Below are 230,686 nucleotides of genomic sequence, written 5' to 3'. Positions count from 1 at the left end.
TGATTCGGCGTGAGGTTGGGCAGCGTATTCGGTTGTTTAAAGTACCGGAAATTGAGTTTGCTCAGGACAAATCCGTCCAATATGGTGCGCGGATTGATCAGTTGATTAATGAAGTACGCCGTAAGAATCTCGAATAGTAGTGTTAAAGAATCCCCGTCTCAAGTGATGGGGGTTCTTTTTTTTGACGAATTTAATCCGAAAATTTACCGCATTCTTTTTAAGAGGCTACTTTTTGCTAGCTTCCTTTCTTCTCAACACCTTTAGCTTTCCCATTTAGAACGGTATAATGATAACCATTGAGAAAGGAAGGATTACGATCGCGTTTCTAGGTGACTTATACGGGCCATTTTTTTCCGCGCACAATTGGCAGTCAGCATTTTCGATTGGCGGGCTGATGACGATTTTCAGTTTAATTCTTCTGGAATGTATGTTGTCGGTTGATAATGCGGTGGTTCTAGCCGCGCAGACCGAGCAGCTTAAAGTAGAATCGGAACGTAAGAAAGCCTTAATGTACGGAATGGGTGGCGCGTACTTGTTTCGGTTCATCGCCATTGGACTCGGAACTTACTTACTGCAGTTTTGGCCGATTAAAGCAGTCGGAGCTTTGTATCTTGTTTGGATGAGCGGCAGTTATTTTTATGCAGTGCGTCACCCTAAAAGCAATACGGCCACTCACAAGCACAAAACGCATGGTTTATGGGGAACCATTTTGCAAATTGAAAGTCTGGACATTGTGTTTTCAGTTGATTCGATTTTAGCTGCTTTAGCTGTATCGCCTAACCCGGTGATTGTCTTGATCGGAGGTTGCTTGGGTATTCTGGCGATGCGGATCGTTGCACAGGTGATTACCACTTTCATTGACCGAGTTCCGGAGCTGGAAACGGCGGCTTATGTGTTGGTTGGGTTAATTGCCATCAAACTTGGATTGAGCCTTCCCATGATCCATGTTGAAACTCCTGACTGGCTGTTTTCGGTTCTGGTAGTGGTGATCTTTATCTGGGCGGGGTGGCGGCATGCCGTTCACGCCAGGCATCATCACAGTATGTACACCAAACCGAAGTCGTGAAACTGATGGATTGCGGCTAAGCGATCGTCACGCACGGTTGTCTCTTAATTTTAAAATTTGAAAGGAGCCGGGTTCATGAACGGCATTCTTCCGTTATATAAACCAGTCGGCATGACCAGCGCGGATGCTGTCTATCATGCGCGCAAGATTCTGCACATCAAAAAAATCGGGCATTCAGGCACGCTTGATCCAAGTGTTGATGGGGTGTTGCCACTGGCGATTGGTGCGGCAACCAAAGCAGTCCCACAATTGATGGCCAGTGGAAAGGTCTATACCGGCGAAATTACACTCGGCTTTGCGACAACAACCGAAGATCTTGACGGCGATGTGGTAACGCGCACACCTTTAGCTAACCCGATTACGCAAGCAGAACTTGACCAAGCATTGAGGCAATGGACAGGCGAAATTACCCAGATACCGCCAATGTTTTCGGCAGTCAAAGTTAATGGCAAACGGTTGTACGAGTATGCCCGGAGAGGGGAAACCGTTGAGCGTCCAAAACGACAAGTGACAGTTAAGCAATTCAAACGAACCAGTGAGCCAATATTCGATCCAAAGCAGGGAACGCAGCGATTTAAATTTGAGGCTGCGGTTTCAAAAGGGACTTACATTCGCACTTTAGCCGTTGATGTTGGCCGCACGCTGGGAGTCGCTGCCGTGATGAGTCAGTTGACGCGGATTAAAAGTGGCGGCTTCACCCTCGCGCAGGCAGTGAGTCTTGCGGATCTGGAACAACACGCAAAAATCGGGACACTGTCTGCTGTTATTCAACCGATTGACATCGCATTTGCGGCGTTACCGCAAGTAGATTTGACGCCGGAGCAATACGAAGATGTGACGCATGGTCGGTTTTTAACGCTTAAATTGCAAGCCCCACGGATTCGGTTGCATTATGCCGGGGTTTTAAAGGCGATTTATCGCTTGGATCACGATCAGTATCGACCTGATATGATGTTTTTAACGAATGAAAAGAATGAGTGATAATTGAATGAAAGTCATTGATATTCAACCGCCACTGCAGGCATCAGCGGCACCACCGCAGCCCATTGTCCTAACACTGGGCTTCTTTGACGGGGTCCATCGTGGCCATCAAGCGGTGATTCAAGCGGGTAAACGAGTTGCCCTTGCAAAAAAACTGCCACTTGCTGTGATGACATTTGATATGCATCCGGCGATCGTGTACCGTGGCGTTGCCAAAACGGCGATTCGGTATTTATCGACCCGGGAAGAAAAAATTGCCTTAATGCAGCAATTTGGCGTGGATCTATTGTATTTTGTCCACTTTACACCAGCATTTGCTGCTTTATCGCCGCAAGCATTTGTTGATGATTATTTGGTCGGGCTAAAAGCGGCTGCGGTTGTGGCCGGTTTTGACTATACGTATGGCAAACGCGCTGTGGCCAATATGGCATTATTGCCGGAATATGCGCGCGGTCGCTTTGAAGTCGTCAGTGTCCCTAAGCTGGCTGAGGACGGCAAGAAGATCAGTTCGACCCGTATTCGCGATGCATTAGACCGTGGCGATATTGACACCGCCAACGAATTATTAGGTTATGTCTATCTGACAACAGGCAAGGTAGTTCATGGTGAGGCGCGTGGCCGCTTGCTTGGTTTCCCGACGATTAATTTAACCACATTGGGCCAACAGCGGCTTCCAGGTATTGGCATCTATGCTGTGACCGTCAAAGTTGATGATACTTGGTACTTAGGAATGGCTTCAATTGGCCGCAATGTCACATTTGGAGATGATCGGGCGGTAACGCTTGAAATTAACCTGCTTGATTTTAACCAGATGATCTATGGTAAAACGGTTCAAGTCCGTTGGTACCACTACTTACGCGGTGAGGTCAAGTTTGCCGGTGCCGATGCTTTGATTGCGCAGTTAAAGACAGATGAACAAACCGTTCGCCAATATTTTCGGGTGAGGAAGGATTAACATGGCAGGCGCATATATCCACATACCGTTTTGCGAGCATATTTGTTACTATTGCGATTTTAATAAGGTGTTTATTGAAGGTCAGCCGGTCGATGATTATGTCGCCATGTTGCTCAAAGAAATGCGCATGGTGATGGCAGAGCATCCAGAAGAAAAAATTGAAACGGTTTATGTTGGCGGTGGCACCCCAACAACGCTGACACCGCAACAGCTTGCCGTTTTGTGCCAAGGTATTCGCGATATTCTTCATTTTGATCACGGTGAATTTACCTTTGAAGCCAATCCCAATGACTTACTGACCACCGACAAGTTACAGGTCTTACACGACTTTGGGGTTAACCGGTTGTCGATTGGCGTGCAATCGTTTAATGATGACGTCTTGAAGCGCATTGGTCGGATTCACCGAGCAAAAGATGTTTATACAGCGATCGGCAATGCTAGAAAAGTCGGGTTTGACAACTTATCGATTGATTTGATTTTTCGCCTGCCTGATCAAAGCCGCGATGACTTTTTGAACAGCCTTCAAAAAGCTTTGGCATTGGACTTGCCACATTACTCGACCTATTCATTGATCCTGGAGCGCAAGACGATTTTTTATAATCTCATGCGTCAAGGAAAGCTGCGGTTGCCGACGCAAGACGTTGAAGCTGATATGTACCAAGATGCCATCGACTTAATGGAAGCTCACGGACGGCATCAATATGAGATTAGTAATTTTGCCAAAACAGGGTATCAATGTCGGCACAATCTACTTTATTGGCAAAATGATAAATATTTTGGCTTCGGGGCAGGCGCATTTGGCTATCTCGGTCGTGACCGGTATCATAATTATGGGCCGATCAAACAGTATCTGGCACCGTTGCATGCCGACCATTTACCGGTTCTGGCCCATCATTTAGTACCGGTTTCTGAGCAAATTGAGGAAGAAATGTTTCTTGGCTTACGCACCATGGCAGGCGTCAATGAAGATCGTTTTTATCGCCGCTATCATATGACGGTCGATGCGGTTTACGGCGAGACGGTTCCGGAGCTGGAAAGCCAAGGGTTAATCGAGCGCCAAAATGGCTATATCCGACTGACGAATCGCGGCAAATTTTTGGGAAATGAGGTTTTCCAACAATTCCTACTTGATGAGCCACTGGTCTAATGATGAATCATGCTTCGGATATGACAAAAGATCTAACCGCAGTTGGCTGTTGATGGAACATTTTAGCAATCCTACCTTGACTTTGCTAACGGCGCTTGGTATATTATTTAGTGTATTAGCACTCATGTGAAACGAGTGCTAAAGGTGAGGTGAGAAAATGTTGACGAAACGGCAATTGCTCGTCTTAAAAGAAATCATCCGCCTGTTTACTGAAAGTGGGCAGCCGGTCGGTTCCAAGACGTTAATGCAGGAACTGCCGGTTCATGTCAGTTCCGCCACGATCCGCAATGATATGGCATCGCTGGAAGACGCCGGTTTGATCACCAAGACCCATAGCAGTTCCGGTCGAGTACCCTCGACTCAAGGCTATCGCTACTATCTTGATCATCTGGTCGAGCCAGTGCGTGTTTCCCACCGTGAACTAGCCACGATCAAGCAAGCATTCGGTCAACGCTACAATAAGATGGATGAAATTGTGGCGCAAAGTGCGCAGATTTTATCCAATCTGACCAGTTACACGGCGATCAGCTTAGGGCCAGAAGTGAATAACATTAAATTGACCGGATTTCGACTTGTACCGTTGGGCAATCACCAAGTTATGGCGATTTTAGTGACGAACAACGGCAATGTTGAAAATCAGGTTTTCACCGTTCCTGAAAGCATCTCATCTGACGAGCTGGAAAAGGCGATTCGCATTGTCAATGATCAGCTGGTCGGTTTGCCGCTTATTCAAGTTGCTCAGCGGCTAAAGACTGATGTTCCGTCGATGCTGATGCAGTATCTGACCAGTCCTGAAGGCTTCCTGGATATCTTCGGTAATGTCTTAAAGTCCGCCGCTTCAGAGCGTTTCTATGTGGGTGGGCGCTTAAATTTAATGGACTATCTCGGCGACTCGGATATTCACGAGTTGAAAAAGATTATGTCCTTGATTGATGCTGATCACGGTGATCTTACCGAACTGCTTGGCGGACCGGTTCGCCAAACACCGGTCACGGTTCGTCTAGGTCCGGAGTTAAAGCCAATTGATCTGGCCAATCTCAGCTTGATTACCGCCAGTTATGATGTCGGTGACCACGGCACGGGAATGATTGCCTTATTAGGGCCAACCCAGATGCCGTATTCCAAGATGATCGGACTGTTGGATGTTTTCCGAGAGGAGCTGGCTAAACGGTTGACGGACTATTACGCCAACTTTGATCAATGATAGATGATAACAAGCATCTGTTAACGTTAACCAATTGCGCGAATAGATGTGGTTAAAAGGGAGGATACCATGGCAGAACAAAAAGCAAAGCAAACTGCTGCAGATACCGCCAAAGACGCCAAGCACGCTGCTGACACGCCTGAGACTTCGCTAAAAGAAGAAATTCTGCAGGAAAGCATTGCTGATCTTAATGAGCAATTGAAAACCAGCAAGCATGATGGTGAACAACTGAAGCAAGAGCGTGATGCATTCGAAGACAAGTATTTGCGCGCGGCTGCAGAGATTCAAAACATGAATGCGCGGTTTGAAAAAGAGCAGCAAAAAATGTTGAAGTACGACGGCCAGAAGTTAGCCAAGGCGATTTTGCCGGTAGTTGACAATTTAGAGCGTGCGCTTGCAACCGAAGCCAAAGATGACAGTGCGGCCTCACTCAAAAAAGGTGTGCAGATGGTTTACGATCATCTGGAACGCGCCTTGAAGGAAAATGGCATCACTGCGATTGATGGTGCTGGCGACAAGTTCGATCCGAATACCCAACAGGCAGTACAAACCGTGGCGGCGGATGACCAACATCCCGCTGACACGGTCGCGCAGGTACTACAAAAAGGGTATTATCTCAAGGATCGGGTTCTGCGCCCTGCTATGGTCGTTGTCGCTAAATAATTAATCTGAAATAAAGAAGGTATAAAAATATGAGTAAAGTTATTGGTATTGACTTAGGAACCACCAACTCTGCAGTTGCGGTTTTGGAAGGCAATCAGCCAAAAATCATCACCAACCCGGAAGGCAATCGCACCACGCCATCTGTTGTCGCATTTAAAGATGGTGAAATCCAAGTCGGTGAAGTGGCAAAACGCCAGGCAATCACTAACCCGGATACCATCGTGTCAATTAAGCGTCACATGGGCGAAGCTAACTATAAGGTTAAGGTTGGCGATAAAGAATACACCCCGCAAGAAATTTCAGCGATGATTCTACAGTACATCAAGAAATTTTCTGAAGACTATCTGGGCGAACCGGTTAAAGATGCGGTTATCACAGTTCCGGCTTACTTTAACGACAGTCAGCGTCAGGCAACCAAGGATGCCGGTAAGATCGCTGGTTTGAATGTTCAACGGATTATCAACGAACCAACCGCGTCAGCCTTGGCTTATGGTCTGGATAAAGGTGACAAAGACGAAAAGATTTTGGTTTACGACCTTGGCGGCGGGACATTTGATGTTTCCATCCTGCAGTTAGGTGATGGGGTCTTCGAAGTGCTGTCAACCAATGGCGATACTCATTTAGGCGGGGATGATTTTGATAACAAGATCATCGACTGGCTTGTTTCCGAATTCAAAAAGGATAACAACATTGACCTGTCTAAAGACAAAATGGCAATGCAACGCCTGAAGGATGCAGCCGAAAAAGCCAAGAAGGATCTTTCCGGTGTGACCCAGACGCAAATCAGCTTGCCATTTATTTCTGCCGGCCCCAACGGCCCATTGCACTTGGAACGCACTTTAACCCGTGCACAATTTGACGAAATGACCGCCGACTTGGTTGCTAAGACCAAGGTGCCAGTTGAAAATGCGCTGAAAGATGCTAAATTGACGAATGCAGATATTGACAAAGTAATCTTAAATGGTGGTTCAACACGGATCCCTGCTGTTCAACAAGCAGTTAAGGAATGGACTGGCAAAGATCCGGACCACAGCATCAACCCAGACGAAGCGGTTGCGCTAGGTGCTGCCGTTCAGGGTGGTGTCATTTCCGGTGACGTGAAGGATGTTGTTTTGCTGGATGTTACGCCGCTATCATTAGGGATTGAAACCATGGGCGGTGTCTTCACCAAGCTGATCGACCGCAACACCACCATTCCAACCTCTAAGAGTCAGGTATTCTCAACTGCTGCGGACAATCAACCAGCTGTCGATATTCACGTACTTCAAGGTGAACGTCCAATGGCGGCAGATGACAAGACGCTTGGTCGCTTTGAACTAACCGACATTCCGCCAGCACCACGTGGCGTTCCGCAAATCGAAGTCAAGTTTGACATTGATAAGAACGGGATCGTTCAGGTATCGGCAAAGGACCTTGGCACTGGCAAGTCACAAAACATCACGATCAAGAGTTCCAGCGGCTTGTCTGACGAAGAAATCGAGCGCATGAAGAAGGAAGCTGAAGAAAATGCTGAAGCCGACGAGAAGCGCAAAGAAGAAGTCGATTTGAAGAACGATGTCGACCAATTACTCTTCCAGACAGATAAGACCCTGAAGGATGTTGACGGCAAGGTTCCGGAAGAGGATGTCAAGAAAGTCAAGGATGCGCAAGAAGCACTGAAGAAGGCGCAACAGGAAAACAATCTTGATGACATGAAGCAAAAGCGGGACGACTTGAACAAGCTGGTTCAGGATATGACCGTTAAGTTGTATGAAAATGCCCAAAAGAATCAACAAGCCCAGGGTGGCGCAACGAGTGGCGCAGCCCAAGGTACGGCTGATGACAAGAAGTCGGATGATGACACCATTAATGGTGACTACAAGGATGTTTCCGACGACGATAAGAAATAAGGCATCAGTTCATTAGCAAAAAGCCGAAGCCGCGGCGCGGTTTTGGCTTTTTGTTTGAATTATGCTATGCTAAGTTGGCATTTTCAGTCACGATCTGAATCGAGGAGGAACTATGGCGGATCAGAAAGATTATTATGAGACGCTCGGTGTGAGCAGGGATGCCGATGATGATACAATTCGTAAAGCGTTTCGCAAGCTTTCAAAAAAATATCATCCCGATCTTAATCACGCACCCGGTGCCGAGCAAAAGTTTAAGGAAGTCAATGAAGCCTATCAGGTCCTGTCTGATCCCCAAAAGCGTGCCGCATATGACCAATATGGGTCTGCTGATGGTCCGCAGGGATTCGGCAATGGTGGTCAAGCCGGCGGGTTTAGTGACTTCGGTGGCGGTCAAGGCGGTTTCGGCGGCTTTGACGACATTTTCAGTCAATTCTTTGGCGGCGCTGGCGGTGGTGCACAGGCGAATCCTTCTGCACCGCGGCAAGGAGCCGATTTACAGTATCGGATGGATTTGACTTTTGAAGAAGCGATTTTTGGAAAAGATACCAAGATTTCCTATGATCGTGAAGCTGTTTGTCATACTTGTCATGGTAGTGGTGCCAAACCGGGAACCAGTCCGGTAACCTGCCACAAGTGTCATGGTAGCGGTTATATTCAGGTACAACGCAATACGGCATTTGGCGCAATGATGACCCGCCAAGTTTGTGATGTCTGCGGTGGAACCGGTAAAGAAATTAAAGAAAAGTGCCCAACCTGCCATGGTACTGGTCACGAACAGGAACGGCATACGATTGATGTCAAAGTTCCGGCCGGCGTTGAAGACGGTCAGCAAATGCGCTTGCAACAAGCTGGCGAAGCAGGCACCAATGGCGGACCATACGGGGACTTGTACATCGTTTTCCGGGTCGCGCCAAGCAAGAAGTATCAACGTGATGGCGCCGAGATCTACCTGACGATTCCGTTAAGTTTTGCTCAGGCAGCTTTGGGTGATGAAATCAAAGTTGACACGGTTCACGGACCGGTTGAGTTAAAAATTCCAGCCGGCACGCAAAGTCAAACCAAATTCCGACTCCGCGGCAAGGGTGCTCCACGTCTGCGCGGTAACGGTACCGGTGATGAAATTGTGACCGTTGAGATTCAAACGCCAAAGCACTTAAACGAAAAGCAAAAAGCTGCTTTGATGCAATTTGCAGCAGCTAGCGGTGAAGATGTCACGCCACACAACGGGACGCTGTTTGACCGTGTTAAAGAAGCGTTTAAGGGCGGCAAGTAGGTTAGACGCTTAGTCACTACCAATTGCACAAAACTTGATCCAAATATCGAAAAATCGGTCTTAGAAGTTAAGGCCGATTTTTTTAATGTGGTGAGAACTTTTGACGTATCAGGGTTTAAGTGAACCTTATAACGATGCCAACTTAAACGGCTAGGCTTGCAAGTGCATGAGGCCTTAACCGCTTGATTCGTTAAATACCAGCTTCTACCCGTGTCCGATACGCTCTGCTATAATAAGAACCAAACGATCGCTTAGAAAGTAGGCACTATTTATATGAATCATGAAGAAATGCTGGAACGGCAAAAGCATATCCGCAATTTTTCAATTATTGCCCATATTGATCATGGCAAATCCACGCTTGCGGATCGCATTCTGGAGTTGACAGACACCATTGCCAAGCGGGATATGCAGGCGCAAGTTCTGGACGATATGGCACTTGAGCGGGAACGCGGGATTACGATTAAGCTCAATGCGGTCGAACTGCACTATAAAGCTAAAAATGGCGAAACGTATATTTTCCATTTGATTGATACGCCGGGGCATGTCGATTTTAGTTATGAGGTTAGTCGCAGTCTTGCTGCCTGTGAAGGGGCCTTGCTTGTGGTGGATGCCACGCAAGGTGTTGAAGCTCAGACGCTTGCTAATGTGTACTTGGCGATTGATGACGACCTTGAAATCATTCCGGTGATCAATAAGGTTGACTTGCCTAGTGCCCAGCCTGATGTTGTTAAAGAAGAGATTGAAGAGATGATCGGCTTAGACGCTTCTGACGCCATTTTGGCCAGTGGTAAAACCGGCTTGGGAGTTCCTGAAATTCTTGAGCGCATCGTCTCAGACATTCCGGCTCCTTCTGGCGATGTTAACGCGCCGTTGCAAGCGTTGATCTTTGATTCGGTCTATGATGATTATCGCGGTGTTGTCCTTGATGTTCGGGTTAAAGAAGGACAAGTTAAGGTCGGCGATACGATCCAGCTGATGAGCAATGGCAAGCAGTTTCAGGTTACTGAAGTCGGCGTGATGTCACCTAAAGCAGTGAAACGCGATTTTCTAATGGTCGGGGATGTCGGTTATATCACGGCCTCAATTAAGACGATTCAGGATACGCGCTTGGGGGACACGGTGACGCTGGCAGACCGCCCGGCAGCAGCCCCGCTGAAAGGGTATCGTAAAATCACGCCAATGGTCTATTCAGGCCTGTTTCCAGTAGATAACGCGAAATTCAATGACTTGCGCGAGGCATTGGAAAAGTTGCAACTCAACGATGCTGCGCTTGAATTTGAGCCGGAAACGTCCCAAGCGCTCGGTTTTGGGTTCCGTTGTGGATTCTTGGGCCTCTTGCATATGGATGTGGTTCAGGAACGGCTGGAACGCGATTACGGCCTCGATTTGATCATGACCGCACCGAGCGTGGATTATCAGGTAGCGTTAACAGATGGTTCGGAAAAAACGATCGACAACCCGGCTGAAATGCCCGATGCAAGTGAAATTAAAGAGATCCGCGAACCTTATGTGAAAGCATCAATCATGGTACCTAACGATTATGTCGGACCGGTTATGGAGCTGTCACAACGTAAACGGGGCGAATTTGTGACAATGGATTATTTAGACAAGTATCGCGTGAATGTCATCTACGAATTGCCATTGTCCGAAATTATTTACGATTTCTTTGATGATCTAAAAAGCAGTACCAAAGGCTATGCAAGTCTCGATTATGAGATCATCGGGTATCGGCAAAGTGATCTGGTTAAAATGGACATTTTACTGAATGGTGATCCAGTTGATGCATTAAGCACCATTGTTCATAAAGATTTCGCCTTTGAACGCGGCAAAGCGATTGTTGCGCGCCTGAAAACTACCATTCCGCGGCAACAGTTTGAAATCCCGATCCAGGCTGCTATCGGGAATAAAATTATCGCCCGTAGTACGGTTAAAGCTTATCGTAAAAACGTCTTGGCCAAGTGTTACGGTGGCGATATCACCCGGAAGCGCAAGTTACTCGAGAAGCAAAAGGCCGGTAAGAAGCGGATGAAGGCGGTTGGTTCTGTCGAGGTTCCACAAGAGGCCTTTATGAGCATTCTTAAAATGAACGACGAAGAAAGTCGCGGTAAATAGCGCTATCGAGAAGCTTTGACTAGTGAAATTTTAATCATCAGCGGCTTCTTGCCAACATGAGCTTTAAATGTAGGCAGTTTTACATCTAAATTGTTATTTTATGGTGAATATTCCACTTGCTACAAAACAGGCACTCAAGAGACAAAATAGTCAGTCTCTTGGGTGCCTGTTTCTGATTGGGTTGCCTGGCTCAATTTTTGCGATGCTCCTGAACCATGTCCTTTGCTTTGTGGGCGAGTTGGCGCTCAGGCTTAAACAGTTGATATGCGCCATAAGAGACCAGCCCGCCAATTGCGGTGAGACCAAAAACGAGGACATAGATGGTGGCATCTAGTGTCGGATGCGGAATGTCTTCGAGTTTTCCGGTTACTTTCTTTTCAGCTAATGTTGTTCGTTGTTTGAGCCGCATGCTTGTCACCTCGTTTGAACAACCGGATAAACGGTATGAAATTCTTCGATAACGACCATCGAGGATTCGGGATCGAATTGAAGGCCATTTGCCTGATATTCACGGCGGAAGAAGGCTTCATGGGCGCGGCGCCAACTTGCTAACGACTGGGAGCCTTCACCTTCACGTTTGGCAATGACAGCATCGACTTTTTCAAATGGCGTGACAAAGACATTATCCGTGAAAGTCAGCGCCACTGGTCGATCATGACGATCAAGGATAATGTTGTAGACGCCGGCTATCGGTAATGGGTCCTGCTCGATGGTATAAAGCTCAAACCCACTTGAAGTCGCAGTTTTCTTGCCCGCTTTAACCAGGTCAGCAAGTTCATCTGCCAATTCAGGACTGCCAAGTTGATAGGCATCCTCGTAAGTGGCCGCGGGTAAATCCAATGCCGCTTTCGCCGTCGCAAAAAAATCGTCAAGTACTTGTTGGTCAGCCATGGCTTCCACGTCCTTTCTTTATCATCATTATCACATAATTAGTACGTGTCTGCATGGTTGTCACACTAAAAAAATTAACCTGGCTTGGTTAGGTGCTTTTTGGAGGCAATTGATGTCATGGACACAAAGACTGCTGCTGCTAGCAAACAAGCAAGCTAAAATAAAAAATCGACACTGATAAACAGCGCCGATTTTTTAGAATTTGCTTTAGAAAACCTGTTCATCGACTTTGCGCATGACAATCTTTGGAACAGTCAAGCCAAGTTCATTTGCTAAGGTCTTCATTGCTTCTTCACGGGTTTTAATTTTATCCATATCCCAGATGATGTTGGCAATGCGGCCATTTTCATAATCAAAAGGTTCCTCGTAGAAGTAGTCATCGTCTTTGTCTTGGTGCAGTTTAGCGGAAACCTTTTTTGACAATGCCCGCGTATAATCGCGATCGATCATTTCCGGAACGTCTTTTTCGGTTACATAGCCAACCTGTTCAATTTTTTTGGCGGCCTTATCGACAGCCTCATCGGAAACTGTAATCTTCTTGCCCGCCTTTTCATTGAATTGGTCTTGAGATTTTGCCATGGTACTTCCTCCTTAAGTCGTTATCGCGAAAAAGAGCTAATCCACCATGACCGGTCACAGTCAAGCGGACTAAGATCACACGGTAACGCTTTGTCTAATAACGGCAATACAGCGGTAACTGCTTGCCTGTTTGAAGTCGCTGACTGGAGTTGGGCTTGTTAACAACTTAATTATATCACGCTTTTGATGACCTGAACGGGTTGGTTAGCGGAAACGGCTGCCCTTTTTGCTAAGTTGACGAAAACTTGGCGCAAGCGGTTAATTCAAACGGGTTTGTTTGGTATACTGAATCGGTTAGAAAGGAACGAAAACATATGACGCAGTATCAATGGCAACTTGCAGAACAACCGGATCCGGCAACGACACAACAATTGAGCCAGACATTGGCAGTCCCGCCGTTTCTGGCGACGTTGTTGTGGCAACGTGGCATTAAAAATAAGCCAGACTATGAGGCCTTTGTGCACCCGGACATTAGTCGGTTGCACGATCCGTTTGCCTTACACGATATGGACAAGGCGGTTGCCAGGATTTTGGAAGCAATTGAGCAAGATCAAAAAATTACGATTTATGGTGACTATGACGTTGATGGCTTAACCAGCAGCTCGATCATGTTGGAGACACTGCAAAGCTTGGGCGCCGAGCCTGATGTTTTTATTCCGGATCGGTTTACTGACGGGTATGGTCCCAATGCGGAAGTTTACACCTACTTGCAAAAAACCGGCACGCAATTGGTCATTACAGTCGATAACGGGGTTGCCGGTGCAGCCGTCATTGATCCTGCCCAAGCAGCCGGCATGGATGTTGTGGTTACGGATCACCATGAGTTGCCTGAAACGCTTCCGCATGCCGTAGCGGTCGTCCATCCCCGCCATCCCGAGGGCCACTATCCGTTTGGCGATCTTTCGGGTGCAGGCGTTGCTTTCAAAGTGGCAACGGCCTTACTTGGCGAGCCGCCGCTAGAGAGCATTGATCTGGCAGCATTAGGCACGATTGCCGATTTGGTTAAGCTAACCGATGAGAATCGGATCATTGCCCAGTTAGGGTTGAAAATGATCCAAACACAACCGCGCGTCGGACTCGCCGCCATTTTAAAAGAAGCCGGCGTGGCACCGGAAACAGTCAATGAAACCACGGTTGGCTTTGTGATTGGTCCGCGGCTGAATGCTTTGGGACGAATGGGTGATGCGAATCCCGGGGTGACATTGTTGACTACCTTTGAAGAGGATGTCGCTGCCGAATTGGCGCAACAAGTCGGCAAGTTAAATCAGGAGCGGCAAGGGTTGGTCAGCAAAATTGCCCAAGAGGCCCTCACCATGGCCCAGACGCCGGAAAATCAAGCGGCCAAAACGCTGCTGCTTGCCAGTAAGGGATGGCATGAAGGGGTTGTTGGGATCGTTGCCAGTAAAGTGGTGGAAGCTACCGGTAAACCAACTTTGATTATGAACATTGCCGATAATGGCGTCACGGCTAAAGGTTCTGGCCGTTCGATTGAAGCGTATCACTTGTTTAACGCGCTAGAACCGGCTAAAGACAAAATGGTTCATTTTGGCGGGCATCATATGGCAGTTGGGTTAACGGCTAAAACCGCTGAACTATCAGCCATCCATGCGCAAATGGAAGCAGCCGCGTCAACCATGCTCAAGACCGTGCCTAAGCCAGCGCTTCCGATTGCTGCGCGCCTGGAAGTTGGCGACTTAACGCTAGAGCATTATGAATTAATTCGCCAGCTAGCACCATTTGGACAAGGTAATCCGGAACCGACTTTTTCCGTGCGGCCCCAAGTGGTTCAGAATGTGAAGCCGATCGGTAAGGAAAATGCCCATCTTAGATTTCAAATTGATCAAGGCGTCAATGTCATCGGGTTTGGTTTTGGGTCTGCAGCGGCAACATTAGCTGAGGCTCAAGCTATTAAATTAGCCGTTCAACTGGATCAGAACACCTGGCAAGGCAATACCAGCTTACAACTCATGCTGAAGGATTATGCGTTCAAGCAGCCTCAAGTCGTTGACTGGCGGATGCCGACAGTTGATGGGAGCCAATTCAAGGCGCAACGGAATTACGTCTTCTTTGATGCAAAGGTCAAACAACAATTCGAACATCAATTTTCGTTTGGTGGGCCGACCATGCTAGCTGAGCAAGTCACAACGTCACTGGCTGATGCGGTTTTGGTTGACTTGCCTAAAGATCGTGGCCAATTGGTGACGGTTATGCAGCACATTCAACTGCCGGTGACGGTCATGTTTTATGGTGCACCCAGTCGGTTAGTGGCAATGCCGACGCGAAGTGAATTTGGTGCTGTTCTGCATTTTCTAAAAGCACATCCCGGCTTCGATAAGCATCATATTCCGGCGATTGCCAAGGCCGTCCATTTGACTGTCCATCAAGTGATCTTGGCGATTCAGGTGTTTTTCGAGCTTGATTTTGTTACAATAGAGGGTGCTTTTATTTCTCCCGTCACGGCACCGGCTAAAAAGCCATTGCAAACCGCCAAAGCTTATGTTGCGCGCGAGGCATTTTTAACGCTTGCTCGCCAACTGCAAACCATGCCGCGGGTTCAGCTTGAAACGATGTTGGTGACAGAGCATTCAGACAGTGAGGTAGGATCATGACCATCAATTTTAAAGATTACATCGCCAGTGTGAAAGATTTTCCGGAACCGGGGATTATTTTCCGCGATATTTCGCCTTTGATGGCTGACGGTAAAGCTTATGCGGCTGCGACAGACGAAATTGCCGCCTATGCCCAAGACAAAGGGGTCGAAATGATTGTCGGCCCGGAAGCCCGCGGATTTATTGTTGGTTGTCCTGTGGCGTATAAGCTGGGAATCGGCTTTGCACCGGCACGTAAAAAAGGCAAATTACCGCGGCCAACCGTTAAAGCCAGCTATGATCTTGAATATGGTGAGGCCACACTTTACTTACACAAGGACGCCATTAAACCGGGACAACGGGTACTGGTATGCGATGACTTACTGGCAACTGGCGGCACGATTGCAGCAACAATTCGCCTAGTCGAGCAATTAGGCGGCGTCGTGGTCGGGACAGCCTTTTTGATCGAGCTCAGCGATTTGCATGGGCGCGACAAGATCAAAGATTATGATATGTTCACGTTAATGTCTTACACCGGCGCATGATGGTGGCATTTTCGCAAGCCTTGTTCTAGACTTTTAAGTGAAAGCGTCTGAATGGAAATTTCGTAAGGAGGGATCGCAATGGCTAAACATCATAAGACAGATAAAACCTTGGTCGAAAAAATGTTGGACAAAGCGGGTATTGCCTATGTGCCTTATGAATTTCCGACTGAAGAAGTTGGCGATGTGGCGCAGTTGACGGTTGATCATCTTGATGTTCCGGAACACCAGATTTATAAAACCCTGGTACTAACGGGGAACAAGACGGGACCGGTGATTGGCGTTGTGCCGTTAGATCGGCATGTTGATTATAAAAAGCTGAGTAAGGTTTCCGGCAATCGCAAAGTCGGCATGGTACCGCTGAAAGATCTCATGAAAACGACAGGGTATGAACACGGCGCCAACACACCTATTGGCATTCATGAGCGTCACAAGTATCCGATTTACATCAGTCAAGAAGCCGAAAGTCAGTCGTCAATCATTGTGTCAGCCGGTAAAATCGGTCGTTCCGTTGGCGTTGATCCTAAGGTTTTAGCAAAGTTTGTTGATGCTGAGTTTGCGGATATTGCCACGCAGGACTGAAGAAAGGAGTCGCATATGTTTGCAGCAAATCATAGTCGATTCGCGACTTTTGGCGTTATTTCAAACCTGCCGGGCGAGATCATCGACAGTATTTGGCTCATCATTGATCGCAACTTACAAGGCGTCGTTCCGCTCAATAATTTGTTGCGTTTTGATCTTCAGAACCATCAAGGCAAACTGACGATTCATTTCAGTGAAGAAGGCGCTCAAACCGAGATGTCCGTGGATTTACCGTTTCCATATGATCCCAGTTTTCCGGATACGGTTATGGCCTACGATGATGGGGAGAGTCAGACGATCCTTTTGCCTGAAGAAGGGCATCGTGAATCTTAACTTTAATTGGCGGGTGACACTCGTCAAGAAAAAAAGAAAGTCAGCATCGGACCGTGGTTGTTCGGTGCTGTTTTTATGCGGTAGTGGTAGTCATGATGGCACCTGCGAGGTTGTCACAGAGGTGAAGGCAGTCAAATGATCGGACTGTTTTAAAAGGAGCCGAGGTAGATGGATATTAGCAACCAGTTTTATACCGTGCTGAATTCGGAGCAACATTCTCCAGTCGTGATTAGTTTGCCTCACAGCGGAACCTGGCTACCGGTGGCGATGAAAAAAGCTTTGTTGCCAAATGCCGTTTTAGCCAACACGGATTGGTTTTTACCGGAATTGTATGACTTTTTGCCTGCTGCCGGATTGACGACTTTAATCAATCATGTTAACCGGTATGTCGCTGATCCAAATCGGGCGGTGACTTATGATCCGCAGCATGACTATCGCTCGGCAACCGTTTATCAGCGTAACACGTTTGATCATGACCTGTATGCACAGCCACTGACGATTCCCCAAATACAGGCGCGGGTTCGCTCGTATTATCGGCCTTATCGTCAAATGTTGACGACCTTGCTGAACCAGAAAAAAGCTGAATTTGGGTATGCGTATTTAGTTGATTTACACAGCTTTGCCCAATACCCTTATTATCCGAACGTGAAGCCCAAGACGATTGTTCTCGGCAATGATCATGATCGGACGGCTAGCAAAAGATTTCGCTTGGCGTTGGCGGATCAGTTCATGACATATGGTTGGACGGTTGAAGACAATTTTCCTTTTCGTGGTGGTGACATTACCCGCTACTATGGTCATAAGCAAGGTGTCACCGCGATCCAGATTGAGTTGCGCTATGACCAATATATTGCCCACCGATCTTTTGGCGAAGAAGCGCTGACAACGTATCAATCAGAGGTGTTCAAGCAGGCACAGCAGAAATTGCAGTTTTTGACGGCGTTTTTAGGTCGCTTGCGCTGAGCCACGGCATGGTACATTCGGCATTTTAAGGGGATTGAGTCGCAGTTATTAAGCATCACCAAAAGGAAATCTTCTGTGAACGGGTCAAAATAATAGCTGCCAATTTAATGATTATGCGATACTCTACTTGCGATTGTACTTGAAACATTTTCAAAACGAGTGGGGGAAAGCTTCATGAACTTTTTTGGGAAGAAACAAGGAAGTCCTTCAGGGGATGAAGTGATTGCGGATGGGACGAATGACATTAGATTCGATGACGCTAAAAACGATTATCTTTATCTGGATTTGTTGCCAGAAGAAATGCCTGATGAACAATGGGCTAAGATCAAAGTGATGATGAACTTCTTCAAAACTAACCATCACAGTCCCGCTGTTATAACCGGCGATCTTGAACTTGATGCCACGGCGCGATTCTTGAATTACCGCGACAAGAAGCAGCTATTTTTGGCACCGACATCCTATCATAACTTTTATGATGAACTGCATCACCGTGGAAGTGGTAACAGTTCCCACGCGAATCTGGCAAGTCAACTACAAGCACACTTAACGGCCAAAACAGTTCCTGGCAGCAAGAACACCCGCTACATGGATGCCGAGAATCAAGTTGTGTTAAAAATCGAGCGTGATCGGAAAAAGCGGGTTCGGCAAATCAGCTATTTTAAAGATGGTCGGTTAACGCGCGAAGATCAGTATGATGATCATGAGCGCTTATTCGTATCGGACTATTATGCGCAAATGCCAAATCTGCAACGCATGACCTTGACTGAACCGCTTTTTCAAACGACGAGCATTCAGGGACTGATCCTAAATCGAAGCGGTGTCGCCGTTGTTAACGGATTACCGTTGACGCAACAATATTGGTTAAACAATTCTGCGGGCGAGCCAATCAAACTTTTTACAGATATGAATGAGATCCTAGTTTGGTGGCTGGTTAACAATTTTGTGCATACCGACCGCAAACTTTACGTCGATGTTTCAAGTGAGATCTTTCCTGCCTTAGTGCAACTACCTGAAATGCAATCTCACCTTATACCGATTGTCCATGATGGCGCAGATGCAAAAGCGTTGCAGACAATGAGCACCAGCGCGTTCTTAATAAGCCAACAATTTTCAAGTGTTGCCAAGCAGTTGCAACAATCGCGAGACGTTAAGGTTATTGAAAGCTGGTATCAATTCATGAGTTAAGCATCATTAGTTAACAAAACAGCCTGTTATCATTAAAAAAGCAGTATCGTGATGCATGGCATATTGGTTAACGTTTTAAGAAAAATGATCGATTTGATAATTGTCACAAGCCTTAATCCCGTAAATTAAGGATTCGGGCTTTTTGTTTGTCATTAGTTTACCCCTTCTTTGGTTATCATAAAGTTGAATTTATGTTCAATAAAAATTTTACAGCAAGAGAGTCTTTAATAAGTAGATGGAGTTAATTGGTTGATTATAAAGGAGGAAATAAAACTGAAACTATTATATTAGAACATTATAGATGCTAAAAAAGTTTAAGACTGGTGAACTTTAATTGTACTCGATTTATTATAAACTATTTTAGAAAAAATGATATAATGGTTATTTTAATACCTTATTAGTACGAAGCCCAAAGCTAATGTTACCGTTTTAAAGACCGGTATAAAGGGATTGTCATTATTTAGAAAATAATTTAATAAAAGTGTGGGCTTGTTATAACAATCATCATGATATATATTTAGAATCAATTCGAGGACCATTTTAATGCCTATCATAAAATTGGTACTTCGAGTTAATAATATCACTTTTAATCATAAGGGGGATGACAAGGGAATAACGAGCTTATAACATTTGTCGGCATAGTACTGCTAATCCGGCAAAAAAGTTTTTGCGACAGTTGATGCTATCAGCACCCAGCATCAAAAAATGATGAGCAAAGTATCGTTAGTTTATTTTTTCTCTTTAAATGGGGTGAACACATGGGAAAGTTCATTAAGAAAAAACCATCGACTAAAACGGCTAATTTCAAGATGTATAAAGCTGGGAAACACTGGCTTTTCACCTTCAGTACCTTAACGTTTCTTGCCGGTGGTGCCGGATTTGTCTTTTCCGGGAATCAGGCCGTTCATGCCGATTCAAATGACAATCAACGGGTAATTGATGCTGCCAGTGCACAAACGGCCGCGTCGATTCATACTGCTCCAACAGCACCTAGTACAGCTTCAAGTTCAGCAACTACCGCAACACCGGCCACTGCCGCCGCGACGGTTACTAATGCTACGCCGGCTGAAACGACCATAACAACACAGCCAAAGGTAGAAAAGCAACAGCAGACACAACAAGCGGTTGCGTCCGCGGAAATACCGGTTGCCAAGACTGAAGCGAGCAGTTCTGCCACAAACTCAGTTGTTTCGTCTGCAGCGCCATCAAGTGCGGCACCAGTTGCTAAGGCAGCGGTTCAGTCCAGCAATGCGACTACTTCGGCAGCTGCCGGTATTACCGTTGCAGCAAGCAGTTCTACTAGTAGTGCCACTTCAATTGCTGTAACTCAAGCTGCTGCGCCTGCAAGCTCCGAAACCGAAAACAACCACACCAAAAACGTGGTTGTATCAAAAACACTTGCTGCGATGCCAGTGGTGGATGATGCGGGAACGCCTAGCACCGTTGTTTTTACGAAAACAAATCCTCGCGGTACAGCTACAGTTACGGCGCCCAATGTTTCCATTTTTGCTGGGGATACTTCCATTGATAAAGTTGTCGATTCAAACTTTACCGCATTTGGTAATGGTAGTTTGGCAACCTTTACACTTGCACCTAATTGGGTCATTACGGGTAGTACCGCGGCAAATAATATTGACTATACGCATCCACTTAATCCTTTTGCCTCTGATGGTCTTTTAGGACCTTTCTTGACCTTCCAAAACAGTGCCGGGACGGTCGGCGATATGCTCGCCAGTCAAGTTGGCAGACCCAATGATGCGAATGTTCCAATCTGGATCGCAGGCTCTTCGTATAAAACACCAGGCGTTTACGCTGTCCAATACAGTATTAATACGAATCAGACAAAACCCTTAGTTGGACCTTTCAATGGGACACTATTTTCGTATTTCCTGGTAACGGTAAAGTCCGCGCTCAATCCTGATTCCGATGCTGCTATTGCTGCCAGTGCGGCTGTTACTGCCAGTGGCGCATTAACAAAGGCGAATTCCGCCAGCAGTATCGCCAGCTCAGCAAGCGGTGCTGCTAATGGCGCAAGTGATCAAGTTGCCAGTCTTGCTACGGCAAATCCTGACAACCAATCACTTGCATATCTTTCAAAAACCGCCTCTAGTGCAACGGCAGTAGCCTCAAGTTATGCAGTTGCTGCAAGTTCAGATGCTGCCTTTGCCAAACAGGCCGTTGCGACTGTCAATGCTGCCAACACAACTGCGTCTTCAGCAGCGGCCGCCGCCAAAGCTGCCAGTGCTGCAGGAAAAACCGATGAAGCAACCTCACTTGCCAAGCAGGCTGCTGATGCTGCCGCTACCGCCAGTCAACAAGCACCAATTGCAAACTCCGCCGCTGATAAAGCGCTATCTGAAGCAAACGCTGCCTCTTCAGCAGCAGAAGACGCTTTAAATGCGGCAAAATCAGCGGCAACGATTGCTGGCTCAACCAGTAGCACTGCAGCTGCAAAGAGTAATGCCAGTCTAGCTGCGGACACAGGAAGCAAGGCATATGACAAAGCTAACCTTGCATCGACGGTTGCCAATAGCGCCAGTGCCATTGCAAGCACTGCAATTGAGACCGCAACTTCGGCCAAAGCCGTGGTTGACAAAGCTGCAAGTGCTTATCCAACAAACGAATCGCTTGCAAAGCTTTCTGCAACCGCTTCGACTGCAACATCGATGACCGCTAGTTACGCTGCATCTGCTTTTGCTAGCAACTCACAAGCAAGTGACTTAGCAGGTAAAGTAAAATCGGCAAATGATACGGTCATTTCAGCGGTTGCGCAGACTAATGCTGCTCTGGCCGCGAAGAATTTACCAGATGCCAGTTCTTACGCTACGATCGCCTCTAGTGCTGCATCATTGGCAAGTCAACTAGCAGACCAAACGAGTACTGCAGCATCCAATGCATTAGCATCAGCACTTGCAGCTAGTGAAAATGCCAAAATTGTCACCTCGGCAGCAAGTGAAGCTGCCAAACTCTCCGCAAGTTTAGGCACGACTACCGGCAGCACTGCAGCTGACAGTAAAAATGCCAGCCTGGCTTATACAGCAGCAACGTCGGCTTCGACTGAAGCAAATAATGCTAGTGCAATAGCCAAAACAGCCAGCACGACTGCAAGTTCTGCTAATGCTGCGGCTTCCGGTTTTGCATCTTCATTCCCTGATAATGCTTCTCTTGCTAGTTTGGCAGTTAAAGTAGGACAGGCAGCTAGCTTAACTTCAAGCTTTGCTACATCTGCCAGTGCTTTTGCAAGTCAGGCTAGCGATCTTGCAACCCGAGTAAGTGATGCAAACTCACAAGCACAGGAAGCAGCGAATAAGGTAACTAGCGCTGCCAATGCCGGTGATGCCGCTGGCGTTGCTTTGTACTCGGGGCAAGCATCAACAGCAGCTTCGAACGCGACAGATTTGGCAAACCAGACAAAATCAGCTGCTAGTTCAGCAATGTCCTATGCATTGCAGGCAAAATCTCAGGCAGCCATTGCCTCTGACGCAGCAACTGTTGCTTCAGGGATTGCTGGCAACTTGAAGTCTGCCGCAGCAGGTGATGCGGGAGTGGGTAGTACCGTCGCACGGTCAGCATCGGTTGTCGCAAGCACTGCATCGACTGTTGCTAACAATGCCAGCACCATTGCAAGTAATGCCAGTGCCGTAGCGCTTTCTGCTAAAAATTTAACTTCAAGTGCTGCAAGTAGTTTCCCACAAGACAGCTCGTTGGCGGCTTTATCGACAACGGCTTCTAGCGCACAAGCTGTTGCTTCGGATTACGCTGCAAAAGCCAGTTCGGCTGCTTTTGCCGCAAGTAGTTACGCAGGCCAAACAAGTTCTGCCAATGAAGGTGCCAAACGTGCTGCTTCCTTAGCAAATGAAGCGCTAACGGCAGGGCAAAATGATGCTGCCGCAAGGTTTGGTAGCCAGGCAAAAGATGCTGGAAATTTGGCTAGCTCACTGGCAGACAATGCAAATACAGCGGCAAGTCTTGCCCAAAGCGAGGCCTTACAAGCTAAGTCTGCAGCTGACGAAGCTTCTAAAGCCGCACTTTCAGCTCAAGGTCGGGTTGCAACGCTGGCGTCAGACACAACTAAAGATACAAGTGCAGCCAGTGACAAGGCCAGCGCGGCAAGTGTGGCGGCAAAATCTGCTTCAACTGTTGCTAATAATGCAAGCACCGTTGCAAGTACCGCCATCAGTGTGGCTAGTTCAGCAAACAATGTAACCGCTTCGTTAACCGCCACCTATCCTAAAGATCCGTCATTGACCAGCCTTTCTGCAGTGGCTTCAAGTGCAAATAGCACAACCGCTGGATTTGCCAAAAGTGCAGCAGCTGATGCCGCTGCCGCAAGCAGTTTGGCTCAAAAAGTAGTCGCGGCAAACAAAGAGGCGAGCTTGGCAGCTTCACAGGCGAACAGTGCCATTGCCGGTGGTGATTTACAAGCCGCATCAAGCTTTAAAGCACAAGCTGTGACTGCTGCGTCTAGTGCAGCTGATCTTGCCAGTCAAGCAAACGGTTTGGCTAATCAGGCTTCGACAGAGGCAGATCAGGCTAATTCGACTGCTGCGATTGCTTCACAAGCTGCAAGTAGTGCGATTGAATTAGCCGGGAGCCTTGCCAAAGCCACATCCGATACAGCCGAAAAAGCTTCTAGTGTTGCCACTTCAGCCTCTGTTGTTGCAAGCGCTGCATCAATCACGGCTAATTCGGCTAAGTCAATTGCAGTCGCTGCGTCAAATAAAGCAAAGTCTGCTGGTGACGTTGCGGCTAGTGTTGCAACACGCTTCCCGAAGGATCAGTCAGTTGCCTCTCTAGCGACAGCAGCTGGCAATGCGGTTAGCTTGGCTTCCAGTTATGCGGCAGGCGCAATTGAAGATGCCTCATTGGCAAGTAGTTATGCCACTGCCGCTTCACAAGCAAATGGCGTTGCAAGTGAAACTGCATCCCTTGCAAATAGTGCCTATGTGAATGGCAATATTTCGGAAGCTTCGTCATATGCAGCAAGTGCTTCAAAGGCCGCTACAGAGGCTTCTTCTGCCGCTGACAAAGGTAAAAATGCGGCTACCAAAGCATTGAGTGAGGCATACGCAGCCAGTTCTGCGGCCAATGACGCTGCAAGCATTGCAGTTGCAGCTAGCACCGCGGCTTCGAGTCTTGCTTCATCCATTACCAGCGGCAATACTGCGGCTAGTGATAAAGCGAGTGCAGCCAGTGATGCAGCGCGGTCGGCGTCGGTCGTGGCAAGTACAGCCTCTGTTAAAGCAAACTCGGCCAATGCTATCGCCAGCACTGCAAGTAGTGTCGCAGCATCCGGCTATCAAGATGCTTCAAACATTGCAACACGTTATCCTGGCAATCCTTCACTAACCAGTCTTGCCACCGTGGCATCTTCTGCAAATAGTGAAACTGCTGACTTAGCTAAATCAGCAAGTTCGGATGCATCTGCTGCAAGTAGTTATGCAGCGATTGCCAGTGCGGCGAACAGTAAAGCTGCTTCTGCGGCTTCAAGAGCTAATACTGCGCTTGATGCTGGCGACCTTTCCAATGCCTCAAGTTTAGCGGACCAAGCATCGATTGCAGGCGTGACAGCTTCTTCGGCGGCTGACAAGGCAAACTCGGCTGCAGATCAAGCACTAAATGAAGCAAACTTGGCAAGTGAAAAAGCAAAAGTTGCCGTTAGTGCTGCTGCCACGGCGCGTGATGTCGCTTCTAAAGCTGATGCCAGTGCAACTGCTTATACTGCCAGCTCTGCAACCGCGATTGCGAACAATGCAAGCGCAATCGCCAGCAATGCAAGTAGTGTCGCTGATTCTGCTTATCAAGAAGCCTCGGCTAAAGCAAGTAACTATCCGTCAAACAACTCATTAGCCTCACTGGCTAAAACTGCTTCAGACGCTAATAGTGTTGCCGCGAGTTATGCTTTGACGGCTAGCGCTGATGCATCTGCGGCAAGTAGCTTTGCCGATCAAGTCAGTTCAGCAAATGCCACTGCCAAAACAGCCGCTGCTCAGGCAACGGCAGCCAGTCAACGTGGTGATCATACGGCTGCCCAAAACCTGAATAATCAAGCATCTGCCGCAGCTGACATTGCTTCAGAATACGCGGACAAGGCAAATGATGCCGCCGGTAAAGCATTAAGTGAAGCAAACAAAGCAGACTCCGCAGCCAGCCAAGCCGTAAGCGCAAATAATCGGGCAAAGCAGATTGCGGATACGGTTTCCGCAGCCAATGATCAAGCTTCATCTAAAGCTAGTCAGGCCAGCGAAAGTGCTTTATCTGCTTCTGTCGTAGCTCAAGAAGCTTCCGCCACTGCAAATAATGCCAGCGCTATTGCCAGTGCTGCTTCTGACACGGCTAAGTCTGCAAATGCAATTGCTTCAAGTGCTGCCAGCCGGTTCCCTGGCAATGATTCTCTGGCCAGCCTTGCAAAGACTGCCAATGATGCAACGATTCAAGCATCAAGCTATGCCACTCAAGCCTCAGCTACTGCCGGCTCTGCTGTCAGTCTGGCGAAAGTAACAAGTAGTGCCAATCTTGCTGCCAGCAAAGCTGCTTCCCAAGCTAACAGCGCTATTGTAGCTGGCAATATGTCTCAAGCTTCGACCTTTGCAAATCAGGCTTCAAACTTTGCCAAAATTGCTAGCTCAGCCGCCGATGCTGCAAGTAGTACAGCTGATGACGCCATGAGCGCTGCACTACAGGCTAAGGGTCAAGCAGCTATCGCCTCAAGCGCTGCAGATGATTCAAAACGTTTGGCGGGCAACATCGCAACACTAGGTGATCGACTTGTCAGTGATGCGACCAAAGCCGCTGATCGGGCAAAAGCAAGCGGCGATATCGCTGAATCAGCTGCAGTCAAATATCCAAGTGACACAGCCATTACGAGTGCAAATAATGTCGCTAATCAAGCAGCTGACGAGGCTTCAGACAGTGCAGACAGTGCTAAGTCGGCTGCACAAAGCGGTGACATTCCGGCTGCATCAAGTGCCGCTGCCGAAGCTAAGAGTCATGCTAGTCAGGCAAGTATTGCGGCTGACTTGGCATCAAGCTTAGCGGTGGTTCATGACAAAGACGCTAAGAGCTATGCAGCGAATGCCGTTAAATCGGCTAGTTTAGCTAGTTCCAGTGCTGATGTTGCAACGGCAGTGGGCAGTCAATATCCTGATGATCCGACAATTTCTCGTGCCAGTTCCGTAGCCCAACAAGCTGCAAAAGATGCATCACTTGCAGCAGATGCGGCAGAAGATGCTGCCGCTCGCGGTGATGACGCAAGTGCCTCAAGTGCCGCTGATATTGCCAAATCTGCCGCTGACCAAGCGGATGCTGCTGCCAAAACAGCACTTAAAACAGCAGATAGTATCGCGGCCGCAAAGAAAGCGGCGGCAACTAGTTTTGCTGGTGATGCTGCACAAGCGGCTAGTCAGGCAAGCTCAAGTGCAGATGTTGCTACTTCTGCGGCAACCAAATATCCGGATGAGCCAGAAATTCAAACTGCAACAGATAGTGCATCTGCAGCAGCGGCTAAAGCTTCAAGTGCTGCAGATACAGCCAGAAGTGCAGCTCGAACCGGTGATGATATTGCGGCTTCTGTTGCTGCTTCTAATGCCAAAACCGCAGCTACCGAAGCCAGCACCGCGGCTGCTAAGACAAGCGCTGCTGCAAAAGCGAAAAGCACGGCTGCAAGCAGTTATGCCAATGAAGCAACTAAGGCTGCCAGTCAAGCGGGCTCCAGTGCTAATGTAGCTGGAAAAGCAGCAACGAAGTACCCGAATGACTCATCAATTGGCGCGGCAACTGAATTGGCTAAGTCAGCAGCAGATACGGCTTCGAGTGCAGCTACAGATGCTAAGCGTGCCACCCAAGCCGGCGATGATGTGACTGCTTCACAAGCTGCAGATAGCGCCAAGAGTGCCGCGATAGTTGCCAGTCAGGCTGCTTCACAAGCGAGTGACGCGGCTAAAGCAAAAGCAACGGCTGCATCAAGTTTTGCCGATGATGCTGTCAAGGCCGCTGGTCAGGCGGGCTCCAGCGCTGATGGTGCCGTATCTGTTGCTACTAAGTATCCTAATGATCCAAACATCAAAGCCAATACGGATGTTGCTACGTCTGCAGCCGATATTGCCAAGAGTGCTGCAACTGACGCTAAGAGTGCTGCACAAGCCGGCGATGATGCCAAAGCGTCTTCTGCCGCTGCAACAGCTAAGAGCGCAGCAATTGTTGCCAGCACCGCTGCTGCCAAAACAAGCGATGCAGCCAAGGCAAAAAATGTCGCAGCATCAAACTATGCTACTGATGCTGCTCAATCTGCAAGTTTAGCAAACTCAAGCGCTCAGTTAGCTGAAAGTGCTGGGGCAAACTATCCTGAAGATGCTGGCATTGCAGCAGCAACCAGTCTTTCAAGATCTGCTGCTTCAACAGCAACAAGCGCCGCCAATGATGCCAAGTATGCGGCGTTAGACGGTCAAGATGACGCGGCGAAGTCTGCAGCAGAAGTAGCAAAGTCAGCTGCAACCGTTGCTAGCGATGCTGCCGCAAAAGTGATTGCAGCAGCAAAAGCTAAAGGCGATGCCGCATCAAGCTATGCCAGTGCAGCTGATCAATCAGCTAAGCAAGCCAGCTCCAGTGCCGATCAAGCGGGTTCTGCGGCAGCGAAGTATCCGGAAGATCCGGCAATCAAGAGTTCAGCTGACCTAGCGAAGTCTGCTGCTGATGACGCGGCTAAATCCGCGGCAGCAGCCAAGGACGCAGCTAAGTCAGGTGATGATTCACGGGCATCCAGTGCCGCTGCCGGTGCGAAGAGTTCTGCTGATTTGGCAAGCTCTGCTGCAGCAAAAGCGGCTGGAGATGCGAAGGCTAAGGACGATGCCAAAGCTCAAGCTGACGCCAAAGCTAAAGGTGAAGCAGCCTCAAGCTATGCTAGTGCAGCTGATCAATCAGCCAAGCAGGCCAGCTCCAGTGCTGATCAAGCGGGTTCTGCGGCAACGAAGTATCCAGAAGATCCGGCAATTAAGAGTGCTACCGACCTAGCGAAGTCCGCTGCTGATGACGCGGCCAAATCCGCGGCAGCAGCCAAGGATGCAGCTAAGTCAGGTGATGATTCACGGGCATCCAGTGCCGCTGCCGGTGCGAAGAGTTCTGCTGATTTGGCAAGCTCTGCTGCAGCAAAAGCAGCTGGTGATGCGAAGGCTAAGGATGATGCTAAAGCCCAAGCTGACGCCAAAGCTAAAGGTGAAGCCGCCTCAAGCTATGCTAGTGCAGCTGATCAATCAGCCAAGCAGGCCAGCTCCAGTGCTGATCAAGCAGGTTCTGCCGCAACGAAGTATCCGGAAGATCCGGCAATCAAGAGCTCGGCAGATCTAGCGAAGTCCGCTGCTGATGACGCGGCTAAGTCTGCGGCAGCAGCCAAGGATGCAGCGAAGTCAGGTGATGATTCACGGGCATCCAGTGCCGCTGCCGGTGCGAAGAGCTCAGCCGATCTGGCAAGTTCTGCTGCAGCAAAGGCAGCTGGAGATGCGAAGGCTAAAGATGATGCCAAAGCCCAAGCTGACGCCAAAGCTAAAGGTGAAGCAGCCTCAAGCTATGCTACTGCAGCTGATCAGTCAGCCAAGCAAGCCAGCTCCAGTGCTGATCAAGCGGGTTCTGCCGCAACGAAGTATCCAGAAGATCCTGCAATCAAGAGCGCGGCTGACCTAGCGAAGTCCGCTGCTGATGACGCGGCCAAATCCGCGGCAGCAGCCAAGGATGTAGCTAAGTCAGGTGACGATTCACGGGCATCCAGTGCCGCTGCCGGTGCTAAGAGCTCAGCCGATCTGGCAAGTTCTGCTGCAGCAAAGGCAGCTGGAGATGCGAAGGCTAAAGATGATGCCAAAGCCCAAGCTGAAGCAAAAGCTAAAGGCGATGCCGCATCAAGTTATGCCAGTGCAGCTGACCAGTCAGCCAAGCAAGCCAGCTCCAGTGCCGATCAAGCAAGTTCTGCCGCAACGAAGTATCCAGAAGATCCTGCAATCAAGAGCGCGGCAGATCTAGCGAAGTCCGCTGCTGATGACGCTGCCAAGTCTGCCGCAGCAGCTAAGGATGCAGCGAAGTCGGGTGACGACTCACGGGCGTCCAGTGCCGCTGCCGGTGCGAAGAGTTCTGCAGATTTGGCAAAGTCAGCTGCTGATAAAGCTAAAACTGCTGCTGCAGCGCACACGCCAGGTTCTGATACTGCGAAACCGACTCAAGGCGATTTTGCAAGCACGGCTCATGCCGCAACGACCGCAGCCGACTTAGCTGCTTCAGTTGCAGCTAAAGCGGCCAGTGAAACGGCAAGTTTTGCTGATGGTAAACCTAAGAATTCTTCGTTAGCTTACTTGAAGTCCGACGCGATTAACGCGGCGAACATTGCTGCCAGTGCGGCTAAAGACGCTGCTTCCTTTGCGGCACTCAGTAAGGCTGCGCAAGAGCTTGCACACGATTATGTTGATCCGAATAAAGCAGCTCAAGCACTTTCCTACGCTGCACAATATGCTTCATCAGCGACTGCGGCGGCGGATAAGGCCAAGAGTGCTGCTACCCGGGCACAAACTGATCGTGATCTTGCCGAACAGATTGCCAGTCACGATGTGGATACCAAGGGTGTTAAAGATGTTGACGGAACGTCTAAAAATCCAAAAGGCCAAGACGTAGGACGCCAAGACGTAGGACATTCTGAACTAGGTGCAAACTCAGGCAGCCAGGACAACACCGTTCATACAGTTGCTACTGACACCAGCGTTGGGGATAAAATCAATCCTGGTACAACTGCTGACATCATCGCTAAAAACGGAAGTGGGCAAACTAAAGATGGAAGTGGACACACACTTCCGCAAACTGGTGAAACCGAAGAAGCTGCCTTGCTTGCACTAGCAGGTATTGTACTGATGGGGACACTAGCAGCCATGGGCAAAAAGAAGCATCGCGAAGATTAATTAACTGAAAGGAAGCCATTAATATGAAGACTAATCAACATCCAACCCGTGCAGCGCCTTAGGGTGTTGCTAAGAAAACTTTTGCCAACTTGATCGTTAACAAAGGGGAGCGCTGGAAAATGCTCCAATCAAAAAATTGTCGAACGGTTTTTGATTTGGAAATATTGCGCAAAGTAACAAGTTTGATCTTTGCTACAGGAGCATCGTCAATTCACCAATTCTAGAGACAACCGGCTAAAGCGATTTTCTGGGTGATACGCGTTTGGCTAATACAACTAAAGATTAATCGAGTCATTTTTTGGAATTCGTGAAGGTGACATCAAGATGATGCAGATGTAGATGAAAAAGGGGTGTTTTAATTTGAAAAGCAATCAAGGAAGTGGGCCTGATAATACCAATCGGATTCAGATGAAGCGCACACATTTCCGCTCTTGGAAAAAAGGAAAACGGTGGCTCTTTGCATCATCGCTTATTGTCACGGTCATTGGTGCCGGCGCCTTAGAATCGGGCAAAACTGTTAAGGCTGATTCAGTCACACCGGAAACGATTCGAGTGGCAGCCGCGATTGATCAAGTGGGAACGCATGAACAAAAGCCGGCTGCTCAACAAGAACCGGCACATGCTCAAGTGAGTCAAGCGTCGGTAAGTAAGCCGGTGGTGGCAGCTAGTTCGGCGGCAACACCAGCTGTCTCACAAGCAGCACAACCACAATCCATCGCGTCAGTGCCTGGCGTTCAATCGGTCGCCAATCGTGAACCGACTCAGATATACCAGACAGTCACTACGTCCAGTGCTGTATCGTCACCATCCTCAGCCACCACGTATGCACCAACCGTCTCGCCTGCTAGCGCTTCGGTCACGACTTCAAAAGAAACGAACCAGAACAGCAAGCAGTCGCTACAGACGCAAGATATTCAGGTTCAGGCAAAAGAACACTTTGATCCAGCTGTTGCTTTGCTTGGTGGAACTGATAGTAAAGGTAATGTGCTGAGCCTTGATGATATTAATCTTGTTGGGACGGTTAACACCGGTATCCCGGGCACCTATTATTTACGATACGAATACATTGACCCTTACACGCAGGAAAAGCTTGGCAAGAATGTCCGCGTTATCGTGAAGCCAAACACGTTAGCTCAGCCTCTAGAAAATCAAGTTAATCAGACCTCAGCATCGAGCCTGGCTGCGACCCCGCTTGAATTGAGTGATGCCGCATCTTCAGCTCCTTCACTGGCTTTGGACGCTGCTGCGTTATCCAGTGCTAAATCGGCCTTGACGTCATTTGCTAAAACTGATCAAGGCAGGATTGCGTTAAGCGAAGCAGCAAATAAAATTACATCGGGTGTTAATTTCCTGAGTGCCGCAACTTCACTTAGCAACGACCCCAAAGTAAAAGCGTTTCAGGCGCAACTTTCCGAAGCTGTTGCCACGTCCGATGTTGCCTTGCAAAAATCGCTGGTTTCGTCTTTTAACGCCACAGCTGAAGGTAGTGCATTGGCATCATTGGCGAGTTTTGAAGCTTCGGTTGCTAGTGATCCGGCGCTTCAATCAATGATGTCATCGCTATCGTCAACTGCAGAGGCGAAATCTGCTGCCGATGCTAGTGCAACTTCATCATTCATGGCAACTGCTTATGGCAAACGACTCTTGGCTGATGCATCATCTGCTGCCTTTGCAGGTTCGTTGGCAAGCGCGGCTGCGGTTTCATCGTTTGCCCAAACCGAAGATGGCAAGCAAATGATTGCTGCTTTGTCCTCGTATGCAACAAATTCCGAATTTGCTGCCTTTAATACGGCACTATCCTCTGCTGTTGCCGCTTCAAACACAAGTCTTGCTCAGTCTTTGGCCACATCCTTTTTCGCCACTTCGCTTGGATCGGCCTTTGCTCAGGATATGGCACGCTTTGAAGCAACAAATTCCTATAAAGCCATGCAATCAGCAATCTCAGTGGCTCAAGACAGTGTGGCTAAACAGTTAAGGTCAACGTTAATCGCTTCCGCACAATCAGTGGTTAAAGCGGACACTGGGTTTAGCTTAACCGGGGTTTTAGGTGGCATTACCAACTTTATATGGAACGCGGTTTCGTGGTTAGCTACCAATATTAATCCAATTCGTTTAATTCCTAATTTAACCGGACTTGGGCAAGTGGGTGAATTGATTGAATCCGTGATCGGCGGAACTGTTGGTAGTGCGTTTTATGGAACCGTCACAACGGCGGTAGGTGGCTTTGCGGCATGGTTTATTGCTGGCGTTCCGGCAACGGTTCTAGATTCAATTGTCGGGATTATCCCGATCGTTGGTTGGATTGCTAACGGTGGTAACGCTGCTGAACTTGGTTGGGTTGGTGGGATTACCGGTTGGCTAACCGGGATTGTCGGCTCAACAGTTGGTGCTTATTACGGTGCGACCATGGCGCCAGGCCTTTCTAAAGATGGAAAAGTTGACGCCGTTGTCAGTGGGGTTGCATTAGGGTCAACCATTGGCGGTCTTATCGGGCACACGCTCTCAAACTGGCTGATTTCTTACACCATCGGCATGATCGTCTTCGGTATTGCCGGCGTCATCGTTGTTGCGGCCGGGTTCCTCGGACTGGGACCCATTGTCAACCCGTTGGAATTTATCCTCCTTGGTTGGGTGACGCCGTTGACTGACACGATTGCCAGCTTGATCGGTTCGCCAATCGGTGCTGCAATCGGTGGGATTATCGGCGGTATTGCAGGTTGGTTGCTCCAGTTAGTAGGCGTGAAACTTAACTTACCTGACGCTGCCGGTGTCCTCAAAGGGGTTGCACAATTGCCGGGTATTTCCGACTTGATTGGGACCATTGCTAAGATCTCTTCTAAAGCAGGGAAACTGGTCACCAAAAATCTTGTCATTCGGGCTAAACAATCCTTTGATCCTAGCGAGGCATTAGTCAGTGCCACGGATGGCGATGGTAAGGCGGTCGATATTTCTGATCTTTCTATCGATGGAAGCGTGACCGTCTCGATTCCGGGAACTTATATCCTGAAGTACTACTTCACCAATGCCGCTAATAATAATGAAATCGTTGAACAGCAAGTATACGTCACCGTGACGAGGTAAAAAATATGCATGCAAAAATTGAACTCAAAAATCTGACCCTGAGGAAAAATGAAAGTTTCCAGCCAGAAGCACTTCTTGTTGAGGCGACTGATTCCTCAGGTCATCAGGTTCCGTTAGAAAATTTCCGCATGTCAGGTGAAGTAAAGCCTTGGATTCCAGGCGTTTATCCAATTGTCATCAGCTTTACTGATCCTGAATCCAACCAGCAAATTGAAAACAAAGCATTGGTCACTGTTATTCAATAAGGCTGATCAGTTCGTTTTTCTGAAGACTACAAGAGGTCAATTTTTAAAGTCGATTGGCCTCTTTTCTACATAAAATTGTCCCAATCGTTTTTTTAAAAACGATCGGATTCAAGACACTGAAGTCTGGAGGGTATGGATGATGAGTAGGCAGAAACAGTTGCAGTCCGCGTTGTTGGGCCGCCATGGCAAATTCAAGACAGCTAAAGTTCGCGGAAAATGGATGATGGCATCAGAGGTTGTTTTGTCTTTTTCTGTTTTGGTCGCATTTAGCTCACTACATCCTGTGACTGCCTCCACAACGGCTAATGAAGAGCAGCCAGCAACCCATACAGCCACAAGTTCAGTTGCATCGGATCGTGCTTCTCCCGACATCACCTCAGTAGCTTCCGGCAGCAAAGATTCATCACCACCGGCTAATAGCTTCGAAGCTAACGGCGCCCAGCAAAAAACGGTTCAGCCCTTGGAAACCATGAAGACGGCGACTGCGAATAACCCAGAGGCGGAAGCCAAGGAACCGGTGTCAGGTGATCAAAATGAAAAGCACGATTTAACTGCGGCTGACCCAAATACGAATCAGTCGCCCAGTATCGCAACAGCACCCGTTACCATCGCCCAAAAATCTTCTTGGACACCGGAAGAAAATTTTCTGAATGCCAATGACTCGAACGGACAGGCAGTACCAATCGATGCTATTCAAGTCATCGGAACCGTTCATCCAGCGATCGTAGGTACCTATTTCGTTCAGTATGCTTTTACTGATGCCCCAACCGGCAAAGATGTGGCGCAATTTTCTTCTGTCACCGTGACCAATCAAGCTAGTGCAATTGATGAACGGCAGATAGGCGGGGACGTCTTGCCGCCAACACCTTCAGAAACAGTGGCTGCAATCAAGACAAAAGACACTTTGTTAGCTAAAAAATCATCATGGACACCGGACATCAATTTTGTGAGTGCTACTAATAGCGATGGTGCGTCGGTTCAGCTCGAAGATATTTCGATAACAGGTACGGTTAATCCGGCTTATGAGGGAACTTATTTCATCCGCTTTAGTTTTATGGATCCAAAACTGAAACAGCTGATTGCAAACATGGCGAGGGTAACGGTTGTCAGTAGTCTGACCTCGAAACCGAATCCGGATGCTTCGGGGATGTTAAAGGTGAAAAATCTATCCTCTTTTTTCCCGTCAACATCCAATTATCCAAGCGCTAAAAATGTGTATCTGCTGGATGATCCGAACTTCAAACCGGATGAGGCTGAGATTGTCAGCTACTTTCATCAATATGTCAATGAATTGCGGGCTTTGAACGGACAGTCGGCGTTGACACTTTCGGAACGCGATACAAGTCGGGCACAACAACGCGTGCGGGCGATTGTTGAAGATTTTAATCATGAAGCCGTTAGTCACGCAACGGAGAACATCGGTACGAACACTGGCATTACGGATCATATGCGGTCTAATCAGGAGATCGCATATTACATGGTGATGGCCTGGTATGACGAGACCGATAACCCGGAGCCGCTTGGTAACGGACATTATGGGCATCGGGCGAATTTAATTTATGGCGGGCCGTCAATGGGCGTGAGTTTTTACCGTCCCCCTGCAGGTAGCGCTGAGTTTAGCGATTATTATGCCTTTGAAGCGCCTATTTACACCGACTTAGGCCTTTACCTTAAAGCAAAAGCAATGGCCAACTCGTTAACGAATCCTACCAGTATACCGCTACCTAATATTTCTTTTGTGTATGTCAATGCATCTTTGCTAGCCGAACTCCGCAGCTATCTGAATGCATCACCTTTGGGACAACTTGATGCGACTGCGAAAAGTAATGCGAAACCCAGCTTATCAATAGCATAGTCGCAGAACGTTCCTGTAAGATTAAGGTATAATGATGCCCGCAGTTCTAGAGATTTTAACGATGATAGTAATCAAATACGGTTTCTTTTGATAATTCTCACGAAAAAATTGATCGAGTTAAGTATATGCGTGAGAGGATTCTTATTCGACTTATGATCTACAGAGGAGGACAACATGGGAATTTTTAATCGAAAAGAGCAACCGGAGACGCCGGATGTGCTCAACTCATTAAATGAACGCCTGAGCGAAAACCAGCAACGGCAGAAACTGGGCGGGGGAAATCAGGAACTTCAGCAGGAAAATACCGGCGATCAGCAAAAAGACGAGCCTACAACGGGCAAAACCTTGTCGCCAGAACAGCTTGAGCAACTCAACAGCGCGGCCTCTTTAGCCACTGAAATTCTGAAACCGGCAACCGGCAGCGGCCGTACTTGGTCCATGAACATCTCTGGCGGGACTGAATTAAATTTTGCCAATGATCAACTGACTGTTTATGTCAAAGATGAATCAGCTTCAACAGCGCAACTGCAACCAGCCACCCCATCTAAAGCCATCGCAAGCCAGCCACAAGCAGCCGCTATGCCAGCCCAACCAGAGCCGGCCGAGAAAGCTGATAAAGAATCACTATCAGATCCCAAAACGGTTGTAAGTGATAATACGGATGCAGCAACAGCCAGTCAAGCTGAATCGGCAAGGCAAACACCAGCTGCGGCAGGGGCAAGTGTATCCCAGCTTCAGGCAAAAGCACCAGCCAAAGATGACGATGCCAATACAGCTTCACAAATGAATCCGCCGACAGACAACACTAACTTAACCCGCGGGCCTTATTACGAAGCGCAGAAACAAAATAGTACTTTAATTACGCAAATAGCCGTCCTTCAAAAAATGAACACCCGCCTGGCTTCTCAAATCGAACAATGGCAAACTTATCGCACAAAAACGACGGCTTATTTGAAAGAACTTTCTGCTAAATATAAAGCTGTCCTGGCCGAACATGAAAAAGATCAGCAGGTTGTCAGCGAATTTTCGACTTTGCATCAGCAGCATGAAGAACTCAAGGCTCAAAATGAATTGTTACAGACACAAGTTGCCGATTTGTCCAGTCATCTGGAAGCAGCGGTGTCCGAGCGTGATAAAGCCCAAGCGGCAAAAGAAGCATTGCAAAACGAGTTAAGTAAGCAAATCGTTGCCACTCAAATTGCCGAAACAGATCTTAAGCATGTTCAGGCCGATTTAGCCGCGGCAAAGCAAACCCAGCAGGAGTTGCAAACGGCATTGTCTGATTCTGAAGCTAAGGTGGCGCGGCTATCTGAATTATCTGCTAGTCAGCCAGTTGCCGCCGATGCTGAAACCCAAAAGAACGTGGCCGCACTAGATCAAGCCGGGGTGTTCCCGTCAGAAGATGCGCCGGTTTTTGAAAGTGATTTTCCAGAGGCATAAGGTACGTATCTTGGACTCAAGGTACGACCATTAAGAAATGGGGGACTATTGGTGAACTATTTTGTGAATGAAAACATTTTTTCAATGAACTCAGGAACCGAGTTTTCAGCAGCGCAACGATTACGACTTTTCAAAGATCATGATGTACCTGCTAAAATTTTGACGCGCAACTATAATCCGTTGTTAATTGACGATTTAAAACGCGTTAAATTAACCCAGTCAGATGTTTTGAACATGTATGATTATTTTCAGGAAGCGACTTTTGTAGAACCGCGTGATATTGATATTCGCTATACCGAAGTAATTGATAAGTTTGATTATCATATCGTTGGGGTTGATGCTAATGAATCCCAGATTGTTCATCATGGCAAAGTCGTAGGCAAGGCGTTGGTAGCGCCAGCGACAGTCGGTTTGGTGGGTTCATTGGAGTATTACAATGACATGAACGCAACCGTGGCTAAAGATGTTTGGGATCGGCGTGGCTTTAAATCGTCAACGCAGTATTTTCATCCTGATGGCCAGCTCGGACCACAGATTTTTTATAATCCAGAAGGTGCTCCTAAGCTTGAGATTGTCCGGATGAATGTGAATGGGACGCTCATGAATACCATGTATCAGCTGCTTGATTATAAAGGCCGAGCATGGCGGTTCAATTCGGAAAGTGAGCTCTTTGTTTTCTTCATGAATGAAGTCGTGGCTGCCGAGCCAAGTGTGTTAATAAATGACCGCCCATCGTTGATTAATGAGGTGGCCGCAGTGACGGGCGCTAATGCTAAGTGGCAATACCTGCACAGCGTTCATACTCACAATCCGGAACAAGTCGGTGGTTCAAGAAACTATGTCGATTATCTGAAGCCGCTGTTTGCCACGCACGCCAATGATTTTGACGGGATTATGGTGGCCACTGACGAGCAAAAGCAAGAAATTGAAAAATTCTTCCACTTTAAACATGTCATGGTGGTGCCTGACAGTTTTGCAGAAGCACATGATTTAGTGCCGATTGAAAGTCGTGATCGCAATAAAATTGTCTATCTCGGCCGCATCTCACCGGAAAAAGAGCCACAAGAAGCCATTAAAATATTTGCCAAAGCACGTAAAAAGCTTCCGGATTTGCATCTGGATTTTTATGGTTACGTCTCTGACGAAGCAACAAATGAAAGCATGGTTGCGTATAGTAAGGAACTTGGTGTCGATACCGCGATCCATTATCATGGTTATCAATCAGAAGACGAACTCGCTAAAGCGCTTGGAACCGCCGCCGCGATGTTGAGTGTCTCATCATCTGAGGCGTTTGGCATGAATATTCTTCAGGCATTGAGCTATGGCGTACCGGTCATCGGATACAACGTAAAATATGGGCCTAAACTGTTGGTTGAAAATGGTGTCAATGGTTACCTGGTACCAACAGGTGAAAGTAAAGCTGCTGCCGACAGTCTGGTGAAATTGTTGACGAGCACGGAAGCAGGACACACGTGGCCGGAAATGGTTCAAGCAGCTTATCGACAATCACAAACATTTAGTGCCGATGCTGCCTGGAAACAATGGGAAGCGCAACTTAGCACCGTCCCAAATCTTTTTCTTCGCTTAGATAGGAGTGCCGAACGATGATATTTTTTATTAATTCCAGTTTTAATCAAAGCAACTCGGGAATTGAACATGCCCAGTTGAAACGGGCTGGGTTATTTCGTGATCACGGTGAACCGTTTAAAATGATTTTTCGTGAGTGGAACCCACGACTGCACGATTATTTACAGGCAAACGGTGTCAGCGATGACGAAACTTTAGGGATGTTTGACTATTTCCAAGCTGCTGAAGAAGTGCCAACCAAGATTTTGCATGCCGAGGATATTGACTTTGGCTTGGATCAGCTTAGTTACCAAAAAGAACCGGAACAATTTCGCTATCTTGTGCTGCGTGGTCAACAATTTGTGGCAAGAATTAATTATTATCGTGATGATCCAACTGAACGGGTCAGTTCGGTTGAGCAATTCGATGCTTTCGGCAATCTGTACCGGGTTGATTTTTACGATTTTCGCGGTTTCTTGTCCTTGTCGCAATGGTATACACCTGATAATAAAGTCGGCACGGAGGTCTGGTATAAGGTTGACGGGCGGCCGGTGCTTGAAACCTTTAACAAGTATGATGCCAAACAGACTTTTACTAAAACCGGCTGGCGGCTGACCGAAGACAATGGAGCGGTGTATCTCTTTTCGAATATCGACGAGTTGACAGTTCATTTTTATAATCGTTTGAATGAGCAATATTGGAACAATAAACGCGCCAATATCTTTATTGTTGATCGATCGCATCTTGGTGACTGGCAACTGCTGCACTTGAGGCGTCCGGCTTATACTGTCTTGCATTTACACAATTCACATGCAGGTGACGCGCAAGATCCGATGCACTCGGTCATGAATAATTTTTATGAGTATGGCTTGATTCACGCTAATGATTATGATGCGATTATTTCCGCCACAGAAAAGCAAACACGAGACGTTCGTGCACGCTTCCAACCTAAGAGTAAACTCTTCACAATTCCGGTCGGTGTCATTCCGGATGAACAGTTTGCACGTCCAAAAATTGCCATGGCGGATCGGCAGCAAGGTAAAGTAATTGTCACGGCCCGGGTTGCACCGGAAAAGCGAATTGATCATATTATCGAAGCGATTGGCATTGCTAAAAAAGAGGTGCCTAATATCTCATTAGATGTTTATGGGTACGTCGATCACCGCGACAATGATGAGGCAATGACCAAGATCAATGCCGCCATTGAAAAGTATCAGCTGCAAGACGTGATTAAACTGCATGATTATGTAAAGGATGTTGGCGCGGTGCAACGCGAAGGACAAGTGTATGCGCTGGCGTCGGTGATGGAAGGCTTTAACTTGTCGTTGATGGAAGCGATCAGCAATGGGCTCGTTGGCGTCACTTATGATGTGAACTATGGCCCTAATGAGCTAATTGTTGATGGTGAAAATGGCTTTGTTGTGCCATTTGATGATATCAAGGCCATGGCGGCTAAGTTTGTCGACTTATTCAAGCATCCTGATAAGCTGCAGCAGATGTCAGATCGCTCTTATGAACTGTCAGATCGTTATTCTGAAGCAAACGTTTGGCACGCATGGGAAGCGTTGTTAGAAGATGCAAAAAAGAAGCCCCTGCCATTCACTGAAGAAATCAGTAGTGGTATCGGTGATCAGCGGGTGAAAGATAACGCATAATTTGGGTAGAAAATCGTGCGTTGAAGTCTGGTCGTCTCAGTTTGACCGTTAGCAATAAAAAATAGGGCCTCTGGAGGTGTGTCTCCGGAGGCCTTTTGAGCTTTAAACATCAGTTGGAAACTTCAGCCCCACTAATGTTCGTAAATGGAATAGGGTCGTGTTCACGTCACGTGCCAGTTCCAACCATGTTTGATAGCGAAGGCGATTTTGGGGATCGTTCGGCGTTTCTAGTATTTCGGCAAAAGCAAGTGCCTCACCCGTCAATCGGTTTTCATAGGTGATCGTGTTAAGCAAGTGATTTTGACGATCTGCATCGTAATGATTGATCAGCCGCAGTTCGGTAATGTTGTCGATGACGATCTTTTCACGTAAACCATAAATTTCAGAAGGCATGAACGAGTCGGTGGTGATACCAATATGAATGGTGATATTAAACGCCGGATAAGTTAAGAAAATGGTGCCAAGCCCGTCTGCACCAGTGTTGATGGCGGTGGCGAAATAGTTTCCGTTACTCGGGTGACCAAAAAGCGAAAACGCAGCATACAAAGGATACAAGCCCAGCATTTGCAGGGCACCTCCTGCTGACTCGGGGGTAAACCCTTGAAGCCGCTTGCCAGCCAAAACATCATCATAACCGGGAAATTCCTGCATAGCGGTAAATGTTGCTCCTTGGATGGCAGGCAGTTTGCGCACCGCAGTCAGGATGTTTTGAAAATTAGGCATGTGTAATGGATACGCAGCCTCAAAAAAGTGTACTTCTGGGTGAGTGCGAAGTAACTGCTCGACTTCTTTGAATTCAGTCGGGTTCGTGAGCGCCGGCGGTTGAACGATGACATTTTTCCCGGCTAGGATTGCTTGTTTAATTTGGGGAAAATGGCGCATGTTAGGCGAGCTTGAACTGATGAAGACAGTTGTGAAATTTGGACTTTTGAAAAACGCATTAAGATCGGAAAAAAAGACGGTTTCCGGATGCTTTTCCCGGATTGCTGCCATTTCTCGCGCTGTTTCTGTGAACGCTGCAGTTAATTGCCACTTTTCTGAAATGTCTGCGGCGTCAATGAATTCCAATGCATTCTCATTACCCCCGATGATGCCGTATTTCAGCATGCTAATCTCCTCCGCGTGTTGAATTATTTCTTTCATTATAACTAGGGAGTTTTTGATAATAAAGAAAAGAGCATCGTTTGCTGTGATAATTGCATTATAAGCGAGGAAACATTGATGTAAGTCCATTTTCTAATAGAAATTTTGGTTAATCTTGTTACTCAGGAAAACGATTGTTGATTGTAATGATTTTAAAGACATAGTTCGCAGTATTATTTAGGTATATCAACTGAAAGATTTCATAGTGTTGCCAAATTAGAGGGCTGCTCCGAAGCTTGAAGAAGAAAAGCTGTTTCAAAAAAAGCCAGGTATCTTGTATGTCGTGATGGGTAAAAAAAGACCGAAGCAGCTTGTTTTTTCCAGATAACACTGTTATGATCGAGGCGATCATTGAGATAACACTGTTATTTTGAAAGAAGATGAGAGAATGGCCGACAGAAAAATCGATACAGACCAGCGAATTATGGACAAAGCTATCAGCATGATTAACGAACATGGGGAAGAATCACTTTCATTAAGAAAATTAGCACAAGGAATCGGATTAACCACAGGTGCATTTTATACGCACTTCTCTACTAAAGAAGAATTACTTCAAGCGGTGACGGTTCTTTTATCACGTCAGGAACAATCACGGATGGCAAAGAAGCTGCAAACAGTTCGTAAACCCGAAGAACAACTGCTTACTGTTGCTTCGATTTTACTTCGACAATTTAAAGATGAACCCAATTTGATGCATTTTCTATTTTTCAATCCGATTGCGCGCAATGTCCTGAAAGTTGATAGAGGAGAGTTTGCATTTTACGATCAAATGATGCAAATGGTGGAAGCAGTGATTCAAAAACGTCACCTGAGCGTACAACCTAAAGATTTATTTATTCAGTTGTGGGCATTTATTCAAGGTTATGGTCTGTTACTTGATAGTGATGTAACAGAATACGATGCGGTATTGGTGCGCGAAACACTTCTGCGCTTATTGGAGGCATAAAAATGTCAAAATTTGCAATTGTTTACTGTCATCCATATGACAAAAGTTTCAACCACGCGATTTTGCTGGCAGTTTGTCAAAACTTATCGAATCGCGCTATTGGTTATACGATTCTAGATTTATACCATGACGGATTTCAGCCAACTTATGATCAAGAAGAACTAAGCTTATTTCATTCTGGGCAGACACACGATCCTCTCGTTAAAAAGTATTTGAATACCTTAAAGGAAGTCGATGGCCTTATCATTGTGACGCCAGTTTGGTGGAACGATATACCCGCGATGCTAAAAGGCTTTATCGATAAAGTTATGAAGGAAGGTCCGGGGTTAAGTCATGTGGTTACTAAGCGTGGTGTTAAGGGATTGCTCACCAATCTGAAGCATGTTTATGTACTAACAACGTCAACCTCGCCAACTTTTTACTTGCGCCTTTTTTGTGGCAATGCTTTGCAAGGGGTTTTTATAAAACATACTTTGAGACAACTCGGAATCAGGCGTGCTCATTGGCAGAACTTTGGTAATATCACGCATTCATCGCTAAAACAGCGCCAGAAATACTTGGAATACGTGACTGAGGAGACGATTAAATATTGAGTTTTACAAAAGACGGCTTAGCATTATCAATTTGACAAGTTCACTTAAAGCACTTTTTGAAACCACAACATCGATACTTAAAATAATTGCTTCCCAAAGTTTGTTGATTTTGTTATACTTGAACTTGTGTTTTGGAGAGTTGGCAGAGTGGTAATGCAACGGACTCGAAATCCGTCGAACCGGCTAATACCGGCGCGCAGGTTCAAATCCTGTACTCTCCTTATAAGATAAGTTCATTTTTATGCGTTACGCTGGGCTTAAGTCTGGCGTAACGCTTTTTAATTTCTTACTTGATAAAATTACTTGTTAAGAAAATCAGAGTTACTAACCTTTGTATAAACAGGCGCTGTCTGTCGTGCAATGATTTCCGCAAACTTGTATAATACAGGTACTGCTAAAGCAAGGGATGATCGACACTTGAAAGTTTCCATTAAAAAAGTACCAGCACTTTATGATTTACTTTATGGTGCGTTTGCACTTGTCATGTTGATTGCGGCTGTCATTACGACATTGCCAAAGGGGTTTTCATTCACCGGCGTGGGAGCGACATTGATGTCTTGGGCGAACCATCTGTGGTGGCTGACAATTCCAGGTATTATTTTTCATCTTTTGTCGTATTTTTCCAGTCATAATCAGCGATTGTTGCTAGTCGGCAATCTTGTCGGAATCTGTGCGTTTATTGCTTTTATTTTAATTCCGAACTACAGTGTCTTTGCGCTAATCGGTTTGCTTGTTGCCATGGTGTTCGTGCTGGCAGGGGCGAATCGCGCTCAACGCATGCGTAAAGATTCGGAGGTGTCATGATGCCTTGGTTGAAGCATAAAAAGGATGACGAACCCGAAGTTGGCATTGGTGACCATGACTTCAGCCAGTTTGTCAAAAATGCTCGTCGTGATCCGCAACGATTTAAGGCGGTGCAATCCGTTTTTGATCGACTTAAGCGGAGTCCGCGCAAAGATAACAAGCGTTCAATTAAACGTTAAGCTAAAGTCTTGCTGAGAAGCAGGACTTTTTTTGAGCGCGAGCCAGCCCGGTTTCTGGGCTGGCGAGCGCGTTATGGAGATGCTGCCAGCTTTCCGGCAATTGCTGACATGAAGGCCATTGTCACCTTTTGAATGCCATCTAAATGAAACTGATGTTATTGTGTTTTTATCTTACACACATGACATTTTTGTCACGAATTAAGAAAAATATAAAGACATCACAAATTATTGAGCGGTTTTAATTGATTCGGCATAATATGTTTAACGAAAAGGAGTGATGATTCGATGAAAAAAGTGGTTGGTATAGTTGGCGTACTCGTACTTATTGTTATTGGCTTTTTCGGCTATCAATATTGGAATAGTACGTACAATGGTGTTGATGCTTATGCGGTGGTAATTGAAGGTAAAAAAGTGGCCTCGAAAAATGAAGATGGCTCACTTTACAAGGTCAATGGGAAGCAATACTACACATATGAATACGAATTAAAATGGGTGACGAAGAATGGTCAGACTCGGAACTTAGGCTATTCATCTGAAGAATCAGCTAATCCCAAGGCGTTAACACCTGGCAGTTACGTGAAAGCCAAGGTGGCACAAAAACGGGTACTGACCACACCTCAACCGGTTTCGGAGCAGGCACTTCCGCAAACAGTTAAGGCAAAATTAAAATAGATCCTTTGCGTCATAAAAGAGGCGGTCAAACTGCACTTTACATTGTGCAATTTTGACCACCTCTCTTTTTATGCTTCAGTCGGTAATTTAAGTGCGCCGTCTTCAGCAAGCTTGCTTAAAATGCGATAAAGCAGCTCTTCGGAAAATTCGCGTGATTCTGCCAGCAAATAACTGTAAGTATCGGCAACACCGGGATCAGGTACCCTTGCCAGCCACTTTTGCAGTCGTTCATTGACTTTATCATCGGTGTAAAGTTCAGAAACCAGTGCGTCGGTTTGTTGGCTGATGAGTGCTCGCAATGCCAAGTTTTCTGCCATGTTCAGCTTCCTTTCTAATTGATTACTATTATACCTAGCCACAATTTTTAGGCAAAGCCTTTTCGCCTCTTTGCATTCGGCGGCACCTAGGCTAATATAATAAGCATGATATTACCTTGGTTAGAAACCCAGTCGACGCTAGATTCTGCGCGCCAACTGTTGGGCATGAAATTAAGTTTAGGCGCTTGTAGCGGTTTGATTGTTGAAACCGAAGCTTATCTTGGTGCGCGCGATCAGGCTGCCCACGCATTTAACCATCGCCATACCACGCGTAACCATAGCCTTTTTCTGGCGGCTGGTACCGTTTATGTTTATCGAATGCGACAATACTGCTTGTTGAACATTGTGACTCAGCCGGTTGATGTCCCAGAGTGTATTTTAATTCGGGCACTGGAACCGATCAGTGGGCTGGCGACCATGCAGACTCGCCGCAAGCAAATAGGCATCGGCTTAACCAACGGACCGGGCAAATTATGCCAAGCACTAGCGATTGATAAACAGCTTGACGGCACTGTGTTGAATCAGAGCGGGCTGAGCTTGGCACCAACTGATCATCGCCCCCGTAACATTGCCGTTGGACCGCGAATCGGTATTCCTAACAAGGAGCCGTGGACAAGCGCCCCATTGCGGTTTTACGTTGCAGGTAATCCGTTTGTTTCAAAAATACCGCGGCGTGATCAGGATTTAGAAATGAGAGGATGGCAATCATGAGCCAAATGAATATGTTAGATGCAATTGGTGACAAAATGGACCAATTAGATTTTGACGGCGATCTTAGCCTGAACTGGGATAAGGACGCGCATGTGATTGAACTCGAAATCACAATGACGGCTGAAAGTGAAGCCGGCGTTGAAGTGGAAGACCAAACGGGAACAACCGTTGATGATGGCCTGGTTACCTATCAAGATGCCATTCTTTTTTATGACGAAACGCGGATGCACGGCGCCGACTATGCAGATGATTATCTGGCTATTTTTGGATTTAACGGCAAAAAAGGGATTGACGTGGCGACTGTTAATGCTTTGTTCATTTATTTACAGGATCTGCTTGATGACGGGCAAAGCGACTTGATGGATTTCGTGGATGGCACTTCCGATGACGATACATTTGCCTTGAATTTCGATGAAGCGCGGTATGAAGCGATCTTGGCTGAACAGCCCGATGCCGATAATCGGATCTTTTTGCCGTATCCTAAGTATTAGTCATTTTTACGAACGCAAAAAGATATTGATAGGTTAAAAAACGAAGCTAGCTTTTTATTTTAATTGTATTAGGAGACCATATGAATAACGATTGGACTGCATTGACAGTGACGACTTCCACTGAAGCGGTTGAAGCTGTGAGCAACATTTTGATGGAGGCTGGCGCGGTAGGCATTCAGATTAAGGATGCGGCCGACTTCAAAAAAGAGACGATTGATGCACATGGTACTTGGTTTGATCCGGCGACCGTTCCGCATTTGGCAACTGGTGCACAGGTCATCGGCTATTTTGAACCGGCTACGTCACTAATTGAAAAGCGGGATCATCTTGCGTCACAAGTTAAAGCACTGGCGCAATTCGGATTGGATCCGGGTGCGGCAACAGTAACACTGGCTGACGTGCGCCAACAGGATTGGGCGGACGTTTGGAAAAAGTATTATCATCCGTTGCGTGTTTCGCGCTTCTTAACGATTGTGCCTAAATGGGAGCACTATACACCGCAGCAGCCTGATGAGTTGGTGTTGACACTGGATCCGGGAATGGCGTTTGGAACCGGCACTCACCCGACTACGCAATTAATGTTGTCACTACTGGAATCATTGGTACGCGGCGGCGAAACAATGATTGATGTCGGAACCGGTTCAGGCATCTTGGCTATTGCGGCTGAACGGTTGGGTGTCAGCCAGATCCTAGCAACCGATGTCGATGAGATTGCCGTCAAAAATGCCCAAGCTAACATTGCCTTAAATCCCGTTAGTCACATTACCGTGAAGGCTAACGATTTACTGCAAGGACTAACGGTTTCGGCTGACTTGATTGTCGCTAACATTTTGGCTGAGGTCTTAGTACCATTGATTCCGCAAGTACCGTCACGGCTAAACCCGCATGGCCATTTTTTACTGGCAGGGATTATTGCCGAGAAGGCCGACTTGATTCGGCAAACGTTGCAGGATAATGGCTTTACCATTGCGCAACGGCGGGATGCAGGCGGGTGGGTAGCATTTGATGCGGTATTGAAAGCTTAACGATAACTTGTTTGCCAGCATAGAAAAGGGGAGCGTGCGTGCAGCGATTTTTTACCGAACATCTTTTACATAGCCAACAAACCTTCACATTGGAACCGGCGATTGCTAAACATGCGATTAAAGTGTTGCGTTATGATGTCGGCGCTGTTTTTGAATTGGCTGATCCTAAGCACCGGGTTTATCAGGCTACGGTTCAGACAACAGATCCGCTGACGGTTGAGATTGGCCCGGAGATTACCAAAAATGTGGAGTTACCCATCGCGGTTGAGGTTGTTTGCGGCGTCAGCAAAGGCGATAAAACTGAGTGGATTGTCCAAAAGGCGACGGAATTAGGCGCGGCCAAAATCGGCTTTTTCAATGCTCAATGGGGAACTGCTCGGTGGCCGGCTGAGCGGATTGCTAAAAAAATGGATCGGCTTGCAACGATCGCCCAAAATGCGGCTGAGCAAAGTCATCGTAATTTAGTCCCGGAAGTCACGATGTATGCTAAGCTGAGTGATGTAGGGGACGATGCAGCCGTTAAGTTAGTGGCTTATGAAGAAAGTGCCAAGAAAGGCGAACATGCAGCTTTGGTTTCGGCTTTAGTGCCGCATCCTGCTTCATTATGTGTTGTTTTTGGACCAGAAGGCGGCATATCGCCAGCTGAATTAGCCTTATTGCAAGCACGCGGGTTTACGCCAGCCGGTCTTGGCCCGCGGATCTTACGTACCGAAACGGCGCCGCTATATTTGCTTAGTGCCGTTTCGGTTCTCACTGAGCTTGCTTAAACTAAAACTGAATTGATTATAAAGGAGACTAGCGCTGATGAGTCGTGTCATGAATTGGGTTAAAGTACCTCGCAATAAGGTTGTTTGTTGGAGTGTGCTTATAACTTTGATCGTCCCATGGGTATTTCCATTGTTCCATATTAGTACCGCCGTCCGGGTAGGGGTTCTGTTCATTTTAATTAACATGCTGAGTGCTTTGTGGATAGGCCGAACAATTCGACGGCATCATTTAAGCTGGTGGTGGCTGTTCGTCTTGCCAGTGCTGTTTACTTTAATGGTCTTTTTACGTTACAAATGGTATGCCTACTTCTTTGCACCGATTTATCTTCTGCTCGGCGTCTTGGCGATGGCAAAGGACTAGCATTTTGTCAGAGAATCGTTATAATTTAAGGGTAGTCTAAGAAAAGTTGTACCAAGCTGTGTATCAGTCTTCTTGCGCTGAGACTCAGCCATTATGCGCGAACTGACGCGATTAATGAAGCGTAACGAAGCGGCGATAAGCGTGTTGTCCCGATTAAGTCGGAACAGAACGTTTATCGCCCTTCTCATAATATCAGCGCAATATGCCGCTATGAGCGGAAAATTCAATACGACGCGATCACTGGCGAAGAAGTCGATTGGAAGGACTTCTACCCGCGCTGGCTCGCGCTCAATCATAACGCGCTTACCGGCGCAGAAGTCTGCGTGTAAGGACCTTGGTCGCAATGGCTAAGAGCGGGCCATCACGCCCAAGGCCGCTTACACTCCGACTTCTACCCGCGGCGCCGGTTCGCGCTCAATCATAACGCGTTCGCCAGCCCAGAAACCTGCATGTAAGGACCTTGGTCGCAATGGCCAAAGCCCGGCCATCACGCCCAAGGCCACTTACACTCCGGTTTCTAACCGGGCTGGCTCACGCTCAGGAGGGGAATACCATGGCCGAAGAAGTTGAACTTACCCAGCCGGATGTCATGAAGTTGTGTAAAGCTTACATGAACCCTGAACACTTGGCATTCGTTGAAAAGGCCTATAAGTTTGCCGCTTATGTTCATAAAGATCAAGTTCGCAAGTCCGGCGAGCCTTATATTATTCATCCCATTCAGGTAGCGGGGATTCTTGCCGAATTAAAAATGGATCCTGAAACAGTGGCTTCCGGCTACCTGCATGACGTTGTGGAAGATACAAATATCACGCTGGGCGATATTGAAGAAGTGTTTGGCCATGATGTTGCGGTCATTGTTGATGGGGTGACGAAGCTTAGCAAAGTGACTTATGTTGCCCACAAGGATGAGTTGGCTGAAAACCATCGAAAAATGTTGCTGGCGATGGCAAAAGACTTACGTGTCATCATGGTGAAACTGGCAGACCGCTTGCACAATATGCGCACACTTCAACATTTACGCCCGGATAAACAGCGGCGGATTGCCAATGAAACCCTGGAGATTTATGCGCCACTAGCCGACCGCTTAGGGATTAGCACCATCAAATGGGAACTTGAAGACCTATCGCTGCGTTATCTTAACCCGCAACAGTACTATCGAATTGCACACTTAATGAACAGTAAGCGCACCGAACGTGAAGCTTATATCCAAGAAGCAATCGAAGAAATCAAAAAGGCCTTAGCGGATTTGCATATTAAATATGAAATCTATGGCCGCCCAAAGCACATCTATTCCATTTATAAAAAAATGCGCGACAAGCATAAACAGTTTGATGAGCTGTATGATTTGTTGGCAATCCGGGTCATCACCGAAACGATTAAGGATTGCTATGCGGTTTTAGGTGCAATTCATACTAAGTGGAAGCCAATGCCGGGCCGGTTTAAGGATTACATTGCGATGCCTAAAGCCAACTTGTATCAAAGTATTCATACGACCGTTATCGGACCGATGGGCAAGCCCCTAGAAGTCCAGATTCGCACCGAAGAAATGCATCACGTGGCTGAATACGGGGTTGCAGCACACTGGGCTTACAAAGAAGGCCAGACCAGTAAAGTCCAGTACGATAAAGCCGGCAAAAAATTGGATATCTTCCGCGAAATTCTCGAGCTACAGGATGAAAGTAGCGATGCCGCCGACTTCATGGAAAGTGTTAAAGGCGATATTTTCACCGATCGCGTTTACGTCTTTACCCCAAAAGGTGATGTCTACGAGCTTCCAAAAGGCAGTAATCCGCTTGATTTTGGCTATTTAATTCATACGGAAGTCGGCAATCATACTGTTGGCGCCAAAGTGAATGGCAAAATTGTGCCGCTTAATTACGTGTTAAAAAATGGCGACATCGTGGAAATGCTGACGGCTAGCGGTAGTGCGCCTAGCCGCGATTGGATCAAACTGGTGTACACCTCGCGCGCCCGTAACAAGATCAAACGTTATTTTAAGCAAGCCGATAAAAGCGAAAACGCTGAAAAAGGCCGTGATATGCTTGAACATGAGCTACAAGAGGAAGGCTATGTACCAAAAGATTTTATGACCAAGGAAAACATGACCGGACTTATGCAGCGTCTGAACTTTCAAACCGAAGACGAATTAATGAGTTCGATTGGTTACGGGGAATATACGCCCAAAGTCATTGCTAACCGGCTAACCGAAAAGTTCCGTCATGCAAAGGCTGAAAAGGATCGTAAGGCCAAAGAGGCTGCCATTTTATCTAAGAACCAGAAAGTCACAACCGTTTCCAGTGAGAAACATCAGCCACAAACCCATTCCGAAGATGGTGTGGTGATTGAAGGTGTTGACAATCTGCTGGTTCATTTGGCTAAGTGCTGCATGCCTGTGCCTGGGGATGCAATTGTCGGCTATGTGACGAAAGGCCGTGGGGTCACAGTTCATCGCGCGGATTGCCCAAACGTTCAAAGTTCACGGGAAATGTCGGGTCGTTTGATTGACGTCCGCTGGGAAAATGAAGCGGTACAAAAGCAGCTCTTTAATACTGACCTTGAAATTTACGGTTACAATCGCAGTGGGCTGTTAAATGACGTTTTACAGGTTCTTAATGCCCAAACTAAGGCTTTAAACAACATCAATGGCCGGGTTGACCACGATAAAATGGCTGATATCCATGTCAAAGTCGGCGTCCGCAACCTTGCCCATTTGGATAAATTAATGGATGCTGTTAAAAATGTTCCGGATATTTATGAAGTGAAGCGAGCAAATGGGTGATGACCGTTTTATTTAGACAGCACTGGTGATCAGAAAGGCATAGATCTCAATGATCACGATCGGGTGCTGTCTTTTTATGCCAACAACATTCACAAACAAGATTTGATAAATAAAGGAGAAAAGTATATGCGCGCAGTGGTACAACGCAGCCTTGCAGCTAAAGTTACGATTGCCGGTCAGACAGTCGGTGCCATTGATCATGGATTTGTGGTTTTACTTGGTGTCGGGCCTGAAGACACATCAGCAGATAGTGACTATCTCGCCGAAAAAATCAGTAAATTGCGGGTTTTCAGTGATGATGCCGGCAAAATGAACTTGGCGCTAGCAGATGTCGGCGGGCAAGTCCTATCAATATCGCAATTCACACTGTATGCAGATACACGTCACGGTAATCGCCCCAGCTTTACGGGTGCGGCCAAGCCGGCTTTAGGGGAACAACTTTATGACACCTTTAATGCCAAGCTTCGTGATTTAGGCGTGACGGTCGCAACTGGCGAATTTGGTGGCGATATGCAGGTGAGTCTTACCAATGATGGTCCGGTGACGATTTTATTTGATACGGAGGCGAAGTGATGTTAGTTAACGCAATTTGGGATTTTGACGGCACTTTGTATGATTCTTATCCCGGGATGATGAAGGCGTTAGCGGCGTTGGTAACGGCTAATGGCGGTCAGATTAAACCAAAGACGCTCTATCGCCAGGTGAAAGAAACATCAATCAAACAATTTTTAACCGGCTTTGGGCAACAGGTAGGCCGATCCGTTGTTGATTTAGAGGCGGATTATCATCAGCGGGCGCGGGCGTATCTTCAGGATATTCATCCATATCCTGAAGCGCTGGCCGTATTGAAAGCCATCAAAGCCCAAGGTGGACACAATCTGCTTTTAACGCATCGTGATCGTAGTGCCTGGGAAATTTTGGCTCACGATCAAGCTGACACCTTATTTCTTGGCGGGGTGGATGCCGATTTGAAGTTACCGCGTAAGCCAGCACCTGATGCGATTCAATATTTACTTCGACGCTTCCAACTCAATCCCGCGGTAACGGCGATGATAGGTGATCGCTCGCTTGATGTGGATGCCGGTATCAACGCTGATGTTAAAACGATCTACTTTAATGTGGACGGCCTCAATGCAGCACCACAGGCAGATTATCAAGTCGATCATTTAATTGAAATTCCGCCGTTGTTCCGCAAGTAAAAAATTCAAATAAAGAGCCGCTCAATCAGCAATTTTTCATGCCTGATTGAGCGGCTATTTATATTCGATTTGCGCTATTGCCGCGGCAAACTTTCCGCCGATTATTGATGATGACCGGCTTTAAAGTAAGCATTTAAACCGTTAACAATATCGGTCGCAATTTTAGATTGATACGTTGGGTTTTTAATATACTTAAAGTCTTTGTCGTTATTGATATAACCCATTTCATTCAGGATGGCCGGCTGTTTATTATCGCGTAGAACTTCATAGTTACCAAATGCAACCCCACGATTTTCTAGTGGTAAGTCATCAAAAGCGTTGTTAACTGCCTTAGCCAAGGCGAGATCCTTTTTGCTGCTGTAGTAATAGGTGGTGAACCCGGAGGCAGAGTTTTTGGACGGGCTGGAGTCAAAATGGAAGGAGATAAATGCATCGGCATGGGCGTTGTTAGCAGTTGTCGGACGTGGCGCGAGGTCGACAAAGGTGTCAGTCGTTCGCGTCATGATAACGTTAGCACCAGCAGCCCGCAAAGCATTGGCAACGAGTTCGGCCGTTTTCAAGGTATAGGTTTTTTCGTAATCATGATTATTGTTAGCTGGCGCACCCGTGTCTGTACCACCATGTCCGGGATCCAGAACAATCGTGGCTTCGGATAGTTTCGTTGCCGCTTTTTGGGTTTGACCATTATTCGGGGCGGTGACGGTCCAGCTGGCAACATAACCCGATTTGCCATCAGGGGCAGTGACTTGATACCAATCGTCTTGTTGTTTGGTAACGGTCAGTTCAGTGCCTTTATCGAGTTTCTCGACGGATGGGGCATTGATACCCGCCGCATTGCGCAGGTTAGTCATGGTATTGGTGGTGACTTTCAATGCGGCCCCGCTTTTGGCTTGCGTCAGATTGGCTTGGGCAGGTTGTGCCAGATTAGTTGTCTGACCAGTGAGCTGGACACTGCTGCTAGTGATCCATGCCGCCGTATTGTTATAGGCAATCTGGGTCCAATCGCCTTCTTGATACACAACTTTGACACTATCGCCGGCATTAAGCGTTCCTAACTGCTTGGCATCCTGGCTGGCATATTCGCGAACGTTAACCGGTTGATTCACCGTGGCAACTTTCGCACTCGTGGTTGCGGCTTCGCTTTGATCGACTAACCATGAAGCAACCCAACCGATTTTATTGCCGGCAAGGCGCACTTGATACCAGGAATTTTTGGAACCGATAATGGTCAATTCATTGCCGGATTTTACCTGACCCATGATGCCATATGCCAAGCCGGGACCTAGCCGTACATTGACGCTCTCGGCTTTGACTGTCATGTATTGGGTGTTGGCCATCACACTGGTTGTTGCGGCACCAACGCCAAACAATAGCGCCAATAAGATCACCAGCGGCCATTTCTTAAGTTGTCCGATATGTTTCATGACAAAGCCCCACCATTCTGAAAAATCGTTATGTTTATTATAGCAAACCCGCTGGCAAAAGGGTGGGGAAGAAAAGCGACCTGATGCTTAATTCGTAGTTTTCAAAGCGGCGGTAATGCGCTGACGGATCGCATCATGCTGGCTGGGCTCATATTGGTACTGAGGATCACGCCAATAACTCGGGTCATACAACCATACTGGCTTGGCCAAACGTTCCGGCACCTCCGACTGGTAGCGCGGGAAGACATGGGCATGTAAAAAATGATCCGTATTGCCCAGAATGTCGTAATTGACGCGTAATGGTTCACACGCCGTCAAAATGGCATCGCCTAAAGTTGCCATGCTTTGCAAAAATAGACTTTGTTCTCTTTTAGACAGCTCATTTAAACTGCCGACTTCGCGTTTTGGCAGTAATACGCTGTAGCCCGGTAGAAACTGGACATCGCCAAAAACTGCAAAGCCACCGGGAAGTTCGGCCATGACCATTGAATTTTGGCCATCCAAGGCTGCTTGAATGCGATCATCTTGCCACAAAACGCTCACTCCTCATCAAATACTCATGTTCTTACCCATAAAGTCAGCGTACACCTGCTGATTTTTGAAAACAATGACAATTGTGCTCTTTCACCACTAACAGCAGAAAATCAGACTTTGGTAGGAGCCTGGATTAGAACCTTTGAATGATGATAGGATTATTGTTAGATTATAATATTAGAGACAGGAGGTTGGTTCAATGAGATTATACATAGAAAACATCCATAAGCATTTCGGGAAAAAGCCAGTTTTAAATGGCATGACGGCAACGCTTGAGTCAGGTGGTGTTATCGGACTCATGGGCCCAAACGGAGCGGGAAAATCAACGTTGCTTAAAGTATTGACCACTCAGCTAAAACCCGATGCAGGTTCCATCCAACTTGATCATGTTGATGTGGTCACCCATCCCGGAAAATTACGCCAGGTATTGGGCTATTTGCCTCAGCAAGTCCCTTACCAACCAAATGTGACCGCGTTGGATTACCTACGTTACATTGCGGCTTTAAAAGGCATTAAGCCCCAAGACGCTGATCAGCAGATAACAAATCTGTTTGTAACTCTGCATCTGGATCCTAAAAATCCGACACGGCTGCGGGATTATTCCGGTGGTATGCGGCAACGAGTGGGATTGACCGCCAGTTTGCTAGGTGATCCCCAAATTATCATGGTTGATGAACCCACCGTGGGCTTAGATCCGGTCGAGCGGATTGCAGTACGTAACCTGTTAAGCACATTGGCCCAAAATCGCATCGTCCTGATCGCAACCCACATCATTCAAGATGTCGAGGCCATTGCAAGTCGCCTGCTCATCGTCAAAGACGGCCAGTTTCAATTTCAGGGAACGCCGGCAGATTTTCTCCAAAAAGCAGCCGGACACGTTTGGGAGTATGTTCTTCCGCGTGGTGCTGCGTTGCCGAGTAGTCCTAATATCAGCAACATGCAAGAGCAAGCTGACGGCATTCATGTGCGGCAGATAGCTAAAACGGCGCCAGTCAGCGGTGCTCAAAATGTCACGCCAAGTTTGGAAGACGCTACCTTAGCCAACTTTGAAGCTAAGGCGGTGACCGATGCATGATGCATATGATCTTAACCGACTATCGGCAACGTTCGCGCCAATTTTCTTTTCGGCTATTGGCAGTTTTTGCGTTGTTTTCAGCAGTGTTGCTTGCACCCCGGCAAACCGGGAGTTTTCGGGTTTTGGTTTTGGATCCGCATTACTTTGCTCAGGCGAATAACCCGACGTGGGCACCGGTCGGAGTTGTTGCGGTCTTGACGTTTTTCTTTCCCTTCATTGGCTTGGTACTGGCACGGCAAGGCATGAGTCAGGATCGGGAAAGCGGCATTTTGTCGGCTTTTTTAACCGGACCGTTTAAAAAAATCCGGTATGTCGCCGGAGAGTTTCTGACAAATTGCCTTTTGCTGCTAACGATCTTGGTTTTCGTGATGATGGGCACATTAGCTATGATGGTCATTCAATACCCTGGTCAAGGCCTTCACATAAGTCAATTTATCGCGACTTTTGCCATACTCATTCCCGGTGTAGGGTTGATCAGTGCCTTGGCTGTGATCAGTGAAACGATTCCCGGTTTACGCGGTCGGTTCGGTACAAGCATTTTGATTATGCTACTCTTCATCGGTTATGCCATGATGATTGAGGCAAAATGGTATGCACAAGTAGTCGACTTTTCCGGCATCGTTTTGTTACAAGCATTATTCAAGCAATCGGCACTTGAATCGGGCCACCGTTTGACGAGCATGATGATTTTAGGGGGCAATGACCATCTGAGTCGTGCCGGCACCCATGATTTAGTCTTTCAGACATTGACGCTAACCTCAACGCAATGGTTATGTATCGGTGGTTCAGTCCTATTAAGTTTAATGCTGGTTGGTTTGGCTGGCTTATTCTTGGAGCGGCGGCCTTTAACACGGAGAATGACACATCAACATTCTGCGATGCGGATTACTTTGCCTGAGGCGGCTGCTAATGAAGCGGATTTTAATGCGGTTTCGATTCAGCACTTCAGTTGGCCGGCTTTATGGCGTCAAGCAATGAAACAACTGCTGGCATCTCGTTCAGTCGGTTGGTGGTTGATTCTTGCTGGCTTATGGGGCGCCAACTGGATCGCACCGACTTCAAGTCTTCGGAGTACGCTTTTACCAATCACGTATTTATGGGCCTTATTATTTTTCAGCCAATTAGGATGGCCGGAACAGCGAAACGGTTTAGCTAACTGGTTGACGACCATCAATTTTGCCAAAAAGCGACATTTAAACGTGACATTGCTGGTAGCGGTCGGCTTTTCAATTCTGTTAGCGTTGCCGACCTGTATACGGCTTGGGGTCACGGCCTGGCCGTTGTTGAGTTGGGCGTTGATGTTACCCGTTGTGGCGATGTTGCTTGGGTTTGTTACCAAGACCGGACAGTGGACGCAATTGATCGTAACCGTGCTGTTGTTCTTTGTCGTCGCGGGTCTCAGCGGTATTTTACCAGTCGCAACCACAGCAACCGGTATTCTGACCGGTGTCGGCTATCTGATGATTGGCGCTGCAAGTTTGGTTGGGTTAGAGTTAGCTGTTTAGTCAGTAAGTTACGAAAAGCGTTCCTGCCCCGCTAGAAAAACTAAATGCATCACTTCGAAAATCTAGGCGTACGCCGTTGACAAAACTTTCTGCAAACCGTATGCTTTAACCAATAACTAAGACCTGTGACGGAGTAGGATAGATCAATTTTAAGCGACCCGGAGATGGTGAAAGCCGGGACCGATCGAAAAGACACTCCTGAGGTGATCAAGTTCCGGAACGCCACCGTTATGGCAAAGTAAAACACAAGGTGGTACCGTGTCCGCACCCTTCGAGCAATCGAGGGGTGCATTTTTTTAGAGCGCGAACAGGAGCGCTAAGCAATCGGAGTGTAAGTGGCCTTAAGCCTAAATGGCTGGGCTTTGGCCATTTAGGCTTAAGGCCCTTACACGGAGATTGCCGCGACTGTAAGCGCGTTTTCGCAGTAGTATCAGCGGGGATGTGTCATACATACTCGCCTGCCGAGCCCAACAACCAACACAACCACCTACCACCAAGTTTCCGAGCGCTTTCAATCACCACCCACCCATCACAGTCTTAAGACTACAGGAGGCACCTCATGAATTATCAACGTCCAAAAGGCACAGCCGATATTTTACCTGGCCAAAGTGAACGTTGGCAGCAGGTTGAAGCTGTTGCCCGCAAAATTTTTGCCCAATACCAGTACCGCGAAATCCGCACCCCGATTTTTGAAAATGTTGATGTTTTTTCGCGCAGTGCCGGCGATACCAGTGATATTGTGACCAAAGAAATGTACACCTTCGAAGACAAAGGCGATCGCATGATGGCATTGCGTCCAGAAGGCACTGCCGGCGTGGTTCGCGCCTATGTTGAAAACAAATTATACGGACCTGAATACGCGAAGCCATACAAGGTTTACTACATGGGTCCGATGTTTCGCTATGAACGTCCGCAAAGTGGCCGCCAACGCCAATTCCACCAAATCGGCGTCGAAGCTTTTGGGAGTGATTCGCCGGTTTTAGATGCAGAAACACTAGCGTTAGCAAAACAGTTGCTAGAAGCGTTAGGCGCCAAACACCTTAAGTTCGTGATTAATTCTTTGGGCGATCCGGCAACGCGCAAGGCTTTTCATGCGGCATTGGTCGACTATCTGACGCCGTTTAAAGATGAACTTTCAGAAGATTCCAAAGTTCGGCTGGTTAAAAATCCGCTTCGTATTCTTGATAGCAAAGACAAACATGACCAGGAAATAGTAGCGGATGCGCCGTCGATTCTTGATTATTTGACTCCGGAAGCGCAACAGCATTTTGATCGGGTTAAAAGTCTGCTCACAGGTTTAGGCATTGAATTTGAAGTGGATGCGACAATGGTTCGCGGCTTGGATTATTACAATCACACCATTTTTGAAGTGATGTCGGATGATAAGGTCTTTGGCGGCGGGTATACCACGATCTTGGCAGGCGGACGGTATAACGGCTTGGTTGAGGAACTTGGCGGGCCGGAAACCCCCGGGATCGGATTTGCCATGGGGGTTGAGCGCTTGATGTTACTCATGCAAGGTGACCAGCAGCCGGTACAGCCGGATGCCTACATCGTCACCATCGACCAAGGTGCGGATCAGGAAGCTTTACAGATGTTAACCGCGCTTCGGCAACAAGGCTTTACAGGTGAGATGGATTACATGGGCCGTAAAGCCAAGGGACAGTTCAAAGCTGCCAACAAAGCCAACGCGAAATTAGTGTTGACGATCGGGGAAAGCGAACGAGAAGCGGGAACCGTGCAAGTTAAAAATATGGCGACCGGCCAGCAGAAGGCCTTTCCTCAAGCCGATGTATTGGCAGACTTTAGTAAAATTTATACACAAGTAACGGAGGCAAAATAATATGAGTAAACGCACCTGTTATGCCGGTGACGTCAATACCGACTATCTTGATCAGGAAGTCACACTAAAAGGATGGGTACAAAAGCGGCGCAGTTTAGGTAGCTTGATCTTTATTGACTTGCGTGACCGTGAAGGCATTGTTCAACTAGTCTTTTCCGAAGCAATTGATCGTGATGCACTGACAGTAGCTAATTCGGTACGTTCCGAATATGTCGTTGAAGTTCAAGGCGTCGTAAAAAAGCGTAAACCACAAGCGGTAAATCCGGAAATGAAGACCGGTGATATTGAAGTTGAAGTGCACGATATCACAATTTTGAACAAAGCCAAGACGCCGCCATTTTATATTGAAGACAACGTGGCCGTGACTGAAGAAACCAAGTTAAAGTATCGCTATCTTGATTTACGTCGCCCGGAAATGCAAAAGAACATTTTCACCCGCGCTCATATTATGCGGAGCGTGCATCACTATTTGGATGACAATGGTTTTATTGACGTTGAGACGCCGACTTTGACGGCTAGCACGCCAGAAGGGGCCCGGGACTATCTGGTGCCATCGCGTGTGTACCCAGGCAGTTTTTACGCCTTGCCGCAATCCCCACAGCTGTTCAAGCAATTATTGATGGGAGCCGGATTTGATCGGTATTATCAGATTGCGCGCTGCTTCCGGGATGAAGACTTGCGTGGCGATCGGCAACCGGAGTTCACCCAAATTGACCTTGAAACCAGCTTCCTTTCCGCTGAAGAAATTCAGGATATCACGGAAGGCTTAATCGCGCAGGTGATGCATGATGTTAAGGGGATTGACGTTGACTTACCGTTTCAGCGGATCACCTGGCAAGAAGCGATGGACAAGTATGGATCTGACAAGCCTGATTTGCGGTTTGACATGCAGATTCAAGATGTTTCCGATTTTGTGAAAGACTCAGACTTCAAGGTGTTTGCCGGAGCGGTTCAAAATGGCGGCCAGGTTCACGCCATTGTATTGCCTGGCGGGGCAGCCAAGTATTCGCGCAAAATGATCGACGCCCAACAAGATTACATTAAGCGTTTTGGTGCTAAGGGTCTGGCTTGGTTGAAGGTAACAGACGATGGCATTAGCGGACCGATTGCGAAGTTCTTTGGTGATGGGGCAGCATTAACTCAGGCTGTGGGCGCCCACACTGGCGATTTGGTCTTGTTTGTAGCCGATAAAGCAAAAGTCGTCGCTGATGCCTTGGGTTATCTCAGAACCCATTTTGGTCACGATCTCGGCTTGATTGATGAAAAGGAATTCCGATTCTGCTGGGTGGTTGACTGGCCGTTGTTTGAATATGATGAAGGCATTCAACGCTGGGTTCCGGCGCACCATCCATTTACGATGCCAAATGAAGAAGACGTGCATCTGCTCGACACCGATCCGCACGCGGCACATGCGCAAAGTTATGATATTGTACTGAATGGTTATGAACTAGGCGGTGGATCAATTCGTATTCACAACCGCGACATTCAGGAAAAAATGCTCAAGGCACTTGGCTTCACCCCTGAGCGTGCGCAAAAGAGTTTCGGCTTCCTGCTCAACGCGCTTGATTACGGTTTTCCGCCGCATGGTGGTTTGGCAATCGGGCTGGATCGGTTTACCATGTTGCTGACGGGTCGCGACAATATTCGCGATGTCATTGCCTTTCCGAAGAACAGTAAGGCCAGCGAACCAATGACAAGTGCACCATCTCCGGTAGCTGACATTCAGCTTAAAGATTTAGGGATTGAAGTTCGCCCTGATGTTGATCCGGAAAAAGAACATGAAGGCGACGAGAACCTAACCGAGTAAATCGACACTTTTAACGTCAAACAATTTAATTGCTGACAATCGAAACATCTCCGGCTATAATCAATAGTTGTGGAGGTGTTTTTTTATGTCAGATAAAATAAATCGGCCATCAAAAGCCAAATTGAAAAAACAGTTGTCACCAGAAGCCTACGCGGTGACGCAGGAAGCCGCAACGGAGCGCCCATTTACGGGGCAATATGACAACTTTTATGAAGATGGCATTTATGTAGATGTTGTGAGTGGTGAACCGCTGTTTTCTTCACAAGATAAATATGACGCCGGATGTGGCTGGCCCTCATTTACCAAACCCATTGCCAAGTTGGCCGAGCATCGAGATCAAAGCTTCGGCATGGAACGGGTTGAGGTTCGAAGTCCGCAAGCCGCCTCGCACCTCGGTCACGTGTTTACGGATGGTCCGGCTGCAGAAGGTGGGTTACGCTACTGCATTAATTCAGCTGCACTGCGCTTTATTCCGGTGGCTAAGCTTGAAGAAGAAGGTTACGGGAAGTATCGGCAGTTATTTGATAAGTAAACTTTAATAATCAATAAAGCTTGTCTGAATAGTGAGGTCAAGTTCCGTCTGACTTTGCACCGATTCATTGGCGTATGCCAGAGCTTGGAATTTGTGTGTCGCTCAATGGTTAAGATTTTGGGCGTGGGCGGTTGAAAAACGGGCTCATAGTTGCGGGGACCGCACATAAGGACTTGGGACCAAGGCCTGCCTGATACTGCTGCGAAAACGCGCTCACAGTCACAGAATGGAGTAGCATTACCTGTCCGCCCTTGTTATACTTGATCACGATATGATTAATGGGTGACAGGGAGCGGTTTTTGTAATGGAAGAAATTGATCGGCTAATTCGTCGGCATCAAAATTGGTCGCGGTTGTCTGCGGCCTTTTTTTACAGCATTTGTGTGGCAGTTGCGCTGAACATGTTTTGGGAGCCGGGTGGCGTTTTCGCCAGTGGTATCACCGGTGCGGCTCAGCTTTTGGCAACGATTGTGCGTAAGTGGTTTAACTTTAATATCGCGTTACCGTTTTTTTCGCTGGCAACGACTGACTTGTTTTCAACTGGGACGTTACTGTTCTTCCTGAATGTGCCGCTGTTTGTGTTGGCATGGAAGGCCATTGGACACCGGTTTACCCTGTTCACTTTCTTGGCGGTCATCTTTTCAACCATTATGATTCGCGTACTAGGCGTTTTGACCCCTTTGACAAAAGATCCAATTGTCTGCGGGATTTTCGGTGCGGTTGTCAATGGCTTAGGGACAGGCTTTGCGTTACGTAATAATATTTCGACTGGCGGGATTGATATTCTCGGCATTGTATTGCGTAAACGGACCGGACGCACAGTGGGAACGATTAACATTATGTTTAACGTCCTCATTATCTTTTTTGCCGGGTTCGTGAATGACTGGCCACATGCTTTGTATTCAGCGCTGGCAATTTTTATTAATGGCCGAGTTATGGACTCGCTGTATACTCGTCAGCAACGGTTGCAGGTCATGATCGTGACGGCGCGGCCAAAACAGGTGGTGCGGGAAATTCAAGGCTCGTTAAGACGCGGCATTACGATTGTGCACGATGCAGAAGGCGCCTTTCATCACGAAGAAAAGACGATTCTTTTCACCATTATTTCCCGGGCCGAGATGTACGATTTGGAACAAGCGATGCGTCACAGTGATCCGTATGCGTTTGTTTCCATCACTGATTCAGTTAAAATACTTGGCCATTTTTACGAGCCTAAAACGGATTAGCGAACATACACAAGATTGGAGTCGGCAAGATTTTTGCTGAAAACTCACTTTACTAGGCGGAATCAAAATAGTAATTGATTGTAAGCATGGCCGATGTTATACAGATCGGTTTGAATTCAAGGTTATCTTGATTAGGGAGGTCGTTTAATGTTAATCGGTGCCAACGTGAGTATGAAAGGCACGAAAATGTTGTTAGGCGCAGTTGAAGAAGCTGCAAGTTATGAGGCCAACACGCTGCAATTTTATACCGGTGCGCCGCAAAATACGCGTCGTAAGCCAACTAGCGAGATGAGAATTCCTGAAGGCTTGGCAGCGATGGCTAAAGATGATATCAGTCACCCAGTCATCCATGCCCCTTATATTGTGAATCTTGGGAACACAAAAAAACCGGCCAACTTTGAATTTGCCGTTCAATTCATGCAAGAAGAAGTTGCCCGGGCTGATGCACTACATGCGTATACGATGCCGTTTCACCCCGGCGCGCATGTTGGTGCCGGTCCTGAAGCGGCAATTGCTCAAATTATTAAGGGTTTAAATCGCATTATTGATCCTAACCAACATGTCACGATTGCGCTTGAAACCATGGCGGGAAAAGGCACTGAAATTGGCCGTTCATTTGAAGAACTGGCGGCGATTATCGATGGTGTGACTTATAATGAAAAGCTCCGGGTCACTTTTGACACCTGTCACACGAACGATGCCGGCTATGACGTAAAGGACGATTTTGATGGCGTGTTGAATGAATTTGATCACATCATCGGCATTGATCGGCTTAGCGTCATTCATGTTAATGACTCCAAGAACCCGCAAGGCAGCCATAAAGATCGCCATGCAAATATTGGCTTTGGCACCATTGGCTTTGAGGCCTTAAATCGAATTGCCCACCATCCAGCACTTGAAAAGCTACCCAAGATACTCGAAACCCCGTATGTCGGCCCTGATAAAAAACATCAGGTTCCACCATACGGGGCAGAAATTAAATGGCTTAAAACGAGTCATTTCCAACCAGAAGAATTACGCAAATTGATGGCTTAATGCGTCTCGGTATTGTCGAATTCATCAAGACCCATATGCTCCAAAATCAAGGTTGCTGTCTCTTCAATTGATCGGTGTGCGGTGTTAATCACCATGCAGCCGATTTTTTTGTATAGATCTTCAGCAAATTTAAGTTCCTGATTAACCTGATCGCGGGCTGAATAGGCTGTGTCCGGATTCAAACCATATTGAATCATCCGCTGCCGCCGAAATTCCATTAGGACCGATGCATCAGTAGTTAACCCGACAATTTTTTTCGGATCAACCTGCCAGATTTCTTCGGGAATGTGGGCATTGGGAACCAAGGGCAAATTGGCGACTTTCAAGTTACGATTGGCCAAGAATAAGGAAAGCGGGGTTTTGCTTGTCCGCGAAACCCCCAGCAATACAATATCGGCTTCCAGAAAACCCTTGGGATCTTTACCATCATCATACAAAACGGCAAATTCCATCGCCGATATACGATCGAAATAACGTTCATTAAGATCATGGACGGCGCCGGGAACATGGTTAGGTTCTTCATGCGTAATCGACTTAATGCCGCTCAAAATCGGTGACATTACGTCAATCGCAATGACCCCTTGATCTTTAGCATAATGCGTTGCTAGTTGGGCAAAACCGTCCGTAACAAACGTCATGATTGCCAGTGCGTTTTCCTTCTTGGCCTCATCAATGGCGCTATAAATTTTCTCTTTGGTGTGGATAAAAGGAAAACGGACATAATGTGCTTCAAATTCGGGAAACTGGGCTGCAACGGCTTGGGCAAGTCGCAATCCGGTTTCACCAACCGAATCTGACATAATATATAAATTCAGTTCTTGGGTCATAATGCCACCTCGCTACCTTAGATAACGCTATCATAGCATAATTTATTTGCGAACGTGTAGCTAAGCCTATTAGGTAAGGGCATAAACGCTTCGGTGCCATTTTATCGAAAAAGACGGCTCACCGGCGAAACTTAAGCAATAACATTGGTTGTTTATATAAAAATCTGAAATCGCTTATTGACGCGTGGTTAACAGTTTTGTATACTAATAAACGAACTATTGGCTATGATATCCGTCAGTGGTTACACAAGTGTCGGAGGGAGGGATATCACATGGCTAAGACAGTTGTTAAGAAAAACGAATCTCTCGATGACGCTCTTCGGCGCTTTAAGCGCACTGTATCCAAGTCGGGTACACTCGCTGAATACCGCAAGCGTGAATTCTACGAGAAGCCTAGCGTACGCCGCAAGCTGAAGTCAGAAGCAGCGCGTAAACGCAAGAAGTATTAATAAAGGACTTGGTGAATAGTGGCTTTAATGGATGAGCTTAATGCTCAGATGAAGCAAAGCATGTTAGCCAAGGACAAAGTGACGTTGAGCGTTGTCCGGATGTTGAAGACAGCCTTGGTCAATGAGAAGATCAAACTCGGCCACGACCTTTCGGAAGATGAAGAAAAAAGCGTTCTTGCAACTGAACTAAAGCAGCGCAAGGAAAGCGTTTCTGAATTTAAAAAAGGCGGTCGTTCTGATCTTGTTGAGGCAACCGAAGCTGAAATCAAGGTTGTGGAACGTTTTCTACCAGCCCAGTTGAGCAAAGATCAGGTAGCCGATATCGTTGATGCAACCATCAAAGAAGTCGGTGCAACTGGCAAGCAAGACTTTGGTAAGGTTATGAAGACGCTGATGCCCAAGGTCAAGGGCCAAGCTGATGGTGCACTTGTCAGCAGCGTGGTTAAAGAAAAACTTAGTTAACGACAAAGCCGGTGTTAGCACCGGCTTTTTTATTGTGTAACCATAGGCAATTCTGTCGAGAGTCCGGCGTGCAGATCAACTTTTGAAGTTTAGGCATTTGAGGCAATTTGAACCCTGTTGTTTAAAGCATGAATGGTTGTCGTTAGTAAAATTGCCAAGCAGTTTGACGCCAGTTTCAACCTAAACAAACAGATTTAACAATTTTAAATGCAGCTTGATGTTGATGGTGTTGAAGCATCATGAGTCACCTTGTTCGATTACTAAGATAGAAAGCAAGAGCTGGCGGAGTGGTGGCGGGCTCAGTGGTGAAATTGGTCTTAAGCGGAGTGGGCTTCTCCGCTTTAGACCAAGGCCGAGCTTCGAAACCGCGGTCTTTGCGGGTTCGAAGTCGTGCCCACCACGTTCCAGCCCAGTCACCGCGGAGCCAGCTCGGAGTAACGGAAATCACTTAATTAGAGTAGAACCGAGAAAAAGTTGACACTTACGTCCGTTTAAACGATTCTGACGCTACTTTAAAAATATGCTAAACTAAGACCATCATTCAATGCTTAAATTATTTGTTAGGGGGCCAATATTTGGCACAGGAGACCTCAGAGAAAATTTTTCGGTTTAGTAATCCTGATATGGCAATTAACCTAGTTGGGATTAATGACGCGAATTTAACGTTAATTGAAGAAGGCTTGAACGTCCGGATTTCGCCGTTTGGGGACGAATTACGCATCAGCGGTGAAGCCGAAGCGGTCAGCTTGACACTACAGCTGCTTGAGGCGGCAACTAAGTTATTGGCACAAGGCATCAAACTGTCACCTCAGGATATTGCTAGTGCGGTTGCAATGGCAAAACGGGGCACGCTCGAATATTTTGCGGATATGTATAGTGAGACCTTGTTACGCGACGCCAAGGGGCAACCGATTCGGATTAAGAATTTTGGCCAGCGTCAATATGTTGATGCCATCAAACATAACGACATTACTTTTGGCATTGGCCCAGCCGGTACCGGGAAAACTTTTCTCGCCGTGGTGATGGCAGTTGCAGCCATGAAGGCCGGCCAAGTCGAGCGGATTATTTTGACGCGTCCGGCCGTGGAAGCAGGCGAAAGTCTTGGCTTTCTCCCTGGTGATCTCAAGGAAAAGGTTGATCCTTATTTGCGTCCGGTTTATGACGCTTTATATGCAGTTTTGGGGAAAGAACACACCGATCGCCTAATGGATCGCGGCGTCATCGAAATTGCGCCATTAGCGTATATGCGTGGTCGTACGTTGGACAATGCGTTTGCGATTTTGGATGAAGCCCAGAATACGACTCAGGCCCAGATGAAAATGTTTCTGACGCGCCTGGGCTTTGGCTCGAAAATGATTGTCAATGGTGATGTGACGCAAATTGACTTGCCGCATAATGCCAAAAGTGGCTTATTGCAAGCGGAACAGTTATTAAAAGGGATTAGTCATATTGCCTTCACGCAATTTTCCGCACAGGATGTTGTGCGCCACCCAGTTGTCGCCAAGATTATTGAAGCTTATGGCAAACATGATTTACAGCTGCAAAAGCAAACGAAGGAGTAAACAATGGATTTAGAATTTTACGATGATGATCACTTGCTGGATGACCAGCATCATGAGCTGATCCAGAAGTTGGTTGCTTTTTGTGGGCAACAGTTGGCGTTACCTAATGATACCGAAATGTCGATTACCATTGTTGGGGATGATGCGATTCAAAAGATTAACCGGGAATATCGCGATACTGATCGCGCGACTGATGTGATTAGTTTTGCAATTGAAGATGGCGAGGATGACTTGCCCCTGATGCCTGGCATGGCAAAAAATATTGGCGACTTATTCATTGATCCCTTGACTGTTCGGCGCCATGCCAAAGAATACGGCCACAGCTTTGAGCGCGAGCTGGGGTATACGGTGGTTCACGGTTTCTTGCATCTAAACGGGTATGATCATATTAAACCGGAAGATGAAGCCGAGATGATTCCGCTGCAAAAGAAAATTCTGACTGCTTATGGCCTTACCCGATAAGCAAATCGGCAAAAACAAGCATTTTATTCAAAGCGCCCGCCACGCGCTCGATGGGCTGCGCGTCTTTTTTGTCGATGAGAACAATTTCAAACGCGAATTTGTTAGTGCAACATTGGTGATAATTGCCGGGATCTGGTTAAAAGTGCCGCCATTTTCGTGGTTCGTTTTGATTTTGGCGATTTTGTTGGTATTTTTAGGCGAACTGCTGAATACGATTGTTGAGAATATGGTCGATTTCATTATTGGCGAGCATTACGATCTGCGGGCAAAGAAAATTAAAGACATGAGCGCTGGTGCCGTGTTGATCGTTTCTCTGATTGCGGTAGTTGCCGGCATTTATGTTTTTGGACCGCCGCTGCTAGCGCTTTTGAGGAGTTGGTGAATGTTGTCAGTTTTACGTACCGCAGCCTTAGCCGCACGTGAGAATGCCTATGTTCCTTATTCGCACTTTGCCGTGGGTGCAGCTGTTCGCGTGGGTGAGCGGATTTTTTCCGGGGCAAATATCGAAAATGCCAGTTACGGGCTGAGCAATTGTGCCGAGCGGAGTGCGATTTTTGCAGCTGTGAGCGCCGGGTACACCCAGTTGGATGAGTTGTTGGTCATTGCCGATACAAAAGGACCGGTAGCGCCTTGTGGGGCGTGTCGGCAAGTTATCAGTGAATTTTTTGCGGCCGATGCGGTTATTACCTTGACCAATGTGCGCGGCGAAACGGTTCAAACGACCCCGCAGGCATTGTTGCCAGGCGCTTTTTCGAAAGGAGACTTACAGGCTTGAGTGAACACCATTCTGGTTTTGTCGCGATCATCGGGCGGCCAAACGTCGGCAAATCAACCTTCATGAACCGTATTTTAGGGGAAAAGATTGCCATCATGTCGCCTAAAGCGCAGACAACCCGCAACAAAATTAACGGGATTTACACTACCCCTGACGCCCAAATCGTTTTTGTGGATACGCCGGGCATTCACAAACCTAAAAACGAGCTGGATGATTACATGGATAAGGCCGCGTTATCGACGCTTAATCAAGTCGATGCTATTTTGTTCATGGTCGCAGCGGATGAGCAAAAAGGGGCAGGGGATGCGTATATTCTGCGCCAGCTTGCTGAAGTGAAGAAGCCGGTTTATTTGATATTAAATAAAATCGACTTGGTTAAACCGGATGATTTATTGCCGCTGATTGAAAGCTATCAGCATGATTATCATTTTGCACAAGTCTTCCCGATTAGTGCCACGATGGGGAATAGTGTGGACGAGTTGCTGAATTCGCTGACGGGCACATTACCAGAGGGACCGCAGTATTATCCGGAAGATCAGCTCACAGACCATCCTGAATATTTCGTTGTCGGTGAGCTGATCCGGGAAAAAATCCTTGAATTAACCCGTGATGAGGTGCCGCATGCAGTCGCGGTGCAGGTAGAGCGCATGAAGGACCGTGAAGGCGGCAAACTGCAAATTGAAGCGTACATTATCGTTGAACGTGATAGTCAAAAAGGCATTATCATCGGCCGCGGCGGACAAATGCTCAAACAAATCGGTATCCGCGCCCGTCGCGATATCGAAAACCTGCTTGGCGATAAAGTTAACTTAAAACTATGGGTCCGGGTTCAAAAGAACTGGCGCGACAACAATGCTTATCTTAAATCATTAGGTTATAACATGAAGGATCTGCGTTAATGGTCAAACAAACACAAACCTTTGAGGGGCTGGTGATGTCCCGTCAAAATTATCGTGAATCCGATATGCTGGTCAAAATTTTGACGGATCAGTTCGGTAAAAAAATGTTTCTGGTAAACCGGGCCCGCAAGCCCGGTTTTACTTTAGCTGCTGGCATTTTGCCCTTTACGCATGCGGATTATATTGGTGAGGTCCGCGATTCTGGACTGTCCTACTTGTCCGCTATAAAGAGCCCGACGCAGTATCGACAAATCTCCAATGATATTACCTTGAACGCCTATGCAGCCTATATCTTCGGCTTGCTCGATTTAGCCTTTCCAGACGGGCGGCCAGTCGGCTTTTGGTTCAAACAAGTCAAACAAGCCTTGCATTTGATTGACACCGGCCTTGACCCGCAAATTATCGCCAATGTGGTTGAAGTGCAAATGCTTAAAGCTTACGGTGTTGAACCCAATTGGCGCGGCTGTGTCATCGACGGCCGCACTGATTTGCCACTGGATTTTTCAGAAAGCTATGGTGGCTTATTGTGTCAGCAACATTGGGACAAGGACCCGCATCGACTCCACGCCAGTCCGCGCGCCATTTTTTATCTGCGACGGTTCAGTACGCTTGATTTGAGTCAGGTCAAGCGAATTGATGTGAAGCCCGCGACCAAAGCCGAACTCAAGCGAATTCTTGATGTTATTTACGCAGATATGGTCGGGGTGACGCCAAAAGCTAAGCGGTTTATCGATCAAATGAATCAGTGGCAGGATCGGTTGCCGGATCGTACAAAGTCAGAAGATTCGTCCAATAATGATCGTCCGCATATTTAATTGATTCAACTGATTGTTTTTATTCCTCGTTGTGCTAAGTTATAAGTAAGCGGTTACAGATTTGAGGTGATGCCTCTTGCGGAAATAGTGACAACTTTAACCGAAGACAATAATCACTTAATCAATTTTGTGAGAGGGGAATTTTAATAATGGGTGAATCACTACCAAAAGCAGTCAAAGTTTGGATGGCGGCAAATATATTAGCAATCGAGTTTGATAATGGGCAAACCAGATACCTGCGATCACATAATATTAAGGATTATATTTCGGCTTGGTCACTTAAAAAAGGTAAAGGCAAACGGGTTAACTTGATTTTGCCTCCGACATGGCAGTGGCTCGGTTCAAATGCCCGCATCGAAAAGGATGGTTCCGTCATTCTATTTGAAAAGGATAGCTATACGCCACAAGAACTTTGGAATAACAGTAAGGAACGTATCGACTTAGTGTCGGGTGTGAATTGATACAAGCAACCTTAAGACCAATCTAGCAAAGAAAATTAAATTGGTGATGAGAAAAGGGTCACATTCGTTCCAAACTCCGGCAAGTCAGGAAAAGTTTGAGCTTGATGGAAATGGTTTTGGAACGAATGACCAAGCGATGGAGAATTCGAGCTTCCTAAATAAATGGAGCCGCACAGAAGCGACCGTACGCCAAGGAGTGGTGAACGGTCGCATTTATGTTTAGGAGCCAGTCGCGTGCTTGATTTAAGTCAATTCTAGCGTGTAAATGATCGCGCTAAAAATTTAACCGACTGTATACATTTATTTTACACAGCAGTGATAAGATAAAACTATTCCTATCATGCTAGCAATTAAATGTACGTCAATAAAAACGAAATAAGGTTCATGTCAAGCCGGAACACGCATCTTTAAAAGATACAAACTCCACCGAAAAATTTCTATTATTAGAGGCTTACTGGACCATCATCCACGTGTGAAAAGAGGCTTTTTACTTTGAAAACCTTCTTTAAGATAATCATAGCTATTAGTATCATTGTAGACATCTTTGTCATCGCAAAGACGGGATTTGGCAGTACTGCGACGCTTGGAACAATGACTGTAACACTGGCTATTCTTTTCATCGCCAATTTCTATGACAGAAGAGGCTAGATCTATGAACAGCAGCAAAGGGAAACAGCATGCTAATCATATTCTGATGCTAAAGGCACTTTCGGTTGAGATTGGCCATTTTTCGCTTAAAGATGTTAACTTAAGCATTAACGCTGGTGATGTTCTAGGCGTGATCGGTAGTAATGGTGCTGGGAAAACAACGCTATTAAAAACGATTATCGGTATTCTCAAGCCAACTTCGGGAACGGTCTTCATTAAAAAAGGCACTGCGATTTCTATGGCATTTGATGATGGTTACATTCCGGAAAGCTTGTCAGCTAAAGACATTGACTATATTTTTCCCAAAATCTTTAAACGCTGGGATCGTGAAAAATATAGACAATATATCGATAAACTAAAAATCCCCAAGCAAACTAATTTTATTGATCTCCTCAATTTTCAAGTCAAGTGCAACGATGATAACGAATTCTTGATAGTGGTCTAGGCTGTTACGCCATGCATCGGTAGTAATCGCATGGGCGAAGATAGTTCAGAATACGTCTGGGACGATGGTTCAGTGCGGATTGGACTGCTTGAATTTCAACCAGGGTAACTGCTCTGAGAGACTTCCCTTTCGGGAAGAATTCCCTAAGCAGTCCATTGGCGTTCTCGTTTGTGCCACGCTCCCAAGGCGAGTACGGATGTGCGAAGTAAATCTGGGTTCCAACAATCTCTGATAACTTGGCAAACTCGGAACCATTGTCAAAAGTGATACTCTCAAATTCCTTGGCCCCGTAGTCGTCGATCGTGTCCTGCAAGGCTTTAAGGCAGGTGCCCGCATGATAGTCAGGAATCTTGACGATGATCTCAGTCCGGCTGTACCGTTCTGTGAGCGTCATTAATGCTGGCTCATCAGCTAAGCGAATACCTTTGACCAAGTCGCCTTCCCAATGTCCCACGCCTGTGCGGTCATTCACGGCCGCAGGACGCAACTCGATTGAGTCGCCGTATATCTTCTTATTCTTGCGCTTGTGGGCGTTCTTATAGCCTTTGATGCGGCGTCGGAGCTTCTTGGGAAGTGTCATGTTGTCTAGCTCAAGCAGCCCGGCGTCGATGTAGCGATACACAGTTGTCGTTGAAGGGCAAGCCTTGCCCTGGTCGCGATAGAAGTGTACGAAGCTATCAACGCTGTGTACGCGCGGCTTACGAGTAAGCTCCCTGGCGAGAGCCTTGAAGAACGCACGGCCGGTCTTAAGAAAGGCGTAGTGACCGGTTCTATCGCGTTTACGGTCGTGCATGGCTTGGGCAGTTTCCGCAAGATAGACTTGATGCGAGTGACGCTTCGAGTCGAGCTGAGTTACAGATCCACGCGTGATTTCTCGTGAGATTGTCGCTTTACTGCGATGAAGCTTCTGTGCAATCACGGTCGCGGTGTCACCAGCAGCCTGAAGGGCCTGAATTGTAGCACGGTCGCTAAAACTGAGTTGTTGGTAATGCTTGTGGGTGTTAGTCTGAGAGTGGGTCATGAAGATTCCTGCTTTCTTGTTTAGCTAGCACTAACAAGAATAGGTCTTCATGGCCTTTATGGTCTAGTCGTCAGGGTGTTGCACTTGAATTGTAAACTGGGGAATTTTATTGATCTCTCTAAAGGTACAAAAACCAAACTTGGCTTAGCAGTTTGTTTATCGATGAACGGCGATTTGGTGATTCTTGATGAAATTACCAGCGGGATCGATCCACTGACCCGGATTGAAATACTGAATGAAATAAAAGCTTATCAAAATCAAACCGGTGCCAGCATTATTCTCGTAACGCATATTTTAGATGATGTCATCCAGCTGTGTAATCGGTTTGTGGTTCTAACAAATGGCAGCATCACAACAGACTTCAGTTTAACCCCAGAAACAGACGAGGCTGTTCTTAAGTCACTTTTGGTTGCGAAGAAGTGGGGGATACTAAATGACAGGCTTTCTTATTAAAGACTTTATAATTGTCAAGAAACGAATCCTTAAACTCCCCGTCTTGATTTCTTTGTTTGGCGCTTTTCTGGTTGCAGTTTTCGTTAACAAAGACATTGCCGAGTTATTTGTGTTCAGTTCTTCTGCGCTTGCCATTGTTGCGCTTGAAACGCTTTTTCAGCTTGATAATCAAAGTCACTGGAAAGATTTTTTAGTGCCTTATCACCTGAATCCATTCAAGATTGTTGGTTCTAGGTACGTATTCTATGCAATCGCTTGTTTTGCAACATCATTTCTTGCCTTTGTGATGAGCCTTATCATTGAGATTATCGTACCGAAAACGTCACCGATGCAGTTATTTGGGATAACCGCGATCATTTTTGTTGTATGTTCTGTTTTTGGCATTATCTTACTTCCGGCTATGTACGCTTTTTCACAAAGCGGCCTGATGTTTATTTTCATCATTATCCTTCTTCTTATGGCAATCCTACCGCGGATCCGGTCCGCGAAACTACAGGCTTTCTTGATGAGCCAAAACAAAGCTTCATTGTTTCTTGTCGCCGTTGCTGCAGTTGCCTGTTTATATGTGATTTCATATTTCTTTTCAGTATTGCTTTATCGTTATCGCTAAACCAAACCGTCTTTTCAGAACGGTCTGATTTACATCGAGAGCGGGGTATATTTATGTCTTTTAATTTTTTATGTGGATAGGAAAGAGGTAAGCCAATGCGCGAAAAATTAAAACATGCTTATCAAACAGAAAGGCTTGTGTTGGCACCGGTTACGATTGACGATGCGCCTGACATGTTTGAGTATGCAAGTAATCCGGAGAATGCCTATTATGTGTTTGAAACCAATAAAACTTTGGGAGATACAAAAGACATCATTCAAAAAATATTTATAGAGAATGGGCTTGGCAAATATGGCATTTTTTTGAATGAAAAATTGATTGGTACAATCTATTTCTTAAACTTAGACGATCGTAACAAATCCGCAGAGTTAAGTTATGTACTCAACAAAAAATTCGAAGGGCATGGATATGCAACTGAAGCTGCAATCAAATTACGTGACATCTTCTTTAATGAACTTGAAGGTGAGCGCTTGTATGCGAGACATACATTTGACAATCTAAAATCGATGAATCTCATGGCAAGAATAGGTATGAAGATAGAAGGAACGCTTCGAAAGTCATATTGTTTTCATGGTCGGCAAGTTGATTTAGCAATCTGGTCAATGACACGAGATGACTTGTGATTAGCGAGAACGTGATTAGACGTTACTTCAGGGTATTTTATATCGTTTTGATGGAAAAGCCGTGGTCCTTTTCAGAAACCCCGCTTGACACCCCTAGCCGCGATGCTATACTAATAAGGAAATTGAATCGGTGATGAGAAAAAGGGTCGCATTTGTACCAAACCCAAGCGAGTCAGGGATAGTGTAAGCCTGATGGTGGTGAATGTGATTGGCGTTTTCGAACCAAATGACAAAGCTGCAGGTAGATTCGGTCTATCTGAAGTAGGGTGGAACCGCGCAGAAGCGTCCCTACGCCATATCTTGGCGTAGGGACGTTTTCATGTATATGGACATTTATGCTACCCACGCCAGACTTTGATTCACCGGGAAAGAGGTAATCATGACGACAAAAATGGACATCCAAACGATGATCCAGACGCTTCAAAAATTCTGGGGCGATAAGGGTTGTATGTTGATGCAAGCTTATGATGTTGAAAAAGGAGCCGGTACCATGAGTCCGTATACTTTTTTGCGGGCAATCGGACCGGAGCCTTGGAATGCTGCTTACGTTGAGCCGTCACGCCGCCCAGCTGACGGTCGTTATGGCGAGAACCCGAACCGACTTTTCCAGCACCATCAGTTCCAGGTTGTCATGAAGCCATCACCGGAAAACATCCAGGATTACTATTTGGATTCACTGGCGGCACTTGGCATTAACCCATTGGAACACGATATCCGCTTTGTTGAAGATAACTGGGAAAATCCGTCCATGGGCTGTGCCGGGGTTGGCTGGGAAGTTTGGCTCGATGGCATGGAAGTCAGTCAATTCACGTATTTTCAAGTTGTTGGCGGTCTTGAAGTTTCGCCGGTGACCAGCGAAATTACCTATGGCGTTGAACGGTTAGCTTCCTATATCCAAGACGTGAACAGTGTCTTTGATCTTGAATGGGGCGATGGCGTTTTATACGGCGATATTTTCAAAGAACCTGAATACGAACACAGTAAATACGCGTTTGAAGTCAGCGATCAAGCTATGCTGCTGAAGTTTTTTGACGCTTATGAAAAAGAAGCATGGCGCTTGATGGATCTAGGGTTGGTTCACCCGGCTTATGATTACATTCTTAAATGCAGCCATACGTTTAACCTGCTGGATGCGCGCGGTGCGGTTTCGGTGACTGAACGTGCCGGTTATATGAGTCGCATCCGCAAAATGGCGCATAAAGTTGCGCGCGCTTTCGTTGCGGAACGTAAGAAGCTTGGTTTCCCATTGCTGCAGCACAAAACGGAGGTGCAATAACATGACGCATGACTATCTGATTGAAATTGGCCTTGAAGACATGCCGGCCCATGTTGTCACGCCAAGTATTAACCAATTTCACGACAAAACCGTTGCCTTTTTGAAAGCCAATCACCTTGAGCATGGCCAAATTGACCGGTACGCGACCCCGCGTCGGCTTGCGCTGCTGGTTCACGATTTAGCCGCTAAACAGGCAGACGTTGAAACCGATGTTAAAGGTCCGGCCAAGAAAATCGCTCAAGATGCGGATGGTAATTGGACCAAAGCTGCCATCGGATTTTCCCGCAGTCAAGGGATGACGCCGGATGACATCGTGTTTAAGACGATTAAAGGCGTTGATTATGTTTATCTGCATAAGGCGATTAAAGGTAAGGAAGCTGCCGAGATTTTGCCTGGCATGCTTGATGTCATTAAAGGCCTGACGTTCCCGACGCGAATGAAATGGGGAGCATATGATTTTGAGTACATTCGTCCGATTCATTGGTTAGTGAGTCTGCTAGATGATACCGTTGTGCCGATGAAGTTATTGGATGTTGAAGCAGGGCGGGTCACCCAAGGGCACCGATTCCTCGGTAAGCCAGTGACGCTGCCTAATGCCGATGCTTATGTTGCGGCGTTGAAAGACCAGTTTGTGATTGTAGAACCGGCTGCACGCAAACAGTTGATTCGGGAACAAATCGAGCAAATTGCCACTGATCATCAATGGCAGATCGAACTCGATAGTGACTTATTGGAAGAAGTTAACAATTTAGTCGAATGGCCGACAGCTTTTGCCGGTACGTTTGATCCGAAATATCTGGCAATTCCGGAAGCAGTGCTGATTACTTCAATGAAAGATAACCAGCGTTACTTCTATGCTCGTGATCAGGCAGGCAAAATGGTCAATGCGTTTATTGGCGTGCGTAATGGCAACCACGATCATTTGAACAATGTGATTGCGGGCAACGAAAAAGTGCTAACGGCGCGCTTGGAAGATGCAGCGTTCTTCTATGCCGAAGACCAGAAACGCAGCATTGCTGAAGACGTTGAGCGCCTTAAAGCGGTTAGTTTCCATGACAAAATCAGCTCAATGTACGACAAAATGGCGCGCACCAAAGTCATTGCCGCGTTACTTGCTGATCAATTCGGCTTGACCGCGGACGAAAAAGCTGATCTAGATCGCGCCGCTTCGATCTACAAATTCGATCTTGTCACGTCAATGGTCGGCGAATTTCCTGAATTACAAGGGATTATGGGCGAACATTATGCCCAGCTTGCCGGCGAAAAACCTGCCGTCGCTCAGGCAATTGCGGAACACTACGAACCAATCGCGGCAGATGGCGCCTTACCGCAAAGTCTAGTCGGCACGGTGCTGGCAATTGCGGATAAGCTAGATTCGCTGATGAGCTTCTTTGCCGTTGACTTAATTCCAAGTGGTTCCAACGATCCTTATGCGTTGCGGCGTCAGGCATACGGTATTGTGCGCATGATTGCCGAACATGACTGGCCGTTTGCGCTGGCTAGCCTACAGCCGACCATTGCTAAAGCCTTGGCTGAAGCTGATCAAACGAACGGACTTGATTTTGCCGCGCACCAACAAGAACTTAACGATTTCATGATTGATCGGGCCAAGCAGTTGTTGCAAGGTCAAAAAATTCGGCACGATATCGTTGATGCCGTCACCGTTCGCAGCGATGCCGATATTGCCGGTATTTTGGATGCTGCTAAGCTACTGACCCAGCATGCTGCCGATTCTGATTTCAAGCCGGTGATGGGAGCCTTGGGGCGGGTCTTGCGGATTACCGGTAAGCAAACGGTAACCACAGCGGTTGATCCGACTAAGTTTGAAAATCCGACTGAAGGTCAACTACATGATGCAGTGACAACAACTGCCAAAACATTTGCTGCTGAACCGACTGAAGCGGATTATCAAGCATTAAAAGCCTTGGCTAAGCCGATTGATGCCTATTTTGATGCGACGATGGTGATGGCAGATGATAAGGCTGTTCGCGAAAATCGCCTTGCTACCTTGCAGCAGCTTGCCCAGTTAATCCGCCAATTTGGTGACGTTAGCCAAGTGATTGTCAAATAGACTTGCTTTTCTTGATTCATCAGGCTATACTATATCTTGTATTATTATGCCGATAGACTATATAAAAGTCGCATTTCACGTCAGAAGTGCGACTTTTTACCGCTATTTCAATCGGTTCAAGTCGTGGTGGCGCAATGCTTGCAATGCCATTCGCCATGGGAAGGGAGTGAGCTGATATCGCCGGAATGATTCCCGAGGCCACAGTCGATCAAGTCTTAAAAGCGGTCAATATTGCCGATTACATTGGGCAGTATGTGCAACTACGAAAGACCGGACAAAATCTTTTTGGCCTTTGTCCTTTTCACGAAGAGCACACACCGTCTTTTTCCGTTAATGAATCCAAACAGATTTTTCATTGTTTTTCATGCGGACGTGGCGGTAATGTTTTCAAGTTTGTCATGGATTATGACAACGCGACCTTTCCTGAGGCAGTTAAAAAGGTAGCCGATTTTGCTGGTATTCCGCTTGACGTCCAAGTGGGTCAGGCAGCGCCGGTTGATCCTGAAGTTGCCAAGCAGCAACACATTCTTCAGGATACTGCTGATCTTTATCACCATATTTTGGTAAACACGGAAAAAGGTGAAGCTGCACTGGCTTACCTGCATAAACGCGGGTTAACCGACGAAACGATTGAAGAATTCAAACTGGGTTATGCGCCTGAAGAACGTAATCTATTGGTAGCATTTCTTAATAATCGCCATGTTGAATATCAGGATCAGCGCGCCAGTGGCCTATTTGTTGAAGATCAGGCCGGTAAGTTGTTTGATCGTTTCAATGATCGGGTGATGTTTCCGTTAACGGATGCTAATGGCAAGGTGGTCGGCTTTTCCGGGCGGATTTTACAGTCAGATAAGTCCCAGGCTAAGTATTTAAACAGTCCGGAAACCAAGCTTTTCAACAAGCGGGATATTTTATTTAACCTTCATCGCGCCAAAGCCGAGTTTGGGCGTGATGGTGGCCCGATCCTTTTTGAAGGGTATATGGATGTGATTGCGGCGTATCAAGCTGGCGTTAAAACCGGGATCGCCTCAATGGGAACCAGTTTGACCACGGAACAAGTCGATATCATCAGTCATTTGAGCAAACGGTTAACCGTTTGCTACGATGGTGATGAACCGGGTCAAAAAGCGATTGAACGGGCTGTCACCATGCTGGCTGATCATCCTCGCCTGCAAACGGATGTGGTCGTTTTACCGGATGGCATGGATCCGGATGAGTACATTCGCGCACGGGGAGCAGAAGCCTTTCAAGCACAAGTCAAGTCGGTTTTGACACCAACTGCTTTTATGTTACAATTTCTGGCCCGTGGTGTGGACATGCACAACGATCAGGCCAAGTTGACTTATCTGAATGCGGCCTTACGCATCATTGGCAAAATCAGTGATCCGGTTGCTCGGGCGGTTTACGTCAAACAGCTGGCAGAGACGACCGAGGTGCCCATTGCCGCGCTCAATCAAAGCCTGCCGAGTCCGCAAACCAGGCGACCGGCCGCAGCTCAGCCACCGATTGCCGATCAACCCGTTCGCCCGCTGGATCGCTACACCGCGGCTCAGCGCCAGTTATTGTACTATGTCTGGCACGATGACCTTGTGATGCAACGCTTGAAAAATGCGACTTTTGTATTTCCAACGCCGTATTTTCAAACACTTTTCACTGGCTGGTTGCGCTTTTTGCATGAACAGCCGGATGGTGAGCTTGCAGGATTTTTAGATCGGGTTGATCCTGAACTCAGCGGGGTGGCGGCTGATGTCGCGATGCAGTCACTGCCGGAAGCAAGCGAGGCCACGATTGACGAGTTAATCCAGACGATCACGTCGGCGTCAACTGTTTCGCGGCTGCAGGCGATTAAACAAGCCATTACCGAGGCACAGCGATTGGGTGACAAACAGAAACAAGGCGAATTAACGGTGCAATATGTGAATCTCATGAAACTTTTGAAGCAACAACAAGGCTAGGGGAGGAACTTTAATGGCTGATAAAAAAACAGCAACTGAAGTAAGCAAGACCACAAAGAAGACAACGGCTGCAGCTTCAACCAAAGCAGCAACCGAATCAAAGGCTGCGACCAAGAAGACCGCAACCAAGAAAACAACGGCCAAGAAGACTACCGCTAGCAAGAGTCACACAACGACTAAGGCTTATGATGATGCCGTCAAAGCTGTCATCAAAGATTATAAGAAGAAAAAGCAGATCACCGAAGACGATTTAACCTCTAAACTGATCAAGCCATTTGAGCTAAAGAGTACCGCCATCGATGATTTAATGCAGAAAATCGAAGACAACGGGATCGCGATTGTTGACGAAAACGGCGAACCGGCCACGATCAGCCTCAAGAAGCAAAAAAAGGTTTCCAAGAAGGAAATGAGCGATATGTCCGCGCCATCCGGGGTTAAGATTAACGACCCAGTGCGGATGTATCTTAAGGAAATCGGCCGGGTTTCATTGCTGACCGCTGATGAAGAAGTTGCCCTTGCTTTGAAGATCGAACAAGGTGATCAAGAAGCCAAGCAACGACTGGCCGAAGCTAACTTACGACTGGTGGTTTCTATTGCTAAGCGCTACGTTGGTCGTGGCATGCAGTTTCTGGATTTGATTCAGGAAGGTAACATGGGCTTGATGAAGGCGGTCGAGAAGTTTGATTACCGCAAAGGCTTCAAGTTCTCCACCTACGCCACCTGGTGGATTCGGCAGGCGATCACCCGCGCGATTGCTGACCAAGCCCGGACGATTCGAATTCCTGTTCATATGGTTGAAACCATTAATAAACTGATTCGGATTCAGCGTCAACTGCTTCAGGATCTTGGCCGCGAACCAACTCCTGAAGAAATCGGTGCCGAGATGGATATGCCAACCGAAAAAGTCCGCGAAATTTTGAAGATCGCCCAAGAGCCAGTGTCCTTGGAAACGCCAATCGGTGAAGAGGACGATTCACACCTCGGCGACTTCATTGAAGACCAAGACGCTACCAGTCCAGAAGATCACGCTTCCTACGAATTGCTCAAGGAACAGTTGGAGAGCGTGCTTGACACTTTGACTGACCGCGAAGAAAATGTTTTGCGGCTGCGCTTTGGACTTGACGATGGCCGGACCCGCACGCTGGAAGAAGTCGGCAAAGTCTTTGGCGTGACCCGTGAACGCATTCGTCAGATTGAAGCCAAGGCATTGCGGAAACTCCGCCACCCGAGCCGTTCCAAGCAGCTTAAGGATTTTCTTGAATAAGCAACTGACAAAGCCGCTGTCTCATTTGAGATGGCGGCTTTTTGCGACTTGGCGCGGCCGGTCAGATGCTATTTTGAAACACAACCGCCACACAATAAGAATCTGAACCTTTTTAGCGACAATACCAGCACCGTGACATCAGTTTGTTATAATAAAAGCTGTTAATCAGATGAGGGGACAGTAAATTCATGGATCATATACATTTATCAAAACGGCTACAGGCGATTCGCGCGTTTATCGAACCAAACGAGCGCCTAGCCGACATTGGCACGGATCATGCTTTCTTGCCGATTGACCTCGTGCAACGCGGCATCATTAAATTCGCCGTTGCCAGTGACATTGGCGCCGGACCCGTTGCAATTGCCAAGCAAAATGTCGCGGACGCTGGTTTGACAGACCAAATCAGCGTCCGCCAAGCAGATGGGTTAGCCGGCATTCACCCTGCTGATGCCATTTCAACGATTGTGATTGCCGGAATGGGTGGCCAGCTCATTACGAACATCCTCGAGGCCGGTCAGCCGCAGTTGGATGGCACCGAGACGCTGGTACTGGCACCTAATCGTCACCAGTACGATGTTCGACTATGGCTAGATAAACACGGTTATGGCATTATCGGTGAACAAATTATAGAAGATGAAGGCCATATTTACGAAATGATGGCAGCAGGCAAAACCAGACCCGATGTACCCTACTCAGAAGCAGACCTGCGCTTTGGTCCGATTCTGCGCCGTCAAAAAAGCCCGACTTTCATGAAAAAGATGCACCGTGAAGCCGAAAAAACTGAAGCGGTACTTGAAGGATTAGCCGATGCAAAAATGGTACCATTGGCCAAAATTCGTGAACAGGAGCACCTGCTGGCATTAATTAAGGAGGAATTAAGTGCACATGACAACCGGTAAAGATATTATCAATCGTTTTGAAGACTATGCGCCTTTAAGCCTTGCTATGGAGCGCGATCCCAGTGGCTTACAATTAGGCAACCCTGATCGTCCCGTTAAAACCGTGTTGGTGACCTTAGACGTTCGTCCTGAGGTGGTGGCCGAAGCTGAAACGGTTCATGCTGACATGATCTTTTCCCATCACCCGGCAATGTTTCATTCGGTTCACAATCTGGACTTACGGGTTCCGCAAAATGCGATGTACGCGCAGATTTTAAAAGATGACCTGTTAGTTTATAGCGCCCATACCAATTTGGATCGGGTTCAGGAAGGCATGAATGATTGGCTGGCCGATGCGCTGGGTTTGACTCAAGTCGTGCCGTTTATTAACGAAGGTGAAGGTGCGAATATGGGCCGAATCGGTTTGTTGCCTGAATCGATCCGGCTTGAGGCCTTTATTGAACAAGTCAAAGCAGCGTATCACGTCAAAGGCTTACGCGTTGTTGCTCGTGACTTGGAGCGGCCGGTTCGAAAAGTTGCCATTCTTGGTGGCGATGGCGGCGATGCCTTCAACGATGCCAAAGCGGCTGGTGCCGATGTCTTCATTACCGGCGATGTTTACTATCATACGGCTCACGATATGCTGGCGGCGGATTTACCTGTGATTGATCCGGGCCATCACATCGAAGCGATCATGAAAGGAAAAGTTGCCGGGTTGATCAACGAATGGGCGGTTGCTGAAGGTTGGGACGTCAAGGCAATTCCATCGAAATTGTCGACCGATCCGTTTACGTTTATGTAACAGCTAACATTTTTATAGTTAAGAGAGTCGTCTAATTATCGACTGACCTATTAATTCCGCGTACCCTAAGCAGATGCGGTGTTGATAAGTTCAATTGGTTGGACGGCTCTATTTTGTTGTCGTGAAAATCAAACCTGTAAAGCCGTGATCCGGTGATGAAGTCAAAAAATAATTCACGACTTATTAGATCATTAGTTGACCGTTTCACAATATAATGATAGCCTGATGATAATAAAATGAGATTATCAGGCGACTGCTATCCTACATACGCAATGGATGGTTGTTAATATTAAAAGCCATTAAGAATGAAGGATACCATCCGGTTTAACGGCTCGCCGATAGTTAAGATTTCATACTAATAACAAGGAAGCGCTTATGCCTAAAATACTTAAATCCGAAATTGCTTCAAGCCGCGGTAAGCTGACATTAGGACTGGTCTTATTAATATCTTTGGCGTTGAGTGCCAGTGCAGTATACGCTGAAGTCTTTGTTCAGCGCATGATCAACGGCGTGACAGTTCCCGGCAGCGCAAACGTTCTTCACAATTTTTATATTTATCTAGCACTAGGGTTGATATTGTTAGCCGGTCGCACAGTCTTCAGCGCTTTTTCGTATGTGGTTTTTTTGAAAATGACGCACCGGGTACGAAAAGGATACCTCAACTTAATTTCCTTTGGTGATGAAATTCGCGATTCTGAATCCTTTCAAACCGGCGACTTAAATGACCGCCTGACTAAGGACATTGATCAGTGCCGACTTTTTTGCCAGCAAACCTTAATTCCAGTGTGGTCAGATGTGATTCAGGTGATCACGATTATTTGCGTCTTGTTTTTTCAGTCAGTTTTGATCGGGGCAGCTTTTACTGGTTATCTGCTTCTCTCGATTCTCGTTTTAAGGCACGTTAATACCAGTGGCAACGATGTGATCCCTAAGTTGCGAAAAAGGGAAGCAAAGACGGCTGATTTTCTGCAAGATGTTTTTGTTAATAACAATGACGTGGCCCCGATGCAGGCTTCGAGTCGCGTCATTGCTTGGTTTAATAAACAGTACGATAAGCTGCTGCCTTTGGAATTACATGCTCAGAGCTTTATTTATCGTTCGTGGATCGCCGCACTGGTGCTGATTGCCTTTTTGGAAGTTACCTCGTTAGCACTGGGCGGGTACAGTTTCCTACGCGGCGTGATCGGGTTGGGGACGGTGTATATGATGATCGATTACGCTACCAGAATTCAAGCACCCTTGGAAAGCATGCAGTTTCACGCGAATAATGTGCAATATCTCAAAGGTGCATTTGCCAACCTTGCTGAATTGGAGCGCAAATTTGTGATGCAATCAGGAAACAGTCCCTATCCTACTAAACCTACTATTCGGCTCCATATTTCAAACTTGAGAAATTTTGATCACCAGGTACTAAAGAAAGTCGATATGGCCATTGCACCGGGACAAATCATCGGGTTGTCCGGTGTGTCCGGTTCGGGGAAAAGCACCCTTGCAAAGGCGATCGTTGGCCTGCAGCACCAGTACGAGGGGCAAATTGACTATTCAAAGACGCCGATTTCAAAAATATCAGCTTCTGAAATGGGAGCAAACGTTGCTTACGTCTCTGTTGACCAATCGCTTTTCCACGTTTCAATTGAGAAGAGCTTACAAGGTTTTTCGGTAAATAATGCCACGCAAAATGTCTGGCAACGCCTCGAACAACTTGGTGTGTCGAAAGCTAGGTTAGATTATTTGCGCACAACCTTATCAGCTCAGGTGGGTGAAGACGGTGCGAACATTGACAAGCTGGCGGATGGTGATCGCCAACTGTTACTGATATTAAGAGCGCTTTTGCAAGAAAAGGACTTGATTATCCTTGATGAAACCCTGAGCTCACTTGATACCGCTCGATTTGCCGAGGTTTCCCGTTTGCTGCGGCATTACGTGGACACTTTCAAGATTAAAATGATCCTGATTTCGCATAAAACCAACCGGCTACATTTTGCCGATCATGTTTATGGCATCACAAAGGGTGAATGCGTCTACTTCTCGAAACTAGCAGATTGGGCATCAACCTACGAGGACGAACAAAATGTTAAAAATTCGTGATCTATTTTTCGACAATAAAAAGCTGATTGCCGCCTTGATCCTATTTTCGTTGATACAGGAATGTGCACCGTTAGTCATTGGCCTGATTCAAAAGCGGGCCTTTGATGCTTTGGCAAAACATCACGGGTCGCTATTCTGGCTGACGATTCTGGTGTTCATTGGGGTTGTCATCCTGATCAACCTGTCGCGCCAACGCTATGGCATGCTTGACGCACGAATCACGTTTAATACCGATAAAACCTTTATCAATAAATTATTTGCAAAACTGCCTGATTTTGGGTCGAAGCATGCCGCCGACCTTCTGAATGTCGTGAATGTTGATTTGCCGTCAATTGACTTTGTTGCCTTGACCATCACCGACTTGTGCGTGAAGTTTGTCTTCTTGGTGGGTTCTTTAGTCATTCTGTTTTCATACAGTCAAACGTTGACGGTTGCGGTCATCATCCCACTCATAGTTGTACAAACCGTTATTTTAGTTGCGCAAAAATACAATGGCGTCCTGTATGGGCGTGCTAGAAAGGCTTCACTTAACTATTTTAATTTCATGTTTGATCTTATTTCCAACAACCGGTATATGCGCTTCTTGGGGGTACTTCACCCTGAAGCCGAGCTGGATCGCAAGAATAAGCAACAACTCGTCAGTGGTCTGAAGCAGGCGACATATGCGGCATTTTTGACCAATATGATTGCTTTTATCAATATGCTGGCGATTGCATTCACGCTATTGATTGCGAATCAGACTAAGGAGATTTCTCCGGGAACCATTGCCTTATTCCTAACTTATATCGCGCCAGGATTTGACTTTGTGACGATCTCAAATCAAACCCTTGAGTTGCTTCAGCGCATCCGCTTTGTTGAAGCTAAAATCGCGCAATTTTTCCCGCGTAAAGGGCGGGATGATGCTGGGTATAACCAGACTCGTGACCGGCTCAAAAAGCAATTTAAGAATAGCTCGGTCGTTTTACGTGGTGGGGATATTCTCTGTATAGAAGGACAAAATGGCAGTGGCAAAAGCCGATTACTTCGCGAACTGGCAAATGAACCTGCCAAATATCTGAATTTGTCGGCTGCCAATTTTAAATTGCCCGACTTTGCGGTAGGTTATCTTCCTGAAAATCCAGCTGTCTTCCATGAGTCTTTGGCGAATAACATCCATCTATTCCCCGGGTTTGCAGTCGGGACAACACCAGCTGCCAAATCGCGTTCAGTAGAAAAAGACTTACTGGACATCCTTGGCATTTCCGCGCGCTTCCACACTGACACCCAAATCAATGCTTCAACAATTTCGACTGGCGAAAAGCAACGAATTGCGTTGGCACGGGCCGCACTTAGCAGCCAGCTGCTGATTCTTGACCGCCCATTCGATGTGGTTGACATGGCGCGCGGACAGGCTATCCTAGCATGGTTAAAGGCACATGGATACACCATCGTTCTCACTGCTGATCAACAGTGGGTGAAGCAGCAGGCGACTAATTTGTTTACTGTGTGAGACTTTAAAGAAAGGGAAGAATCTTGAGTTTAGAGAAGGGGATTGATTGTGCGATCTTATTTGCAGTGGCTAAATACGGACTATCACGCTTGAAATTATGCACCTTGACTGTTAATTGATTTTGTTTTCGCTCGCCTTTACGCCCATAACGCGCTCCCCGGCGCAGAAGTCTGCGTGTAAGGACCTAAGACACAATGGCCAGAACCGGGCCATCACGTCTGAGGCCACTATTTCTCCTTTACGCCCATAACGCGCTCCCCGGCGCAGAGATCTACGTATAAGGACCTTGGGCGCAATGGCCAAAGCCCGGCCATCACGTCCAAGGCCACTAGTTTGACTTTACGCCCATAACGCGCTCCCCGGCGCAGAAGTCTACGTGTAAGGACCTCAGGCGCAATGGCCAGAACCGGGCCATCACACCTGAGGCCACTTACACTCCGACTTCTAACCGCGCCGGCTCGCGCTTACTTTTTGATCATACGTGCGTAAACGTGTTTCACATGCTAAAATAAAGCAGATTAACACGCACCTTATTCTCAGTTGAAGGAGTGGAGCATGATGCCACTAGTCCATATTGATTTGATTGAAGGCCGGTCGCCGGAGCAGCTTAAAGCACTGGTCAAAGATGTTACCGCCGCCATTGTTAAGGACACCGGAGCGCCGGCTGAGCATGTCCATATTGTCCTGAATGAAATGGCCAAGAACCATTATTCAGTTGCCGGTGTGCTTGAAGAAGACAAGAAATAATCCTGAAGATGTTCAGAAAGGAAGGGACTGCTGATGGCAAATACGCATGATCAAGCCGCCACCCAAGACCAGGCCTATTTTGATAAAATGAAACAGCAGATCCTGGATGCATTGGAAACCGTGATTGATCCGGAGTTGGGGATCGATCTGATTAACCTTGGCCTCATCTATGGGGTGGACTTGGATGAAAATGGTAAATGTACGGTTGAAATGACCCTTACCACCATGGGTTGCCCGTTGACCGATATGCTTGATGCCGATATCAAGCAGGCGTTAACGGCGATTGACGGGATCCAAAGCGTTGAGATTCACCTTGTCTGGTACCCAGCGTGGGGCCCGGAACGTCTTAGTCGGTATGCTAAGATGGCACTGGGCATTCATTAGTACGAGGTTGTTGCCCCTGTTGCAAAAGCCGCCGTTCATGGCGGCTTTTGCCTGTTCTTTTGCGCGAAAAAAGGGTTAGCTAAGTAGCTGCCAGTATTTAGAATATGAGGTTAGGATGGCTTACTGGACACGACTCTTACAACTGGCTGAAAAATATCAGGCAATTTCACCGTTAAAAAAACAAATCGCAGCCATGACAGCGTGGCGGCTTGCGCTTGCCAACCAGCAATTACCGCAACATGCCTTGCCGTGGCTGGGGTTAACCACCCCTCAAATTGAACAGGCATTGTTACTGCCGGGAGCCAAATTGGCCGATTTGATGGCGTTGGATCATCTGCTTCACAATTTTAGGCGGTACATTGCGTTTCATGATGGTATGTGGTCGTTTGTGCATAAAGATTTTTTCGCGACGTGGCAACAGTTGTATGGCCGTCAACGTTATCTGGAAGTCGCAGCGGGCAATGGCTATGTCAGTGCAGGATTACGTGATCAAGGAAATCCGACTATTACCACCGATGCTCATACATGGGTTGCGGAAAATGTCACCGGCCGCCAACCATTAGTGCCAGTGAAAACCGCTACCGCCAATGCAGCTTTATTTTTATATGCGGCACAAGTTGATGCGGTGGTCATGGCATGGAGCCCAGATAAAGACCCCAATGATGTGCGGTTTTTACATATCATGCAACGATACTTTCCTGATAAGCAATTGTTTGTGATTGGCGAGCGCTATGGTGCGACCAATAGCCGGTTATTTTGGCAGGAGGCGATGATGGTACCTGATCGCCGAATCTTTGCATTGAATCGCGCATTGGGTCATTTTGATGCAATTCATGAACGGGTGTATCGGTTGCAGTGATGGGCGGAGTTGGCTTTAGTGTGTGGGCTCACTTTTCTATAACGCGCCGGCTCGCGCTCACCATAACGCGCTCCCCGGCGCAGAAGTCTGCGTGTAAGGACCACAGCCGCAATGGCCAAAGACCAGCCATCACGTCTGTGGCCACTTACACTCCGACTTCTAACCGCGCCGGCTCGCGCTCACTTTTCCTAAGGAGGCCACTGTGAAGAAACTATTCTTAATCGACTTACTATGGATCGGCTTGGCAATTTTGGCTGGTTTGGTGTGGTCGCAGCATGATCAAAATGAATATGCCAGTCAGCTGGATCATCTTGGTATGTCTGAGACTGCCCAGGAATATGTGACGAAGAGTCAGCGGCGGGTGACGACTGCGGTTGCGGAGCTGGCAAAGACTGACTTTTCGGGGTATCAGGTGCAGTTTGTGAGTAAGCAAGTGGTCTACGTGTATCAGCGTGGAACGGTTGCGAGCTTGCCGGTTGAAACTGGTCAATGGTTTTCGAATGGCGATTTTGAATCAAGTTTACCGGTTACGGTTGTCGGTCACGACTTAGCGGATAAACTCTACACTGGCAGCAATAATCAGCGTTATTTGAGCGTGAATGATCAATATGTTCCAGTGTTGGGAACTGTGGGCACGCGTAAGGGTAGTCCGCTGAACAAGGCGGTATTTCTTAATGCGTCACCCAATACCGCAAACGGTGGATTACGCCTCAAGCAGGTAAAAGTCTATGTAGACGGTGCAAATCAGCATGGAAAAGCGCTTAAAAGCATTCTGCGCGCCAATAAAGTTCATCGGGTTCATTTCAGTGATAGCAATGCCGCAACCTGGTGGCGCGCATACGGCCAGACAGCTTTATTCTGTGTGCTTTTATTGTTAGGGGCAGGTTTGCTGAGCGTCCTAATGGTGGTGCTCATCGGACCCTTGCAGACATCGGGACTAGAAATCAACATGCGTGCGCGGTATTTGCGCGGCGTCTTGTCGAGCTGTGCCAGCCACGTCGGCATCAGTTTGCTGCTTGGCGGTTTGTTTGCCAATTGGTGGTTTTACTATACGACCCGCGCCAGCATCTGGGGTTTCTTAATTATTTTAACGATTGCGACCGTTGTTTTCCTGCGATATTTGATTCGGAGAAAGGATCGAACAAGTGCAACTTCCTGAAGCGTTTAAAGAAAAATATACCCAGTTATTAGGAGCGGACGCCTCGGCTTTTTTGGCTAGTTTTGATGACGAACCAATGGCGGGATTCCGGCGCGATCCGGCTAAACCTTGGCCATTAGACGAAAAGACCACGGATCCCATTCCTTGGAGTCCTTGGGGGTATTATGGCAAAGTTGCCGGAAACGGAATTGATCACGTTTCCGGGCTGGTTTATAGCCAAGAACCCAGTGCGCAATTTGTCGGGACAGTCGCGGCACCGCAAAAAGGGGAGCGCGTGTTGGATTTATGTGCCGCTCCTGGTGGTAAATCCACGCAATTGGCTAGTTATCTTGGTGAAACCGGGTTACTGGTCAGCAATGAAATAAACGGGCCGCGGTCGAAGGTCCTTTCCGGTAATCTCGAACGTTGGGGGAGTCGGAATATTTTAGTGACCAATAATGATCCGGATACGTTAGCCGCAGCCTGGCCGCAGACATTCGATCGGATTTTGGTCGATGCGCCTTGCTCCGGTGAGGGGATGTTTCGCAAAGATCCAGATGCAATTCAGTATTGGCACCGCGACTACCCAGCAGAATGTGCGGCAAGACAAAAAGTCATTCTGCAAGCGGCGATTAAAATGCTGCGGCCAGGCGGAAGTTTGATTTATTCAACCTGCACGTTCAGTCCGGAAGAAGACGAACAAATCATTGCTTGGCTGCTTGCTCACTACGATTTGACGCTCGAACCCATTAAAAAGTCTCCAGGAATGGTTGCTGGTCGACCGGAATGGGCAGATGGCAATCCTGAATTGGCAAAAACAGTGCGGCTGTTTCCACATCTCGTACGCGGTGAAGGCCATTTCGTTGCCAAACTGCGACTTGCGGGTGAATTGCCGAACGAACCAGTAAAACCGCTAAAGATAAAACCTTTAGTGAAAGCCGCGCGGGATGAAGTGACCACTTTTTTCTCGACCAGCTTGCATAAGCCGTTGACCGGACAATTTTACCGCCACGGGGACTTCCTGTCGTTACTCCCGAAAACCATGATTCCGTTTGACCGAGTGAAGGTGGTTCGCGCGGGGCTTGAACTTGGGAGTTTCCGTAAAAACAGGTTTGAACCCAGCCACAGTATCGCAACTGCGCTGGATCCGGCTGATTTTCAAACCGTGATTGAGGTGGATGCCGATGGTTATGCGCGCTACCGTCATGGCGAAACGCTCACGACCTCGCTGTCAGGGAAACGATTCGTCTTACTCACGTTTGAACATAAGCCGTTTGCAATCGGCAAGTTAGTCAATGGAACGGTTAAGAATTTCTATCCAAAAGGGCTGCGAGTTTAGTTGGCTTGCAATTTAGTATCAGCATCTTAAAAAGTAATCAAAAAGGATGTTAGTGACAGGCTAGGTATTGTCTGTTTACTAGCATCCTTTTGTTATTGACCTAAAATCAAATTGCTGGCAAGTGACGGACATGGCGATAATGTTCTAATTCAGGACTGAGCACAGCCGGTGCCGTTTGCAGTGCTTGCCAGTTGGTCACGCCTAGCAATGCATACAGTTGCCGTAATTGTTGCAGGAATTCCTGAAAGTAGGCTAATGTAGCCGCATAGTCAGTTTGAATCAAGTGGTGCAGCACCAGTCCACTGATGCCCACCGCATGCGCCCCCAAGCGTTGTGCCTTAATGACATCCAGCGGCGATCGAATGCCACCGGTTGCCAGGATTGTTAACGGTAGTCCGCGGGCTTCAAGCAGTGACTCAACGGTTGTTTGTCCCCAATCCTGCAGGTAGGAAAAGTCGTGGTGGGGGCGGCGAGCATTTTCGATGACCGCAAAGTTCGTGCCGCCGCGCCCGCCGATATCGACATAATGAATGCCTAGTTGCTGCAAGGTTTGCAGATCTTCGCGGATGAAGCCGTTACCTACTTCCTTAACCACAACCGGAACCGAAGCAGTTGCTGCAATGGTACGGATATTTTCCTGCCACAAAAAGTCGCGATCACCTTCTGGCATGATCACTTCTTGTGCCGCATTGACGTGAATTTCAAGTGCATCCGCGTCTAACATACTAATTGCCTTTTCAGCTGCGTGCTGATCGTGTCCGGCACCGATATTGGCAAGAATAAAACCATCCGGATTATGATCACGCAGCGTTTTAAAAGTAGGGGCCAATTGGGGATCATGTAAGGCCACGGATTGAGAGCCGCTAGCAATTGCCAGATCAAGCGCCTGAGCTAATTGCCCTAGCTGAGCATTGAGCTTGCCGGTTTGCGGGGAACCTCCTGTCATCGCATTAATGTAAATCGGCCAACGCCAGCCAAAAGGAATGGGAGGCGTCAAGTCAACATCTGCTAATGAGGATTCCGGAAGTGCCCGGTGTAGTAGCCGAACTTGATCGAAGCCGGCATGCGCAGTCGCCTGAAAATATTTTTCCGCTAAAAAGACGTGCTCATCCTTGCGATGTGATTGCTGACTCTGTGTCATTAAATTGCTCCTTTGTAATCACTTGCGCGTCCGGGCCGAGGCGGGTGCTCAAAATCCGGTCGCCAAAAACAGGCTGCAAGGCGGTCATGAGAACATCCACGTACGGTGCGGTTGTGAGGATCTTGACGTTGGGTCCGGCATCCATCGTGGCAAACGCCGGAATGCCGAGTGCCCGTTGTTCTTGCACCAATTGCCAGGCGCGTAAAGTTTCCGGCAAAAAGTAGGTGAACGGCGGCTCCTCAGCCATAATGGCAGCGTGCATGCGCATACTCGATAATTCGGTGAGTGCACCAATCGTCGTCAGATCATTTTCGGCCAATGCCGTGATCATAGGTGAAATTAACGCTTCATTCGATTGTACCCATGCCTGGTAATAAGGGCTGGTCGCAACCGTGTTGGCCATGCCGGTGCGGGAGCTGACTGCCTTTTTCTGATCGGAAACCGTGACGACCAACATCCGCAGCGGCAGAGTTGGCTGAATGGTTAAGGGTTCGGCAAACGAGGATTGATCATCGCTGCCACGGTGCCAAATTACCGCTCCGCCAAAGATTGAACGGGTGGCCGACCCTGAGCCGCGACGTGCCAACCGTGACAAAGCGGTAGGGGTTAAATTTAGGCCAGCCGCGCGACTTGTAGCCAGTGCCAGTGCCGCAAACGCAGAAGCCGAACTGGCCAAACCGGCAGCAGTCGGTACATGATTCAACGAGTTGACCCGAGCGCGTGTATCAATTTGGGCCAGGTGCCGAACATGATCCAAAAAGCGGCTGACAGCAGTAGGCGACTGCATTTGGTGATTTAACGTGAATTGATCCTGATCGAGTGCAGGGTCAAAAGTTACCGCCGTGTCCGTGTAAAAGTCATTCAAGGTAAGCGAAATACTGCTGGTTGCCGGCAGCATCAGTTGCTTATTTGCTTTGCCCCAATATTTGATCAATGCAATGTTAGTGTGCGCACGTGCATAAGTTGTCATAGCAGCCTCATTTCGTTTCAAAGTGGTATTCCCAGACTTTAACGGCATTGGCTGCCTTTAGTGCCTGGATAATTGTCGGCGCCTGATCCGCGGCGGCAAGGGCAATCATGCAGCCGCCCATGCCGGAACCGGTCAGTTTCGCCCCATATGCGCCGTTATCAAGGGCAACATTAATCAGTCGATCAAGCTCGGGACTGCTAACGCCAAGAGCCGCCAAGTCCGCTTGATCTCGATTTAAGAGTTGTCCTAGGGTGATAATGTCATCTTGTGCCAGTGCCAAAGCCGCCTGACGCACCGCATCACCAATGTCGGTGATCAGTGGCTGATACGTTTTCGGGTCCTTTTTTAATTTCTGAGCCACTTGATCAACCGCAATCTTCGTCTGACCGGCGATCCCAGTGTCGGCAATCAGTAAAACGCCATTGCGCGGCATCATGATGGATCGTAACGACTTGCCGCGGACAAACCACTGCGGCTTTTCAGCGCTAGCCGTAGCCGCATCCAAGCCGCTGGGGTTGCCGTGCAAAGCTTTTTCCGAGATCCCGGCCCAGTTTAGCAAAACCGAATGGCTGAGCGACGTTTGAAACGCATCGTAAAAGGCGCGCACAACGGCTACTGCAGTCGCTGCGGATGATCCCATGCCCCGTTCTGATGGCAAAGCACTGGTAATGGTCAGATGAAAGCCTTGATCAGCAGCATTGAAGAACACGAGCAGCTGGCGAATGAGCATGGCAATGCCGGCAAAATTGGTTAACTGACCCGCATTCAAATCGCCGGTAAAAAAGGCGGACGTGACTTCCTGCCGGCCATCAGGTATTGGCTCGACTTTAGCTAATAATCGAATACTTTTGACTGGCAAAGCGATGGCCGGTTCCCCATAAACAACGGCGTGCTCGCCAATGAGAATAATTTTTGCGTAACTTTTCCCCGTCCCGATTTTCATATAAACACCTCGTTAATATTCTTTACTTATGATAGCGCAAACCCTGATCGGACACTACTTAGTTATGCTAGACTAAAGCATAAGTCATCAGGCACACGTATTTAAATAGTGAGACTGTTTTTGTTGGTGCGGTAGCCTTTAAGTAGGCGGTTTAAGAGAATGACGATTAAAATTAAGGTCGTCTTTGTACTGGGGCTGCTGTGCTAGTGGTTTTCTCACATCGCAACATGCGGGTTGGGGTAGGTTTTAACCGGGCTGGTTCGCGCTCACTCTATAACGCGTTCCCCAGCGCAGGGATCTGCGTACAAGGACCTTGGTCGCAATGGCCAAAGCCCGGCCATCACGCCCAAGGCCGCTTATACTCCGATCCCTAACCGCGCCGGCTCGCGCTCACTTTTCTATAACGCGCTCCCCGGCGCAGAAGTCTGCGTGTAAGGACCTCAGCCGCAATGGCCAAATCCGGGCCATCACGTCTGAGGCCGCTTACACTCCGACTTCTAACCGCGCCGGCTCACGCTCACTTTCCTTAGGAGGTTTTCACATGGGGTTGCAGTTTATTCTCGGTGATGCAACGACGGATCATACCCAAACCATGGCGGCTATGATTCATGAAAAGCTTACCGCTGATTCCCAAAACCGGATTTTTTTACTGGTACCGAACCATATTAAATTTGAAGCAGAAATTGATCTTCTCAAACGCTTGCGCCAATTGCAACAGGGGAACTCGGAGACTTACGTGCAAAGTCGCGTTCAGGTCTTATCCTTTTCCCGGCTGGCCTGGTTTTATTTGAAGAACACGCCGCTTTATCAGCAACCACGGCTGGATCAAGCTAGCAATACGATGCTGGTTGCCAAAATTCTTGCAGAACGGCAAGCGGACTTAACCATTTATGCCGGAGAAGCTCAGCACACTGGGTTTGTCACACAGCTTGCTGGCCAATTGAGTGAACTCATGATTGGCCGGATTACCGCCGAAGACTTAGCCAATACCGTTGCGGCTCTGACACCAGGCGATCGGCACCGGGCTAAGTTGCGTGATTTAGGCATTATTCTTGATCAATATGAAGCAGAAATCGGTCCTTATGCGACAACCGCCAGTCTGCTAAGTGGGCTGCAGCAAGCCATGCGTACCCATGATCTCACCCACACGTTTATCTATCTCAACCATTTTAACGTATTTTCTGCTTCAGAGTCAGCACTGGTGGAAACGATGCTGGAAACCGCCGCAGAAGTGACGATCGGCCTCGTGTTGGATCGGCCTTATCCAACTGCACCGCCTGTGGCTCCTAATCTCTTTTTACCTGCTGGTCGGCTTTATCATCGTTTGTATCAAAAAGCCAAAACGATGCGAATTCCAATTCGGTTGGATCGGTTTGCTCAGCCACGGCACTTAAGCTTGGGCATGCGACAGGTGGCGAGTTGGTGGCAGGCTAATACCAATATCGAACCGCAGCCGGCGCCAACCGCAAATGTTGCCGATCATGTGCATTTAGCCACTGCGACTGATCCCTATCAGGAATTGCGGCATGTGGCCCAATCTATCTATCAAGCGGTTCGCAACGGAGCACGTTATCGGGATTTTGTGATTATTGCTCGGCGATTAGATCCGTACGCAACGATCATTCCGGCTATTTTTGCTGAATTTCAGATTCCACAATTTACCGACTTGCAGCGGCCGATGAAGGATCATCCCTTGGTGGTGTTAATCGAAAGCCTATTTGCCATCCAGGATCATGACTATCAGTATCAAGACATCATGCGCTTGTTGCATACTGAGCTTTTGTTGCCTCAGGGGATGGCGGTGGCAGATTTTCGTGATGCCGTCGATACCCTCGACAATCATTTGGTTCGAACAGGGATTGCAGGTAAAAGACGCTGGACACAGACAGAACCATGGCGGTATTTTCAGCGTAATCCCGCTGCTGATGAGACAGAAATGGATCCTGAAGCCGATAAAACCGCTCAAATCAATGCCATAAAAACGCTGGTGGCTCAAACTGTGCCGGCCTTACTCAAACAATGGCAGGCAGCTAAAACCGGACTTGAGGCTGCGCGAAGTTTGTACCACTGGTTAACGAAAATTGGGGTAGTGGACCAGTTGAACGCGTGGCGAGAAGCAGCAAGTGCAGCCGGTGAGCTTGCTCGCAGTCGAGCGCACGAACAAGCATGGACCACATTTACCGCTTTGCTGGATGATTACGTTACCATTTTGGGCAACGCTAAGTTTAATCGCGAGCAATTTCATGAGTTGCTTGCTGCCGGCTTTGCCAGTGCGACTTACACACAGATTCCGGCCACACTTGACGCGGTTGTGATTTCAGAAACCGGGTTAGTCCGATTAGCCAAAGCAAAACATGTTTTTGTTATCGGGGCCACCAGCACCGCCATGCCGGATGTTCCCAATGATGACGGCGTTTTAAACAGTGAAGAGCGCCAATTATTAGCTGCACAGTTGCCGGATGACCGCTTTTTACCCGAGCAAGGTCCAACAACAACTTTAGGTGATCCGTTTATCAACTATTTGGGCTTCATGGCCGCCAGCGAGACGTTGACGCTAAGTTACCCCATGCAAAACCCGCAAGAAAATAGTGAAAATCAGGCGTCACCTTATTTTCAGCAACTGAAACGGGCGCTTCATCTCGTGCCCGAAACCTGGGCGCCGGTAACACTCGCGACAACGGTCAAATCTGTCCTTGGCAGCCCGCGGGCAATGTTAAGCGACTTCATTCGGGCTGCCGGTGATGCCCAACAGCAAAAACAACCCCTGAGTCTGGCTTGGCAAAGTGTGTTAAGCGCATTGAAACAAACCGATTTAGCCAACCTGGCCCAACGCCTTGCCGGAAGTTTGACGTATCAAAATGATCCTGGCCGCCTTGATCCACAGCTGGCGGTGCAACTCTATGGCCGCGATATGAATGTTTCCGTGTCGCGATTGGAGACGTATTATCTTAATCATTTCGAATATTTCCTTAAATATGGTTTGCTGCTCCAACCGCGACCGGAATTTGAGCTTTCACCAGCCGACACCGGTAGTCTTTTTCATGCTGTACTTGATCGGTATTTAACGCAATTGCGTGATCAACAACAAAACTTGGCCGATGTTGAACCCGCGGCGATCATGGCTGCCGTACCGCCAATGGTTGCCGAGATTGCCAAACAGCCGGGGTATGAAATCCTCGGCAGTACGTATCGCATGACTTATTTGACCAAGCGCTTAAGTCGACTGCTCATTCAGGTTTTGCTCAACATGCGCCAGCAACAGCAACGCAGCGGCTTCCGCCCGGTGCGCACCGAGCTGCAGTTTGGCCGGATTGGCGATACCAAGGGACTGCCAGGCTTATCATGGCCGTTGCCGCATGGGGGTCGCGTCAATGTTCACGGTAAAATCGATCGGCTTGATATTTATCGCGAACCTGATGCCCGGCGTTTTATTATTGTCGATTATAAAAGTGGGCAACGCCGCTTCGATGATAGTGACGCTTATTATGGCATTGCCTTGCAAATGCTGACTTACATTGAAGCAATGACCAACGTGACAGCAGAGCCACCGTTTGTTCCGGCGGGGGCGCTGTATTTTCACTTGCAGGATCCTAAACTCAAATACACGCCTGAATTGGAACCGGCACTTGAGCGACTCAAAGCCTTCAAGTATCTGGGGTTCTTAGTCGCCGAACACGGAGATGAGCTGGCGGCCGTGGATCGTACCATTTCACCGGAAAGTGGCGGTCGTAGTGAGATTGCACCGCTTGGCTTTAAAAAAGATGGCAGTTTCAATCAAAATCAGTCAAACGTCCTGACTCCCGAGGCGTTGCGGGCTTATTTGGCTCACAATCAGGCGCTGATTATCGATGCAGCCACGCAAATTCTCGCTGGGGATATTGCACTTGAGCCTTTCCAATATGGCCAGTCTTCCACGATTGTCAGTCGCAGCGACTATCAAAGTATTATGCTGTTTGACCCTGCAACCGGTTTTGATCATTACCATCACGTCCCTAAGTTAAAGCGTAAAGACGTGATCGGACGCCTTACCGCTGACCCGACACAAATACCGCATTCTGAAAAGGAGCATCCACAGTCATGACGCAATTTACCCCATCGCAACAAGCTGCCATTAGCCATCACGGCCATGATATGTTGGTATCAGCCTCGGCTGGCAGCGGCAAGACCACTGTATTAGTTGAACGCATTATTCAAAAGATTCTCAAACAACACGCCGATATTACCAGAATGTTGATCGTGACTTTTACGCGAGCGGCAACTTCGGAAATGCGGACTAAGATTCAGACTGCCTTGAAGCAAACACTGACCGCCAAGCGACATGAGTTAAATGCTGAGGATCGGCGCCATCTGGCCAACCAGATTGCCATGGTGAATGCAGCCAAAATCAGTACGTTGGATGCGTTTAGCTTGCAAATCGTCCAAACTTATTACTATGTTATCGATTTAGATCCAGGCTTTCGATTACTGACTGATGAAACTGAGCGCTATATGTTACAAGAACAGGTTTGGAACGATTTGCGCGAACAATTTTATGCTGGTGACGAAGCGGCGGAATTCGAGCAATTGACCGCTAACTTTAGCGGCGATCGGGATGATAGTGGCCTTCAGGATTTAATGTTCGAGTTAATGCGCCAAGCTGCTGCCACAACCGATCCTAAAGCTTACTTGCAACAACTGGCAAAGCCTTATGCACCAGAAGCTTGGGCGGCGACCTTCACGCACCAGATTTGGCCGCGAACCAAGCGCAAACTCATGCAAGTATTTACCACGCTGACGCAAGCGGATGAGCTGGCCAACCGCTTGCCAAATCCAGTCTGGCATCAACAAATCACGGCCGATTTGAACCCGTTACAAAGTTTATTAGACAACCCTGAGCCGAGCTATGAAGCGGTTCGCGACGCCTTAGTTCAGCATGACTTCTTGGCGTGGTCTCGCGCCAGCAAAGGTCTTGATGACGACGACAAAGCACTCAAAAATGAGGCTAAACAACTGCGGGATGCCGCTAAAAAAATATGGCAGGATCAGTTGGCACCGGATTTTGCCTTAACGAGTGAGCAAATCACCGACTTACTGCGCACGGTGCAACCGATGATGACCATGCTGACGGAGGTGGCCTTAACCTTTTTAGATGCGCTGACCGCAGAAAAGGCGGTTCGGCATGTGCAAGACTATAGCGATATTGCGCATAACGCACTGCGAATCCTGCAGCAAAAAGATCCCCAAACCGGCGCACCGATTGCTGACAATTATCGCGCCAGTTTCGATGAGGTGATGGTCGACGAGTATCAAGACATTAGCCCCTTACAAGAAGCGTTACTGGCAGCCGTCAGCACAACCGACCCCGGCGATCGCTTTATGGTCGGGGATGTGAAGCAAAGTATCTATGGATTTCGCTTAGCTGACCCGCAGTTATTCATTCAAAAATATCAGGCGTTTGCCAATCATCCGGAAACACCCACCGCACCTGAACGGATTATTTTGGCAGAAAATTTTCGCTCGACTAAAAATGTTTTGGCGTTCACCAATCTTATTTTTAGCCAGATTATGGATCCTGAAGTCGGCGATTTGGCTTATGACGACAATGCTGCGTTAAAGTATGGTGCGCTTGATTATGGCGATTGCCACCCAGCGGTCAAAGTCATGCTGTATAGCAAAGCGACTTCGGACGATGATGACGAAACCGACGCGACTTCGGACTGGTCTGCAACCGATGAAGATGACGAGCCGCTGGATGTTGCGACCGGTCAAACGCAAATGGTCATTGCCGAGATCCAGCGGTTAGTTTCGGACCCCCATGCACAATTATGGGATCGCGCCAACCAGCAATATCGGCGTATCCGGTATCGTGATATTACGCTTTTAACACGCCAAACCACCCAAAACAGCCTCATTCAAACCCAATTTGCTGCAGCCGGCGTACCATTATTCGTGGCTGATACCAAGAATTTCTTCAAGACGACGGAATTGATGGTGATGCTGGCACTCCTCAAAATCATCGATAATCCTAAGCAAGATATTCCGTTAGTTGCGGTTTTGCGCTCGCCGATTGTCGGCCTCTCAGCTGATCAGTTAGCCTTGATTCGATTGGCAGCCAAACAAGTACCTTATTATGACGCGGTGACCGCTTTTCTCACCGGAACACCGACAACGCCGCTGGCTAAACGCACCCACGCTACTTTGGCCGCGTTCTTGGACCAACTCAATCATTTTCGCGATCTGGCCCGGGAAAATGATCTAGTGACATTACTGTGGGCCATTTATCAGGAAACCGGCTTTCTCGATTATGTTGGCGGCACCCCTGGCGGCAGTCAACGCCAGGCAAATTTACTTGCCTTGGTTGATCGTGCTCGGACTTATGAATCTGGCGGCTTTAAAGGTTTGTTTGCCTTCATTCATTTCATTACCTTGATGCAAAAGCAGGATCAGGACCTTGCCACACCGGCTCAGGTTGATCCGGATAATGATGCCGTCAAATTGATGACGATTCACAAGAGTAAAGGGCTTGAGTTCCCCGTTGTTTTTGTCTTACAAACGAACAAACACTTTAACCGTCGCGATCAAAGCGGACCGGCAATTTTAACTAAAAATGGGATCGGTATTAAGTGGCTCGACCCGCAAACCCGGGTGGAATATGAGTTACCGCAATACCAAGCCGCCAAAGCCGCTCGACAAAATCAAACATTGGCTGAAGAAATGCGTCTTTTGTATGTGGCGTTGACGCGTGCCCAGCAACGCCTCTATGTTGTTGGCGCAACCATGAGCGGGCAGCAATTAACTTCGGCTGACAAAACGGTCGCCAAGTGGGCCAAAGCCGCGGAAGGTGAACAGCTCACACTTGCACCGCAAATTCGCGGGGCGGCAACGAATTATCTGGATTGGATCGGACCGGCCCTCATTCGTCATCCGCAAGTCAAAGGACTGACTGAAACCACCGTCAAACCGGCCTTGATAGCTGATCCAACCGAGTTTTCCATTGCAATCGAGACTCATCCGCAAATTAAAGTCGGAGTGGCGACCAAAACGCCAGCCAAAACAGATGCACCTGCGATTGATCTGACAGGATGGTTTGCCAAACAGTATCCATTCCAAGCTGCCACGACAACGGCAGGCTTTCAAAGTGTTTCGGAAATCAAGCGGGCTTTTGACGATCCGGATACGATGGAACTTGTAAGTGCCGACCGATTTTTAGGGCAAAAACCGCCGCTACACGATTTAAGTGCCCCAGCATTTTTGACCGAAACTTCCGGTGGTGGGAATGCCGCTGCGATTGGAACGGCGACGCATTTATTGCTCCAATTGGTTGACCTGACCAAACCGATTACGCTGAACAGTCTAGAAGCCTTGCGCCACCACTTGATAACCACCGGGGTCATGCCGGCAGAGGTTGCCAAGCGGATTGACCTAACTGCTTTGGTGCGCTTTTTTGCAACCGATCTAGGGCAGTTATTGCAAGCTAAGCCGCAACAGGTGCAACGGGAAGTGCCGTTTTCCATGTTGTTGCCTGCCAATCAGTTGTTTGAGATTTTACAAAATGACCCCGGCGAGGATGTTTTGGTTCACGGGATTATGGACGGTTATGTGACTGAGGCCGATGGTGTCACGTTGTTTGACTACAAAACCGATCACGAGCCCGATCCGGCAAAGTTAGTCGCGCGTTATCGTGGCCAACTGAACTTATACGCTCAGGCCCTGGCGCAACTTCAACCCGAGCCGGTTACCCATCGTTATCTGGTCTTGTTACGGACAGGAACGATTGTGGATTTAGTAGCAGAGTCAACAGGGAAATAGTATGATAGATGCAGTATGTTTAGACAGGAATGGTTAAAAGTTCATGAATGCTGACACCACTTTTGCTGTGGTTGATTTGGAAACAACCGGAACCAGTGTCAAAGACGGCGACCGTATGATTCAATTCGGTTGTGCTTTGGTGCGCCATGGCAAGATCATTCAAACAATTTCACAAATGATCAACCCGGATCGGTCAGTCCCGCAGACGATCCAGCGGTTGACCGGAATCAGCCCTGAACGGTTAGTCGCGGCGCCATATTTTGATGAGGTAGCGCCCGCGCTTCACCAAGTGCTAACTAAGACGGTCTTTGTGGCGCACAATGTTAATTTTGATTATCCGTTTCTAAATGCAGAGTTTGAGCGTATCGGTTTACCAAAATTACAGCTTGAGGCGATTGATACTGTTGAGTTGGCACAGGTGTTACTTCCAGAAATCAGCAGTTTTCGACTCAGTGATTTGACGACTCATTTTGCGATCCAACATGACAACCCGCATCAAGCCGATAGTGACGCTACCAGTACCGCGAAACTACTGTTGCAACTAAAGGCGCGCTTTCAGGCCTTACCGACACCAACGCAACAGGCCTTGATTCAGCGTCACGATGGCTTTATTCGCGAAACCGGTGATTATCTGAAAATGATCGCGTCACCTCCCAGACCGTTAAAAAAAGAATTTGTTCAGGTCGGGCCATTGGTGTTACGTCGGCCGATGACTACACCAACCGATTTGGCAGCGGCTGGCGCTTATCCAGCAACCGAACTAGCCAAAAAACATCTGCTACAGCCGCGCTATCGCTTTCGTAAAGCACAGGCCAAGATGATGGATGCCATTTTCACGCATGCGCAAAAAACCGAAATACCATTATTCATCGAAGCAGGGACTGGCTTGGGAAAGACGTTGGGCTATTTACTGCCTTATGCTTACCTTGCCACACCTGAGCACAAGTTGGTTGTGGCAACGTCAACCCTGGTTTTGCAAACGCAGCTGATAACGCAAGCCATTCCCGCACTTGATGCCTTGCTTGGGCGCACGTTACCCACGGTTGAGCTGAAAAGTCCCCAGCATTATCTTGATCTCAATAAATTTGCCGCTAGTCTTCACCAAGAAGGACCGACTCGCCAAACCCAACTGTTGCAAATGAAATTACTGGTATGGCTGACTCAAACAACGACAGGAGATTTAGATGAGCTGCATTTAACCACTTATCGCGCGCCGTTGTTTGCTGAAATCCGGCATACCGGTGATGTTGGCACGCCATTTATCAATCCTTTTTATACGTTCGATTTTTATCGGCGGCTGCAGGCTAAATTGGCTGACGCAGTGGTGGTGGTAACAAACCACGCGTTTCTTTCACGGCATGCAGACACGTTACCATTTAAACGGCCATTTCTAGTGGTCGATGAGGCGCAGCACTTTGCCGACAATACTGCTGCCGCGTTTGCACGGCGGGTGGCGCTTGACCACTTAAATCATCATTTGCATCGTGTATGGCAATTGAGTGAACCAGACGAACGGCATTCTTTGACTGCGATTTATCAAAGTGAACCTGCCATGCTAACGGTGTTACAGCAACTGAATCAACAGGCAGCCACTGCCGAGACGGCTGTGAATACCTTGCAGCGTCAGATCCATCGCCACTTCTTTTTTGGCAAAACAACTGCAGCTTCAGGTTTTGTGAACTTAAGTTTGGATTCAGCAGCGGCCAAGTGGCTCGAACAGACACAAACGACCACCATCAAATCGCTCATTAAGGTTCTCGGGCGGTTGACGGTCACAACTGACAAATTAATTGCTGATTTTAACCGCCGACCGCATTTCTTCTTAAAAAGCGATGGTCAGCAGTTTCAAGCGTTAGCAGCGCTGCGAATCGCCTTGGCAGATCATCGCCGGCTTCTTCAAGAGTTACTAAGCCGGTTGCCGGATTTAATTGCCGGGCAGGCGGTGATGATGTCCGTTAATTTACGCCAGATTACCGATGTGGCGAGTCTGGAATTAAGTTGGGATGTTTTCCAAGTCGGATCTGCCGTTCAGCAACTGATTCATCATTTTGAAGCGCCAGTATTCGTCGGTGCCACCTTGACGGCTGAGCGTTCATTTGATTTTCTAACTGCCCAATTAGGCTATCACAAATTACCGGAATCCAGCTTCTTAAAACTCCGCAGTCCATTTCATTATCGCGATCAGGCCAAGGTTTTAGTGGCAACAGATGCTCCTCATGCCGCAGACGTCTCGGATGATGCCTACGCTGATTATTTAGCGATGGCCATTGAACAACTGGCGGATAATCAATATCAAACGATTGTCTTATTTAATTCTTTATCCGTCATTGAGGCCGTCTACCAACGTTTGATCCATCGACCAATTGCCGGGCATAAAGAGCTATTGGCTCAAGGGGTCACCGGTTCAGCGGAAAAAATTGCCAAACGGTTTGCAGTTGGCGACCAGAGTTTACTATTAGGGGCAGCAAGCTTTTTTGAAGGCATTGATTATCCCGATCGACTGCTTGAAATCGTCATTCTAACGCGGTTGCCCTTTGATGCGCCTGAAGCGCCGATCACCAAAGCCCGATACCGTCAGATTCAATTAAGCGGCGGCGATCCGTTCACAGAAGATGCCCTACCGCGTGCGATCTTGCGGCTGCGTCAAAGCTTCGGCCGCCTCATCCGCACCGAAACCGACCGCGGCGCCTTCATCATCCTCGATCCACGCTTCATCACCACCGCGTATGGTAAGAAAATGCAAAAATCCTTACCAAATATTAAACCAATGACATTGCCACTCACCGATATTCCGGGTTACATTAGAATGTGGTTAAGAAACAAGAGCGCGAACAGGCCCGTTTAGAAACCGGAACATAAGTGGCCTTGATTCCAAATGGCCGGGCTTTGGCCATTTGGAATCAAGGTCCTTATGTGCAGGTTTCTGGGCCTGTGAGCGCGTTTACGAAAGGTATCGGCCAACACCATTTCACTAACCAAAAAGTTGCCGAGCTGACCACACCTTGGCCATTTGGGTTTGAGGTCCTTATGCGCAGGTTTCTGGGCCTGTGAGCGCGTTTACGAACAGCTTCGGCCAACACTATTTCATTAACCAAAAAGTTGCACGAGCTAACTACACCTTGGCCATTTGGAATCAAGGTCCTTACGCGCAGGTTTCTAGGCCTGTGAGCGCGCTTACGAACAGCATTGGCTTAATCATCACCTAATTCTCAACCAACCATACCCAACAAAAGGAGGGGAGCACAGATGCGTCATCATCGTCGATTCGACTGGGTCAAATTCTTATTTATCGGTGGCCTGATTGTTCTCATCATCGCTGCCATCGGAATTTATGCCAAGAGTCTGTCACCTTACCAACAATTGCGCGACCAAGCGGAAAAAATTGCTACCAATCGGGCTGATTTAAAAACCGTGAACGGCTTCTGGTGGTACAACCGTGATAAGAGTTATCTCACCGTTGCCGGTCAAACCAAGAAGAATCAGTCAGTTTACGTTGTGATTCAGAAAAAGACAGGTAAGGTAACGATTTTAAACCAAAAGTCCGGAATTACCCGGCAAAAAGCCATTCAACAGGTGACCCAAACCAGCGCTCCCAAGAAAATTCTGAATGCATCACTGGGTAAAAGAGGATCGGAATTTGTCTGGGATATTGGCTATCTGTCAAAGTCTGGTAAACTGAACTACGTGACGTACAGTTTTCGCAGCGGCGAACAATTGAACGCGATCAAAAATTTATAATTAAAAATGATTCGGTAGCCGCAATGGTGCCGAAGCTGTAGGAGGCGCAGTCGTGCATTTAGCAAAAAGAATCCTCAACGTCGCACCGTCAGCGACATTGGCCTTAAGTAATCAGACGAAAGACTTAAAGGCAAAAGGTGCCGATGTCATTGATTTGTCTATTGGCCAACCAGATTTTTCAACCCCTAAGGCGATTGATGACGCAGCTATTGCGGCGATTCAGGCTGGTAATGCCAGTTTCTATACGGCAGCAACCGGTATTCCGGAATTAAAGCAGGCGATTAGTGACCGGATATTTGCCCAAGACGGTATTCGTTATGATCATCGTCAAATCGTTGCAACCACCGGCGCTAAGTTTGCTTTGTATGCCTTATTTCAGGTTTTCTTAAACCCGGGAGATGAGGTGCTGATTCCTGTCCCATACTGGGTTTCCTACGAGGAACAGATTAAATTGGCGAGTGGCGTGCCACATCTGGTCATGCCAGCAGTCGGACATAAAGTCAGTGTCGATGATCTTGAAGCGGCTCGGACCGATAAAACCCGGGCATTGATTATCAATTCGCCACAAAATCCAAGCGGCGTTGTCTATGATCGCACGGAACTGACCTTAATTGGCAATTGGGCGCTGAAGCATCATATTTTGGTAGTGACTGACGATATTTACCGGGATCTGATTTATAACGGTACGACTTACACCTCAATGATTAGTATCGATCCCGATATCGCAGCGAATACTGTTTTAATTTCCGGCGTCTCCAAGTCATATGCGATGACGGGTTGGCGGATTGGTTATGCGGCCGGTCCGGAAAAGCTGATTCAGGCCATGGCGACCTTTATTAGCCACACGACCTCTAATCCGGCAGCAGTTTCCGAATACGCCGCGGTGGCAGCTTTAACTGGCGATCAGCAGGTTGTTGAAAAGATGCGCCGTGCCTTTGAAGAACGGCTGAATCTTTTCTATGATCTTCTGGCAGATATTCCCGGTTTCGATATGGGAGATAAACCGCAAGGCGCCTTCTACCTTTTCCCGAATATTAAGCGTGCCGCTCAATTGAGTCATTATGGTACGGTTGATGACTTTATCAGTGCACTGTTGACTGAAACCGGGGTTGCCATTGTTCCTGGACGGGCGTTTGGCATGCCGGACCATGCGCGGATTAGTTATTGTAAAGATTTGGCCAGTCTGAAAGAGGCCGCCCGGCGTATCCGGGAGTTTGTTGGTAAATAATTATTGAAGTGGGGAGTTAACGCATGACGGAAAAGATTCGCATTATTGATGCAAAAGAACATGTGAACGAGGAAGTAACAATTGGGGCGTGGTTAACCGATAAACGCAGCTCCGGAAAGATTGCCTTTCTACAATTACGCGATGGTTCCGCGTATTTCCAAGGCGTCGTTTCTAAAGCCGACGTGCCAGATGAGGTCTTTCAGCTGGCAAAGGAATTACGTCAAGAGTCCAGCATGTGGATCACCGGCGTCATTCACCAAGATAGCCGCAGTCATTTTGGCTACGAAATCGAAGTCCGCAACATTGAGCTTGTCGGGGATTCACACGACTATCCGATTACGCCTAAAGAGCATGGCATTGAGTTCCTGCTCGATCACCGCCATCTTTGGTTACGATCAAAGCGCCAATTTGCGATTCAACAAATTCGTAACGAAATGATTCGCGCCACGTTTGAATTCTTTAACAATGAAGGCTTTATCAAGATGGACCCGCCGATTTTGACCGATTCGGCACCTGAAGGCACAACTGAACTTTTTGAAACTGACTATTTTGATAAGAAAGCTTATCTTAGCCAATCCGGTCAGTTGTATGCTGAAGCAGGGGCAATGGCCTATGGTAAAGTCTTCACGTGCGGGCCGGTATTTCGCGCAGAAAAAAGTAAGACCCGCCGGCATTTGACCGAGTTTTGGATGATCGAACCGGAAATGGCGTTTTGTCATCAGGAAGAGAGTTTAAAGGTTCAGGAGCGTTATGTTGCCTATATGGTGCAGGCGGTATTGGATAACTGCGCCTATCCGTTACATTTGCTAGGCCGCGATCCGGAAGTGCTCAAACAGTATACGAAGCTGCCATATCCACGCATCAGCTACAAAAAAGCAATCGAAATGTTGCAGGCAGCAGGGATGGACGTCAAATACGGTGATGATTTTGGCTCGCCGGAAGAAACGTATCTGTCAGATCAATTTGATCAACCAGTCTTTGTGTTGAATTATCCTAAAGCCATCAAACCGTTCTACATGCTAACGGACCCGGAAGATGAGCAGCAATATGTCTGCGCCGATATGCTAGCACCAGAAGGTTACGGCGAAATCATCGGCGGTTCGGAACGTGAAACCGATTATGACAAGCTCAAAGCTGCCATTGAAAAGGCCGGCCTTGATTTAGATGAATACGAATGGTATCTGGATTTACGCAAGTACGGTTCAGTACCGCATTCCGGATTTGGTTTGGGCCTTGAACGCGCCATTACCTGGATCTGCAAGCTGGATCATCTGCGCGAAGCCATTCCATTCCCACGAATGATCAATCGCCTAAAGCCGTAATGGCAACCAAAAGTCGGACGCCAACGCGCCGGCTTTTTTTGGAGGATCCCTATCATGACTGATTTAAAACGGTATATCGAAGCGGGGCAGTTTAATGTCTCTAATCTGCTGTTTGATAACTATCCTACGTTAGGACTGACCCAAACCGAGTTTATAACGTATCTGTTCATTGATCAGTGGCAATCCAAGCATCATCAAGCCCCTGATCTTAAGGCATTGGCAGCGCGCATGAACGTCGCACCCAATGCAATCTATACAGCAATTGAAACGTTGATTCAAAAACAGGCGATTGTTCTTGAAAGCATTCCGGATGGTCAGGGTAAAATGCGCGACCATTATGATCTCGCGCCGTTGCTGGCGAAACTCCCAGCAAACCAAAAAGCCCATAGCAGTGTGATGTCCCAACCAAATGCCGATGCGCAAACGAATGTCTTTAATCAAATTGAAATTGAATTTGGCCGACCACTTTCACCAATTGAACAGGAAACAATTCGCGACTGGCTGACGACGGATCACTACTTGCCAGAAGTGATCTTATTGGCGTTGCGCGAAGCCGTTTTGAATGCCGCGTATTCACTGAAGTACATGGATCGCATTTTGCTGAATTGGGAACGGCGGCATCTTAAAACCGCGCAACAGGTTCAAGCCGAACTCAAGCGCCATCAAGAACTTTAGCTATTAGGCAGTACCGGAATCACAATCAAGCCGATTTTAAAAGGGGGAACCTGTGTGACTGATTCAGAAGCCCGGCAATTGTTCGAGCAAATTATGGCGTTGTATCCTGACCCACAGCCGACATTACAAGCGCAAAATCCTTTTCAGATTCTAGTGGCAGTGATGCTTTCGGCGCAAACAACGGATGTAGCCGTTAATGCGGTTACGCCCGAACTATTTGCCGCGTATCCAACGCCCGCGGCAATGGCTGCTGCTTCAGTCACTGATATTTCCAAAAAAATCAGTCGTCTTGGTTTATATCGAACTAAAGCGGCGCATTTAAAAGCGTTGAGTGCTATTTTAGTTGAAAAATATGATGGTCAGGTGCCAGCCAATGCAGCTGACTTGGTCAAATTGCCAGGGGTTGGTAAGAAAACCGCCACTGTGGTCCTCAGCGATGCTTTTGGCATACCGGGCGTGGCGGTTGATACCCATGTCAGTCGCATTGTGAAAGGATTGGGCCTGGTTTCACCTAAAGCAACACCGGTTCAAATCCAAAGCCGACTTGAAACTTTGATGCCAAAATCGACCTGGATCAAACTTCACCGCAGTTTGATTCGATTCGGCCGTGAACATTTACGCGCGCGTGACCCACAGCCACCATCCGGACCGGAATGGACGTTTCTGGCTACCCATTACGCGCCATTAAAGGGGGAAGAACATTGACAGATACCATTATGCCATCCAAGCGTACGGTTCACCGTGAAAGCTGGGATCATTATTTTCTTGAACTCGCCAAAAAGGTTTCAGAACGTTCAACTTGTGAGCGCGCAACGGTGGGGGCGGTTTTGGTTCAGGAACATCGGATCATTGCGACGGGTTATAACGGCGCGATTAGTGGTGATCCGCATTGTGATGAGGCCGGTCATTTAATGCGCGATGGTCATTGCATTCGGACCATACATGCCGAAATGAATGCCATCATTCAATGTGCGGCTAATGGGGTCAGTACCCATGGCGCAACCGTCTACGTTAACTTTTTCCCATGTCTGAATTGTACGAAGGCCTTGATCCAGGCTGGAATTAAGCGTGTCGTGTATGCGCATGACTATCGCAATGATCCGTATGGCGAAACGTTATTGGCACAGCACCATGTGGCCGTGGTTCATCTAGAACAGCAAGCTTAGTTTCACATATAAAAAGCACCGCTACTGACCATCTCAAATCAGTAGCGGTGCTTTTTTAATGATGTCCGGCAATCCTCATCAGGGAAAACTCTTGATGGTCAAATCACGTGAAAAAATCTTATTGATTACCACCAGGACCGCCAGCAGATGAAGCAGGTTCACTGCTGGCGCTCGGTTCTTCTTTTGAAGGTGTTGCAGAACTAGGGGCAGCAGAAGAAACATTGGAGGATGAAGCAGATGACGCAACGCTAGCGGAAACAGCATTGGAACTTTCTGAGCTGGATTCTTTTGAGGAACTGGATTCAGAGCTGGCACTGGAAGAGGATGATGATTCGGCCACTGCTTTATGACTACTTGGCCCATGACCACGAACGTACAACTCCTTCGTGGTGTTGGCTGAGCCACTCGTAATCGCTGTGCCGGGATTGCTGCCTTTTAGAATATTGTAAGACTCAACTGTATCCGGCTTTGTCCAATCCTTATTATCAAGGTTCTGGGAGGTATAACTCATCAGTGCCTTATAGATCTTCTGGGAAATGGTTTGCTCAGCATAACTGATCCCATGAGAAGTCGGCTTATCATAACCGGTCCAGACTGAAATGACCCGATTGCGGGTATAGCCCGTAAACCATGCGTCCTTGGCAATGCCTGTAGCGTTTAGGGCCGGATTCTGCTTGAGCTCTTCATCGCTATAATCGGTCGTCCCAGTCTTACCAGCTTGGTAAAGGCCGGAAATAGCCGCCGAGGTTCCTGTCCCTTTTGTCAACACGCCTTTTAGCATATCCGTGATCATATAGGCGGTACTGGACTTCATCGCCCGGGTTCCTTGACTGTTAAATGTTTGGGTGTTGCCATCGGCGCTAACGACTTTATTGACGTAATAAGGCTTGTAATAAGTGCCGCCATTGGCAAAGGCCCCATACGCTCCGGCTTCTTCAACCGTGTTGACCGAGGCCCCGATCGCACTGGAAAGATATTGTTCTGAGGCAGGTAAGTCGATACCCAGTCCCTTTAAGAACTTCACGGCATTCGTCATACCGACTGCACTCAAGGTTTTGACGGCTGGAATGTTGCGGGACTGTTCAAGCGCCGTCCGCATGGAAATCCGACCTTGATACTTCTTGTCCCAGTCATATAACGAAATCGTGGTCCCAGGATACTTGTATGGTTCATCCGTCATTTGTTCATAAGTCGAATAGTTAAGATATTCAATAGCAGGACCATAATCCATGAGTGGTTTCATTGTCGATCCATTACTACGGGTATTTTGCGCTGCCCGGTTGTATGCCAACCGCACATCGCCGGTTTTACGGCCGCCAATTTGCGCCAAGACCTGTCCGTTATCCGGATCTGTCATCGTGACGCCGGTCTGGAAGGCATCATCCGGGAAACTGACATAATCATCGGTATTGACGATATCGTAGAGCCGTTTTTGGGCACTCATGTCAATATTGGTGTAAATATCCAGATTGTCCGTGTAAGGATTCAAGCCGGTTTTTTTCTTAACTTCTGCAATCACCTGCGTCAAGTAGGAATCAATCACTTTATCATTGGTGGTTGTGTTTGTCTGTTGTTGTTTTGGCTGTAAACCATCAGTAATCGGTGTGGCTTTAGCTTGCTTGGCGGCAGCGGCCGTAATTTTCTTATCGCGTAACATGGCATCAATGACTGCATTACGCCGCTGAGTCGCTTTTTGCGGGTACTCATAAGGGTCGTAGCCAGCCGGACTTTGCGGCAGGCCGGCGATGAAAGCCGTTTGTGCAAGACTCAGATCTTTGAGCGATTTATTAAAATAAAACTTAGCCCCAGTGCTCATCCCGTACTGACCATAATTCATGAACACTTTATTAATATAATATTCAAGAATCTGATCTTTACTGTACTTTTGTTGAACCTGCATGGCTAGCCAGGCTTCCTGAGCTTTTCGGCGTAATGTTTGATCAGACGATTTTGTGCTGAAAACAGATAGTTTAATGAGCTGTTGTGTCAACGTCGAGCCACCTTGCAAGCCATCACCGGTTCCGGTCATGTTGTTAAAAGCAGCACCGAGAATACGGACAGGATCAATGCCCAATTTCTCATCGTAAAAGCGGCGGTCCTCGATTGAAACAACCGCATCTTTAAGTTGTTGCGGAATCTCGGAAGCTTTGACATAGTCGCGATTTTCCAGTCCAAGCGTTGTAATCTCATTACCGCTACGATCATAAATCGTACTGGATCCGCCAGATTCGAGTTTTGCTTGGGTGACTTCAGGTGCATCTTTTGCATACCAGGAGAATAACCCGACACCGGCAATGAAAATGAGAAGCAAGCCGAGCAAGGTCCATTTTAAAATCCGCCGCCATAATTTCTTGGGGGGTTTAGGGCTTTTTGACTGTTTACCTTCGCGGCGTCGTGCCATTCGCGACATGTTTTGGTTATTAGCCACGTACATTACCTACTTTCGTTTCTATCAGCCAGTCAACGCCATCAAGGAATGGGACAACTGGCTGCAATTGCGGATGAAGTTCAAATCCGTGTTGAATGATCTTGGTTAAAGGAATCGATTTACGACCGCCTGTACTTTGCTGATCCCAGCAGGTAATGAGCCGTCCTGCCGGGAAAACAAACAGCCGCCTAATCGTTGCAAACCGAATCACAACAAAACAGATACCGTTTTGTTTTAAGCAACGCCGAAAATGATCAATCTGATGCTGGTGGAAATTTTTTAACGGAAAACTGGTCTTATTTTTGGTTTCTTTGGCTTCAAAGTCAAGATAATACCCGCGATACACACCATTATAATCAGTTGTGGAAGGCGTCTTAAAATAGGCTTCACGGATAACTGCCTGACTTCGGCGAGGATAGTCAACCTTCACAATCTGCACTGGCGTCGGCTTCTTATAGACAACGGCCTTGTCGATACTACGGTAATACTGATTGCTGAGGTTAAGTTCTTCTTCTAAAGTCATCCCGCGTCCGCCATAAATGGTAGGGCGCGACACTGCGTCTGGTGAAAATTGCGTCCCATCTTTGTATGGATTACCATTGGGATAACGGATGGTCATGCGATCACACTCCTGGCGCTATTATACCAATATCAAGCGCGTTGGCCTAATGATTGGAGGGAAATCATGGCAGGAAAAAGGTTATGGATAACCGGTTACCGTGCCTATGAGCTCAATGTTTTTGGGGCTCAGGATCCAAAACTGAAAGTCCTTAAAACTTCATTAAAAAACACGCTGACCCAGTTTCTTGATGAAGGGCTCAACTGGCTGATTACAGGCGGTCAACTGGGGGTTGAACAGTGGTCCATCGAAGTTGCCTTAACACTTAAACCGCTCTATCCTGAGTTTAAGATTGCGATGATGTTGCCATTTACCGACTTTGGTAGTCAGTGGAATGACAACAATAAGGCCCAACTGGCTGCATTACGCCAGCAAGTTGATTTCTCTGATGCAGTCTCACAAGCACCTTATCAAAAGCCCGCCCAACTTCAAGGTTATACGCGGTTTATGACGGCACACACAGATGCGGCAGTGATTGTCTATGATCCGGAATTTCCCGGAAAACCGCAGTGGGATTACCGTGCCGCCGAAGACATGGCTAATCGACGTGATTATCCGGTAACACTGATTACGATGGATGATTTACAAGAAACATCCGAAGAATTGGCAGAAGCTGAAAATGAGCATTTTCAAAATGATTGAGATATGGTAAGCTAATTAGTAGTCTGGTTCCATGAAAACAATGAGGTGTGTCGGAATGGATAGTAACAAAGAAACAAAATTTAGTATCCAGTACGGGCCTAAAGATATTTTGGACAAGAAGTTCAAAAACAAGGTTCGTGGTTATGATCCGGATGAAGTCGATGAATTCTTAGACGGCATCATTCGTGACTATGAGGCTTTCACCAATGAAATTGATCGGTTGAAAGAAGAAAATGCAAAGCTGTTTAGCCGGGTCGATGAGCTGACCAAACAGCTGAGTGTTTCCAAGAATGTCAGCGCACAAACACCGCAAACCAATGCTGCGGCAACAAATTATGATATTCTTAAACGTCTGAGTAATTTGGAACGGCATGTTTTCGGTTCAAAACTGTCAGATAGCGGCAGTGTTGATAACCGCGACGACAGCAACCATTCCGACGTTGACCAGTATTAATGATCACATGTAGATCCTGAGTGATCGCGGTCTGCATCTGCAGGCTGAGGAAAGTCCATGCCCGCACAAGCTGCGATGCTTGTAGTGTTCGTGCTAAGCCCAATAAGCTTAGGGACCGTGAGAACGGTTACGGCGGCCAACCACGCTAAGACTTCGGTTATGCGTCAGTAGGTCTGAAAAGTGCCACAGTGACGAAACGTTCAGGGAAACCTGAACGGTGGAACGGGTAAACCCCGCGAGCGAGTAACCCAAACTTTTGGTAGGGGCGTTTTGCCAAGCAAACTGAAGCAACGGCAATACAGCGGCAACGCTGAGATAGATGATGACTGAAGGAACCCGCGCCTGAACAGGTTCTGGAACAAAACATGGCTTATAGGGATCTACATGCAGGCACAGCCCGGGGAAACCCGGGCTGTTTTTTTGAGAGCGCGAGCCAGCGCGGTTAGAAGTCGGAGTGTAAGTGGCCTTGAGACTAAATGGCTGGTCTTTGGCCATTTAGTCTCAAGGTCCTTACACGCAGACTTCTGCGCTGGGGAGCGCGTTTATGAGCAGCATCGGCCAACTTCTATTTCACTGTCCAATGCCCAAACCTTCTTTGGCCATTTTCCTTAGGTGCAGGTTTCTGGGCCTGTGAGCGCGTTTATGAGCAGCATCGGCCAACAGTCACTTCCACTAGCCAAAGCCCGAACACTTTCTGACCATCCACGCCTAAACCACCATCCAAACTCAACCTCAACCGCAACGATAAAGTTATGCCCCTCAACAATCGCCATAACGTACATAAAAAGTTAAACTAACCTTGAATGACTAATCTCGTCTCACAATTTTGAAAGGAACTCATGCTATGAACTATCAACTTGTCGCAACAATGGCGGCTGGCCTTGAGTCGGTTACCACGAAAGAACTGAAGGCATTGGGTATTCAAACCCGCACCGAAAATGGCAAAGTCTATTTTGAGGGTAATGACCAAACGATTGCGTTGACCAATGTCTGGTTGCGCAGCGCTGATCGGATCAAAATTGTCATCGGTCAGTTTAAAGCGCGCACCTTCGACGATTTATTTGAAGGCGTTAAGGCATTACCGTGGGATCACTTTTTGCCGTTAGACGCTGCGTTCCCGGTTGCAGGGCGAGCTGTTCGTTCCCAACTGCATTCTGAGCCCGATGTTCAAGCCATCACCAAAAAGGCAATTGTCGAAAAGATGTCCGCAGTCTATCATCGAACCACGCGATTGCCCGAAACCGGCGCTACTTATCCACTGGAAGTCTCCATTCTAAAAGACGTTGCGACCCTGACGCTAGATACAACCGGACCTAGTTTGTTCAAACGTGGTTACCGCATTGCAAAAGGCGAGGCGCCACTGAAGGAAAACTTTGCTGCAGCGCTTGTCTTATTGACGAACTGGCATCCTGATATGCCGTTTGTCGATCCCACGACCGGATCTGGCACGATTGCAATTGAAGCCGCTTTGATTGGCCATCATCTGGCACCGGGATTACAACGACACTTTGCGTTTGAAGATTTCGGCTTTTTTGATCAATCCGTCTTGCAAACCACCAAGGATCAGGCGATGGACGCCGCCGATTTTGACCGTGAGCTGGATATTCAGGCTAGTGACATTAATGGCGATATGATTGATATGGCTAAGCTGAATGCGCAACAAGCGGGCTTACTGCATAGCATTCGCTTTAAGCAATTAGCAGTCAAGGATTTTAGCACCACCAAGGAAAACGGGGTCATTGTTGCCAACCCGCCATATGGGAAGCGACTTAGCGATCAGGCCATGGTGCGCCAACTTTACAAGGAAATGGGCCAAGCCTTTGCGCCGTTGACGACTTGGAGCAAGTACATTTTGACCAGTGATATGGGATTTGAAAAAGCATATGGCAGTCAAGCAACCAAACGGCGAAAGTTGTACAATGGCACCATTCGAACCGATCTTTTCCAATACTGGGGTAAGCCTAACTGGCATCATAACAAGTAAGGAGGCACACCTTGAAAATTTTAAATAGTTTTAATCTCAAACCTGAGCAACGACAAGCCTTAGAAAAAGCAGGGCACGTGGTGATTGACGATAATCAATTAGATCAAGCAACCGCCCAGCAAATTGACGTTGTTTATGGGTGGCACGATCAATCTGCGCAAGTGAATTTCGATCACCTGCGCTTTGTTCAGGCTATTTCTGCCGGAGTCGACTATCTACCGCTGGCTGACTTTGCTAAACATCAGGTATTATTGGCAAACACGAGTGGTATTCATGCCGAACCGATTGCTGAATATGTCCTTGGCGTGTTATTTACGATCAGCCGCGGCATTCTACCACCGGTTCGCGCCGGTCGTCAGATGTGGACTTTCCGTCAGCAACGGCCGCCAATGACGTTGTTAAAAGGCCAAACCGCGGTCATTTTTGGCACTGGCCATATCGGCTCAACGATTGCGACAAAATTACATGCACTGGGCCTGCATACGCTTGGCGTGAGTGCACACGGCCGTCCCGCTGCAGGGTTTGAGGAAGTCGTTACAGACGCTAACGCACACACAGCCGCTCAAAACGCCGATATCCTTATTAATGCATTGCCATTAACTTCTGCCACCAAGCATTTTTATAATTCAGAATTCTTTTCCGGGCTTCAAAATCAGCCGCTGTTTATTAATATTGGCCGCGGCGCTTCGGTCGATACACCGGCGTTGGTTCAGGCACTTCAGACCCAGCAGTTACGAGCCGCAGCCTTGGATGTCGTTGATCCTGAACCGTTACCGCAAGATTCGCCACTTTGGGACATGGGCAATGTCTTATTGACGCCGCACATTTCCGGCACCGTACCACATCTGCGTGATCAGGTTTTTAAAATTTTTAATGATAACCTCCAATCCTTGATAGCAAGCGGTCAGTTAGCCAGTCACCAAGTTGATCTTAGCCGCGGATACTGAAATTTTTCCGCAGAATCGTTATACTGGAACCGTAATCGTTTTCAATCGCGCGTTTTAAGTGACGCCGATTGCAAATCAGATTGCGACAGTATCCCCAACCGAATACGTCTGTCAGCAAGAGCCAGTTTCAAGGAAATTCGCAGCGCAACTTTCCTTGATCCGTGCTGTTAGCTGGATGGACGCATGCTAACCATTAAGATGAAGGAGGAATTCTTATGGCACAACGCCCAGAAGAAATTACCAACTTGCTTCAAGATGCTTTGCACACGCAACAGGAGGTGGCAATCAATACAATTGATCGCCATCGCTTAAAGGGTCGCGTCATTGATATCGAGGCTGCAACCGTTAAGCCTTATAACGAACGCGGCGTCATTACCGTTGAAACTGGGCGGGGAGCCAAACGAATCCAGGCATATGCAATTAGCCAGGTTAAATATAATTGATTGTTTGCAAGAATGATCAAAAAGGGGCAGCCGACAAATGGCTGCCCCTTTTTATAGAAAAGTAAGTCTGAATGCTTAAGGAACTAATAAATTAATGACGTCTTCTTTAGGGATGTTGGTGAAATAAGCGTTTGTATCAATTGCATCTAAAGTTTTCTTAACCGCTTCAGATGTGTACGGCTTGTCTTTTAAAGCTGCTGCAACATCACTAACATCCTGTGGGCCGAAGAAATCACCGTAAAATTTAACGTTGGCAATTTTGCCATCTTTCACGTCAAACCGCGCATCGATCGTCCCATAATCAAAGTGCTTACGTTTCTTAGTGGTGAACTCTGGGCTATGACCGTAAACCCAATCCCAGTTATTATAAACATCGTCATAAATCTTTTTAATCTCAACTTCATCTTCTGGCGTCACGTGGTATTCCTTATCTTTAATGGCGGCCACATCGTCAACACCGAACAGACGGGTCAATAAAATATCCCGGAATTCCGGCACCGTCAGATTCTGATATTTTTTATCCAGATAAGGCCGCAAGTTTGTAACCCGACTCTTAACGGATTTAATTCCTTTACTCTTGATTTTATCTTCAGGAACGTTGAGCACATTAGGGATGACGCTCATATCGACATCCAGCATCAAAGTGCCATGCGAAAATGTCTTACCGTTGCGGGTGTACATTGCGCTGCCGGAAAACTTCTTCCCGTCAACCAGCATGTCATTGCGACCTGAAACTTCGGCACTTGTCGCACCCAGCGTGTGAATCGCATCAACAATCGGCTGCGTGAAGGACTTAAAATCACCAAATTCTTCGGAGTCACTATCGACCACAAATGAAAAACATAAATTACCCAAATCGTGATACACTGCACCACCGCCGGAAAGCCGACGTGTCACAACGATATTGTGATCTTCAACATACTTTTGATTCAACTCTTCCAGCGTGTTCTGGTTACGGCCGACAATCACGCTTGGCTTTTCATAATAAAAAAGCAGCAGTGGTTCATCAAACTGCTTGGCATTCATCAGATATTGCTCAGTCGCCAAGTTTTCACGAATATCGTGAGACTTCATAATGACATAATACATCCTTGCACATCCTCCTATGAGCATCGGCTGACAGCTTCAGCAGCTGCCAGCAAATGCGTTATCCAGTAACGACTGACACGATTAGTCGATCGTTGACTTAGTACATGGCCTATTTTAACGAGTTATGCGCCAAAAAGAAAGCGATTTCGATTGACAACAATCTATTTTGCCAATCTAACTCGCTGTGCGATCCAATTTTGTCCCGCCGACTTTAATACTTGGCACGCTTTCATTAAAAGAGAAAAACCTAAGGCCAAATTAGAATTTATTGCGTCCTATTGCACTGAAACGTGAATCAGTCGTGCAAGAAAATGAGAAGTGCGTTAAGATTATGACATAACGTTTCATGGTGAAAGGAGCTTTTTAATGACAAGTGAAGTACGCTATCAAGACGATTTATATCAAGCAGTGAACGGTGCTTGGATGAAACAAGCAGTTATTCCTGACGACAAAAGCAGTACCGGCGGGTTTCAGGATCTTGCCGATGAAGTCGAGGAGAAGATGATGGCTGATTTTGCCGCCGTTTCAGCTGGCAAAAAGCAGGCACCTGACAAGTATTTTGCCCAGGCAGTAACGCTGTATCAACAGGCTAAGGACTTTAAAACGCGGGACGCGGCTGGATTTGCCCCGGCTGAACCACGCTTAAATCTGGTGAAGGGCATTAAAGACCTGGCGGATTACAACCAACGCGCTGCTAATTTGCTTCAGGAGCATTTAATCGATCCGCCATTCAACTTTTTTGTTGATGTCGACATGAAAGATACCAGCAAAAATGTGATTAATCTGATGGGGCCAAAAACGATTTTGCCGGATACGTCCTATTACGCTAAGGACAATCAAAATGGCGCGCAATTGCTTGGCATTTTCAAAGACATGATGCAGCAACTGTTGGCGTACACTGATTTGGACGAAGCCGCACAAAAGGCCACTTTGGAAGGCGCGTTGGCGTTTGATGCCGAAATTGCCAAGCACGTCAAGAGTTCTGAAGAATGGGCTGATTATCCTAAGGCCTATAATCCAACGCCAACTAGCACGGTCATTGAGAAGCTCAAGCCGTTTAATTTTGAAGACCTCTTAAAGACCATTTTCAAGAATGTGCCGGAAACAATTGTGGTTGCGGATCCGCGCTTTTTGAATGAATTTGACCAGCTATTTAATGAAGCCAACTTCAAGCTTTATCGCGACTGGCTTTATGTCATGACGCTAGGTGACGTGGCCGGCTTCTTGAGCGAACCACTGCGGCAATTGAGCGGTACATATAACCGCGCATTATCTGGTGCACCGAAATCGCCTGATCAGCTTAAGCATGCTTATCGGGTCGCCAACCGGTACTTCAGTGAACCAATTGGCATTTATTATGGGCGGACCTACTTCGGGGAAAAAGCAAAAGCCGATGTCACCCAGCTAGTTGAAAAGATGATTGCAACTTACAAACAGCGCTTAGCTAACTCTGACTGGCTATCTCAGCCAACGAAAGACAAAGCCATTCTTAAGTTAAATAAGATGGTATTAAAAATGGGGTATCCGGATCATCCTGAAGCCATTTACGATCTGCTCCATGTTGATCCCAATCGCTCATTGCTAGAAAACTTATTTGCCATGCGCAAGGTGCAAGTACAGTATAACTTTGATAAACTGACGAAACCCGTTGATCGCACGGTATGGAACATGCCCGGACACTTGGTGAATGCCAGCTATGATCCGTCCAAAAACGACATTACTTTCCCAGCCGCCATTCTACAGGCACCATTTTATTCCTTAAAGCAAACCGCTTCGGAAAATCTTGGCGGGATTGGCGCGGTCATTGCGCACGAAATTTCTCATGGATTCGACAACAATGGTGCCCAGTTCGATGAGTACGGCAACATGGCCAACTGGTGGCAAAAAGCCGATTTTGATCATTTCCATGAATTGACCCAAGCCATGATTGACGAATTTGACGGTCTGGAAACGGCAGCCGGCAAAGTAAACGGCAAATTAGTGGTTTCGGAAAATATTGCCGATGCCGGCGGATTAGCAGCGGCGTTGGATACGGCTAAACGGGAAAAGGATGCTGATTTACGCGCATTCTTCATCAATTGGGCGCGCATTTGGCGTTCAAAATCGCGTTTAGAGCGCGCCAAGATGTTGTTAGCAGTCGATGTCCACGCACCCCATGAATTACGGGCCAACATCCAACCGCGCAATTTAGATGATTGGTATACAACTTTTGATGTTCAACCAGGCGATGGCATGTACTTACCGCCGGAAAAGCGCGTTCAAATCTGGTAGCACCATCCGCATCGGCTCACTTGAGCCGATGCTTTTTTGAATCAAACTATCATTTTCACGGTCAAGCGGATTAGGTGAGCGAACACCTTTGCCAGCGAACACTTGCCAAGATAAAGGATGATGTGTGAAAGGGAATACAAAGTGCCGCTAATGGGCTATAATTGTTATAGGAAAGCACTTGTGATAATTAGGACTGATAGGAAGTAGGGGAGAACATGGAACTGCAGACGTTGCGCAACTTCATTGAAATTGCAGATCATGGCAGTATTACCGCTGCAGCCAGAACATTAGGTATATCTCAGCCAGGGCTATCGCGCCAGCTCAAGGATCTGGAAAAAGAGCTGGGCGTCAAGTTGCTCATTCGGGGTAATCGCCGCGTCACCTTGACCGAAGATGGTACCTATCTACTAAATCGAGCACGCGAATTGACCGCCATTGCCGAACGGACCAAAAACAATTTACAAGGCAAACATGCCTTGGGCGGTGATCTCTATATCGGTGCAGGCGAAACTAGCGGCAAACGACTCATGCTCCAGTTAGCGCAATCTTTGCGGCTTCAGTACCCCAGCTTACATGTCCACGTGACGTATGGATCAGATGAAAGTCTGGTAGCTAACCTGGAAGCCGGCATGTATGACTTTATTCTGCGTCCGGGTAAAGAGCACACGCAATATGAACGGTTGTTGTTACCCATGCGTGATGCGTGGGGAATCTTGATGGACACCGAGGATCCCCTGACTGATAATCTGTTAATTACGCCAAATGATATCAGTGACAGTGAACTGATCCTGCCACGAGCAACGCACATCCGCAATAGTTTTGAACATTGGCTTGGCCAGGGATTGGATCCAGCCTATATTGTCGGAACTTATGACTTAACTGCTGATGCATTAGGCATGACAGCAGTCGGTTTGGGGCGGGCATTGTGCCTGGAATACCTGGCTACCCAAACGTCTAATACTTCCTTGACTTTTCGTCCGTTAGCACCTGCACTAGCCGATCCGGTTGCGTTGGTCTGGAAACGGGATCGGGAGCTTTCGCGTATCGCGCAACACTTTTTGGAACTTGTCCACGAGAAGATTGCGTCTGATAAAACCGAATCGTAATCTCGTGGTCAGGTTATAAGCGAAAGCCGGTCACCATTCTACGCGTCATTTATCAGAATTGGCCCCAGTATTTATACGATTTCAGGCAAACAAAAACAGCCTTTGAGACAAAAATAATTGTCTGCAAAGGCTGTTTTACTGTCATGAGCAAGGTCATTTTAATCCTTGTGCCCTTTATCTTCAGTCGAGAATGAATAATCATCATCTTCCATTGCTTCGACCTGACCGAGCCGGTAACCATTACCGACCTGTGAGAAGAAATCATGGTTAGCCGTTGATGTTGAAATGCCGTTCATTACAATCGGATTAACGTCATCGGCGGTATCCGGAAAGGCGGTTTCCTGTCCCAGATTCATCAGGGCCTTATTGGCGTTATAACGCAGGAAAGTCAAAACTTCATCGGTCCATTTGGTTTTAGCGTAGAGATCGTTCGTATACTTTTCTTCGTTTTCATAGAGGTCGTATAACAGATCGTACATCCAATCCTGCAGTTGTTGTTGCTCTGCTTCCGGTAATTCATTGAAGCCTAACTGGAATTTATAGCCGATATAGGTTCCGTGAACACTCTCATCCCGAATAATCAGCTTGATAATTTCGGCCACATTCGTCAGCTTGTTGTTGCCCAGGTAATAAAGCGGGGTAAAGAAGCCTGAATAAAACAGGAACGTTTCCAGGAAAACACTGGCAATTTTCTTTTGTAGTGCCGAGCCGTTGTGATAGATGTCATTGATTTTGTTGGCCTTGTACTGCAAATGCTCATTGTGATTGGTCCAGTCAAAGATTTCATCGATCTCGGCAGGCGTGTTCAGCGTCGAGAAAATTGATGAATAACTCTTCGCATGGACACTTTCCATAAACTGAATATTATTAAGCACCGCGGTTTCCTGTTGGGTCCGGATGTTTTGGCGTAAACTTGCCATACCGTCTTGACTTTGCAGGGTATCCAGTAAAGTCAACCCGCCGAAAACGTGGCCAACGACCCATTGTTCATCCGGACTCAATGAACGCCAATCGTCCAAATCGTTGGACAAGGGGATTCGGGTGTCGAGCCAAAACTGTTCGGTTAATTTTTCCCAAGTGGCTTTATCTACTTCATCTTCAATTGCATTCCAGTTAATCGCAATATACTGTTTTACCATTTTCTTCGCTCCTTATGTAAAAACAGGGGAGATCCCCCTGTTAAAAGATTATCAAATTGAGCAACTTTCACAAGCGTTGCTGCCGATTTCTTCTTGGTCATCGGTATAAGTCCGGATGTAGTAAATGGACTTAATGCCTTTATAGTGGGCGTAATTCCGCAAGATATTCAAGTCCCGGGTGGTCATTTTATCAGTACGACCATCTTTCCACGGATAAAGGCCAGCTGGGATGGTACTACGCATAAACAACGTCATCGCCATCCCCTGGTCAACATGTTGCTGGGCTGCTGCGTAGACATCAATGACTTTGCGCATATCAATGTCATAGGCGCTTTGATAGTAAGGCATCGTGTCGTTGGAAAGCCCTGGTGCCGGATAATAAATGGTACCGATTTTCTTTTCCTGACGATCCTCAATCCGGTTGACAATTGGCTGTAATGAAGCGCTGGTGTCGTTGATATAGCTAATTGAGCCATTAGGTGCAACTGCCATCCGATTTTGATGGTACAAACCGTTTTTCATCACATCTTCTTTGAGTGCCTGCCAGTCAGCCTGCGTTGGAATGTGAATGTTTTTGAACAAGTCGCGAACCTTATCATACTTCGGCGCCCAGGTTTGATTGAGATACTTGTCAAAATAACTGCCATCTGCGTACTTGCTATTTTCAAAGTTGTGGAAGGATTCGCCGCGTTCCTTAGCGATCTTATTGGAAGCTTTGAGCGTGTAATAATTAAGCAGCAGGAAGTAGATGTTAGTGAAATCAAGGCTTTCCGGTGAACCGTAGTACATGTGGTTCTTGGCAAAATAGGTGTGCAGGCCCATCGCACCAAGGCCAATACTGTGGGCAAGGTGATTGCCATGCTGCACGGATGGCACAACGTCAATGTTGCTGTGATCCGTGACATAGGTGAGCGCGCGTACCATGGCTTCGACGCTATGACCAAAATCACGGCTGTGCATCAAGTTAGGAATATTCGTACTCCCCAAGTTGCAAGAAACATCTGTCCCTAAGACCTCGTACTCCTGACGATTATTGAGCTTAGACGGAACCTGCACCTGCATAATTTCAGAGCACAGGTTACTCATGATAATCCTACCTTCGATCGGATTGGCGCGATTAGTCGTATCGATATTAATGATGTACGGATAGCCGGATTCTTGCTGCAACTTGGAGATCTCGTTTTCCAAGTCGCGCGCTTTGATCTTGTATTTCTTAATATCAGGATTGGCTACCATCTTGTCGTATTCCTTCGTGATATCCACGTAAGAAAATGGCTTGCCATACGCGCGTTCGACTGAATAAGGGGAGAAGAGGTACATGTCAGCGTTAGCCTTGATGAGTTCGTAGTATTTGTCTGGCACAATCACACCAAGGCTCAACGTTTTCACCCGATACTTTTCATCGGCATTTTCCTTCTTAGCGCCTAGGAAGCTGATGATATCCGGATGGAAGACGTTCAAATAAACCACCCCGGCACCTTGGCGCTGACCCAGCTGGTTACTGTAGGAGAATGAATCTTCCAGCAACTTCATGACTGGCAAGACACCACTGGCAGCACCGTCAATGCCCTTGATCGGTGCACCGGCTTCACGCAGGTTCGACAGCGTCAAGCCGACACCGCCGCCGATACGGGAAAGTTCCAAAGCCGAGTTGATTGCCCGACCAATTGAATTCATGTCATCGGTGATTTGCAGCAGGAAACAAGAGACCAGTTCACCACGCCGCGCCCGACCTGCATTCAGGAAGGATGGGGTAGCCGGTTGATAGCGCTGATGAATCATCTCATCGGCTAAGTCAACGGCCAAATCTTCGTTACCATCCGCAAAGAAAAGGGCATTAGCGAAAACGCGATCTTTGTAATCTTCAAGATATTGCGTCCCGTCATCGGTTTTTAACGCGTACTGAGCATAATATTTATACGCAGCCATGAACGACTTAAATTGGAAATGCTGCGCGGTGAGAAACTGATTCAACTTCTCCAAAAAGGCCGGTTGATATTTCTTTAAAAAGTCTGCTTCATAATAGTGATGTTCAACCAGATACTTTAAGCGCTCCTGTAATGAAGCAAATTTCATGGTATTGGGTGCAACATTTTCGGTCAAAAAGGCCTGCAATGCTTCTTTATCTTTGTTAAGCGGAATTTGGTCGTTAACGGGAATGTTAATCTCGTTGTTAAGTGCGTAATAAGTAACCTCATCCGGACTAATGGTTTTTAGTGACATGCTAATCCCTGCTTTCGCTGCATTTAATCTTCCTTGCTAGTTTCGATGCGATAAAAAAACTGGCTGATCAAACAGCCAGTTGCTTCAAGGCATCCGGTCGGAACCCGGAGAATGAATCAAGCCCATCTGCTTCGAGAACGGGAACCTGCTGGAATCCCTTTTTCTTCAAGTAGTCGATGTATTCAGGTTCTTCGTTGATATTGTGTTCGGTAAATGAAATGTTATGGGTATCGAGGTAGCGCTTTGTCATCCGGCATTGCGGACAGCCATTGCGCGTAAACAGTGTGATGTTACGCATAGGTATCATCCTTTCTTGTTATCTTATGTCTTTTAGAATACTCAATATTGGGGTGCCTGTCAATGAAAAACACCATATCTTGGGGTTAATTTTTTTGATACCCCCGAGCATATGGTGTCGATCCGATTTCTGCTTACTTTTAGTATACCAAGATTGCATAGTAAACGCCAGTGGCAACCGGCAAAAGGACGCGTTAAATATTGTCAATGACCATCACGTCAACGTGGTCGCTACTTTGAAGACTTTGAATGAGCGGCAAAAATGATTCAAAATAGGGGTGGCCTCAAGCAGGCATTATTTAGCTAGTTTACAATCGCCATTTGCTATACTATAGCAAAGTTTGAAAAAGAAGGCGGCACCATGGCGTTTGAAGAAATTTTTCTAGACCGCGAAGAACGAGACCGGTTAGCGATTTACGGCACTTTACGCGACGCACCCAACCACCAGCTTAACATTGTGACTACCTCAATGGCGCGTGGTGAAAGTTATCGGCAACTTCGCCGGCTCATGGAGAAGGTAGCCGCTGATTTGCATGAAATTGATCCTGCTGCACCACCGTTATTGCACCGCGGTGATAGCAACATGACGGCACCGCCTGCCATCAGTCGCGTTCGTTATCGCATATTTTTATATCGGCGGTCACTGCCGGGGAAACTACTTGTCAAAACTTTGATGGCGCCCACGTCAACGCTTTCAGATCTATTGACTGAAACCGGGTTTTCCCGCGCTGCTTTTTTTCGCCGAATTTCCGCATTACGACTCTATTTGCGCCGAGCTGAAGTTTCGATTAATTTGACCCCGTTATCGCTGATCGGTTCTGAACCGCGAATTCGCCAAATCTATCGCCAATTATTGTGGCAACTGGTCGATATCGGGAATCCGTTGTTCGCCGATATTTTGCCCGAATCACGCCAACTCATCAAAGCGTTGCAAGCGGCCGGCATGGTACAACGCGATTTCTCGGTCGCCCAGTTGCTATTTTCAGCCAATATTAATTTGCATCGCCTTAAGGCCCACCACTCAATTGCCGGTACTTTGAACTTTTCTGCGCTCAAACCGCAGCCATCATTACCTAAAAAAATACCTGCACCTTTAGCAAACTTGCCACGAGCCACTGCTGAAGCCGAGATGCTCTATCTTTATCTCGGACAATGGCGGATTCCACGCTTTCATACGGAACAACAATTTGATGCTGCCACCTTGGTCGGCTATCATGCCGCTAACGAGACGCCAGCATGGCAAACGGTCGCTAAGATTCGCACCGAACTCAGCACACGACTCGTCGGAATTTCACCATCCGTGACCAATGATCTCGCCTTGGCAGGTAACTTGCTAAAAATTTTAATTAGCGAACGCATCTTCCCAGGCGGCGCTTACATTGATTTAACCAAAACCGCCAGTCCCATGCGCGCGTTTTATCCGCGTCTGGAGACAGCTATTAAGGCCTTTTTTGCCCGGGAACTGCCGACCGAAAAATCCCGGCCTGAAATCGTTGACGGATTCTATCAATTACTTTGGCCATTCATGACCGACAGTGCCGTTTCAGATAAACTCAAAGTGGCACTTGATCCCATGATGCCACAACCTTTGTACGAAACAGTCCGTCTTAATCTGATGCATCCCGCCTATATTCGACTGGTAACTGTTGCCCAACACCCGGACCTCGTGATTTCTGCTCAGGCGCTGGCTCCCGGTGAGGAACCGATTGTACCAGACACGCCTGTTTTTTATTTGGCAAGTGATCGGTTCGAGAGCTGGTCAGCACTTTATCAAGAATTGTTCCACCGCTCCCGTCAGCTTTTGCATCGTTAATCGGTGGCCGTTATTTTGTTGCTGGCAGAACCATCGGAAATTATATGACGAAATCACACTATAACAGACTCACCGGCGCAGAAGTCTGCATGTAAGGACCTCAGTCGCAATGGCCAAAGCCCCGGCCATCACGCCTGAGGCCACTTACACTCCGACTTCTAAACGCGCCGGTTCACGCTCACTTTCTATAACACGCTCACCGGCGCAGAAACCTGCACATAAGGACCTTGGACGCAATGGCCAAGCCCGGGCCATCACCGCCCAAGGCCACTTATGTTCCGGTTTCTAACCGCGCCGGTTCGCGCTCAGCGTTGATGAAAATAGGTCATAGGTGCATACTAATAGTATTAGGAGATGAAGTAACCATGAAACGTGACAAGAAAGCTGATGAAGCGGCCGTCATTGATATGAATGACACGCTGATGGATTACGCTCACAAACGTCAGCCGCATGTTGATGATCTGGCCGAAGAACTGGCTAATCGGGCCAAAGATAATCTGGAAGCGATCGATACTTATTTAAACGATGGTGGCGAAGCGCGCAAAGAATATCAAGCGATTGCAGAGGGTTATTTGCGCGATAAGTATAATCTTGACGGCGATGAATTACTCACGGCACGCGACGAGTTAGTTCATGCTGCGATTCATTACCTTCTTGGTCACACCAAGGTATTGGATGATTGGCAGCGTTAATGCGCGCGGTCCTGAAAGTCTCCAAGCGCGGGGTATCGTTCAGTAGACGACTTTAGTCCTTTTTGGTAATAATTTTACTTAATCGCGGTATCTTCATCAGCCATTTTTCAAAAAGCAACGCCGGTTCAGCGAAACATCACATCGTTGAACCGGCGTTGTTATCATTTGCGCCTTATAGAAAGTGAGCGTGAACCGGCGCGTTTAGAAGTCGGAGTGTAAGTGGCCTTAAGCGTGATGGCCGGGTTTTGGCCATTGCGCTTAAGGGGTCCTTACATGCAGACTTCTGCGCCGGTGAGCGCGTTATAATGAAAGGCTTTTGAAGCAATTTAAAGAATAGGGGACAGGAGCCTGGAAAAGTCTTGCTTAAACCGTAACCACCAGCCTTGGTTCGAAATGATTTCCGGTGTCAGTAGATAGCTTTTGGCCATATCCGCTTGGAAGATTTCGGCCAAAGTTCCGGCAATTTTGCGATCGTAAATAAACGCATTTATTTCGAAGTTCAATTTGAAACTGCGGATATCAAAATTTGCCGAGCCAACACTGGCAATCGCATCATCAACAACCACGGTTTTGGCGTGCATGAAACCGTGCTGGTAGTGATAAATTTTAACCCCTGATCGCGCCAGATAATTGGCATAATATTGCGTGGCACGGAAAATAAAGGGATGATCCGGCATATCCGGCACCATAATTCGGACATCAATGCCGGACATCGCCGCCGAGACTAAAGCATCGATTACCGTATCATCTGGCACCAGATAGGGGCTCTGAATCCAAACTGATTTGGTAGCGCTAGTGATTAACTTGGTGTACCCCAGCTTGATTTGTTGGGTGGGGCGGTCAGGTCCGGATGCAACAATTTGAATCGGCGTGCTGCCTGCGGTCATACTTTCGCTGGTCAGATCCTCGGCACCGCTTTGTTCGACGTTATAGGCAATTTCTTTTTGCTCATCGACAGTTGCGTTCCAATCCATTGTAAAGCGAATTTTCAACGCATAAATGGTGTTCCCGACAATGCGTAAATGTGTATCGCGCCAGTAACCGAATTTCGGTTTACGCGAAACATATTGATCACCGACATTAAAACCGCCAATATAGCCAACGTGATCATCAATCACAACGATCTTGCGGTGATCGCGATAGTTAAGCCGAAAGTCGGTGATGGGATGTTTCGAGCTAAAATAGCTCTCAGCCTGTCCGCCGACATCAGTGAGCCGCCGCCACCATTTAGCCGAGGCACCCATTGAACCCCAGGCATCATATAAAACCTTTACAGTGACGCCTTGCTTGGCTTTCTTTATAAGTAGTTGTTGAAACTGATTACCTAGCTCGTCATTATAAATGGTGTAATACTCAACATAGATATAATGTTTGGCCGCTTCGATGTCACGAAATAACGCCGCAAACTTTTTTTCGCCATCCGTGTACAGTTGAACCTGGTTGTGCGCGAGTACCGGTGCTTGGGCCGTATTAAGAAAAAAGGCCGTTAACGCCTTAGCTGCTGGCGTGTAATCCGTAGGCGGCAATAGCTTATTGCGCGCATTTTCATGTTTTTGAAGTGACACGAAGGCTTTCACGCCAGATTCATATTCGCGTTGAATCCGCCGCAACTTCTTGGTTGACAAGCCGCGACCGGCGAATAGATAAAAACCGAAACCAATAATCGGCAGGAAAATCAGCACTAGTAACCAAGCCCAGGTCGTTGAAATATCGCGGACTTCGCGGAGGACGGTGAAAATCGCCCCAATGGTATTCAAAACCAAAATAATAATAATTAGCCACGTAATGAGCGACATACCGCACCTCCATGAAGAATAATTTTATTGTACCCAAGCCAACGGTCACTGTCACGTTATAGTATAGAAGCGCTAAGCAGGATTCGGTATACTAATGCAAGTTTAGCCAGTCGCTTTTTCAAGAAATTTTCGCTTGGGGGTTTACTTACTAATAGTCAGTTGGTAAACTTATGCTTGTTCTCACATGCGTTGCACCGCCTTTAACGTTCACAGCCAGTGATAGGTGAGGGTGGGTTTGACGGTGTGTGCCCGAACACGTATTGATTAATAATAAAAAGGTGGTTATCTCGTGAATCAAGATCTTCTAAATCTGCTCAAACAACGCCGCTCCATCTATGCACTCGGCAAGGATATCAAACAAAATCCTGACGAGTTGGTTGCATTAATCGAATCCGTTATTCAAGAAACACCAACAGCCTTTAACTCACAGGCTACTCGGGCCGTTTTCCTGTTTGGCGAGCAACATGATAAGTTATGGGACATTGTGGTCAAGCGCTTAAAGAGTGAAGTGCCAAGCGAGGAAGCCTACGAGGCAACCAAGAAGAAAATTGCCGGTTTCAAAGCCGCTTTTGCAACCATTTTATACTTCACCGACACCGACGTCGTAAAACAGTTAGAGAAAAATTTCCCGCTGTATGCCGATAACTTTGCAACTTGGGCAGAACAGTCACAAGGATCGGCTCAGCTTAACACGTGGGTAACGCTGGCTAACAACGGTATCGGTGCTAACTTGCAGCATTACAACCCGATCATTGACGACCTTGTCCGCGAAGCTTTTGATATCCCGGCAAACTGGCAGTTACGTGCTCAGATGCCATTCGGTTCCATCGAAGGCGAAGCGAATGCCAAGGATTACATGGATCGTGAGCAACAATTCAAAGTGCTTAAATAATCAGCTATAACCCAAGCTGGTACGTTTCGATCAAAAAGCCTGAAACTTCCAATATTGCTGGAGTTTCAGGCTTTTTTTTACGTCAATCGATCCATGAAACGACAAGATGACTGACACTAACTTTCGGTTTCAGCTTGGTGCAAACCTTGTTGAGCCAGGTGATGGGCACCGCGATTTTGCCGATCCGGGATCCAGTTGGGCAATACCAGCGGAAACTCGTCAATTAAGCTCAGCAGCTCTGCCGTTAAAGCCGGATAGTGTTTGGCATAGCGCTTTTCAATGGCTTGAATCACTAACTTGGAATCGCTGTAGTAAGCGACTGTGCCTGTTGTCAAGCTGGATTCAATCAATAATTTAAACCCGGCAATGGCAGCAGCAAATTCTGCTTCGTGGTTACTCATCGCAGGCAAAGCGGCATGATGTTGAATTTGCTGAGGCAATCCGCTAACCAGAATGCCGATGCCAGCCGGTCCCGGGTTGCCTTTTGTGGCGCCATCTGTGTATAGTTTAAGCATGATTTCTCCTAAGGAAGTGGCAAATTGGCAGGATATCGAACACATTATCAACCTGCATGGATCGATTTTAGCATGTTTTGGAGTGCGATCGTATTTGGACTTAGTTTAGCGATCATTCTTCAGCTGGAAAGCACCAATTTATCATGGCTGGCGGTCGCGGTTGCAGGTATCACAATTTTAGTTGCGATTGTTCAGATTTTATTGCTCCGCCTAGTCGCAACGCCTAAAGGCCTTCGTTTAACCAGCTTTTTTAAAAGTAACACGATTAATTTAGCTTGGGCGGACATTGAGGACTTTACGAATGGCCGTTTGACCGTTATGCTTAAAACCAAACAATACGGTCGCGTTTCGTTTCTGATGTTCGGCAAAAAGCGAAAACAAAAAATCGTGGCGTTGATCAAAAAAGGTTTGGAAACATCCACTAAATAAGGAGTGTGTTGTATGTCTGATATTGAAATTGCCCAGGCTAACGAAGCCAGCTCAATGTGGCCAATCACGAAAGTTGCCGCAAGTATCGGTTTAACCGCTGATGATTTGGAACTTTATGGCAAATCAAAAGCCAAACTCAGCTTTACGGCGCTTAATGCGTTGAAAGATAAGCCGTTTGGCAAGCTCGTTTTGGTCACATCCATCAATCCGACCCCCGCCGGTGAAGGCAAATCAACCATTACTGTCGGCTTAGGTGATGCATTGCAACAACGCGGCCAGCATCCCGTTATCGCATTGCGGGAACCTTCATTAGGTCCGGTCATGGGGATGAAAGGCGGCGCAACCGGTGGCGGCTATGCGCAAGTGGTACCGATGGAAGATATTAACCTACACTTCACCGGTGACATGCATGCTTTGACCACTGCCGTTGACACACTGGCCGCTTTAATCGACAATCATCTGCAGCAAGGAAACACACTCAATATTGACCCTCGCCGAATTTTGTGGAAGCGTGCGTTGGATATCAACGACCGGGCACTGCGCCATGTAACAATTGGCTTAGGCGGTCCAACCAGTGGCGTGCCGCGCGAAGATGGGTTTGACATTACGGTCGCCAGCGAATTAATGGCCGTTCTATGTCTGGCCGAAAACATTGCCGATCTAAAAGCAAGAATTGGCCGGATTGTGATTGGGTATACCTATGACCGCAAACCCGTCACGGTCGGCGATTTAAAAGTCACCGGTGCCATTGCCATGTTATTGCGCGATGCCCTGAAGCCTAACTTAGTACAGACACTTGAACATACGCCAGCATTTATTCATGGTGGCCCATTTGCCAATATCGCACATGGTTGTAATTCCGTTTTAGCAACCCGCACCGCTTTGCAACTGGGTAACATCGCGATTACGGAAGCTGGCTTCGGCGCTGATCTGGGCGGTGAAAAGTTCATGGATATCAAGACCCCAGTGTTAGGTAAAACCCCGGATGCTGTTGTCATCGTCGCAACCGTTCGCGCACTAAAGTATAACGGCGGGGTTGCATTAGCCGATCTGCAACAGGAAAACCTGGACGCGTTAGCTAAAGGTTTTGCCAATCTGAAACGCCATATCCACAGTATGCAAGGTTACGGCGTGCCGGTTGTCGTTGCGGTCAATCGGTTCACAAGTGACACCGATGCCGAAATTCAGTGGTTAATTGATGCCTGTGCCAAACTCAATGTCAAGGCAGTTACCGCAACGGTTTGGGCAGATGGCGGCCGCGGCGGTTTGGCAGTTGCGGATGCAGTTTTAGATGCTTTGAATCAGCCAAGTCACTTCACACCGCTTTATGATCGCAACAGCGACGTCAAAGAAAAAATCAAGACCATCGTTCAAAAGATTTATGGCGGTGCCGATGTTGTCTATGAAGGTAAAGCGAATGCTGCACTTCGAACCATTGCCAAGAACGGTTGGCAGGACTTGCCGATTTGCATGGCTAAAACCCAGTATTCGTTAACCGACAACGCTAAAACACTAGGCGCTCCTGAAGGCTTCACCATTCATGTGCGCGATATTATCCCTAAGCTAGGCGCCGGGTTCCTGGTCGTCATGACCGGCACGGTTTTGACAATGCCAGGCTTGCCAAAAGCACCAGCTGCTTTAAACATGGATGTTACTGACGATGGTAAGATTTCCGGACTTTTCTAATCATGTCATCGCTGCGAGAAACGTTAACCGCCATTTTCAAGATGGCGGTTTTTCTTTGGGCGCGGTACACTAGGAAACAAACATTAGACGCGCGGCTGAGGTAGGAGTCAGCTGATGCTTACATCATAACGCGCTCCCCGGCGCAGGGATCTGCGTATAAGGACCTTGGTCGCAATGGCCAAAACCGGGCCATCACGCTCAAGGCCACTTATACTCCGACTTCTAACCGCGCTGGCTCGCGCTTACATCATAACGCGCTCCCCGGCGCAGGGATCTGCGTATAAGGACCTTGGTCGCAATGGCCAAAACCGGGCCATCACGCCCAAGGCCACTTATACTCCGATCCCTAACCGCGCCGGCTCGCGCTCAGGAGGATTTTTCTTTGCTTATTTATGTCATGGTTGCTGCTGTCTTGGTTTTGCTTGATTTCGGGATTAAGACTTGGGTTAGGGTTCATATTCCGCTTGGTGACAGTCAGTCATTAATTCCAGGTGTGATTGATCTCACCCATATCCGTAATACTGGTGCTGCTTTTTCGATGTTTGAAGGTAAGCAGTGGTTTTTTTACGTTACTACGATTCTGGCGTTTGTTGTTGTTGCCATGCTGTGGCGCGATAGTCTGCATAAGCCGTTTTATCGGATGGGGTTGACCTTGATCACAGCGGGGGCGATCGGAAACTTTATTGATCGTTTGCGTTTTCGATATGTAACGGATATGTTCCATCTCGAATTTCTTGATCAGTGGCGTTTTAATGCGATTTTTAATTTTGCAGATGTCTGCATCACGCTTGGGGTTGTTTTCGTCTTGATCTACATTCTGTTTGATCGTGACAAGGCGGCGGTAGCATGAGCGATACCTTCACCATTACCACCGAAAGCGGCCGAATTGATAAGATCATCACGGCCCACGAGACGACCCACACCCGCAGCCAGGTGCAAAAATGGCTCCAAGACGGCTTGGTCACCGTTAATGGCAATCCCGTGAAAGCTAATTTTAAGGTGACGGCCGGTGATGTCGTAACGGTGACCATTCCGGAAGTTAAACCACTAAAGGCCGTTGCTGAACCGATTCCTCTCGAGATTGTTTACGAAGACGACCAAGTCATTGTGGTTAACAAACCTCAAGGCATGGTTGTTCATCCGGCACCGGGTCATCCGGACGGCACGCTGGTGAATGGGTTGCTGTATCACACCAAGTTGCCTGGTATTAATGGCGTCATTCGGCCGGGAATCGTTCATCGTATTGATAAAGATACGAGCGGCTTGCTAATGGTTGCAAAAACAGAAGCCGCCCAGCTAAGTCTATCCGCCCAGCTTAAGGCTAAAACGTCGATTCGGGAATATTTGGCACTGGTTCATGGTACGTTTAAAGAAGACGAGGGCACAATTGATGCGCCGTTGGGTCGGGACCCGCGCGATCGCAAACGCCAAGCAGTGGTCGCAGATGGCCGCCATGCTGTGACCCATTTTCAAGTACTGGAGCGCTTTACAAACTACACCTTGGTAAAATGCATTCTGGATACTGGGCGCACGCATCAGATTCGCGTACACATGGCTTACATCCATCACCCGGTAGCAGGCGATCCTCTCTATGGCCCTAAGCGTACCCTTCCTGGTCATGGTCAGTTTCTTCACGCTGCAAAACTCGGCTTCGTGCATCCGGTCACGGGAAAATTATTAACTTTTACCGCGCCGGTACCCCCAATTTTTGAAAAAACCTTAACCGATCTGCGTGCAGGCATTGACAAGACCCGCAACGTTCGGTAATCTTAACTCAATCAAACAAGCACCTTTAACTAAGTCCAGTGAGGCTTAGAAGGTTTCCTTTCCGTTGCGGCGGATTATTCAGGCTACGGTCGCCTTCTATCCAAATTGGGTAGGAGGCGTTTTTTTGTGAGCGTGAACCAGCCCGGTTAGAAGTCGGAGCACAGCTTTCATCCCCAAGCAAACTCACTGGCACCAAGTTTTATCAGCATACATACAAGAAAGGGTGGCACATCAATGGCACAGTCAAAACAGGTTGTAGACGAGGTAACTATGAAACGCGCATTGACACGAATCAGTTATGAAATCATCGAACAAAATAAGGGTCTGAACGATCTTGTTCTAGTCGGGATCAAAACCCGTGGCATTTATTTGGCCCACCGCATCGCCAAACGCCTCGAACAACTAGAAGGTTTAAAAGTTCCGGTTGGCGAATTGGATATCCGGTTTTATCGCGATGATGTCCATAAAATCGACCATGAACACCAACCAGATGTTGAAGGGGCACAGTTGCCGGTTAACATCACCGGCAAGCATGTCATTTTAGTCGATGATGTCATCTTCACCGGCCGCACCATTCGCGCCGCTTTAGATGCGTTGATGGATGAAGGCCGGCCACGTAAGATCAGCTTGGCCGTGCTTGTCGATCGCGGACATCGCGAGTTGCCAATTCGACCGGATTTTGTCGGTAAAAACATTCCAACCTCACTTGACGAGCAAATTCAGGTGCAGGTGGCCGAACTTGATGGCAAAGACGGCATCAGCATTGAAAAGATGGGGGAATAATCAATGGCTTTTCATAATGACGAAGCAGTACTGGATATCGGTGATAAGCCGAAATTCGGTCAATGGGTGGGGCTTTCAATCCAGCACCTTTTTGCCATGTTCGGTTCAACTGTGCTGGTACCGATTTTAGTCGGACTGGATCCAAGCATTGCCTTATTTTCAAGCGGTGTCGGCACCTTAGTTTATATCCTGATTACGCGTGGCAAGATTCCTGCGTACATGGGATCGAGTTTCTCGTTTATCACGATCATGCAAGCTTTGATGAAAGGTGCGGGTTATCCAGCCATCGCACAAGGCACCGTAGCAGTCGGTGTCGTTTATCTCATCGTTGCCTTGATTGTTGCTCGCAGCGGATCAGCTTGGATTGATCGGGCACTACCGCCAATCGTGGTCGGTCCGATTGTCATGGTCATTGGCTTATCCTTGGCAGGCACAGCCGCCACCGATGCGACCATGCGTACAATCAGTGCCACCAAGAGCGTTTATGACCTGCGATACTTTGCCGTTGCGATGATCACCTTGGCATCCGTCATCATTTACAACATGTATCTCAAAAAATTTATTAGTCTTTTGCCGATCTTACTCGGAATTGTCACCGGCTATGTGGTGGCCTTGCTGTTTGGCATTGTTGATCTGACGCCGGTACAACAAGCGGCATGGTTTGATCTGCCAAAGTTTGAACTGCCTTTTATCAGCTATCAGCCGCAACTTTACTGGGGAGCCATTTTATCCATGGCACCGATTGCGTTTGTCACGATGACCGAACATATGGGCCACATCATGGTACTCAACAAATTGACTAAACGTGATTTCTTTAAGGATCCCGGCTTGAACCATACCTTAGCCGGTGACGGAACCGCGTCAATCATTGCTGGATTCGTCGGTGGCCCGCCTGTCACCAGTTATGGCGAAAATATCGGTGTGCTTGCGATGACGAAGGTGCACAGCGTTTATGTATTAGGCGGCGCAGGGATGTTTGCCATCTTGTTCGCCTTCATCGGTAAGCTAAGCGCATTAATTCGTAGCATCCCGAGTCCGGTTATTGGCGGCATTAGTTTCCTGCTGTTCGGGGTGATTGCTTCCAATGGCTTACGGGTTTTAATTGACAACAAAGTCGACTTCGATAAGAAGCGCAACCTGATGATTGCCTCGACCATTCTTGTGATCGGCATCGGCAATGCCAGTCTGCAATTTGCCGGCTATCAATTTTCCGGCCTTGCACTGGCAACCGTGATCGGAATCTTCCTGAACTTTGTTTTACCAGAACATGCCGCTAATGAAGAAGGGGCAGAGAAAAATGACCTTATCTAATTTGACAGATACACCGTTTAAAGATTTTGTTTCCGCTGAACAGGTTGATGAAAAAAGTGCTATGGCGTTAATCAACCGCGCCGAAGACTTCAAAGCCGGTCAAACCGTTCATTTTCCGGAACCAATTTATGCTGCTAACTTATTTTTTGAAAATAGTACCCGTACGCATACCAGTTTTGAAATGGCCGAACGCAAACTAGGGCTAACCGTCATCCCGTTCGACCCGGCCCACAGTTCAGTATCAAAAGGCGAAACGCTGGAAGATACCATTAAAACCATTGGGGCAATCGGCGTCAATATTGCGGTGATGCGGCACGCAAAAGACGGCTATTATAAAGAACTCATGGGTGCATGGCCAACAACCGCCATTGTGAATGCAGGTGACGGTGCCGGGCAACATCCTTCCCAAATGATGCTGGATCTGATGACCATTCACGAAGAATTCGGTCATTTTGAAGGCTTGAACATCGGGATTGTCGGCGACCTTAGCCACAGTCGGGTTGCCCGCAGTGATATGCAGATGCTGCACAAACTTGGTGCTACGTTACATTTTGCTGGTCCGCAACAGTGGTATGATCCTAGCTTTGACCGTTATGGCGACTTCATCAGCGTGCCGGAGTTGGTTAAACAAGTCGATGTGTTGATGCTGCTGCGGGTTCAGTTAGAACGCTTCAATCAGGATAATCGCGAAGCCTTTTCTAAAGAAAGTTATCATGCTAAGTATGGCATTACCGATGACTTGGCTAAAACCATGAAACCCAATGCCATTTTCATGCACCCGGCACCGGTTAACCGTGATGTTGAATTAGCCAGCGATTTAGTTGACGGACCACAATCACGGATCTTTACGCAAATGCAAAATGGCGTCTTCATGCGAATGGCCATGCTGGAAGCGGTCATCAATGCCCGTCACTTCGGAGAGGAGTAACTCATGCTCATCAAAAATGCCCACATCGTTAGCGACACCGAATACACTGCCGATATCCAGATCACCGGCGAGCAGATCACGGCAATCGGCCAGCAACTGACAGCTCGAGCCGATGAAACGGTGATTGATGCCACCGGTGCGACAGTTGTGCCAGGATTGATTGACGTTCATGTTCATTTTCGCGAACCCGGTTTTACCGCAAAAGAAACCATTAAAACCGGTGCGCAGGCAGCAGCACATGGTGGGTTTACAACCGTTGTCGCCATGAGTAATTTAAACCCGGTGCCGGATACAGTCGCCACTTTGAAGCCGTTACTGGCCAAGAATCGTAGCGATGCCAAAATCACCGTTCGCCAGTTTGCCCCCATTACACGAAACCTGCACTCGGATCAAGTGGTTGACATGCCCGCCTTACAAGCAGCCGGTGCACTTGGTTTTTCCAATGACGGTGTCGGGGTTCAAGATGCTGACACCATGTATCGAGCCATGCTACAGGCAGCCAAGTTAAACGCGCCGATTGTGGCTCACATTGAAGACGCAAGCCTCATGCACGGTGGCGTGATCAACGCCGGTCCGGTTGCCAAAAAACTGAACCTGCCTGGCATCATTAACCAAACCGAAAGCAGTCAATTAGCTCGGGACTTAGACCTGGCAGCTGCCACAGGCGTTCATTACCACGCCTGTCATATCTCAACCCGCCAAAGTGTGGCCTTGATTCGCGAAGCCAAGAAACGCGGCGTCAACGTTACCGCTGAAGTCTCACCGCATCATTTGTTACTTGATGAAAATAACATCCCCGGCGATAACCCCATGTTTAAAATGAATCCACCGTTACGTTCACGGGCTGATCATTTGGCATTACTGGAAGGCTTGCAAGACGGCACACTAGACATGATTGCCACGGATCACGCACCCCACACGGCTGAAGAAAAGACGGGATCGTTTAAAACCGCCGCATTCGGGATCGTCGGTTCGGAAACGGCCTTTCCACTGCTGTACACCAAGTTCGTTAAATCCAAAATGTTCACGCTCCAACAACTGATTGCCAAAATGAGCACGATTCCGGCAGCCAAATTCGGACTGCCAGGTGGTCACATCACAGTTGGTGGGCCCGCTGATTTAACCATTTTGGATCTGGAAACTTCTTATAAAATCGATCCCGCCGATTGGTTTTCAAAAGGTAAAAATTCACCATTTATCGGTGAAGAGGTGCAAGGCCAGGCGTTATATACCATTAGTCACGGCCAAATCGCCTATCAAAAGGGAGGACAAGCATGAAGCGCTATTTAATTCTGGAAGACGGCAGTGTTTTTCCTGGCGTCGGCTTTGGTGCGGAAACGGTCACGACTGGTGAAATTGTTTTTAACACCGGCATGAGCGGCTACCAAGAAACCATTACGGATCAAAGTTACAATGGCCAAATCATTACATTCACGCAACCGCTCATCGGCAATGTCGGTATTAACCGTGATGATTACGAAAGCATTGATCCGACTGCAAAGGGGATTGTGGTTAGAGACGTTGCGAGGGTCACCGGTAATTGGCGTAGTCAGATGACGCTGGATGAATTTCTCAAGCGCAAACATATTCCCGGTATCAGCGGCGTTGACACCCGGGCGCTGACCAAAAAAATCCGGGAAGTCGGTGCCATGAAAGCCAGTATTGTGGATGCCGCCGACGAACATGCCTTTGACCAGCTCAAAGCATTGGTACTGCCAAAGAATCAAGTACAACAAGTCTCGACTCAGCAGGCTTATCCGGCACCGGGTACTGGCCGCAATGTGGTGGTCATTGATTTTGGCCTCAAACATAGCATTTTACGGGAACTGGCTAAACGTCAATGTAACGTGACCGTGTTGCCGTCCACAACCACTGCGGCTACCATTCTAGAATTAGCACCGGATGGCGTCATGTTAACCAATGGCCCTGGGGATCCGAAAGATGTGCCGGAAGCATTGGATATGATTCGCGGCATTGAAGGTAAGATTCCACTATTCGGGATTTGTCTTGGCCACCAGTTATTTGCACTGGCAAACGGCGCCGACACCTTCAAAATGAAATACGGCCACCGCGGGTTCAATCATCCGGTTCGTGAAATTGCGACCGGCCGCATTGATTTCACCAGTCAAAACCACGGTTACGCCGTTGATCCTGACAGCATTGACCCGGACACCTTGCTGGTCACCCACGTGGAAATTAACGATGGCACGGTAGAAGGGTTGCGGCATCGCCTGTATCCGGCTTTCACCGTCCAATTCCATCCGGATGCTGCGCCAGGTCCACACGACGCCGACCATCTTTTTGATGAATTTATGGAAATGATGGATGCATTCTCAGATCGTACGCAGAAAGGATAATCATGCCAAAACGTCAAGATATTCATAAAATCTTAGTGATCGGCTCTGGCCCAATTATCATCGGTCAAGCCGCAGAATTTGATTACTCAGGGACGCAAGCCTGTCTCGCATTACGTGAAGAAGGCTATGAAGTTGTTTTGGTAAACTCCAATCCGGCCACGATTATGACCGATACCGAAATTGCTGATCGCGTCTATATTGAACCGTTAACTGTCGAATTTGTCAGTCAGATTTTGCGCAAAGAGTTGCCAGATGCCATTTTACCAACCATCGGCGGCCAAATCGGGTTAAATCTTGCAATGAAGCTCAGCAATACCGGCATTTTAGACGAACTTGGGATCGAATTGCTAGGTACCAAATTAAGCGCGATTGACCAAGCCGAAGATCGTGAACTGTTCAAAAATTTGATGCAAAAATTGCACGAACCGGTGCCGGAATCAGCCATTGCAAACAATGTTCAAGAAGCGCAGGAATTTGCCGACAAAATCGGGTTCCCGGTTATCATTCGACCAGCGTTCACCATGGGCGGCACTGGCGGCGGTATCGCTGACAACGAAAAAGAATTAGCCGAAATTGCTGAAAACGGCCTGAACCTCAGCCCGGTCACCCAAGTCTTGATCGAACGCTCCATTGCCGGTTACAAAGAAATTGAATTTGAAGTGATGCGCGATGCTTCCGACTCCGCAATCGTTGTCTGCAACATGGAAAACTTCGATCCAGTCGGGGTGCACACCGGTGATTCGATGGTCTTTGCGCCAACTCAAACCTTAACGGATAAAGAAGTCCAGATGTTACGTGACTCGGCACTCAAGATCATCCGGGCCTTGAAGATCGAAGGCGGCTGCAATGTCCAATTCGCACTCGACCGCAACAGCTTCAAATATTACGTCATCGAAGTCAATCCTCGGGTATCCCGCTCAAGTGCTTTGGCTTCTAAAGCAACCGGTTATCCGATCGCTAAAATGGCCGCTAAAATCGCAGTTGGCTTAAACCTTGACGAAATTAAGAACCCAGTCACCAAGAAAACCTGGGCCGAATTTGAGCCGGCACTGGACTATGTGGTCACCAAATTACCCCGGTTCCCATTTGACAAGTTTGAAAATGGTGATCGAACCCTCGGCACCCAAATGAAGGCAACCGGCGAAGTGATGGCAATTGGCCGCACACTTGAAGAAAGCTTACTAAAAGCGGTGCGTTCGCTTGAAGTCGGTTTGATTCACCCGCGGCGCCCTGAATTTTCTAAGCTAAGTGATGATGAGCTAAGCAAACACATTATTCAGGCCAACGATGAACGCCTCTTTTATCTAGCCGAAGCCTTCCGTCGTGATTACACGATTGATGAAGTTGCGGAATTATCCAAAATGAATCCGTTTTTCCTCGACAAGATCAAGCATATTGTTGAATTGGAACGGGAATTAGCCGCCCACAAAGCTGATTTATCATTACTAGCTGAAGTAAAACGGTATGGGTTTGCGGACGAAGAAATTGCCAAACTCTGGGGATTGCACGCCGACCAAATTCGCCAGATGCGTAAGGAACAGCATATTTTACCGGTTTATAAAATGGTCGATACCTGTGCCGGCGAGTTTGCCAGCGACACCCCATACTACTACAGCACCTATGAAAGCAGCACGGAAAGCACCAAGAGTGATAAACCAAGTATTCTGGTAATCGGTTCCGGCCCCATCCGAATTGGCCAAGGGGTGGAATTCGATTATGCCACGGTTCATAGTGTTAAGGCGATCCAAAAAGCCGGGTATGAAGCGATCATTATGAACAGTAACCCCGAAACCGTCTCAACCGACTTTTCAATTGCGGATAAACTGTATTTTGAACCGTTGACGCTTGAAGATGTCCTGAATGTCATTGACCTGGAGCAACCAAAAGGGGTTATCGTTCAATTTGGCGGCCAAACTGCGATTAATTTAGCCGAACCGCTTGCAAAACGGGGCATTAAGATTCTGGGAACCTCGGTAGCCGACCTCAACCGGGCCGAGGATCGGGACTTGTTTGATCAAGTCATTAAAGAACTTAAGTTACCGCAACCAGAAGGCGGTACGGCTACTGACAAAGATGGCGCTTTAGCAGTCGCCGATAAAATTGGTTATCCCGTTTTGGTTCGCCCAAGTTATGTTTTAGGCGGCCGGGCAATGGAAATCGTTCACGATGCTGACGAATTAGCGAGTTACATTGATCGCGCGGTATCGGTTTCGCACGACCATCCAGTTTTGATTGACCACTATTTAGTCGGCAAAGAATGCGAAGTCGATTGCATTTCCGACGGTGAAACCGTGGTACTGCCTGGCATCATGGAGCACATTGAGCGCGCCGGCATTCATAGCGGTGATTCGATGGCCGTTTATCCACCGCAAACATTTAGTCAGGATATTATTGACCAGATTACCGATGCAACCATCAAACTGTCGCGCGCTTTAAACTGCATCGGCTTGATGAACGTGCAATTCATCATTCATCAAGGCAAGGCTTATGTCATTGAAGTCAACCCGCGGGCAAGTCGGACTGTTCCATTTTTGAGCAAGGTCACAAACGTTAAACTGGCTCAAGTCGCAACCTTGGCCATCCTCGGTTTAAGTTTGAAGGAACAAGGCTTTACGACTGGTCTGCTGCCTAATCAAGCTGGTATCCACGTCAAAGCGCCGGTCTTCAGTTTCTCCAAACTCAATCACGTTGACAGTCTGCTTGGACCGGAAATGAAATCCACCGGAGAAGTCATGGGCAGCGATACAACGCTGGCAAAAGCTTTATACAAGGCGTTCGAAGCAGCAGGTATGCACTTGCCACAATTTGGCCGCGCTTTAATCACGGTTAAGGATGCCGATAAAGTTGAAGCTACCGAGCTGGCTAAGCGCTTCCGTGAAGTAGGCTACCAGTTAGTTGCTACCAGCGGCACAGCAAAGGCGTTTGAAGCCGCCGGGATTACGGTCGCGACGATTGAAAAGCTTGACAGTGGTAAAGAAACGATTCTCGAAGACATTGCCGACCGCAAGATTCAACTGGTCATTAACACTATGACGGCAGATAAAAAGGCGTCAAGCGATGGATTCCGCATTCGGGAAACCGCGATTGAGCATGGCGTGCCGTTAATGACGAGCCTTGACACGGCCGATGCCATTTTGAAAGTATTGGAATCGCGTGCCTTCTCAATGACACCGATTCGCAGTTAGTATCAGCTGATCCAAAAAAGGATACGCAGGTTAGCGGAGGAGGAAGCGCACATGGCCATCCAGTTACCGGGTTTGACGATGAAGAACCCCTTTATGCCCGCCAGCGGGACATTTGGGTTTGGCGAAGGTTACGCCAAACAATATGATCTCAATCTATTAGGTGCTTTGGTTACCAAATCAACGACTTTAATGCCCCGAATCGGCAATCAAGGCAAGATTTATGCTGACGGGCCAAGCAGTACGCTGAATGCGGTTGGGCTAAAAAACCCCGGAGCAGAGGTCGTGTTACACGAAAAGCTGCCGTGGCTCGCGTCCCATTACCCAGACTTACCGATTATCGCTAGCATTGCGGGCGCCGATGTTGCTGAATATACAGCAGTAGCCAAAAAGTTAAGCGCCGCCCCAAATGTAAAAGCGCTAGAAGTCAACATCTCGTGCCCGAATGTCGACCAAGGCGGCATGGCGTTTGGAACCGATCCCTCCGTGGCCGCTGCGGTAACAAAAGCAGTCAAGGAAGCTAGTTCCGTTCCTATCTTTGTTAAATTGACGCCGAATGTAACGGATATTACTACGATTGCCAAAGCTGTTGAAGCAGCAGGTGCAGATGGGATTTCTTTGATCAATACCTTTGTCGGCATGCGCTTAGATATCCAAACTGGCGAACCGATTTTGACCAATGTAACCGGTGGCGTTTCCGGACCGGCGCTGTTCCCGATGGCGTTGCATATGGTTTATCAAGTCGCGCACACGGTTCACATTCCGATTATCGGGATGGGTGGCGTCAGTTCCGGTCATGACGTCGCCGAGATGCTGGCAGCCGGTGCCAAGGCAGTCGCCATCGGTTCAGCTAATTATTACCAAGAACAGGCAATCCCCAAAATTGCCGCAGAATTTGCACGTATTCAGGAAGGACAGGCGGTATGACACCCATCATTGCACTCGACTTCAAAGATCAGGCTACCACGCTAGATTTTTTAAAGGCTTTTCCTCAAACCGAACGATTATTTGTCAAAATCGGCATGGAACTTTTCTATGCGGAAGGGCCAGCCGTTATCAAAGCGATTCAAGCCGCTCACCCTGTCGACATCTTTTTAGACTTAAAACTACACGACATTCCCAATACCGTTGAAAAGGCGGCGTGGCAGTTAGGGCGGTTAGGGGTCGCGTTGACAACAGTCCATGCAGCTGGCGGCAAAGACATGATGTTAGCAGCCAAGCGCGGGTTATTAGCCGGTGCCAAGGCAGCCCACCAGCCGGCACCAAAAATGTTGGCCATTACCCATCTAACCTCCACTGATCAAGCTATGTTGGAGAATCAGTTATCGATTGATATGCCAATTAGCCAGGCGGTTCAACGATTAGCAGCGATCGCCCAGGCCAGTGACGCAGATGGCGTGGTTGCGAGTGCTTTAGAAACACCACTCATTCGCAGTGTCACCAAACCTGATTTTCTGGTGGTAACCCCGGGTATTCGTCCGCGCGGCACCGCTGTGGGCGATCAAAAACGCGTCGTGACACCAGGCCGTGCTAAACGTCTGGGCAGTTCGGCTATTGTCATCGGTCGCCCGATTACGCAAGCTGATGACCCGGTTGCAGCCTATCAATCAATTAAGAAAGCGTGGGAGACAGCACATGACTAAATTAGAAAATCAAATTGCCAGCGACTTGTTACGAATCAAAGCGGTAACCTTACGACCAGAAGCACCGTTTACTTGGGCAAGTGGTCTAAAAAGCCCGATCTATACCGACAATCGGCTCACAATCGGCTACCCAGACGTTCGTAGCAAAATCGCAGCTGGATTGGCACAAGAGATTGTGGCCCATTATCCTGATGTGACTGCCATTGGTGGCGTTGCGACTGCTGGCATTCCCCATGCCGCATTGGTTGCCAACTTACTTAACCTGCCACTGGTGTATATTCGCAGTAAGCCTAAAGATCACGGTCAGGGACGCCAGATCGAAGGCCACCTTTCTGCAGATGCCAAGTTAGTCGTCATTGATGATTTGCTGTCAACCGGTGGCTCGGTTCTTGGAGCCGTTGCCGCCGCGCAAAAAGACGGCGTGAACGTTCTCGGAGTCGCAGCAATTTTCAGTTACCAACTCGCCGCGGTGACAGCAAACTTCGCCAAAGCAGGGCTACCGTTCTTCACGTTGACGAATTACACAGCCTTGATTCAAACCGCCGAAGCGCAAGGGGCGATTACGAGTGCCCAATTGGCTTCGTTGCATCAATGGCGTGAAGATCCGGCCAAGTGGGGCGTCCAGTTTTAACGACCATAAGCTTGTGACGATACTGCACAAGTAGGACTCTTATGATACCTAAAAATCGGATGGAAGATTAAAAATATCTTGCATCCGATTTTTTTGCGTATATTAAAAAGGTGAGAGTAGTATTAAGCCAAAATTAACTATGGACTAAATATGCCATCTTCTGTTAATATTCTCATAACAATCATCACAAGCGGATGGTTATTTTGATTTATATAGATCCAACATTATAGAAGAGGTGAAGTCCCATGGCAGATTCGGCAAATAAAGAGTTAACAGCTGCTGCACATGCACTAGCTGAGGAAGAAGCCGGCAAAGAAAGCGGGCTGGTTGAAGATCGGCACGCCAAGCAAAAGTCTTCCAAATTAACGGTGACAGTTTTTCTTAATAAGGTCTTATCAGGTACCGCTTTGGGTGTCATTATCGGCCTCATTCCCAATGCCGTCTTATCCGGCATTCTGAAATATCTGGGTACGAATACATTTGCGGTGACGTTGACACAGATTGCCGTCATTTTTCAACTTGCCACGCCATTGATTATCGGGGGCTTGATCGCCTTACAGTTCGAATTGAATCCCATGCAGATGATGGTGACAGCTGGAGCGGCATTTGTTGGCTCCGGAGTCGTTAAGTTTAATCCGGCGCTGAAAGCCTATGTGGGTTCAGGTACCGGCGATTTGATCAATACCATGATTACTGCCTCGATTGCCGTACTTCTCCTGATCTGGATTAAAGATCGGTTCGGTTCAACGGCAGTAGTGGCCATGCCGATTCTGGTTGGTTGTGGTACGGCTTATATAGGTGTCTTACTGCTACCGTTTATTGCGGCTTTCACAACCGCCATTGGGGAACTCATCAACAGCTTTACCACCTTGCAGCCAATTCTCATGGCCATTTTAATTTGCTGCTCGTTTGCTACTTTGATTATCAGTCCGATTTCAACCGTTGCCATTGGGCTAGCCATTCAACTGAACGGTATTTCGGCAGGCGCATCGGCTATGGGTGTGGCGGCAACTGCTATTGCGTTGGTTGTTTTCTCCTGGAATGTCAATAAATCCGGCGTGACGCTGGCAATTGCACTGGGCGCAATGAAGTTAATGATGCCCAATCTGTTTAAACATCCGATTATCCTACTGCCGTGTCTATTCACCGCCATCGTTTCTGCCATTCCGGTTGCGCTGCTAGGGGTCAGCGGAACCCCACAATCAGCCGGTTTTGGTATGGTCGGTATGGTCGGCCCACTAGCTTCATTAGATGCCGGGCTGGCAATTCCCTTGGTCTTACTGTGCTGGTTCGCGGTGCCAATTGCCGCTGCACTTTTAAGTAAGTTACTATTTGAAAAAACATTCAAGCTATTTGATAGTAAAGTTGTCTTTAAGTTTTTGGGATAGGGTAGTACCAGCAGATGAATCAAAAAATCGATCTTGAGCAGCAATCAACATGCTAGCTTAAGGTCGATTTTTTGTGGTTTAAAGTTAGCAGCAATCTTAGCGCACTAAAGCCAGCATACTTACTCCAAATGCTTGTGTCCTTGAGCATCGTATACACGGTGATCATTGATTGTCACTTTGTCGTTCACGGCCTGGGCTAAATCAATTCCTTTTATTTCAGCGATTCCCAGCAGGTAAATGGTAACATCTGCCAGTTCTTCAGCGATATTAGCTTGATCGTGTTTAAGCAACGCTGTCGTCAATTCCGCCATTTCATGATAAGCCAGCAGCATTTCAAAGTTAGTGTCGGTGGTATTCCAGCCATGTTTGACTTTGTTGGCGATGATATGTTCCTGAAGTGGGCGGCTGATTTGGGCTGATGATTCTGACATAAACATGCATCTCCTATTTTGTCGGCGGGTTGCGCAGCTTGGCGACTAAATCAGCGTCAGGCGTTACACTCACTGTTTTTTGGCCTTCGTAAATGACAAAGCCGGGTTTGGCTCCATTAGGCTTACGAATCTTTTTAACCTCAATCCAGTCAACCGGAACATTGGCACTGTCGCGCGCTTTGGAAAAATACGCTGCCAGCTCGGCTGCTTCCAGCAAGGTTTTCTCACTGGGATCACTGCTGTCGATAATCACGTGTGATCCCGGGATATCTTTGACGTGCAGCCAAATGTCAGTTTTCTTCGCGGTGTGTAAGGTCAACTGATCATTTTGCAGGTTGTTTTTTCCGACCCAGATTTTAGTGCCGTCACTGGCATAGAATTGATCTGGTTTGGAGACTTTTTGGCGTTTATTGCCTTTTTTCCCGGACTTCTGTTTACGCAGATAGCCTTGTTGCTGTAATTCCAATCGAATATCGACTAAATCTTTCGGACTAGCTACATCAATCTGCGCCATAATGCCTTCAAGGTAGTCGAGTTCTTCTTGGTTTTCTTGCATTTGCTGGTGAACATGTGCCACTGCATTGCGTAATTTCGTATACTTGGCAAAATATTTCTGGGCGTTGCGTGATGGCGTCAGCTGATTGGACAAGGTGATCTTAATCGGCTCATTATCAGCATAGAAATTAGGCAGTTCAATACTCGTCATGCCGCGTTTGACTTGACTCAGATAAGTCGTCAGAATCTCGCCGCGAATTCGATAATCATCGGCTTTTTCGGTTTCTTCCAGCGTTCGCTTTAATTTGCGCTGCTTTTTGCGATCTTTATCAATCACATTCTTGATCACATGAATCAGGTTGCCGCCTTGTTGCAAAACCCGGTCATGTTCCGCTTTTTGCGCATAATAGGCATCCAGCATCGCGCTTAAGGTTGAAAAATGTTGCTGTTCGCCGGTCAGAGACTGATACGGGATCGCGGTAAAAACGGCTTTTTTCCCTTGGGTTGTAATAGTCGGTTCAGGTGTTGCCAGCGCCGCAAAAAAGCTATCCCAGCCGGCATCGCCTTGATTGAGTCGCAGGGCCAATTCAGATGCAGAATCCTTAGCAAGTCCTTGGTAATGTTGCTGAAGCAAGGTGGCGCGACTCAATGAAGGTGTTACCTGACGTTCAAGTTCGTGATAAATCCGCTCCGAATCATGAAACGGATCCACTTTATCTTGCTTAGGCGGCTCGACATACGGGGCACCGGGCATCAACGGACGATAGCGATTTTGATCCGCAGAAACGTGGCGAATGAGATCAATAATTTTGCCGGTGCGCTTGCTGACTAAAAAGATGTTACTGTGCCGACCCATCATTTCAATGATCAAGCGCAGCCCCAGTTCATCCCCCAATTCATCCCGCGTGGAGAATTCAAAGTGTAGTACCCGATCGTTTTGCACTTGGTGAATCTCTGTTAACGTAGCCGCGTTAAAATACTTCCGCAACGTCATCGTGAAGGTTGCAGGAACGTCTGGATTTGTAAATGGAATGTGGGTAATTTGCACCCGCGCATACTGTGGATTAGCTGAGAGCAACAAGGGATGGTTCTTGCGTCCAGCTCGAATCGTGATGATAATTTCATTTTCATAAGGTTGTTGAATTTTAGCAACCCGCCCGCCGCTTAACGTGGTATTAAGCTCCTGGGCCATGGCATGGGTAAAAATTCCGTCAAAAGACATATCGATCCGCTCGCTTTCCAATTGTCCCAATCATTTTACCGGTTTTAGGCGCGTAAGGCAAAGCTGTCAACGTCACGTGACATGCCGGATTAAAAAGATATCTGTGAATAACGCCCGACTGACGCTCACATACCATTTTCCATCAAGACTAATTATCGTCTGTTAGTGGTAGGCAATAGTCGTCACAACAGGTAAAATAGATTTGATAGTGTAACCGAAACGACTAGGCTAACCCGGCTTTCTAATCTTCGCGCATAATATTTTGGGATTGATCGCTCTCGGCAGCGTCTGGTTCGTAAAATTGCTCAGCATGGGGCAGGGCAGTTAAAAAGTTATTCATGAAAGGGTATTGGGAAAAATGAAGGGCAAACGAAGCATTCTATTGCTTGTTACAGTGGTTTTAATTGCCGCGGCGGTATTATTGGGCGTTGTCAAATACCAGCACGTTCAAGGCGAAAAGCAACAAGCCGAAAAAACTCAGGTGATTTTGAATAATCTTAAGCAACAGTATGGTCAACCACAAAAAAACGACACCCAACGTCTGCAAACACTTAAAAAGTTAAAAGCAGCCGAAAAGCGTTACGCCAAACAGACTAACGCGAGCAATGAAGTCCTGGCGCGTTATCAAAACTATGTCGATCGCGATGTTAAATATTTTCAGGACCAGAATAACGCGTTACTCAAAGACAATACGTTGACAAAAAAAGCGCTCAAAGAAATCTCAGTCACCGACTTACAAAAGAAACTTGATGGAATTGAGAAATTGCTGGCTAATCTCACCAAGCAAGGCCTTGTTGTCTACAATCGCGATGTTTTACAAACAATTAAGCAAAAGGCCAGCAAGTTGAAGCGGGCGTATCAGAAACAAATCGCTCAAAAAGCACCGGAAAAGCAAAGCCAACCTGCAGAAACGCAGACAACTGCTGATAACGCCACTACTTCGACACCTGCAACCAATCAGACCACAACAAGCGATGCGGCGACGAGTTCAACTAACGCCAACACGGCTGGGGCTGCGAATACGTACGGTAACAATACTGCCAATACCTCAAGTTCTCAGTATACTTCTCCCTATTACAGTGGCTATGGCTATGGCAACTGGAATCAAACTGGCGCGGCAACCGGTAACACAACAGGCACTTCCAATACAACGCCCGCCACGCCGCCAACCACATCTAATGAACCCGGGGATGATACGGCTGCAACTTCCAGTGACACCGCAACATCGGGCAATGACAGCAGTGATACGACCGGTACAACTAGCAGTCAAACAAGCGGAACTGCCCAAACTGGTGAGGGGTCCAATTAATCAGCTAAAGCTTTTGGGTTTGACTCAAAAAGCCACGAACCTAACTGCTCCAAACCCAGCCAAACGTGCTTGGATTTCCGAGCGCTCCTGGTTGCGCGCTGCTTACAACTCGTTTTTTTATGGTATGATGTAGACAATCATTTTTGAAGAAGTGGGTGCCTGTATGAAAATTGCTATCGTGACGGATAGTACCTGTTATCTGCCGCAAACCGAAATTGATCAACATCACATCACTGTGGTGCCGATTCCGGTCATTCTTGACGGCGAAGTTTATGACGAAGGTAAAGATATTACCACACAAGAATTTTATGCCAAACTCAAAACTGCCAAAACGTTTCCAAGTACCACGCAACCACCGCTGGGCGAAATGCTGAAGTTATATGAAAATCTTGCTAATGAAGGTTACGACACCATTATTAGTATCCACTTAGCCAGCACAATCTCCGGGTTTGTGAATACTTTAAAGGGTGCGGTTGACGAGGTTCATGGCGCTAAAGTTTATGTTTATGATTCCCAGATCACGGTCATTTTAATGGGTTGGCTGGTGCTGGCAGCCGCACAAATGGCAGAAGCCGGCAAAGACCCGCAAGCAATATTAGCGCGCCTGGATGATTTACGGGCAACCATGGGTGAATACTTTATTGTCAACGACTTGCAGAATCTGGTTCGAGGCGGTCGGTTGAGCAATGCTTCGGCCTTTATCGGCGGCATGCTGAAGATCAAGCCGTTACTGACGTTTGATGATCAATCGCACAAAATCGTTGCAATTGAAAAGATACGTTCGATCAAGAAAGCTTACGCGCGTGTTGAAACACTTTTCCAGGAAACATTGGCGAAGGTTGACTATCCTGTTCGAGCGGTCGTAATCCACGCAAACGATCCGGAAGAAGCGCAGCGCTGGATGGCCGATCTGGAGCAAAAGTTTCCGAATGTACCGTTCGAGCTATCTTACTTTGGCCCGGTTGTCGGTACCCATCTGGGCGAAAAGGCGATTGCGTTGGCATGGATGAAAGATTTTACGAAAGCTTAATTTCAAGTCGCGTATCAGCGCGGCTTTTTTCATTGAGGAGATGGCGGTATGTTTTTTGATCACCCTTTAGCAAAGGGGACTATTTTGAGTGAGACCCCGCATTATCATGGCCCGATTTTTGACATTGTGACGCAAAAAATCAAAACGCCTGATGGCCTAACCGTTAAACGTGACTTAATTCGGCATGCTAACGCGGTGGCAATGTTGGCGTTGACTCATGACAATCGGGTGTTAATTAATCGTGAATACCGCGTGGCGACGAACAGTGAAGTTTATGCGTTGCCCGCCGGCTTAATCGATGCCGGTGAAGATTGGCAAACTGCCGCCAGCCGGGAACTGCGCGAAGAAACCGGCTATATCACGCATGATCTTCAGTGGTTAACCGCCGTCCGTTCAAGCGAAGGCATGACGGATGAAACCGTCCATCTCGTCTTGGCAAAACTTGATTTGGCGGCCAAAACTTCTCAGGATTTTGATCCCGATGAATTTGTCACCAGCCGGCTCGTGCCATTCAGCGAACTAGTCGCCGGAGTTAAAAGTGGCAAAATCAATTCCGCTCAGACGGTAGCAGCGGTCACTTATTACTTAGCCTTTGTCGCCAAAAAATAAAGCGCACATTTTTGTCATTTTATGACGAATGAATAACCAACTTTAACCAAGTCAATCCGCATCATTAGCAAATTCTGTTGCGTACTGGCTTGGTTTTTTAATAACGTGATTGCGCAAAAAATGAGCAGACACGATTGTACTCATATGGATATTTATGCATAATATATTTACATTTTTCGATATAACGGGTAAACTCTAAGACAATTAAGAAAGCAGGTGGCGTAATGTTACGCAACAGTATTGCCGGGCTGCCGGATTATGTCTCAGACAGCACCCCGGAAAGAATCGCCAAAGCGGCCGGTTTGGCTAAAATGACGCGCTTGTCATTCAATGAAAATCCGGTCGGTACCTCGCCAAAGGTCCAGGCAGCGCTTGAAAAATGGGCCTTTTCCCAGGCACGCAATTATCCTGATCCGGATGCTTTGCCATTGCGGACCGCGGTTGCCAAACGGTTGGGCGTTCCAGCGGAGCAATTACTTTTTTCCAGTGGGTTAGACGAAATGATTGCTTTGATTTGTCGCACCTTTTTAGAAGTAGGCGATGAGAGCCTACAACCTTGGCCGACTTACCCGGAGTACCAGTTACAAGCCGCCATTGCCGGAGCCACAACGATTAATGCCCCCGTGATTGCGGCGACCGGGGAGATTGATCTTGACGCGTTATTAGCCCACATCACGACAAAAACCAAAGTGATCTGGGTGTGCAACCCAAACAATCCGACAGGTACTTATTTGCCCCCGGATCAAATCACGCAGTTTATGAAGCAGGTGCCGCCCAACATTCTCGTTGTCGTGGACGAAGCGTATATCGATTTTGTCGATCAGCCCGAGCCATCCACGCTATCGTTAACCCATCAGTTTCCCAATCTGCTCGTCATGCGAACCTTCTCGAAATTATACGGGTTAGCAAATTTCCGGGTTGGCTTCAGTATTGTTCCTAAAGCACTCATCCCCAAAATGCAAAATGTTCGTCTCCCGTACAACATCAGCGGCATGAGTCAGGCAGCGGCTTTAGCGGCCTGGGAAGATCAGACATTCACACGCAAGGTAAAACAACAGATTTTTGCCACCCGGAAGCAATGGGATCAATTTTTTGACCAGCACCAAATCCGCCATTATGCCACGCAAACCAATTTCATGCTCTATCAGGTCAATGATCCGCAAGCACTGGGCACTTTCCTGAAACAGCACGGTTATCTGGTGCGAGACAGCATGGTTCCTGGCTGGATTCGTCAAAGCTTTGGAACGCCAAAGCAAGATGCGGAAGTTCAACAACTGTTACTGACTTTTTTAGGAATCAAACAGACTTCAAATATTAGCTAATTTTTGCATATTTGTTTATAAAAATGCCAAAATAAAAAAACAAATAATCGATCATTGAAAAAGTTTTTTGCCGCACATTCAAAAAATATGGTTGACAATTTTTAAAATGTCGTTATGATGAGAGTCACATTAAATCAATAGCCATGAAGTTGTGATTAGACCAAGTAGGTTGGCACCAATCCACAGAGAGCGCCGATTGCTGAGAACGCGTGATTGACCGACTGAACACACATCTAAGAACTTGATAGCCGAACCGAGTAAGCTATCACGCACCCGTTGCGTTATCACCGCTGCCAATAACAGTTCGCGCAAGCCGACATGGGATTGGTAGATGAGGTTTGGGTCGTAAGGTCCAGACAAATTGAGGTGGTACCGCGAAGTTGATTCGCCCTCGAAAACGTTAAAAACCGTTTTCGAGGGCGTTTTTTTGTTGAATTCGTTTCGATTTTTCCCAACAAAACGTACACGCGATCACTTAATGACCACTGCTTCGTGCAAACGGAAGGAGCAACCCTATGTCAAATCGACACTTACCAGTCGGCACCCGCGATGAATTCGGTCCCCGGGCGATTCGTAAAGAAAATCTCATTCAAATGATGAGCCACCGATTCATTGCTTCAGGGTATGAGCGCGTTAAAACGCCATTATTGGAATACCGTGATGTTTTCCAGCCATTGACGGTTCGCGGTGAACAACCTTACCAAATGTTAGATGATGCCGGAGAGGCGGTTGTGATGCGTCCTGACCTCACATTACCGTTAGCGCGTTTACTGAGTACCACCAGCATTCAGCCTCCTGTTCAATGGTGGTATGTGGGAGACGTTTTTCGAGTCCGAAAAAGCTTAAGTGGTACCTATAACCAAATGACACAAGCCGGTATCGAATTAATCGGATACGCCTCGATAAAAGCCGAATGGGCCTGCTTGAGCGAAGCAACCCGGATCTGTGAAGACTTGGGATTAACGGACCTAACCTTGGAATTGTCTGATGCCCAGTTCGTATCGCAAGTCATGCAGGCATTACCACTTGATCCAGCGACAGCATCCGCATTGCAAGCAGCATTTTTCAAAAAGAATCTCAGTACCTATCAACAACTCATTGCGCCATTACGTGCGGAACCGTTATACCCATTCTTGCAGCAATGGCCATGGTTGTTCGGTGAGGCTGCCACGATTTTCACTCAGCTTGCCCAACTGTTGCCGCCAACGTTACTGCACAGTCGCCTAAAGCCATTACAACAAACTGTTGCTTTTCTTCAACATCAATTTCCCCAAGTCACGATAACCGTTGATTTAACCAGCCAACCGCCACAATCTTACTACACTGGGCTATTTTTCCACGCCTACGCCAGTGATAGTCGTCAATATCTGTTTAGTGGCGGACGCTATGATCAACTGTTGGCCAGCTTTCAGCAAGACCTGCTGCCAGCTGTCGGCTTGGCCTTTGATGTGGACGCCTTAACCGATATTTTGCCGGATGATCCCAAACCGGCCCTCACACTGGTTTATGGCCGTCCGTCTCAATGGCAAGAGGCCGCGGCAGTCGTTGCGACAACCCCGCACGCACAACTTTGCCTAGTCGATTCGCTTGCTGAAGCCAAGACGATGGCGCAAAAGTATCACGCCAAATTAATCGATTTATCCCCAAAGGAGGCAATGCAATGACCCTCACAATCGCCTTGGCAAAAGGGCGCACGACCACTCAGGTTTTGCCATTACTCACTGCAGCAGGCATTGACTGCCAGGCACTTTCGAATAAAAGCCGCCGTTTGATTTTTACCGAAAACCCTGACTACCACTTTATTCTTGTCAAAGCCGCGGACGTTCTCACTTATTTGAATCGCGGAACCGTTGATATCGGGATTGTGGGTTCAGATGTCCTTGAAGAACAAGGCCATCAGCAGTTTGACATGCTTGATCTTAAAACCGGCCGGTGCCGATTCATCCTAGCTTCAACACCCGACTTTGATCCGCAAAAAACCAAACGCAAATTGATTGCCACCAAATACCCCCATCTTGCTCAGCGCTATTTTCAAAGCCAAGGTGAAGATGTTGAGATTATCAAGATTGAAGGATCGGTAGAATTGGCGCCGCTCACGGGGATGGCAGATGCCATTGTCGATATCACCGAAACCGGCACCACCTTACGCGAAAACAACCTCAAGATTTTTGCTACTTTAACGCCCGTTTCAACGCATCTGGTGGTTAATCGATTAGCGTTAAAACAAAAAAAGCCGGCCATTTACCAGCTTATTCAGTCGCTACAACAAGTTCGCCCTCAGGAGGCTTAACATGAAAATTCTTACCGGTACCTTAACCGAGCTTCAACAACAAGTGACCACCCGCCAGCAAACCGTTGCCCAGAATCCGGCAGTGCAAACCACCGTTCAAAAAATTCTGGCAGACGTCAAACTAAATGGGGATAAGGCTTTACTTGCCTACAGTGCCAATTTTGATCATGTCACTATCTCCGACCTCCGCGTACCACAAGCACAAATCGATGCCGCAATGGCTGATCTCTCGCCAAAATTACTGGCAGCATTAACCCTTGCCCAAAAAAACATCACCAGTTTTCACCAGCTAGAAATGAGCCAAGGCTTTATTGATAGCCCATATCCCGGTGTTATCCGTGGTCAAAAACTAACCCCACTAGCCGCGGTAGGTTTGTATGTCCCAGGCGGCACCGCGGCTTATCCTTCCACGATTCTAATGACCGCAATTCCGGCTAAACTCGCAGGGGTCAAGAAAATCGTCATGGTAACGCCGCCACAAGCAAAAGGTTTAAATCCAGCTGTATTGGCGGCCGCAAAACTGGCAGGGGTGGACGAAATTTATCAGATTGGCGGTGCACAAGCGATTGGCGCATTGACTTATGGCACTGAAAGTATTCCCAAAGTCGATAAAATTTTAGGCCCCGGAAATCGCTACGTTGCTGAAGCTAAAAAACAGGTTTTTGGCGATGTTGCGATTGATATGATCGCTGGCCCATCCGAAATCGGCATTATTGCTGATGATTCAGCAGATCCGGTACGGGTGGCAGCTGACCTTTTGTCACAAGCAGAGCACGATCCAAACGCGCGCGCAATGTTGGTGACGACCAGTCCAGCGCTGGCAGATGCCGTCAGTAAGGCGGTTGACTCACAACTACTAAGTTTGCCGCGTAAGGCGATTGCACAAGCAGCGATCACCAACCAAGGTTTTATCGCGATTGTCCCTGACGTAGCTTCTGCATTTTGCTTAATGAATACCATCGCCCCGGAACATTTGGAAATTCAATTACCTAATCCAATCACTTATCTCAATGAAATTCACAATGCCGGTTCCGTTTTCTTAGGTGAAAATGCCGCCGAACCAGTTGGCGATTATGTTGCCGGGCCAAATCATGTTTTGCCAACAGCCGGATCGGCACGATTTTTCTCACCACTGGGCGTTTATGACTTCGTGAAGCGCACTCAATTCATTCAATATAGTGCCGCGGCATTGGCAACTCAAGCAGATGCAATTGTGACGCTGGCACAAACTGAAGGACTGGATGGGCATGCGGAAGCGATTTTGAAACGGATTAAGCGTTAGAGCATGTTTTTATGAGTTGAAATGATGTTTTAGGACGTGCTCCCCGGCGCAGAAGTCTGCGTGTAAGGACCTTAAGCGCAATGGCCAAAACCGGGCCATCATGCTTAAGGCCACTTACACTCCGACTTTTAACCGCGCTGGCTCGCGCTCTCACCATAACGCGCTCCCCGGCGCAGGGATCTGCGTATAAGGACCTTGGGCGCAATGGTCAAAGCCCGGCCATCACGCCCAAGGCCACTTATACTCCGATCCCTAACCGCGCCGGCTCGCGCTCTCACCATAACGCGCTCCCCAGCGCAGAAGTCTGCGTGTAAGGACCTTAAGCGCAATGGCCAAAACCGGGCCATCACGCTTAAGGCCACTTACACTCCGACTTCTAACCGCGCTGGCTCGCGCTCACTTTTCTAGGAGGTTTATCATGCGTACAGCAACGATCACTCGGACAACTAAGGAAACCGCGATAACGATTAGTTTGAACCTTGACCAGCAAAGCGGTATTGATATTGATACCGGCATTGGGTTCTTCGATCATATGCTTGATGCTTTTGCTAAACATGGACGCTTGGGTTTAATCGTTAAAGCCCAAGGCGATTTAGACGTGGATCCGCATCATACGATTGAAGATACAGGCATCGTCTTGGGAAGTTGCTTTAAACAAGCGCTGGGTGACAAAGCTGGCATCGAACGCTTTGGCAACGCATTTGTGCCGATGGATGAAAGCCTCGCCCGCGTGGTGGTGGATCTTTCCGGCCGCGCTTATCTTGTGTTTGATGCTGAATTAACCAATCAACGACTCGGAGGATTTGATACGGAAGTGACGGAAGATTTTTTCCAGGCTATGGCCTTTGCAGGTGAATTCAATCTCCATGCCGCTGTTTTATACGGACGTAATACGCATCATAAAATTGAAGCGTTGTTTAAAGCATTGGGCCGTAGTATGCAGGCGGCGGTGGCGCTGAATCCGGCAGTGAAGGGGATTCCCTCAACCAAAGGAGTGATTTCATGATTGTGATCGTTGACTACGATACGGGCAACACGTTGAATGTCAAAAAAGCGCTTGATTATCTGGCTATTGACAACCAACTTTCAGCTGATCCTGCCGTCATTCTGGCTGCGGCCGGTTTAATCCTGCCAGGAGTGGGGGCTTTTAAAACCGCCATGTCTGCGTTGACCCAACGCGATCTGGTTCCGGTTATCCGTCAATTTGCGGCTACCGGCAAACCTTTACTCGGCATTTGCCTGGGAATGCAATTGTTATTCGATCGCAGCTTTGAATTCGGGGAAACAGCGGGACTGGGCCTCATCCCTGGCACGGTTGTCGCAATTCCACCACGAGCGGGATTCCCGACACCGCACATGGGGTGGAACACCAATACGATCACTCAACCCGATCCTTTTGCAGCCGGATTTGCCAACCAAGCGACTTATTTTGTCCACTCGTATTACGTCCAGACCCAACCCACTTACACGCTGGCTATCACCGACTACGGTCAACCGCTAACGAGCATCGTCCGGCGCCAGAATATTCTGGGAACGCAATTTCATCCGGAAAAAAGCGGTGCAGTAGGGCTTGCCGGATTACAGCGTTTTAAGGAGATGACGACTGATGCAACTCTATCCAGCAATTGATTTATTAGCCGGCCAAAGTGTCAGACTCACTCAAGGCGACTACCGGCAAGTCAGTCTGACTGCCGACCCGCTGATTCAGGTGAAAAATTTAACCGCCGCTGGTCTTAAACACTTGCATTTAGTGGATCTCGACGGTGCCCGATCCCAACAGCCAGTCAATCAAGCCGTCATTAGCACAATTCGGCAACACACACCAGCTTTTATCGAGCTAGGTGGCGGTATTCGTACCTTAACTATCATGGATCACTATCTAAATGCCGGAATTGATCGCTTGATTCTTGGATCAGTAGCTGTCACCACCCCCGAACTGGTAACGCAGGCTGTTCAGAAATTTGGCGCCGATAAAATTGCTGTTGGTATTGACGCCCGCGCCGGGAAGGTTGCAACTGATGGTTGGCTGACCACAAGCACCCAATCGCCAACGCATTTAATACAGGCAATGGTCAGGCGCGGCGTCACTACCTTTATCGTAACCGATATCGGCCGCGACGGGATGATGAAAGGTCCTAACGTGGCATTGCTCGCAATGCTTCATCAAACCGTACCTAACGTCAATATTGTGGCCAGTGGCGGCGTGCACACTTTGGCTGATCTGACAGCCTTGCAAACAGCCGGGATCCAGGCGGCTGTTATCGGTAAAGCTTGGCAGACCGGCAGTTTTCCCTTGAACAAACTTAAAGAATTGGAGGACAACGATGCTGACAAAACGCATTATTCCATGCCTTGATGTTGACCAAGGACGCGTTAAAAAAGGGGTTCATTTTATCCAGCTTAAGGATGTCGGCGACCCGGTAGCAATTGCCAAAGCTTACGAGGCGCAAGGAGCAGATGAATTGGTCTTTCTTGACATCACCGCCACCACCGATGCGCGGCAAACCATGACGCAAACAGTCGCTGCGGTAGCCACACAGGTTTTCATGCCGCTAACGGTCGGCGGCGGGATCCGTTCAGTGACCGACATGCATCAGTTATTGCGTGCCGGAGCTGACAAAATTGCCTTAAATTCCGCGGCGGTCAAACACCCTGATTTAATTACCGCCGGGGCCGAAAAGTTTGGCCGTCAAGCAATTGTTGTCGCGATTGATGCGCGTTGGCAACCTAGTCGGAATCGTTATCAGGTGATGATTAACGGCGGGCGTACCCCAGTTGATCTAGGAGTGCTCACGTGGGCTCAGCAAGCAGTTGCGGCTGGGGCTGGTGAACTATTGATCACCTCAATGGATGCCGATGGGACCAAGCAGGGATTTGACCTGCGACTTTACCAGCAACTTAGCTCCATTGTTTCGGTGCCTGTCGTTGCAAGCGGCGGTGCCGGATCCGCAAATGACTTTGTTACCTTATTCCGTGATACGAATGTTTCTGCGGGACTCGCTGCTTCAATCTTCCACTTCGGCGAATTAACGATACCGCAAGTCAAGACAGTGCTAAAACAAGCAAAGGTGGCGATTCGATGATACCACTCGATTTTAAAAAGGCGTCCGGTTTAATCACAACCGTCGTTCAAGACGCAACGACCAAGCAAGTATTAATGGTTGCCTATATGAATGCCGAAAGCCTTGAAAAAACGATGACCACCGGTGAAACCTGGTTTTGGTCGCGCAGTCGGAACATGCTATGGCATAAAGGCGAAACCAGCGGCAACACCCAAACGGTTCAAGCTATCGCCGTTGACTGTGATGCGGATACCTTACTCATCACCGTCAATCCCGCTGGTCCCGCTTGCCACACTGGCCACACCAGTTGTTTTTATCGTCAGTATACAGAAAGGAAGGGCACCCAATGACAGCTGCCAAACAAAGCATTACCGAATTATATGATCTCATCCAGTCACGGAAAAGCCAGCCAGTTTCAGGCTCATACACCGATTATCTTTTCACCAAAGGATTGGACAAGATTTTAAAAAAAGTCGGGGAGGAAAGCACCGAGGTCATTGTTGCAGCCAAAAATCCCGACGATGCGGCTTTTATACTCGAAGTCGCCGATCTGACTTATCATGTGCTGGTACTCATGGTCGAACGCGGCATCTCCCTTGATCAGATTGCGACTGAACTGGCGAGCCGTGAAGGAAAAATGAGTCGCTTAAAAGAGCGCGATAAAATCAACAAATATTGACAACCGCTTGCCAGCCAGCGCTCACGTTTGAAACTCATCCAAACCAAACAAGATCACAAGGAGGCGTTGTTTATGTTTAAACCTACCATTCATCAACTTCATCCCTATACGCCAGAAAAGCCTCTTGCCGTATTAAAAGAAGAACTTGGCTTGCCACAGCTGGTGCGGCTGTCAGCAAACGAAAATCCATTCGGTACCAGCGTCAAAGTTCAGCAGGCCGTGACCAACTGGAATTTTACGCAAAGTCGTGATTACCCCGATGGCTATGCCAGTCAACTACGCACCGCGGTGGCAAAACATTTAGACGTTGCCGCAGAGCAGTTGGTTTTTGGCAATGGTCTGGATGAAGTCATTGCCTTAATTGCCCGCACTTTTTTGAGCCCGGGGGATGAAGTCATTGAACCATGGCCAACATTTTCCGAGTACCGCTTGCATGCCCAAATTGAAGGGGCCACCGTGATTGATGTCCCCGTCAGTGAAGCTGGCAATTTTGATTTACCTGCAATGGCGCAGGCGTTAACCGCGAAAACGAAACTGATTTGGGTGTGCAACCCCAATAATCCCACGGGCACGCTGCTGTCAATTGCGACACTGACCGAATGGCTGCGACAAATACCAAAAGACGTGCTGGTTTTAATGGATGAGGCTTATATTGAGTTCACTGATGACTATCCAGCCACGAGCGCTATCAGCTTATTATCAAAGTTTCCAAACCTAGTCGTGCTGCGAACATTTTCAAAAATCTATGGACTGGCGAATTTCCGGGTCGGCTTCGGTGTTTTCCCTAAACAACTTGTTAACTACTTGCAAACCGTTCGCCTGCCTTACAATTTAAGCAGCATTGCCCAAGTTAGCGCACAGGCGGCCTTAGCTGATCAGGATTTTGTCACGATGACACGCAAGCGGGTGCAGCAAGCGCGCGATAGTTGGGAACGCTTTTTAACCCAAACCGGACTGCCACACACCCGCAGCCAAACCAACTTTCAATTCTTTCAGGCCCCCAAAATGCAGGCATCGGCTTTAAAAAAGCGCCTGCTACAACAAGGTTTTCTTGTTCGTGATGGCTTAAAACCCGGCTGGCTGCGCGTCACGTTTGGCACTGAGGCACAAAACACGGCGGTACAGCGCATCATTGAAACTTTTCAGGCAGAACTCACTGGGCCAAATGCGCTGAAGTGATTGGAACCGCCACCATGCAGGCGTAAAATAATGGTGTGGCTAATGGCTCATCTGAAAGGAAGCATTTATTTTGAAAATTGCCAAATTAAACAACCATCCCTATCTGATAACGTCTGCATCAACGGCGCAACCCATTACCAATGCTGCCGATGTTTTGACAGCTTTAACCCACCGCGACACTTTAACATTCGGTTCTGAAATCAACTTTAAGCCGGAACAATTAGAGGCGCCGGTAGCTGCTAGTTCCCAGATTTTTGCTATCGGAATGAATTTTCTTGATCATTCGCAAGAGATTCACATTAAGTTGCCAGAAGTTCCGAGCGTCTTCACTAAATTCAGTAGCTCACTGGCCGGTCCGACAAGTACGATACCTATCCGTGGACCCAAAACCGATTGGGAAACCGAATTAGTTGTGTTAATCGGGAAGGGTGGCCGCAATATTACCGAGGCTGATGCACTTAAACATGTCGCCGGATTTTTGGTTGGCGAAGACTTCAGCGATCGTGCCGTACAATTTGCCAATGCCGAACCGCAATTTTCGCTAGCCAAGTCTTTCCAAAACTATTCACCCATTGGTCCCTGGGTGACGTCAACAGATGCCATCACAAACCTCGACCAATTACAAATCACGACCACCGTAAATGGACATATCATGCAACAAGCCAAACTTGATCAATTGATTTTTAAAGTGCCTGCTTTAATTCACTATCTCGCCGGGATTGTGGCGCTACAACCCGGAGATCTTATCTTTACCGGTACACCGAGTGGAACAGGCGTGGGCCGTGACCCGCAAATCTTTTTGCAACCGGGTGATCACGTGACGGCTGCCATTTCACAGTTAGGGGCATTGAACCTGACAATGGCAACAACGCAAAACTAAGACAGCCGATTCCAACCATCAAAACCTATACCATTTTAAAAATAACTAGGAAAACGCCACCATATAGCGTATCCTGAAGATGTCTAAAAAATCTAAGAGGTGAATTTGATGTTGGAAAACAATAACTTTGATGAAGTTGTCATGAAGCGTCATACTGCCCGTGAATTTGATCCTGAAATCACAATCAGTAAAGGGGAACTGCTGCAAATTATTACTTACGCAACCAAAGCGCCGAGTGCCTTGAATATGCAGCCAACCCGGTTCGTAGTCGCCCAAAATAATGCCGCCAAAGAGAAAATTGCCAGTGTCGCCGGTACCAATGCTCCGGAAATCTTATCTGCTTCGGCGGTCGTGCTTGTCGGCGGCGAATTAGACCTTGGACCATTTGAAGACGATTTGTTCAAACGCGCGGCAACGGCCGGCTTGTTAACGGACCGGGCAGTGGAACACCAAAAGCCGATGATTGATCACTTGCTGGCTGATTTCAAACAGGACAAGCAAGCACTGCGGGAATTTATCATTCAAAATAGTAGTCTGGCAGCGATGTCGCTGATGTTGGCCGCCCGCGCTTATGGCTATGAAACCGGCCCGATGACAGGATTTGATCACGAAAAGATTCTGCCGGCACTTGACTTGGATCCGGCCCACTTCATGCCAACCTTGCTGATTGCGATTGGCAAACCCAAGAATGCACCGGACTCGCTTTATCGCATTCCGGCAAGCAAAGTCACTGTTTTCAAATAAATCATCAATTACATCACTATTTACTTTATTTACTTTGAAAAACGTGCCTGCCATATGATTTTCATAATGAACCTTGACCGAGTGCTGCTCGGTCTTTTTGGTAACCTGACCGTTGACAAACTTATAAAGGAGCTGATGTTGTGTCGTACACCATCAAAGTAAACGCACCCTTAACGGTTCAACAAGTTCATGATCTTTATCAGCAAACGCATTTTGACAAGCCCATCGCTGATGCTGCCCGTCTACAAGTGATGATTGATGAAACCCAACTGGTCTTGAGTGTCTGGGACGATGAGCATCTCATTGGCTTTGCACGCTGTCTGACCGACTTTGAGTACTGTTGCTATCTGAGTGACATTTTAATTCTGCCCGCTTATGAAGGCCACCAAATTGGGCGGCAATTGATCGCGACGTTACAAGCTTACATCGGCCCAAGGGTTACTTTATCATTGCGCGCGGCTGACAGCGCAGTAGGTTTCTATGAACGCATTAATTTGCCACACGCTGACAACATGTTTCGTATCGGTCGGGAGGGATAAGCCTTGTTACATATTGAAAATAATCAGCCGATCTCGGCCTCGCAGTTTATTGCCGTTTTAGATGCATCCGGTATTCACCGGCCGACTGAAGATCGTGCGCGCATGCAGCGAATGCTTAACAACGCAAATGTGTTGCTCACCGCATGGGATGATCACCAGTTAATCGGCGTTTTACGTGGTGTGTCTGACAAGTCCTATTGCACGTTTGTTTCCGAGCTAGCTGTTATCAAAAGCCACCAGCATCAAGGTGTGGGCAAGGCACTATTGCAAACACTGCATACCATCCAGGGACCCAACATTTCAATCATGTTGCTATCGGCCCCAGCAGCCATGCAGTTTTATCCCAAAGTCGACTTTAAACCTGTTCCGACGGCTTTCAAAGTTCAACGGCAGTTTTAATCCGTCAGAAAAGAACGCTATCACGGTGGCAGTAGTTGTGGACTGCACCGTGATAGCGTTCTTTTTTCAATAATAGATGCTACTTATTTGATGACCCATTCAGATGCTTAAGCCGCCGCCAGAACCCATAAGCGACAACGATTAACAACAAACCGGTCACAATGAAAATCCATCCGATCGGCACACGATCTGCCAGTGGTCCGTAACCCAACATGGCTAACGGATAAATCCCGGTCGACAAAATCGCCCACAGCGAAAAGACGCGCCCAAGTTTATCCGCGGGCACATTTTCCTGCAGGTAGATAGTTTGCCCGGCCTGAATCAGCGGATAAAAGATCCCGGAAACCAACATAAATAGCAAGTAAGTCATAAATGGCTGCGGCAAGCCCATTTCGGCAAATGCAATTCCGCTGCCCGCAAAACCAAGCGCAATCAAACCAAGCTGATCCCGAAACTTTTTGTGCCGCGCAATGAACAAACCGCCTAACCCGGCACCAATTGTCCATGACCACTCGTTAAACGTCAGATGCCAGACCTCCGAACCGAATGTACGATTGACATATAATGTCGATAATTGGGAAGAAGGGGCAATTAAAATAAACGCCAGTCCGGTGAAGAACATAAATGCCAGCAATACCGGCGTGTGGCCCACGTAGCGCAAACCGGCAACAATGCCATTTTTCTGCTTGGTTGCTTGATCCGGATTGGTGACCGGTGTTGGCACGTGAACAATCCCTAAGCACAACACTGCCAGTACCGCTGTGAGCGCATCGATGACAAAGATCCAAAAAATCCCCAGATCGCTCAAAGTATACCCGGCCAGCAGCGGGGAAATCACGAGCATAGCGGCCATCAACATCTGATTATACCCATTCACCTGCGTCAATTGCTTTTCCGGTACCAACTGCGGCAATAACGCGTTAGCCGCCGGATTCTCCAGACCATTACCAAAACTGCGAATCACCGCGATGACGAGCAACAACCATAGCTCTTGCGTCACAAACGCAAACACATAAGCTACTGCGAGGGTCAAAACAGTCACACCGACTGCAGAAATCACAATCAGCCATTTACGATTGTAGCGATCCGCCAAGACGCCTGCTGAAAGCGAAATTAAAATAGCTGGCAGGGCGGTTGCTAACGAAACATAGGTCATCCACGCGCCGGAAGAGGTTTTTAGCGCAATATCCCAGAGCACCGCAAAAAAGACGGTGGACGTTCCAAAAACAAATAAATTTTGACTTAAGAGAAAGGCGGCAGTTTGCCCCTGCCACCCAATTTTGGCTTGTCTCACTTTTAACACCTGAAATCAGTTAAAATAGAAGCTGACTTTAGTTTAAAGCAATTGACTTAAAAAGCCCACGAATCACCACGAGGGGAGCATAACAAACATGCCGCAAAAGATTTTTATTGTTGAAGACGATGACGTGATTGCAAAGACAATTGGTAACTACCTTAATCGGTGGGCATTTACGGTTGAATTGGTCCAAAAATTCGATCAGGTGGACGCAGAAATCCGTGCCGCCGCACCGGATCTGGTGATTATGGATATTAGCCTACCGTATTTTAATGGCTTCCACTGGCTGAGCGAATTGCGCAAACATAGCAAGGTCCCGGTTATCTTCCTGACCAGTTCCGGGGATGATATGAATCTGGTGATGGCGATGAATCTCGGTGCGGACGACTTTTTAGCTAAGCCGATCGAGCTACCGGTTTTATTGGCGAAGATTCAGGGGATGTTGCGGCGAACCTACCAATACCAGCAAACCGATACCAATTTAAGTCACGGTGAGTTTACACTGGTCCCGACCGACAACCAACTACGCTCGCCGACTCAAGTGATCGACCTCACCCCGACAGAAACCAAGTTATTAAGCCTGTTATTTGGTGCCGATGGTGAAGTGGTTACTCGAGAAGCGATGATCGAGAAGTTATGGGAAGGCGATGAGTTCATTGACCGCAACGCCTTGGCAGTGAACATGAATCGGCTACGCAAAAAAGTCGCCCCGGTAGGACTCAACCAACTGATCGAAACCGTCAAAGGAAAAGGTTATCGTTTAGCAAACAAGGAGGGCGGCCATGATTAAAGCTTTTTTGCGCGCCCGCTGGATGGTTTGGCTGAGTTTGCTCATCTTACTGGTTGCCAGTCTGTTAGCAAACTGGCTGATTAACGCTTCGCTTGAAGTCGCGTTAAACAGCTGGTTTTTCGCACTGATTCCGTTACTTGTGATCGGCGGCTGCGATTTTTGGCGGTTTCGCCGCGAATGGTCGCAGCTCCAAGGCGATGTTACACTGCTTGCGGCTGATCAAATTTCCGATCCGCTTGGGCAGGTTTATTTTCAAAAAATCCAAATGCTGCAACAGACCTTACGTCAAAATCATGACACGTATCGTGATCAGGAACAAGAAACGGTCGATACCTTGCAACTGTGGACCCATCAAATTAAAACACCGCTGACTGCACTGGATCTCTTATTACAGGTTGAACCTGTCAATGCCAGCGATGCGCGGCTTGAAGTTGGTAAAATCAACCGTTATCTAACCGTGATGCTGAATTACCTCAAACTGACCACACTGAATACGGATTTGGTGTTAACCGAATTACCACTAAAACCGCTTGTTAACGAAACCGTGCGGGATTTAGCGAAACTGTTTATTGCCAAAGACTTAACCGTCACGGTAGAAACTTTGCCCACTGTGGTGAGTGATAGTCAGTGGCTGCGATTTATTTTCGAGCAATTACTAACCAATGCCATCAAATATACCCCGCATGGGAGCATCCGGATTTATGCCAAGGGCGATGCCGTGCTGGTGGCTGACACCGGTATCGGTATCCTGCCAGAAGATCTACCGCGGATTTTTGAACAAGGCTATTCTGGATACAACGGTCGCGCCAATCAAAAGGCAAGTGGCTTAGGCCTGTTTTTAAGCCGGCAAATTGCCCAAAAGCTAGGGTTAACCCTGACCGTTACATCAAAAGTCGGTGTCGGCAGCACCTTTGCCATTCACTTCCCGCAAACGCGCTGGCTGGCCGAGTAAGCCACCTTACCAGCTTGTAAGCAACGCACGTCGACTGTAAGTAGTTTTTCGGCAGTTTCCCTTTTAAGCTGATAAATGAAAGGGGCGGATCTTATGTCAACATTATTAAAGTTAAAAAATGTCGAAAAGACTTATACCAGTCGCGGTGCCCAACCGGTACAGGCACTCGTGAACATCAGTTTTTCCGTTGAATCAGGAGAATTTGTCGCGATTATGGGGGAATCCGGTTCAGGCAAAAGTACCTTACTGAACTTAATCGCCACGCTTGATGATCCTACCGGCGGCGAAATCAGCCTTAACGGACAGGACCTGCGCAAAGTCAAAGAAGGCGCACGGGCTAAATTTCGGCGGGAACATCTCGGGTTTATTTTTCAGGATTTTGACTTGCTTGACACCTTTAACGTTCAGGACAACATTTTCCTGCCATTAGTCTTAGCCAAGAAACCGCTTGAAATCATGAAAAATCGGCTCACCCAACTGGCGCCGCGTCTAGGTATCACCGATTTATTGAAAAAATACCCATATGAGCTTTCCGGTGGCCAACAGCAACGTGTGGCCGCTGCCCGGGCGATGATCACCGATCCGGAAATCCTACTGGCAGACGAACCCACCGGCGCACTTGATTCTAGAACTTCCAGTGAGCTGTTGGACTTGCTAACCGATGTCAATGCCGACAGTAAGCAGACAATCCTCATGGTGACGCACAGTGCGGTTGCGGCCAGTCATAGCCAGCGCGTTTTGTTTATTCGCGATGGTCAGATTTTCCATCAGCTGTATCGCGGTGAATTACAGCAACCCGAATTTTTGACCCGAATCAGCGAAACCATGACCGCAATGCTGACGAAGGAAGGCGAGGCGCAATGAAATTCTATTTCAAATTAGCCGCCACCAACCTTAAAGCCGATCGCCGTTTATTTGTGCCATTTGTTATCACCACTAGCTTTTTGATGGCCATCAATTTGATCATGCTAAACGCCTACACGAGCAGTGATGTATTGTTCCGCCAGTTCGGACAGGCAGCTGGCAAATCACTGTTTTCATTTGGCTCAATGACGACCGCAATCATTTCCGTCATCTTAATCATCTACGCCAACAACTTTTTGCGTAAACAGCGTATCCGCCAGTTGGGGCTCTACAACATCATCGGCTTTGGCAAACGTGAATTAAGCAAAATGATGGCCACGGAAAAGCTGCTGCTATTGTTGACAACCTTATTGTGCGGCGGAATTTTGGGAACCGTGCTGTCACGCCTTAGCTATCTCACTTTGGCCAAAATGCTGCATGTCAATCACAATCTCGATTTTGGCTTGAGTCAAACTGCCTTCAGCATTGCCGGGTTGATCACGATTGGCTTGTTCATTGTTTTAATGTTGGTTGACGAGTTCTGGCTATTGCGCAAACATCCCATCGAACTCGTACGCGAACAAAACGCTGGGGAACGGGAACCTAAAACCAAGTGGCTAACTTTGATTGTCAGCATTGCGAGTCTGGCTGCCGGTTATACGATTGCGGTCACCGTCAAGAATCCGCTTCAAGCGATGAGCTTGTTTTTCTTTGCGGTCGTCCTTGTCATTGTCGGGACTTACGGTCTCTTCACGTCCGGCTCGGTATTTGTCTTGAAATGGCTGCGTCACCGCAAGAACTACTATTACAAGCCTAAACATTTTATCAACGTCTCGAATCTGCTTTACCGGATGCAGCAAAACGGCGCAGGGTTGGCTTCGATTGCTATTTTAGTCACCATGACGCTGATTACACTTGCAACCACCGCAACGTTATTCTTTGGCATTCATGAGATTGTCAACTCGCAAACCCCGGTTGATTTAGCATACTCAATCAACCCCAAGCGGCCGGATGCAGCGAACCAACTACGGACACTGGCTAAAACACATCACGTCAAAATCCACTCGATGCGAACCTTTAACGGACCCTCAAGTACGCTTGCTTTATTAGAAAAAAACAAGTTAGATTCTCAAGCTAACTTTAACGGCCCGTTTAGCTTCAATAATGCCCGTTCGGTTCAGCTGATGACCGTCGAAAATTATAACCGCTATACTGGCAAGCATGTGACACTTAACAATCATGAAGTTTTAATCTATGCCTCCAATCATTACGAACCCGCCACGTTGCGTATTGGCAAACAGACTTACCACGTCGCCAAACAAGTCACCAGTTTTCCAAATGCGCCTAAAACGTTTATTCCTAACTTGTTTGTTGCGCTCCCATCTGATGTCCAACTATTAACCGCTTTACACGCGCTTTATCCAAAAAGGTCAATGGCACTGCTCAAAGCCGACGTGACCACTAATCAAGACGTAACATTAAGCGGCAGTCACGCCAATCAGGTCAAGCTTTATCATGCAGTCGTCAAAAGAGGGATTGCATTACCGGAATCGGTTCAATCGCGAGCCGCTAATTACGATGATACTGCCAGCATGATGAGCAGTTTCCTATTCCTTGGGGTTGTCTTTGGGGTGACCTTCATCCTGGCAACCTTGCTGATTCTTTACTACAAGCAGTTGGCAGAAGGCTACGCGGATGCACGCCGCTATACCATCTTACAACGCGTCGGCCTGAGCCTTCGGGAAGTTCGCGCTACCATTAATAGTCAGCTACTCACACTGTTTTACCTGCCTTTGATCGTCGCTGCCATCCACGTGGGCTTTGCATTGCCCTTTGTCCAACGTATTATGATGCTATTCGGCCTGCCGGATTGGCAATTCTTCTTAACCGTTTCGTTAATCACGCTTGCAATTTTTGCGGTCATCTACGTGCTGATGTACCGTTTGACCGGCAACGTTTATTATCGAATTGTTTCCCGCCGTCAGCCATCCAGTCGTGGGTGAGGGCGGTCTGACGCATAGTATAAAAAAGCTGCCTGATCGCAAGCCATCAAAGGCGATCAGGCAGCTTTTTTCTATGTCAACCAGCATCAAAAAATGTCGCCACTGTTATCTCACTGAATACTGTGACGTTAATTAGCGCCGCAACATGACTTAACCAGACAACTAACCGCCGACATTATGGTTGCTGGGGATGTTGATCCAAGGCTTTGGCGGCAGTTTCCGAAACTTCGCGTAAGGCCGCTTTTCCACTTTTATCGCTGAGATTGATGTACAGATCCGTCGCGCTGGTCGTCGTTTGTCCGAGTTGATCGGCAACTTGCTGCACATCCTTGGTGACGGTATAAATATTGGTTCCCAAGGTATGGCGTGCTTTATGGGGTGTTGATGGGCGGCCATAAGCGGTTGTATAGCGTTTGAAGAATGCTTCAATCGTATTTTGGCGAATGCGGTTTACCATTTGGCCGATTTGCGTCACAAATAGCGGAGAAGTAGGCTTCTGCTGACCAATCATCGCGGTTCGGGACTTCAAGTAAGCCGTTAAATAAGGATCAATCCAGTCAGCAAAGTTAACGCGATCCTGAAAATTACCTTTACGCACCACCTGCACAGTATGACGATCCATATTGAGATCTTCCAAATTCATATTGACCAATTCACTAACCCGCACGCCGGAGCCAAACAGCAGCGCAATGATCGCCAAATTTCGTTCCTTCGTCGCCTCAAAATAAGCACGCGGTTTCGATGGCAGCTGCTGAGCATATTGCTGATCCAGCCACTGTAAAAAGCGCGCATCTTCGCCATCCACAAACAACATTTCCTGCAGTTTATGATTACGGTAAGTCGTCGTCTCTGCATGGGTCTTAAGTTTCACCTTATTCCAAACATTGCGGTAAAAATAAGGCTCACCGTCCGCATTTGGTTCGCTTTCTTCGGTTAAGAACCGATAAAGGGCCTTGATCCCGACCAGTCGTAACGCCACACTGCGCCGCGTCATACGTTTATTCGGATGGGTTTTTGACGGCCGCTCAAGTAAATACGCCACAAACGCCTGCGCATCACGCAAGGAAAGCCGCTCTAAAGTTTCCAAAGGCACATTCTGTGGCGAAATGGCGTCCGTGACCCGACTGGAGATAAGCCAATGCAGAAATTCCTGGTAAAAGTGCAGGTACTGGTAAAGGGTAGAATCCGCGATGGGAATTGCTTTTTGGCTGTGATAGTAATCCTGAATATAGTCCGGCAGGGAAGGTAGCATGGCTTGTATTAATTTAGGATAGTTCTGTGTCGACAAATAAAGTCACCTCGAACATATGTTTTCTTTTGGATAATTTCAGTATACGCGAAAAAACCAGTGCGTGGCGAGGGATAATGACGAAAATATCGGTAATTCGCAACGATATGCGCCGAAAAAAGCACCAGTGTAGAACTGAATAAAGTTTTAGTATTATCCAAAGGTAAATGGGCTTCTAATCATCAAGCCAGCTAAATCACCAAATTTGTTGATCTGTCATTTGACACTAAACTTAGTTGCATTTCAAATTTGAATTTACTGCACGATCAGGACCATCTGTGCTGATGTCCTGATTCCACGGCGCCGCTTTAGCAACAGTTTAACCAATTAACCAACGATTCATTGGCTGCAATCAAATCAATTTTCGTATTTTGATCCAGAATTCAGCTGACAGCAACACTTGCGACTTGAATGCTGTTTATGACTCAAAATGATACTTTCTACAAATCTGCTTTGATTAATGCTGAATTTACATATATTTAGCAACGACTGGTCATTTTCAAACCAGAAAAAACAAATAAAGCGCACCGCTCACATCCGTACAATTGATTTGCTTCTCTCAAAAGTTTTTGAGCTGTCTGTCAGGTGAGGGGACTTGCATCAATCGTTTTGCCATTTGAACACCAAATAAGTCACGTCAAAGTCAACGACTCAAAATCTCCATTCTAGTTTACATAATATATATTATACGAAGTAGTTATGAGGCTGCGTTTTTTGCACCTCGTTTTAAATTTGAACTATCCTTTTTGTTCATCCAAGTTTTTGAGCACAAAAAAATCGCAACCACAAACGGCTGCGATTTATAAAACCAATTATTAAGTTCAAAATTAACCTTCAAACGCACCTTGCATTGGCGGTACGACCTGCTTCTTACGTGAAACCACGCCAGGCAGTGCCAACCGGTCATTTGCATCAAACTTTTCGTTGAATGCTGCGGCCACTTTGTCACGATCTGCGCCAACAGCAAAGCCCGTTGAATTGCTGTTCAGAATATCGGTTGCAATTAACAGGAAGTCATCATAGCCCTTCGCCTGTGCTTCTTTGGTCATAGCGGCCACCAATTCATCCTGACGCGCATAAATATCATCAAGATCAACTGTATTCACTTGTCCAATACGGATAGACTTACCGCCCATCGTAAAGCTCTTCGCATCGCCTTCAATGATATCCATATCCGACTTGGCAGCTAGATTGGTGCCCGCCTTCAACATAGCCAAGCCATATGATTGCAGGTCAATGCCAGCGATTTTAGCCATTTCCGGCAAGATCTTTTTGTCCTTGTCGGTTGCAGTCGGTGACTTCAGAAGCAGGGTATCCGAAATCAAGCCAGAAGCCATTAAGCCTGCCAGTGTTGGTGAAATTTCATAGCCGTGTTCCTGGAACAACTCGAAAATCACCGTGTTGGTACTGCCCACTGGTTCTGCCCGGTAATATAGTGGTGACGCCGTATGGAAGTTGGCAATGCGGTGGTGATCAACCACTGAATCGATTTGCACGTCTTCGATATCAGCAACGCTTTGCTGGAATTCGTTATGATCAACCAACATTACGTGCCCGGTTTCATTTGCGGCTGTCTTAATGACCCGCGGCGCAGCAACCTTAAAATGATCCAATACAAACTTGGTTTCATCGTTTGGTTCACCGAGTGCTACTGCTTCAACATCGGTATTACCTGCTTGCTTCTGAAATTCAGCCCAACTCATGGCGCTTGTAATCGCGTCTGTATCAGGGTTTTGATGTCCAAAAATCAAAGTCGTCATGTTATCTGATCGCTCCTCAGCTGAATAGTTTACCGTTCAATTTTACCACTGTTTTCGCTGACCCGCGATAGATAATCTTTCTCGGATAAATGTGCGTCAAACGTCTTAAAGAAGTTGGCAATCCGCGGAATATCGGCTTTTTCCTTGCGATACACAAACGAGGTCTCAAAGCGAATCGCTGGTTCAAAGGCAACGGCATGCGCCTTGATTTGATCAGCATGAGCGGCAACAAAACTGGTTGGTAACGCGGTGTTAACACCGGTATGGTTGACAAACTGAGTTAACTGATATGGCGTGGTAAAATGCGCCACAACATGCGGAAAATCAACCATCTGATTCTTATACGCCTCATGCAACAACTGACCCAGGAAATAGTCGTCTGGATAAGTTACCCACGGCTCAGCCAGCGTATCTTTAAAATGCAGGCGTTTGCGATTAGCCAAGGAATTATCATGATGCAGGAACAATAACTGTTCATCAAGAATCTTCTTGCTTGCATACGGCTTCCAGTTCTTAATCGTCTCATCAGGCAGATTCATGATGGCCAAATCAATCTGATTGTTCTCCAACGCTTCCCAGATCTCATGACGTGTCATCATTCGTAGCGTGATTTCGACTTCAGGATTAAGGTCGTAATAATGCGCGATAAAAGCATTAAACGCACTGTCTTCAATTGAACTTAACAAGCCAATATTAATCTTGCCGACTGTGGCACTGGTGCTTTGCTGAATCTCGTCAGTCGTCTGGTTCAAAATTTCATAAATCTCGTGTGTCGCCTTCAACATCGTGCGACCGGCATCGGATAAATGCAACTTCTTACCAACGGAATAAAACAATGGTGCCCCCACTGTTCGTTCCAATTTCTTGATTTGCTGCGTCAGTGCCGGCTGGGTAATCCCCAACAACTGGGCTGACTGGGTGTAGTTCATGGTTTCTGCTAATTGCAAAAAATACGTGAGAGTTTTGGAGGAAAAAATGCGCTCTTGTTTCGTCTTCATAGGGCGGCTTCCCTTTCGTTTATAATTTGATAACGTTACTCAACCATCATCATAAGTGGCATTTAAAAAAAACGCAACGGATTTGCTGCGTTTTTAATCGTTACGTTAAGTTTCAACTAAATCACTGCTTGTTAGCTGGCTGTGGTCGCCAACTTTGCCATCCAGTATAGTCCTCAACGTGTAGCAAGTTCTCTGCATTCTTGACCCGATCAGCTGAAGGCGGCTCGATACCTTCCAGCGGATACGTAATACCTAGTTCATGGTACTTCTTAACCCCTAACGTATGGTACGGAAGAATTTCCACTTTCTGGACCACGCGTTTATCCAAAGTGGCAATATAATCTCCCAAGCGTTTGAGATAAGGATCAAAGTCGGTTCGTTCTGGCACAAGTACGTGGCGAATCCACATATCATCGCCATGATCCGACATATACTGAACCATATCCAAAATGTTTTCGTTTGGGAAACCGGTTAGCTTTTTGTGTTCCGCGGAATCAATGTGCTTGATGTCAACCAACGAAATATCCGTGACGGCCATCAGTTTCTCAAATTGACCAAACCACGGCTGATCACGGGTGAATGGACCACCCGAAGTATCCAAACAAGTTGAGATACCCAGTTCCTTAGCTTTGGTAAAAAGTTCCAGGATAAAATCAATTTGGACGAGACTTTCGCCACCGCTACAAGTAATCCCCCCTTGTTCGCCCCAGAAGGCTTTATATCGCTGTGCATCTGCCAGGATCTGATCAGCGGTCATTTCCTCGCCCACACCGATATTCCAAGTGTCAGGGTTGTGACAGTACTGGCACCGCATCCTGCATCCTTGCATAAAGACGACAAACCGAATCCCGGGACCATCAACCGAACCAAAGCTTTCGACTGAATGAACGTATCCTTTTATTGGGCCTTCATGATCCTGTCCCACTTGTTCCAAAATATTTAACGGGCTTTGTGATTGATCGATGAGTTTCATCTATGCCGCCTCCAGTGCAAATAAATACCTAATTTTCAACGATTTTCATTTCAGTTTGTCAAAAAACGGCAACAGCATCGTTGCCGTCTTTTGACAAAACAGGAATGATCTCCTGTTTTGCGAATAGATTGACTTGATTACATTTCGTCGAAGAAGGTCCGAGCGATAACATCGTCTTGCTGTTCTTTGGTCAGGTCTGCAAAGTAGACGCAGTAACCGGAAACTCGAACAGTCAAGGTTGGATATTCTTCTGGGTGCTTCTGGGCATCAATCAACGTTTCTTTATTGAAGACGTTGATGTTAAGGTGCATGCCGCTATTTTCCATGTAGCCGTCAACCATGTGAACCAAGGTGTCCTTACGGGTTTCATCGTCATGGCCTAAGGTGTTCGGTGTTACCCCAAAGGTATTGCTGATCCCGTCTGTTGCATAGTGATATGGGATCTTGGCGGTTGACATCAAGGAAGCCAAAGCACCGTTCTTTTCAGCACCATACGCCGGGTTGGCACCAGGTGAGAATGGTTCGCCCTTCTGACGGCCGTTTGGTGTTGTCCCGGTATTCTTACCATAAACCACATTAGATGTAATGGTCAGAACACTGGTACTGAGCTTAGCACCGCGATACAGATGATGTGTATTCATCTTGTTGTAGAAGGTCTTAACCAACCACTTAGCAATGTTGTCTGCCCGGTCATCATTGTTACCATAACGCGGATAGTCATCATTGTCAGCAACAAAGTCGATTGCAACGCCATTTTCATCCCGAATTGCCTTCACGTGGCCATACTTGATGGCACTGATGGAATCAACCGCATGTGACAAACCGGAAATCCCGGTAGCAAACGTCCGATTCAGACGTGTATCCTTCAATGCCAACTGCGCAGCTTCATAGTAGTACTTGTCATGCATGTAGTGAATAACATTCAGTGCATTGACATAGACATCTGCTAACCAGTCCATCATCTTGTCGAACTTCTTCATGAACTCGTCATAGTCGATATAGTCGCTGGTGATCGGCTCGTATTCAGGTCCCACCTGTGCTTCCTGAATTTCGTCTTTACCACCGTTGATCGCATACAGCACGGTCTTGGCTAGGTTTGCTCGCGCCCCGAAGTACTGAACACCATCTGCAATTGGCTGCGCGGAAACACAGCAAGCAATGCCGTAATAGTCGGTTCCCCATTCGTTACGCATCAGATCATCGTTTTCGTATTGAATGGTTGAACTTTGGATGGACACTTCAGTGGCATAACGTTTGAACCCTTCAGGAAGACGTTCGCTCCACAACAAGGTGATGTTTGGTTCCGGTGCCGCGCCCATGTTGTCCAAGGTCTTCAGGAAGCGGAACGCGGTCTTGGTAACATGATGACGGCCATCATTACCCATCCCTGCCAAGGACAGTGTTGCCCAGATCGGATCGCCGGAGAACAGTGAGTTGTATTCTTCAGTCCGAATGAAACGTACCATCCGTAACTTCATAACCAAATGATCGATGAGTTCTTGTGCCTGCTCTTCATTCAGCTTGCCCAAACGCATATCCCGTTGAATATAGGCATCAATCACTGTATCGATACGGCCGACAGACATTGCCGCACCATTTTGGGTCTTAACGGCTGCCAGGTAACCGAAGTAGATCCACTGAACAGCTTCTTGAGCATTAGCAGCTGGGCGGGAAATGTCATAGCCGTATTCTTTGGCCATCTTCTTCATGTCATTCAAGGCACGATACTGTTCGTTAATTTCTTCGCGCAGTTTGATAACATCATCTGTCATCTCGCCATCGCCGGTCAGGTTGTAATCGTTGAACTTCTCAGCCATCAGCCGGTCAATCCCATAAATAGCAATTCGAGGGAAGTCCGAAACGATCCGACCACGACCATAAGCATCCGGTAAGCCGGTCACAATCTTATAGTGGCGGGCTTTGCGCATTTCCGGCGTATAAGCATCAAAAACACCTTGGTTATGCGTCTTACGATATTCGGTAAAGATCTTGTGCTCATTAGCGTCGGTTTCGAAGCCATAGGATTTCAAAGCATCCTCAGCCATCCGGATACCGCCAAATGGCATGAATGCCCGCTTAAACGGCTTATCGGTTTGGACACCGACAATCTTTTCGAGGTCCTTATTCAGATAACCTGGGCCATGAGAAGTAATGGTCGATGGAATATTGTTATCTGCATCCAGCACGCCGCCATTGGCACGTTCTTGCTTTTTCAGATTCAAAACCTGATTATTTAAAACGGTCGTTGCTTCAGTGGGGCCAGCAAGGAAACTCTCGTCCCCATCATATTGGTTCAGGTTATGCTCGATAAAATCGCGCACGTTAATTTCTTCTTGCCAGTCGCCGCCGTTAAAGCCTTCCCAATAATTAGGAACTTTGGTTTCGTCAAGCTGTTTCATAGGTATTGCCTCCTAAAGTGAATTACAGATGTGACAGTTCTTACAAACTCAGTATAACACGAAGGCAAATCTATGCAAGCGTTTTATCGCTGATATAACAGGCGTTTTGCTGTTTTTTCGGTGTACTTTCCTGTTTCATAAAAAAAGCTTAATCATTAGCTTGATAAGTTGTGCACAACCGTACTGTCATATAATAAATCAAAAAGTCCTCATCTGTATTAATACAGATGAGGACTTTTTTGCGTTACGGTTCAACCGGTGTTTCTTCACGTGTGCGTACGAAAACCGGTTTTCCTTGGACATCAGTATCAATCACAAAGGAACCATTAGAGTAGCGATCACCTGTCGGGTGGTTCACAGGCGTTAACGTGATCACTTTATCGGCATCGGTTAACACATCCAGACGCGTGTTGTCATCGACTTGCATCATGGCGACAATGCGGTGCGGATCACGCTTTAATTCGCGTAAAACAAGCAATCCGCGGCGAGCACGGCTCATTTGACCGACTTCGCTTAACGCCATACGTTTAAACGCACCACGCTGAGTCAAAATGCCCACCACTGCTTTTTCTGGTTGCTTAACTAAAATAAAGTTAACTACCTCATCTTCCGGTTTGAGATCCATACTTTTGACCCCAGTAGCCCGAGCACCGACCGTGGAAACTTCAGCCAGTGGGAAGTCGAGTCCATACGCATGTCGGCTGACAACAAAAACATCCTGGGCTTGATCGGTCGTGAAGTAAGCATTGGTAACCACGGCACCCGGTGTTTTCAATTTCATTGCCATCATTGGTTTGCGTTTATACGTGCGCTGCGGCTGCAAATCACTCAATGCCGTCTGCTTAATGTAGCCGTCACTGGAGCCAAGGACAAAGGTACCAGCAAGATCTAGCTGATCAAAAGCAAAGACTGCCAAAACCTTTTCATCGGTTCCCAAGCCAACTGTCTGGCTTAAATGTTCCCCAGTGTCCTTCCACCGCGCATCGCTAATTTCGTAAACGGGCCGATAAATGATATTACCGGCATTCGTGACAATGTAAAGATGTTGCAGGGTGCTTAACTCTCCGGTAAAAATCGCCAAATCATTGGGTTTTAAACCGTTATCTTCAGGATCAACAGCTTGGTAACTACGCAAGGAGCTGCGTTTGACATAGCCGTCGCGTGACACCTGGACCATCACGGTTTCATCAGCCACTGTGACCGTCGTTGCCACTTCGAGCGTTTCAATCTCGGCTTGAATACTGCTGCGCCGATCATCCCCGTACTCTTTAGCAATCCGTTTAAGTTCTTTTTCAATCACCCGATCACGCGAAGCCGGCTGCGCTAGAATGTCTTGATATTCGGCAATCGCCTTGGCCAGTTGTGCCGCCTCGTCCTGCAAAGCGGTAATGTCGGTATTCGTCAACCGATATAACTGCAAGGAGACAATGGCTTCAGCCTGCGCTTCGGAAAAATCAAATTGTTTGACCAAATTGCGTTTGGCATCCCCTTTATCTGAGGATGCACGAATCGCCGCAATGACTTGATCCAAAATGGACAACATTTTAATCAAGCCTTCAACAATGTGCTGCCGTGCCTGCGCTTTGTTTAACTCATAACGTGTCCGGCGTGTGACCACATCACGGCGATGCGCCACATAAGCTTCCAACATCGCCTTGAGCCCAAGCAATTTCGGTTGCATATCGGCAATCGCAACCATATTAAAGTTATATGTGATTTGCAGATCGGTATTTTTGAAGAGGTAATTCAAAATTCCATGGGCATCCGCTTCTTTTTTCAGCTCAATGACAACACTTAAGCCGAATCGATCACTTTCATCGCGAACTTCAGCGATACCGTCGACTTTTTTGTTAAGTCGTAGTTCATCGATTTTTTTAATCATTTGGGCCTTGTTGACATCATACGGAATTTCAGTGACCACAATCTTCTCGCGGCCGCCGCGAATGGTTTCGATGTGGGTGCGTGAGCGAACGACAATCTTTCCCCGGCCGGTTTCGTATGCCTGCTTGATCCCGTCAAGCCCTTGGATGATGCCGCCGGTTGGAAAATCGGGTCCCTTAACATACTGCATCAAGTCGGCTAAGTCAGCTTGCGGATGTTTTAGCAAATACAAGATAGCATTGACGACTTCCCGCAAATTATGCGGCGGGATTTCGGTCGCATACCCTGCAGAGATCCCGGTAGCACCGTTGACGAGGAGATTAGGAAAACCCGCTGGCAGTACAGTCGGTTCCTGGGCAGTGTCATCAAAGTTTAAAACCATATCAACGGTTTCTTTATCAATATCCGCCAGCATTTCCTTACTGATCTTGCTTAGCCGCGCTTCTGTATAACGCATCGCTGCTGGCGGATCCCCATCCATTGACCCATTGTTACCGTGCATCTGAATTAACGGTGCGCGTAGTTTCCAGTCTTGGCTGAGCCGCACCATCGCTTCGTAAATCGAGCTATCGCCATGAGGATGATAATTACCCATAACATTACCGACACTCTTAGCTGACTTGCGAAATCCTTTGTCATAAGTGTTGCCGTCTTGGTTCATCGCAAATAAAATGCGTCGTTGGACCGGTTTTAACCCGTCACGAACATCTGGCAGTGCGCGTTCTTGAATAATATATTTCGAGTACCGGCCAAACCGGTCGCCCATGACCTCTTCTAAGGTCAACTCTTGAATCTGATTGGCCAATGGCTTTTACTTCCTTTTCTTATCTAATTGCTTGACGATTTGCTTAGCTCCGAATTGCAACTTTTCATGGTTTGCCGTTGGAGTTTCCAGAATACTGCCTTCATCATCCAGATCAAACTTCACGTGATGTTCAATCCATTCACGCCGCGGTTCAACGCGATCGCCCATCAAAGTCGTAACCCGGCGTTCTGCCAGCTGCGCATCGTCAATCCGAACCCGAATCAGTGTCCGCGTTTCGGGATTCATCGTGGTCTCCCATAGTTGATCGGCGTTCATTTCGCCAAGCCCCTTAAAGCGGGTCAAGGTATAGCCTTTGCCCATCGCCTTGGTTTCCTTAGCTAGCTCTTCATCCGTCCACGCATAGCTGATCTTCGTTTTAGCGCCAGCACCTTTTTGCAAGCGGTACAACGGCGGCAGTGCGATATACACACGCCCGGCATCGATTAACGGCCGCATGTATCGGTAAAAGAAGGTCAACAGCAGGATCTGAATGTGCGCACCATCAGTATCGGCATCGGTCATAATAATGATCTTATTGTAGTTAGCCTGCTGGATGTCAAAATCGGCACCGACACCGGCGCCAATGGTATAAATCATGGTATTGATTTCTTCGTTTTTGACGATATCCTGCAGCTTGGCTTTTTGCGTATTCAAAACTTTCCCGCGTAATGGCAAAATTGCCTGGAACTTACGATCGCGTCCCTGCTTGGCAGAACCACCGGCGGAATCCCCTTCGACAAGATACAGTTCGTTGCGCTTAGGGTTTTTGGTCTGTGCCGGGGTCAGTTTACCGGAAAGCAGCCCCTGATCCTTTTTGCGTTTGCGCCCGGTCCGACTGTCATCACGGGCTTTGCGGGCGGCTTCACGAGCATCGCGGGCTTTGATGGCTTTGCGCACGAGTTCTTGCGATTCTTCGCCGTTTTCCATCAAGAAGGTGGCAAGGTGGTCGTACACAATCCCATCGACAACGGTCCGTGCCTGAGGCGTCCCCAACTTGCCTTTGGTCTGGCCTTCAAATTGTAAGATCTCTTCCGGGATGCGGACACTCAAAATACCCGCAAAACCTTCGCGGACATCGCTGCCTTCAAGGTTCTTATCGCGGTCTTTCAATAACCCGACTTTCCGGGCGAATTCATTAAAAGCACGCGTCATCCCACTGCGCAATCCGATTTCATGCGTGCCGCCATCACCAGTCCGAACATTGTTGACAAATGAAATAATGTTTTCAGAGTAGCCATCATTATATTGACCGGCAAAATCAACGACAATGCCGTCTTTCTTGCCTTCAAAATTAATGACTTGCGATAAGGCGTCCTTACCTTCATTAAGGTACTTCACGAAACTAACCAAACCATCCGGATAATGATACTGATCATGCTTACCGGTCCGTTCATCGGTTAAATTAATGGTGATCGCCTTTAATAAAAACGCGGATTCGCGCAGTCGTTCGGCTAAGGTATCGTAATTGAAAACCGTGGTCTGGAAAACAGTCGGATCCGGCTTGAACGTAATGGTAGTGCCATTGGGTTCGTTAACCTTGCCCAACTTCTGCAACCCGCCATCAGGATGTCCGCCATTAATAAAATGCTCTTCAAAGGCGTGTTTGTCCCGGACAACCCGAACTGTCAATGACTCAGACAGCGCATTGACGACACTTGAGCCGACACCGTGAAGGCCTCCTGATGTTTTATAACTATTCTGGTTAAACTTACCCCCAGCGTGCAACACCGTTAAGATGACTTCGATGGTCGGCTTACCACTAGGATGCATTCCTGTTGGCATCCCCCGACCATGATCTTGCACGGTCACAGAATTATCGGCGTGAATCGTGACATTAATTTCATCCCCAAACCCCGCGAGCGCTTCATCGACTGAGTTATCCACGATTTCATAAACCAAATGATGTAACCCGCGGCTATCGGTGGAACCAATATACATCCCGGGACGCTTACGAACGGCTTCTAATCCGTGTAGCACCTGAATGGATGAATCATTATATGCTTGCGTTGCTTTGTCCATAATAAACTCCCTTTTTGAAACAACTAATTTATAGAATACACCACGCAGAAGCGGAGGGCGAGCGCAGGAACGTTTAAGAAAACCCAATTTCTGTGATCACCGGCAAAATATCACAGTCAAAAACGCCTGTATGAAACTGTCAAGATGCAATATAGTTCACAGATCGAATGTGTGTTCGTATTATTTTACCGGCGTATCCCTCAAAAGTCAAAAATGCTAAAATAGTTTTTAGTCTGAGAGGAGGGGCACATTTGGTACTTGTGCTTTGTTTTATACTTGCCTATTTCATCGGCGCCATTCCGTTTGGGGTGGTCGTTGGCAAACTATTTTATCATACGGATATTCGCCAAGGTGGCAGCCATAATATCGGAACCACCAATGCTTACCGGATGTTAGGACCGGTCGGCGGTACCCTAGTCTTGCTATTGGATATTCTAAAAGGAACACTGTCTGCCAGTTTACCGATTTTATTTGGGATTGACCACCACTGGCTAATCTTGGTTGTCGGGTTGGCAGCGGTATTGGGGCATACTTTTTCGATCTACATTGGTTTCAAAGGCGGAAAGGCTGTCGCAACCAGTGCCGGTATTTTGTTAGCGTATAACCCGCCATTTTTCTTCATCGCCTTTGCCATCTGGTTTAGCCTGATCTTATTAACGTCCATGGTGAGTGTGGCCAGTACGCTGGGGATGGTGATTATCACGTGCTGGTCATTGGTGTATCACGATTGGCTACTGACGACAGTTGCTTGCGGCTTACTGGTTGTCTTTTTCATCAAACATCGCGCCAATTTCAAACGCATCAAGGCCGGTGACGAAAATATGGTACCGTTTGGGCTCGGCCTATACCTGCGCAACCAACATCATCATGACTAATCACCCAAATACCTGACAATCAAAAAGACATCCCTTGGCGGATGTCTTTTTGTAATGGCACAACAATCTTCGTTAACAAGCTTCGTTAATCGGTTAGAAAATGCTAATCGTGTAGCCTTTCTCAAAAGCCGTTCCCGGTTCCAAACGGTTGATGCCGAGTTTCTTGGTCAAATCTCCGGTGGTGCCGATCGTATCCGCAATGCCCCACCACGGTTCGATGCAGACAAAATCACCGGTCTTAGGGTAAGGACTCCAAACACCAAGGTAAGGGGCGTCTTCCATGGTCACACTGACACCGTGCTTGGTTTCATCAGAAAGTAAATTGAAGGTGGTTTTACCAAGCGGCGCAAAAATAAGCGCATCATTTTTAAACGTTTCGTGTGTGAGCGCCAGGTTGGCATCGGTCGCAGCCAAAGTTCGATGACTGTAATCAATACCTTGCCCAGCAACAAGCGGAATCTGCACCAGGGACTTACGCGGCTTGAAGTTCATGTAATAGTCCGCAAACTCGGTATCCGGCGTCATGGGAACGTTAAAACCCGGGTGTCCACCGATGCTGAAGTATAACGGTTCCGTTTTAGCGGGGTTATCGACGTGGTAGGTGACGTGCAGGTTATTATTTTCTAGCGCATAGGTAATGATGAGCCGAAAAGCAAACGGAAACATCGCCCGCGTTTTGTCATCGTCTTTGAGCACGAGACTGGCTTTAAAAGGCGTTGCGGACACAACCGTAAAGTCACGATCACGCGCAAATCCGTGTTGCCCCATATGGTAAGTCTTGCCAGCGTATTGATATTGCTGATCAGCCAACGCACCGACAATTGGAAATAAAACCGGTGCATGGCGTGGCCAAACTTCAGGATCAGCCTGCCATAGTCGCTCACGGCCAGTCAGATTATCCTTAATACTGGTCAATTCAGCACCATGCCGACTGATGTTAACCGTTAAAAAGTCATTTGCAATCGTTACCATACATTCTCATCCTTTACCTAACAGTTCTTCAAAGTTACCTTACAAAATATAGCGCGTCATGTTGCTATCCGCGGCGATATGCCCAATCTTGTCGTCAACATACTGCTGGGTAACCGTGACGCTGCCCATCGCCATATCCGGACCTTCATAAAGCACATCTTCCAACAGTTTCTCGAGAATCGTTGCCAGTCGCCGGGCACCGATATTATCGGTATCATGGTTGACCTGAGTGGCGATTTCTGCGATACGTTCAACGGCCTCTTTCGTAAACGTGATTTTGACCCCGTCTGCGCCAATTAAGGCAATGTATTGTTTAATCAACGCATTGTCCGGCTCGGTCAAGATCCGCACGAAATCTTGTTCCGTTAGATCTTTTAACTCAACGCGAATTGGAAAACGTCCTTGCAACTCAGCAATCAAATCGCTTGGCTTGGCTTCTGCAAACGCGCCCGAGCCAATAAACAGAATGTGATCCGTATTAATCGGTCCGTATTTGGTGTTAATCTGTGAGCCTTCAACAATCGGCAAAATATCGCGCTGCACGCCTTCACGGGAAACTTCACCGCTCGTGTGTTTATCACCGGCTGCAATTTTATCAATTTCGTCGATGAAAATGATGCCGTTATTTTCCGCGCTTTGAATCGCATCATGATAAATATCGGCATGATTGACCAGTTTATCAGACTCTTCTTTGATGAAGATTTCGCGTGCTTCCTTGACGGTCATCGTGCGTTCAACTTTTTTCTTCGGCATCAAAGCGCCAATCGTGTCACTAAGGTCAATACCCATTTGGCCGTACATATCACTCATGCCGCCGCCTTTTTTCTCGTCATTGACGGCAACGGTAATTTCACGATCCTCTAATAAGCCTTTTTCCAATTGCTCCGCCACGCTTAAACGGCGATTGCGAATATCATCCGTCACTTCACCGCCAGCATCAGCATCGTCACCCGCGGGCATCTTGCCATTTTGCATGCCTTGCAACATGCTCATCATTTCCGCCATGGGATTGCTATTTTTTTCTTTGCGAATAGCCGGTACCAAAATTTTAACCAGCCGCTTGTTAGCTTCTTTTTCCGCGCGAACCCGGACTTTTTTAAACTGCTTTTCTTCCTCCATGGCAACCGCCGTTTCGGCAAGATCCCGCACCATCGATTCAACGTCGCGGCCAACATAGCCGACTTCAGTGAATTTAGTCGCTTCAACTTTAACAAACGGTGCTTCCACGATCTTGGCTAAGCGGCGGGCAATTTCAGTCTTCCCGACCCCGGTTGGCCCGATCATAAGCAAGTTCTTAGGCGTGATTTCTTCTTGCATCTTCGGCGACAACTGCATCCGCCGATAGCGATTATACAAAGCCACCGCCACGGCCCGTTTCGCCTCATCCTGACCAATCACATACTGATCAAGCTTTTCTACAATTTGCTTCGGTGTTTGTACTTCTACCATGGGAACCTCCTAAAAGAAAGTGAGCGTGAGCCAGCGCGGTTAGGGATCGGAGTGTAAGCGGCCTTGGGCGTGATGGCCGGTCTTTGGCCATTGCGACCAAGGTCCTTACACGCAGATCCCTGCGCTGGCGAACGCGTTATGGAGCGTGAGCCAGCGCGGTTAGGGATCGGAGTGTAAGCGGCCTTGGGCGTGATGGCCCGGTCTTGGCCATTGCGCTTAAGGTCCTTACACGCAGACTTCTGCGCTGGCGAACGCGTTATGGAGCGTGAGCCAGCACGCAATAAGCCTTTACATCCAGACCTCTGCACCAACGAACGCCCTATAACGCAAACACACACGCCCTAGAAACTCTCAACGATAATATTATGATTTGTAAAGATGTCAATATTACCAGCGATATTAACCGCTTCTTTAGCAATATCAGCCGGCGTCATGTCTGGTGAATGCCGCAACATTGCAATTGCGGCCGCTTGGGCAAAATTACCGCCCGACCCAATCGCAACCACGTCCTCGTCTGGGTCAATGACTTCTCCAGACCCTGAAACAAGCAGCAAATCATGCTCATCCATGACGATCATCATGGCCTCAAGTTTTTGCAAGGTTGGATCTTTACGCCAGTCTTGAGCCAAGGCGACAGCCGAACGTCGTAAGTTACCGGAATAATGCTCTAGTTTCTTTTCAAACCAGTCTTGAAGCGTAAACGCATCGGCGACCCCGCCGGCAAAACCGATAACGACCTGATCATGATAGATTCGGCGTACCTTTTGGGCATTGCCTTTCATGATCACTTTTTCGCCCAAAGTAACTTGGCCATCGCCGGCTAAAGCGGTCACGCCATCTTTTCTCACTGCTGCAATTGTTGTCATGGTATGCTCCTTTTTTGTTTCTTGATATCGGATAATCAATCAGAACTGGCAGTGTTGTTAAATCTGCCAATGTTCATACTTTAAAAAATTCGTCGTGCAATTACATCGTGCTTTAGTCTTAATTATGCTTCGGATAATATTTCATATATTCGTTTTTCAAATGCGCCATCGTCACGTGAGTATAAATCTGCGTCGTCGACAAACTTGCGTGCCCCAGTAACTCCTGAACCGTGCGCAAGTCAGCCCCGTGATCCAGCATATGCGTGGCAAAGCTATGGCGGAGCATGTGGGGATGAATATTCGCGGTCAGACTCGTTTGCTTGATTAATTGATCCAAAATATATTCAATACCACGTGCAGTAATCGGTCGGCCATACTGGTTGACGAACACAAATCGGTGCTGGGCATCGTGCTTGTTCATCAGTGTCTGGCGACCGTCTTTGAGATAGGTCTGCAACGCACGCTGGGCATAGCGGCCAAACGGCACATAGCGATCCTTGTTGCCTTTCCCGTGAATCAGCAATAAGCCGGTATTAAAATCCACTTGATTCAACGTCAAGTTAGCACACTCGGAGACACGAATGCCGGTACCGTACAAAACCTCGAGTAATGCCCGATTACGTTGATCCAACGGGGTTTCCCCTTCTACCGTTTTAAAGAGTTCCTGTATTTCCGCCTCATAGAAAAACTGCGGCAAATGATGATGCTGCTTTTTTAACTCAACCAATTCAAACGGGTTGCGTTTCACAACATCAATCCGAACAAGATACCGATAAAAACTCCGTAAACTACTGATTTTACGGGCAATGGAAGTTCGCGCCAACGCCTGCTTGTTCAAGTCCGTTAAATAGGTTTGAACGTCCAAGTCGTCCACTTTGCTAAAGTCGGTAAACCCACCATTCGCCTTAAGAAAAGCCTGAAATTCCTGAATGTCGTTTAAATAGGCCGTAACCGTTTCCGGCGAATACTGGCGCTCAACGGTTAAGTATTCCTGAAACGCTGCAAGTGGCTTCATCACGACATCCCTCCGCTTAATAGATTAACATAAAAAGAACGATTGTTGACGTTTTCAGCCACTAAACCTGCCGTAAATGTAGGCGAAGACAGGCAAAAAAATTGCAATCCGCCACCATTATTCGCTCATTGACTGCTTGGTGAACATGACGACCCGTGATCATGAAAAAATCCCGGTTACCCGAGATCATTTTCCAATTTTAGGACTGATGTACGCTTTGTAATTCAGTTTGAAAAGTTGCCAGATCATTCAATGCGCGCTCTGCCAGTTGTTGATTCCGTTCTTTTTTATTCCGAACCTTGATTGCTAACGGCGGCATAATACCAAAATTAGCATTCATCGGCTGAAAGTGGCTCGGCGAGGTGTGGGTAATATAGTGTGCCATAGCCCCCATCGCAGTTGTTTGCGGAAAAGCGATGGGCGTTTGCCCCAAAGCCAGACGCGCCGCATTGGTACCGGCAATCAGGCCACTAGCCGCGCTTTCAACGTAACCTTCAACCCCGGTCATCTGCCCGGCAAAGAAGAGATCAGCCCGGCGTTTGGACGCATAAGTCGGCTCAAGAACCACTGGCGATTTCATAAATGTATTGCGATGCATCACGCCATAACGGACGATCTGAGCATGTTCCAGACCCGGAATCATGCGGAAAACCCGCTTTTGCTCACCCCATTTAAGGTGCGTTTGAAAACCAACAATGTTATAAAGACTGGCTGCGGCATTATCCTGACGCAACTGCACCACTGCATATGGCGTCTTGCCGGTTTTGGGATCTTCCAGGCCAACCGGTTTCAGCGGACCAAATAGCATGGTTTTGATCCCGCGCTTGGCCATTACCTCAATTGGCATGCAACCTTCAAACACCGTCATCTTTTCAAAATCGTGACCTTCAGCAACCTCAGCTGTCACCAGCGCCTTGTAAAATGCCTGAAATTCTTCCTTATTCATCGGGCAATTCAAATAAGCAGCCTCACCCCGGTCATAACGCGATTTTTTATAAACGATGTCGTTATCAATCGTGCTGGCGTCGATAATCGGCGCCGCAGCATCAAAGAAGGACAAGCCTGCTTCGCCATTCAACGCAACAATCGCATCGGCAAGCCCCGGTGCTGTCAATGGTCCGGTCGCCACAACGGTTATGCCAGCCGGAAAATCGGTTAATACGTCATGAATGACATGAATACGGGGATGGTTTGTCAGCTGCCGGGTCACCAGCTCGGAAAAAGGCTCGCGATCCACGGCTAGCGCACCACCGGCAGGAACCGCGGTTGCATCGGCACTTTGCATGATAATGGAATGCAGCCGCCACATTTCTTCTTTTAAAAGTCCGACCGCATTAGTAATTTGATTAGCGCGCAGTGAGTTCGTACAGACGAGTTCGGCAAAATTACCGGTGTGATGTGCCGGCGTCATCTTCACGGGGCGCATTTCGTAGAGATTAACATCGACGCCGGCTTGGGCAATTTGCCAGGCAGCTTCTGAACCGGCAAGCCCGGCTCCAATAACGTTAACAGTAGGCATCATGAATTCCTCCTTGGTGAGGTTATTAATTTGATTGAATGGATCACTGATCTTAAGACGTTCATCTTGGTTGTGTTTGGTTATTTTTAAGCGATTCTGCTCGTACTTTGCCTTAGTGTACCCGAAAAAAACAGCAGGTACAAAGGATCCGTACTTGCTGTCAGGTGATTTATGCTTTTTGTAAGGCTTCTTTGTAATCGTTGTTAGGACAGACGACTTGGGTGCCGGCTTTGGATTTCTTTTCGACTAAGAAATGTCCGCAAACCGGGCAGTCGCGGCCGACTGGTTTATCCCAGGAAACAAAGTCACAGTCAGGGTAACGGGAGCAGCCATAAAAGACACGGTTACGCTTGCTCTTGCGTTCCACAACCTGCCCTTTGTGACACTTAGGACAAATAACGCCGATTTCTTTGACGATCGCCTTGGTGTTGCGGCAGTCAGGGAATCGAGAGCAGGCGTAGAATTTGCCATAACGCCCCATTTTGATCACCATTGGCGCGCCACAGATATCGCAGTTAAAGCCGGCCGGTTCATCCTTGATTTGGATTTTTTCAATCCCGGTCTCGGCGTGCGCAACCTCTTTTTCAAATGGCTTATAGAACTGGTCGATGACTTTGACCCAATTGGCCTCGCCGGTTTCGATACTGTCAAGTTCGGATTCGACATTCGCCGTGAACTTGATATTGACGATGTCCGGGAAAAATTCAACGATCAGACTATTGACGATTTCGCCTAATTCCGTGGGCTCAAAGCGGCGGGCGTTGAGTTTGACGTAATAACGCTTCTGAATGGTTTCGATGGTCGGTGCATACGTCGATGGGCGGCCAACCCCGTTTTCTTCCAGAGCCTTAACCAAGTTGGCTTCAGAATAACGTGCCGGTGGTTGGGTGAAATGTTGCGCCGGATCGGTTTTCAGCATCTTCACAGCATCTCCGACTGCAAGCGGTGGTAAAACGTTATCCTTTTCACCGCTATCTCGCGAGGAAACGTATAGCTTGGTAAAACCTTCAAACTTCATCTGGCTGCCATTTGCCCGGAACGTCACGTCATTTTGATTGAGCGTGACGGCGACTGTGTCAATAATCGCCGGCGTCATTTCGCTAGCAACAAAGCGACTCCAGATCAAACGGTACAGTTTCATCTGATCTTTATCTAAAACCGACGCCAAGCTTTCCGGTGTTCGTAGCGTACTCGTTGGCCGGATGGCTTCATGGGCATCCTGAGCCCCTTCTTGAAGCTTACCTTGGCGAATTTTGACAGCAGCATAAGCCTCGCCATACTTTTCATGCAAATAATGACTCGTTTCGGTTTTGGCAACGTTGGAAACCCGGGTTGAATCAGTACGCATATACGTAATGAGCCCAACCGTACCCAACTTACCGCCTAAGTTAATCCCTTCATAGAGCTGCTGGGCTAACATCATGGTCTTACGAGTGCGGAATCCTAGCTTACGGTTGGCTTCCTGTTGCAAGGTACTGGTGGTAAATGGCGGTGCAGGGAAACGTTTGCGTTCTTTTTTAACCACATTGGTGACGGAAAATGGCTTTGCCTTGTCAATCTGACTTAAGACTTTTTGAACCGCCTCATTGTTCTTCAGCGCCATTTTCTTGTTTTTGATGCCATAAAAACTGGCGGAGAATTTCTTACTGCGGCCTTTTTGGAATTCGGCATCCAAGGACCAATATTCTTCAGGAATAAAGTTCTTGATTTCATTTTCACGGTCAATGATGAGCTTTAACGCAACGCTTTGAACCCGACCGGCACTCAGGCCCTTTTTGACCTTCTTCCACAACAGCGGGCTGATCGAGTACCCCACGAGCCGATCGAGAATTCGGCGTGCTTGTTGCGCATCGACAAGATCCATATCGATACCACGAGGGGTTTTAAATGCATTTTTAACGGCATCTTTGGTGATTTCGTTAAAAACAACCCGATTCTTGGCATTCGGATCCAGTCCTAAGATATGACTGACATGCCAGGCGATTGCTTCTCCTTCACGATCCGGATCGGCGGCGAGATAAACGCGGCTGGCTTTTTTTGCGTCCTTTTTTAAAGATTTAATCACATCGCCTTTACCCCGAATCGAGATGTACTTGGGTTCGTAGTTATTTTCAACATCGACGCCCATCTGACTCTTAGGTAAATCACGGATATGGCCTAAACTGGCAACAACTTTATAGGTGCGGCCAAGATACTTCTCAATGGTCTTGGCTTTGGCTGGCGATTCAACAATGACTAACTTCTTGTCGGCCATGAACGCGCTCCTTCCGGTGGCATTGCTACAATAAGCAAGCCCTGTTTAATTTGTGCGGGCTGACGATTCACCGTCAACGCTTCATGAGTTTCAGCTAGGCAAAAAATTTACGGTGCGTCCCGATGCTCAAAACTGGGCCATCTTGCCTGCTGGCTCAAAACAGTTGCTATCATAAGCTAGTCATTTTGCTCTTGTCAAATCAAACGAAAATTTTTCTACTATAAAGTAAGCAGATTTTGACACTTTACGGGTAAAAATGCAGATTTTCTACTAAGGTTTCCGGACCGGTGACAATGGCGGCCCCTGCTTGAATTAATGCGTTGGTGCCTGCACCTAGCACATCGCCAAACCGATTGGGCAGCGCAAAAACTTCGCGATTATGTTGCAAGGCATAGTTAGCCGTAATCAGACTGCCGCTTTTAATTTCGGCTTCGGTCACCATGACGCCATGCGCTAAACCGGCAATGATGCGATTACGCGCCACAAATTGAAAGCGTTGCGGTGCTGTTCCCGGAGGATATTCGCTTACAACCAATCCCACCCGACTAATTTGTCGCTGTAAGCTGCGATTCTTAGCCGGATACACTTGATCGATGCCGTTAGCAATCACGGCAATCGTCGGTAGTCCGGCTGCAAGTGCCGCTTCATGCGCCATACTGTCAGCACCAGCGGCTAACCCACTAACAATTGTCATGGGCGGTAATTGCGGAAACAGTCGCGTCAGTGCTTCAGCTGAATAGTTGGTTGCCTTCCGCGAACCGACGACACCTAAAGTTAATTGATTGATTAAGCCGAGATTGCCTTGATAAAAGAGGACAGACGGTGGCTGCGGGATTTCGCGCAGCCGCGGAGGATAGGCAGTATCAACAAACGTCAGATACGGGGTCTCGCGTGCTGCACTTAAAATTCGTGCAACTGCTGGCGTTAATTTCTGCTTGAGGTCATTTTGATAGGTACTCAAATCAGCTTTTTCCAAAATAGCTTGCTGCAAACTGACCGCCAAGCGCGGATTCTGATGGGTAGCCAAGTGCCATGCTAATAAAAAATCACGTAATGTCATGCTGTCTTCCTCCTACTTGAACATTACGCGAATATTTTAAGAAATATCTAGGATTTCAGACAATGTCTTACGGGGCCAAAACTGCGCCGGTGAATCGGCGTCACCCCATGTGCAGCTAATCCGGCTAAGTGTGCTTTCGTACCATAACCCATGTTGTCTTTAAAATCATAGCCCGGGTAAACCTGATCGTACATCACCATTAAGCGATCCCGAATGACTTTGGCGACAATACTTGCCGCCGCAATGCTGATACTATTGGCATCCCCTTTGATGAGCCGTTCTTGCGGCAAATTAACGGGGACATGCATGGCGTCAACCAGTAAAAACTCTGGGGCAACCCGCAAATGCGAAACTGCTTGTGCCATCGCTAGCTCCGTCGCATGGTAAATATTTTCCCGATCAATTTCGTGATTATCTGCCACCCCGATGCCAACCGCAATGGCTTCCGTCAAAATATGCGGATACAAGACATCTCGTTCATGCGCTGTCAGCTGCTTAGAATCGTTCACCGGCCATTTAAACTGATGCGGCAAGATAACGGCGGCGGTGACAACTGGGCCAGCAAGCGGTCCGCGCCCTACTTCGTCTAACCCAGCAACATGGGAATACATTGTCCATAACTTACGCTCATATCTACTACGATATCGTAAGGCAACCGCTTCTGCTGCTTGATGGTCCTGTCGGCGTTGATAAGCCGCCAAGAGTTTCCCCGCCCCAATCCGACTATCCTGCTCCAGTGCCATTAAAACCGCGGGATCAACATGATCAGCTTGTAAAAGAGCTTTATATTCACTCAGCGTCGGCATCTAATTCACCCGGTTTCTCTAACGTAAATCGACCTAACTTCCCTTGGCGCGCATCGAAAATCAGCCGTTCCGCCATCCGATTAAATTCCTCACCAAATCCTTGCGTTTTCGTTAGTTTTACCAGTACTTCATGCGGTGCAGCCTGCAGATCCGTGTCAGTCAGATGATATGCTTTTTTCAACGCCTCCGGATAGTGCGCCATAAAATAGGTCAGTCCATACAAACCAACCACATCCTCCTGGAAAACAGCATCGGCAATTGCTCCCGTGAATGCCAAGCGCATCCCGATTGTCTGGGAGGCAAACTTTGGCCAAAGAATTCCGGGCGTATCAAGTAATTGAAAGTTGTCGCTCGCTTTTAGCCATTGTTGATTCTTGGTTACCCCGGGCTTGTTGCCGGTCACCGCGATATTTTTTCGAACCAACCGATTCAAAACCGTTGATTTCCCAACGTTAGGAATACCAATACACATTGCCTTAATCATGGGATTGCGAATTCCGCGGGCTTTTTTCCGCGCAATCTTTTCCGCCATTAACTTCGCGGCCGCTTGGGGGATCTGCTGTAGCCGCTTAGCATGTTGTGCATCAATCGCAATCGCAGCAAAGCCTTGTGTTTGATAATACCGAACCCATTCATTCGTCAGTACAGGATCAGCCAAGTCCTGCTTGTTTAAAATGATAATCCGCGGTTTATCACCCACCAATTCATCTAACATCGGATTACGTGACGATTCAGGCGTTCGAGCATCAACGACTTCAAGAATCAGATCAACTTGTTTAATTTTTTCCTGTACTTGCTTACGGGCCTTGGCCATATGACCGGGGAACCATTGAATTGCCAAAATATTTCAAACTCCTTTTATTTACAATTTAAGGCAGCAACGTATTTTTGAATATAGCGGGCTCTGTCCTTAAAGCGATACTGCATGACATAGCGTGGGTGCTCTAATGGGACAATGCTACCAAAGAAATGATACGTCTGATTGATACTTGTTAGCACCTTAAAATTCTCGCCACTACCAATACAGTAACAAACTGAGGTGTCTACGCCTAATTTGATTTGCTCCTGCAATGAAGCAACTATGAATGGCATTAGTCTATCCTTAATCACGTTAGTTTCATAATAATTACTATTTATCACGTTTCCTTTAGCACTTATTTTACTTAACCCCAAAGGACAAGCAAAGCTCATGTAGAAGTCACTATAAAATTTTCTCTTGCCACCATATTGCTGCATTACATCATATAAGAAGTTTGTTGACGATGGCTTAATCTGGAACTTCGCCACAGCGATACCTGTCTCTGCTTGTAACTCGGCTGCATCTTCAAAGGGAACCCCCGTTATGGCAGTGCCTTTTCGCGCTGGCGAGCTCCCCAAAATTAATCGGCGCTTGTGATTATCATTAAAATATTTATGATAAAAAGCTGCCGTGATCTGGTCAACTGCATGCTTCTGCTCTCCGCTATATGGATTCACCAACTGATAGCTACCAGGTAACGTCATTTTGACGCTTGCCAGTCGTTGATGAAGGGTTAGAACTTTGGTGGCGAAATTCGCTTGTTCATTCATTTAGACTCCTCGTTTGCAAATAGGTCTCAATTAGTGCGTTATTGCATTAGCACGATGACTATATTTTAAATATTGCCACGGTCAAACAACGGCGTGAACTTTTAAAACCACTATAACCACCGTCAGATATTACGACAAGCACAACCATGTAAAAAATCTATGGTTGGTCATTGAATTTAGCCAAACATAGATTTTTCCTTCATAATTTTCTTTACTGCCTATTCTTGGACCTGCGATATTCAGGATACTTCCTTTGCTCACTGAGCCAAAACTCCCTAAGATACTTCACTGGATAAGGAACAACGGTGTACTGACCACTGCGCACAAACTCAACACTCATCATTGCTGCAAGTTTAGGAAATAAATTATCAATCATTTCATCATCGCCAGTTAAAGGTAACAGGCGGCGTAATGTTACTGCCCGAGGAATTCTTGTCTGTAGCGATCGGCTGCTGCCAACAAAATAAAACGCATTAAATCCCAAATTACTGTCCTCAATTCGTGTAAGTCCAATCCACTTCATTCCGGTAAGTGGCGAATTAGGCATTTCTCGTTGCAGCGTTGTCTTCAGTGTAAATGAAGCATTGGCCTCTAAAAACCGATTAACTTGTTTCATGCCATTTTTACGTGGTGTTAGGTCTTGGGCACGTGCTGCAGTGTCCAATTCTTTTAGAGTAAAGGAAACAGGCATACCGACTATAACTTGTTGTAATATTTTATACGCCGCAGCCAACTGTTCATTGTCGGAAATTAGAGATCGCAGTTTATTCAGCTCGTTCAGAATCTTTTCTCGTGAGAGGATTCTTTTTGGGTTATTCAGGCTTAGTTGTTTCCTAATTCGATCCCCATCAGGCATCACAGTACGATTGAGTTGTTGAATCAGGACTTGATTACCTTCAAACTCAACAACACATTCAACGCTATCCCAAGCGAATTGCTTTTTTGCAGAAAAAATACTAAAGAAAACTAGTTGACAAACTCGGGTAAACTCATCATCCTGTTCCAACCAATTTAAAGATACCTTTTTTTTAGAAAATACCATCTCCTTCTTGGATGTAAAACTTAGCTTAATCACCATTACCTCGGGATCAGGTGACTCATGCAGAAAGTAAAAATAATAAAAACTAAATGCTAGCGTCTTAATTGCTAATGCTTCTTCCACGAACTCCAAGCGCTTTCGTGCCAAGTCACGCTTAATGCATAGTTCTTGGATAAGTTTAATGATCGAGACATCACGACCCGGGTCCTTATCTTTCCCGGTAACGCTTGGTTTCCACCTAACCTCTTCGTCACCATTGCGATAATTGCCAAACTTTTCAACGGTTACATGTTGAATAATTTGATCTTTTGCGCTGATTTCATAATAGTCCTTTGCTGTTCCTTCACGTTCATCACGAATAACTTGTATATTGAGTCCAGATTGGGCTTTCGACATACGTTTAATTTGAATCTTGCTTTCTTTTACAATGTAACTTTTCATCAGCTCGATTGCCATGCGATCAGCTAAACCTGTACTTAATTTATCGTCAGGTTGCGCATATATGGTAAGTTGACTGCCAGCAATCTGCTTCCAAATAGCTTGGGTTTCGTTAAGTTTCGTACGTGAATATTGTTCTACCAAACTTTTATGAAAAGTAACTGGACGAGTCAAATACGCTTTCTCATTTCGATTAAGATTGTTCAAAACTGTCTGGGCAATCCCTACCTTACTTTGCAAAAACGATGACTCATCTTGTAGAGACAAAAACTCAACAGAATTGCGATTCCGTTTCCGGTTCCCGCGAACAAAGTAAGGCCCATTTGTTGGTTGATAACAACGGACTAACCGCTCATGTTCAGCATCAATTTTATAGATTGGTTTATCCCACTTAAATTCTGCTGTCTCCGTGTATGTTTGAACTCTGAGTTCCAGATCCTGTTCCCAGTTAACCTTCACGTTTATTGCAAAACATTGTAGCCGCATATCTGAACATTGCTGACACCAATTCTCTTTTACAACGAGAAGCTCAGGTGTTTTGCTTGCTTCTGACAAACCAGGACTGTTGGCAGTCTGTTCATTAACTAGCAGCTGAAGTAAGTGGTTGGGGAAAATCCTGAATTGACTTTTATTTTCCAGCAAAATCTCGCGAACATTCAGATTATCGTCATGTGACAACATAGGTAATTCTTTGAACATGAGCAGATATTTACCTTTTCCTATAGCTGTGAGCGCTTGGGGCATGCATGAGCCAATTAGACGGTTATAACTAGCATAAGCATTATTAGCAACTTTGACTAGCAGAAAATGAAAGTCAGCCTGCAACTGCAACATGTTAATCCCATAATCAAGTTTAGTTGTCTGTACCATTGTCTGCATTGTTATTGAAAAACCTCCCTATTTGGAATTGCTGCTCAGTGGTTAAAGCAATCTGGCCGTCATGGGTAATCAACCCGGAGACTTCAAGAATTTTGCCATCAACTGTCATAATCAGTTTTCCCTGATTAATCGCTACGACATTAATAATAATCGCTCGCCATTTTTTCTTAGTATTAAGTTCCAGTCGGTTTAACTTGTCTTCAACCTTTTCTCGTTCCTTATCAGCATTCACACGTGGCATCGCATGCCAGTTTTTGAAATCAATAGCCACTTCTCCTTGCCATTGAAAATCAAATAACTCATTATTTTCTAAGTCATGAAATACATCTGATTCAATGTTAAAAATCTTCTGTATCATAAATTTACCGCTAAACTCGCCGATAAAACCACAATAGTTATAAAACTGGATTGGATTCAGAATTCGCTCATTAGGCTTCCATTCCGTTGCGATACCTTCTGCTTCAAATGCTTCTTTTAGACCGGGAAAATGACACATTGCAAGCAACCCCGACGCTTCGGCAGAAATTTCCATGCCACTGCCACCAAAATCAAAGTGACCACTATCACGTTTTGGCGCCTTAACCTCGTAAGAGTTACATGACCTCTCATTACACAAGTATTGCAACCCACGTTCATCTTGATATTCTCTAATAATCTTACTCTCGATTAATTCTTTATTTGAACAAGTTGGATGCTGTGCATAAAATAGTCGTAACCTTCGATAAAATTGCGCTGTTTCGGGATCCTTCTGTAAATATAATGCCATCAAAAAAAGGTCCCGATAGGTGTAAAATGTTGCATTTGCCTTCGCATGTTCTACGCGCGATCTTTCATAGTTTGGATTTTGCCTTCCTGAGAATTCAAGCAACGTGCGATATTCAAGACTTGTCCCACTCAGATCGATTCCGCTACCGGTGATGTTTGAAATCACCTGAGGATCTACAATTATTCGTAAGGTTGGCATTTTATTAAAAGATCGGTTCATTCTCCCCAATGCTTGAATGATCGTTCGTGAATAACTGACATAGAGACTGCGGGCATTTTTAGGGTGGGGTTGGGGAATTTGCTTTTGCAGATAATTCAAAAACGTCATCAAGTCATCAACGCTTATCTCATTATTATCAAGGAGGTACTGGCGCTCTATAACAGTGCGAAGTCCAGACGCATCCATTTTAAAAGGCAAATTGCTGCCAAGAATATGCGTGACATCTGCTAGATAAACACCTGCTAAATCAACGGTTTTTTGCCTTGGATCATCTTTAGCGGCATTTTTGGGGGCGATATTTATAACGTTTTTTCGTTCGAATTCGTTCATTTGATGTTGCAGATTTTGTCCGATTCCAATTGTCTGATAAGCACTTAGAATATAGACACGCTTATTTTGATTGCTAGGAAGACTTAAGGCATTTTCTAGCTGTTCTTCAATGCTGCCACTTTTGCGTGATGAAACAATCCTTAGTTCTGTATTTATTGCTGTCGATGACCCTATCCGCTGTTTAAGTTTCTCAAAAGTATCAATGATATACTGTTCATTCATTTCGCTTCCACCACTCGGGAGTAACGACTGCAAGCCTAGAAACGAAGTCATCAGTGGGTCATTCAGAAAGATTTTAAAGCTATTAAATAGATTTAAATATCGTTGGCGATAATAATCCTTACCGCCTTTCCGACCACCAGCGCAAACCATACTTATTTTCTGTTCTAAAATAGCATCTAATGTTCTAATATCGGTTTTATCAACGCTAGAACGATCTGTTTCTAAGATCTCTGAGAAAGACCGGTTGATGCCGCTTATTTCCGGTTTGATGTGAACGTTACCTTTGATATATCTCGCTTTGAAATCGAATTCTTCACGCGTAGTTTTGCTCAGGTAATCGGCACCATTCAATAAACGCGGGCCAAGCATATCTCGAAGGTATTCCAAGTCATAATTATCAAGAACAGTGGGTAAAGTAGCCGTCGCTGAGAGCCCTAAAACATTAGCCTTACTCAGTATATTCAGCAAAAAACGTTCCGGAGTCACAGAAAAAAAGGAAGCGTTGATCTCGGTCCGTAATTCATGTTGAGCATCATTTGTAAATTGAAATAAGCTAAGCCCCCGCTGCTGAAACCGGCGACTACTATGTGGATAGTATGAAAGCTTAATCCCACCTTGATTTGAAAAAGTGTAGCTGAGCGAAAGTAAGACTCTAGCTTGCACTTGTGACAAACCTAAAGCGTTGTAGACAGTATAACAAGCGTCTTCAATCGTCATAGCTTCATCAATTGGCGATAGCTTTCTGTTCCTCAACTGTTGGTATTCCCTAGCCCGCTGTAAAATAAAGCCACTTACACCCCGAAGAAATGCAGAAATTATCGGCAACATCCGATGAAAATGCAGATCATCACGGATTTTTTCACCGACAACCACTTGCCTCAAGTTCTCGTCAAAATAGGCATGCAATTTCTCGCCTTTGCTGATCAAATCTGTCTGGGCAAAATGGATGACAAACCCAGAGTTCCCTTGTTTCTTTTGTGTTTTGTATAAAAAATCCAATTTGAACTCCGAGCGTAGTGCATTAGCGTCTTTCATAATTTTTCGGAATGTATCCCGGACCGTGAAACTTTTAATTAGTTGATCCGGCAATTTTTTATTGTTAATTTTACTAAGCCCCAGTTTACAATTCAAGTGCAACACCCTGACGACTAGACCATAAAGGCCATGAAGACCTATTCTTGTTAGTGCTAGCTAAACAAGAAAGCAGGAATCTTCATGACCCACTCTCAGACTAACACCCACAAGCATTACCAACAACTCAGTTTTAGCGACCGTGCTACAATTCAGGCCCTTCAGGCTGCTGGTGACACCGCGACCGTGATTGCACAGAAGCTTCATCGCAGTAAAGCGACAATCTCACGAGAAATCACGCGTGGATCTGTAACTCAGCTCGACTCGAAGCGTCACTCGCATCAAGTCTATCTTGCGGAAACTGCCCAAGCCATGCACGACCGTAAACGCGATAGAACCGGTCACTACGCCTTTCTTAAGACCGGCCGTGCGTTCTTCAAGGCTCTCGCCAGGGAGCTTACTCGTAAGCCGCGCGTACACAGCGTTGATAGCTTCGTACACTTCTATCGCGACCAGGGCAAGGCTTGCCCTTCAACGACAACTGTGTATCGCTACATCGACGCCGGGCTGCTTGAGCTAGACAACATGACACTTCCCAAGAAGCTCCGACGCCGCATCAAAGGCTATAAGAACGCCCACAAGCGCAAGAATAAGAAGATATACGGCGACTCAATCGAGTTGCGTCCTGCGGCCGTGAATGACCGCACAGGCGTGGGACATTGGGAAGGCGACTTGGTCAAAGGTATTCGCTTAGCTGATGAGCCAGCATTAATGACGCTCACAGAACGGTACAGCCGGACTGAGATCATCGTCAAGATTCCTGACTATCATGCGGGCACCTGCCTTAAAGCCTTGCAGGACACGATCGACGACTACGGGGCCAAGGAATTTGAGAGTATCACTTTTGACAATGGTTCCGAGTTTGCCAAGTTATCAGAGATTGTTGGAACCCAGATTTACTTCGCACATCCGTACTCGCCTTGGGAGCGTGGCACAAACGAGAACGCCAATGGACTGCTTAGGGAATTCTTCCCGAAAGGGAAGTCTCTCAGAGCAGTTACCCTGGTTGAAATTCAAGCAGTCCAATCCGCACTGAACCATCGTCCCAGACGTATTCTGAACTATCTTCGCCCATGCGATTACTACCGATGCATGGCGTAACAGCCTAGACCACTATCAAGAATTCGTTATCATCGTTGCACTTGACTTGAAAATTGAGGTAATTTTACTAAGGCCTTCATATAGAGCATCAAACAATGGCAATAAATCAACTTGAACTTTTAATGCGTCCTCAATTGAATTATCTAAAATCTGCTTCTTTGTGCTATCAAACTCGTCAAGAACAACCAAAGAATTTGATAGAATTGGTGAGAACTGAAAAGATTTCGAACTTTTTTCAAAGAAGGGCGTATAACCTTTTATGAACTTTGATGTTGTTAAAATGATTATTTTTCTTTTATCTAAGTCAATTGTGGGAAATGTGTTATTTAGCCATTCAGAATCTGCTTTTGCTTGCTTCAGGACATAATCTCGAATTGTATTTTTCTGAGTCGGATTAAGTTTAATCTGTAAGTTGTCCGATTTTGTATCTAATATTGGTTTTATATTGGCATGGGATTTTTCTCCCAAAACCGCTATAACTGCACAACGAACCTGGTACTCAGCATTATTCAATAAATTCCAAGATGTCTTTGAGTCAATAGCATCGTTCTGAAGCATCTTATAACACTGAAAGGTCTTTCTTAGTTTTTCAATATTCTTTTTAAATATAGGCGTCTCTCGATACATTCCAGGAATCTTTTTGTGATCCCAGTCGTGAATCAAGCGTTCTACCGTATCTTCCAAAGAACGCACAACCCCAATGCGTTCACTGAATGTTCCTTTATGTTCATCCGCGACTTGATTCCAAGCAGCTTCAAAGTCCTGTAATTTCAGATTCTTTTTCTGATCGGTTACAAAAAAGGCCCTAAAGTTTTCTTGTTCTACCGCGTATTGGCATAATGCTTGGATCACGGAATAACTCTTTCCAATACCTGTGGGGGCATTCAACAACATCAGCCTATACAATGGTATTTTGGATTGTAGCTCAGTAATCATTTCCTTAAAATCTAAAGTTTGCATATTTAATCCTGCTTTTCTATTTAAAATCTATTAACCAGTAACACCTAAATACTTTTCCTACCGCACCGATTAAAAGTCGATTCAAGCAATGTTAGCGGTTTCATTAAGTGCTTTAATCATAGTTTCTATAATTTATGATGTCAATAAATTTTCAGGGATAAGTACGGGGTTGCTCCTTAACAAGTCCAAAATCTCAGATTAAAAAACGCGCCCACACCCTCAAAGGCATGCGCGCGCATTGATATTGATTCAAACGAGCTATTTCGTAACTTCCTTGATAGCAGCCGCTACCATCGGATCATCCTTCGTTAACTGATCACTGAGCTTTTGTGCCAGTGCGGCTAAGGTGTCCTGATCGGCAGTACCGCTTGCGTCCAGCTTGTTGGCCTCCTGGAAGGATTTAACAGCGGCCTGGGTCGCATCATCGTATTGACCGTTGACCGTAGCTGAGCCGATCTTTAAGGCTTTTAGCATCTGTTGCAGCGATTTCACATCACTGCCCTTGTCACCGGGTTTGAGTTGGGTTGCATTGATTAACGTTATTTTGGCTGCTGCGGGGTAAGCAACTTTCACATCAGGCGTTAGGCCTTTGTGGTTGATCCAGGTGCCATCTGGCGTTAACCATTTGGCAACGGTCAGCTTGAGTTCTTTGTTGCTGCTCATCTCGCCGACATTTTGAACGGTTCCTTTACCAAAACTCTTTTCGCCAACTAGCGGAATTTGACTGTTCTGGTGCAATGCTGCTGCGGTGATTTCACTGGCAGAGGCGGAATTACCATCAATAAGCACCGCGGTTTTTTCAGTCACTTTGAAGCCGCCATCAAGCTTTTTGCCTGCTTTATAGACTTCCTTTGCACCATTGCGATCTTCAATCTGCATGACGGTCTGACCGTTTTTGGAGAACATCGAGCTGATTGACAAAGCAGCCGTCATCATCCCACCCGGATTTTGCCGTAAGTCCAGGATAAAGGATTTAGCGCCTTCTTTGCGTAATTTCTTAACAGTCGCTTTGAATTGCTTAACAGTCGGTTCGCTGAAGGTCGAAATCGTAATGACCCCAACCTGTTTATTCGCAGGCGCAAGTTTCCCAGTCACCGTGTCAACGGTAATCTTTTTCCGTTTCATGGAGAAGGTGGCCTGCTTGCTGCCGCGTTTAACGGTCACTGCTACTGTGGTGCCGATTTTGCCACGGATTTTGGCAACTGCTTGGGTAACAGTCTCTTTAGACACATCCTTACCATTCACTTTAAGCAGCACATCGCCGACCTTCATACCTGCTTTTTTCGCCGGTGTTCCCGGTAGAATGCTGGCAATAGAAAGGTTGTTGTGATCCTGCTGAATGGTTGCACCAATCCCGCCAAATGAAGCAGAAATGGTGTCGTCTAAATTGGTTTTGTCATTGTTTTGCAAATAAACCGAATATGGGTCATCAAGGGAACTTAACATGCCCTTGATCGCGCCATCAGTCAGTTTGGTTGTGCTGACCTGTTTATAATAATTATTCGTAACCGTTTCATAAGCCGAAATCACCGGTGCTAAGGCTTTGGGAACTCCGGTTTTAAGGACAGACTGTTGTGCTTGCTGATATGACAGGGCATAACCACCTGCCGCACCGCCACCAAGCGCAACTAGGAATAAAACAATGACCGCCCACAATGGCACCTTGTGTTTATTGATATGAATCGCCTCCTGTGCTTTCACTGGCTTCGTAATCACGGTACGTTTCGTCAAAAATGGCCATCGTCGGTAAATAATTACCGTTGAGTTCTAAATAATCACTTAACCGATGATAATCTTTTTCATGTTTCGGAAAGCTTTGATCCAGGAAAGCATTTTTGGCAAATTCCGCTACCTCGCTGTGGTCATTGGGGTTACGCAGCGTCATAAGATACTCGTAAAAAGTCCGATGCATGATTAGTCCTTCCAGTTTTTGTCGATAAACGCCTGCCGCTGCGCATGCTCCATTGCATAACGCCGCGGATTCTTGGCATAAAATTGCTGGTGCTCCGGTTCGGCAGGATAAAATGGCTTCGCTGACTCGATTTTAGTCACAATCGGATCAGAAAACCGACCACTAGCTTCCAACGCCGCTTTTGAAGCTTCAGCAGCCTGTCGTTGTGCCTCATCCTTGACGAAAATAACCGGTCGATAGTTATCGCCGCGATCCTGAAATTGCCCCATTGCATCGGTTGGATCGGTTTGTTGCCAGTAAATATTCAAAAGTGACGGATAATCAATCACATCCGCATCAAACGTGATTTCCACGGCTTCCGTGTGACCCGTGGTATGCGAAGAAACCTGTTCATAGGTAGGATTGGCAACATGGCCACCGGTATAACCGGAAACCACATTCAAAATCCCGGGTTGCTCCTCGAAAGGCTCAACCATGCACCAAAAGCAGCCGCCTGCAAAAATAGCCGTTTCTTTTTTCATTGTTGTTTCAACTTCTTTCTAATGGTCACTCTTCATCAGGCAAGTAAACCGCAAATTCAAGATCATCATTGGTCAGATCCAACTTGTTTGCCTTAAGGGTCATGCCATTTTGGAGTTTAAATTGGCTCAATTTTAGCACAACCGTACCAGCCTTACTATCTAGACTGACCCACTTTGGAATTTTATAACTGTTGCCAATATAGCTCATGACAAAACTGATTGGTACTGGCAATGCGCCGATATTCAGATTCTTGGCTTTAAGCAAAACGTCACCATTTTTCAACACAAGCGGATCAAATGTTAACTGGAACTTAACGGCATTCCCTAGAAATTTGAACGATCCGCTTAACGCTGCTTCATTGGTTCCCAAAGTGACGGCATATTTGATCTTGCTGTCCTTCAGATATGATTTCAGATAATGCGCCATAATTCGATTGGCGCTATTTTTGGTGACTTTGACGGTAAATACCGGGTCGTTGGATGTCATGGCCGTTTGGGGAGCCGAGTTGATCTTGACTGGCATCAGTGCGGTCTTCGTAAACCAGATCCCGGTTCCAAGCAATAGCCCGACCAAAATAAGGAATAACCATTTCCACCAATTAATTCCGGTTCTCACCGCCTTTTGTTTAGCCGCATTTCTTTGAAGCGATCGTTTCTTTGCCTGCATCTTCTTACTCCCACGCTTTCTTGGTTGCTTTCATTTGCTTCATGAGCTGTTTTGTCATCTGCCCATAACCGGCATTATTAGGGTGAAAATGATCCTGTGAAAAAATCAGCGGATTGCCATCACCGGAAGTCGCTTCTTTAAGCGCTTCTTTAGCGGAAGCCTTATTTGCTGCTGTTTCGCCATTAGATAACACACTGTCGATATCCACATAATACGTGCGATCAAATTGCTGCAAGGTCTTTTGCGTTGCTTGGTTCCAGGCCTTCACACTATTCGTCATCGCCGTCATCTTCGGGAAATAAACATAAAATGGGTTATAGATGCCAAAAACATAAATGGGTGCAGTTGGATTTTCTTTGCGAATCGTTGTCAGTAATGTTGCCAGCCGTTTTTGAAATGCAACACTACCAGCCGTCACCTGCTTTTCCGACAACGTCAAAAAATGCTTTTGCAAGACGTGCATTAAATCATTGCCCCCGGCTGTCACCGTAATAATATTGGCCCGTTTTAAGTCTGCCCGGATTTTAGGCTGCTTATTGACGCGAGTGAGAATCTGCCCACTGGTATTGCCACTGACGCCATAGTTCTTCGTGGTGACTTGATATTGCCCGGTTGCCTCCAGCTCACCTTTAGTCAGTCCGACAAAACCACCATTATTAGTCGCATCTCCAACGCCATAAGTCAATGAATCGCCGAGTGCCGTCAACTGCAAATGTTTGGGGGTGTTGGCAACGACTTTCACTTCACTTGGTGAACTGACCGGTCCGAATAATTGCCATCCACCAAACGCGAGCAGACAAGCGAGCAGCAAGACACCGCAGGAAATAAAGAAATTTTTTAATGTACGCATGTTGCCTCCCATAAATACATGAATAACAAGTTATAATATATTATTTTACTTGAGGTCTCGTGAATAAACAAAGGTTGCTGCTTTAGTCTTTCTCCGGTACTCGCATCAGGTTCAGCAGCTGTATTTTTCGAGCGAACAATCGCAACCCTATCACCGGTTCCCGACTCATCGGTGAGGCATGACTTCAGGCAATCGTCACCCAAATACCATTGTCATTAAAAAAAGCCGACGCTGACGCCGGCCGGTTAAATTTATTTTAAAATTAATCAGTGTAATAAGTGATGGCAAAGGCACCGGGTCCGGTATGTGTTGCGATGACCGGATCGGTTGGGCGAACCAGAATCGGGACGTTGGGCAAGACTTCTGCTAAGCGCCGCCCGATATCTTCACCGATTTCTTTAGCACCTGCCGTTGATACGCCAATACTTTGAATATCGGTCAGCTTGGCCATTTTGCTGATAGTTTCGGTCACGAAATTATTAATCGTCTTCATGCCGCGTCCTTTACGCAAGGCCTTCAGTTCGCCATGTTCCATTTGCAAAACAACTTTAATATTCAAGAATGACGAAATTAAGCCAGAAACGCGACTGAGCCGGCCGCCTTTGACTAAATTATCTAAGTTAGTCACGCCCAACACTAAGATAGTATGGTCACGAATTTGCTTGAGCTTATCAAGAATCGTTGGCATGTCTTTACCTGCCTCGGCTATTTCTGCGGCTGCCAACACCTGAAATGCCATTGAGCGATCGGTAAATTGCGAATCAATGACGGTCACATCGCCTTTTGCCAGCTGAGCCGCCTGTCGCGCCGAATTTACCGTGCCACTGATGGTTTCTGTCATGTGAATGGACAATACTTGGCTGCCGTCTGCCGTTAGTTTATCAAAAACATCGGTAAACGTACCGATCGCCGGTTGCGAGGTCTTCGGCAGATTTTGCGCTGCTGCCATCTCGTCCATAAAGTCTTCCCGCGTAATGGTTTCACCATCAATATAAACCGTATTGTCAATCATAATGGTCAACGGAACAACCGTAATATTGTGTTGGCTGATTTCTTCTGGAGTCAGCTGAACGGAAGAATCCGTGACGATCTTGATATTTGCCATGTCTGAGCCACGCTTTCTGTTAGGTTCGTCTATCGTGATTATTATAGCAAACTACTTAAACAATGTCAGTACACATCACCTAGTTGTCATAACTAGATTTAGTTGTATTGTAAAACGTAACATGCTAAACTTTTAATAAACAGGTAGCAGCCAAACGATCGAGTTCCTGATTTAAGCCATGCTGTGGTTGCAAGCCTGCCATCTTCCCCACCCATTACAAATGTTCATCAGGAGGTAAACAATGCGCGTGTCAAAATCAAGTCATTATGAATTTAACAATGAAATGTTTAGCGCCATCACCCATGCGTTTGCACTTGGCTTAGCCGTAACCGGCACCATTGCGTTAGGCATTAAAGGCGTCAATAGCGGCAGTCAAGTTGAACTTTTCAGTCTTCTCGGTTTTGGCGTTTCGCTCATGTTGCTTTACACCGCCTCGACTGCTTTTCATGGTTTTTATTTTAGCAAGGCGCGCCATGTTTTGCAGGTACTTGATCATTCAGGTGTCTTCATTCTGATTGCCGGTTCTTACCTGCCATATTGTTTGGTCGCTATTGGCGGGAAACTTGGCATTGGTCTGCTAATCGCCATCTGGGCATTGTGTCTCGGCGGCATTGCCTACAAACTTTTCTTTCTGAATCGCTTCAAGCATCTGGAAACGATGATCTACGTTGTCCTCGGCTGGCTTTGCTTAGTCGGCATGGTTCCATTGTGGCATCATTTGGGCCCAGTCGGTTTTTGGTTGCTAGTCGCCGGTGGTGTGGCTTATACAGGCGGGGCGATGCTTTATCTGCAAAAAGGCATCCCCTACATCCACGTTATCTGGCACCTCTTTGTGATTCTCGGCAGCCTGTGCATGTACTTATCTATTTATTTCTATCTGTAAAATAATTGATTAAAATAAACGACAAAAAATCGCCTCTTCTGTACGAGAGACGATTTTTTAAATGCACGCAAATATGCGTCTAAACTCACACCCGCACCAGCTGGCAACCACCAATTCCGGTCATCGGCTTCTGCTTAAGCCTTCTTTTGCCAAACCTCATAAGTGTGCGTCAGCGCCGGATTGGTATCTTCAACGGTGCGGCTGGAGACTTTGGTAAAATCATCCCAGTTTAATGGAATCATTTTCGTATCGCCTTCAAAACTGCCAGCCAAACGTGTTACCAGTAACGTATCGACATCATCTTTAAACGCCGTAAAGATCTGTGCACCGCCAGCAATGACCAGTTCCTGATCGGGATGCTGCTTAGCATAAGCAAAAACCGCCGCAACATCATGCACGACCACGGCACCTTGCGCTTGATAGTCTTCCTGATGGGTCAAAACAACATTGGTTCGCTCAGGTAAAGGACGTTTAGGAAAACTTTCATAGGTGCGCCGACCAACGACCATGATCTTACCAACTGTCTGCGCCCGGAAATAATGTAAATCATCCGGTAAATGCCATGGCAAATGACCATCTTTGCCAATTAAGCCATCGCGATCCTGTGCCCATAAAAATGCGGTCATTCGAGACCCCTCCTTTGAGTATGCAATCCAAAGCCGAACAAAATGGCGCCTTTTGTGTCATTGGTAAACCTGACAAAGCAATCAGACACTTGTTATGACTTGCCGTCTTCTAGCGATTAAACGGCAACCGGTGCCTTAATGGCCGGATAAGGATCGTAATTAAGCAACTTAATATCCTTCATGTCAAAGTCGAAAATATCATGTTTATCCGGATTCAACTGTAAAGTCGGTGCCGGCCGCGGCGTGCGACTGAGCTGCTCTTTAATTTGGTCAAGATGATTGACGTAAAGATGCGCATCGCCGAATGTATGAATGAATTCGCCAACTTCAAGGCCACATTCATGCGCGACCAGATGCGTTAACAACGCATAGGACGCGATATTAAACGGGACGCCAAGAAAAATGTCAGCCGAACGTTGGTACAACTGCAAAGACAGCTTGCCATCATTGACATAAAACTGATAGAGCGTGTGACAAGGCGGTAGCGCCATTGTCGGGACATCTTCCGGATTCCACGCCGACACGATGAGCCGTCGTGAATAGGGATGCGTTTTGATTTGCTCAATAACGTCCCCCAACTGGTCGATCGTGTCACCCTTGCTCGTATGCCAGGCCCGCCATTGGGATCCATAAACCAAGCCAAGATCACCATATTTGGCTGCAAAAGCATCATCATGAAGCACCCGGTCATCGAATTTAGCCATTTCTTCATGATAAACTGCCGCGAATTCCGGATCCTTTTGGCTGCGATGCCCAAAATCAGTCATGTCCGGGCCGTGATATTCATCACTCTTCACCCATTTTTCAAACGCCCACTCATCCCAAATGTGATTCCTGTGTTGGAGTAAGAACCGAATGTTGGTATCACCGTGTAAAAACCACAACAACTCACTCTTAATAAGGCCGAATGGTACTTTTTTGGTCGTCAGTAATGGAAAGCCCTTGCTAAGGTCGAAACGCATTTGGTGGCCGAAAATACTGTAAGTTCCTGTATGGGTCCGATCAGGCTTGAAATGGCCTTCATCCAGAACTTTTTTTGCAAGATCAAGATATGGCTGTTCTAACATTGTCTGCTCTGCTCCTTTACCGTTCACTACTCGACACATATTGATCCAACTCGGCGAATCGATCGAACTTCTGGTCAATATCCTTATTGATCGCATCAAGCTGTGCCTGCAGATCGCCCAGCTTCACGTAATCCTCACCATTGACCTGCGCCATTTCTGCTTTAACCTTGGCCAACTGCTCGTCTAATTCATCAAGTTCTTGTTGGAGCTTATCATACTCTATCTGCTCAGCATATGTCAGCTTTGACTTCTGTTTTGGCGCCGCTTTTTTTGCCGGTGCTTTTGGCTTGGCCGCGGCTGAGTTTGTTTTTGATGCAGCGGACTGCGGTTTTTGTTTTGCCAGATAATCGGAAAATTCACCCACGGCGCGTTCAATTCGGCCATTACCATCAAAAATAAGCAGCTGATCCGCAACTTTATCAAGAAAGTAACGATCGTGTGACACGGTGATCACGGTGCCGGGAAAATGATCAAGATAATCTTCCAAAACGGTCAAGGTGGCGATGTCCAAGTCGTTGGTCGGCTCATCCAACAGTAACACGTTGGGTTGGCGCATCAATACCTGTAGTAAATATAGGCGCCGTTTTTCGCCTCCTGATAAGCGGCCAATCAAAGTGCCGTGCATACTGCGTGGAAATAGAAATTGCTCCAGCATCTGAGTCACCGAAACGCGCTGCCCATCTGCCTGCACGACTTCTTCGCCTACTTCTTGCAAGTAGGTGATGATCCGCTTTTTTGGATCCAGATTCGTATTAAGCTGCGTATAGTAACCTAACCGAACTGTCTCCCCCAATTCAATGGTGCCGCTATCAAGCGCTTGTTTACCTGCAATAATATTGAGCAAGGTTGACTTACCAGCACCATTTTGACCGGTAATGCCGATGCGGGTATTCGGCTGCACCAGCCAATCAAAATGATTTAAGATGACCTGCTGATCAAATCGCAAGCTGGCATCATGTATTTCAATAACCTTCTTGCCTAGTCTGGTACTTGCGATTTGAATCGGATCCAGCTGCTGGTCAGGTGCCGGTGCTTCGTCTTTTGCTTTTTGTAGCGCCTTGAACCGATTAATACGGGCCTGTTGTTTCGTTGATCGTGCCTGGGCACCAGCATGCATCCATGCCAGTTCCTGGCGATAAAGTTGTGCCTGCTTATGCCCAGCCGACTTTTCGGCTTCCAGTTGTTCTGCTTTTTTGGCGACATACGCTTGGTAATTGCCTTGATACTGGAAAAGCCGACCGCGGTCTAATTCGAAAATACGATTGGTTACACGATCCAGAAAATAACGGTCGTGAGTCACAACGACCAAGGCGCCGCGGTAATGACTCAAATAATTTTCCAGCCAGGCAATAGAGTCAAAATCAAGGTGGTTCGTGGGCTCGTCTAACAATAACAAATCTGGCGACTCGATTAATACCTGGGCAAGACCGACCCGCTTTTGTTGGCCGCCAGATAAACTGCCGACCCGTGCCGTTAAGTCGCCGATGTGCAATTGCGTGAGGATCGTTTTAATATCGGTTTCCGCCGACCACGCATCCTCTTGCGTCATTTTAGCATCGGCTTTGGTATAGGCATCGGTTTTTGCCTGATTTAACGGATCCTTTGTATAGGCTGCCAAAGCGCGTTCATATTGGCGAATTGCTTGAAAAACCGGTGAATCACCATGATAGATTGCATCCATAATCGGTAAGTCGGGATCAAGCTCCGGTATCTGTGCGAGATAGCTGATGCGATACTGCTTTGGGGTCTTAATCGTCCCGGCATCAACCGATTCCATCCCGGCTAAAGACCGGATGAGCGTCGTTTTCCCGGTACCATTCACCCCAATCAAACCGATTCGCTCGCCTTCGTTAATCAAAAAGTCGATTTGATTGAATAATTGCTTATCACCATAAGCCTTGCTCAGGCCCTGTGCTGTTAGCGTCTGCATGTCGTCCCTCATTTCCTGTCGTTGTCCATCTTAGCAAGAAGCAAGGCACAAGAAAAGGGGCGCGTGATCAGTCGTAAGCGGTCAACCGCTCGTACTGGAATCAGACGCCCCTGATATTGATGAAATAATTAAAGTTTAGCAGGCCGCTTTAAATTCGCGGATATTCATCATCCACGGTATGCTGAGCATCAATCACAATGTAAAGGTGGCCATTTTTGGCAAGCTTGCTCGTTTGATATTCATTATCGAGCCCGCTTGGATCTTTTTGCTTGAACGGAAAATAAATCTGAACCTGCTTTTTGGTCTGATCATCAAAAACCAGATCCATCTTTTCAATGTCCTGATACTTTGTTGCGCGCCCAAACATCCCCATTTCCAGTGAGCCGGTGTTAATATCACTGGACTTAACGTGGTCGGCTTCAGGCAAGATCTCGACCTTAAAGCTCTTGCATGGATGAATTTCTTGAATCTGGCCACCGTGAATCCGGCCGTAACTGGTCGTCACCCGACTGATCCAGACATCTGCCAATTCATCATGTTGCACCGTCCATTCGTCACCATTACGAAAATGAAAAACTAACTGTTCAAAAACATGTTCTGCCATTGGAAATCCCCCTTCGCCATCAAGTCAGAGCAACAATTAACCGGATACTTTCGCGCGCATCACAGCTAATCTGTTCCGCCCCTCATGATGTTGTTGAATGTGCTTACATGCCTATCATAACACACTTACGACGGTTCTCGAGACATTTCAATAGCTGCAGCTAACAACTTTTTTGAATCATTCGGCAAGCTGCCATCAACCACGCGGTACTCAATTTGATGCAAAATCTTGCCCATCGCCGGCCCCGGGCGCACGCCAGCTTGAATTAAATCACGCCCAGTCAGTGCTAAGGTTTTTTTGGAATGGATCGGCAACGCTTCGTAAGCAGTCGTCAGCGATGCCGGGACAAACTGGTGATCCATCAATGCGGCGACTTCACTGACCACGGCCACAGCTGCTGATCCGGCGCTGTAGAGATCCCAAGCAGTCGGTGTCGGCATTTTCCGCAACAAGGTCACGGCTTGGTCAACTAAACCCATCAAGTCATTGGATTGCTTCCACGCAGGCAAAAACGATTCCGGCGCGACTTTAAGCATGAAGATCAACGCCGTCCAGCCACTGGCAATACTTGTGAACGCTTGATTTGGCAATTCACTAAATTGCTGCAATGCTGCTTGATGAGGCGCTAGCTTGGGTGCATAGGCAAACAGGTGCGTATCAAGAAAGTCTTGCATCCCGGCACGCCGGTCAATGCCAACCAAAAGCCGGTTGAATTCTGCAGCAATCCGTTCGACTGAAATATGCTTCAATAATGGTGCATTAGCGGCAATCGCGGCTTTAGTCGTCGCTTCAATATGAAACCCGAGTTGACTTTCAAACCGGACGGCACGCATCATTCGCAAGGCATCCTCATGAAACCGTTCATGCGGGTCGCCAACAGCGCGCAATTGGCGATTTTTTAAATCCGTTAACCCGTCAAATAAGTCAATAATCGTCCCATCATGGCGCACTGCTAAGGCATTAATGGTAAAGTCGCGGCGCTTCAAATCCTCAGCTAACGAGCGTACAAATGTCACATGATCCGGCCGGCGAAAATCTTGGTAAGCCGATTCGGTTCGAAACGTTGTCACCTCGTAGCCAGTGCCATGATCCAGAACCATCACCGTGCCATGTTCAATGCCAGTATCCACGGTACGCTTAAAAATCCGCTTGATTTCTTCAGGATATGCGGAACTGGCAATATCGACATCATGAATGGGCAGTCCCAGTAAGGCATCGCGGACACTGCCACCCACAAAATAGGCTTTATATCCGGCTGCTTCGATTTTTTTCAAGATCGGGATCGCTGCTTTAAAATCTGGCTGGTTTAAATCTAATTGCATCAAATTCTCCTCTTACTTTCGTCCGGCACCTCCCCTTAATCATACCGAAAAATAAAATCTCTGTTAAAATGAGCTTAAAATCTTTTCAGGGAGGCATCTCATGTCACGTAACACGCGAATCGGACTGGATCTTTTAGTGATCACTTTGGGCTGTGCGCTTTACGGCTTTGGACTCGTGTATATCAATATTGCCAATCACCTAGCAGAAGGTGGCGTCACCGGGATCACTCTGCTGATTCGTTACTGGTGGGGTCTGGATCCGGCTTATAGCACGGTTTTGTTGAATATTCCTTTGCTGATTGTGGGCTACAAATTTTTGGGCAAGCGTGCTTTAGCCTATACCATCTATGGAACTTTGATGTTATCTGCTTGGTTGTGGATTTGGCAACGGGTGCCCTTAAGCATTGATATTCACCATGACTTGTTTATATCCGGCGTTTTAGCCGGGCTTTTTGGCGGCTTTGGTAGTGGGATTATTTATCGACATGGCGGAACCACTGGAGGTACCGATGTCGTTGCCCGCATCCTTGAGCAGCAAACCGGCGTGCCAATGGGGCGAACGCTGCTCATATTCGATGCCATTGTCTTGACCGTTTCCCTGACATACTTAAACATTGAGCTCATGATGTACACGCTGCTTGGCGCCTACGTTTTCTCGCGCATCGTCAACTTTACGCTTGATGGTGCCTATGCTGCCAAGGGTGTCTTAGTCGTATCGGACCACAGCCAGGCAATTGCCACGGCGATTATGGACGAGCTTGAACGCGGAACAACCTTTTTGCATGCAGAAGGCGGCTTTGCCCATGACCGCAAGCAAGTCGTTTACGCCGTGGTGGCTTCCAGCGAAATTGCCCACACAAAACGGCTGATTGAAGCCATTGATCCGCGTGCTTTTATTAGCATTCTGGATGTCCATGAAGCACTGGGTGAAGGGTTCACTTATCAAAAGAAGCGCCGACGCCTTTTATTCGGCCATTAGCCTAAGACCGAGACCGGATCACGTCTCATCATTAAGATCGTCCAACCGCATTTGCATCTCATCATCAGTCGGTACCAGTTTAAGATAACGAACCAGCGCTGCCTTTAGCTCGGTGCGAGCACCGGTTGACTGGAAGAAATCAATTAAATCATGTAGAAAGTCCGGCGAATCCTGGAAACGGTTAAACGCTAACAGGTAATTTTCCCGGGCTTTTTGTACATTATCAAGCCGATCGTAGCTTTTGGCCATATTCCAGTAGATTTGCGGATCAACATCACCGGATTGATCAATGCGACTAAGAAAATCAATGTTCTCCTGATCACGTTCTTCTTGCACCAGAAAATTACTCCATGCCAACATATTGCCTTGATCTTCAGGATCGATCTTCAAAGCTTTTTGTAAATATGTTTCCGCTAAATCAGGATTGTCCTCACTAAGCGCTAGTTTGCCGCCTAACGCGTACAAATCCGGATTCGTATCATCAACCATAACCCCGGCTTGAACCGTATCCAGGGCCTTCTCAGGCTGGTTCTGTGCCTCATAGGCAGTTGCTAAGGGTAAATAGGCGTTGGCAAAACTCGGATCGGTATCAATCACTGCCTGCAAATTCGCAATAGCCTTAGCCGGATCGTGCAGCTGCAGGTACAAACCACCTAGTTCAAACCGGCCATTCAGATCCAATGCGTCAACGCCAACGTCTTCATACGCAGCAACCGCATCTTCATATTGCCCGGTTTGAGCCAAGCTAGCGGCGAGCCGAGCTTCAATATTCACACCGGCCAGTTCCGTCGTGCCAGCAGCAAGCAGCTCATTATATGCCGCAATTGCCTGACCAAAGTGCCCCCAGTCAAAATAAAATTCGCCAAGTGCAAACGTCACAACTGGCTCTTTTGGGGCTAATTGTTTCGCTTTCAGTAGTTTTTGCTCACTAACCTCATACAATCCCAACGACTGATAAACATCAGCCGCACTGATGAGGCTTTGAACGTAGGCAGGATCATCCGGCTGAATCCGACTGAGATAATTTAAAGCCGCATCGGCATCACCGTCAGAAACCGCGATATCAGCCAAGGCGGTCGCTAAATCCCCTTGCTCCGGATAACGACCCAGCAAGCCTTGGTACAAACGCTTAGCCTGACCGTTGAATCCCAGTGCGTAAAGTTCTTCGGCCAGATTGTATTGGGTTTCGTCATCGTCATGCGCCAGAACCTGCGTAAACAGTTGGCGCGCTGTTTCCATTTGTCCCGCCTCAAGTGCATCCAGCATCTTTTTTGCGTAACTCATAGCTGCCTCCGTGACTTAATAATTAAATATAAACGCTATCTAGTGTAAGTCTAACACGCGTCTGACGATTTTGAATGCTCCTGATGACCATCACCGGACACGGCTTTCGCCAAAACGCGCAAAAACCGAGTCCGTTAAGACTCGGTTTTTGGTGTTACTTCATTGTTGCCTCAGAAAACCGTTTATTTAACGGCATCCTTAAGTGCTTTACCAGGCTTGAATGCTGGTACCTTGGATGCTGGGATCTTGATCTCTGCACCAGTTTGTGGGTTGCGACCCTTACGAGCAGCGCGCTCACGAACTTCGAAGTTACCAAAGCCGATTAATTGAACCTTGTCACCCTTTGAAAGGGAATCCTGGATAGAGCCGAAAACTGCATCAACAGCTGCGGTTGCATCCTTCTTGGTCAAACCGGTTGCACTTGCAACACTTTCGATCAATTCTGCTTTGTTTGCCATGAATATTTCACCTCCATAATTGATTAGATGCGTGAACATCTAAACATGCTCATTCCTGACCGCTCAGGAATGAAGAAACAATGATAATTATGTATCATCATTTCAGGTTTAAACATAGCATAGCAAGCCCGTTGTGACAAGGTTTTTGCCAAACTTTTTGGCTGAGATCCTTGAAACCTTTATCGAAAATCACGATTTATTAAATGAAAAGTCATTGTCAGAAATTGTCAAATTTATTTACGTTTACGCGCAATAACATGAATCGGCGTGCCGGAAAAGTCAAATGCCTGCCGTAACTGGTTTATGAGGAAACGCTCATAAGAAAAATGCAATAAATCGGGATCATTCACAAAAACCACGAATGTAGGCGGTTTGACAGCCACTTGCGTCATATAATAAATACGCAAACGCTTCCCATTGACTGTCGGTGTTGGGGTAACAGTAATGGCATCCATTAAGACATCATTTAAGACACTGCTTTGAATTCGCCGGGTTTGATTTTCTGAAACCTCGACAATCATGGCCGGAAGACTCTGTAAACGCTGATGTGTCTTCGCAGAAACAAAAATAATCGGGGCGTAGTCTAGATATTGGAACTCCTGACGAATTAAGTTCTCAAAGTCTTTCATGGTGCGATTATCTTTTTCAAGTGTGTCCCACTTATTGACGACAATAATAATGCCGCGCCCGGCTTCATGGGCATAACCGGCCACTTTTTTATCCTGTTCCCGAATGCCTTCTTCTGCATTGATCACGAATAACACCACATCCGAACGATCAATGGCCCGTAACGCGCGCATCACCGCGTATTTTTCGGTATTTTCGTACACCTTGCCACGCTTACGAATGCCGGCAGTATCAATCATCGTAAAAGTTTCACCGTCAGCTTCGAATTTAGTATCAATGGCATCTCGTGTCGTTCCTTCGATCGGGCTGACAATAACCCGATTTTCTCCCAGAATCGCATTTACCAACGAGGACTTTCCGACGTTGGGCCGGCCAATCAAACTGAATTTGATTGAATCATCCTCGTCCGCACTGGCTTCATTAGGAAATGCAGCTAGCACGGCATCCAAAACATCACCTAAGCCAATACCATGCGTACCTGAAAGCGGTAGCGGCTCGCCAAAACCCAAGGAATAAAAATCATAAATGTCTTGGCGGCGTTCAGGGTTATCAACCTTGTTCACGGCTAAAACGACCGGCTTATTGGCCCGATAAAGAATCTGGGCAACCCGTTCATCTGCGTCAGTCACGCCTGCTTCAATACTGGTCAAAAATAAAATGACATCGGCTTCGTCAATCGCAATTTCTGCTTGATCTTTGATTTGCGCTAAAAAAGGTTCATCACCGAGATCAATACCACCAGTATCAATCACCGCAAATTCCTTTCCTAGCCATTCGCTTTTGCCATAAATTCGGTCACGCGTGACGCCGGGAGTATCTTCAACAATTGAGACCCGTTCACCAAGAATTCGATTAAAAATTGTCGATTTACCGACATTGGGACGTCCGACAATGGCAAGTGTTGGTAAGACCATATATCACGGCCTCCTTTCTTTAACCAAGTTTGTTTTTAGTAGCTTAACATGATCTAGTTCACTCACTGCCAGTATATAAATTATAAACAGCAGCGTTAGCATAAAAAAAGTTGAGCCAAGGCTCAACTTTTTAACGGATGGTAAAATTACTTGTTATCATCCTGATCATCGTTACCTTTAGCGGCATCTTTCAACGCATCGCCAAGGATATCGCCGAGTGAGAAGCCAGAATCATCTTGCTGATATTCAGCAGGGATCGAGCTTGACTGATGGCGATCGTTACCACGACGAGGACGTGATGAACGCCGACGTTCCTGATTGCCGTTATTGCCGCCTTCGTGACCCTCGGACGCATCGCTGGAACCAGCTGGACGATCCTGCAAGGCTTTGATGGACAATGCCAGACGATGAGCATCCGGATCAACCGAAAGCACCTTGACCTTAACTTCTTGGCCTTCTTTCAAAACATCTGCCGGGGTCGCAACATGTTCATGGGAAATCTGGGAAATATGAACGAGTCCTTCAACCCCAGGGAATACTTCGACAAAAGCACCAAAAGTTGTCAAACGCTTAACGGTACCGGTCAAAACCGAGCCAGCAGGCGCTTTTTCTTCGATGTCATCCCATGGTTGTGGCAAGGTTGCCTTGATCGAAAGGGAAATACGGTTACGGTCAGGATCAACATTCAAAACCTTAACCTTAATCTCTTGTCCCACTTTCAAAACATCACTTGGCTTATCAACATGGTCAAATGAAATTTCAGAAACATGAACCAAACCATCAACACCGCCAAGATCAACAAAGGCACCAAAGTTGGTCAAACGAGCAACCTTGCCTTCAACAACATCACCAGGCTGAATTTTTGCAAAGATTTCTTTGCGTGCTTCGGCTTTGCTTGCTTCAACAATTGCCCGATGAGAAAGAATCAAACGGTTCTCACTAGGTTCAATTTCAATAATCTTAAATTCGAGCTCTTTGCCCTTGTATTGATTGAGATCTTCAACGAAGTGATCTTCAACCATGGATGCCGGAACGAATCCACGGACACCTGCGTTAACAACCAAACCACCTTTAACCACACTGGTAACCGGTGCGGTAATGGTTTCGCCGGCTTCGTATTTAGCTTGGATTTCTTTCCAAACCTTCTGTGCTTCCAGACGGCGCTTGGACAGTAGGAACTGACCATTTTCTTTATCTTTGCCAACCGTTGAAAGCACAACTAAATCAAGTTTGTCGCCAACTTTGGCAACATCGTGAATGTCATCGATTGGCTGAGTTGATAACTCCTTGATCGGGACCACGCCTTCAACGCCTGTTCCTTCGATCCCAACGATCAATTGTTTATCTTCAACAGCAAGGACATCTGCTTTAACAGTGTCACCAATCTTTACTGTGGTGACACTCTTAAGGGCGTCCGCCATTGTTTCGGTGTTCTCATTAACGTTATTATCACTCATGCCAAAAAATCCTCCTATGCAGCTGTATACTGGATCTATTGTACTTGAAAACGAATCAAATTACCAGCGCTTATTTTGCTCTGGTCAATCTGCCTGCTTCTTTTCTGCAACCAATGCTAATATCTTCGCGACAACTTCTTCAATTGTCATACTCGTTGTGTCGATACGAATGGCATCGGCAGCTTGACGTAACGGTGAAACCTTCCGCTGGGAATCTTTGCGGTCACGCTCAGCAATTTCCGCTTCCAGCGTGGCAAGTGGCGTTTTAATTCCCTTTTGAACGTTTTCCTTGTAGCGGCGGTTTGCGCGTTCCGACACCGAAGCTACCATAAAGATTTTCAGTGCCGCATGCGGTAAGACGGTTGTTCCAATATCGCGGCCATCCATCACAATATCATGTTTTGCAGCAATATCCCGCTGCCGCTCAACCAATTCAGTTCGGACACCTGGCAAAGCAGCAACTTGAGAAACATTATTTGTCACGTCCGGTTCACGAATTGCCAACGTCACATCTTCATCATTCATAAAAACACGTTGTTCTGGATCGCCAGGCGCAAACCGGATCTGCAGCTGACTCAAATGCTGTAAAATGGTCGTTTCATCATCCAATGGCAACTGATCTTTAAGCGCCATATAAGTAACAGTCCGATACATCGCACCAGTATCGCAATAAATATAACCTAATTTTTTTGCCACAAGTTTCGCGATCGTACTTTTGCCGGCACTTGCAGGGCCGTCAATCGCAATCTGCATGAACTTCCTCCACAACACACAACCCCGTTCATCGATTTAACCATCCGAACAGGGCCGTGTCACTATTATTTCACTTTTAAAACGGTTCCCGGTGTGATTCCGGAGTTGGCACTAAGACCGTTTAACTGTAACAACTCGTCCAACGTCATGTTGTGGTTAACCGCAATCCGATAAAGATTGTCGCCTGACTTGACCGTATAGGAGTTGCCAGCCGTACTGGCCTGACTTGGTGCTGCTGACGCGCTTGCCTGCTCCTGGTTTTGGGAGGCGCTGGGTGCTTGACTAACCTGTGAGCTCGCTTGCGCAGATGTTGCCTGTTGGCTACTTGAGGCTTCCTTTGCAGAAGTCTTAGAAGTCTTAGACGTTTTGGAAGACTTGGCGGATTTCTTGGTCTTGGATGAATGACTGGTCTTTTTGGCGCTTTGAATCACAACCTTGTCATTTGACAGGTTGCCACCGCTGCTTCCTTGATTATCCATGACTTTATAATAAATAATCGGTGCTAAAACTGCCAGTATCAGCAAAATAGCCAATATCCAAGTCAGCTTCGAACTACCTTGCCGCTTCTTACGGGTGGCGACTCGGCTTAAATTGCCCTGATCGTCACGGTCGTCATCGAAAAGGGTTTCCCAAGGCTTATTGGCATCCTCACCCTGATGTTGTTCTTGATCCGCGTTATCATGTTGGTTTTTATCTTTTTCCGCCATCACGATCCTCCTCACTACATGGATTTATTGTATCATATTGAACCGGATCAAGACGCCGCTTATCTAAAGATTTGCCTAAAAACTGCCTGCCAGTGCTTAGGCGGAAGCTGTGCCGATACATTCGCTGTCTCTAACTTCTCTAGCACTTCCGCCGTCACCGGCCCGCAACAAAAGGCATGATGTGAAATGGACGGTGAATCAAAGTGCTTGAGTAACCATGCCCGGCGACAACCGGATTCATTGACAAATGCGGCCATGGCCATAAAACTTGTTTGCTTTTCTGCTAGCCGATGCTGCAATTGTTGTTGCGTTTGTGCCAGCGAAAAACCGGCTGCAATATAGGCTTCGATCAGATTTATTTGAGGATCGTCGAAATCGCGATAAATATCAGGATGGGCAAAAACTGTCTGGATCATCGTTTGATCCGGCAGCATCCCCGCAAGTCCCCGGCTTCGGTTCAAGTCGTCTTGCGTCACAATCATTGCAGCCAGACTCGCGGCGCCGTCTCGCCCTGCCCGACCGATTGCCTGATAATAGGCCTCAAGCGACTCGGGTACATATAAATGAACCACTAAGCGCACATTAGCCTTATCTATCCCCATACCAAATGCGCTCGTAGCACAGATGACTTGCAGTTGATCAAATTGAAATTGACGTTGAATCAAATCACGTTGATGTGAATCCAACCCGGCATGGTAAAAAGCGGCTTTCAATCCCGCGTTCTTTAACACCGTTGCCAAGTTTTCCGCTGCTGCCCTAGTGGCACAATAAATAATCGTTGGTCCGACATTGGCTTGCAAGAGTTGATCTAGGCGCTGATGCTTCTCCTGTTCATTTTGACACATCTCAACGCCCAGAAAAATATTAGGCCGATCAACTGAATCCGCAATTGTATTCGGATTTTGCATTGCCAGTTGCTTTAAAATATCGCTGCGGACTTGATTCGGTGCAGTTGCTGTTAACGCTAAAACGGCATCCACGTGCAACTGCGCCCTAACTCGCCCCAGTTGTAAATAGGCAGGACGAAAATCCGGTCCCCACTGTGAAATACAATGTGCCTCATCAATTACCAGCAGCCCAAGGTCCAGCTGCTTCAACGCAGACATAACATCGGTTCGCTGTAGCATTTCAGGCGAAATAAACAGATAGCGATAAACGTTCAAATACGCTAAAATCTGAGCAAACTGAGGCGGCGCAATTTGCCCGGATAATGCCAAAACGCGTTTTTCGCCCGCTGCCTGCAGCCGTCCCACTTGGTCATGCATCAATGCAATCAGTGGTTCGACAATTAAAGTCGGTTTATGGTTAATTAAGGTCGGCAATTGATAGCAAAGTGATTTGCCGCTGCCGGTGGGTAAAATGCCTAAGGTGTCACGTCCACTAAGAACGGATTCGATAATGGCTTTTTGCCCGGGACGAAACTGTTTAAAGCCAAAATGCTGCGCCAAGGCCGTTTCAAGTTGCGACACGCGACCATCTCCCTTGCAATTTCAAGATTTGAAACAAGCGTACCTGAAAGAAGTCACTAGCTGGAACAGCATCCAATAAGACTTGATGATCCTGCCAATGATCGATCTGATCCAATGCTTGATGGATCGGTTGCGGAATCAATTGTTCGACCGGAAGCGACTCTCCCATGATAGCCGCCAGCAGCAAATGCTCTTTCACGGTACTCAGTTTACGGTGACTTTTACTTGCAATTGCCTTTAAGCCAACACCGGCTTGGACTTGCTGTAAACTATAACGTGCCGGACGCGTCACCAGATCTTGCGGGCCGCCCCATAACTCGTACCACGGATTGCCTTCATCCTTAATTCCCGCAATCTCGTTAACTAAGGCTGCCAAAGCATTAATGCGGCGGAAACGCGCGCTTAAAGTAGGCGGCTGCGCTTGACCAGCGTACTCGTGACCAATTAGATTAGCCGCAAGTATGTCGGCTAACTGCGGCGGCAACCGTTCAAAAAGCGCAATCAGATCAGCAATCGCAGACTCGATATTCAGTTGGCGATACCAGCGTTTAACCGCTTGCTGATTCGCCCAATCGGTACTAATCGGACGATATGCCTGTGAGTGGTAACTGGCTTCTGACAAAACCTGAATGGCCAAAAAGAACCGCGGCGCAAATTTTGACAGGTGCATCCACGGCTGATAGTAGGTCGGTAATGGCACCCGCTTTGCCGCTTGACGCTGAAACTGTTGGCCCTTTGCGGTTAACACCAACCCGGTTTCTGTCGTTGTTAACTGACCATGCATTTTTAACTGCGCCACTGTCTGTAAAAACAACTCTTTAGACAGGCTTGGATAAAGCTGCAGCCATTGCAATTGCTGGTGGGTTAAAGCGGCATAGAGATTTGAAATGGTTTTCTTACCGGCTAACAGGCCGAATACAGCTCGCTCTCGCCGTGGCTGGGTATCAAAAAATTGAATGGCCAAGTCTGTCAACAAGCCAATCACCTCTTTTTCATTGATTATTGTATACTTGGGTGTGGTTAAACTGAAAATTATAAAGGAGTCCTCTATCAACATGGCATTATATGGCAGAGTGGAACGTCCCGAATGCATTGCTTGTGGATTGTGTCAAATGTTGGCACCAGCCTTGTTTGACTATGACGAAGCCGGTATTGCTTATTATAAGCCTGATCGCAACACAGGCACAAAACCCCTGGATGATCATGCAAAAATTGATTTTCGGCTTGCGTATCAGCGTTGCCCGACACATGCCATCAAACGCAGTGACCACCCGTTTAACACGGCTCCGTTTACGCCAACAAAAGCGGAATAATCAAGCGTAACCGGACAGCCAAATTAGACCGCTATCGATAAATTACGCATTGATTCCTGTTAACGTTTATGTCGCTAACATTTTCAGGCAAACAAAAAGCATCCGCGCAAGTTGGATGCTTTTTGCTTGTCTAAGTGAACCGATCAGTCAAATGAAAACCGGAACAGCTTTTAATGGCTCATTTGCATTTCCTGACGTGCTAACCATGGAGCCAGTGCCTTTGCAATTGCAAAGAAGGCAACTGAAATGACGACGCCTTTGATTAAGTTAAATGGCACAACCCCAATTAGAACATATTTAGTCAAAGACATCCCTAAATTGAAATTGAAGACAGCCATATACATCGGGGTGATCACCAGCCAGTTCAGCACGCTCATCACAACTGTCAAACTCAAGGTCCCTAAAACCAGCCCTTCAATCTGCCGCCAAATCCGATGCTTACCGCGAATCGTATAAACGACCGGTAACAAGAAGCCGACACTGGCAATAAAGGCGGCCAAATCACCAATCAGGTTAACAACACCACCGCCAGTTAAAGCGAAGTGAACCAAGCTCCGAACAAACGCAACAGCAATCCCGCCAACAGGAACATAAAGCAATCCCCCTAAAAGAACAACCAAGTCAGACAAATCCAACTTTAAAAAGGGAAAGGCCGGAATAATCGGGAATGAAAACATCATCAGCACATACCCGATTGCCGCCAAAAGCGCAATGCCCACCAAACGATGAACCTTAGAACGACTTGCCATAAAACATTACCTCCGTGAGGCCGTCTTCCGGAACTTAAAAAGACCTATTCCTCCTTCAGGGGGGAATAGGTCTTTGATTGAATACAGATTCAAAAAAGCCCCATCTTCTTCCATCTAGACTATCACTATCGGTACCGGAATCACACCGGTTCCACCGCAAAAAGCGGGTCGCGGACTTTATACCGCCGGTCGGGAATTGCACCCTGCCCTGAAGACGAACCAAATTATTTAATTACAATCACACTGTAGCAAACAACCCTCACAAATTCAAGCATTTACCTTGAATGCGTTAACAATTAATGTGCTTCTTCTTGCTCACCGGTTAATTGGCGGAGATCATGAAGCTCCTGAGGTTTGATTGGCCGGTGTTCCCCTGGCTGCAATCCGGCCAAGGTCAGATTACCATACGCTTCACGAGAAAGTTTGATCACTGGAAAACCAACTGCTTTAAACATCTTTTTTACCTGATGATTCATACCTTGGTGAATGGTTAAGGCCACAATTGCGGTTTTCTTAGCCTTATCAGTTGATAAAATTTCGACCTTTGCCGGTGCCGTCATTTTACCATCAATTGAAACACCGGTCTTAAGTGGTGCTAGCGCCGGTCGGTTAGGGATTCCTTCAACCTTGGCAACATATTTCTTTTCCAGGGCATAGCGCGGATGCATGAGATGGTTGGCCAATTCGCCATCATTGGTCATGACTAGCAAACCGCTCGTATCGTAATCCAGTCGGCCTACTGGATAAAGACGTTCCTGAACGTCCTCGAAATAATCAGTCACAACTTTGCGCCCTTTATTATCTTCGACAGCACTAATAACGCCACGTGGTTTATAGAACAGGAAATAGCGCTTGGCTTCCTTCCCGATTGGCACCCCATCTACTTCAACGGTATCATGCGGTCCGATCTTGATGCCCATTTCTGTCGTAACGTGACCGTTAACTTTAACGTGGCCAGATGCGATGAGTGTTTCTGCATGTCGCCGTGATGCAATACCGGCGTTGGCAATGACTTTTTGCAGTCGTTCATTTTTGGTTGTCATGTTGTTGGTTTTGCTCCATTTTCTTATCATCTTCAGCCGTTTGTGACTGATCATCATCGCGAAATGCCGTAAAGAGATCGACTTCTCCTGTATCCTCAGGTGCATCGGCTAGTGGCGGCAAGTCGGCCAATTGATTGAGGCCAAAATAATCCAGGAAAAACTGGGTGGTGGCATATAGAATCGGACGCCCCGGTGCTTCTTTGCGCCCTGCTTCTTTAATCAGTTGTCGCGATGCTAAGGTTGTAAGCGCACCGGAGCTCTGAACGCCGCGAATTTCATCGATTTCTATCCGGGTAATCGGTTGCTGATACGCAATAATGGCCAACACCTCCAATGCTGCCTGGGATAGACCGGCAGCGGGTGGCCCCGCAAAATATTTTTTAATCGCGGATACAAAGGCCGGTTTGGTCAGTAGGTAATACCGATCGGCAAACTGTTGTACTTGTAATCCGCGCTGGTCGTCTGCGGCCAATCGTTGTTGATATGCCTCCAGTTGTTGGCGCATGGCACTTTCACTGATTTCCAAGATACTGGCAAGTTCACCAAGCGTCACACCGCTTTCACCAGCCGTATATAAGATTGCCTCTAATACCGGCTCCATCAAGCAGCCTCCTTCAATGTCACCGTGATCGGATCAAATGGCGCATCTTGTTCACAAATCACCTGATCATTCTTCATCAGTTCCAACAAGGCCAAAAAAGTCGTCACGACCTGTTCCACCGAGTTGACTGCTAATAAATCCGCAAATAAACATTGACCATCTTGTTGCAAGGCACGCAAAACTTCGCCGATGCGTTTTTCTACCGAGACCGGTTCCGTTTCGATGTGGGCAATCGTTTGCCGCGCCGCCTGTTGGGCCTTCATGACCCGCGCCATCGCCGCTTGAAGATCAATTAGTTTGACCGTTCCTGGAGCAAGCGGAACCGCCATCTTTTCATCCGGCAAAGTTGTTGGCTTGGCAAAAGCCTGGGCACGCTTGGCTTCACGTTGCTTTAAATCCTTTGCCGCTTCCTGATACACCTGATAAGTCAACAACTGCGCCACTAAGTCAGCTCGCGGATCAGTCGGCTCATCCGGCGCGGTTGTTTCCGGTTCCGGTTGTGGCAACAATAGCCGGCTTTTTAAGACCATCAAATTAGCGGCCATGACAAAATAATCGCCGGCCACGTCCAGTGCTAAATCCTGCATTTGGTGCAGGTAGTCAAGGTACTGGGTGGTGATCTCGGCGATTGGAATATCATAAATATCGACTTCGTTAGTCCGAATCAAATGCCAAAGCAAGTCCAACGGCCCGGAGAAATCATTCAGCACGAGTGTCAGTGCCATGGTCATCCTCTTTTCGAAACTTGTTAAAAGCAGCTATCAACGATGCGTGTTCCAATGCACCCATCAGTTTCTTATCTGGAAAAAGCTTTGTTAATTCTGCCAATGCGGCAAATGCGGTGGCCTCATCACGGAAGTTTGGCGAGAAGCTCAAGTGCCGCACCAAAACAAAATCGGCACTTAATTCAACACCGACCACACCGACAAAATCATGATGATGTTTATACAAATACAACGCATGGGAATCATCTTCAGTGTACATCTTAAGTTCAGTCTTCAGATGCCCGACATCTTTGAGATCCGGGATAAAGGATAAAAGTCCCATCGCGATTTTCTCATAGTCGTTTTTATATTTAACCAGCATATTTGCCTCCAAAAGATACTCTCCAGACACTCTATCATAGAAACGAGACCGGGGCAATGTGAACTAAATTGGACTATGCCATGGGAATAGCGGTTGGCTATCTGCCGTTGTGCTTAGATTTAAACTTTAGTCACCTTCCGCAAAGCAACAAAAGGTCTGGCCCGTAACGTCTCAACGGCTGTCGGTTACGGTTAGCCACGAGGATGGGTTTTATGATAAACCGCCACTAGATGCTGATTACTCAGATGTGTATAGATTTGGGTGGTACTAATATCACTATGCCCCAGTAACTCCTGAACCACCCGTAAATCGGCGCCATTTTCCAACAGACGCGTGGCAAAACTGTGCCGTAACGTATGCGGTGTTACATCCTTTTCAATGCCAACACTTGCAATATAGGCTTTCAGATTCTTCCAAATTGCTTGACGGGTGAGCGCATGACCATGAAAGTTGACGAACACTGCCTTGGGTTGCTGGTGTTTGATCAAACGCGGACGGGATTCCTGCAAATACCGGTTAACCCAATCGGCTGCTTGGGGACTGATTGGAACCAGTCGCTCCTTATCGCCTTTTCCGGTAACCTGAAGCAAGTTCATTGCTAAATGTAACTGATCCAATCGCAATCCGACAACTTCCGATACCCGCAAGCCAGTCGCATACATCAGCTCAAAAATAGCGCGATCACGCAATCCCAACGGCTTAGTGGTATCCGGCTTTGCCATCAAAGCATCAATTTCCGTCCCTGATAATGTGGCCGGTAAATGTTGTGCTTTTTTAGGGGTATCGATTTTGGTCATCGGGTCAGACTTAATGGCGCCTTCGCGTAACAAGAACCGGTAAAACTTGCGTAACGCCGAAATCATTCGACTGACTGATGCAGGCGCTTTGGTATCATTTTGATGCTTTAAGAACGCCTGAATAACCCCAAAATCTTCGGGAAAAGTTGTTTGCTTTTGGTCGCTTAACCAAGCCATAAAGGTGGTTAAATCCTGCTGATAGCTGACCTGCGTTGTTCGGGCCAGCCCGCGCTCAACATCCAGATAATGAATAAAATCAGCAATCAACCCATGCATACTATGCCTCCTGAGATGGTTGACTATTCGAATCTAATAAAACCGTGTAACCGGCTTCTTCTTTGATCAAGCCCGCCTTCAGTAAATGACCTAGTGCTCGCTTAAATGCGCCTTTGCTGATGCCGAAAACCTGCTTGATGACAGCTGGATCACTTTTATCGGTATAGGCAATCTTGCCTGCCGGATCATGTTGCAAAACGGCTAGAATCATAGCAGCATCGTCACCAATCGCTTGATAAGCACGCGGCTTTAATGACAGGTTCAATTCGCCTTGGTCACTCACGCCAATGACGCGGGCATGCAGGACCTGTCCTAGCCGTGGTTCAACATCGCGCTCACTTGGATGAATAAAACCAAGATAAAAGTCATCTGTCAATACCCGGGTTCCTGCCATTTTCAAACGATAGGCAGTTGCCGTGACATCAGCATTCATTTGGTCCGGTTTCGCACGATTGGCAACGGCACGAATAATCGTTTCATCAGCTAGGTTCCCCCACAACCGATCCTTCTTATCAATTGTCAGCGCGATCATGAGACGATCGCCGCGCTGAGGCCATAAACGACTTAATTCCGGCAGCTGATCTTCACTAACCACGATATCCTTATCCGGTAACCCGATATCGACAAAGACGCCTAAATCTCGGCGAACTTCAACAACCGGAGCAAAAGCGTAGTGATCGCGACCCACCTTAGGCAGCTTGGTCGTCAATCGTGCCTGACCATGTTTATTTTCATACGCAAGGCCTTTAAGTTGACTACCGATTTCTGGTAGCGTCGGCAGTTCAAGCCGGTCGATTGCTAAAGTTACACCCTCATATTGGGCAAACACTTCTTTTTCATTGTGATCCATCACTTGTGCGGTGACGACTTGACCATTAAATTTCATCTTATTGCTCCTTCACATGTCAACAACACCGTCTTAACGACCCGGTAAGAGATTAAAAACGGTTAAAATTACATAGGTCATACCACTTGCAATCACCGGACCGGCGGCAATCCCTTTTAAGAAAACAACTCCCAGAATCGTACCAAAAACCAAAGCAACCGTCATCTCCGGACTTACCGCCAACAAGCCGACACCTTTGGCAGACAATACCGCCACCAATACCCCACAGCCAATTGCAATCCACCCTGCAGGACTTTTAATGACATGCAGTAGTTCCTTAAAGTCAATTTCACCGGTTGCGATGGGTACCATGATTGCGGCCGAAATAACCGTCACGCCCCAATTGATCCCCTGACTTTGCAATAACTTGAGTAAATGTTGCGTTTGCGGAATTAATTTTAACACCATGACAACGGCCACACCGATAACGAGGCTTTTATTTTTACCAATGAGTGCAATAGCAAGAATCGCTAGTAAAAACAGCCAACTTTCCATGGCTATCTTCCTCCAATCGTTTACCGACTTCCTTCATCGGCTGAAATTATATTTTTATCCGATCAAGCACGCTGGGTCTTATTATATGCTATCCCAACCACACTGACGAGCCTGTTAAGCGATTTTAACCACTCGCACTCAGGTTAGCGGGTTATCTAGCCGATATAATAAAAAACTCCCGAGTTTCCTCAGGAGTTTCAGAAAAATCGTTGTTAAACTGATGATGATTAAAGTGCGTTAGTAGCACCCTTGTAGACAATCCCGCGACGTGAATCAACGGTGATAATCTGACCATCAGAGATAACGCTGGTAGCATTTTCAGCACCAACGACAACCGGAATACCCATCGCGATGCCGACAACAGCAGCGTGACTGGTCAAGCCGCCTGTTTCAACAACCAAGGCAGCGGCCTTTTCGATTGCTGGCAGGTAATCTTTGTCAGTTGTCTTAACAACCAGAATGTCGCCTTTTTGCATCTTGGCAGCGGCTTCCTGAGCGTTGCTTGCAATGACAGCTTTACCGATTGTAGATTCATCACCGACACCAGAGCCTTGAACCAGCTTGGAACCGATCAGTTGAACCTTCATGACATTAGTCGTACCTGATTCACCAACTGGAACACCGGCTGTAATCAGAATCAAGTCGCCTTCCTTAGCAAAGCCAAGATCTTGAGCCTTCTTGGTAGCCAAGTCAAACATTGCATCAGTGTTGGCCGGCTTGTCGGCAACAATAGGATAAACACCCCAGTTGACCATCAAACCACGCTGAGTCTTTTCACTGAAGGTAATCGCAAGAATATCAGCCTTAGGACGATACTTGGAGATCATCCGTGCGGTGTAGCCAGATTCAGTAGCAGCAACAATGGTCTTAACACCAAGGTTACGAGCCGTGTGTGCAACACTCTGACCCACTGCTTCGGTAATGTTCTTGTTACTGTATTCCTTCAATGCAAAAGCATCCTGATCCTGCATGGCTGCTTCGGTGTATTCATCAATCCGTGCCATTGCAGCAACAGATTCAACTGGATATTCACCATTAGCAGATTCACCGGAAAGCATGGTTGCATCGGTGCCATCAAAGACAGCGTTAGCAACGTCATTAACTTCGGCACGGGTAGGACGTGGGTTTTCCTGCATGGAATCCAACATCTGAGTAGCGGTAATAACCGGTTTGCCCAAAGCGTTGCACTTCTTGATCAAGCGCTTTTGAACGATCGGAACATGTTCAAATGGAATTTCAACACCCATGTCGCCACGAGCAACCATCAAACCGTCAGACACTTTCAAGATGTCATCGATATTGTCGATACCTTCTTGAGATTCGATCTTAGGGAAGATTTGGACATTAAGTGCGTTCTTTTCTTCAAGGAGTTCACGAATGTCCAAAACATCTTGAGGCTTACGAACGAAGGATGCAGCAATAAAGTTAATGCCATTGTCCAGACCAAAACGAATATCGTTGGAATCCTTCTCTGTGATACCTGGCAAGTTGATCGCAACACCAGGTGCGTTGACCCCTTTCTTGCCACCAAGAACACCGTCATTTTGAACAACGGTGACAAGTTCGCGGTTCTTCTCATCTTTTTCGGTGATCTTCATGTCGATCAAGCCATCATCGAACAAAACGTGGCCACCAACATGGGTATCATCATAAAGACCAGGATAAGTAACGGCAACCTTTTCCTTAGTACCCTTCAGGCTTGCATCCATGGAGATACGAACCTTATCGCCCGTATGGAATTCAATCTTGCCATTAGGGGTATCCTCAACAGTCGTCCGAATTTCGGCACCCTTTGTATCAAGCATGATACCAACGGTTTTGCCCGTGATCTTTTCAGCTTCGTGAACCATGTTCATCCGTGCCAAATGCTCTTCATGATCACCATGTGAGAAGTTGAAACGGAAAACGTTGGCACCCGCTTCAATCAACTTAACGATGATATCAGTGGTGTTACTTGCAGGTCCAAGTGTGCTGACGATCTTGGTTTTTTTCATAAATGAAATCGCTCCTTGCAATTATTTAAACAGACGTTAATGTCGTTTGTTTACAAAAATTAAAATGTTAACTCTTCCGCCAAGGTGTAGAGCGAAAGTTCGGCGTGGTGCTTGGCATCAAACAAAGTCCGGACGTCATGCGCCGTAATTTTGTTATTTTCAATGCCGACTGCCAACGCACCCTTGCCTTGCAGCAAGAGTTCAACGGCGTAAGCACCCATTTGGGAAGCCAATACGCGGTCACGTGCTGATGGCGCACCACCACGAACGATATGACCTAAAACGGTAGCACGTAATTGGAAATCACCATAGGCAGCAAGTTCCTTGGCAAACTGATCGGCGTGCATCACGCCTTCAGCCAGCAAGATAACCGCATGCTTTTGACCACGTTCACGGGAACTTTGTAACTTCGAAGCAATCTTTTTAACATCGAAGTCGTG

The 230,686-nt window shown here is 47.2% G+C and carries 200 protein-coding genes, 1 tRNA gene, 1 other RNA gene, 1 pseudogene, 1 riboswitch and 1 other annotated feature (2 of these 205 running past the window's edge); of the genes and pseudogenes, 131 read left to right on the top strand and 72 right to left on the bottom strand.

Features of this window, described 5'->3' with window-relative positions:
* The 10 genes from rbfA to lepA form a co-directional block, all read left to right on the top strand.
* Positions 1–137, top strand: the final stretch of a protein-coding gene (gene rbfA / locus EL173_RS08235; RefSeq protein ID WP_003565780.1) for a 30S ribosome-binding factor RbfA. 217 nt of this gene lie to the left of the window's left edge; the window shows 137 of its 354 coding nt (coding positions 218–354); the start codon falls outside the window, past its left edge; the stop codon is at positions 135–137.
* 149 nt (positions 138–286) lie between these two features.
* Positions 287–1,066, top strand: coding sequence for a DUF475 domain-containing protein (locus tag EL173_RS08230; RefSeq protein WP_005684303.1), 780 nt, complete (start codon positions 287–289; stop codon positions 1,064–1,066).
* A 75-nt stretch (positions 1,067–1,141) separates the two neighbouring features.
* Positions 1,142–2,047, top strand: coding sequence for a tRNA pseudouridine(55) synthase TruB (truB, locus tag EL173_RS08225; RefSeq protein WP_005689602.1), 906 nt, complete (start codon positions 1,142–1,144; stop codon positions 2,045–2,047).
* A 7-nt stretch (positions 2,048–2,054) separates the two neighbouring features.
* Entirely contained in the window at positions 2,055–3,002 is a 948-nt protein-coding gene (gene ribF, locus EL173_RS08220) for a riboflavin biosynthesis protein RibF (RefSeq protein ID WP_005689601.1), read from the top strand.
* A 1-nt stretch (position 3,003) separates the two neighbouring features.
* Complete coding sequence (gene hemW, locus EL173_RS08215; protein WP_005689599.1) at positions 3,004–4,149, top strand: radical SAM family heme chaperone HemW; 1,146 nt, start codon at positions 3,004–3,006, stop codon at positions 4,147–4,149.
* 157 nt (positions 4,150–4,306) lie between these two features.
* Entirely contained in the window at positions 4,307–5,353 is a 1,047-nt protein-coding gene (hrcA, locus tag EL173_RS08210) for a heat-inducible transcriptional repressor HrcA (protein WP_005684297.1), read from the top strand.
* 69 nt (positions 5,354–5,422) lie between these two features.
* Positions 5,423–6,016, top strand: a complete 594-nt coding sequence (grpE, locus tag EL173_RS08205; protein ID WP_005715446.1) for a nucleotide exchange factor GrpE — start codon at positions 5,423–5,425, stop codon at positions 6,014–6,016.
* A gap of 29 nt (positions 6,017–6,045) precedes the next feature.
* The gene (dnaK, locus tag EL173_RS08200; RefSeq protein WP_005684295.1) at positions 6,046–7,905 is read left to right on the top strand and encodes a molecular chaperone DnaK; all 1,860 of its coding nucleotides are present in this window, start codon (positions 6,046–6,048) and stop codon (positions 7,903–7,905) included.
* A 112-nt stretch (positions 7,906–8,017) separates the two neighbouring features.
* Entirely contained in the window at positions 8,018–9,178 is a 1,161-nt protein-coding gene (dnaJ, locus tag EL173_RS08190; protein WP_005684294.1) for a molecular chaperone DnaJ, read from the top strand.
* A 273-nt stretch (positions 9,179–9,451) separates the two neighbouring features.
* A complete protein-coding gene (gene lepA / locus EL173_RS08185; RefSeq protein ID WP_019728527.1) occupies positions 9,452–11,290 on the top strand; it encodes a translation elongation factor 4 in 1,839 nt (612 codons plus the stop codon).
* Between the two features lie 190 nt (positions 11,291–11,480).
* Here the strand turns inward: lepA and EL173_RS08180 are convergent, their stop codons facing one another.
* The 3 genes from EL173_RS08180 to EL173_RS08170 form a co-directional block, all read right to left on the bottom strand.
* Positions 11,481–11,699, bottom strand: coding sequence for a hypothetical protein (locus EL173_RS08180; RefSeq protein ID WP_005689593.1), 219 nt, complete (start codon positions 11,697–11,699; stop codon positions 11,481–11,483).
* A 5-nt stretch (positions 11,700–11,704) separates the two neighbouring features.
* Entirely contained in the window at positions 11,705–12,181 is a 477-nt protein-coding gene (locus tag EL173_RS08175) for an ASCH domain-containing protein (protein WP_005689591.1), read from the bottom strand.
* A 207-nt stretch (positions 12,182–12,388) separates the two neighbouring features.
* A complete protein-coding gene (locus tag EL173_RS08170) occupies positions 12,389–12,760 on the bottom strand; it encodes a hypothetical protein (RefSeq protein ID WP_005684289.1) in 372 nt (123 codons plus the stop codon).
* A 314-nt stretch (positions 12,761–13,074) separates the two neighbouring features.
* Between EL173_RS08170 and recJ the strand changes: the two genes are divergently transcribed.
* From recJ to EL173_RS08105, 13 genes are all read left to right on the top strand, one after another.
* Positions 13,075–15,369: a single-stranded-DNA-specific exonuclease RecJ gene (recJ, locus tag EL173_RS08165; RefSeq protein WP_019728528.1), complete on the top strand. Its 2,295-nt coding sequence runs from the start codon at positions 13,075–13,077 to the stop codon at positions 15,367–15,369.
* Entirely contained in the window at positions 15,366–15,893 is a 528-nt protein-coding gene (locus EL173_RS08160) for an adenine phosphoribosyltransferase (protein WP_005689587.1), read from the top strand. The genes recJ and EL173_RS08160 overlap by 4 nt, the downstream gene beginning before the upstream one ends.
* Before the next feature lie 78 nt (positions 15,894–15,971).
* Positions 15,972–16,472: a Cys-tRNA(Pro) deacylase gene (gene ybaK / locus EL173_RS08155; protein WP_005684286.1), complete on the top strand. Its 501-nt coding sequence runs from the start codon at positions 15,972–15,974 to the stop codon at positions 16,470–16,472.
* Positions 16,473–16,487: 15 nt separating this feature from the next.
* Positions 16,488–16,805, top strand: a complete 318-nt coding sequence (locus tag EL173_RS08150; RefSeq protein WP_005684285.1) for a DUF960 domain-containing protein — start codon at positions 16,488–16,490, stop codon at positions 16,803–16,805.
* Positions 16,806–16,973: 168 nt separating this feature from the next.
* Positions 16,974–17,768 (top strand): N-formylglutamate amidohydrolase, encoded by a 795-nt coding sequence (locus EL173_RS08145; RefSeq protein ID WP_005689585.1) that lies wholly within the window; start codon positions 16,974–16,976, stop codon positions 17,766–17,768.
* A gap of 174 nt (positions 17,769–17,942) precedes the next feature.
* Complete coding sequence (locus EL173_RS08140; protein WP_014571363.1) at positions 17,943–18,953, top strand: hypothetical protein; 1,011 nt, start codon at positions 17,943–17,945, stop codon at positions 18,951–18,953.
* 758 nt (positions 18,954–19,711) lie between these two features.
* Positions 19,712–29,884 carry a Ser-Ala-175 repeat glycoprotein adhesin SpcB gene (gene spcB, locus EL173_RS08135; protein ID WP_025014092.1) on the top strand — a complete coding sequence of 3,391 codons (10,173 nt, stop codon included), beginning with the start codon at positions 19,712–19,714 and terminating at the stop codon, positions 29,882–29,884.
* A 339-nt stretch (positions 29,885–30,223) separates the two neighbouring features.
* A complete protein-coding gene (locus EL173_RS08130; protein ID WP_015764478.1) occupies positions 30,224–32,965 on the top strand; it encodes a KxYKxGKxW signal peptide domain-containing protein in 2,742 nt (913 codons plus the stop codon).
* Positions 32,966–32,970: 5 nt separating this feature from the next.
* On the top strand, positions 32,971–33,210 hold the full coding sequence (locus tag EL173_RS08125) for a bacterial Ig-like domain-containing protein (protein ID WP_005689579.1): 240 nt from the start codon (positions 32,971–32,973) through the stop codon (positions 33,208–33,210).
* Positions 33,211–33,346: 136 nt separating this feature from the next.
* Positions 33,347–35,065, top strand: a complete 1,719-nt coding sequence (gene spcA / locus EL173_RS08120) for a surface-docked cell-binding protein SpcA (protein ID WP_005689577.1) — start codon at positions 33,347–33,349, stop codon at positions 35,063–35,065.
* A 174-nt stretch (positions 35,066–35,239) separates the two neighbouring features.
* The gene (locus tag EL173_RS08115; protein WP_005689575.1) at positions 35,240–36,505 is read left to right on the top strand and encodes a hypothetical protein; all 1,266 of its coding nucleotides are present in this window, start codon (positions 35,240–35,242) and stop codon (positions 36,503–36,505) included.
* 51 nt (positions 36,506–36,556) lie between these two features.
* A complete protein-coding gene (locus EL173_RS08110) occupies positions 36,557–38,113 on the top strand; it encodes a glycosyltransferase (protein WP_005689572.1) in 1,557 nt (518 codons plus the stop codon).
* A complete protein-coding gene (locus EL173_RS08105) occupies positions 38,110–39,726 on the top strand; it encodes a glycosyltransferase family 4 protein (RefSeq protein WP_014571359.1) in 1,617 nt (538 codons plus the stop codon). The genes EL173_RS08110 and EL173_RS08105 overlap by 4 nt, the downstream gene beginning before the upstream one ends.
* 102 nt (positions 39,727–39,828) lie before the next feature.
* On the opposite strand, the gene EL173_RS08100 is transcribed toward EL173_RS08105, so the two are convergent.
* On the bottom strand, positions 39,829–40,833 hold the full coding sequence (locus EL173_RS08100) for a Gfo/Idh/MocA family protein (RefSeq protein WP_014571358.1): 1,005 nt from the start codon (positions 40,831–40,833) through the stop codon (positions 39,829–39,831).
* Positions 40,834–41,257: 424 nt separating this feature from the next.
* Here EL173_RS08100 and EL173_RS08095 point away from each other — a divergent pair, with 424 nt between their 5' ends.
* From EL173_RS08095 to EL173_RS08070, 6 genes are all read left to right on the top strand, one after another.
* Complete coding sequence (locus EL173_RS08095; RefSeq protein WP_005689566.1) at positions 41,258–41,815, top strand: TetR/AcrR family transcriptional regulator; 558 nt, start codon at positions 41,258–41,260, stop codon at positions 41,813–41,815.
* Between the two features lie 2 nt (positions 41,816–41,817).
* Positions 41,818–42,408, top strand: a complete 591-nt coding sequence (locus tag EL173_RS08090) for an NAD(P)H-dependent oxidoreductase (protein WP_005687688.1) — start codon at positions 41,818–41,820, stop codon at positions 42,406–42,408.
* Positions 42,409–42,541: 133 nt separating this feature from the next.
* Positions 42,542–42,629 (top strand) — tRNA-Ser (locus tag EL173_RS08085).
* A 196-nt stretch (positions 42,630–42,825) separates the two neighbouring features.
* A complete protein-coding gene (locus EL173_RS08080) occupies positions 42,826–43,212 on the top strand; it encodes a hypothetical protein (RefSeq protein ID WP_014571357.1) in 387 nt (128 codons plus the stop codon).
* A complete protein-coding gene (locus EL173_RS08075) occupies positions 43,212–43,391 on the top strand; it encodes a hypothetical protein (RefSeq protein WP_005687686.1) in 180 nt (59 codons plus the stop codon). The genes EL173_RS08080 and EL173_RS08075 overlap by 1 nt, the downstream gene beginning before the upstream one ends.
* 285 nt (positions 43,392–43,676) lie before the next feature.
* Positions 43,677–44,063, top strand: a complete 387-nt coding sequence (locus EL173_RS08070) for a DUF1093 domain-containing protein (protein WP_005689559.1) — start codon at positions 43,677–43,679, stop codon at positions 44,061–44,063.
* A 68-nt stretch (positions 44,064–44,131) separates the two neighbouring features.
* Here the strand turns inward: EL173_RS08070 and EL173_RS08065 are convergent, their stop codons facing one another.
* Positions 44,132–44,380, bottom strand: a complete 249-nt coding sequence (locus EL173_RS08065) for a hypothetical protein (protein ID WP_005687684.1) — start codon at positions 44,378–44,380, stop codon at positions 44,132–44,134.
* A gap of 105 nt (positions 44,381–44,485) precedes the next feature.
* Between EL173_RS08065 and EL173_RS08060 the strand changes: the two genes are divergently transcribed.
* The 8 genes from EL173_RS08060 (at position 44,486) to EL173_RS08015 (ending at position 51,713) form a co-directional block, all read left to right on the top strand.
* The gene (locus tag EL173_RS08060; protein ID WP_005687683.1) at positions 44,486–45,091 is read left to right on the top strand and encodes a DNA-3-methyladenine glycosylase; all 606 of its coding nucleotides are present in this window, start codon (positions 44,486–44,488) and stop codon (positions 45,089–45,091) included.
* Complete coding sequence (locus EL173_RS08055; protein ID WP_014571356.1) at positions 45,088–45,582, top strand: DUF3013 family protein; 495 nt, start codon at positions 45,088–45,090, stop codon at positions 45,580–45,582. The genes EL173_RS08060 and EL173_RS08055 overlap by 4 nt, the downstream gene beginning before the upstream one ends.
* 80 nt (positions 45,583–45,662) lie before the next feature.
* On the top strand, positions 45,663–46,607 hold the full coding sequence (prmA, locus tag EL173_RS08050) for a 50S ribosomal protein L11 methyltransferase (RefSeq protein WP_005689554.1): 945 nt from the start codon (positions 45,663–45,665) through the stop codon (positions 46,605–46,607).
* A gap of 38 nt (positions 46,608–46,645) precedes the next feature.
* Positions 46,646–47,374: an RsmE family RNA methyltransferase gene (locus EL173_RS08045; protein ID WP_005689552.1), complete on the top strand. Its 729-nt coding sequence runs from the start codon at positions 46,646–46,648 to the stop codon at positions 47,372–47,374.
* Positions 47,375–47,411: 37 nt separating this feature from the next.
* Positions 47,412–47,735, top strand: a complete 324-nt coding sequence (locus EL173_RS08040) for a hypothetical protein (RefSeq protein WP_005713934.1) — start codon at positions 47,412–47,414, stop codon at positions 47,733–47,735.
* 553 nt (positions 47,736–48,288) lie between these two features.
* Positions 48,289–50,514: a RelA/SpoT family protein gene (locus EL173_RS08025; RefSeq protein ID WP_005687678.1), complete on the top strand. Its 2,226-nt coding sequence runs from the start codon at positions 48,289–48,291 to the stop codon at positions 50,512–50,514.
* A 126-nt stretch (positions 50,515–50,640) separates the two neighbouring features.
* The gene (dtd, locus tag EL173_RS08020; RefSeq protein ID WP_014571354.1) at positions 50,641–51,087 is read left to right on the top strand and encodes a D-aminoacyl-tRNA deacylase; all 447 of its coding nucleotides are present in this window, start codon (positions 50,641–50,643) and stop codon (positions 51,085–51,087) included.
* Positions 51,087–51,713 carry an HAD family hydrolase gene (locus tag EL173_RS08015; protein WP_005689544.1) on the top strand — a complete coding sequence of 209 codons (627 nt, stop codon included), beginning with the start codon at positions 51,087–51,089 and terminating at the stop codon, positions 51,711–51,713. Before dtd ends, EL173_RS08015 begins: the two co-directional genes overlap by 1 nt.
* Positions 51,714–51,814: 101 nt before the next feature.
* On the opposite strand, the gene EL173_RS08010 is transcribed toward EL173_RS08015, so the two are convergent.
* Together EL173_RS08010 and EL173_RS08005 are read right to left on the bottom strand one after the other, a co-directional pair.
* Positions 51,815–53,137, bottom strand: a complete 1,323-nt coding sequence (locus EL173_RS08010; protein ID WP_005689542.1) for an N-acetylmuramoyl-L-alanine amidase family protein — start codon at positions 53,135–53,137, stop codon at positions 51,815–51,817.
* 87 nt (positions 53,138–53,224) lie between these two features.
* Positions 53,225–53,671 carry an HIT family protein gene (locus EL173_RS08005; RefSeq protein ID WP_014571353.1) on the bottom strand — a complete coding sequence of 149 codons (447 nt, stop codon included), beginning with the start codon at positions 53,669–53,671 and terminating at the stop codon, positions 53,225–53,227.
* Between the two features lie 199 nt (positions 53,672–53,870).
* Between EL173_RS08005 and EL173_RS08000 the strand changes: the two genes are divergently transcribed.
* The 7 genes from EL173_RS08000 (at position 53,871) to EL173_RS07970 (ending at position 62,693) form a co-directional block, all read left to right on the top strand.
* Positions 53,871–54,746 carry an ATP-binding cassette domain-containing protein gene (locus EL173_RS08000; RefSeq protein ID WP_005689539.1) on the top strand — a complete coding sequence of 292 codons (876 nt, stop codon included), beginning with the start codon at positions 53,871–53,873 and terminating at the stop codon, positions 54,744–54,746.
* Positions 54,743–56,251 carry an ABC transporter permease gene (locus tag EL173_RS07995; protein WP_005689538.1) on the top strand — a complete coding sequence of 503 codons (1,509 nt, stop codon included), beginning with the start codon at positions 54,743–54,745 and terminating at the stop codon, positions 56,249–56,251. The genes EL173_RS08000 and EL173_RS07995 overlap by 4 nt, the downstream gene beginning before the upstream one ends.
* Before the next feature lie 559 nt (positions 56,252–56,810).
* Positions 56,811–58,094, top strand: a complete 1,284-nt coding sequence (gene hisS / locus EL173_RS07990; protein ID WP_005687671.1) for a histidine--tRNA ligase — start codon at positions 56,811–56,813, stop codon at positions 58,092–58,094.
* A gap of 1 nt (position 58,095) precedes the next feature.
* A complete protein-coding gene (gene aspS / locus EL173_RS07985) occupies positions 58,096–59,901 on the top strand; it encodes an aspartate--tRNA ligase (protein ID WP_005689536.1) in 1,806 nt (601 codons plus the stop codon).
* An 85-nt stretch (positions 59,902–59,986) separates the two neighbouring features.
* Positions 59,987–60,433, top strand: a complete 447-nt coding sequence (msrB, locus tag EL173_RS07980; protein ID WP_005689535.1) for a peptide-methionine (R)-S-oxide reductase MsrB — start codon at positions 59,987–59,989, stop codon at positions 60,431–60,433.
* Positions 60,434–60,737: 304 nt separating this feature from the next.
* Positions 60,738–61,658, top strand: a complete 921-nt coding sequence (locus tag EL173_RS07975; protein ID WP_005687668.1) for a YitT family protein — start codon at positions 60,738–60,740, stop codon at positions 61,656–61,658.
* 147 nt (positions 61,659–61,805) lie between these two features.
* Positions 61,806–62,693 (top strand): deoxyribonuclease IV, encoded by an 888-nt coding sequence (locus tag EL173_RS07970; protein ID WP_014571351.1) that lies wholly within the window; start codon positions 61,806–61,808, stop codon positions 62,691–62,693.
* On the opposite strand, the gene EL173_RS07965 is transcribed toward EL173_RS07970, so the two are convergent.
* A complete protein-coding gene (locus EL173_RS07965; protein ID WP_005687666.1) occupies positions 62,690–63,520 on the bottom strand; it encodes a pyruvate, water dikinase regulatory protein in 831 nt (276 codons plus the stop codon). The two genes, EL173_RS07970 and EL173_RS07965, sit on opposite strands and share 4 nt — an antisense overlap.
* Before the next feature lie 272 nt (positions 63,521–63,792).
* Between EL173_RS07965 and rpsU the strand changes: the two genes are divergently transcribed.
* From rpsU to EL173_RS07915, 10 genes and pseudogenes are all read left to right on the top strand, one after another.
* A complete protein-coding gene (gene rpsU, locus EL173_RS07960) occupies positions 63,793–63,969 on the top strand; it encodes a 30S ribosomal protein S21 (protein ID WP_005687665.1) in 177 nt (58 codons plus the stop codon).
* Between the two features lie 27 nt (positions 63,970–63,996).
* A complete protein-coding gene (locus EL173_RS07955; RefSeq protein ID WP_005687664.1) occupies positions 63,997–64,431 on the top strand; it encodes a GatB/YqeY domain-containing protein in 435 nt (144 codons plus the stop codon).
* Between the two features lie 575 nt (positions 64,432–65,006).
* Positions 65,007–65,993 carry a PhoH family protein gene (locus tag EL173_RS07950; protein ID WP_005715422.1) on the top strand — a complete coding sequence of 329 codons (987 nt, stop codon included), beginning with the start codon at positions 65,007–65,009 and terminating at the stop codon, positions 65,991–65,993.
* Between the two features lie 3 nt (positions 65,994–65,996).
* A complete protein-coding gene (gene ybeY / locus EL173_RS07945; RefSeq protein WP_019728323.1) occupies positions 65,997–66,455 on the top strand; it encodes an rRNA maturation RNase YbeY in 459 nt (152 codons plus the stop codon).
* Positions 66,439–66,837, top strand: coding sequence for a diacylglycerol kinase family protein (locus EL173_RS07940; RefSeq protein WP_005687661.1), 399 nt, complete (start codon positions 66,439–66,441; stop codon positions 66,835–66,837). The genes ybeY and EL173_RS07940 overlap by 17 nt, the downstream gene beginning before the upstream one ends.
* Before the next feature lie 3 nt (positions 66,838–66,840).
* Positions 66,841–67,230, top strand: coding sequence for a cytidine deaminase (locus EL173_RS07935; RefSeq protein WP_005713928.1), 390 nt, complete (start codon positions 66,841–66,843; stop codon positions 67,228–67,230).
* Positions 67,227–68,129, top strand: coding sequence for a GTPase Era (era, locus tag EL173_RS07930; RefSeq protein WP_005689526.1), 903 nt, complete (start codon positions 67,227–67,229; stop codon positions 68,127–68,129). The genes EL173_RS07935 and era overlap by 4 nt, the downstream gene beginning before the upstream one ends.
* A complete protein-coding gene (gene recO / locus EL173_RS07925; protein WP_020752238.1) occupies positions 68,129–68,944 on the top strand; it encodes a DNA repair protein RecO in 816 nt (271 codons plus the stop codon). The genes era and recO overlap by 1 nt, the downstream gene beginning before the upstream one ends.
* 149 nt (positions 68,945–69,093) lie before the next feature.
* Positions 69,094–69,405: a hypothetical protein gene (locus tag EL173_RS07920; RefSeq protein ID WP_005689524.1), complete on the top strand. Its 312-nt coding sequence runs from the start codon at positions 69,094–69,096 to the stop codon at positions 69,403–69,405.
* A gap of 652 nt (positions 69,406–70,057) precedes the next feature.
* A pseudogene (locus EL173_RS07915) lies at positions 70,058–70,444 on the top strand (ATP-binding cassette domain-containing protein); the annotation flags it as partial.
* Between the two features lie 58 nt (positions 70,445–70,502).
* Here the strand turns inward: EL173_RS07915 and EL173_RS07910 are convergent.
* On the bottom strand, positions 70,503–71,519 hold the full coding sequence (locus tag EL173_RS07910) for an IS30 family transposase (protein WP_019728331.1): 1,017 nt from the start codon (positions 71,517–71,519) through the stop codon (positions 70,503–70,505).
* 84 nt (positions 71,520–71,603) lie between these two features.
* Between EL173_RS07910 and EL173_RS07905 the strand changes: the two genes are divergently transcribed.
* The 16 genes from EL173_RS07905 to EL173_RS07815 all read left to right on the top strand — a co-directional run bounded on the left by EL173_RS07905 (position 71,604) and on the right by EL173_RS07815 (position 89,495).
* The gene (locus EL173_RS07905; RefSeq protein WP_223390958.1) at positions 71,604–71,972 is read left to right on the top strand and encodes an AAA family ATPase; all 369 of its coding nucleotides are present in this window, start codon (positions 71,604–71,606) and stop codon (positions 71,970–71,972) included.
* On the top strand, positions 71,953–72,582 hold the full coding sequence (locus tag EL173_RS07900) for an ABC-2 transporter permease (protein WP_005689520.1): 630 nt from the start codon (positions 71,953–71,955) through the stop codon (positions 72,580–72,582). Before EL173_RS07905 ends, EL173_RS07900 begins: the two co-directional genes overlap by 20 nt.
* 95 nt (positions 72,583–72,677) lie before the next feature.
* The gene (locus EL173_RS07895; protein ID WP_005689519.1) at positions 72,678–73,205 is read left to right on the top strand and encodes a GNAT family N-acetyltransferase; all 528 of its coding nucleotides are present in this window, start codon (positions 72,678–72,680) and stop codon (positions 73,203–73,205) included.
* A gap of 379 nt (positions 73,206–73,584) precedes the next feature.
* The gene (gene glyQ / locus EL173_RS07890; protein WP_005685932.1) at positions 73,585–74,481 is read left to right on the top strand and encodes a glycine--tRNA ligase subunit alpha; all 897 of its coding nucleotides are present in this window, start codon (positions 73,585–73,587) and stop codon (positions 74,479–74,481) included.
* A gap of 1 nt (position 74,482) precedes the next feature.
* A complete protein-coding gene (gene glyS / locus EL173_RS07885) occupies positions 74,483–76,552 on the top strand; it encodes a glycine--tRNA ligase subunit beta (RefSeq protein ID WP_005689466.1) in 2,070 nt (689 codons plus the stop codon).
* Positions 76,553–76,737: 185 nt separating this feature from the next.
* Positions 76,738–78,507: a DNA primase gene (gene dnaG, locus EL173_RS07880; protein WP_005689464.1), complete on the top strand. Its 1,770-nt coding sequence runs from the start codon at positions 76,738–76,740 to the stop codon at positions 78,505–78,507.
* Positions 78,508–78,520: 13 nt separating this feature from the next.
* Entirely contained in the window at positions 78,521–79,771 is a 1,251-nt protein-coding gene (gene rpoD, locus EL173_RS07875) for an RNA polymerase sigma factor RpoD (protein ID WP_005689462.1), read from the top strand.
* Between the two features lie 188 nt (positions 79,772–79,959).
* Positions 79,960–80,670, top strand: coding sequence for a tRNA (adenine(22)-N(1))-methyltransferase (locus EL173_RS07870; protein ID WP_005689461.1), 711 nt, complete (start codon positions 79,960–79,962; stop codon positions 80,668–80,670).
* Entirely contained in the window at positions 80,657–81,451 is a 795-nt protein-coding gene (locus tag EL173_RS07865; RefSeq protein ID WP_005689459.1) for a Nif3-like dinuclear metal center hexameric protein, read from the top strand. The genes EL173_RS07870 and EL173_RS07865 overlap by 14 nt, the downstream gene beginning before the upstream one ends.
* Positions 81,452–81,826: 375 nt before the next feature.
* Positions 81,827–83,539 (top strand): ATP-binding cassette domain-containing protein, encoded by a 1,713-nt coding sequence (locus tag EL173_RS07860; RefSeq protein ID WP_005689457.1) that lies wholly within the window; start codon positions 81,827–81,829, stop codon positions 83,537–83,539.
* A complete protein-coding gene (locus tag EL173_RS07855) occupies positions 83,523–85,028 on the top strand; it encodes an ATP-binding cassette domain-containing protein (RefSeq protein WP_019728473.1) in 1,506 nt (501 codons plus the stop codon). The genes EL173_RS07860 and EL173_RS07855 overlap by 17 nt, the downstream gene beginning before the upstream one ends.
* 558 nt (positions 85,029–85,586) lie before the next feature.
* Positions 85,587–85,775 (top strand): 2-hydroxymuconate tautomerase, encoded by a 189-nt coding sequence (locus EL173_RS07840; protein WP_005713920.1) that lies wholly within the window; start codon positions 85,587–85,589, stop codon positions 85,773–85,775.
* Positions 85,776–85,808: 33 nt separating this feature from the next.
* Positions 85,809–86,159: a metal-sulfur cluster assembly factor gene (locus EL173_RS07835; RefSeq protein ID WP_005689449.1), complete on the top strand. Its 351-nt coding sequence runs from the start codon at positions 85,809–85,811 to the stop codon at positions 86,157–86,159.
* A 115-nt stretch (positions 86,160–86,274) separates the two neighbouring features.
* Complete coding sequence (locus EL173_RS07830; RefSeq protein WP_005689447.1) at positions 86,275–87,018, top strand: hypothetical protein; 744 nt, start codon at positions 86,275–86,277, stop codon at positions 87,016–87,018.
* Between the two features lie 202 nt (positions 87,019–87,220).
* Positions 87,221–88,177: an ABC transporter permease gene (locus tag EL173_RS07820; protein ID WP_005689445.1), complete on the top strand. Its 957-nt coding sequence runs from the start codon at positions 87,221–87,223 to the stop codon at positions 88,175–88,177.
* Positions 88,164–89,495 carry an RsmF rRNA methyltransferase first C-terminal domain-containing protein gene (locus EL173_RS07815; RefSeq protein WP_005689444.1) on the top strand — a complete coding sequence of 444 codons (1,332 nt, stop codon included), beginning with the start codon at positions 88,164–88,166 and terminating at the stop codon, positions 89,493–89,495. The genes EL173_RS07820 and EL173_RS07815 overlap by 14 nt, the downstream gene beginning before the upstream one ends.
* Positions 89,496–89,601: 106 nt before the next feature.
* Here EL173_RS07815 and fni read toward each other — a convergent pair whose 3' ends face one another.
* From fni to mvk, 3 genes are read right to left on the bottom strand one after another with little or no spacing between them, the layout of a single operon-like run.
* The gene (gene fni / locus EL173_RS07810) at positions 89,602–90,636 is read right to left on the bottom strand and encodes a type 2 isopentenyl-diphosphate Delta-isomerase (RefSeq protein WP_005689442.1); all 1,035 of its coding nucleotides are present in this window, start codon (positions 90,634–90,636) and stop codon (positions 89,602–89,604) included.
* On the bottom strand, positions 90,602–91,606 hold the full coding sequence (mvaD, locus tag EL173_RS07805; protein ID WP_014571349.1) for a diphosphomevalonate decarboxylase: 1,005 nt from the start codon (positions 91,604–91,606) through the stop codon (positions 90,602–90,604). Before mvaD ends, fni begins: the two co-directional genes overlap by 35 nt.
* A 7-nt stretch (positions 91,607–91,613) precedes the next feature.
* The gene (gene mvk, locus EL173_RS07800) at positions 91,614–92,549 is read right to left on the bottom strand and encodes a mevalonate kinase (protein ID WP_014571348.1); all 936 of its coding nucleotides are present in this window, start codon (positions 92,547–92,549) and stop codon (positions 91,614–91,616) included.
* 541 nt (positions 92,550–93,090) lie between these two features.
* Between mvk and EL173_RS07790 the strand changes: the two genes are divergently transcribed.
* From EL173_RS07790 to EL173_RS07745, 9 genes are all read left to right on the top strand, one after another.
* Entirely contained in the window at positions 93,091–96,630 is a 3,540-nt protein-coding gene (locus EL173_RS07790; protein ID WP_014571347.1) for a PD-(D/E)XK nuclease family protein, read from the top strand.
* On the top strand, positions 96,627–100,337 hold the full coding sequence (gene addA / locus EL173_RS07785; RefSeq protein ID WP_005689435.1) for a helicase-exonuclease AddAB subunit AddA: 3,711 nt from the start codon (positions 96,627–96,629) through the stop codon (positions 100,335–100,337). Before EL173_RS07790 ends, addA begins: the two co-directional genes overlap by 4 nt.
* Positions 100,338–100,380: 43 nt before the next feature.
* Entirely contained in the window at positions 100,381–103,182 is a 2,802-nt protein-coding gene (locus EL173_RS07780; protein ID WP_005689433.1) for a helicase C-terminal domain-containing protein, read from the top strand.
* Between the two features lie 401 nt (positions 103,183–103,583).
* On the top strand, positions 103,584–104,075 hold the full coding sequence (locus EL173_RS07770; RefSeq protein ID WP_005689429.1) for a cell wall elongation regulator TseB-like domain-containing protein: 492 nt from the start codon (positions 103,584–103,586) through the stop codon (positions 104,073–104,075).
* A gap of 52 nt (positions 104,076–104,127) precedes the next feature.
* A complete protein-coding gene (locus EL173_RS07765; protein WP_005685894.1) occupies positions 104,128–105,303 on the top strand; it encodes a pyridoxal phosphate-dependent aminotransferase in 1,176 nt (391 codons plus the stop codon).
* A gap of 23 nt (positions 105,304–105,326) precedes the next feature.
* A complete protein-coding gene (asnS, locus tag EL173_RS07760) occupies positions 105,327–106,625 on the top strand; it encodes an asparagine--tRNA ligase (protein ID WP_005689428.1) in 1,299 nt (432 codons plus the stop codon).
* 54 nt (positions 106,626–106,679) lie between these two features.
* Complete coding sequence (locus EL173_RS07755) at positions 106,680–107,300, top strand: DnaD domain-containing protein (protein ID WP_005689426.1); 621 nt, start codon at positions 106,680–106,682, stop codon at positions 107,298–107,300.
* Positions 107,301–107,354: 54 nt separating this feature from the next.
* Positions 107,355–108,005, top strand: coding sequence for an endonuclease III (gene nth, locus EL173_RS07750; protein ID WP_005689424.1), 651 nt, complete (start codon positions 107,355–107,357; stop codon positions 108,003–108,005).
* Positions 108,002–108,466 (top strand): deoxycytidylate deaminase, encoded by a 465-nt coding sequence (locus EL173_RS07745; protein WP_005693755.1) that lies wholly within the window; start codon positions 108,002–108,004, stop codon positions 108,464–108,466. The genes nth and EL173_RS07745 overlap by 4 nt, the downstream gene beginning before the upstream one ends.
* A gap of 118 nt (positions 108,467–108,584) precedes the next feature.
* Here the strand turns inward: EL173_RS07745 and EL173_RS07740 are convergent, their stop codons facing one another.
* Together EL173_RS07740 and recU are read right to left on the bottom strand one after the other, a co-directional pair.
* Complete coding sequence (locus EL173_RS07740; RefSeq protein WP_014571346.1) at positions 108,585–110,894, bottom strand: PBP1A family penicillin-binding protein; 2,310 nt, start codon at positions 110,892–110,894, stop codon at positions 108,585–108,587.
* Positions 110,887–111,513 carry a Holliday junction resolvase RecU gene (recU, locus tag EL173_RS07735; protein ID WP_014571345.1) on the bottom strand — a complete coding sequence of 209 codons (627 nt, stop codon included), beginning with the start codon at positions 111,511–111,513 and terminating at the stop codon, positions 110,887–110,889. The genes EL173_RS07740 and recU overlap by 8 nt, the downstream gene beginning before the upstream one ends.
* 66 nt (positions 111,514–111,579) lie before the next feature.
* Between recU and EL173_RS07730 the strand changes: the two genes are divergently transcribed.
* The 6 genes from EL173_RS07730 to EL173_RS07700 all read left to right on the top strand — a co-directional run bounded on the left by EL173_RS07730 (position 111,580) and on the right by EL173_RS07700 (position 115,983).
* The gene (locus EL173_RS07730) at positions 111,580–112,155 is read left to right on the top strand and encodes an SLOG family protein (RefSeq protein WP_014571344.1); all 576 of its coding nucleotides are present in this window, start codon (positions 111,580–111,582) and stop codon (positions 112,153–112,155) included.
* A gap of 55 nt (positions 112,156–112,210) precedes the next feature.
* On the top strand, positions 112,211–112,609 hold the full coding sequence (gene gpsB, locus EL173_RS07725; protein ID WP_005685886.1) for a cell division regulator GpsB: 399 nt from the start codon (positions 112,211–112,213) through the stop codon (positions 112,607–112,609).
* 12 nt (positions 112,610–112,621) lie between these two features.
* Positions 112,622–112,987, top strand: an RNA gene (gene rnpB, locus EL173_RS07720) — RNase P RNA component class B.
* 466 nt (positions 112,988–113,453) lie between these two features.
* Positions 113,454–114,593 carry a THUMP domain-containing class I SAM-dependent RNA methyltransferase gene (locus EL173_RS07710; protein WP_005685884.1) on the top strand — a complete coding sequence of 380 codons (1,140 nt, stop codon included), beginning with the start codon at positions 113,454–113,456 and terminating at the stop codon, positions 114,591–114,593.
* Positions 114,594–114,604: 11 nt separating this feature from the next.
* On the top strand, positions 114,605–115,540 hold the full coding sequence (locus EL173_RS07705; RefSeq protein WP_015764473.1) for a phosphoglycerate dehydrogenase: 936 nt from the start codon (positions 114,605–114,607) through the stop codon (positions 115,538–115,540).
* A gap of 215 nt (positions 115,541–115,755) precedes the next feature.
* Positions 115,756–115,983 carry a hypothetical protein gene (locus EL173_RS07700; protein ID WP_005689413.1) on the top strand — a complete coding sequence of 76 codons (228 nt, stop codon included), beginning with the start codon at positions 115,756–115,758 and terminating at the stop codon, positions 115,981–115,983.
* A gap of 75 nt (positions 115,984–116,058) precedes the next feature.
* Here EL173_RS07700 and EL173_RS07695 read toward each other — a convergent pair whose 3' ends face one another.
* Positions 116,059–117,072, bottom strand: coding sequence for a lipoate--protein ligase (locus tag EL173_RS07695; protein WP_014571343.1), 1,014 nt, complete (start codon positions 117,070–117,072; stop codon positions 116,059–116,061).
* 366 nt (positions 117,073–117,438) lie between these two features.
* Here EL173_RS07695 and EL173_RS07690 point away from each other — a divergent pair, with 366 nt between their 5' ends.
* Both EL173_RS07690 and EL173_RS07685 read left to right on the top strand, forming a co-directional pair.
* A complete protein-coding gene (locus EL173_RS07690; protein WP_005689411.1) occupies positions 117,439–119,343 on the top strand; it encodes a M13 family metallopeptidase in 1,905 nt (634 codons plus the stop codon).
* 215 nt (positions 119,344–119,558) lie between these two features.
* Positions 119,559–120,449: a LysR family transcriptional regulator gene (locus tag EL173_RS07685; protein ID WP_005689408.1), complete on the top strand. Its 891-nt coding sequence runs from the start codon at positions 119,559–119,561 to the stop codon at positions 120,447–120,449.
* Positions 120,450–120,607: 158 nt separating this feature from the next.
* On the opposite strand, the gene nrdF is transcribed toward EL173_RS07685, so the two are convergent.
* From nrdF to nrdH, 3 genes are all read right to left on the bottom strand, one after another.
* A complete protein-coding gene (nrdF, locus tag EL173_RS07680) occupies positions 120,608–121,588 on the bottom strand; it encodes a class 1b ribonucleoside-diphosphate reductase subunit beta (RefSeq protein WP_005689406.1) in 981 nt (326 codons plus the stop codon).
* 51 nt (positions 121,589–121,639) lie between these two features.
* Positions 121,640–123,811, bottom strand: coding sequence for a class 1b ribonucleoside-diphosphate reductase subunit alpha (gene nrdE, locus EL173_RS07675; protein ID WP_019728491.1), 2,172 nt, complete (start codon positions 123,809–123,811; stop codon positions 121,640–121,642).
* 67 nt (positions 123,812–123,878) lie between these two features.
* Positions 123,879–124,109: a glutaredoxin-like protein NrdH gene (gene nrdH, locus EL173_RS07670; RefSeq protein WP_005685874.1), complete on the bottom strand. Its 231-nt coding sequence runs from the start codon at positions 124,107–124,109 to the stop codon at positions 123,879–123,881.
* Positions 124,110–124,469: 360 nt separating this feature from the next.
* On the opposite strand from nrdH, the gene EL173_RS07665 reads away from it, so the two are divergent.
* Positions 124,470–125,921, top strand: a complete 1,452-nt coding sequence (locus EL173_RS07665; protein WP_005689401.1) for a helix-turn-helix domain-containing protein — start codon at positions 124,470–124,472, stop codon at positions 125,919–125,921.
* A 365-nt stretch (positions 125,922–126,286) separates the two neighbouring features.
* Complete coding sequence (locus EL173_RS07655) at positions 126,287–126,613, top strand: hypothetical protein (protein ID WP_005709564.1); 327 nt, start codon at positions 126,287–126,289, stop codon at positions 126,611–126,613.
* 326 nt (positions 126,614–126,939) lie between these two features.
* Here EL173_RS07655 and cls read toward each other — a convergent pair whose 3' ends face one another.
* Entirely contained in the window at positions 126,940–128,409 is a 1,470-nt protein-coding gene (gene cls, locus EL173_RS07650) for a cardiolipin synthase (protein WP_005689393.1), read from the bottom strand.
* A 289-nt stretch (positions 128,410–128,698) separates the two neighbouring features.
* Between cls and EL173_RS07645 the strand changes: the two genes are divergently transcribed.
* Complete coding sequence (locus EL173_RS07645) at positions 128,699–129,301, top strand: nitroreductase family protein (RefSeq protein ID WP_005689392.1); 603 nt, start codon at positions 128,699–128,701, stop codon at positions 129,299–129,301.
* Positions 129,302–129,417: 116 nt separating this feature from the next.
* Here EL173_RS07645 and EL173_RS07640 read toward each other — a convergent pair whose 3' ends face one another.
* Entirely contained in the window at positions 129,418–129,816 is a 399-nt protein-coding gene (locus tag EL173_RS07640) for a ribonuclease HI family protein (RefSeq protein WP_005689390.1), read from the bottom strand.
* 24 nt (positions 129,817–129,840) lie between these two features.
* Here EL173_RS07640 and EL173_RS07635 point away from each other — a divergent pair, with 24 nt between their 5' ends.
* The 14 genes from EL173_RS07635 (at position 129,841) to EL173_RS07560 (ending at position 145,921) form a co-directional block, all read left to right on the top strand.
* Entirely contained in the window at positions 129,841–130,245 is a 405-nt protein-coding gene (locus EL173_RS07635; RefSeq protein ID WP_005689388.1) for an EbsA family protein, read from the top strand.
* Between the two features lie 12 nt (positions 130,246–130,257).
* Positions 130,258–131,931 carry a formate--tetrahydrofolate ligase gene (locus EL173_RS07630; RefSeq protein ID WP_005689387.1) on the top strand — a complete coding sequence of 558 codons (1,674 nt, stop codon included), beginning with the start codon at positions 130,258–130,260 and terminating at the stop codon, positions 131,929–131,931.
* 382 nt (positions 131,932–132,313) lie between these two features.
* Complete coding sequence (lspA, locus tag EL173_RS07620; RefSeq protein ID WP_015764469.1) at positions 132,314–132,781, top strand: signal peptidase II; 468 nt, start codon at positions 132,314–132,316, stop codon at positions 132,779–132,781.
* Positions 132,778–133,698 carry an RluA family pseudouridine synthase gene (locus EL173_RS07615; RefSeq protein ID WP_005689385.1) on the top strand — a complete coding sequence of 307 codons (921 nt, stop codon included), beginning with the start codon at positions 132,778–132,780 and terminating at the stop codon, positions 133,696–133,698. Before lspA ends, EL173_RS07615 begins: the two co-directional genes overlap by 4 nt.
* A 234-nt stretch (positions 133,699–133,932) precedes the next feature.
* Positions 133,933–134,481, top strand: a complete 549-nt coding sequence (gene pyrR / locus EL173_RS07605) for a bifunctional pyr operon transcriptional regulator/uracil phosphoribosyltransferase PyrR (protein ID WP_005689384.1) — start codon at positions 133,933–133,935, stop codon at positions 134,479–134,481.
* Between the two features lie 3 nt (positions 134,482–134,484).
* On the top strand, positions 134,485–135,792 hold the full coding sequence (locus EL173_RS07600; protein ID WP_005689383.1) for a uracil-xanthine permease family protein: 1,308 nt from the start codon (positions 134,485–134,487) through the stop codon (positions 135,790–135,792).
* Complete coding sequence (locus tag EL173_RS07595) at positions 135,779–136,720, top strand: aspartate carbamoyltransferase catalytic subunit (protein WP_014571340.1); 942 nt, start codon at positions 135,779–135,781, stop codon at positions 136,718–136,720. Before EL173_RS07600 ends, EL173_RS07595 begins: the two co-directional genes overlap by 14 nt.
* 3 nt (positions 136,721–136,723) lie before the next feature.
* A complete protein-coding gene (locus EL173_RS07590; protein ID WP_005689381.1) occupies positions 136,724–137,998 on the top strand; it encodes a dihydroorotase in 1,275 nt (424 codons plus the stop codon).
* Positions 137,995–139,077 (top strand): carbamoyl phosphate synthase small subunit, encoded by a 1,083-nt coding sequence (locus EL173_RS07585; RefSeq protein ID WP_005689380.1) that lies wholly within the window; start codon positions 137,995–137,997, stop codon positions 139,075–139,077. The genes EL173_RS07590 and EL173_RS07585 overlap by 4 nt, the downstream gene beginning before the upstream one ends.
* 2 nt (positions 139,078–139,079) lie before the next feature.
* Positions 139,080–142,262 carry a carbamoyl-phosphate synthase large subunit gene (gene carB, locus EL173_RS07580; protein WP_005689379.1) on the top strand — a complete coding sequence of 1,061 codons (3,183 nt, stop codon included), beginning with the start codon at positions 139,080–139,082 and terminating at the stop codon, positions 142,260–142,262.
* Between the two features lie 51 nt (positions 142,263–142,313).
* Positions 142,314–143,186: a dihydroorotate dehydrogenase gene (locus EL173_RS07575; protein WP_014571339.1), complete on the top strand. Its 873-nt coding sequence runs from the start codon at positions 142,314–142,316 to the stop codon at positions 143,184–143,186.
* A complete protein-coding gene (gene pyrF / locus EL173_RS07570) occupies positions 143,183–143,902 on the top strand; it encodes an orotidine-5'-phosphate decarboxylase (RefSeq protein WP_005689377.1) in 720 nt (239 codons plus the stop codon). The genes EL173_RS07575 and pyrF overlap by 4 nt, the downstream gene beginning before the upstream one ends.
* Positions 143,895–144,533 carry an orotate phosphoribosyltransferase gene (gene pyrE / locus EL173_RS07565; RefSeq protein WP_005689376.1) on the top strand — a complete coding sequence of 213 codons (639 nt, stop codon included), beginning with the start codon at positions 143,895–143,897 and terminating at the stop codon, positions 144,531–144,533. The genes pyrF and pyrE overlap by 8 nt, the downstream gene beginning before the upstream one ends.
* A gap of 245 nt (positions 144,534–144,778) precedes the next feature.
* The gene (locus tag EL173_RS07560; RefSeq protein ID WP_005687468.1) at positions 144,779–145,921 is read left to right on the top strand and encodes a PTS sugar transporter subunit IIC; all 1,143 of its coding nucleotides are present in this window, start codon (positions 144,779–144,781) and stop codon (positions 145,919–145,921) included.
* Between the two features lie 119 nt (positions 145,922–146,040).
* On the opposite strand, the gene EL173_RS07555 is transcribed toward EL173_RS07560, so the two are convergent.
* Positions 146,041–146,352: a MazG-like family protein gene (locus EL173_RS07555; RefSeq protein ID WP_005687469.1), complete on the bottom strand. Its 312-nt coding sequence runs from the start codon at positions 146,350–146,352 to the stop codon at positions 146,041–146,043.
* A gap of 13 nt (positions 146,353–146,365) precedes the next feature.
* Positions 146,366–148,069, bottom strand: a complete 1,704-nt coding sequence (locus EL173_RS07550; RefSeq protein ID WP_005689374.1) for an NFACT RNA binding domain-containing protein — start codon at positions 148,067–148,069, stop codon at positions 146,366–146,368.
* A 358-nt stretch (positions 148,070–148,427) separates the two neighbouring features.
* On the opposite strand from EL173_RS07550, the gene EL173_RS07545 reads away from it, so the two are divergent.
* From EL173_RS07545 to EL173_RS07450, 18 genes are all read left to right on the top strand, one after another.
* A complete protein-coding gene (locus tag EL173_RS07545; protein ID WP_005689371.1) occupies positions 148,428–149,378 on the top strand; it encodes a hypothetical protein in 951 nt (316 codons plus the stop codon).
* A 163-nt stretch (positions 149,379–149,541) separates the two neighbouring features.
* Positions 149,542–150,408, top strand: coding sequence for a DegV family protein (locus EL173_RS07540; RefSeq protein WP_005687475.1), 867 nt, complete (start codon positions 149,542–149,544; stop codon positions 150,406–150,408).
* 48 nt (positions 150,409–150,456) lie between these two features.
* The gene (locus EL173_RS07535) at positions 150,457–151,017 is read left to right on the top strand and encodes an NUDIX hydrolase (RefSeq protein WP_005687478.1); all 561 of its coding nucleotides are present in this window, start codon (positions 150,457–150,459) and stop codon (positions 151,015–151,017) included.
* A 224-nt stretch (positions 151,018–151,241) separates the two neighbouring features.
* On the top strand, positions 151,242–152,339 hold the full coding sequence (hisC, locus tag EL173_RS07530; RefSeq protein WP_005689367.1) for a histidinol-phosphate transaminase: 1,098 nt from the start codon (positions 151,242–151,244) through the stop codon (positions 152,337–152,339).
* A gap of 142 nt (positions 152,340–152,481) precedes the next feature.
* Positions 152,482–152,735, top strand: a binding site (T-box leader).
* A 119-nt stretch (positions 152,736–152,854) separates the two neighbouring features.
* The gene (locus tag EL173_RS07525) at positions 152,855–154,003 is read left to right on the top strand and encodes an ATP phosphoribosyltransferase regulatory subunit (RefSeq protein WP_005689366.1); all 1,149 of its coding nucleotides are present in this window, start codon (positions 152,855–152,857) and stop codon (positions 154,001–154,003) included.
* Positions 154,000–154,629, top strand: a complete 630-nt coding sequence (gene hisG, locus EL173_RS07520) for an ATP phosphoribosyltransferase (protein ID WP_005689364.1) — start codon at positions 154,000–154,002, stop codon at positions 154,627–154,629. Before EL173_RS07525 ends, hisG begins: the two co-directional genes overlap by 4 nt.
* 1 nt (position 154,630) lies before the next feature.
* The gene (hisD, locus tag EL173_RS07515; RefSeq protein ID WP_005689362.1) at positions 154,631–155,911 is read left to right on the top strand and encodes a histidinol dehydrogenase; all 1,281 of its coding nucleotides are present in this window, start codon (positions 154,631–154,633) and stop codon (positions 155,909–155,911) included.
* A 418-nt stretch (positions 155,912–156,329) separates the two neighbouring features.
* The gene (gene hisB, locus EL173_RS07500) at positions 156,330–156,917 is read left to right on the top strand and encodes an imidazoleglycerol-phosphate dehydratase HisB (RefSeq protein ID WP_014571335.1); all 588 of its coding nucleotides are present in this window, start codon (positions 156,330–156,332) and stop codon (positions 156,915–156,917) included.
* The gene (hisH, locus tag EL173_RS07495) at positions 156,914–157,540 is read left to right on the top strand and encodes an imidazole glycerol phosphate synthase subunit HisH (RefSeq protein ID WP_005689359.1); all 627 of its coding nucleotides are present in this window, start codon (positions 156,914–156,916) and stop codon (positions 157,538–157,540) included. Before hisB ends, hisH begins: the two co-directional genes overlap by 4 nt.
* Positions 157,518–158,267 carry a 1-(5-phosphoribosyl)-5-[(5-phosphoribosylamino)methylideneamino] imidazole-4-carboxamide isomerase gene (locus tag EL173_RS07490; protein ID WP_005689357.1) on the top strand — a complete coding sequence of 250 codons (750 nt, stop codon included), beginning with the start codon at positions 157,518–157,520 and terminating at the stop codon, positions 158,265–158,267. Before hisH ends, EL173_RS07490 begins: the two co-directional genes overlap by 23 nt.
* A complete protein-coding gene (gene hisF, locus EL173_RS07485; RefSeq protein WP_005689356.1) occupies positions 158,236–158,994 on the top strand; it encodes an imidazole glycerol phosphate synthase subunit HisF in 759 nt (252 codons plus the stop codon). The genes EL173_RS07490 and hisF overlap by 32 nt, the downstream gene beginning before the upstream one ends.
* Complete coding sequence (gene hisI / locus EL173_RS07480) at positions 158,991–159,323, top strand: phosphoribosyl-AMP cyclohydrolase (protein WP_005689354.1); 333 nt, start codon at positions 158,991–158,993, stop codon at positions 159,321–159,323. Before hisF ends, hisI begins: the two co-directional genes overlap by 4 nt.
* A complete protein-coding gene (hisE, locus tag EL173_RS07475; protein ID WP_005687498.1) occupies positions 159,320–159,652 on the top strand; it encodes a phosphoribosyl-ATP diphosphatase in 333 nt (110 codons plus the stop codon). The genes hisI and hisE overlap by 4 nt, the downstream gene beginning before the upstream one ends.
* A 72-nt stretch (positions 159,653–159,724) precedes the next feature.
* The gene (gene hisC, locus EL173_RS07470) at positions 159,725–160,831 is read left to right on the top strand and encodes a histidinol-phosphate transaminase (protein ID WP_014571334.1); all 1,107 of its coding nucleotides are present in this window, start codon (positions 159,725–159,727) and stop codon (positions 160,829–160,831) included.
* 70 nt (positions 160,832–160,901) lie between these two features.
* The gene (locus EL173_RS07465) at positions 160,902–161,711 is read left to right on the top strand and encodes a fumarylacetoacetate hydrolase family protein (RefSeq protein WP_005689351.1); all 810 of its coding nucleotides are present in this window, start codon (positions 160,902–160,904) and stop codon (positions 161,709–161,711) included.
* Positions 161,712–161,819: 108 nt separating this feature from the next.
* The gene (locus EL173_RS07460; RefSeq protein ID WP_005689349.1) at positions 161,820–162,455 is read left to right on the top strand and encodes a nitroreductase family protein; all 636 of its coding nucleotides are present in this window, start codon (positions 161,820–161,822) and stop codon (positions 162,453–162,455) included.
* A 140-nt stretch (positions 162,456–162,595) separates the two neighbouring features.
* Positions 162,596–162,994 carry a GNAT family N-acetyltransferase gene (locus EL173_RS07455; RefSeq protein WP_005689348.1) on the top strand — a complete coding sequence of 133 codons (399 nt, stop codon included), beginning with the start codon at positions 162,596–162,598 and terminating at the stop codon, positions 162,992–162,994.
* Between the two features lie 3 nt (positions 162,995–162,997).
* On the top strand, positions 162,998–163,393 hold the full coding sequence (locus EL173_RS07450; protein WP_005689346.1) for a GNAT family N-acetyltransferase: 396 nt from the start codon (positions 162,998–163,000) through the stop codon (positions 163,391–163,393).
* A gap of 79 nt (positions 163,394–163,472) precedes the next feature.
* Here the strand turns inward: EL173_RS07450 and EL173_RS07445 are convergent, their stop codons facing one another.
* On the bottom strand, positions 163,473–164,687 hold the full coding sequence (locus EL173_RS07445) for an MFS transporter (RefSeq protein WP_014571333.1): 1,215 nt from the start codon (positions 164,685–164,687) through the stop codon (positions 163,473–163,475).
* 97 nt (positions 164,688–164,784) lie between these two features.
* On the opposite strand from EL173_RS07445, the gene EL173_RS07440 reads away from it, so the two are divergent.
* From EL173_RS07440 to EL173_RS07425, 4 genes are all read left to right on the top strand, one after another.
* Positions 164,785–165,480, top strand: coding sequence for a response regulator transcription factor (locus EL173_RS07440; RefSeq protein WP_005689343.1), 696 nt, complete (start codon positions 164,785–164,787; stop codon positions 165,478–165,480).
* Positions 165,473–166,432, top strand: coding sequence for a sensor histidine kinase (locus EL173_RS07435; RefSeq protein WP_005689341.1), 960 nt, complete (start codon positions 165,473–165,475; stop codon positions 166,430–166,432). The genes EL173_RS07440 and EL173_RS07435 overlap by 8 nt, the downstream gene beginning before the upstream one ends.
* Positions 166,433–166,525: 93 nt before the next feature.
* Complete coding sequence (locus EL173_RS07430) at positions 166,526–167,296, top strand: ABC transporter ATP-binding protein (protein WP_014571332.1); 771 nt, start codon at positions 166,526–166,528, stop codon at positions 167,294–167,296.
* A complete protein-coding gene (locus EL173_RS07425; RefSeq protein WP_005689337.1) occupies positions 167,293–169,278 on the top strand; it encodes an FtsX-like permease family protein in 1,986 nt (661 codons plus the stop codon). The genes EL173_RS07430 and EL173_RS07425 overlap by 4 nt, the downstream gene beginning before the upstream one ends.
* Positions 169,279–169,453: 175 nt before the next feature.
* On the opposite strand, the gene xerS is transcribed toward EL173_RS07425, so the two are convergent.
* From xerS to parE, 7 genes are all read right to left on the bottom strand, one after another.
* On the bottom strand, positions 169,454–170,566 hold the full coding sequence (gene xerS / locus EL173_RS07420; RefSeq protein WP_014571331.1) for a tyrosine recombinase XerS: 1,113 nt from the start codon (positions 170,564–170,566) through the stop codon (positions 169,454–169,456).
* A gap of 827 nt (positions 170,567–171,393) precedes the next feature.
* A complete protein-coding gene (locus EL173_RS07415) occupies positions 171,394–172,326 on the bottom strand; it encodes a manganese-dependent inorganic pyrophosphatase (protein ID WP_005689334.1) in 933 nt (310 codons plus the stop codon).
* A 29-nt stretch (positions 172,327–172,355) separates the two neighbouring features.
* A complete protein-coding gene (locus tag EL173_RS07410) occupies positions 172,356–173,324 on the bottom strand; it encodes a LysR family transcriptional regulator (RefSeq protein ID WP_005687524.1) in 969 nt (322 codons plus the stop codon).
* Between the two features lie 121 nt (positions 173,325–173,445).
* Positions 173,446–174,297, bottom strand: a complete 852-nt coding sequence (gene pflA, locus EL173_RS07405) for a pyruvate formate-lyase-activating protein (protein WP_005687526.1) — start codon at positions 174,295–174,297, stop codon at positions 173,446–173,448.
* Positions 174,298–174,434: 137 nt separating this feature from the next.
* Entirely contained in the window at positions 174,435–176,696 is a 2,262-nt protein-coding gene (gene pflB, locus EL173_RS07400) for a formate C-acetyltransferase (protein ID WP_005687528.1), read from the bottom strand.
* A gap of 244 nt (positions 176,697–176,940) precedes the next feature.
* Positions 176,941–179,382: a DNA topoisomerase IV subunit A gene (gene parC, locus EL173_RS07395; RefSeq protein ID WP_005689333.1), complete on the bottom strand. Its 2,442-nt coding sequence runs from the start codon at positions 179,380–179,382 to the stop codon at positions 176,941–176,943.
* 6 nt (positions 179,383–179,388) lie between these two features.
* Positions 179,389–181,401, bottom strand: a complete 2,013-nt coding sequence (parE, locus tag EL173_RS07390) for a DNA topoisomerase IV subunit B (RefSeq protein WP_005688009.1) — start codon at positions 181,399–181,401, stop codon at positions 179,389–179,391.
* Positions 181,402–181,652: 251 nt separating this feature from the next.
* Between parE and plsY the strand changes: the two genes are divergently transcribed.
* The gene (plsY, locus tag EL173_RS07385; protein WP_005715612.1) at positions 181,653–182,276 is read left to right on the top strand and encodes a glycerol-3-phosphate 1-O-acyltransferase PlsY; all 624 of its coding nucleotides are present in this window, start codon (positions 181,653–181,655) and stop codon (positions 182,274–182,276) included.
* Positions 182,277–182,369: 93 nt separating this feature from the next.
* Here the strand turns inward: plsY and EL173_RS07380 are convergent, their stop codons facing one another.
* From EL173_RS07380 to EL173_RS07325, 12 genes are all read right to left on the bottom strand, one after another.
* Complete coding sequence (locus tag EL173_RS07380) at positions 182,370–183,248, bottom strand: aldose 1-epimerase family protein (RefSeq protein WP_005689329.1); 879 nt, start codon at positions 183,246–183,248, stop codon at positions 182,370–182,372.
* 39 nt (positions 183,249–183,287) lie between these two features.
* Positions 183,288–184,697 (bottom strand): ATP-dependent protease ATPase subunit HslU, encoded by a 1,410-nt coding sequence (hslU, locus tag EL173_RS07375; protein ID WP_005710545.1) that lies wholly within the window; start codon positions 184,695–184,697, stop codon positions 183,288–183,290.
* A 341-nt stretch (positions 184,698–185,038) separates the two neighbouring features.
* Positions 185,039–185,563 carry an ATP-dependent protease subunit HslV gene (gene hslV / locus EL173_RS07370; RefSeq protein WP_005688016.1) on the bottom strand — a complete coding sequence of 175 codons (525 nt, stop codon included), beginning with the start codon at positions 185,561–185,563 and terminating at the stop codon, positions 185,039–185,041.
* A gap of 118 nt (positions 185,564–185,681) precedes the next feature.
* Complete coding sequence (gene xerC / locus EL173_RS07365) at positions 185,682–186,578, bottom strand: tyrosine recombinase XerC (RefSeq protein WP_005689322.1); 897 nt, start codon at positions 186,576–186,578, stop codon at positions 185,682–185,684.
* Between the two features lie 199 nt (positions 186,579–186,777).
* Positions 186,778–188,097 (bottom strand): methylenetetrahydrofolate--tRNA-(uracil(54)-C(5))-methyltransferase (FADH(2)-oxidizing) TrmFO, encoded by a 1,320-nt coding sequence (trmFO, locus tag EL173_RS07360; protein WP_024305603.1) that lies wholly within the window; start codon positions 188,095–188,097, stop codon positions 186,778–186,780.
* A gap of 169 nt (positions 188,098–188,266) precedes the next feature.
* Positions 188,267–190,351, bottom strand: coding sequence for a type I DNA topoisomerase (gene topA / locus EL173_RS07355; RefSeq protein WP_005689318.1), 2,085 nt, complete (start codon positions 190,349–190,351; stop codon positions 188,267–188,269).
* Between the two features lie 244 nt (positions 190,352–190,595).
* Positions 190,596–191,411 (bottom strand): DNA-processing protein DprA, encoded by an 816-nt coding sequence (gene dprA / locus EL173_RS07350; protein ID WP_005689313.1) that lies wholly within the window; start codon positions 191,409–191,411, stop codon positions 190,596–190,598.
* A gap of 47 nt (positions 191,412–191,458) precedes the next feature.
* A complete protein-coding gene (locus EL173_RS07345) occupies positions 191,459–192,217 on the bottom strand; it encodes a ribonuclease HII (RefSeq protein ID WP_005689312.1) in 759 nt (252 codons plus the stop codon).
* Positions 192,201–193,061: a ribosome biogenesis GTPase YlqF gene (gene ylqF / locus EL173_RS07340; RefSeq protein ID WP_099981488.1), complete on the bottom strand. Its 861-nt coding sequence runs from the start codon at positions 193,059–193,061 to the stop codon at positions 192,201–192,203. Before ylqF ends, EL173_RS07345 begins: the two co-directional genes overlap by 17 nt.
* A gap of 14 nt (positions 193,062–193,075) precedes the next feature.
* Positions 193,076–193,786, bottom strand: a complete 711-nt coding sequence (locus tag EL173_RS07335) for a uracil-DNA glycosylase family protein (RefSeq protein WP_005689308.1) — start codon at positions 193,784–193,786, stop codon at positions 193,076–193,078.
* 211 nt (positions 193,787–193,997) lie between these two features.
* Entirely contained in the window at positions 193,998–196,142 is a 2,145-nt protein-coding gene (locus EL173_RS07330; RefSeq protein ID WP_019728420.1) for a hypothetical protein, read from the bottom strand.
* On the bottom strand, positions 196,117–198,810 hold the full coding sequence (locus EL173_RS07325) for a hypothetical protein (RefSeq protein ID WP_225356185.1): 2,694 nt from the start codon (positions 198,808–198,810) through the stop codon (positions 196,117–196,119). Before EL173_RS07325 ends, EL173_RS07330 begins: the two co-directional genes overlap by 26 nt.
* Positions 198,811–198,894: 84 nt before the next feature.
* Here EL173_RS07325 and EL173_RS07320 point away from each other — a divergent pair, with 84 nt between their 5' ends.
* Positions 198,895–199,911: an IS30 family transposase gene (locus tag EL173_RS07320; protein WP_019728331.1), complete on the top strand. Its 1,017-nt coding sequence runs from the start codon at positions 198,895–198,897 to the stop codon at positions 199,909–199,911.
* Positions 199,912–199,926: 15 nt separating this feature from the next.
* Here the strand turns inward: EL173_RS07320 and EL173_RS07315 are convergent, their stop codons facing one another.
* The 7 genes from EL173_RS07315 to EL173_RS07285 all read right to left on the bottom strand — a co-directional run bounded on the left by EL173_RS07315 (position 199,927) and on the right by EL173_RS07285 (position 205,926).
* A complete protein-coding gene (locus EL173_RS07315; protein WP_020752223.1) occupies positions 199,927–200,871 on the bottom strand; it encodes a hypothetical protein in 945 nt (314 codons plus the stop codon).
* Positions 200,872–201,129: 258 nt separating this feature from the next.
* The gene (locus EL173_RS07310) at positions 201,130–202,572 is read right to left on the bottom strand and encodes a S41 family peptidase (RefSeq protein WP_014571326.1); all 1,443 of its coding nucleotides are present in this window, start codon (positions 202,570–202,572) and stop codon (positions 201,130–201,132) included.
* Positions 202,541–202,783, bottom strand: a complete 243-nt coding sequence (locus EL173_RS07305) for a YozE family protein (RefSeq protein WP_005686399.1) — start codon at positions 202,781–202,783, stop codon at positions 202,541–202,543. The genes EL173_RS07310 and EL173_RS07305 overlap by 32 nt, the downstream gene beginning before the upstream one ends.
* Before the next feature lie 2 nt (positions 202,784–202,785).
* Positions 202,786–203,304, bottom strand: coding sequence for a peptide-methionine (S)-S-oxide reductase MsrA (gene msrA, locus EL173_RS07300; RefSeq protein ID WP_005689297.1), 519 nt, complete (start codon positions 203,302–203,304; stop codon positions 202,786–202,788).
* A 25-nt stretch (positions 203,305–203,329) separates the two neighbouring features.
* Positions 203,330–203,971: a YpmS family protein gene (locus EL173_RS07295; protein WP_005689296.1), complete on the bottom strand. Its 642-nt coding sequence runs from the start codon at positions 203,969–203,971 to the stop codon at positions 203,330–203,332.
* Positions 203,972–203,975: 4 nt separating this feature from the next.
* On the bottom strand, positions 203,976–204,821 hold the full coding sequence (locus EL173_RS07290; RefSeq protein WP_005686405.1) for an SGNH/GDSL hydrolase family protein: 846 nt from the start codon (positions 204,819–204,821) through the stop codon (positions 203,976–203,978).
* 262 nt (positions 204,822–205,083) lie between these two features.
* On the bottom strand, positions 205,084–205,926 hold the full coding sequence (locus tag EL173_RS07285; RefSeq protein ID WP_005689292.1) for a DegV family protein: 843 nt from the start codon (positions 205,924–205,926) through the stop codon (positions 205,084–205,086).
* A gap of 241 nt (positions 205,927–206,167) precedes the next feature.
* Between EL173_RS07285 and trhA the strand changes: the two genes are divergently transcribed.
* Entirely contained in the window at positions 206,168–206,809 is a 642-nt protein-coding gene (trhA, locus tag EL173_RS07280; RefSeq protein ID WP_005689290.1) for a PAQR family membrane homeostasis protein TrhA, read from the top strand.
* A 134-nt stretch (positions 206,810–206,943) separates the two neighbouring features.
* On the opposite strand, the gene EL173_RS07275 is transcribed toward trhA, so the two are convergent.
* From EL173_RS07275 to EL173_RS07255, 5 genes are all read right to left on the bottom strand, one after another.
* The gene (locus tag EL173_RS07275; protein WP_005689288.1) at positions 206,944–207,435 is read right to left on the bottom strand and encodes a dihydrofolate reductase; all 492 of its coding nucleotides are present in this window, start codon (positions 207,433–207,435) and stop codon (positions 206,944–206,946) included.
* 116 nt (positions 207,436–207,551) lie between these two features.
* A complete protein-coding gene (locus tag EL173_RS07270) occupies positions 207,552–208,502 on the bottom strand; it encodes a thymidylate synthase (protein ID WP_014571324.1) in 951 nt (316 codons plus the stop codon).
* 16 nt (positions 208,503–208,518) lie between these two features.
* A complete protein-coding gene (locus tag EL173_RS07265; RefSeq protein ID WP_015764458.1) occupies positions 208,519–210,432 on the bottom strand; it encodes an ABC-F family ATP-binding cassette domain-containing protein in 1,914 nt (637 codons plus the stop codon).
* Between the two features lie 148 nt (positions 210,433–210,580).
* On the bottom strand, positions 210,581–211,036 hold the full coding sequence (locus tag EL173_RS07260; RefSeq protein ID WP_005686420.1) for a hypothetical protein: 456 nt from the start codon (positions 211,034–211,036) through the stop codon (positions 210,581–210,583).
* A 125-nt stretch (positions 211,037–211,161) separates the two neighbouring features.
* The gene (locus EL173_RS07255; protein WP_005689285.1) at positions 211,162–212,358 is read right to left on the bottom strand and encodes a CCA tRNA nucleotidyltransferase; all 1,197 of its coding nucleotides are present in this window, start codon (positions 212,356–212,358) and stop codon (positions 211,162–211,164) included.
* 100 nt (positions 212,359–212,458) lie between these two features.
* Here EL173_RS07255 and EL173_RS07250 point away from each other — a divergent pair, with 100 nt between their 5' ends.
* Positions 212,459–213,337: a YitT family protein gene (locus EL173_RS07250; RefSeq protein WP_005686424.1), complete on the top strand. Its 879-nt coding sequence runs from the start codon at positions 212,459–212,461 to the stop codon at positions 213,335–213,337.
* Positions 213,338–213,355: 18 nt separating this feature from the next.
* Here EL173_RS07250 and EL173_RS07245 read toward each other — a convergent pair whose 3' ends face one another.
* The 8 genes from EL173_RS07245 to EL173_RS07210 all read right to left on the bottom strand — a co-directional run bounded on the left by EL173_RS07245 (position 213,356) and on the right by EL173_RS07210 (position 221,982).
* Positions 213,356–214,621 (bottom strand): tetratricopeptide repeat protein, encoded by a 1,266-nt coding sequence (locus EL173_RS07245; RefSeq protein ID WP_005689283.1) that lies wholly within the window; start codon positions 214,619–214,621, stop codon positions 213,356–213,358.
* A gap of 182 nt (positions 214,622–214,803) precedes the next feature.
* Positions 214,804–215,079 carry an HU family DNA-binding protein gene (locus EL173_RS07240; RefSeq protein ID WP_005686429.1) on the bottom strand — a complete coding sequence of 92 codons (276 nt, stop codon included), beginning with the start codon at positions 215,077–215,079 and terminating at the stop codon, positions 214,804–214,806.
* A gap of 233 nt (positions 215,080–215,312) precedes the next feature.
* Positions 215,313–216,620: a ribosome biogenesis GTPase Der gene (gene der / locus EL173_RS07235; protein ID WP_005686431.1), complete on the bottom strand. Its 1,308-nt coding sequence runs from the start codon at positions 216,618–216,620 to the stop codon at positions 215,313–215,315.
* A gap of 146 nt (positions 216,621–216,766) precedes the next feature.
* Positions 216,767–218,077 (bottom strand): 30S ribosomal protein S1, encoded by a 1,311-nt coding sequence (gene rpsA, locus EL173_RS07230; RefSeq protein WP_005686432.1) that lies wholly within the window; start codon positions 218,075–218,077, stop codon positions 216,767–216,769.
* Positions 218,078–218,161: 84 nt separating this feature from the next.
* The gene (cmk, locus tag EL173_RS07225) at positions 218,162–218,830 is read right to left on the bottom strand and encodes a (d)CMP kinase (RefSeq protein ID WP_005689279.1); all 669 of its coding nucleotides are present in this window, start codon (positions 218,828–218,830) and stop codon (positions 218,162–218,164) included.
* Between the two features lie 65 nt (positions 218,831–218,895).
* Entirely contained in the window at positions 218,896–219,537 is a 642-nt protein-coding gene (locus EL173_RS07220) for a LysM peptidoglycan-binding domain-containing protein (RefSeq protein WP_005689277.1), read from the bottom strand.
* Between the two features lie 59 nt (positions 219,538–219,596).
* Positions 219,597–221,006 (bottom strand): RecQ family ATP-dependent DNA helicase, encoded by a 1,410-nt coding sequence (locus EL173_RS07215; RefSeq protein ID WP_005689276.1) that lies wholly within the window; start codon positions 221,004–221,006, stop codon positions 219,597–219,599.
* Complete coding sequence (locus tag EL173_RS07210; protein ID WP_014571321.1) at positions 220,993–221,982, bottom strand: YpbB family protein; 990 nt, start codon at positions 221,980–221,982, stop codon at positions 220,993–220,995. The genes EL173_RS07215 and EL173_RS07210 overlap by 14 nt, the downstream gene beginning before the upstream one ends.
* A 79-nt stretch (positions 221,983–222,061) precedes the next feature.
* On the opposite strand from EL173_RS07210, the gene EL173_RS07205 reads away from it, so the two are divergent.
* Positions 222,062–222,319 carry a ferredoxin gene (locus tag EL173_RS07205; protein WP_005689273.1) on the top strand — a complete coding sequence of 86 codons (258 nt, stop codon included), beginning with the start codon at positions 222,062–222,064 and terminating at the stop codon, positions 222,317–222,319.
* A gap of 170 nt (positions 222,320–222,489) precedes the next feature.
* On the opposite strand, the gene EL173_RS07200 is transcribed toward EL173_RS07205, so the two are convergent.
* From EL173_RS07200 to pfkA, 10 genes are all read right to left on the bottom strand, one after another.
* Positions 222,490–223,068: an ECF transporter S component gene (locus EL173_RS07200; protein WP_019728301.1), complete on the bottom strand. Its 579-nt coding sequence runs from the start codon at positions 223,066–223,068 to the stop codon at positions 222,490–222,492.
* A 98-nt stretch (positions 223,069–223,166) separates the two neighbouring features.
* Positions 223,167–223,288: riboswitch (FMN riboswitch) on the bottom strand.
* Positions 223,289–223,364: 76 nt separating this feature from the next.
* Positions 223,365–224,111, bottom strand: a complete 747-nt coding sequence (locus tag EL173_RS07195; protein WP_005686446.1) for a pseudouridine synthase — start codon at positions 224,109–224,111, stop codon at positions 223,365–223,367.
* On the bottom strand, positions 224,095–224,712 hold the full coding sequence (gene scpB / locus EL173_RS07190) for an SMC-Scp complex subunit ScpB (RefSeq protein ID WP_005689270.1): 618 nt from the start codon (positions 224,710–224,712) through the stop codon (positions 224,095–224,097). Before scpB ends, EL173_RS07195 begins: the two co-directional genes overlap by 17 nt.
* Positions 224,712–225,437, bottom strand: coding sequence for a segregation and condensation protein A (locus EL173_RS07185; RefSeq protein WP_005689268.1), 726 nt, complete (start codon positions 225,435–225,437; stop codon positions 224,712–224,714). The genes scpB and EL173_RS07185 overlap by 1 nt, the downstream gene beginning before the upstream one ends.
* Positions 225,412–225,798 (bottom strand): hypothetical protein, encoded by a 387-nt coding sequence (locus EL173_RS07180; protein ID WP_005686453.1) that lies wholly within the window; start codon positions 225,796–225,798, stop codon positions 225,412–225,414. The genes EL173_RS07185 and EL173_RS07180 overlap by 26 nt, the downstream gene beginning before the upstream one ends.
* 191 nt (positions 225,799–225,989) lie before the next feature.
* Entirely contained in the window at positions 225,990–226,871 is an 882-nt protein-coding gene (gene xerD, locus EL173_RS07175; protein WP_005686455.1) for a site-specific tyrosine recombinase XerD, read from the bottom strand.
* Between the two features lies 1 nt (position 226,872).
* The gene (locus EL173_RS07170) at positions 226,873–227,757 is read right to left on the bottom strand and encodes a CvfB family protein (protein WP_015764455.1); all 885 of its coding nucleotides are present in this window, start codon (positions 227,755–227,757) and stop codon (positions 226,873–226,875) included.
* Positions 227,758–227,790: 33 nt separating this feature from the next.
* On the bottom strand, positions 227,791–228,252 hold the full coding sequence (locus tag EL173_RS07165) for a DUF441 domain-containing protein (RefSeq protein ID WP_005689265.1): 462 nt from the start codon (positions 228,250–228,252) through the stop codon (positions 227,791–227,793).
* Between the two features lie 227 nt (positions 228,253–228,479).
* Positions 228,480–230,246, bottom strand: a complete 1,767-nt coding sequence (pyk, locus tag EL173_RS07160) for a pyruvate kinase (RefSeq protein WP_005686460.1) — start codon at positions 230,244–230,246, stop codon at positions 228,480–228,482.
* 59 nt (positions 230,247–230,305) lie between these two features.
* Positions 230,306–230,686 carry the 3' portion of a 6-phosphofructokinase gene (gene pfkA / locus EL173_RS07155; RefSeq protein ID WP_005686462.1) on the bottom strand. 579 nt of this gene lie beyond the right edge of the window, so only the last 381 of its 960 coding nucleotides appear in the window; the start codon falls outside the window, past its right edge; its stop codon occupies positions 230,306–230,308.

It is taken from the genome of Lacticaseibacillus rhamnosus, from assembly GCF_900636965.1.
GTDB lineage: Bacteria > Bacillota > Bacilli > Lactobacillales > Lactobacillaceae > Lacticaseibacillus > Lacticaseibacillus rhamnosus.
This window is presented reverse-complemented; position numbering and strand designations above follow the sequence as displayed.

What these genes read in the sequence shown, in the direction of transcription:
- EL173_RS08230 (WP_005684303.1), top strand. Translation starts at nt 287, where the DNA reads ATGATAACCATTGAGAAAGGAAGGATTACGATCGCGTTTCTAGGTGAC.
- truB (WP_005689602.1), top strand. Translation starts at nt 1,142, where the DNA reads ATGAACGGCATTCTTCCGTTATATAAACCAGTCGGCATGACCAGCGCG.
- ribF (WP_005689601.1), top strand. Translation starts at nt 2,055, where the DNA reads ATGAAAGTCATTGATATTCAACCGCCACTGCAGGCATCAGCGGCACCA.
- hemW (WP_005689599.1), top strand. Translation starts at nt 3,004, where the DNA reads ATGGCAGGCGCATATATCCACATACCGTTTTGCGAGCATATTTGTTAC.
- hrcA (WP_005684297.1), top strand. Translation starts at nt 4,307, where the DNA reads ATGTTGACGAAACGGCAATTGCTCGTCTTAAAAGAAATCATCCGCCTG.
- grpE (WP_005715446.1), top strand. Translation starts at nt 5,423, where the DNA reads ATGGCAGAACAAAAAGCAAAGCAAACTGCTGCAGATACCGCCAAAGAC.
- dnaK (WP_005684295.1), top strand. Translation starts at nt 6,046, where the DNA reads ATGAGTAAAGTTATTGGTATTGACTTAGGAACCACCAACTCTGCAGTT.
- dnaJ (WP_005684294.1), top strand. Translation starts at nt 8,018, where the DNA reads ATGGCGGATCAGAAAGATTATTATGAGACGCTCGGTGTGAGCAGGGAT.
- lepA (WP_019728527.1), top strand. Translation starts at nt 9,452, where the DNA reads ATGAATCATGAAGAAATGCTGGAACGGCAAAAGCATATCCGCAATTTT.
- EL173_RS08180 (WP_005689593.1), bottom strand. Translation starts at nt 11,699, where the DNA reads ATGCGGCTCAAACAACGAACAACATTAGCTGAAAAGAAAGTAACCGGA.
- EL173_RS08175 (WP_005689591.1), bottom strand. Translation starts at nt 12,181, where the DNA reads ATGGCTGACCAACAAGTACTTGACGATTTTTTTGCGACGGCGAAAGCG.
- EL173_RS08170 (WP_005684289.1), bottom strand. Translation starts at nt 12,760, where the DNA reads ATGGCAAAATCTCAAGACCAATTCAATGAAAAGGCGGGCAAGAAGATT.
- recJ (WP_019728528.1), top strand. Translation starts at nt 13,075, where the DNA reads ATGACGCAGTATCAATGGCAACTTGCAGAACAACCGGATCCGGCAACG.
- EL173_RS08160 (WP_005689587.1), top strand. Translation starts at nt 15,366, where the DNA reads ATGACCATCAATTTTAAAGATTACATCGCCAGTGTGAAAGATTTTCCG.
- ybaK (WP_005684286.1), top strand. Translation starts at nt 15,972, where the DNA reads ATGGCTAAACATCATAAGACAGATAAAACCTTGGTCGAAAAAATGTTG.
- EL173_RS08150 (WP_005684285.1), top strand. Translation starts at nt 16,488, where the DNA reads ATGTTTGCAGCAAATCATAGTCGATTCGCGACTTTTGGCGTTATTTCA.
- EL173_RS08145 (WP_005689585.1), top strand. Translation starts at nt 16,974, where the DNA reads ATGGATATTAGCAACCAGTTTTATACCGTGCTGAATTCGGAGCAACAT.
- EL173_RS08140 (WP_014571363.1), top strand. Translation starts at nt 17,943, where the DNA reads ATGAACTTTTTTGGGAAGAAACAAGGAAGTCCTTCAGGGGATGAAGTG.
- spcB (WP_025014092.1), top strand. Translation starts at nt 19,712, where the DNA reads ATGGGAAAGTTCATTAAGAAAAAACCATCGACTAAAACGGCTAATTTC.
- EL173_RS08130 (WP_015764478.1), top strand. Translation starts at nt 30,224, where the DNA reads ATGAAAAAGGGGTGTTTTAATTTGAAAAGCAATCAAGGAAGTGGGCCT.
- EL173_RS08125 (WP_005689579.1), top strand. Translation starts at nt 32,971, where the DNA reads ATGCATGCAAAAATTGAACTCAAAAATCTGACCCTGAGGAAAAATGAA.
- spcA (WP_005689577.1), top strand. Translation starts at nt 33,347, where the DNA reads ATGATGAGTAGGCAGAAACAGTTGCAGTCCGCGTTGTTGGGCCGCCAT.
- EL173_RS08115 (WP_005689575.1), top strand. Translation starts at nt 35,240, where the DNA reads ATGGGAATTTTTAATCGAAAAGAGCAACCGGAGACGCCGGATGTGCTC.
- EL173_RS08105 (WP_014571359.1), top strand. Translation starts at nt 38,110, where the DNA reads ATGATATTTTTTATTAATTCCAGTTTTAATCAAAGCAACTCGGGAATT.
- EL173_RS08100 (WP_014571358.1), bottom strand. Translation starts at nt 40,833, where the DNA reads ATGCTGAAATACGGCATCATCGGGGGTAATGAGAATGCATTGGAATTC.
- EL173_RS08095 (WP_005689566.1), top strand. Translation starts at nt 41,258, where the DNA reads ATGGCCGACAGAAAAATCGATACAGACCAGCGAATTATGGACAAAGCT.
- EL173_RS08090 (WP_005687688.1), top strand. Translation starts at nt 41,818, where the DNA reads ATGTCAAAATTTGCAATTGTTTACTGTCATCCATATGACAAAAGTTTC.
- EL173_RS08075 (WP_005687686.1), top strand. Translation starts at nt 43,212, where the DNA reads ATGCCTTGGTTGAAGCATAAAAAGGATGACGAACCCGAAGTTGGCATT.
- EL173_RS08070 (WP_005689559.1), top strand. Translation starts at nt 43,677, where the DNA reads ATGAAAAAAGTGGTTGGTATAGTTGGCGTACTCGTACTTATTGTTATT.
- EL173_RS08065 (WP_005687684.1), bottom strand. Translation starts at nt 44,380, where the DNA reads ATGGCAGAAAACTTGGCATTGCGAGCACTCATCAGCCAACAAACCGAC.
- EL173_RS08060 (WP_005687683.1), top strand. Translation starts at nt 44,486, where the DNA reads ATGATATTACCTTGGTTAGAAACCCAGTCGACGCTAGATTCTGCGCGC.
- EL173_RS08055 (WP_014571356.1), top strand. Translation starts at nt 45,088, where the DNA reads ATGAGCCAAATGAATATGTTAGATGCAATTGGTGACAAAATGGACCAA.
- prmA (WP_005689554.1), top strand. Translation starts at nt 45,663, where the DNA reads ATGAATAACGATTGGACTGCATTGACAGTGACGACTTCCACTGAAGCG.
- EL173_RS08040 (WP_005713934.1), top strand. Translation starts at nt 47,412, where the DNA reads ATGAGTCGTGTCATGAATTGGGTTAAAGTACCTCGCAATAAGGTTGTT.
- EL173_RS08025 (WP_005687678.1), top strand. Translation starts at nt 48,289, where the DNA reads ATGGCCGAAGAAGTTGAACTTACCCAGCCGGATGTCATGAAGTTGTGT.
- dtd (WP_014571354.1), top strand. Translation starts at nt 50,641, where the DNA reads ATGCGCGCAGTGGTACAACGCAGCCTTGCAGCTAAAGTTACGATTGCC.
- EL173_RS08015 (WP_005689544.1), top strand. Translation starts at nt 51,087, where the DNA reads ATGTTAGTTAACGCAATTTGGGATTTTGACGGCACTTTGTATGATTCT.
- EL173_RS08010 (WP_005689542.1), bottom strand. Translation starts at nt 53,137, where the DNA reads ATGAAACATATCGGACAACTTAAGAAATGGCCGCTGGTGATCTTATTG.
- EL173_RS08000 (WP_005689539.1), top strand. Translation starts at nt 53,871, where the DNA reads ATGAGATTATACATAGAAAACATCCATAAGCATTTCGGGAAAAAGCCA.
- EL173_RS07995 (WP_005689538.1), top strand. Translation starts at nt 54,743, where the DNA reads ATGATGCATATGATCTTAACCGACTATCGGCAACGTTCGCGCCAATTT.
- hisS (WP_005687671.1), top strand. Translation starts at nt 56,811, where the DNA reads ATGAATTATCAACGTCCAAAAGGCACAGCCGATATTTTACCTGGCCAA.
- aspS (WP_005689536.1), top strand. Translation starts at nt 58,096, where the DNA reads ATGAGTAAACGCACCTGTTATGCCGGTGACGTCAATACCGACTATCTT.
- msrB (WP_005689535.1), top strand. Translation starts at nt 59,987, where the DNA reads ATGTCAGATAAAATAAATCGGCCATCAAAAGCCAAATTGAAAAAACAG.
- EL173_RS07975 (WP_005687668.1), top strand. Translation starts at nt 60,738, where the DNA reads ATGGAAGAAATTGATCGGCTAATTCGTCGGCATCAAAATTGGTCGCGG.
- EL173_RS07970 (WP_014571351.1), top strand. Translation starts at nt 61,806, where the DNA reads ATGTTAATCGGTGCCAACGTGAGTATGAAAGGCACGAAAATGTTGTTA.
- EL173_RS07965 (WP_005687666.1), bottom strand. Translation starts at nt 63,520, where the DNA reads ATGACCCAAGAACTGAATTTATATATTATGTCAGATTCGGTTGGTGAA.
- rpsU (WP_005687665.1), top strand. Translation starts at nt 63,793, where the DNA reads ATGGCTAAGACAGTTGTTAAGAAAAACGAATCTCTCGATGACGCTCTT.
- EL173_RS07955 (WP_005687664.1), top strand. Translation starts at nt 63,997, where the DNA reads ATGGATGAGCTTAATGCTCAGATGAAGCAAAGCATGTTAGCCAAGGAC.
- ybeY (WP_019728323.1), top strand. Translation starts at nt 65,997, where the DNA reads ATGGATTTAGAATTTTACGATGATGATCACTTGCTGGATGACCAGCAT.
- EL173_RS07940 (WP_005687661.1), top strand. Translation starts at nt 66,439, where the DNA reads ATGGCCTTACCCGATAAGCAAATCGGCAAAAACAAGCATTTTATTCAA.
- recO (WP_020752238.1), top strand. Translation starts at nt 68,129, where the DNA reads ATGGTCAAACAAACACAAACCTTTGAGGGGCTGGTGATGTCCCGTCAA.
- EL173_RS07920 (WP_005689524.1), top strand. Translation starts at nt 69,094, where the DNA reads ATGGGTGAATCACTACCAAAAGCAGTCAAAGTTTGGATGGCGGCAAAT.
- EL173_RS07910 (WP_019728331.1), bottom strand. Translation starts at nt 71,519, where the DNA reads ATGACCCACTCTCAGACTAACACCCACAAGCATTACCAACAACTCAGT.
- EL173_RS07900 (WP_005689520.1), top strand. Translation starts at nt 71,953, where the DNA reads ATGACAGGCTTTCTTATTAAAGACTTTATAATTGTCAAGAAACGAATC.
- EL173_RS07895 (WP_005689519.1), top strand. Translation starts at nt 72,678, where the DNA reads ATGCGCGAAAAATTAAAACATGCTTATCAAACAGAAAGGCTTGTGTTG.
- glyQ (WP_005685932.1), top strand. Translation starts at nt 73,585, where the DNA reads ATGACGACAAAAATGGACATCCAAACGATGATCCAGACGCTTCAAAAA.
- glyS (WP_005689466.1), top strand. Translation starts at nt 74,483, where the DNA reads ATGACGCATGACTATCTGATTGAAATTGGCCTTGAAGACATGCCGGCC.
- dnaG (WP_005689464.1), top strand. Translation starts at nt 76,738, where the DNA reads ATGATTCCCGAGGCCACAGTCGATCAAGTCTTAAAAGCGGTCAATATT.
- rpoD (WP_005689462.1), top strand. Translation starts at nt 78,521, where the DNA reads ATGGCTGATAAAAAAACAGCAACTGAAGTAAGCAAGACCACAAAGAAG.
- EL173_RS07870 (WP_005689461.1), top strand. Translation starts at nt 79,960, where the DNA reads ATGGATCATATACATTTATCAAAACGGCTACAGGCGATTCGCGCGTTT.
- EL173_RS07865 (WP_005689459.1), top strand. Translation starts at nt 80,657, where the DNA reads ATGACAACCGGTAAAGATATTATCAATCGTTTTGAAGACTATGCGCCT.
- EL173_RS07860 (WP_005689457.1), top strand. Translation starts at nt 81,827, where the DNA reads ATGCCTAAAATACTTAAATCCGAAATTGCTTCAAGCCGCGGTAAGCTG.
- EL173_RS07855 (WP_019728473.1), top strand. Translation starts at nt 83,523, where the DNA reads ATGTTAAAAATTCGTGATCTATTTTTCGACAATAAAAAGCTGATTGCC.
- EL173_RS07840 (WP_005713920.1), top strand. Translation starts at nt 85,587, where the DNA reads ATGCCACTAGTCCATATTGATTTGATTGAAGGCCGGTCGCCGGAGCAG.
- EL173_RS07835 (WP_005689449.1), top strand. Translation starts at nt 85,809, where the DNA reads ATGGCAAATACGCATGATCAAGCCGCCACCCAAGACCAGGCCTATTTT.
- EL173_RS07830 (WP_005689447.1), top strand. Translation starts at nt 86,275, where the DNA reads ATGGCTTACTGGACACGACTCTTACAACTGGCTGAAAAATATCAGGCA.
- fni (WP_005689442.1), bottom strand. Translation starts at nt 90,636, where the DNA reads ATGACACAGAGTCAGCAATCACATCGCAAGGATGAGCACGTCTTTTTA.
- mvaD (WP_014571349.1), bottom strand. Translation starts at nt 91,606, where the DNA reads ATGACAACTTATGCACGTGCGCACACTAACATTGCATTGATCAAATAT.
- mvk (WP_014571348.1), bottom strand. Translation starts at nt 92,549, where the DNA reads ATGAAAATCGGGACGGGGAAAAGTTACGCAAAAATTATTCTCATTGGC.
- EL173_RS07790 (WP_014571347.1), top strand. Translation starts at nt 93,091, where the DNA reads ATGGGGTTGCAGTTTATTCTCGGTGATGCAACGACGGATCATACCCAA.
- addA (WP_005689435.1), top strand. Translation starts at nt 96,627, where the DNA reads ATGACGCAATTTACCCCATCGCAACAAGCTGCCATTAGCCATCACGGC.
- EL173_RS07780 (WP_005689433.1), top strand. Translation starts at nt 100,381, where the DNA reads ATGAATGCTGACACCACTTTTGCTGTGGTTGATTTGGAAACAACCGGA.
- EL173_RS07770 (WP_005689429.1), top strand. Translation starts at nt 103,584, where the DNA reads ATGCGTCATCATCGTCGATTCGACTGGGTCAAATTCTTATTTATCGGT.
- asnS (WP_005689428.1), top strand. Translation starts at nt 105,327, where the DNA reads ATGACGGAAAAGATTCGCATTATTGATGCAAAAGAACATGTGAACGAG.
- EL173_RS07755 (WP_005689426.1), top strand. Translation starts at nt 106,680, where the DNA reads ATGACTGATTTAAAACGGTATATCGAAGCGGGGCAGTTTAATGTCTCT.
- recU (WP_014571345.1), bottom strand. Translation starts at nt 111,513, where the DNA reads ATGACCATCCGTTATCCCAATGGTAATCCATACAAAGATGGGACGCAA.
- EL173_RS07730 (WP_014571344.1), top strand. Translation starts at nt 111,580, where the DNA reads ATGGCAGGAAAAAGGTTATGGATAACCGGTTACCGTGCCTATGAGCTC.
- gpsB (WP_005685886.1), top strand. Translation starts at nt 112,211, where the DNA reads ATGGATAGTAACAAAGAAACAAAATTTAGTATCCAGTACGGGCCTAAA.
- EL173_RS07710 (WP_005685884.1), top strand. Translation starts at nt 113,454, where the DNA reads ATGAACTATCAACTTGTCGCAACAATGGCGGCTGGCCTTGAGTCGGTT.
- EL173_RS07700 (WP_005689413.1), top strand. Translation starts at nt 115,756, where the DNA reads ATGGCACAACGCCCAGAAGAAATTACCAACTTGCTTCAAGATGCTTTG.
- EL173_RS07695 (WP_014571343.1), bottom strand. Translation starts at nt 117,072, where the DNA reads ATGTATTATGTCATTATGAAGTCTCACGATATTCGTGAAAACTTGGCG.
- EL173_RS07690 (WP_005689411.1), top strand. Translation starts at nt 117,439, where the DNA reads ATGACAAGTGAAGTACGCTATCAAGACGATTTATATCAAGCAGTGAAC.
- EL173_RS07685 (WP_005689408.1), top strand. Translation starts at nt 119,559, where the DNA reads ATGGAACTGCAGACGTTGCGCAACTTCATTGAAATTGCAGATCATGGC.
- nrdF (WP_005689406.1), bottom strand. Translation starts at nt 121,588, where the DNA reads ATGGTAAAACAGTATATTGCGATTAACTGGAATGCAATTGAAGATGAA.
- nrdE (WP_019728491.1), bottom strand. Translation starts at nt 123,811, where the DNA reads ATGTCACTAAAAACCATTAGTCCGGATGAGGTTACTTATTACGCACTT.
- nrdH (WP_005685874.1), bottom strand. Translation starts at nt 124,109, where the DNA reads ATGCGTAACATCACACTGTTTACGCGCAATGGCTGTCCGCAATGCCGG.
- EL173_RS07665 (WP_005689401.1), top strand. Translation starts at nt 124,470, where the DNA reads ATGGCGTTTGAAGAAATTTTTCTAGACCGCGAAGAACGAGACCGGTTA.
- EL173_RS07655 (WP_005709564.1), top strand. Translation starts at nt 126,287, where the DNA reads ATGAAACGTGACAAGAAAGCTGATGAAGCGGCCGTCATTGATATGAAT.
- cls (WP_005689393.1), bottom strand. Translation starts at nt 128,409, where the DNA reads ATGTCGCTCATTACGTGGCTAATTATTATTATTTTGGTTTTGAATACC.
- EL173_RS07640 (WP_005689390.1), bottom strand. Translation starts at nt 129,816, where the DNA reads ATGCTTAAACTATACACAGATGGCGCCACAAAAGGCAACCCGGGACCG.
- EL173_RS07630 (WP_005689387.1), top strand. Translation starts at nt 130,258, where the DNA reads ATGTCTGATATTGAAATTGCCCAGGCTAACGAAGCCAGCTCAATGTGG.
- EL173_RS07615 (WP_005689385.1), top strand. Translation starts at nt 132,778, where the DNA reads ATGAGCGATACCTTCACCATTACCACCGAAAGCGGCCGAATTGATAAG.
- pyrR (WP_005689384.1), top strand. Translation starts at nt 133,933, where the DNA reads ATGGCACAGTCAAAACAGGTTGTAGACGAGGTAACTATGAAACGCGCA.
- EL173_RS07600 (WP_005689383.1), top strand. Translation starts at nt 134,485, where the DNA reads ATGGCTTTTCATAATGACGAAGCAGTACTGGATATCGGTGATAAGCCG.
- EL173_RS07595 (WP_014571340.1), top strand. Translation starts at nt 135,779, where the DNA reads ATGACCTTATCTAATTTGACAGATACACCGTTTAAAGATTTTGTTTCC.
- EL173_RS07590 (WP_005689381.1), top strand. Translation starts at nt 136,724, where the DNA reads ATGCTCATCAAAAATGCCCACATCGTTAGCGACACCGAATACACTGCC.
- EL173_RS07585 (WP_005689380.1), top strand. Translation starts at nt 137,995, where the DNA reads ATGAAGCGCTATTTAATTCTGGAAGACGGCAGTGTTTTTCCTGGCGTC.
- carB (WP_005689379.1), top strand. Translation starts at nt 139,080, where the DNA reads ATGCCAAAACGTCAAGATATTCATAAAATCTTAGTGATCGGCTCTGGC.
- EL173_RS07575 (WP_014571339.1), top strand. Translation starts at nt 142,314, where the DNA reads ATGGCCATCCAGTTACCGGGTTTGACGATGAAGAACCCCTTTATGCCC.
- pyrF (WP_005689377.1), top strand. Translation starts at nt 143,183, where the DNA reads ATGACACCCATCATTGCACTCGACTTCAAAGATCAGGCTACCACGCTA.
- pyrE (WP_005689376.1), top strand. Translation starts at nt 143,895, where the DNA reads ATGACTAAATTAGAAAATCAAATTGCCAGCGACTTGTTACGAATCAAA.
- EL173_RS07560 (WP_005687468.1), top strand. Translation starts at nt 144,779, where the DNA reads ATGGCAGATTCGGCAAATAAAGAGTTAACAGCTGCTGCACATGCACTA.
- EL173_RS07555 (WP_005687469.1), bottom strand. Translation starts at nt 146,352, where the DNA reads ATGTCAGAATCATCAGCCCAAATCAGCCGCCCACTTCAGGAACATATC.
- EL173_RS07550 (WP_005689374.1), bottom strand. Translation starts at nt 148,069, where the DNA reads ATGTCTTTTGACGGAATTTTTACCCATGCCATGGCCCAGGAGCTTAAT.
- EL173_RS07545 (WP_005689371.1), top strand. Translation starts at nt 148,428, where the DNA reads ATGAAGGGCAAACGAAGCATTCTATTGCTTGTTACAGTGGTTTTAATT.
- EL173_RS07540 (WP_005687475.1), top strand. Translation starts at nt 149,542, where the DNA reads ATGAAAATTGCTATCGTGACGGATAGTACCTGTTATCTGCCGCAAACC.
- EL173_RS07535 (WP_005687478.1), top strand. Translation starts at nt 150,457, where the DNA reads ATGTTTTTTGATCACCCTTTAGCAAAGGGGACTATTTTGAGTGAGACC.
- hisC (WP_005689367.1), top strand. Translation starts at nt 151,242, where the DNA reads ATGTTACGCAACAGTATTGCCGGGCTGCCGGATTATGTCTCAGACAGC.
- EL173_RS07525 (WP_005689366.1), top strand. Translation starts at nt 152,855, where the DNA reads ATGTCAAATCGACACTTACCAGTCGGCACCCGCGATGAATTCGGTCCC.
- hisG (WP_005689364.1), top strand. Translation starts at nt 154,000, where the DNA reads ATGACCCTCACAATCGCCTTGGCAAAAGGGCGCACGACCACTCAGGTT.
- hisD (WP_005689362.1), top strand. Translation starts at nt 154,631, where the DNA reads ATGAAAATTCTTACCGGTACCTTAACCGAGCTTCAACAACAAGTGACC.
- hisB (WP_014571335.1), top strand. Translation starts at nt 156,330, where the DNA reads ATGCGTACAGCAACGATCACTCGGACAACTAAGGAAACCGCGATAACG.
- hisH (WP_005689359.1), top strand. Translation starts at nt 156,914, where the DNA reads ATGATTGTGATCGTTGACTACGATACGGGCAACACGTTGAATGTCAAA.
- EL173_RS07490 (WP_005689357.1), top strand. Translation starts at nt 157,518, where the DNA reads ATGCAACTCTATCCAGCAATTGATTTATTAGCCGGCCAAAGTGTCAGA.
- hisF (WP_005689356.1), top strand. Translation starts at nt 158,236, where the DNA reads ATGCTGACAAAACGCATTATTCCATGCCTTGATGTTGACCAAGGACGC.
- hisI (WP_005689354.1), top strand. Translation starts at nt 158,991, where the DNA reads ATGATACCACTCGATTTTAAAAAGGCGTCCGGTTTAATCACAACCGTC.
- hisE (WP_005687498.1), top strand. Translation starts at nt 159,320, where the DNA reads ATGACAGCTGCCAAACAAAGCATTACCGAATTATATGATCTCATCCAG.
- hisC (WP_014571334.1), top strand. Translation starts at nt 159,725, where the DNA reads ATGTTTAAACCTACCATTCATCAACTTCATCCCTATACGCCAGAAAAG.
- EL173_RS07460 (WP_005689349.1), top strand. Translation starts at nt 161,820, where the DNA reads ATGTTGGAAAACAATAACTTTGATGAAGTTGTCATGAAGCGTCATACT.
- EL173_RS07440 (WP_005689343.1), top strand. Translation starts at nt 164,785, where the DNA reads ATGCCGCAAAAGATTTTTATTGTTGAAGACGATGACGTGATTGCAAAG.
- EL173_RS07435 (WP_005689341.1), top strand. Translation starts at nt 165,473, where the DNA reads ATGATTAAAGCTTTTTTGCGCGCCCGCTGGATGGTTTGGCTGAGTTTG.
- EL173_RS07430 (WP_014571332.1), top strand. Translation starts at nt 166,526, where the DNA reads ATGTCAACATTATTAAAGTTAAAAAATGTCGAAAAGACTTATACCAGT.
- EL173_RS07425 (WP_005689337.1), top strand. Translation starts at nt 167,293, where the DNA reads ATGAAATTCTATTTCAAATTAGCCGCCACCAACCTTAAAGCCGATCGC.
- EL173_RS07415 (WP_005689334.1), bottom strand. Translation starts at nt 172,326, where the DNA reads ATGACGACTTTGATTTTTGGACATCAAAACCCTGATACAGACGCGATT.
- EL173_RS07410 (WP_005687524.1), bottom strand. Translation starts at nt 173,324, where the DNA reads ATGAAGACGAAACAAGAGCGCATTTTTTCCTCCAAAACTCTCACGTAT.
- pflA (WP_005687526.1), bottom strand. Translation starts at nt 174,297, where the DNA reads ATGAAACTCATCGATCAATCACAAAGCCCGTTAAATATTTTGGAACAA.
- pflB (WP_005687528.1), bottom strand. Translation starts at nt 176,696, where the DNA reads ATGAAACAGCTTGACGAAACCAAAGTTCCTAATTATTGGGAAGGCTTT.
- parE (WP_005688009.1), bottom strand. Translation starts at nt 181,401, where the DNA reads ATGGACAAAGCAACGCAAGCATATAATGATTCATCCATTCAGGTGCTA.
- EL173_RS07380 (WP_005689329.1), bottom strand. Translation starts at nt 183,248, where the DNA reads ATGGTAACGATTGCAAATGACTTTTTAACGGTTAACATCAGTCGGCAT.
- hslU (WP_005710545.1), bottom strand. Translation starts at nt 184,697, where the DNA reads ATGGTAGAAGTACAAACACCGAAGCAAATTGTAGAAAAGCTTGATCAG.
- hslV (WP_005688016.1), bottom strand. Translation starts at nt 185,563, where the DNA reads ATGACAACAATTGCAGCAGTGAGAAAAGATGGCGTGACCGCTTTAGCC.
- xerC (WP_005689322.1), bottom strand. Translation starts at nt 186,578, where the DNA reads ATGAAGCCACTTGCAGCGTTTCAGGAATACTTAACCGTTGAGCGCCAG.
- trmFO (WP_024305603.1), bottom strand. Translation starts at nt 188,097, where the DNA reads ATGCCTACTGTTAACGTTATTGGAGCCGGGCTTGCCGGTTCAGAAGCT.
- topA (WP_005689318.1), bottom strand. Translation starts at nt 190,351, where the DNA reads ATGGCCGACAAGAAGTTAGTCATTGTTGAATCGCCAGCCAAAGCCAAG.
- dprA (WP_005689313.1), bottom strand. Translation starts at nt 191,411, where the DNA reads ATGACATTACGTGATTTTTTATTAGCATGGCACTTGGCTACCCATCAG.
- EL173_RS07345 (WP_005689312.1), bottom strand. Translation starts at nt 192,217, where the DNA reads ATGCCGACGCTGAGTGAATATAAAGCTCTTTTACAAGCTGATCATGTT.
- EL173_RS07335 (WP_005689308.1), bottom strand. Translation starts at nt 193,786, where the DNA reads ATGAATGAACAAGCGAATTTCGCCACCAAAGTTCTAACCCTTCATCAA.
- EL173_RS07330 (WP_019728420.1), bottom strand. Translation starts at nt 196,142, where the DNA reads ATGCAGACAATGGTACAGACAACTAAACTTGATTATGGGATTAACATG.
- EL173_RS07320 (WP_019728331.1), top strand. Translation starts at nt 198,895, where the DNA reads ATGACCCACTCTCAGACTAACACCCACAAGCATTACCAACAACTCAGT.
- EL173_RS07315 (WP_020752223.1), bottom strand. Translation starts at nt 200,871, where the DNA reads ATGCAAACTTTAGATTTTAAGGAAATGATTACTGAGCTACAATCCAAA.
- EL173_RS07305 (WP_005686399.1), bottom strand. Translation starts at nt 202,783, where the DNA reads ATGCATCGGACTTTTTACGAGTATCTTATGACGCTGCGTAACCCCAAT.
- msrA (WP_005689297.1), bottom strand. Translation starts at nt 203,304, where the DNA reads ATGAAAAAAGAAACGGCTATTTTTGCAGGCGGCTGCTTTTGGTGCATG.
- EL173_RS07295 (WP_005689296.1), bottom strand. Translation starts at nt 203,971, where the DNA reads ATGCAGGCAAAGAAACGATCGCTTCAAAGAAATGCGGCTAAACAAAAG.
- EL173_RS07290 (WP_005686405.1), bottom strand. Translation starts at nt 204,821, where the DNA reads ATGCGTACATTAAAAAATTTCTTTATTTCCTGCGGTGTCTTGCTGCTC.
- EL173_RS07285 (WP_005689292.1), bottom strand. Translation starts at nt 205,926, where the DNA reads ATGGCAAATATCAAGATCGTCACGGATTCTTCCGTTCAGCTGACTCCA.
- trhA (WP_005689290.1), top strand. Translation starts at nt 206,168, where the DNA reads ATGCGCGTGTCAAAATCAAGTCATTATGAATTTAACAATGAAATGTTT.
- EL173_RS07275 (WP_005689288.1), bottom strand. Translation starts at nt 207,435, where the DNA reads ATGACCGCATTTTTATGGGCACAGGATCGCGATGGCTTAATTGGCAAA.
- EL173_RS07270 (WP_014571324.1), bottom strand. Translation starts at nt 208,502, where the DNA reads ATGTTAGAACAGCCATATCTTGATCTTGCAAAAAAAGTTCTGGATGAA.
- EL173_RS07265 (WP_015764458.1), bottom strand. Translation starts at nt 210,432, where the DNA reads ATGCAGACGCTAACAGCACAGGGCCTGAGCAAGGCTTATGGTGATAAG.
- EL173_RS07260 (WP_005686420.1), bottom strand. Translation starts at nt 211,036, where the DNA reads ATGGCAGAACATGTTTTTGAACAGTTAGTTTTTCATTTTCGTAATGGT.
- EL173_RS07255 (WP_005689285.1), bottom strand. Translation starts at nt 212,358, where the DNA reads ATGCAATTAGATTTAAACCAGCCAGATTTTAAAGCAGCGATCCCGATC.
- EL173_RS07250 (WP_005686424.1), top strand. Translation starts at nt 212,459, where the DNA reads ATGTCACGTAACACGCGAATCGGACTGGATCTTTTAGTGATCACTTTG.
- EL173_RS07245 (WP_005689283.1), bottom strand. Translation starts at nt 214,621, where the DNA reads ATGAGTTACGCAAAAAAGATGCTGGATGCACTTGAGGCGGGACAAATG.
- EL173_RS07240 (WP_005686429.1), bottom strand. Translation starts at nt 215,079, where the DNA reads ATGGCAAACAAAGCAGAATTGATCGAAAGTGTTGCAAGTGCAACCGGT.
- der (WP_005686431.1), bottom strand. Translation starts at nt 216,620, where the DNA reads ATGGTCTTACCAACACTTGCCATTGTCGGACGTCCCAATGTCGGTAAA.
- rpsA (WP_005686432.1), bottom strand. Translation starts at nt 218,077, where the DNA reads ATGAGTGATAATAACGTTAATGAGAACACCGAAACAATGGCGGACGCC.
- cmk (WP_005689279.1), bottom strand. Translation starts at nt 218,830, where the DNA reads ATGCAGATTGCGATTGACGGCCCTGCAAGTGCCGGCAAAAGTACGATC.
- EL173_RS07220 (WP_005689277.1), bottom strand. Translation starts at nt 219,537, where the DNA reads ATGGCGGAAAAAGATAAAAACCAACATGATAACGCGGATCAAGAACAA.
- EL173_RS07205 (WP_005689273.1), top strand. Translation starts at nt 222,062, where the DNA reads ATGGCATTATATGGCAGAGTGGAACGTCCCGAATGCATTGCTTGTGGA.
- EL173_RS07200 (WP_019728301.1), bottom strand. Translation starts at nt 223,068, where the DNA reads ATGGCAAGTCGTTCTAAGGTTCATCGTTTGGTGGGCATTGCGCTTTTG.
- EL173_RS07195 (WP_005686446.1), bottom strand. Translation starts at nt 224,111, where the DNA reads ATGACAACCAAAAATGAACGACTGCAAAAAGTCATTGCCAACGCCGGT.
- scpB (WP_005689270.1), bottom strand. Translation starts at nt 224,712, where the DNA reads ATGGAGCCGGTATTAGAGGCAATCTTATATACGGCTGGTGAAAGCGGT.
- EL173_RS07185 (WP_005689268.1), bottom strand. Translation starts at nt 225,437, where the DNA reads ATGGCACTGACACTCGTGCTGAATGATTTCTCCGGGCCGTTGGACTTG.
- EL173_RS07180 (WP_005686453.1), bottom strand. Translation starts at nt 225,798, where the DNA reads ATGCTGGTTAAATATAAAAACGACTATGAGAAAATCGCGATGGGACTT.
- xerD (WP_005686455.1), bottom strand. Translation starts at nt 226,871, where the DNA reads ATGCATGGGTTGATTGCTGATTTTATTCATTATCTGGATGTTGAGCGC.
- EL173_RS07170 (WP_015764455.1), bottom strand. Translation starts at nt 227,757, where the DNA reads ATGAAATTTAATGGTCAAGTCGTCACCGCACAAGTGATGGATCACAAT.
- EL173_RS07165 (WP_005689265.1), bottom strand. Translation starts at nt 228,252, where the DNA reads ATGGAAAGTTGGCTGTTTTTACTAGCGATTCTTGCTATTGCACTCATT.
- pyk (WP_005686460.1), bottom strand. Translation starts at nt 230,246, where the DNA reads ATGAAAAAAACCAAGATCGTCAGCACACTTGGACCTGCAAGTAACACC.